Source organism: Actinoplanes sp. CA-252034 (assembly GCF_050956125.1).
GTDB lineage: Bacteria > Actinomycetota > Actinomycetes > Mycobacteriales > Micromonosporaceae > Actinoplanes.
Genome location: NZ_CP191846.1, coordinates 6317903 through 6545860 on the forward strand (window position 1 = coordinate 6317903; position 227958 = coordinate 6545860).

Consider the following 227958-nt stretch of genomic DNA (forward strand, 5'->3'; position numbering starts at 1 on the left):
GACAAGGGCATGGCCGCCCGCTACCGGGAGGGCCGCTCGTTCCGGTATGCGCCGCTGACCGACGACGCCTCGTTGGCGGCGGGGCGCATGCGGGCGGCGCTGAGCGCCGGCTCGGACCGGGCGAGCGTCCTGCGCAGGTTCGTGGCCGCGCTGGAGCCGGGTGACGAGGAGTTGCTGCGGCGACTGCTCGGCGACGACTGAGCCGCCGGGGACGAACGTCCTGCCACGACCTTCATCACCAGGGTGAGCCCTGGACAGTGAGGCCAGCCTTTCCTAATCTACAGTCTGTAGCAGTAAGGTAAGGCAACCCTTAAGACTGGGAAGAAGGCTTCATGCTCGCCACCTACCTCATCGGGCTGCGCGAAGGCCTGGAGGCCACCCTGGTGGTCAGCATCCTCGTCGCGTTCCTGGTCAAGGCCGACCGCAAGGACCGGCTCCCACAGGTGTGGGCCGGTGTCGCCGCCGCCGTCGCGCTCTCCGTCGGCTTCGGAGCACTGCTCAGCTACACCCAGACCACCCTGCTCCGCGAGTACGAGCACCGCGAGCTGTTCGAGGCGATCACCTCGATCCTGGCGGTCGTCTTCGTCACCTGGATGATCTTCTGGATGCGCCGGGCCGCCCGCTCGATCGCCGGTGAGCTGCGCGGCAGACTCGCCGACGCGCTCGCCGTCGGGTCGATCGCGGTCGGTGTCATGGCGTTCCTGTCGGTGGTCCGCGAAGGGCTCGAGACGTCGCTGATCTTCTACTCGGCGGTGCAGGGCGCCGACGTCAACGGCGGGCCGCTGCTGGCCCTGCTCGGCGGCATCGTCACCGCGGTCGTCATCGGCTTCCTGATGTACGCCACCGCGATCCGGATCAACCTGACCGCCTTCTTCACCGTCACCGGGGTCCTGCTCATCCTGGTCGCCGCCGGCATCCTCAAGTACGGCATCCACGACCTGCAGGAGTCCGGAGTCCTGCCCGGTCTCGACACCCTGGCCTTCGACGTCAGCGGCACGCTCGACCCGTCCGCCTGGTACACGGCACTGCTCACCGGCATGTTCAACATCACGCCGACGGCCAGCGTGATCGAGGTCGTCGCCTGGATCGCGTACGCCGTACCCGTGCTCGTGCTCTTCCTGCGACCCACCGGCCGCAAGCCGGCCGCCGTCCCCGCACCGCAGTAATAGGAGAAACCCGTGCGCCCTTCGCATATCCTCGCCTTCGTGACCGCCGGGTCGCTCGGCATGTCGCTCGCCGCCTGCGGCGGTGGCGACGCCGCCACGGACACCGCCGCCGCCGGTGGGCCGATCGCGGTCAAGGCCACCGACACCGGCTGCGAGGTCGCCAAGACCCAGGTGGACGCCGGGACCAGCGTCTTCGCCATCACCAACGGCGGCCAGAAGGTCACCGAGTTCTATGTGTACGCCGCCGGCGATCGCGTGATGGCCGAGGTGGAGAACATCGCCCCCGGCCTGTCGCGCAACCTGCACGTCGAACTGCCGGCCGGCACGTACGAGACCGCCTGCAAGCCCGGCATGATCGGCAAGGGCATCCGCGGGCAGCTGACCGTCTCCGGTTCGGCCGCCCCGCTGACCGAGGACGCCGCGCTGCTGGCCGCCACCGAGAGCTACTCCCGCTACGTCAAGAGCCAGACGGCGGCCCTGGAGCAGAAGACGACCGAGTTCGTCAAGCTCGTCAAGGACGGTGACGTGGCCGGCGCGAAGGCGATGTTCCCGATCGCCCGCACCTACTGGGAGCGCATCGAGCCGGTCGCGGAGATCTTCGGCGACCTCGACCCGCGCATCGACGGCCGCGAGGAGGTCACCGAGGAGGGCCTGAAGTTCGGTGGCTTCCACAAGATCGAGCAGGACCTGTGGCAGAAGAACGACATCTCCCAGTCCGGGCCGGTCGCCGACCAGCTCCTGACCGACGTCAAGGAGATCGTCACCAAGGCCAACGCCGAGAAGCTGTCGCCCCTGCAGCTCGCCAACGGGGCGAAGGCGCTGCTCGACGAGGTCGCCGCCGGGAAGATCACCGGCGAGGAGGACCGCTACTCGCACACCGACCTGTGGGACTTCAACGCCAACGTCGACGGCTCCAAGGCGGCCATCGCCTCGCTGCGCCCGGTCCTCGAGGAGCGTGACCCGGCGCTGGTCAAGACCCTCGACACCGAGTTCGCCAACGTCGACGCCGCGCTCGGCAAGCACCGCGCGGGCGACGGCTGGAAGCTGCACACCGACCTGTCGCAGGCCGACCTCAAGGAGCTCTCCGACGCGATCAACGCGCTCGCCGAGCCGATCAGCCAGGTGGCGGGCGTCGTCGCCAAGAAGGCATGAGCCGGGTCTCGCGGCGGCGCGCCCTCACCCTCGCCGGGGTGGGGGCCGCCGGCCTGGCCGGCGCCGCCGCACTCACCCAGGTCAAGGACGAGCCGGAGCTCACGGCGGTCGCCGCGGCCACCGACGCGGTGCCGTTCACCGGCGCCAACCAGGCCGGCATCGTCACCCCGGCCCAGGACCGCCTGCACTTCGTCGCGTTCGACGTCGTCACCAAGGACCGCGAGCGGCTGATCAAGCTGCTCAAGGACTGGACCGCGGCCGCCGCCCGGATGACCGCGGGCAAGGACGCCGGCGCGATCGGCGCGGTCAACGGCATCCCGGAGGCGCCGCCGGACGACACCGGCGAGGCGATCGGGCTGCCGCCGTCCGGGCTGACCATCACCGTCGGCTTCGGGCCCACCCTGTTCCGGGACGCGAGCGGCAAGGACCGGTTCGGGCTGGCCGCCCACCTGCCGCCGGCGCTCGAACCGCTCCCGAAGTTCACCGGCGACACCATCGACGACGCCATCTCCGGCGGCGACATCGCCATCCAGGCGTGCGCCAACGACCCGCAGGTGGCCGTGCACGCCATCCGCAACCTGGCCCGTATCGGGATGGGCGCGGTCAGCGTCCGCTGGTCGCAGCTCGGCTTCGGGCGCACCTCGTCGACGTCGACCGGGCAGGCCACACCGCGCAACCTGTTCGGCTTCAAGGACGGCACCCGCAACCTCAAGGCCGAGGAGACCGACCTGCTGCGCGAGCACCTGTGGGTGCAGCCCGGCGACGGCCCGGACTGGCTCGCCGGCGGCTCCTACCTGGTCACCCGCAAGATCCGGATGCTGATCGAGACGTGGGACCGGTCGCCGCTGGCCGAGCAGGAGATGATCATCGGCCGGACGAAGGGCACCGGCGCGCCGATGGGCCGCACCGGCGAGTTCGACGAGGTCGACTTCGACTCCGTCGGCGCCGACGGCGAACCGCTGCTGGCGACGACCTCACACGTACGGCTGGCCCACCCGGACACCAACAACGGGGCCCGCATGCTGCGGCGCGGCTACAACTTCGTCGACGGCTCCGACGGGCTCGGCCGACTCAACGCCGGACTGTTCTTCATCGCCTACCAGCGCGACCCGCGCAAGGCGTTCATCCCGGTCCAGCGCAGTCTCGCCGCCACCGACGAGATGAACGAGTACGTCCGGCACGTCTCCACCGGCATCTTCGCCTGCCCACCCGGCGTCACCGCCGACGGCGACTTCTGGGGCGGCGCCCTGTTCACCTGAAACGGTGCACGGGAGTGCTTTTGTGATCCGGCCGTCCCGGGTAATGGGTGCCCACCCGCTGCCCGCTGATGAGGAGACCCGGTGAGCCCGCTGTCGTCGTGCCCGACCGTCGTGCTGTTGACCGTCTACCGGCCACAACCCCGGCTGACCGATCTCGTCGAGCGGCTGTACGCGGAGATGCCGGCGGGCTCGCACGTCGTGGTGGTCGACGACGGCAACGGCCCCGGCTGCCAGGACCTCTTCGACGCGGTGCGGGACCTCGGCGCCACCGTCCTGCGGCATCCGGCCAACCTCGGCAAGGGCGCCGCGCTGAAGACCGGCTTCGCGCACGTGCGCACCACGTATCCCCGGGCCGACGTGGTGTGCGCCGACGCCGACGGTCAGCACCACGCCGCCGACGTGCTGCGCGTCAGCGAGCTCATCCGGCCCGGGAGCATCGTCCTCGGCGTGCGCCGGCTGGACCAGATGCCGATGTCCAGCCGTCTCGGCAACACCATCACCGGGGCGCTCTTCCGCGCCGTGACCGGTTACCCGATCGACGACACGCAGACCGGGCTGCGCGGGTTCTCCGCCGGTCTGCTGGACTGGCTGTGCACCGTTCCCGGCGACGGCTTCGACTACGAGATGAACATGCTGCTGGACGCCGCCTCGGCCGGTCGCCCGATCGAGGCGGTCAGCATTCCCACCCGCTACCTCGACGGCAACAGCGCGTCGAACTTCAGCGGCGTCAGCGACTCCGTGCGCGTCTACCGCCCGCTGCTGCGGTACACCGCCGCGACCCTGACCGGACAGAAGCAGGACCGGCGGACGGCCGCGACGGGAGGCTAGGCCCCGGGCAGATCGACACCCTGCGGCGTACGGACGCCGCGGATCAGCAGGTACGCCAGGAGACCGAGCTCGGCGACGGTGGTCGGCACCTCCACCAGCGTGCGGATCACCTCCGGCGCGTCCGGCAGCCCGAACGCGAGCAGCGGATCGGCCACCCACGCCGCGGCCCCGGCCATCAGCAGCACACCGAGCACGCTGGGCAGCATCGGCGTGCGGTACGCGAGGTAGCCCGCCGGCAGCAGCCACAGGCCGAAGAAGACGCCGCCCAGCACGTACCCCTGCTGGTGAAGGGTGCAGAACAGGAGCACCAGCTCGGCCGGATGGCCGGGCTGGGTGGCGGTGACCAGCGCGCCGGCCTGGAAGGTCAGATTGACCAGGATCGAACCCGCGCCGACGCTGACGAAGACCAGCAGCGCGGTCGCGGCCCGCTCGCTGACGTGGTGCAGCAGACGGTGCAGCACCAGCCCGAGCGCCACGAAGACGGTGGCCATCAGGATGTCGGCGACCATTGTCAGCCGGAACAGGCTCTCGTTTCCGGCGATGTTCGCGGCGGTGCGGGCGGCGTCACCGGCGACGACCAGGCTGCCCCGCCCGCCCAGCTCGGCCCATCCACCCAGGAGGGCGAGCAGCAGGTAGAGCAGTCCGGCCAGCCGGGCCAGAGCCTTGGGTGTCGTGAGGTTCATGGTTGTCGAGGCTGGCGCACCCGCCCCGCCCGTGCCTCCACCCGCGGACGGTCCCGGCTCCACCCAGGGGTGGAGCCGGTGCGCGACGCGGTTCCCTACGCTGGCCGCATGCTCTCACCACCGCCCGCCTGGATCCGTGCGGGTCACTACCTGCTCGCGGTGGCCGCCGGCGCGGCCGGGTGGATCGCCACCGCCGCGGACCGGCTGTCCAGCCCGCTCACCCCGGCGGACGAGGACCTCGTCGGCGCGCTGCTCGTCGTCGACCTGCTGCTCGGCGTCACCACGCTGGCGCTGGTGCCGCTGCGCCGCCGTGCCCCGCCGGCCCTCGGGGTGGTGACGGCGGCGGTGCTGCCGTTCTCCGCGTCCGGGGTGGGCGCCGCGGCTTTCGCGATCGGAGCGATGGCGGCCCGTCGCCACCGCGGCCACGCCGTCACGGTGATCGTCGTCGCGACGATCTCGTCCATCGCGGCCGAGCTGGCCCTGCCCGGCTTCTCCCCCGGCTCGGTCGTCACCGTCGTCGTCTTCGTCGCGGTGTGCCTGGCCGTGGGCGCCTATGTGGGCACTCGACGGGACCTGATGACGTCGTTGTACGAGCAGGCGCGCACCGCCGGGAGCGAGCGTCTGCTGGCCGCCGCCGCGGCCCGTGACGCCGAGCGGACCCGGATCGCCCGGGAGATGCACGACGTGCTCGCGCACCGGATCTCGCTGGTGGCCCTGCACGCCGGGGCCCTGACGTACCGCGACGACCTGACCCGGGACGAGACCGTCGGCACGGCCGGCATCATCCAGGGCAACGCGAGACTCGCGCTGGCCGAGCTGCGCGAGGTGCTGGGCGTGCTGCGGTCCGGGACGGACGAGCCGGCCGACGAGGCCGAGCCGCCGCAGCCGACCCTCACGGAGCTGCCCGCGCTGGTCGCCGACACCGCCGAGGCGGGCACGACGGTCCGGCTGGACTGCACGGTGCCGGTCCATGACCTGCCGGAGACCGTGTCGCGCACCGCGTTCCGGATCGTCCAGGAGTCGCTCACCAACGCGCGACGGCACGCGCCCGGCTCGCCGGTGACGGTCGCGCTGTCGCGTACCGGCACGGATCTGGCGGTGACCACCGCGAATCCGGCGCCGCCCGGCGGACCCCGTGGTGAGCCGGGCGTCGGTCTGATCGGTCTGGCCGAGCGGGCCGCGCTCGCCGGCGGGTCGCTGACCGCCGGGATCGAGGCGGACGGGATGTTCGTGGTCCGGGCGAGGTTGCCGTGGCCGGTGTGAACCCGTTGCGGGTGGTGATCGTGGACGACGATCCGCTGGTGCGGTCCGGTCTGCGGATGATCCTCGGTGGCGCGCCGGGGGTCACCGTCGCCGGCGAGGCGGCCGACGGGCAGGTGGCCGTCGACGTGGTGACCCGGGAGGCGCCGGACGTCGTGCTCATGGACATCCGGATGCCCCGCACCGACGGCCTGGTCGCGATCCGGCGGCTGCGCGAGCGCGGCTCTCCGGCGCGGATCCTCGTGCTGACCACGTTCGACACCGACGAGCTGGTCATCACGGCGCTGCGGCTGGGCGCCGCGGGCTTCCTGCTCAAGGACACCGCGCCGGACGATCTGGTGACCGCGGTGCGGCGGGCCGCCCTCGGTGAGCCGATGCTGTCGCCGGGCATCACGACCCGGCTGATCGCCGCCGTCACCCGGGCCGCCCCGGTGGACCCGGCCGGTGACCTCCGGCGCCGGACCGCCCGGCGGCTGCTGGACCGGCTGACCGAGCGGGAGCGGCAGGTGGCCGTCGCCATCGCCGAGGGGCTCACCAACACCGAGATCGGGCAGGCTCTGCACCTCGGGGTCGCCACCGTGAAGACCCATGTGGGCAGCGTCTTCGCCAAGCTGGAGGTGACCAACCGGGTGCAGGTGGCCCGTCTCGTCCACGACGGCGGCCGGCCCGACTCCTGAGGCGACGGAGCACCGGAGTGGTCCCTCAGCGCGCCGAAGACCCGCAGCCGGACCATGCCAGGCCCGGCACGGTCACGAGCAGCCGAGGCCCGGGCCTGCCGTGCGGGGACACCGTGCGGGTGAATCCTGGCGGCGGAATACCGAGGTGTACCGCAGAATCGGGAAAGTGCCGGTCCGGAGTCGGGCACACGCGACGAGAGGGGCCCGATGACCGGCGCGTTCGCGGTACACAAGCGACACCACGACGACGGCATCGTGCGGGTCTCGGTCAGTGGCCGGATCGACGAGGACGTCAGCGCCGCCCTCGCGCTGCTGTTGGTCAACGCGGCCGTGCAGGACGGCGTCGAGGAGCTGGTGATCGATCTCGCCGACGTCCCGCTGCTCGCTGCGGCCGGCATCCGGAGCCTGCTGCGGGCCCGGGAGGAGACGGTCCGGCATGGCGGCGCGTTCCGTGTGGTGAACGTACGGCCCCTGGTCGCCACCACGTTGCGGGCGGCCGGCGTGGCCAGGTTGCTGCGGGTGGCGCCGGACCCGGAGCCCGCCGGCCCGGCCGCACCGACGCCGGACATCCTGCCGCGCGGCCGCCGGCGGTAGCTTGTGGGCATGAGATCGACGCTGTCGCTGTCCGTCGAACGTCTTCGCGTGATCACGCGCATCGACGGGGTCGACGTCAGCCGCGCCGACGGCAACGCCGGCGTCGACCCGTGGCACGTGCTGGTGCCGGTGAACCGCTTCGTGGCGACCGCCGAGCCGTCCAGCACGTTGATCGCCTGCTGCCCTGGCTGCGGCCCGGATTGCGACGCCGTCGAGGCGCGGATCCACCGCGAGGGGGACACGGTGCTGCCGCGATCCGGGCCCTGCTCGCCGCGCCGGCCGCGCGATGGCCGGCGGAGTGGCACGGCATCAGACCGGAGCGGCAGGCCCCACCGGCGTACGCCGGTCCCGCCTGGCGCCGCCTGGACCTGGCCTGAGAGCGCCGTGACGACCGACGTCACCATCCCGCCCGGCCTGTCGCTGCTGGTGACCGACCGGGTGCCGCCTGACCGGGATTCGACCACATCGGACATCATCGAGGCGTGGACGACCTTCTGATCAATCTGCTGGCGAGCGTCATCGCCGGTACGGCCGTGTGGCTGGCCGGTTTCCTGGTACGCCGCCGGAAGCTGGGCCGCGAGCGCGCCTTCTTCGGTCTCACGGCGGGATCGAGCTGCCTGATGGTGGTGTCACGGCACGCCTCGTCGCCCAGTGAGGCCAGCGTCCATCGCCGGGACGTCGCCGCGCTGGTCGAGCTGGCGACCATCGCCCGCGAGTGCGGGGCGCACGCCGACCGGGTCGGTGAGAGCCGGCCGACCGGGGAGATCGGCCGGCTGACCGAGTTCTGTGTCGGGGGCCCGGGCGAGGCCAACCCGCGTGGCGCCACCCATGTCCGGACGATCCTGCGCGGCGTGCGTTACGAGGTCTTCGACGAGGGCAGGCGGCGGCTGTCGTTCACCGTCGGCAGTACCGAGTACACGCTGAGCCCGGAGACCAGCTATCTGCTGCTGGCCCGGTTCTGGGGGCCGGCCGGTGGGCGACCGGTGTTCTTCCTCGGTGGACTGAGCGCGGGCAGCAACCTCGCGGGCGCCCGCTATCTGGCCGCGCACCACACCGCGCTGCACCAGAAGTACGGCGCCGACCGGCCGTTCGCGCTGGTCCTGCGGATCGTCGAGCCGGCCGCCTACGGCACCGACTTCACCGAGCTGGTCGCCGACGTCAGCGACATCGCGTTCCAGCCCGTCCCTGAGCCGGCGACGGAGCCGTCCCGGGCTGAGGGACGCGAGCCGTCCCCGGGCCGAGGGGACGCGAGCCGGTCTCACCTGTGCGAGGATCGGCAGCCATGAGACGGCTCGCGCTGTTGCTCGCGCTCGCGGTGACGGTGGTCCTGGTCCCGGCCACGCCGGCCGCCGCCGCGCTACCGGACGAGCTCGCCCATGTCGGCAACGCTCGCCAGGTGATCGTGGTGACCGGCCGCGGCTGGTCGTCGACCCACGCGACGGTGCGCGCCTTCCAGCGCGGCGCGGACGGCCGGTGGCGGCAGAGGTTCGCCACGATGAACGCCCGCACCGGTCACGGCGGCTGGAAGTGGGCGTCGAGCCGCCGCCAGGACACCGGCCAGACACCGGCCGGCACGTTCACCCTGACGAGCGCGTTCGGGGTCCGCGCCGACCCGGGGACCCGGTTGCCGTACCGCAGGGTCGACGGCAACGACTACTGGGCCGGCGACAATCGGGACCCGGGGACGTACAACCTCTTCCAGCCCTCCGCCTCGCCGAAGCGCACCTGGCGCATCTCGCAGTCGGAGCGCCTGGCCGCCTACCCCCGGCAATACGCCCACGCTGTCGTGATCAACTTCAACACCCCGTCGGGGGTACGGTGGGACGCCGCCCGTCGCCAGTACGTCGCCGCCACCAGGGCCGACACGCGACGCGGCTCGGCGATCTTCCTGCACGCCAGTGGCAGCGGCTCCACGGCCGGTTGCGTGTCGGTCAGCCGACCCGACCTGATCCGCCTGTTGCGCTGGCTGGACCCCGCGGCCAAGCCCCGCATCGTGATGGCCCCGTCCTCGGCCCTCCGCAAGGCCTGACGGGGTCGACCCCCAGCCCGGCCGCTCTGTCAGCCCCGGGTCCCCGTACGCCTGAAGGCCAGAACCGCGGCGCCGGCGCCGAGCAGTGCGGGGATCCCGATGAGTGCCACGGCGTCGAGCCGGCTGTTCGCATCGGATTCCAGGTACGGCTCGTCGAGCACCAGGGTGTACCACAGCAGACCGCTGGTGATCAGCAGGACCGCGGCGGTGACGGCCAGCGTCGCGCGCTGCGACGTCCGGTAGCCCCACACCGCCGCGGCGATGAGAGCGACGATGACGGCGAGCTGCCAGAATGCCGGTTCCACGTGACTCCCGTTTCCTCCGCGATCAATTCGACGCTGCGGACCGTATCAGCCGGACGCGAGTCACCGCGCCCGCGCGGTGTCGGCGGCTCGATCCGGTCGATCCTCCCGCACCGGCCCGTCGCTGCCGGCCCGTCGTGGCAGGGACACGAGGATCAGCAGCCCGGCGAGGCAGTAGCCGACACCCTGGGTGGCGATGACCGGGATGATGCCGAGCCGTTCGCCCAGGGTCCCGGCCGCCGCCGTCGCGGTCAGCATCGCCGCGGACTCGAGCATCACGATGGCGCCGTAGACACGGCCCCGGTGGCGGTCGTCGGTGGCGGTCTGGAAGACCGTGATCAGGCCGGCGACGGTCAGCGCGCCGGGCAGGCCGACCGCGACCATGATGACCACCGCCGGCCAGGGCGACCGGGTGAGCAGCGGGTAGAGGAACAGCGCCAGGTCGAGCAGGCCGAAGGCGACCGCCCCGTACCCCAGCAGCCGCCGGGGCGTGAAGCGGTGACCGAACATCGTGGTGAGCAGACCTCCGGCGATGCCACCGACGGCCTGCGCGGACATGATCGTCCCATAGGTCTGCGCGCTGCCCCGCAGGACGTCGTGCACGAACGGCGCCATCAGGGTGCTCATCGCGGCCTCGCCGATGCCCGTGATCACGGTGAAGACCATGACGACCCGCAGCGTCCGGGTGGAGACCGCGACCCGGAGGCCGTCGGCCCACTCGCGCAGCAGCCGGCGTGGGGCCTCCTCCGGTGTCGGGGTCGGGCCACGGTGGCGGCTCATCCCGGCCAGCAGGGCCGCGGCGACGGCGAAGGTGGCCACGTCGACGGCGGTGAGCAGGGCGAGTCCGCCGAAGGCCACGACGACACCACCGACGGCGGCACCGGCCAGCCGGGCCACGTCACGGGCCTGCGCGTTCAGCGAGTTGGCGGTGACCAGGTCCTTCTCCGCGACCAGCGTGGGCACGAGGGCCGCCTCGGCGGTGGAGAACAGCAACGCGAGGCAGCTCTGCCCGGCCAGCACCAGGTAGATGATCCAGGCCTGATCGGGCCCACGGACCGCGATCAACGGCAGCAGGCAGACGCCGAGCAGCAGGTTGGTGACGACGACGGTGCGCCGGCGGTCCCACCGGTCGGCGTAGACGCCGGCCACCGAGCCCATCACGACATGCGGGAGCAGGGCGGCGAGGACGGCGGCGGCCGACGCCACCGTGGAGCCGGTGAGGGCATAGATCTGATACGCCAGACCGGTACGCAGGATCCAGTCGCCGGTCGACGAGATGAGGTTCGCCGACACCAGCAGCCGGTAGTCCCGGTTGCCGGCGAGGAACGTCCGCAGCCGGCGCATCTCAGCCGCCCGAGACGGTGGGCGGCACCGGGACGGCCACCAGGGTGACGTCGACGGGCACCGCGCCGGCCGGACGGCTCCGCGGGTCGCCGAGGGGGCGGCGGTCGACCAGCGGTGTGATCAGCTCGTCCCAGGCCCGGGACAGTTCGGCCATCTCGTCGACGGTCAGGTAGACGAGGTTCTGTGAGACGCCGGTGCTCTCCGTCCACCGGGGGTCCTCGTCGCCGCGGCGTTGCTGCCAGTCGGCGAGCTGGGCGGCGCTGCGCTCCAGCAGGAACCGCTCGATCAGGTCGACCTGCTCCCACGCGTCGGTGGACTCCCCCGGATCCCACTGCTGGGAGGTCGCGGTGATCCGCCAGGGGCGCTCCCGGTTGTCACCGGCGTCGGCCGGCTCGACGAACCCGTATTTGGCCAGGTGGCGTAGGTGATGGGACGCGAGGGCCTGACTGACGCCCAGCTGGCGGGCCGCCTCGGCGGCGGTGATCGGCCCCTCGCGGCCCACGAGCGCGTGCAGCTTGAGACGTAACGGGTGAGCCAGGGCGCGCAGGGCCGTGGCTTCGCCGACTTTCCGTCGACCGGATTCCAAGGACATGCTTGGAGTCTTGTTCGGACGGTTCGCGATGTCAAGCAAATGCTTGGAATGCGGCGGCCGCGGCAGGCGTCACCCCCGACGCATCTCCTCGCCGAGCAGCGGTAACAGGGCCGCGACCAGGTAGGCGACCCCGCACAGCACGGCCACCCTCCCCGCCCCCACCGCGGCGGCGAGCGGCCCGACGGCCAGCTGTGACAGCGGAATCGCGACGAACGAGAACAGGTCGTCGAACGCCGACACCCGCGACAGCGCCTCCCGCGGCACCCGCGTCTGCAGAGCGGTGTCCCAGGTGATGGCCGAGATCGTGAAGCCGAGCCCACCGGCGAACGCCGCCGCGGCCACGATCCACGGCTCACCGGAGACCCCCAGCGCCAGCAGCGGCAACGCCGGAAGGACACCGAGCAACCGTCCGGTCCGCAGTGGCCGCCGGAACACCAGCCGCACCGCCACGATGCTCATCAGCAGCAGCCCGGCGGCGCGGACCGACAGCACCGCGCCCCAGCCGAGCGGCCCACCGTGCGAGGACACGAGCATCGGGCCGAGCACGTTCCACGGGCCGACGTTCACCGCGTTGACCACCGCGAAGGACACGCTGGTCAGCGCCACCCAGCGCAGCGACCGGAAGACCCGCCACCCGGCCACGAGGTCACGTCCCATCGCGGGAGCCGTGGGCGAGGTCCGGCTCCCGGCCGGCAGCCGCAGGAAGAGCACCGCCGCCAGCACGTAGCTGCCCGCGTCCACCGCCAGCGCCCAGCCCCCGCCGGCCGTGGCGGTGAGCAGACCGGCCGCGGTCGGCGCGAGGATGCGCACGGCATGGCCGCTGCCGGCCAGCAGCGCGTTGGCCCGCTGCAGATCGGTGTCGGCGACGAGCTCGGGCACGATCGCGCGCAGCGCCGGCGAGGCGAAGGCGCCGGCCGCCCCGGCCACCAGCGAGAGCGCCACGATCACCGCGAGGTGGTAACGGTCGGTGAGCAGCATGACGGCGATGCCACCGACGGCGGCGGCACTGACCGAGTTGGCGGCGATGAGCAGGAGACGACGGCTCGCCCGGTCGGCCAGCACCCCGCCGAGCAGCAGCAGAGCGAGCATCGGCACGATGTTGGCGGCGAGCACGAGGCCCAGGTCGGTGGCGCGGCCGGAGGCCTGGAGCACGGCCAGCGACAAGGCGACCGTGGTCATCGAGCTTCCGAACATGTCGACGGTACGGCCGGCGAAGAACCACCCGAAACGGCCGCGCAGCAGACGGCGTACCGGGGTGGCGGAGAGATCGGTTGTCACGGCGGTCATCGTGGTCGCGTACCACCGCCGGTTTGAACTCCTGCGGCAGATGCCGCAAGGTCGGCGCATGACCCTGATCCGCCTCGGTCCCGACGCCCTGCGCGCCTGCCGTTTCGCGCTCTCTCCGCTGGCCGAGACGCTGAGCCGGCTGATCACTCTGCGATGCGAGATCGACGGCGGCCGGCCCGGCCCGCAGGCCACCGCGCTGGCGGGCTGGCTCGATCACGATCCGTTCGCCGCGGGTCTGCTGCGGCTGGTGTCGGCCACGAAGTACCTGCCCGACTTCGTGGCCGTCCCCCCGTCGTCGATGACCACCCGGATCGACGACGAGCTGGCACAGATGCGTGCCGTCGACGACGCCGGGGCGAGAGCGACGATCGCCGAGTCGCGCCGGTTCGCCTGGATCGCGAGCAGCGTCGACTGGGCCGATGCCGACGGGGTCGCCGCCTCCGCCGCGGCGGTGTTCGCCCGCGGCTGGCAGTGGTTCGTCGAGCCGGACTGGCCACGCCGCCGGGCCGTGATGGAACGCGACATCCGGCACCGGGCGGGTGTGCTCGCGGCCCACGGCTGGCGGCAGGCCATCAGCGGCATCGGCAAGATCCGGTGGGCGGGCCCGGACGCGATCCTCTTCTCCACCCAGACCCACCCGGACCTGACCATCGGTGACCAGGGGCTCGTGCTGGTGCCGCACACCGGGACGGTCGGGCAGTGGACGTGTGAGGCGCCGCCCCGGTTCGCCCTGGTCTACCCGGCCCGGGGCGCCCTGGAGCAGGTGCACGTCCCGGCCGGCGGCGTCGCCCGGCTCATCGGTGAGGGCCGCGCACGCGTCCTCGCCGCGCTGGCGGACCCGACGACACCGTCACAGCTCGCGCTGCTCCTCGGCGTCTCGCTCGGCACCGTGTCGGGCCACCTCGCAACGCTGCGCGATGCCGGGGCGATCGTGGGGCGGCGCAGCGGCCGGGCGGTGTACTACGAGCGCACCTCACTGGGCGACTCCCTGGCCGGCCGGTGACGGAGGCGGATCCAACGGGGGCCCGGATCAGGCCGGGCCCCGGACCAGGCGGGGCGCCGATCAGGTTGGGCACCGATCAGGCGGATCCCGGATCATGCGAAGCGCCGGTGGGCGGGGCGCCGGTGGGCAGGGCCAGAACCATGGTGAGACCGCCGCCCGGGGTCTCGTCGGGGGTCAGGGTGCCGCCCATCGCCTCGGTCAGGCCGCGCGACAGCGCCAGCCCGAGCCCGACGCCTGTGTGGTTGTCGCGGTCGCCGAGACGCTGGAACGGCAGGAAGACGTCGTCCCACCGGTCGGCGGGGATGCCCGGCCCGTGGTCGATGACGCGCAACTCGACGGTGTCGCCGTGGCTGCTTCCGGTGATCACCGGTGGCCGGTCCGGCGGACTGTAGCGCAGCGCGTTGGCGACGAGGTTGACCAGCACGCGCTCCAGCAGGCCCGGGTCGGTGTGCAACATCGGCAGGTCGTCCGGGACGTGGACGGTCACGGTGCGGCCCGCCGGGCCGAGATCGTCGAGAGCGCGGGGTACGACCTCCTCGGCGCCCACCTCGACCGGGGTGACGCCGAGCGCCCCGGCCTGCAGGCGGCTCATGTCGAGCAGGTTCGCCACCAGCCGGTCGAGCCGGTCGAGGGACTCGTCGGCGGTGGCGAGCAGCTCCTCCCGGTCGTCGTCGTCGAACTGCACGTCCCGGCTGCGCAGCCCGGCGACCGATGCTTTCGCGGACGCGAGTGGCGTACGCAGATCGTGGCTGACGGCGGCGAGCAACGCGGTCCGCATCCGGTCCGCTGCCGCGAGTGGTTTGGCGGTGGCCGCCTCGCCGGCGAGACGCTCCTGTTTGAGCGCGACCGCGGCCTGGGCGGCGAAGGCCTCGACGATGCGCCGGTCGGAGGCCTGCAGGATCCGGCCCTTGATCAGCACCAGCAGGTTGTCGTCGACCTTGACCTCGATGTCGGCGTCGCCGGCCCGCTCGCAGCCGGGCTGCCCGACTCCGGCCACGACGGCCCCGTTCTCGAGCAGGGTCACCGAGTCGAGCGCGAACGTCTCCCGCAGCCGGTCGAGCAACGCCATCAGCGGGCGCTCGCCGCGCAGCACGCTCCCGGCGACGGTGGCCAGCGTCTGCGCGTCGGCGGAGGCCTGCGCGGCCTGCCGGGTCTTGCGGGCCGCGGTGTCGACGACCCAGCTGACCGCGACCGCGACCAGCACGAAGATGCCCAGGGCCAGCAGGTTCTGACTCTCGGCGATGGTGAACCGGCCGTACGGCGGGGTGAAGAACCAGTTCAGCACCAGAGATCCGCCGACCGCGGCGAGCAGCGCGGGCCAGAGACCGCCGATCAGGGCGACCCCGACCACCGCCACCAGGAACAGCAGGATGTCGTTCGTCAGTGACAGCGCCGGCCCCACCCGCAGCGCGAGCACGAGCAGTGGCAGCCCGAGCAGCGCGGTGACGAACCCGGCGATGCGGCGGCTGCGCGACAGCGCCGCCGGCAGCGGTCCGCGACGGCGGCCGCGGTTGGCGCGCTCGTGGGTGACCAGGTGCACGTCGATCGACCCGGACCGGGCGATCGTGGTGACGCCGACACCGGCGGAGAGGATCTGCGCGAACCGCCCGCGGCGGGAGGCCCCGAGCACGATCTGGGTGGCGTTGACGCCGCGGGCGAACTCCAGCAGCGCCTGCGGGATGTCGGCGCCGGTGACCTGGTGGTAGGTGCCCCCGAGGCTCTCGGCGAGCAGCCGCTGCCGGGCCAGCTGGGCGGGGTCGGCGCCGGCCAGCCCGTCGTTACGGGTGACGTGCACGGCGAGCAGGTCGGCGCCCTTGGTCCGGGCGGCGATGCGCGCGGCCCGCCGGATCAAGGTGTCGCCCTCGGGACCGCCGGTCAGCGCCACCACGACACGCTCCCGGGTCTCCCAGGTGGCGTCGATGTCGTTGTCGGCGCGGTACTTGTCGAGCTGTTCCTCGACCTTGTCGGCCAGCCACAGCAGGGCCAGCTCCCGCAGCGCGGTGAGGTTGCCGGTGCGGAAGTAGTTACCGAGCGCGGCGTCGACCTTCTCGGGCCGGTACACGTTGCCGTGGGCCATCCGGCGGCGCAGTGCCTCCGGGGTCATGTCGACGAGCTCGACCTGCTCGGCGGCGCGCACCACCGCGTCGGGGACGGTCTCGCGCTGTTCGGCGCCGGTGATGCGGGCGACGACGTCGTTGAGCGACTCCAGGTGCTGGACGTTGACGGTGGTGAGCACACTGATGCCGGCGTCGAGCAGGTCCTGGACGTCCTGCCAGCGTTTGCCGTTGTGGGAGCCCGGGACGTTGGTGTGCGCGAGCTCGTCGACGACGGCGATCTCGGGCCGGCGGGCGAGGACGGCGTCGAGGTCCATCTCGGTGAACGTCGCTCCCCGGTAGGTCGTCTCCCGGCGCGGCACCACCTCCAGGTCGCCGAGCATGGCGGCGGTGTGCCGGCGGCCGTGGGTCTCGACCAGGGCGATCACCACGTCGGTGCCGCGTTGCGCGCGGCGGTGCGCCTCCTCGAGCATGGTGTACGTCTTGCCCACGCCCGGCGCGGCGCCGAGGTAGATACGCAGTTCCCCGCGTGCCATCGCATCCTCCGTAGGGCCGTGCCGGGCGTGTCCGGTCACCTGCCGTCGAGCGCCAGGTTCAAGTCGAGGACGTTGACGCCCCGTTCACCGAGAAAGTCCCGGGTGTGCGCGGTGATCATCCCCTGGACGCCGGCGAGGTCGAGCCCGCGTTCCCGCGCGACACGCGGGGCCTGCAGTGTGGCGTAGGCGGGGCTGATGTGCGGGTCGAGGCCGCTGGCGCCGGCGGTGACCGCGTCGGCGGGCACGACCGGCCGGTCCGGGGCGTCACCGCGGATCGGGGTGATCACGCCGCCGAGGGCCCGGTAGTCCTGGCCCCCGGTCGCGGGCTCCACGGTCACGCCCCGGTAGGTGGCGGTGAACGGGGTGCCGGTCTGGTTGACCGACACGACCCGGGTGATCGGCCCGGTGAACCCGTCGCGGTGGAAGACCGCTAGCACCGCGCCGACACCGTCGCCGGTGCAGTAGGGGCGGCTGCCGTCGACGCCTTCGAGCTTGCCGACGGCGAGGCTGCGGGTGCACACGCGGGTGAGCAGGCTCTGCCGGGCCGGCGTGTCGACGACGTCCTCCGGGCCGAGGTTGCTCGCGCCGGTGGCCGTCGGGTCGTAGCCGTCGCCGGCCGCGGACGGACGGCTCTGGAAATACCGGGGCACCGGGTCGCCGGCGGCGTCGGTGAACGACTGGCCGATCAGGGTGCTGCCGACCGGCGTCATCGATCCGGCGGCCCTGTCGGACAGGCCGGGGATCCGGCCGACGCCGACCAGGAGCAGCGGGTAGGCCAGGCCGACGACGGCGGTGAGGACGAGCAGCGCGCGCAGCGCGGCCAGGTGCTGGGCGAGCCAGACGGGAAGTCGCATGGTGATCAGATCCCGGGGATGAGCTGGATGAGCAGGTCGATGAGCTTGATGCCGAGGAACGGGGTGAGCACGCCGCCGAGGCCGTAGATCAACAGGTTGCGGCGCAGCAGGACGGCGGCCGGCGAGGGCCGGTAGCGGACGCCGCGCAGGGCGAGCGGGATCAGGAACACGATCACGATCGCGTTGAAGATCACCGCGGACAGGATCGCCGAGCCGGGTGAGTGCAACCGCATGATGTTGAGCGTGTCCAGGCCCGGGTAAACGGCGGCGAACATGGCCGGGATGATCGCGAAGTACTTGGCGATGTCGTTGGCGATGGAGAACGTCGTCAACGCGCCACGGGTGATCAGAAGCTGCTTGCCGATCTCGACGATCTCGATCAGTTTCGTCGGGTCCGAGTCGAGGTCGACCATGTTGCCGGCCTCTTTCGCAGCCGACGTCCCGGTGTTCATGGCGACGCCGACGTCGGCCTGCGCGAGTGCGGGCGCGTCGTTCGTACCGTCGCCGGTCATCGCGACCAGTCGCCCACCCTCCTGCTCCTGCCGGATGAGCGCGAGTTTGTCCTCGGGGGTGGCCTCGGCGAGGAAGTCGTCGACGCCGGCCTCCGCGGCGATCGCGGCCGCCGTGCGCGGATTGTCGCCGGTGATCATGACGGTGCGGATGCCCATCCGGCGCATCTCGGCGAACCGTTCGCGCATGCCCGGCTTGACCACGTCCTTGAGGTGGATCACCCCGAGCACCCGATCATTGTCGGCCACCACCAGCGGGGTGCCACCGGAGCCGCTGATCGCGTCGACGATCTCGGCGACCTGCTCGCCCGGCTGCCCGCCGTTGGCTCGCACCCACTTCGTCACCGCCGTCGCGGCGCCCTTGCGGATCCGGCGGCCGCCGAGGTCGACGCCGCTCATCCGGGTCTGGGCGGTGAACGGCACGAACGTCGCGTCACCCGCCGGGCCGGGCTCGCGCTGCCCGTACTCCGACTCGGCCAACTCGACGATCGAGCGGCCCTCGGGCGTCTCGTCCGCGAGGCTGCTCACCCGCGCCGCTCCGGCGAGATCCTCGAGATCAACCCCATCGAGGGGTACGAACTCCGCCGCCCTCCGGTTCCCGAAAGTGATCGTGCCCGTCTTGTCCAGCAGCAGGGTGTTCACATCCCCGGCCGCCTCGACCGCGCGGCCGCTCATCGCCAGGACGTTGCGCTGCACGAGCCGGTCCATGCCCGCGATGCCGATCGCCGACAGCAGCGCCCCGATGGTGGTCGGGATCAGGCAGACCAGCAGCGACACCAGCACGATCCCGGTGACGCCGTCGCCGTCGATCGCCGTGGTGTCCGGGGCCGCCGCCTGATACGCCTTCGAGAAGATCGCCAGCGGCTGCAGGGTGACGACCGCCAGCAGGAAGATGACCGTCAGCGCGGCGAGCAGGATGTTGAGCGCGATCTCGTTCGGGGTCTTCTGCCGGTTCGCGCCCTCGACCAGGGCGATCATCCGGTCCACGAAGCTCTCCCCCGGCTTCTGGGTGATCCGCACGACGATCCGGTCGGACAGCACCCGTGTGCCGCCGGTGACCGCCGACCGGTCCCCACCGGACTCGCGGATCACTGGAGCCGACTCGCCGGTGATCGCCGACTCGTCGACGCTGGCGATCCCCTCGATGACGTCGCCGTCCCCGGGGATGATCTGCCCGGCCTCGACGATCACCACGTCGCCGAGCCTCAGATCGCTGGCCGTGACGTCCCGGCCGTCCCGGAGGTGGGCGACGGTGTCCTGTTTGGCGCTGCGCAGCGTGGCGGCCTGCGCTTTGCCCCGGCCCTCGGCGACGGCCTCGGCGAGGTTGGCGAAGACCACGGTCAGCCACAGCCAGATCGTGATGAGCCACGCGAACAGGCTCGGCTCCACGATGCTGAGCACGGTGGTGAAGACCGCACCGACCTCGACGATGAACATCACCGGGTTGCGCCACATCACCCGCGGGTCCAGCTTGCGCAGCGCGGCCGGCAGGGAGCGCCACAGCTGCCGCGGGTCGAGCAGGCCGGCCTTGACCGGGGCGGGCGGCGGGGTGGGGCCGGCCTCGATCAGGTCGTCCAGGGTGGCGGTCATCGGAATCCCTTTCTGCAGCTCACGGGTTTGCCCGGTCATGACAGGCCCTCCGCCAGCGGGCCGAGCGCCAGCGCCGGGAGGAAGGTCAGCGCCACCAGCACGACGGTCACGCCGGCGACCATGCCGACGAACAGCGGCCGGTGGGTGGGCAGGGTGCCGTCGTTCTCCGGTGCCGGCCGCTGCCCGGCCAGCGAACCGGCCAGCGCCAGCACCAGGATCAGCGGCAGGAACCGGCCGAACAGCATCGCGAGCCCCAGCGCCGTGTCCCACCAGGGGGTGTTGACGGTGATACCGGCGAACGCGGAGCCGTTGTTGTTGCCGGCGCTCGTGAACGCGTACAGCACCTCGGAGAGGCCGTGCGGACCCACGTTGAGCACCGTGGAGGCGTTTCCGGTCGCGAACGCCGCGGCCGTACCCCCCAGGACGATGACGGGGGTGACCAGGAAGTAGAGGGACGCCAGCTTGATCTCGCGCGCCCGGATCTTCTTTCCCAGATATTCGGGGGTACGCCCGACCATCAGCCCCGCCACGAAGACCGTGATGATCGCCAGGATCAGCATGCCGTAGAGCCCCGACCCGGCCCCGCCGGGCGCGACCTCGCCGAGCATCATGTTGACCAGGGGCATCATGCCGCCGAGAGCGGTATACGAGTCGTGGAACGAGTTGACCGCGCCGGTCGACGTGAGGGTGGTCGCGGCGGCGAAGGTGGCCGAGTTCGCGACGCCGAAGCGGACCTCCTTGCCCTCCATGGCCGCGCCGACCGCCTGCGGCACCGTGCCCGCGCCGTGCGTCTCGAAGCCGACGGTCAGCGCGATGCTGCCGAGCGCGAGGATCGCCATGACCGCGGCGATCGCGTAGCCCTGCCGGTTCTGGCCCACCATCCGGCCGAAGACGCGCGGCAGCGTGAACGGGATCAGCAGGATCAGGAAGACCTGCAGCCAGTTGGTCCACGCGGTCGGGTTCTCGAACGGGTGGGCCGAGTTGGCGTTGTAGAAGCCGCCGCCGTTGGTGCCCAGTTCCTTGATCGCCTCCTGGGAGGCGACCGGCCCGCCGGTGATGTGCTGCGCCCCGCCGGTCAGCGTCGTCACGTCGACGCCGCCGGACAGGTTCTGCACCACGCCGCCGAGCATGAACACGATCGCCGCGAGCACCGACACCGGCAGCAGGATCCGCAGGGTGATCCGGATCAGGTCGACCCAGAAGTTGCCGAGCGCCTTCTCACCGCGAGCGGCCAGGCCACGCATCAGCACCACGGCGACCGCGATGCCGACGCTCGCCGACACGAAGTTCTGCACGGCGAGCCCGGCCATCTGCACCAGGTGGCCCATCGTGGACTCGCCCGAGTAGGCCTGCCAGTTCGTGTTCGTCACGAAGCTGACCGCGGTGTTCCAGGCGATGTGGTCCGGCACGGCGGGCAGGCCCAGTGACAGCCACAGCCTGTCCTGCAGCCGCAGGAAGGCGTAGAGGAACAGGATCGAGACCGCGGAGAAGGCGAGCACGCTGCGCGCGTAGACACCCCAGGTCTGCCCGGCGCTCGCGTCCACGCCGACGAGCCGGTGGACACCGCGCTCGATCCGGTTGTGCCGGGTGCCGGTGACGACGCGGAACATGTGATCGCCGAACGGCCGGTACACCGCCGCGAGGGCCACGGCGAGGGTCAGCACGAACAGCCAGCCGGCCATCAGAACCTCTCCGGGAAGAGCAGGGCGGCGACCAGGAAGGCGGCCAGGGCGACGGCCAGGATGAGGCCGATCAGGTTGACGGCACTCATCAGCGCTCGGCCGCCTTGACCAGCCCGGTGAACGCTGCGAACAGCCCCACCGTCAGCACGACGAACAACAGATCAGCCACGGGGAGCTCCTTGATGAAGCGAGGGGGTCACAAGGAGCAGCCAACCGCGCCGCGAACCCGCCGTCACCGGCGTTCACGCGATGCCTACGCCGGGGCTCGCGATGTTGACGCCGTTTTGACGCCTCCCGTGACGCCCGTCACCTGGCCCGGCGGACGGCTCATGGCTGCTCTGCGGGCCGGGCGTCCGGCGCCTCCTCGTCCGACCGTCGGCGCTGGGCGATCCACGCCGTCACCTCACTGGTCCGCCAGACCTTGCCCTGCGCCAGATCCGCCACCGGCTCCGGAAAGTCCGGACGGGCCGTGAGCTGGTAGACCCGCTGCCGGCTGATCCCGTCGAGCAGCACCCGAAGCTCGTGGGCGCCGACGAACTCACTGTCGATCATGCCTTGCCCTACGCTAACTGTCATAGGGCAACTGTACAGGCGACCGCCGCGAGCGAGAAGGGCATCCTCCGGCGAGACACCCGCCCGGGGCCCTCCGTCGCGGGGTGTTCTCCGGAGAGCGACACCCGCGTGTTGAATGTCGTTTAATTTCCGGCAAAGCCGCATTCTTCGGTACGTGGTGACACTTCGCGAAGACGATCCGGAGCCTCCGACGCTCGGGATCCGGAAGAGGGAGCTCCGGGCCGCCCGGTGGGCCGCGCTCCTGGCGGTGCCGGGCGTGGTGATCGGCGGCCTCACCTTCTGCGAGCAGCAGCGCAAGGAGATCGAGCGGGACGCCGACCAGGTCGTCTTCTGGGAGGACGGCCCCTACGTCGACAAGGCCGATCTCCGCAGGCACGTGACCCGGATCACGGTGCGAAACACGTCGTCGCAGCCGGTGACCGATGTGGTGCTGCAGGCGATCGGAGACGGCGACGCGTACCGGCCGGAGATCGTCGTCGCCACCGTGCCGCCGTGCCGGGAGATGGTCATCTGGGTGCAGCGCGACATCCTCCAGGAGACGTGGCACCGGATGGGCCGTTCGATGGCGCTCGCCGACGTGCCGCTGTGGCGCACCGCGCGGATGGACTTCACCGTCGGCGGCGAGAGCTGGGAGCGGACGAAGACCGGCCTGGCCCCGCGCCCGGCCCGCGCACACGACACGTGGCCGGCGGAAGGGCTCGCCGCCGCGCGGATCGTCCGCAACCCGGATGCCGAGGCGATCCCGTGCGGCAGGGACGGGTGACTCCACCCTCCCCGCTACGATCTGCGCCGTGAGCAACCCGATCGGACCCCTGCGCTGGTACGCCGTCCTCGCCGTCCTGTTCTTCGGCATCCTGCCGGCCGCGCTGCTGGCCCTGCTGGTGGCCGGCGGCGACACACCGTGGCAGGTCGGGCTGCTGCTGGTCGGCGGGGTTCCGCTGGTGCTGTGCGCGATCATCCTGGTGGTGCGCGGCTTCCGTGCCGCCGAGCCGAGTCTCGCCGAGCAGTTGCTCAAGCGTGGCATGGCGTTCATCGCCGGCGCCGACGTGCTGATGCTGGGCGGCAACGCGCTGATCCGGATGGCCACCGGCGCCTGACCACCGAATAGCAACGCCTCTACCCTCCCTCAGCTCTGCCGCCGGCGTGACAGACGCCGATCAGTAGGCCATTCCGCTTCATCGAGAAGGGCCTACACCGACAATGCGCAGCGCTCGTTTGCGCGCGGCCGTCCTGGCGTCCGCGCTTCTCCTCGGCGTGGCCGTGCCGACGGCACCGGCCTCCGCCGACACGGCGACCGGGATCTCCGCGGCCGCCGTGCCGACCCTGGCCGGCCGGCTGGCGTCGGTGCGCGTGGCGAAGAGCCTCAACTACTACCCGTCGAACGCCGCCTGGTCGTCGATGTGGACGGCGTTCGACGCGAAGCGGATCGACGCGGATCTGGCCAAGGCGGCCGCGCTGGGCGCGGACAACGTGCGGGTCATCGTCTTCCCGCAGGCTTTCGGTTACCCCAAGGCCCCCGGTGTGTACGCCGAGCGCCTGAGCACCTTCATCGGCATCGCCGCGAAGAACCGCATGACGGTCAAGCTCACCCTGTTCGACTGGTGGGACGGCTACACCGAGGTCGGCCGGAGCGTCAACTGGGCGAAGGCGGTGCTCGCGCCGTACGCCGACGACCCCCGCGTGATCGCCGTCGAGCTGAAGAACGAGTTCCAGCCGGACGACACCGCCGCCGTCGCCTGGGTGCGCAAGGTGATCCCGGCGATGCGCGTCGCCGCCCCGGCGATGCCGCTGACCCTGTCGGTGGACGGCACGACCGGCGCCCCCGGCCTCGGCAAGATCAAGAAGGCGCTGGCCGGCACCCCGCTGGACTACTACGACTTCCACTTCTACGGCAGCTCGGAACGGTCGCTCGCGGAGATCCGCAAGGCGCAGGCCGCGGTCGCGCCGTCGCCGATCGTCATCGGTGAGACCGGGCTGAGCAGCGTCACCGACAGCGAGGGTGAGCAGGCCGCGTTCCTGTCCCGGGTGTTCCGGGCGGCCCGCGAGGCCGGGGTCGGCTCGGTGTCGCCGTGGACGTTCACCGACTTCCTGCCCGGGGCGATCCCGGCCCACTCCGCGGTGTCGGCGAAGCCGGCCCAGTACAAGTTCGGCCTGCACCGCACCGACGGCTCCCCGAAGGCCGCGGCCGCCGTGGTCAAGGACGCCTGGACCACCGGCGCGACCCCGAACAGCGTGCTCAACCTGGGTTTCGAGTCGACCGCTGCGGAGTCGCCCTGGCGGTCGAACCTGCCGAAGGCCGGCGTCGCCAAGGTCGCCACCGGCACCGCCCGCACCGGCCGGGCCGCGGCCCGCTTCGCCGGCACCACGCGTACCTCGGCGGGCCTGCCGTCGCTGGTCACGTCGCCGATCACGCCGGTGCAACCGGGTCACCGCTGGCGGGCCGAGGCGTACGCCAAGGGGGCCTCCTCGACCGGCATCACCGAGATCACGCTGAGCTGGTTCGACGCCAACGGCCGCTGGCTCAGCCAGCACAACTCGAACCGCCTGCCCCACGGCACCACCGGCTGGACGAAGCTGGCCGTGGAGACGGTCGCCCCGCCCGGCGCGGCCGGCGTCCAGCTGCACCTGAAGTCCGGCGACAACCGGGGCACCGTCTGGTTCGACGACGTGGCGATGTCCTGACGCACCCGCGCGCCGCCCGGGGACCGAAAGTGTCATACCGGCGAGGCATGATGGCGGCGTGACAGCATCCGCCGGGGGTCTCCTAGCCACCCTTCTCCCGGTCGCCTCGCCGCCCTTCCCTCGACCCTCTCGCCGCCCTTCCCCCGGTCTCTCCTCGCCACCCTTCCCTCGACCGGGCAGCTCGCCCTGTTCCCCGTCCGTCGTTGACGGCCCTGCCGGAAAGGTCTGCCATGGTGCCCATCACCGAGCCCCTCGAAGTCGTCGACCTGCCGCCATCCGGGAGCACCGGCGGCGTCGTGGACCCGCTCCGCAGCCGGCTTCCGCAAAGGGCCGGTGACGTCGCCGGCAATACCGACTTCCGGCCCCGACGACCGGCGGACTCACCCCGGCCAGACGAGTCCCCCGAGCCGGCCGAGTGACGTGACCGGGCCGCCTCGTCGCGACCGCGCCGGTCGGCAGGGGGACGGAGTCGCAGTGCCGGCGACCGGGCGCTGCTCCGCCCCGGTCACCACTGAGGACGATCAGGACCCAACCGACCAGCCGGTGAGCGGAGTCGCGACGCCGGCGGCCGGGTGGGAGTCGCGTCCTTGACACATCGATCCCCGTCGAGCGCCGATGCGGGACGCTGTGTGCGTGCGGAGAATCCTGGTCGTGATCATGTCGGCGCTGCTCGGCGCCGGTCTCGCATCGCCGGCGGCGCACGCGGCCGCCTCCGAGCCGGACATTCACGCGGTGGCCGACTGGAACGGGCTGGCCCTCGACGCGGTGCGGCTGACCCGGGCGTCCGACGCCGACGCCGCCAGGCTGTACGCACTGGTCGACGTGGCCGTCTACGACGCGGTCAACGGGATCTCCGGCACGTACACCCCGGCGCTGGTCACCGGCCGGGGCCCACGGCACGCGAACCCGCAGGCCGCTGCTGCCTCCGCCGCCCATGCCGTGCTGGTCCGCACCGACGCCGCGCGGGCCTCCGTCTACGACGCCCGTCTCGCCGCCGACCTGGCCGCACTGCACCGGGGCGTGGACAGCGGCGCGGCCTGGGGTGCCGCGGTCGGCGCGGCGGTTGTCGAGGCCCGCGCAGCCGACGGCAGCACTCCCGTCGAGAGCCAGCCGGCCGGCTCGGGCCCGGGTGTGTTCCGTTCCGCCTGGTCGGGTGCGCAGTACCGCAACGTCCGCCCGTTCGCGATCACCGCCCCGGCCCGTCACGTGCCCGCCGCCCCACCCGCCCCGGACTCCGCGGCCTACGCCACCGCGTACGCCGAGGTGGCCGCTCTGGGTGACGCCTCCGTGGACCGCCCGGACCTGCTGGCCACCTACCAGTTCTGGTCGCTGCCGGCGGGTTCGGTTCAGCCGCCCGGCGAGTGGCTGCGTATCGCCCTGACCGTGGCCGAGAGCCGGCACCTGCGACTGGCCGACGAGTCCCGGCTGGCGGCCCTGCTGACGATGGCGCTGGCCGACACGACGGTGGTGACGGTGTCGACGAAGTTCACGTACCGGCATTGGCGTCCGACGACGGCGATCCGCGAGACCACCGACCCGGCCTGGACGGCGCGCGCCGGAAGTGTCGGCGGCACACCGGAGTACGTGTCCGGCCACAGCTCCTACAGTGGCGCGGCCGCGACGGTGCTGGCCGCCTTCTTCCACACCGACCGGATCGCGTTCGCCCACACCACCGACTCGGCTCCCGGGGCGGCCGCTCGAACGTACCCCGGCTTCTCAGCGGCCGCGGCCGAGGCAGGCCGTTCCCGCGTCTACGGCGGTTTGCACTTCGATTTCAGCAACCGGGCCGGTCTGTCCGCGGGCGGCGCCGTCGCCCGCGAGGTGCTGGCCACCGCTCTCCGCCCCCGCCACTGATCGGCCCGTTCGCGGCCCGGCCCTTTCCACGCTCGCAAGGTGTACGGTACCGTACCGTACATGGGAATCGTCATCATCACCGGCGCGTCCGGCGGCATCGGCTTTCACACAGCGCTCGGCCTGGCCGAACAGGGTCATCAAGTGATCATCGCGGCGCGCGCGCGGGAGCGCGGCGAGGCGGCGGCGACCCGGATCGGCGCGGTCTGGCGGCCCCTCGACCTCGGCGACCTCGCGTCGGTGCGGCGCTTCGCGCGGGAGTTCCTCCAGGAGTACGGACGACTCGATCTCCTGATCAACAACGCCGGGGTGATGGCCGTCCCGCGTCGGGAGCTGACCACCGACGGGTTCGAGCGCCAACTCGGGGTCAACCATCTCGGCCACTTCGCGCTCACCGGTCTGCTGCTGCCCGCCCTCGACCCCGGCGGCCGGGTCGTCACCGTCACGAGTGGACTGCACCGGCGCGGCCGCATCGACTTCGACGACCTGATGGGTGAGCGGCGCTACCGGCAGTTCGGCGCCTACTGCCAGTCGAAACTCGCCAACGTCCTGTTCGGGCTGGAGCTCGGGCGGCGTACCGGGCTGATCAGTGTCCTCGCGCACCCCGGCGTCGCGCACACCGATCTGGCCCGCACCGGTAACCGGGCGCGTGACCTGGTGATCGCCCTGGTGCGCCTGTCGGCGCAGTCCGCTGCCGTCGGCGCCCTGCCTCTGCTGCGGGCCGCGACCGAGGGACGGACCGGGGAGGCGTACGGGCCGGACGGCCCCGGTGAGCGGCGGGGCCGTCCGACCCGGATCGAGGTGTCGCCGGCCGGCCGCGACGAGGCGTCGGCACGGCGGCTGTGGGCGATCTCGGAGGAGCTGACCGGCGTGCGATACGGTACTTTCACCAACGCTCAGTGATCGTTTGACGTTCTTCGTTCGGGAGGCCGGGATGTCGCCGTCACCGGCCACCCAGCACCGCCTGGACCCGGCCCGTGAGACGGCCATCCTCGACGCCATCCGCGAGCTGCTGGCCGAGGTCGGCTACGACCGGATGTCGATCGACGAGGTCGCCCGCCGGGCCCGGGCGAGCAAGGCCACCATCTACCGCCGCTGGTCCGGCAAGCCCGACATGGTCGCCGCCGCCCTGCACGGCCTGATGATCGACCATCCACCACTGCCGGACACCGGCTCCCTGCGCGGTGACCTGATCGCCGCGATGACCGGTTTCTGCCGCGTCTACGAGCGCAAACAGCCGATCGTGCTGAGCCTCCTGGCGGCGATCCGCTCCGACCCGTCGCTGGGCCGCCTGCTGCACGAGCACGTCCTGTCGACCGGCGTGACCGAGTCCGCCGCCGTCCTGGACCGCGCCGTGACCCGCGGCGAGCTTCCGCCCTCCCCCGACGTGACCACCTTGGTCGAGGTGGGAAAAGCCCTGCTCTGGCACCGTCTCCTGCTCTCCGGCGAGCCCCTCGACGGCCCGTGGGTGGTCCACGTCGTCGACGACGTCCTGCGCCCGCTGCTGGGAGTCGCGGACCGGTAGCGGTTTCCCTCAAATCGTCGCGCGGCCCACCGATGATCGCGCCTGTGCCCGAGCCCCTTCCGCCACACCGACACCGCCGCAGAACCATCGCGGCGGTCGCGGCTGCCGCCGTCACCGGCCCGGCGGCCACCTGGGCCACACGCCGCGCCGGCGCCACGCCTATCGCCCGCGCCATGCCCATCGCCCGCTCCATGCCCATCGCCCGCGCCCCTCGCGAGGCCGCGCCCCGAGTGACCACCACCCCGTCACCACCCCGCACCAGCAACCCCACGACCGCCGTGCCGCCGGGGCACGGCGGTGCTACTCCCCGCCCCGGCGAGTCTGCGGTTGCCAGGCCCCCAGGGCACACCGGCACCGCGGCCCCCGCCGGCGCTCCCACCCAAGCCGTACCGGCGGGTGGCACCGCTCAGGCGTCCACGACCGGGACCGGCGCCACCTCCATCGTCGATGACCTGGCGACCGCCTGGGTCGCCCGACGTGCCGGCACCTCGCCCGCACGCCGCCGGTCCGGCCGGCGGCGTGCGGTGTGGGTCGCCTGTGCCGCCGGCATGGTGCTCGTCGTCGGCGCCGGATGGGATCCGATCTCCGCCGGACGCTGGACGGACCACGAACCGGTCGACGTCACGAGCGTTGTCGCGAGCCCGTTGTCGGCCGACGCCGTCCGGGATCACCTCTACCAGCGGTTGCCGGTGCCGACCTGGCGTCCGGAGCCGCCGGCCGACGCCGCCGTCCCGTTCGACGGTGAGCTCATCCGGCAGGGCGACAAGCGCCTGATCTTCAGAGGCGACGACGGTGAGCGGGCGCGTGTCACTCTCCTCCGTGTAGGTGACCCGGAGCCTGATCGCGATCCCGCCTTCCCCGACGTCCCGCAGATCGACCCGTCATCCGGCGACCGAATGATCGCCGTGGAGGCACAGGTCGAGAACATCGGCCTCGTCCGGCTCCGCACCGACATCGAGGAGCATGTCTGGCTCTTCGACGACCAGGGCGGCGAGTACGGGTACGACCCCAGCAGGACCGGGTCTCCAGCGGCCGGCCTGCCCGAACTCCCCCCGGAGCGACCCGGACCCGAACGGTCGTCTTCCAGGTGAACCCGTCCGCCACCGGCATCCGCGCCCTGATCGCCTGACCTGGCCGGCGGTCTCCCCAGACCGCCCGGCCCACGGCCCCGCACACCGCCGGACCCACAGCCCGGCGCACCGCACAACCCACCGCCCTCACAGCATCCGGCCCGCGGCAACCTCACAGCGCCCGGTGATTCCCTCAGACCGCCCGGCCGGCGGCCGATGGTCCCACCCGTGACTGTTCCGCCGTCCCGCTCACCGCTCCGAAACCGGCGGTTGGCGATCGCGGCGATCACCGCCGCCGCGTTCGCCGGTGGGCTGCTGGCCGCCCGCGCCACCCGCCGGGCCGGGCCCGCCGCTCTCGTGGACGCGCCGCTGCCGCCGGCACCCTCGGCGTCTCCTCCCCCGGCACCGCCCCCGGCCCTGTCATGGCGGAGGACGGGGCTCGCCCTGTTCGCGGGCGTCACGCTGGCCACGAGCATCGGACTGGTGGGGGCGACCCATGACCGTCCGCCCGCCGCCGCTCCGGTCGTCGGCCCTCAGACGCGCGATCTCACCTCGGAGGAGATCGAGCGCCGGAACGAACTGATCGAATACCGCAACGAGTGGCTGGAGCGGATGTCCGCCCTGGACACGGAGAACTTCCGAGCCTTCGATCATTCGCCGGAGACGCGGTGGGACGGCTCCACCAACCGCTTCCGAGGCGAGAACGGCGAACAACTGTCGGTCACCCTCCTCCGCACGGACGACCCGGTGCCGTATCGCGACCCGTACCTCCCGGAGGCCCTGGAGATCTTCCCCTCCGCCGGCAATCGAGCCCTCGCCCTGGTGTTGCGCATCGAGAACACCGGCGATGTCCCGCTGCGCAATGACATCGAGAAGCACGTCCGACTGCTCGGTGGAGACCTCGACTCGACGGGGTACGAACCCGACCGCGCCATGACCGCGGCCCGCGCCCGAGACCAGCCGAAGACGCTGAAGGCCGGGCGATCCACGACTCGGACGGTCGTCTTCCAGGTCGGTGCCCTCACCCGGGTATGGGACTTCCGAATCGACCTGCCCCCGGTCTCGTAGGTCAGCGGATCGGGGGTCAGCGGTCCAGGCCGGCCGTGGCGAGCACGTCGGCGGCGACCTCGGGGACCGGGTGGCCGGCGTCGACGACGGTGTCGGCGACACCGGCGGCGGTGAGGACGCGGTCGAGGGTGGCCGCCCGTTCGACGAACCAGGGCAACTCCGGGGAGCCGGCGCCCAGACGGGCGGTCAGCCGCTCACGGATCGTGGGCGGGTCGGCGTGCAGGCGGCAGACGAGCAACGGGACGCCGGCAGCGGCCTGGTAGGCGTCGCGTTCGGCACGGGTCTCGATGACGCCGGCAAGGATCAGGCGCTGAGCGCCGTCGGCCAGGTAGTTGCCGCACACCGCGGCCAGATTGCGCAGGGTCGTCGCGGCGTTGAAGGGGTCGTCCGGTGGGGTCGGCCAGGATCGTCGCAACCAGTCGACATCGATCACGGCGTGCGGGACCTGCCGGGATCGTAGAAGGTCACCGACGGCTTCGGCGATCGTCGTCTTGCCGACGCCGACGGGTCCGGTGATCAGCAGCGCCCGGCCGGCCGGAACCTCATGGGCGGGAACGGTCATGGTTGGGCGGCGCCGATGGCGGTCAGGTGCGCGTCGAAGGCGGCCACCATGTCGAAGTCGGGGTCGAGGAGCCACTGGGTCTGCAGGCCGTCCATCACCGCGAGCAGGTTGGCGGCGACCAGGGCAGCGGGCGGGCCTGGGGGCAGGGTGCCCTGTTCGCGAGCGGTCTCGACGCCCTCGGTGGCGGCTCGGCGCACCTCGGCGTACCGCTTCTGGAAGAAGGTGTGGGCGGGATGACCGGAAGCGGTCGCCTCAGCGGCGAGGGTGCTGAAGAGATGGACCATGCCGCGGTCCGCCGCGTTGCGGCGGACGAGGTCGCGGAGGCCGGCGACGAAGCCGTCCGAGGTCGCCTTCAACTCCCGGCTGTTGCCCAGGTCGCGCTCGTCCAGCAGGGCTACGAGCAGCCCTTCCTTGGAACCGAAGTGATGGATGATGTTGGCGGCGCTGACGCCGGCCCGGTCGGCGACGTCGCGGAGGACGCCGCCGCGGAAACCATGCTCGGCGAAGACGTCCCGGGCGGCGTCGATGATGGCCCGTTGGGCTTCCCGACCGGAGACGTACGGACCACGCGGACCGCGTTTACGAGAATCGGCGGCGTTCGTCACTCGTCGACCGTACTGGGTGCGTTGCGACGGTTCGTCCGGGGCCGGGCCGACCACGACGGCGTGCCCGGGAGGTGGCCTCGGCCGTGACGTCAGTGCAGCTTCGTGAGCGCCTGGCGGGTCAGGTCGGTGGCGGTGGTGAGGGCTTTGCGGCCGTCCCGGGAGTCGGTGAAGTCGAGCTGGACCACGGCGTTGGCGCTGCGGGCGTAGACACGGACGCCCCTGTCCGGGACGAGGCGGGCGAAGGCGCTGTCGCCCAGTTCGTCGATCGGCCGTGTCTCGGCGGACGCCGATGGCGATGCCGATGGAAGCGACGGAACCGACGGGGAGGGCGCGCCGGCGATGACGGTGGTCGTCGCCCGGTCCTTCTCCATCGTGGCGACGGCGAGCTGTTCGGCCGTGCTGCCCCCGCTGGCGGCACGGTACACGGTCACGTTCAGGACGACTTTCTGTCTGGCCTCGGTGGTGACGTATTGGCAGCGGAGGCTGAACAGGTTGGGCCCGTCGTAGGCGGCGGCCGTCCGTCTGCCGGGATCGGTGCCGGTGAGGACGGGGCATTCCTTGACGAAGCCGGTCCAGCGGGCGGCGGCGCCCGGTTCGCGGGCGGATGACGGCGGATCACCGTCGTCACAGGCGGCGACGGTCAGCAGGGCGGTCCCGAGGAGGACCGGGATGACATGCCGTAGGGCGATCTTCACCGGCGGAATGGTAGAGATCCGGATTCGGCCACGCCGTCCCGGAAAGCGTGTGGATCACCACATGTGAGATTGCCGCTGCCGGGCGCCCCGCGGTCAGTCGCCGGTCACCGTGATCGCCGCCACGGGGCAGCCGGCGGCGGCGGCGCGGGCGGCCGTTTGCCCGCCCTCGTCCGGAGAGCTGTCCAGAACGACCACGACACCGTCCTCGTCGCGCTGGTCGAACACGTGGGGCGCCGCCATCACGCATTGACCAGCGCCGATGCATTTCTCCTCGTCGACGGCGATCTGCACAGGACCTCCCGGTGACCGTTTTGAACCTTTGCTACCTCGTCGTCCTGGCCGTACGCTACCAAGTAATCAGACGTTTACTCGAGGAGGCGGCATGCCGGATCAGGAGAACGTGCTCGATTACCCGTTCACACCCCGACCGCGGTGGATCCGCCCGCACAGTGGGAGGAGCTGCGCGCGAGCTGCCCCGTGGCCCACGTGCGGACCGCCGCCGGCACCGACGCGCTGCTGCTCACCCGCTACGACGACGTCCGCACGACGATCACCGACCGCCGGTTCGTCCGCAACACCCCGGCCGGCGGCAACGCCATGGGCACCGGGCCGGCGTTCCTCGACGACGAGGCCGGGCACCAGCGCTGGCGGCGGCTGCTGACCCGCTCGTTCACCGCCCGGCGGATGACCGCCCTGCAGCCGGGCATCACGCGCATCGCCCACCAGCTCGTCGACGACATGATCGCCGGTGGGGCACCCGCCGACCTGCGGACCGCGCTGGGCTTCCCGCTGCCGGTCTACGTGATCTGCGACCTGCTCGGGGTGCCCGCGTCCGACCGGGAGCGGTTCGCCCACTGGTCGGACCGGTTCCTCAACATCACCCGGTTCACCGCCGAGGAGACGAGTGCGTCGGGGCGGGAGTTGTGGGCGTACATGCAGGCCCACGTCGAGGCCAAGCGCGAGCAGCCGGGTGACGATCTGCTCTCCGAGCTGGTCACCGTCGTCGACGCCGAGGACGGCCGTCTCTCCGAGCCGGAGCTGGTCTTCACCGGGCAGGCGCTGCTCGTCGCCGGCCACGAGACGACCGCCAACATGATCGGCAAGATGGCGGCCATGCTGCTGGCCCGGCGCGAGCGCTGGGAGCGCCTGCTCGCCGACCCCGGCCTGGTGCCGACCGCCGTCGAGGAGGTCCTGCGATTCGACGCCAACCTCGGATTCGGTACGCACCGGCTGGTCACCGAGCGCGTCGAGATCGCCGGCACGATCGTCGAGGCGGGCACGACCGTACTGTCGGCGATGCCGTCGGCCAACCGTGACGAACGGGTCTTCACCGATCCCGACGTGATGGACCTGGCCCGTTCCCCCAATCCGCATCTGACCTTCGGCGCCGGCCCGCACTCCTGCCTCGGCCAGTCGCTGGCCCGCGTCGAGCTGCGGACCGTGCTGAGCGTGCTGCTCGAGCGCCTGCCGACACTGGAGCTGGCCGTGCCGGTCGAGGAGCTGCGCCGCCGCCAGGGCCTGCTGGTCGGCGGCCTGGAGGAGGTGCCGGTGCGCTGGTGACCGGTCCCTCACGATTCGGGCGAACCGGCCGATCGTGTACGTGTGCATGTCGGGATCCTCGAACGCGTCGACGGCCAGCCGCTGGAGCTGCTGGTGGAGGCGTTCACCGCCAGTCCGGTCCCAAAGGCGGTGCTCACGCTGGCCGAGGGCGAGGTCGGCCGGTTCGTGGCCGCGAACCAGGCGTTCGCGGACCTTCTCGGCTACGACCGGCACGAGCTGATCGGGCAGTCGTCGCAGATCGTGGCCGCGCCGGAGGACCGGGACGCGGTCGGCGACGTGTTCGCGAGCATGATCGCGGGCCGGATCCGGGAGGCCGCCCTGGAGCGGGTGCTGGTGCGCCGGGACGGCTCCCGGATCTGGATCTCCAGCCGCAACTTCCTGGCCCACGACCGGTCCGGCGCGCCGTTCCTGATCGCCGAGGTGGCCGACAGCGCTGGCCGACAGGCGCTCGCCGACAGCCAGGACCTGCTGGACGTGATGATCACCGCGAGCCCGGACCTGCTGGCGGTCACCGCTCTCGACGGGACCGTGCTGCGGGTCAACCCGGCCTGGCGGCGGCTGCTCGGCTGGAGCCAGGACGAGCTGACCGGCACCCGGCTGTCCGCGCTGCGGCACCCGGACGACGGCGACGACGTCGCGTTCCGGGAGGGCACCGTCCGCTGCCGGGCCCGGGACGGCGGATACCGGTGGGTGGACTGGTCCGGCCGGGTGGTCGCGGACCAGCAGGTGATCATGGCGACCGGGCGGGACGTGACCGACGCGATCGTGGCCGAGCAGTCCGCCGCCCGCGAAGCCGACCGGCTGCGCACCACGATCCGGGTCCAGCGGGAGATCACCGCGGTGGCCGCCGACCGGGAAGCGGTACTGCGGCTCATCGCCGACCGTACCCTCGAGGTGATCTCGACCGGCGAAGCCGCGTCGGTCCATCTGATCGACCCCGAGGGCCGCACCATGCGGATGGTGGCCGGCACCGGCGGCCTCGCCGGCCGGGACGTGCCCGCCATCGCCCTCACCGGATCGATCATCGGCACCGCCGCGGCCGGCGGCGTCACCGTGCGCTGCGACGACACCAGCACCGATCCGCGGGCCAGCCACACCATGTCCCGCACCGTCGGCATGCGCTCGCTGGTGGTGGCGCCGCTGCGCGACCCGGCCGGGTCGGTCTTCGGGGTGCTGCTGGTCGCCAGCACCCGCACCGCCGCGTTCGACGACGGCGACGAGCAGTTGCTCACCCTGCTGGCCGATGCCCTCACCGGGGCGCTGCGGCACGCCGAGGACACCGCGGCCCGCGCCGAGATGACCGACGCGCAGGTGCGCCGGCTCAAGGACACGCTGCAGGTCCAGCGGGAGGTGACGGCGGCGGCCGCCGACCGGCAGGCGGCCATGCACACCGTCGCCCAGCGCGCGGTCGACCTGTTCCCGGCCGCCGACGGCTCCGCCGTCGAGCTTCTGGAGAACGACCATCTGTCGTACGTGGCAGCCGCCGGCACCCTGGCGCAGTTCACCGGATCGCTGATCCCGCTCACCGGATCGCTCAGCGGCACGGCCCTCACCCGTGACACCCCGGCGCACTCCCGGGACACCGTCACCGACACCCGGGTCGACCAGGAGGCCTGCCGCCGCCTCGGGATCGGCTCGATGATGGTGGCGCCGCTGCACGCCGAAGGCACCCCGATCGGCATCCTGAAGATCGCCGCGAGCCGCACCGGGGCCTTCGACGACAGCGACGAACAGCAGTTGCTGCTGCTCGCCGACAGTCTCAGCTCGGCGCTGCGGCACGCCGACGACGCCGCGCACACCGCCCGGGCGCTGGCCGAGCTCGCGGTCAGCGAGAACCGGTTCCGGCTCACCTTCGACAACAGCCCGGTCGGGCTCACCCTGTCCAGCCTGCAACCCGGCGATCTCGGCCGCTACCTGCACGCCAACGCGGCCATGTCGGCGATCACCGGATACTCCGCCGACGAGCTGAGCCGGATGACCTACGCCGACCTGCAGCACCCCGACGACGTGGCCGGCACCGCCGAGCTGGTCCGCCGGCTGCGCGCCGGCGAGATCGACACGGTCCGCGTGGAACGCCGCTACCGGCACCGGCAGGGCCACACCATCTGGGTCGCGATCCGGGTCGCCGTGGTCCGCGACGATGACGGCAACGCCCTCTACGTGGTCAACCAGGTCGAGGACATCACCGCCCGGCGCACCGCCGAGGCCGAGCTGCGCCGCCAGGCCCGCCTGCTGGAGCTGATCCCGGCCGCCGTCATCGTCCGCGAGCTGGACGGGACGATCCGCTGGTGGAACGCCCGCGCCACCGAGCTGTACGGCTGGCCGCTCACCGCCGCGACCGGGAGGACCGCCGACCGGCTGCTGGCCACCGCGTACCCCGCCCACAGCACCGCCGGTGAGCAGCGTGAACGCCTCGAGCACGACGGCCGCTGGGAGGGCCGCCTGCAGCACGTGACCGCCGACGGCCGGCTGTTGACCGTGATGAGCCGCCAGGTCCTGCACCAGCCGGAGCCGGGTCCCGACGGCCATCTCGAGCCGGTCCAGGTCCTGGAGATCAACACCGATGTGACCGCGGCCCGCGCCGCCGAGCTCGCGCTGGCCGACAGTGAGCAGCGGCTGCGCGCCCAGTTCGACAACTCGGCCGCAGGGCAGGTCATCCGCGCCCTCGACGGCACCCTGACCGCGGTCAACCGCGCCTATGCCCAGATGCTCGGGCACACCGTCGACGAGCTCACCGGCCGGGCCGAGGCGGACCTGCTCGACCCGGCCGAGGACGCCGCCGGCCGGCACCTGCTCGCCGGGCTCTTCGCCGGGGAGGCCGAGTCTTACACCCGCGAGGGCCGGCTACGGCACGCCGACGGTCACCGGGTCGACGTCGAGGCCACCGTGTCCCTGGTCCGCGACGACACCGGCCGCCCCAAACACCTGATCGGCGTGGTCACCGACATCAGCGGCCGCCGCGCCGCCGAACGCGCCCGGGACAACGCGGCCGCCGCGCTCGCCGAGCGCAACACCGAGCTCGAAGCGGCCAACCAGCTCAAACTCGACATCATCGGGATGCTCGGCCACGAGATCGGCAACCCGCTCACCACCATCCAGGGGCAGGCCGAGGTCCTCGCCGACGACTGGACGCTCCTCGACGACGACCGCCGGGGCGGGCCGTCGACGCGATCGCCCGGCAGGCGGCCCGGCTCGACGACATCGTCCGCGAAGTGCTGGCGATGGTCACCATCGACGCCGGCAGCATCCGCGCCGACCGGCGGGAGTTGTCGCTGCGCGCCCAGATCGACGGCGTGCTGTCCTCGATGGACCTGGAGAGCCTTCCGGTGTACGGCGACGACGCCCGTGTCCTGTTCGCTCCCGGTCACCTGGAGCAGATCCTGGTGAACCTGCTGTCCAACGCGGCCAAATACGGTGGGGGCGCGACCGCCCTGCGGATCACCGGCAGCGACCGGTGGGTGCACGTGACCGTCGAGGACCGCGGGCCCGGCGTGCCGGAGCAGTTCCGGGACCGTCTCTTCGACCGCCTCACCCGGGCCGACCGGGACGCCACCACCGTCAGGGGAACCGGGCTCGGCCTCTACATCGTGCGCGGCCTGGCCCGCGCCAACGACGGCGACGTCCATCATGAGCCCGGCCCGGGCGGCGGGTCCCGTTTCATCCTCGATCTCGCGCCCGCCCCCTCCCGGTAGTCGACGCGTCCCGGCTGGTCCTCGACCCGCCGACGGCCGGGGTCGGGGGGATCCGGCAGAGGAGGATCGGTGGACGCCGGCACGGGATCCGAGCCGCACCCCCCGGCATGAGCCATCTAGTCTACGGACTATAGTCGTACGCATGGCCTGGCGACCGATGTACCTCGTGGGCAACCGCGAGATCCGCATCCTCCTCGGCGGCATCAGCCGTCAGCGCACATACAAGATCACCCAACGGCCCGACTTCCCCAGGCCGGTCGCGCACCTGGCGCAGGGTGCGGTGTGGCTCGGCGATCAGGTCGAGGAGTGGATCACGGCTTACCGGCCGGGGGAGGCGGCTCGCAAGCGGCTCAGACCAGGTTCTCCGCCAGCAGCCGACCCGCCCGGCTTCCCGGATGACTGACCAGCACGCCCAACAGGGCACTGGTGTCCTCCGGCCAGTCGGCACCGGGTTTGAGCAGCTCCTTCACCGGGAGCCGGTCCTCGTCGCCGCTGTCCCACCGGGCGACGTGCCGCCAGTCCACACCGATCTCGACCAGCGCACGAACGCCCTCGTATCGTTCGTGCGCCGGGCCGAGCAGATGGGGGTAGGCGCAGGCCACCTCGTAGGTCATCAGCATCGCCCGCAGCACGTCGTCGGTCCGTTTCGGGCCGCCGCGCGCCTTCGCGATCAGGTCGGCCTCGAGCGACGCCCACAGCACCGGCACCTCGGCGTAGTTGACACGCTTCCGCCCCATCGCGGATCGCAGGTAGTTCCGCACGCCGCGCCCGCGGTAACGGGATCGCCCGATCAGCCGGTCACGGACCGCCACCAGCTCCGCGGGCATCCGCTCGACCCGAGCCGGCGCCCGGCCCGACATCAGCGCCTCGCGCACCGCGTCCACATCGGCCCCGCACTCCCGCAGCAGCTCCCCCGCATGCGACTGTGGGTCCTCCAACAGCACCAGCAGCAACTGCTCCGCGCTGGGCTCGCCATACGCGAGCCGGGCGCGGTCGACGGCGGCCGAGGCGTCGTCCGGTGTCGCCCACCGCCCGGCCTGCGCCCGGAGGACCGCGTGGAGCACGGTCGGCGTGACGTCGTGGGCGTCGAGGACGCGCCGCACCCCGGCCCCGGCTCTCAGTGTCCCGGCGAGCAGGTGTTCGGTGCCTATCCTCTGCCCGCCGAGCGCCTTGGCCGCGGTCATGACCGCGGAGACCTTGTCTGTCATGACCCGAGACTAGAAATCGACCGCCATGGTCCGCGTCCGTCCACAGACCGATATCGCCTACGACCGGAGTAGTACCCGGCCGCCGACATCAGCAGGCGCGCCCCGTGCCGATGGGTCGCTGCCGATACACGATCTCGCTGCCGCGTTCGCCCTCGGGGACGAAGTGGCCGATAGCGATCTCCCGTCCCGGCCGGCGGGAGCCGGATATCACCCCGATCGTCGTCACGGTCACGATGCGACTCTTTCCAAGGCTCCGGCATAACGGTTTTCGGCGACGAGATCGAGGCACACGGAAAGATGGCGCGAAATGGATCGGAAACCTTGCGTACACCGACCGCGCTCGGTAAACCTCATCCACGGAATACCCGTTGGCACCGAGGTGGGCATGCGAGCTACCCGAATGGACGGCCCCGGTCTGGTGCGGGCGGCTCAGGCCGGTGACCGGGCCGCGCGGGACGAGCTCGTCGCGGCGCACCTGCCGATGGTCTACACGATCGTCCGGCAGGTGCTCGGCGGGCATCCGGACGCCGACGACGTCACGCAGGACGTCATGGTGCGGGCGTTGCGGCAGCTGCCGGCGCTGCGGTCGCCGGAGAGCTTCCGCCCGTGGCTCGCGGCGATCGCGTTGCGGCATGTCAGCACCCATCAGCACCGGATGAGCCGGGCCGCCGCGCACACCGCGCCGCTCGACGAGGCGGTGGGTCTCGCCGATGCGGGGGCGGCATTCGAGGACGTCACGGTCTTCGAGGTGGAGCTGTCGGCGCAGCGGCGGCAGGTGCAGCGGGCCGCACGCTGGCTGAACCCGGAGGACCGGGCGCTGCTGTCGCTGTGGTGGCTGGAGGTGGCGGGGCACCTCACCCGGGCCGAGCTGGCCGAGGCGCTCGGAGTGTCGGTGATCCACGCGGGAGTGCGGGTCCAGCGGATGCGTACCCAGCTGGATCTGAGCCGGACCATCGTCGCGGCCCTGGACGCGCGGCCGGTCTGCCCGGAGCTCGACGCGGAGACCGCCGGCTGGGACGGCGTGGCCGGTCCATTGTGGCGTAAGCGCCTGGCCCGGCACGTGCGCGGCTGCCCGGTGTGCTTGCGGGCCGCCGTCGATCTGGTCGAGACCGACCGGCTGCTACCGAACCTGGTCCTGCTCCCGGCCCCGGCGGCGCTGGTGGCGGCGGTTCTGGCCCGCAGCGAGCACACCGGGACGGCCGGCGTGGGCGGGAGCGGCGCCGATGCGGTGGCCGGCGCAGGCCACGGTGGAGCAGCCGCGGCGACCGGGCGGGTCCGGGCAGCGGCCGCGGCGCATCCGGTGGTGGCGACGGTGGCCGCCGGCGCCCTGGCGGCCGGGATCACGGCCGTCGCGGTGGGGCCGACCCGGCCGGAGGAGCCGCCCCCGCCGGGGGTCGCCTCCGCGGCGAGCACCGGCACGCTGCGGACCGGATCGTTCTCGCTGGAGTCGGCGAACGCGGCCGGGCGCTTCGTCTCGGTGAGCGGTGACCTGGGCATGCTGACGCAGGTCGGCCCCGGGACCACGGCCACGGCCCGACGGCAGGCGACGTTCCAGGTGGTCGCGGGGCTGGCCGACGCGCGGTGCTTCTCATTCCGGGTGCAGGACGGCCGCTACCTGCGGCACGCGTCGTGGCGGGTGCGGCTGGACGAGAACATCGGCACCGATCTGTTCCGCGGCGACGCCACGTTCTGCGCCTGGCCGGGTGGGACTCCCGGCACGGTGACCCTGGAGGCGTCCAACTATCGTGGCTGGTTCCTGCGGCACCGCGGCGACGAGCTCTGGGTCGATCAGTCCAAGGGCGCCGACGCCTTCGGCGCGGATGACTCCTTTCTGGTACGGCCACCGCTCGCCGGTTGACCCGAGTCGCGTAAAAAACATTCGCCGGAAAACCGTTATAGGCGCTGTCGCGAGATGGTCGCACGAGTAATCGATAACGACAACTTGATGCGCCGGAATTCATCTGGCAACATCGCACCTACGATTGTTAGCGTTCTCAATCCGAATGTCGGACCATTCCCCCGGTCCGGCGACGATCCGTTCCCCTCACCACGAATCCCCGGGAGAACCTCATGTCGATGGGTGAGCTCACACCCGTACCGTCAAAGGGGCGGCGACCCTGGCGCACTGCTCTCGCCGCACTGGTCCTGCTCGCCGGAGGCGGCGCCGTCGCGGTGACCGCGACCGCCGCGTCCGCCGCGACGATCGACACCAGCGCGTCGTATGTGCTGGTCAACCGCACCAGCGGTAAGGCTCTCGACGTCTACAACCTGGCCACCAACGACGGCGCCCGGATCACCCAGTGGACCCGCAACGACCAGGCGCAGCAGCAGTGGCAGTTCGTCGACTCCGGCGGCGGCTTCTACCGGCTCAAATCGCGGCACTCCGGCAAGGTCCTCGAGGTCTACAGCTTCTCGACCGCCGACGGTGGCTCGATCGTGCAGTGGACCGACAACAACACCACCAACCAGCAGTTCAGCATCCAGGACATCGACGGCTACATCCAGTTGATCAACCGGAACAGCGGAAAAGCCGTGGAAGTGCAGGGCGCCTCCACGGCGGACAACGCCAACATCGTCCAGTACTCCGACTGGAACGGCGCCAACCAGCAGTGGCAGTTGGTGCGGGTCGGCGGCGGCACATCGTCCCCGTCCCCGTCGAACCCGGGCGGCACCTGCGCGCTGCCGTCGAGCTACCGCTGGTCGTCGACCGGTGTGCTGGCGAACCCCCGCTCCGGCTGGGCGTCGCTCAAGGACTTCACGGTCGCGCCGTACAACGGCCAGCAGCTCGTGTACGCCACCACCCACGGCGTCGGCACCGGCAGCGACTGGGGCTCGATGAACTTCGGCCTGTTCTCGAACTGGTCGCAGATGGGCTCGGCGTCGCAGAACGCGATGAACCAGCGAGCGGTCGCGCCGTCGCTGTTCTACTTCGCGCCGAAGAACATCTGGGTGCTGACCTACCAGTGGGGTGCGGCGCCGTTCATGTACCGCACGTCGAGCGACCCGACCAACCCGAACGGCTGGTCCGCGGCGCAGGCGCTGTTCACCGGATCGATCACCGGCTCCAACACCGGCCCGATCGACCAGACGGTCATCGGTGACAGCCAGAACATGTACCTGTTCTTCGCCGGCGACAACGGCAAGATCTACCGGGCGAGCATGCCGATCGGGAACTTCCCCGGCAACTTCGGCTCCTCGTACACGACGATCATGAGCGACACCGCGGAGAACCTCTTCGAGGCGCCGCAGGTCTACAAGGTGCAGGGCCAGAACCAGTACCTGATGATCGTCGAGGCCCAGAGCTCCAACGGCCGCTACTTCCGTTCGTTCACCGCCACCAGCCTGAACGGCTCGTGGACGCCGAACGCGGCGACCCAGAGCAACCCCTTCGCCGGCAAGGCCAACAGCGGCGCCACCTGGACCAACGACATCAGCCACGGCGAGCTGCTGCGTACCAGCGCCGACCAGACCATGACCATCGACCCCTGCAACCTGCAACTGCTGTACCAGGGTCGCGCGCCCGGCTCGGGCGGTGACTACGGTCAGTGGCCGTACCGGCCGGGTCTGCTGACCCGCCAGCGCTGATCCACACGGCGAGACGCCCCTCCCCGGTCGGAGAGGGGCGTCTCGTCATGTGGTGCTAGCAGCCGAACAGCGACTCGCCGTCGGAGTTCTGGACACAGGTGTCGTCGTAGTCGCCACCGTCCAGGAAGTCGACGACCCCGTCCTGCTCGCCGTCCAGGTGGTCGTAGCCACCGTCGCCGTCGAGGCGGTCGGCGCCCGGACCGCCGAAGAGCCGGTCGTCGCCCAGGCGGCCGTCGAGGTGGTCGTCGCCGGCCAGACCGGACAGGATGTCGTTGCGGCTGGTGCCGACCAGGGTGTCGTTGCCCAGGCCACCGACGATGTGCTCGATGCCGAGCACGGTGTCACCCTCGCCCTTGCGGCCGTCGTCCTTCTTACCACTGTCGGAGTCGACGCTGACGCCCTTCTTCCGGCCCGAGTACGAGAGCAGGTCCCGTCCCGCGCCGCCGGAGATCAGGTCGGCGTCCGCCCAGCTCCCGTCATGACCCTGACTGTGACTGTCGTTGCCGGCGCCGCCGTACTCCCGGTCGTCGCCCTTGCCGCCGTTGAGGTTGTCGTCACCCGCGCCGCCTGCGAGGGCGTCGTTGCCGTCCTCGCCGGCCAGGAAGTCACGGTTGCCGTTGCCCCAGAGGCGGTCCGCGCCGCCGCCGCCGAACAGCGAGTCGTATCCGGACCCGCCGATCAGGTCGTCGTTGCCGGAGCCGCCCTTGGCGAACAGCCGCAGGCCGGTCCGGTTGGTGACCTTGTCGTTGCCCGAGCCGAGATCGACGTCGAGATACTCGAAGTCCGTCCCGATCCGGCAGCGCACCCGGGTCTTGTCACCCTTGACCTGCTTACAGCCGTTACCCGCGCGGAGAGTGACCCGGTCGTCGATCGTGACCGTGTCGCCCGAGCGCGTGACGACCACCGAGTTCCGCTTGCCCGAGCCGGCCTTGAACACCAGGTCGACCGCCTCGTACGGTTGGACCCGCAGCTAGGCGATCCCGGTGCTCGCGGCCTGGGCGGGCACAGCGACCGCGCCGACCGCGGCCGTCGCGCCGACCAGGGTCACCCCTAGTCTGCGCAGCCACACGTGTGTGGACATGTGTCGTTCCTCCCCCGTTCGCCGAACTGTTCACCGAACGTGCCGGGATCGTAGATCACTCACGGAAGCACCCCGTCGGTAATTACATGCTTACAGCCTTACACCCTCTATGGTGGACGGATGACGGTCGAATACATCCGGTATCGCATTCCCGGTGACACCACGGCGTTCGAGGAGGCGTACGCACGCGCCGCCCGATTCCTGGCACGGGCGCCCCAGTGCGTCGACTACGAGCTGAGCCGCTGCTCCGACGAGCCGGGTGTCTACATTCTCCGGATCGTGTGGACGTCCGCCGACGACCACCTCAAGGGCTTCCGGGGCGGTGACCTGTTCCCCGGATTCCTGGCCGAGATCCGCCCCTACGTCGGGGCGATCGAGGAGATGCGCCACTACGAGCGCACCGCGGTGACCGGGGCCGGCGGATCGGTGCCCAGCATGTTCGAGTGGGCCGGCGGCACCGAGGCGCTGGAGCGGCTGACCGAGCGCTTCTACCAGCTCGTCACCGCCGACGACGTGATCGGGCCACTGTTCGCCCACATGGATCCCGGCCACCCGAGGCACGTCGCGATGTGGCTGGCCGAGGTGTTCGGCGGCCCGGCCCGCTACACCGGTGAGCGCGGCGGCTACCCGGCGATGCTCGGCCACCATCTCGGCAAGGCGATCACCGAGCGGCAGCGGCGCCGCTGGGTCGACCTGCTCGTCGACGCCGCCGATGAGGTGGGCCTGCCCGCCGATCCCGAGTTCCGGGCCGCGTTCGTGGGTTACCTCGAGTGGGGCACACGGCTGGCGCTCGCCAACTCCCAGCCGGGCGCGACCCCGCCGCGTCAGGCCCCGGTGCCGCTGTGGGGCTGGGGTGTCGCGCCGCCCTACCAGGGCTGACGAATTATCCGAAGGGCCCTCACGTCACGCTTTCGGGCGCGATAGTGAGGGTTCGTGCTCTGTTCTCCACCTGCGTGAGGGGCCCCCGCCGTGGCCACATCGTTCTTCGACGATCTGAGCGTCAACGTCAAGATCCTCGCGGTGGTGGTGGCCGGCGTCGTGGTCGCGGTGGTCGTCGGCGTGTTCGGCCTGATGGAGCTGCGCCACAGCAGCCAGGCAGCCGAGCTGATCCTGACCAGCAACGTGGCCAGCATCAAAGCGGTCGGCGAGCTCAAGACCGCCTTCTACCGGACACGGCTGTCGACGGCCAACCAGGCGATCGCCCAGGACCAGACGGAGATCGGCACCTTCACGAGGGAGTTCGACACCCGGGAGGAGGAGTTCGAGGCAGCGATGGACGCCTACCGGGCGAGCAGTCCCGCGGCGCCCACCGACGCCGTCGACAGCGTGCAGGCGGCCTGGGACTCGTACGTGAGGGTCGCCCACGACGAGCTGCTGCCGGCCGGTGCGCGCAAGGACCTCACCGGATGGGCCCGGGTCCGCAACGAGAAGGTCGCGCCGATCATGAAAGCCGTCGACGCGGAGCTGGTCGCGATGGACGCCGCCGAGACCGCCGACGCGGCCCGTAACGGCGACCGTGCGCACACCGGCTACGAGAACGGCCGGCGAGCCTCGATCATCATGATCGTCGCGGGCGCGCTGCTCGCGCTGGCTCTGGGCGTCGCCGTGGCCCGGCGGATCGTCGGGTCACTGACCAGGGTCAAGGGTGTGTGCGAGGCGCTGGCCGACGGCGACCTGACCCGGACCAGCGGGGTGACGTCGCGGGACGAGCCCGGCCAGATGGCGCAGGCGCTGGACCGTGCGGTGGAGAACCTGCGGCGTACCGTGCAGACCATCGACGGCTCGGCGTCGGCGCTGGCCGGCGCGGCGGAGCAGATGTCCGCCACCGCGCTGCAGATGGCCGCCTCCGCCGATCAGGCGTCGTCGCAGGCGCAGACCGTCTCGGCGGCCGCCGAGGAGGTGTCGCGTAGCGTGGAGACCGTCTCGGCCGGCAGCGAGCAGATGGGCGCCTCGATCCGGGAGATCTCCCAGAACGCCACCGAGGCCGCCCGGGTCGCCTCCGAGGCCGTCGACATCACCTCCGCCACGTCGGCGACGATGAGCAAACTGGGCGAGTCGTCGGCCGAGATCGGCAACGTCATCAAGGTGATCACGATGATCGCCGAGCAGACGAACCTGCTGGCCCTGAACGCCACCATCGAAGCGGCCCGGGCCGGCGAGATGGGCAAGGGCTTCGCGGTCGTCGCCTCCGAGGTCAAGGACCTGGCCCAGGAGACGGCCCGGGCGACCGAGGACATCTCCCGGCGCATCGAGACCATCCAGGCCGACACCACCGGCGCCGTCTCCGCGATCCAGGAGGTCTCCCATGTCATCGCCCGGATCAGCGACTTCCAGACCACCATCGCGTCCGCGGTCGAGGAGCAGACCGCCACGACGGCGGAGATGAACCGCAGTGTCGCCGAGGCCGCGACCGGCGCGAACGAGATCGCGCAGAACATCACGATGGTCGCCACCGCCGCCGAGAGCACCAGCCGGGGCGTCAGCCAGACCCGCCAGGCGACCGACGACCTGGCCCGCATGTCCAGCGAGCTGAACGTCCTGGTCGGCGCCTTCCGCTACTGACGGCGCCCACCCGGTCCGGGCGGGCGCCGCAGCGGGTCGGGCGGGGTCAGAGGGTCGGGGTGACGGGGCGGATCGTGCCGTCGGTGTTGAACTCGAGACGGTCGACGGCGGTCTCCCGGTTGGTGCCGTCACCGGCCGGGACGGCGAACCGGTGGTAGGCGACATACCAGGTGTCGGTGCCGGGCGCCTGCACCACCGAGTGGTGGCCGGTGCCCTTGATGCCCAGGTCGAGGCGCTTCTGCAGGATCACGCCGCGCTTGGTCCACGGGCCCAGCGGTGAGGTGCCGGTGGCGTACGCGACCCGGTAGTCCTCGCTCCGGGTGTCGTTCTCCGACCACATCAGGTAGTAGACACCGTTGCGCTTGATGACGAACGGCGCCTCGTTGTAGCCGGCGGGCGTGATCGTGCGTACTGCGGTGGCGTCGAAGGAGGTCATGTCGGCGTTGAGCCGCACCGCCCGGCACACGCCCTGCCCCCAGTAGAGGTAGGACTGGCCGTCGGTGTCGGTGAAGACCGCCGGGTCGATGGCCTGCCCACCGGAGAACTGGCCGCTGGCGACGAGCGGCCGGCCCAGCGCGTCGCGGAACGGCCCGGTCGGCGAGTCGGCCACCGCCACACCCAGTTGCTTGGCCGTGTTGCCGGTGGCCAGGCCACCGGAGAAGTACAGGTAGTACTTGCCGTTGCGGGTGGCGACGCCGGGCGCCCACGCCGAGTCGTCGGCCCACGACACGTCCGGCCCGTGGTCGAGGATCACGCCGTGGTCGGTCCAGTTGACGAGATCGGTCGAGGAGAACGCCTTGTAGTAGGTGCCGCCCCAGCCCGCGTACCCGTCGGTGGTCGGATAGAGGTAGTAGCGGCCGTTGAAGTTGACGATCTGCGGGTCGGCGAACAGGCCGGGCAGCACCGGGTTCTTCGCGGTCTTCGGCGCCCACGGGGTGGCCGGGCGGAACGAGCTGTCCGCGCGGAACGTCGCGGTGTCCTGATAGGCGTCGAGCCACAGCGCGTAGTCGCGGTGCCGGATCCGCCGGTCCGGATAGTTGTAGGAGGCGAGCGCGACCGAGCCCGCGACCGAGCCGTCGACGGCACAGAAGGTGGCGTCCCCGCGGAACGTCGCGTCGCCGGTGTTGGTGTCCAGGCGCAGCCGGTAGTCACGGTGCCGCAGGAACTGGCCGTTCCTGGCCTGGAACGAGTAGCACGAGGGCGAGGCCAGGCCGTTGACCACGGTGAGGGTGGCGTCGAGCTTGGCCTGCGCGGTGCTGCTCGCGGTGATCGGGTCGATCCGGCCGAGGCTGTCGAGGTGGCGCACGAACCGGCCGGGGTAGTTGACCGACTCCAGCGACCGGGCGCCGGTGGCCAGGGTGGCCGCCTGCGCCGGAGAGCTCGAGAGCACCACGACGAAGCCCGTCATCAGCAGGGACGCGGCGAGCAGAGAGCGGGCGGACATGGGCGTTCCTCCAGGGCGGTGAGCCGACCCCCTGGACGTTAGCGATCACAGATTCACAGTCAACGATCCGAACATGTTCGATCACAGCCGTTCGTGGGATGCACTGTGATCGATAACAAACTGGTCGTCATCCGAAGGTGAGCACCCGGCGGCCGGAGCCCTGGCGTGCCCAGGCGTCCGCGATGCCGGTGACCGGGACCGCCTCATGGGCCACGGTGAGCCGGCCGGCCGTGGCGTGGGCCGCGATCTCGCTGATCATGGTCGCGCGCCGGGCCGGGGACAGGGCGTTGTTGGTGTAGCCGACGACTCGCAACGATCGGCTGCGCAGGGTGGCCGAGTCGATGGGCGCGGTCGCGCCGGCCGACGAACCGAGGTTGACCAGGGTCCCGCCGGGACGCAGCACCCGCAGCGCCGCCGCCGCGGGCTCGCCGAAGACCGGGTCGACGACCAGGTCGGCCGGCCCGTCGAGGTGCTCGATCGTGGTGGCGGTGGCGCCCAGGCTCTCGGCGCGGCGCAGAGCGGTCTCGGAACGGGCCACGGCGATCACCCGGCTCGCGCCGCCGAGCAGAGCCAGCTGGATCGCCGCCTGCCCGACCACCCCGCCGGCGCCGAGCACCAGGACGTCCCGGCCGGACGGCCCGCCGCCCGCGTGCAGCGCGCCGTGGGCCGCCACCGCCGACAGCCCGAGGGCCGCGACCAGCACCGGTGGCGCACCCGGCGGCAACGTGACGACGTCGGCCGACGGGACCGCCACGACCGACGCCATGCTCCCGTCGCCCGGTTGCATTCCGGCTGCGGTGGCGAACCAGACGGCCGTACCGTCGCGAAGGTGCCCGACCCCTTGCACACCGGGCACGTAGGGGGTGGCCGGCGTCCCGAAGTAGCTGGTGCCGGAGGCGCAGAGCAGGTCGAGCGGCGTGATCGGGGCGGCCACCACGTCGATCAGCACCCGACCGTCGCCGGGTTCCGGGGCGGGCCGCCGTTCGAGGGCCGGCGGCCGCCCGCATTCCCGCAGAACGACCGCGTCGATCATGTGGCGATGTCCGGGTACGGCAGCGAGAACCCGGAGAGCGCCGCCCCGTACGCCTTCTGGTATTCGAGGGGTTCGGTGTTGTCCCGCTCGAACAGGGCGATGAACAGCGTCAACGTGAGGAACGGGTGGGCGCCCATCTCGAAGAGCCGCACGTGGTCGTGGCCGATCAGCGCATCCCGTTCCTCAGGGGTGAGCGCCAGCCACGTGCTCGCCTCGTCGCCATGGCAGTTGAGCAGGGAGTTCGCCATCGTCGACTCCCACCAGGTGACCAGCTCGCGCGGGGCTTCCCGGTAGCGTTCGACCAGCTCCGGATCACGGTCGACGGTGAAGAGGAACTTGTTCAGCAGATATCTGCTCATGCCGGCGCTCCCTCGGGATACCAGGTGAAGTAGGCCTCCATCGTGTGGAACAGGTCGAACGTGTCCACATAGTCGGCTTTCGCCCCGGCCCCGGCGACACCCATCATCAGCATGAAGTCCATGAACCCGTGGGTGGCGTTCCCCGGTGCGTGCAGGCTGTCCAGGGTCACCTCCCGCAGGCATCCGTCGAGGTCGCCGTTGGCGATCCACTCGACGGCCCTCTCGTCGAACGCCGGGTCCGGCCCGTGCGGCCCGAACTGCCGTGGCCCTCCGAGCTCCAACGAGAGATGACCGGTTCCGATCACCGCGACCCGCAGGTGCGACGGCCACTGCCCGATCATGGTCCGCAACGCTGAACCGAGCTGTACGAACCGGGTCGGCCGGGGCAGCGGCGGCGCGAAGATGTTGGTGTAGATCGGCACGATCGGCAGGTCCGCCTCGGGCCGCAGCGTGATGATCGGGCAGGTGATGCTGTGGTCGATGCGCAGCTCGTTGCTGAACGCGAGGTCGAACCCCTCGTCCAGGCCGGCCCGCAGGATGTGCGACGACAGGTCCTCCTGGCCTTTCAGCGTCATCCGCGGCAGGCCGAACTCGCGCTCCTCGTTGTACCAGTTCGCGTCGTACATCGGCGCCTTGCCGACCAGGAACTGCGGCATGTTGTCCAGCCACAGCTGGTGGAAGTGGTCAGAGCCGACCATCACCAGGACGTCCGGGTTGGCGCGGGTCAGCGTCTCCCGAAAGGCGAGGATCTTGGCCGTCCACTCGTCGGCGAACGGCGGGCGGTCCTCCCCGGTCGACGTGCTGGCCCGGTAGTAGAAGGGGTGATGTGTCGAGGCGATGACCGCGACGATGCTGGCCATGTGGCTCCTTCCTATGCCTCGTAGACGGCGTTGCGGTCGACGGTCAGATAGATCTGGTCGGCGATGGGGCGGCGACGTTCCTCGGCGATCTGCCCGAGAAGGCCCGCGGCGCGGGCGAGCAGCGCGAAGCCGCGCAGCATCTCGACCGGCAACCCCAGATCGGCGAGGGCGGCGCCGCAGACTCCGGCGCCGTTGAGCGGCAGCCTTCGATTCAGGACCTGCGGGTGTACGCGACCGATCGCCTCGAACAGACGCAGGTGAGGCCCGTAGATGCCCTCCTCGGTGGCGATCCGGATCAGAACCGGGGTCCGCGGGTCCTCGACCTTGTGCACGGGATGCCCGAGGCCCGGCACGAATCGCTTCTCCGCCCTGGCCCTCGTCACCGCGGCCAGCGCGATCGCGTCGACGTCGTCACCGTCGGCGCCGGCCAGCTCGGCGGCCAGGAATCGGCCACAGTCCTCGGTCACGCCGAGGAATCGCGAGCCGCCGCCGAGCAGCCCGGCCGCGAGCGCTCCCTGCAGGGAATCAGGGGCGGAGAGGTACGTCAGACGCGCCACGATGGCGGTCGGTGTGAACCCGTGATCGGCCAGCGCCACGAGCACCGCCTCGAACAGGCGCACCTCCCCCGCGCTCGGCCGGCGCCCGGCGACCAGCCAGAACGCCAACTCCCCGAACCCGACCCTCCCCATCAGATCGGCCGCGAGGTCCTGCCCGAGCAGCGAGATGCTGTCGCTGTCGGAGGTCCCGAGTCCGGTGGGGAACCTCAGTTCGTCAGCCATCGACGGATCTCCTCGCCGTGTTCGTCCAGTCCGGGCGGCGGCAGCTCGTACCGCGCCGGGGTCTCCGAGAACGTGATGGGGTTGCGGACGCCGGGCACGCCGCCCACGGTGACCACCGGATTCAGGCCGAGCTCCTCGGCCATGGCGACGCCGCCGTCGATGGTGTTGATCGGCGCACAGGGCACCCCGGCCGCCATCAGGTCGCGGAACCACTCGTCGCGGGTCCTCGTCAGGAGGCGTTCCACGAGGATCGGCCGCAGTTGTTCGCGATTGGCCGTACGGTCCTGGTTGCGGCCGAATCGTGGATCCTCCGGGAGCCCGTCGAGCCCGAGGACCCGGCACAGCTTGCGGAACTGCCCGTCGTTGCCGGCGATCACGATCAGCTCGCCGTCGCGGACCGGCAACGGCTCGTACGGAAAGAGGCTCGGGTGCGCGTTGCCCATCCGGTAGGGAACGGTGCCGCCGGCCACGTACCCGCTGGAGTGGTTGACCAGGCCGGACAGCGCCGAGCTGAGCAGGTTGACCTCGACGTGCTGGCCGCGTCCGCTGTCGGCGCGCCGGTGCAGGGCGGCCAGGATGCCGATGTTCGCGTGCAGCCCCGCCATCACGTCGAAGACCGAGATCCCGGCGCGGAAGGGCGAGCCGTCCGGATCACCGGTGAGGCTCATCAGCCCGGAGATCGCCTGCACCATCAGGTCGTAGCCGGGCATGGCGGCTCCCGCGCCGGCGCCGAAGCCGCTGATGCTGGCGTAGACGATGCGCTCGTTGGCCGCGGCGACGGTGTCGTAGTCGAGGCCGAACCGGGCCAGGCCGCCGGGACGCATGTTCTCGATCATCACGTCCGCGCGGCGGGCCAGCTCCTGGGCGGCGGCGCGGTCGTCCGGGTCCTTGAGGTCCAGCACGATCGACCGCTTGTTGCGGTTGATGCCCAGGTAGTAGGTGGAGACGTCGTCACGGACCGGTGGCATCCACGTGCGGGTGTCGTCCCCGCCCGGTCCCTCCACCTTGATCACCTGCGCGCCGAGGTCGGCCAGGAGCATCGTCGCGTACGGCCCGGCGAGGATCCGGGAGAAGTCGGCGACGAGCAGGCCGTCCAGTGGGCCCTTGGGTTGCTCAACCATCAGTACCGCCCGTTCTACGGACACCTGTCCGCCAAACCAGACTGCTCGCCATCATGAGCCGTGTCAACCACTACGTCACCGCGTCGAAACAAATCCTTGACAACGCAAGTGACCGGGAACACGCTGGCCTGACCACGCTGACCGCCATGCGGACAGCAGTCCGAAAGGAGCGCAGATGAGCGTCGCAAGACCGGTGATCTTCCGCAACGGACTGGTCCTGACCATGGACGACACCCATACCGTGCTGACCGGCGCCGACGTGCTCGCCGTGGACGGCCGGATCGCCGCGATCGGCCACCACCTCACCGCCCCGGACGACGCCGAGGAGATCGACGCCTCCGGCGGCATCGTGATGCCCGGCATGATCGACACCCACCGCCACCTGTGGCAGACCGCCATGCGCGGGTACGGCGCCGACTGGACCCTCACCCAGTACTTCGTCTGGTACTACCTGGAGTCCGGGAGACACTTCCGGCCCGAGGACATCCACGCCGGCAACCTGCTCGGCGCCGTCGAGGCCCTCGACGCCGGCGTCACCACCACCGTCGACTGGTCGCACGGCCTGCAGACCCCGCAGCACGCCGACGCCGCGGTCGACGCCCTGGAAGCGGTGCCCGGACGGTTCGTCCTCGCCTACGGCAACATCCAGCAGGGCCCGTGGGAGTGGTCGGCCTCCGACGGCTTCCGCGACTTCCACCGGCGCCGCATCGACGGCGGGCGGCTCGAAGGCTTCCAGCTGGCCTTCGACGTCACCGGCGATCCCGCGTTCCCGGAGAAGGCCGCCTTCGAGGTGGCCCGCGAGCTGGGCGTCCCGGTCACCACCCACGCCGGGGTCTGGGGCGCCACCAACGACGACGGCATCCGCCTGATGTACGAGAACGGCTTCATGACCCCCGGCACCGTGTACGTCCACGCCGCCACGCTCAGCGCCGACTCGTACCACCGGATCGCGGCCACCGGCGGCTCGGTGAGCGTCTCCACCGAGAGTGAGCAGAGCGCCGGCCAGGGCTACCCGCCCACCTGGGCGCTGCGCCGCTACGGCGTGCCGGTGTCGCTGTCGATGGACAGCAGCGTCTGGTGGAGCGGCGACCTGTTCACCGCCATGCGCACCACGCTCAGCGCCGACCGGTCCCGCGAGCACCTGGAAGCGCACGCCAAGCAGGAGACCGTCACCCACCACCACCTGCGCGCCGAACAGGTCGTCGACTGGGCCACCCGCGGCGGCGCCAAGGCGCTCGGCCTGGACTCCCGGCTCGGCGCGCTGACCGTGGGCCGCCAGGCCGACATCGTGCTGATCAAGAACGACGCCTCGCCCGCGATGTTCCCGATCCTGCACCCGTACGGCCACGTCGCCTTCCAGGCCCAGCGCGGTGACGTGCACACCGTCGTGGTCGGCGGGACCGTCGTGAAGCGCGACGGCAGGCTCGTCGGCGTCGACCTCGCGGCCGCCCGCGCCGGCGTCGACAGCACCGTCTCGTACCTGCGGGAGACACTCGGCGAAGAGGCGTGGCTGCGCGGCCAGAACCCGGACCTGCCGCAAGCCGAGCTGTTCGACAACCCGTACCAGTACACCGACTACGGCTCGGGTTCGCACGAATGAAAGCATTGGCCGGATGACTGACACCGGAAGGGGCACGGGTCCCGACTTCATCGAGGCGCTCGCACGCGGCCTCGACGTCCTGCGCACCTTCCGGCCCGGCGTCCCGTCGATGACCCTCAGCGAGATAGCCGGGCCGACCGGGCTGGCCCGCCCGACGGTCCGGCGGATCCTGATAACCCTCGAGACCCTGGGGTACGTGCGGGGCGCCGGCCGTGGCTACGCCCTGACCCCGCGCGTGCTCGACCTCGGCATGGCGTATGTCGACTCGCTGAGCATGTGGGACGTGGCCCGGCCGCACATGGAGCGACTGGTCGCGCAGACCAACGAGTCGACGTCGATGGCCCAGCTCGACGGGTCCGACATCGTGTATGTGGCTCGCGTGGCCGTACCGAAGATCGTGACCCTGGCGGTGAACATCGGCACCCGCTTCCCCGCGGCAGCCACCTCGATGGGCAAGGTCCTGCTCGCGGCCCTGCCGCCGGCAGCCGTCCCCGGTGTCCTCGCCGAGCCGTCCCGCTCCGGGATCGCCGCCCGATGGCAGCCCGCCGCCGCCGAGCTGGAGACCGCGCTGCGTGAGGTCCGCGCGAAAGGCTGGGCGCTGGCCGACCAGGATCTGGCGCCCGGCATACGGTCGGTGGCCGCCGGCGTCCGCGACGGCGACGGCACCGTCGTCGCCGCCGTGAATGTGACGGTCCACGCAGCCGAGACGTCGGTGGAGACCCTCCTCGACGACCACCTGCCGAAACTCCTGCGGACCGCGGCCGACATCAGTCACGACTGGGCGCTGACCGCCACCATCCCGTCGGTCACGGCGTAGACTGCGGCGTCCCATCGGCACGGCAGGCTCGGAGTGGTTTCACATGTCCGTCTACGGCACCCAGCGTCTGCGCGGACTGCGCATGATCGTCACCGGCGGCGGCACCGGCGGGCACACCTACCCCGCCCTGACCACGGTCAACGCCCTGCAGGCCCGGCTCGCCGAGACCGGCGCCGCCCCCGAGCTGCTGTGGGTGGGGGTCGCCGAAGGCCTGGAGGCGAAGATCGCGGTCCGTAACGGGATCCCGTTCAAGGCCGTCACCACCGGTAAGCTGCGCCGCTCGGTCAGCCCCCGCGATCTGGCCCGCAACTTCGTCGACGCGTTCCGGATCCCGCTCGGCATCCTGCAGGCCGCGTTCACCGTGGCCCGCACCCGGCCCGCGGTCGTGCTCAGCACCGGCGGTTTCGTGTCGGTGCCGATCGGGCTGGCCGCCGCCCTGTTCCGGGTGCCCTATCTGATGCACGAGCAGACGCTGAGCCTCGGGCTGGCCAACCGCATCCTGGCCCGGTTCGCGAGCCGCATCCTGCTCAGCCACGAGGCCTCCCTCGAACATCTGCCGGCCAAGGCCCGGGCCAAGGCGGTGGTCACCGGCAACCCGATCCGCCCGGCCGTCCTGCAGGGCGACCCGGAGAAGGGCCTCGCAGCGTACGGGCTGGACCCGGCCGTGCCACTCGTGCTGGTGACCGGAGGCGCCGCCGGAGCCCAGCAGATCAACCGGATGCTCACCGGCGCCCTGCCCGACCTGCTGCAGCACTGCCAGATCGTGCACCAGTGCGGCAGCCTCAGCCACGCCGAGATGCAGCAGGTCGCCGCCGGGCTGCCCGCCCACCTGGCACACCGCTACCACGTCCTCGACTTCATCCACGACGAGCTGCCCGACCTGCTCGCCGCGGCCGCCGTCGTGGTCGCCCGCAGCGGCGCCGGCACGGTCGCCGAGCTCACCGCCCTCGGCAAGGCGTGCGTGCTCGTGCCGTACCCTCACGCGGCCGGCGACGAGCAGCGCATCACCGCCCGGCACCTGGCCCAGCAGGACGCGGCCGTCATGCTCGACGGCGCGGACGCCACCCCCGAGCGGCTCCGTGACACGCTGAACACCCTGCTCGCCGACCCCCAGCGGCGCGACACGCTGGCGCACAACGCCGCCGGCCACGGCAAGCCGGGCGCCGCCGACCAGGTCGTCACCGAGATCCTCACCGCCGCCGCCGGCGCCTTGTAACGATAAGCTTCAATGTCCTGATGGGACTGGGCACAGCACGACGGATCGCCGGCCGGGCACACCGGGGGCAGCTCTTCGGCGAGGGGCTCTTCACCGAGCATCTGGCGCGGGTGGCCGGGCAAGTCGCGGCGGCCGGGGGCAGCGCCGCCCAGGTGCAGGCGGCCTGGCTGTATGCGGTGCCGGGGCGCGGGGTCACCTCGATGGAGCTGTACCGGGCCGGGGTGCCGGCGGCGGTGGTCCACCTTGTCGAGACCGTCCAGCAGGGGCCCGCGGACTGGCCCGAGGCCTTCACCGAGCGTCTCCTCCGCGATCCGGGGGCGGCCCTGATCCGGTACGCCGTCCTCACCGAGAACGGCGGCCCCAACCCGCAGTGGTTCCGTGAGCAGGGCCTACGTCTCGCCGAGTTCCTGGGACTCACCTCCCTGTCCGCTCCCGCCCCGCTCCCCGCCGGTTCCTCCTTGTCCGCGCCCGTCACGCCGGCCCCACCCGCGGCACCCGCCGCGCCGGCTCCGTCCGCCCCGTCGGCCCCGTCGGCCCCGTCTGCCCCGTCCGCCGACGCCGCTGGTTCGCCGTCCGCGCCCGCCTCGGCGACGCCGGCCGTCGTGGCTCGTGGTGAGCACCTCGGACCGTTCGCGCGGGCTCTTGGTGAACGCGGGGACGCGCAGGCGGCGGCCGACCTGCTCGCCGCCTACCGCGCGGAGGTCGCGGGGAGAGCCCGCAACTGCTGTCTCACGGCGGTTCGCGGCCCGATCTACGCGCTCGCGTCGAAGCCGCAGACCAGCGTTCTCGAGCCGATGCGGCGCATGTCCGAGCAGTGGTGGGAGGCGGCCGACGGCTGGGAGCGGATGGTCGCGGTCCTGGCCCGGGCCGCCGCCCGGAACCCGGCGGACCGGGAGCTGCTGCTCGGCCGGGTCGACCTGGACCATCCGAACGTGGCGACGGTCGCGATCCGCGGTCTGTCCGGTCCGGGCGACGACGCGGAGATCAGGCTGCTCCGGCAGGTGGTGAGCGGCATCGAGCCACAACTGCGCTGGACCCGGCGCGAGGCGGTGCGGCGCTTGCGGGCCATCGGCGGCCCGGAGGCCGAAGCCGCGTTGCTGGCCCGGCCCCTGGACCCGGTCGACCCGCCGTGGCGCGACGCCCCGGGCTGGCTCACCGAGCACGGGGACAGCGTCCTGCCGATCCTGATCGATCAGCTCGCCGAGCCGCAGTGGTGGCACGAGGGGCCGTTCGCGCTGGGAGAGCTGCGGGCCGTCGCGGCCGTGCCCGCGCTGTGCCGGCTGGCCCGGTCGTCGTCGGCTCCGATGCCCGCCGTCGACGCCCTGGGCAAGATCGGCTCCCGCGACGCCGTGCCCACCCTCCTCGACCTGGCCCGGCACACGAACCCGGACATCCGCGACCACGCACTGCGGGCGCTGGACCGGATCGGCGGCCCCGAGGTCACCGACGCCGCCGTCACGGCCTGCGACGATCCGCACCCGACGGTCCGTGACCGGGCCGCGCGGGTCCTGGCCCGGCACGGCGACGAGCGGGCGGTCACCGCGCTGATCCGGCTCTGCGGCACCGTTCACGCCGCCCGGGCCGCGGTGGCTCTGGCCCGCATCGGCGACCCGCGGGCGCTGCCGAGCCTGTGGCACGTGTTCCGGACGGCGCCGGACCGCCGTTCCCGGCACGCCGCCGGCCGCGCTCTCGCCGCGATCGACGGCCCGGTGCAGTACGTGTACCTGCTGGGCGACGTCCACGTCCGGCGTGCCTACCTGTGGTTGCTCGGCCACAAGCCCGGCTGAAAACCCCGGGACATCCTGTTGAAGGCGCTCGCCGACGACGATCCCCTCTGCCGTGCGCACGCCGCCACCGCGCTGGCCCGTCTCGGCGACCGGGCCGCCGCCAAGCCGGTCCGGGCCCTCCGCGACGACCCCGACCCCCGGGTCCGCGCGGCGGCCGGCACGGCGTCACAGCGACTCCGGCGGCGGTTCGGTCTGCGGTGACCTCGTAGCGGGTGCCGTCGCGTCGCTCAGGCCCACTCCCATGACCGTGTTGAGCAACCGGCCGGTGGCGGTCCTTCCTCACCACGGTTCTGAGGAGGGAATCCGGTGGCTGCCCGGCCGGCTCCCGGCGACCCTCAGCGACGAGCGCCCGATGGCCGGGACGGCGCGGCGATCACGGGGCGTCGGTCAGAGCGCGGTGGCTGCCGGGGCGGCGCGGCGATCACGAGGCGTCGGTCAGGGCGCGGTGCGGCCGGTTGTGACCAGGGAGCGGACGGTGCGGTCGATGGCCGCCGCCAGGTCGTCGGGTGGGCCGGGGAACGCGAGCTGGTGCAGGATCAGCCCGTCCAGGTAGTCCATGACGGCCGTACACTCGCGCTCGGGGTCGGTCGAACCGATCGCCCGCAGCCATTGTGTCGCCCAGCGGCGCAGCTCGGCGGCCGACGTCGCGAGATGCTCCTGGAGCGCGGGCCGCAGCGCCGCCTCGATGAACAGCCCGTATCGGGCGATCGTCATGGCGCGATCCGGCCCGAGCGCCCGTATCACGTAGGCGCTCAGCGCCCCGGCCAGCTCGCCCGGGTCGGACGGCCGGACGAACCCGGCGATCGCCTGCCAACCTGCCCGGTCGCGCTCGGCGAACCGCTCGACGACCGCGCTGATCAGCGCGTCCCGCGTCTTGAAGTAGTTGGCGGCCGAGCCCAGGGGCACGCCGGCGGCCGCGTCCACCGCCCGGTGTGTGAGCGCCCGCACCCCCTGGTTTCCGAGAACTCCGATGGCGGCGTCGAGGAGATCCTCTTGACGGGATGGCACCCGGTCACCCTACCGGCCTACAACGCCTGTAGTCGAATCACAACAAGTGTTGTACGTTGAGGTCATGCGTGGACATGCGGTGATCATCGGTGGCGGCATCGGCGGGCTGGCCGCCGCGACGGCTCTCGGCAACGACGGTTGGCGGGTCACGGTCCGGGAACGAGACGCGGCACTGCCTGCCGCCGGCACAGCGCTGGGCATGTGGCCGGCGGCATTGCGGGCGCTGGACGCCATGAAGGCGGGCCAGGCGGTCCGGGAGACGGGCGCCCCGCAGCGGTCCGGCGAGGTGCGCCGCCCCGACGGCTCACGGATCGTCACGATCCGCACTCCGGCCGACGACCCGGTCCACCTGATCTCCCGGCCCGCCCTGCTCACGATCCTGCACCGGGCCGCCGTCGACGCCGACATCCGCTTCGCCGATCCCGTCGACGGCCTCGGCAGCCTCGACGCCGATCTGATCGTGGTCGCCGACGGCGTGTTCAGCCGGACTCGCGAGCACCTGTTCGGTCCGGCGTACCGGGCGCGCTACTCCGGCACCACGGCCTGGCGCGGCACCGTCGACGGCCTCTCGACGGACATGTTCGTGGAGATGTGGGGCCGGGGCGCCAAGTTCGGCGTGACCCCGCAGGAGGGCGGCCGGACCAACTGGTTCGCCGCCGCCGGAGCGCCGCCGGGCAGCTTCCACCCCGGCGAGGAGGCGGGCGTGCTGCGGCGGATGTTCGGCGACTGGGCGGACCCGGTGGCCCCGGTCCTGGAGGCGGTCACCGAGGCGGGCATCCTGCACCACGACGTGTATGTCACTCCCCCGCTGCCGTCGTATGTCAGCGGGAACGCCGTCCTGATCGGCGACGCCGCCCACGCGATGACACCGGACCTCGGGCGCGGCGCGTGCGAGGCCCTCGTCGACGCGGTCACCCTGGCACGCTGCCTGCGCGAGACGTCGACCACGGCCGATGGGCTGCGGAGCTATGACCGCCGTCGCCGCCCGGTGACCAGACGACTCGCCCGGATGGCCGGGGCCGCCGGACGCCTCAGCCGGGTGCGGCACGCTCTGCCCGTACGCGATGGACTGTTGTGGGCGAGCATGCTCGCCGGTCCGCCGGAATGAGTCAGGCGACGAGTCGCGCCCGGCGACGCTCCCGCCGCCACATCAGGTAGGCGACACCGGCCCAGGCCGAGAGCACCGCGACGGCTCCGATCATCAGGGCGTCCCGGCCGACGGCGTCGACGAGATGCAGGGCCGCCCACGACAGGGCCCACGTGATCAGTATCGCCGGCGTCAGGACGGCGCCGGCCAGCACGGTCGCGGCGGCGATGCGGCGCAGCGGCTTGTCGAGCCAGCCGGCGGCGGCGATCCCGGCCGCCCACGGCAACGACCAGACCAGGGCGATCTGCCCGGCGACGGTCACCTCCTCGCTGCCCTCCAGGAGGATCAGGACCGGCGGGACGGCCGCGATCAGCACTCCGGCGGCGACCCATCCGGGGCTCTGCGGCCGCCACGTCATGCCCGGATGCCAGAGCAGCACCACGGCAACACAGCAGGCGACGGTCATCGCGGCCACCAGGACGACGGTCAGTGGGATCAGGACCACCAAAAGGTACGGAGACAGGTTGCCGCCACCCCGGACGTCGAACCAGTCCCGCGATGCCGCGATCCCACCGCCCACCAACTGGAGAGCACAGACGAGCGTCACGACCGCCGCCTCCCGGGCGTGCCGTGGACTGATCATCACGATCAGCGCGGCCACCAGCACCGCGCTGAGCAGCGGCCACAGAGCCGGAATCGTGGACCACCCGAACAGCTCCGTGCCCCGTACCGCCCGCCGGGCCGCCCACAGCGCCGCGAGCAGCGCCACCACCCCACTGCCCATGATCACGATGCCGGCGACAGCCACCGGTCTCCGCTCCGATCCCTGTTCCATACCGTCACCAACGCCCGCGGACCCGGGCCGGGCACCCACAGGGGACGGTTATCGTTGTCGGGATCCGGACCGGCCCGCTACATCCGGCCGGGTGGCTTGCGGCTTCAGGACCGGCCGCCGGATTCGTCCGCACCGACCTCCCGGATCGGCGCGACGTTGACTCTCCCACCATGTCAGAGGGGACCGTCGGGACATGCTTCCTTACATCGGGTCCGGGCCCTACTGCTATGCCAACTCGCTCGCCATGGCTCTCGGGGCGGGCGCACCGTCGCCGTCCGTGCTGGAGGTGCTCACCGGGTCACCGTTCGGGTTCGAGCTGCTCGGCGGGCGGCTGCCACTGTTCGACCCGTACGGATGGGATCCCGATCTGGGGCTTGACCTCGCGATCGAGCTCCTCGGGTGGGAATGCCGGCGCGACTGGACCGAGGATGCGGAGACGGCCCTCGCGAGGCTTCGGGAAGCGGACGGGCCGGTTCTGGTCGGGCCGGTCGAGTTCGGGCTGCTGCGCCACATACCGGGCATGAACGGGCCGATCCGGTCGGATCACTTCGTGACCGTGCTCGACGTCGACGGTGACATGGTCCGGTTCCACGATCCACACGGGTTTCCCTACGCGACCCTGCCCGCTCCCCTGTTTCTGGCCGCCTGGCGCGCCGACACCATCGGGTACCGGGTTCACCCGTACACGATGCGCAGTGGTTTGTGAATGTCGAGACGGTGACCGGCGGGGAAGCGCTGCGCGCCGCGCTGCCGGGGGCCGCCGCCTGGCTCCGCGGCCGTGATCTGCCGGTGCCACCCGGCACGCTCGGCGGCGCCGAGGGACTGCAGCGGCTGGGCGAGCAGGTCGCCGAAGGGCTCGAACCGGCCACGCGTGATCATCTCATCCACTTCGCGGTGCGGGCCGGCGCCCGACGGCTGGCCGACGCGGCGACCGCGCTGACGGGTCTCGGCCTCGACCGCGCGGCGGCGATCGCGACCGGGCAGGCACGGTCGGTCGGAGGCCTCCAGTACGACCTGGTCAGCGGCGATGACAAGGCCGCGGCCGAGACGTTGCGCCGGCTGGCTCCCACCTATCTGCAGCTTGCGGACGCGCTGGGCTGACGGCGCCGTCCGGGACCACGGTCGGACCGTGGTCCCGGACATGCTCATTCGGCCGCGGCCTTCACGTTCGCATCCTCACGACGCGAAGGCCCTCACCTCCAGGAGGCCGACGGAGCCGGTTCCGTTCGATGGGAGCACGACCCGGGACGTCGGCCCCGGTGAAGGCGCCGGCCCCGGACCGGTCAGAGGACCCGGGCGATCTTGACGGCCGAGGTCGACGAGCCGGCCGCCGGGTAGGCGACACTGCCGTCGGCGTAAGCCTTGAACGCCTGGTAGGAGTGGTCCTTCACCGCGATGCTCAGCCGGCTGCCGACCGCCTTGCCGGTGCCCGAGTCGTACGCTTGCGCCGCGATCCCCGAGCCCGACTGCCAGGCCAGCAGCATCCGCCCGCTCCCGAAGGACACCAGATGCGGATGCGCGGAGGCGATCCCCGTGCTGATCGTGGACGTCGACGTGCCGGTGGTGAACCTCTCCAGGCGGACCTTCCCGCCCTGGCTCCACGCCGTCCAGTACCCCTTCGACGCGGCCAGCACCAGGTCACCGCCGAACAGCGTGCCGTCGCACGTGCCGGCCGCGACCGTGCGGTACGGGTTGGGCTGAGCGATCCGGCACGAGTTGTCGGTGGCGCACACCGCCGCGAACCGTTTCGTCCGTGGATCCCACACCACCCGTGACGTCCAGGCGTGGCTGCACCCGACCTCGAACGCGTCCCGGTGCCCGGTGAGCAGCCTGCCGCCGGCGTCGACCACCTGCAGGCGGTCGCCCTCGTGGACGTCGACGCAGTCGCCGTTCTTCACCGTGATCGCGACACCGAAGTAGGCGGCCCAGTCCGAGCCGTTGGTCGCCAGCCGCCCGTGGTGCTGGTACCACCAGATGAACCGGGCGCCGTCGTCGTACCCCGTCCGGCCGCCGGTCAGGTTGGTGACCTGCCGCTCCCAGACCAGTTTGCCGTTCAGGTCGAAGCGGATCATGTGCATCGTGTTGCACGGGCTGGACGTGCCACCGCAGAGGGCTCCCCCACCGCAGTCGCCCTTACGCGTCAGGAGGATGACCCCACCCTTGGCGTCGGCCGCCACGTCCTGCAGGTCGATACCGGTGAAGCTGGTGGGCGTACCGACCAGCTTGTCGTCACAGCCCAGCCTCCCCAGGTAGACCTTGCCGTTCGTGCTCAGCCACGCCAGCCACGACCCGCCGTCGGGCCGGGCCGCGATCGCCATCGGCAGGTTCTCGGTGTCGCCCTCCTGCCCGTAGCCGGCCACCTTCGCCGGGAGCGACACCTGCGTCACCGTCGCCGACGGAGTCGCCGAGGCCTTACGGGCGCAGCTACCGGTAGCCGTCGAAGCGGGCGCCGAGGCCTTGGGCGTGGCGGCGCTCGGCGCCGCGGCGCCGGCGGAGGGCACGGTGGACGCCGACGGCGCGGAAGCGGTGGCCGGTTCGGATCCCGACGCCGGGGCCGCGACCTGCTGACCGGGCACCGGGTCGGTGGCCCCTTGCGAACCCGCGCCTGTCGAGCAGGCCGCGAGGGCGACGACCGCGAAGGCAGCCGTCGCCCAGAGAGCCCGCCGCCGTCCCGCGAATGGTTTCATCGTGTTCTCCTGAGATCCGGACGTCCTGACACCGGGTATGGCGGGCCAGGCCCCGGCCGCATAACAGGTTTCGCGGACGAGATCCCACCGGACCGAACGACGAGCCGGATGGCCGGTGAAAGGCGAACCGGCGGCCGCGACGGCGGAGCGGACGGGCCTGTCGTAACAGGATTTCGGGGAGACATTCGTCAACCCCGCGCGGCGGGCAGGTGGCGGTACCCTGCCTCACGCCATGACCATCACTGATCAGATCCAGACCGACGTCGTCGTCGCCGCACGCTCCGGCGACCGGCGGGCGATCAGCGCGCTCGTCACCGATCACCTGCCGCTGGTCTACAACTTCGTGGGCCGCATGCTGGGCCGCCACCCGGATGTCGACGACGTGGTGCAGGAGACGATGCTGCGTGCCGTCCGGGATCTACCGGCGTTGCGGGAGCCGTCGCGGTTCCGGCCGTGGCTCATGGCGATCGCCCGCCACCAGGTCACCGAGCGTCACCGCACGCGCACCACGGCCATGAGCCATACGGCGCCGTTCGACGAGGAGTCGCAGGAGCCGGACCCGGCGACGGACTTCGCGGGCGCGACGGTGCTGCGGATGGACATGTCCACGCAGCGCCGGCAGACCGCCGCGGCCACTCTCTGGCTCGACGACGATCATCGCGAGACACTCGCCCTGTGGTGGCTGGAGGCGGCCGGTGTCCTCACCCGCGCCGAGGTGGCGGAGTCGATGGGGCTGTCGGCGGCGCACGCGGGCGTCCGGATCCAGCGCATGCGCGAACAGCTCGACGTGGCCCGTACCATCGTCGCCGCTCTGGCCGCTCCCGACCGCTGCCCGGGCATGACCGCCGCGCTTGCCGGGTGGGACGACGTGCCGGGCGCCCTGTGGCGTAAGCGCCTCGCCCGCCACCTGCGCGAGTGTGACGTCTGCGGCGCAGCCGCGAAGTCACTGGTCCCGACGGAGAGACTGCTCGCCGGCGCGGCCCTGATCGCCGTCCCGGTGGACCTGAAGTCCAGGATCGCCGTGCTGGGCGAGGCGCCGTCGGCGGGGCTGCCGGTCGGGAAGCTGGTGGCCGCCGGGTCGGCGGTCGTCACGCTCGCGGTCACTCTGCTCTTCGTCATCGACCGCGATCCGGAGCCGCCACCGGCAGTGGTCGCCGCCCCGCCGTCGCGGGTGGCCACAGCGGCGCCCAGCCCGACACCGACACCGTCACCGAGCGCGACGGAAGGCGCCATCACCACGACGACGATCACTCTCCCCGTCCCGTTCGCCTACCGGATCCCCGGATACAGCGGCAAGCAGCACAGCCGCCGAACCCCGTTCGCGGTCGCTCCGAACGGCACCGCCTGGCTCGCCTGGCTGGCCGCCGATGGCACGAACGTGCACGTCACCCCGCTCGGCAAGGATCTGAGGCGCAGCGGTGACGACGTCGTGGTGCCGGGCCGGGAGGCGAGCGGTCTGGTCGCGCACGACGACGGCTTCGCCCTGCTGACCCGGCGGGCCGACCCGAACGGCAACACGTTCGGTGACAGCGGCGCCTATCTGATCCGTTACCGCGACGGGAAGCAGGCGTGGGCGTCCGTGCTCACCGACGCCGCCACGTCGACGCCGATGCTGGTCGGTGACCTGGCGTGGAACGGCACGGTCTACGGCGCGTACTTCGCCGTCCGTGACGAGTCCGGGCATTTCGGCGACCAGCTCGCCTACCGCAGCGCGAGCGGCGGCGCGGTCTCCGGCGGTTGGACCTGGGGTTGCAGCCACAACACCGGTATCGCGCTGGCCGCCGAGAAGAGGTTGCCGTTCGCGTCGGTGTGCGCCAACGACTGGAAGGACGGCCTGTTCCTCAACACCGGTATCGGCTTCCCCCGCCCGGGCGCGGCCCGTCTCGACCACGAGGAGTGCGTGGCGGGTTACTGCGGCGAGCCGTTCGGTGGCGACGGTGGGAGCTACAGCAACCTGGTCCGCTTCAGCGACGGGCGGTACCTGCTGGCCTGGCAGTCGCGCGGCTGGTCCAGGTCCTCCCCCGACCCGGCCGACGACTTCGGGTATCTGGTCACCGCCCGCTGGAAGAACCACAACGTCGCGGTGACCTCGCTGAAGGACAAGGACTCACCGGCGACACCTCTGACCACGGACCCGTCGACCCGGGCGATTCGCTACCTGACCAGCACGGCCGAGATTGATCACGTCAACGTTCGGATCGGACGCCTCGGCGAGGACGCGTTCGTCGTCTGGGATCAGGTCGCGGTCAGCGGCTGCGGCGCCGGTGTCTGCGACGGCCGCTACACCGGCACCTACGGCCGGGTGCTCACCGCCGCCGGCGTCCCGGCCGGTGGTGCCCGCAAACTCGGCGTCCAGGTCGGCGGCGACCTGGCACCCCTTGCCGACGGCTCTCTGGCCTGGCCTTTCGTCGACAAGACCCCCGATTACCGCAGCCGCGGCAAGGCCTCACCGACGACGAAGACGATCACCATCGCGGTCATCAGGGGCTGAGACCTCACAGGGTACGAGCCACGCATGAGAACCCGGGCTGTCCCCGCGAGGTGGCTGCCGGCGAAGACCGCGGCGCGACCGCCGGGCTGAATGCGCCTGCCGCACGGGCTACGACCGGATCTGATCACGCCGGCGCCGTAGGTAGGCGGTCTCCGCGGTGTTACCGGCCAGGTCGACGGCCCGATCGTAGGCGGCGCGCGCCTGCCCACTGAGCCCGAGCCGGCGCAACAGGTCGGCGCGGGTCGCGTGGAGAGCGTGATAGCCGTCCAGGCGCTCCCGGAGCCGGTCGACGACGGCGAGCGCCACCTCGGGCCCGTCGAGCTCGGCGACCGCGACGGCCCGGTTCAGCGCCACGATCGGTGACGGGTCCACCCGGAGCAGGTGGTCGTAGAGGGCGACGATCTGCGACCAGTCCGTGTCCCGCACGTCGCGGACCGAGGTGTGCACCGCGTTGATCGCCGCGAGGATCTGGTAACGGCCCGGCGCGATCCCGGACGCCACCCGTTCCCGCACCAGCCGGTGCCCCTCGGCGATCAGCGTGTGGTCCCAGGCTCCGCGATCCTGCTCGGCCAGGATCACCAGCTCCCCGCTCGCCGACACCCGCGCGACCCGGCGTGCCTCGGTGAGCAGCATCAACGCGAGCAGCCCGGTCACCTCGCCGTCGTCCGGCAGCAGCCCGTGGAGCAGCCGGGCCAGCCGGACGGCCTCGGTGGTCAGCTCCTGCCGTACCGGATCGGTGTCCGCTCCGGAAGCGAGGTAGCCCTCGTTGAAGATCAGGTACAGCACGGCCAGCACCCCGGAGAGCCGCCCCGGGAGGTCCTCGGCCGACGGCACCCGGTACGGGATCCGCGCCACTTTGATCTTGGCTTTGGCCCGGGTGATCCGCTGTCCCATGGCCGCCTCGCCGACCAGGAACGCGCGCGCGATCTCCGGCATGCTCAACCCACCGATCAGGCGTAACGTCAACGCGACCCGCGCCTCCATGGCGAGCGCCGGATGACAGCAGGTGAAGATCAGTCGCAGCCGGTCGTCGTCGACGGCCCCGATCGGCTCGGGCGACTCGTCCCCGTACCGCAGGAGGGCCTCTCGCTGTCTGTCGTCGCGGCGGCTCTCCCGCCGGATCCGGTCGATGGCCTTCCGGGCGGCGGTGGTGGTCAGCCACGCGCCCGGGTTGGGTGGCACCCCGTCGGCCGGCCACCGTTCGACAGCGGTCGCGAACGCCTCGGCCGCAGCCTCCTCGGCCACGTCGAGATCACCGAAACGCCTGTTCAGCCCGGCGACGATCCGGGCCCACTCGGCATGGTGGACCCGCGTGACCGTCTCGTGGACGTCGCTCATGGGATTGGCTCCGGATGGTTCGAGGGTTGACGGTCACCCCTACCACGAGAACCGCGACCTCGATCCGACACCGCGACGGTGATTTCGTGCCGGTGATTGCGGGTACCCGACCCACCGTGACCCAGTTGGATGAGAAGACGCTCGCGTTCGCGCATCGCATGTTCGACCTGGCGCGTTTCGGGGACGCCCCGGAGCTGACCGCCAACGTGACGGCGGGCCTGCCGCCCAATCTGACCAACGACAAGGGCGACACCCTGTTGATCCTCGCCGCCTACCACGATCACCCGGAGACGGTCGCCGCGCTGCTGGAGCATGGCGCCGACCCGAACCGGGTCAACGACCGCGGCCAGACCGCCCTGTCGGCGGCGGTGTTCCGGCAGAACCCGATCACGGTGCAGACGCTACTTGCCGCCGGCGCCGACCCGGACGGCGGTTCCCCGTCGGCGCTGGCCATCGCCGAGTACTTCCGGCTCCCGGAGATGGCCGCCCTGCTGCGTTAGCTGTTGCGCGGACGGCGGGCCACCACGAGCAGATGGGTGTCCGGCCAGTCGAGGGGCGCGCCGTCGAGCTCGGTGAGCGTGGCGACCGGAGCGATCCGGTTGTCGACGATCCAGTCGTTGCGGATCGGGGCGGACGCGGCGTCCAGCTCGAACCCGGCCTCGGCCAGCAGCTGCGCCCACTCGGTGAAGGACAGGCCGCAGAACTGCTCCTTCGTCTCGGAGAGCCAGTTGTCGACGTAGTCCTTGCGGGTCAGGAAGTCCATGGCCGCGCCCAACTCCAGCCGGACCGTGTCGTCGCCGACGGCCTCGAACGTGAACGGGAACGAGAAGTCGACCGCGAACTGGTCCAGCCGCGCCCGGGTGGACAGGCTCGACACGTACCGCTTGATCTCCCCGGAGTCGAGAGTCGCGAGATCACGCCGCGGCTCGGCGGGGTTGTCACCGTCGCCGTCGGCCAGCCGCAGCAGCACCGGCCGGCGGCGATCGGCGGGCCCGCAGACGTCGCTGTTGATCCAGACGCCGCCGGGCGCGGTGTGGTCGAAGATGCGCCGGGCGAACTGGAGCAACGACGCGCGCTGCCGGCCGTACGACCAGATCTCGTGGGTCAGCGCGAAGGTGAGCGTGGTGTCCACCGACCGGTCGGCGAAGATCGCGCCGCCGAGGACGTTGCGCTGGTAGAAGTACACGTTGGCGTTGCGGAAGACACCCTGCGCCTTCTTGTGCACGCATTCGGAGTACAGGTGCCGGGCGACCTCGACGCCGATCAGGTCGCTCTCGTGCAGGCCGGGCTCGCGGTCGGCGAGCTCGAGGACCGCACCGGCGCCGCAACCGATGTCGACGATCCGGCCGGGCCGCACGTGCCGGCGGACCGCGGCCCACTTGCGGTCGGCGGCGTCGGCGAAGGCCTCCACGTACGTCCGGTAGTCGCGGGTGGCGGTCAGCCCGCCCTCGTCGCCGACGAGCGGGTCGTTGACCACGGTGCGGACCGTGTCGGTCAGCCGGTACCGCTCGTAGACGTCGATGGTGGCGGGGTGGGCCAGTTTGCGCCACGTCTCGTCGCCGGCGGCCAGTCTCAGCAGCACGTCCCAGGGGCGTTCGGGCGTTGTACGCAACTCCGGATCCGCCTCGACCAGGGCGATCGGGAAGCCGATCCGCTCGTAGAGCTTCGCCACCTCCGGCGTGGAGCAGGCGACCACGGTGTCGGCCGGGGTCAGGTCGATCCCGGTGGCCACCGCGATGCTCTTGAGGGTCACCTCGGCGAACGCGTCGGTGGGCGCGGTGTCGAAGACCGGCACGACGAGTGACCGCAGGCCGCTGACCACGCTGAACCGCTCGATCGCCGCTTCCCGCCGGTGGTACGGGACGGGGTTGCGCCGGGTGTTGTCGTGGTTCGCCGACGTCACCGCCCAGACGACGGTGGCGCCGGTGTCCGCCGCGAGCCGATGCAGGTATTCGGCCTGGAAGGCGGTCAGCAGGTGGTGGCGGCCGGGGAACAGCACGAAGCGTGGCGGCAGGCTGATGTGGATCACCTCATGGTTGGACCGGCTTCGGAGCATACCGGTCTTCGGGACCCGCCGCCGAGCTGATCGAAAGTCCCGAAACTATCGGTAGCCGAACGTCACTGTGCACACTGCTGAAGGTTTCAACTCCACCGAGCCCTACGTCTTGACATCGGCGTTTGCCGCTCCATATTTTGAGCGACATCTTTCGGAAACATACCGAAACTTTCGATAATTGAGAGGTGGGCTCCATGGCACCTAGAAGGACCCTTGCGATGGCGGTCGTGGCGGCGCTCAGTGCCATGGGCATGGCCGCGTGCACCGGCAGCGACGACGGCGACAAAGGAGGCGGCGGCAACGTCGAGATGCAGCTGTGGCACAACGCCACCACAGGCCCGGGCAAGGCGTTCTGGGACAAGACGGTCGCCGACTTCCAGACCGCCAACCCGAACGTCAAGATCAAGATCCAGCAGGTGCAGAACGAGGACCTGGACGGCAAGCTGCAGACCGCGCTGAACTCCGGCTCCGCGCCGGACATCTTCCTGCAGCGCGGCGGCGGCAAGATGGCCGCGATGGTCGAGGCCGGCCAGCTCAAGGACATCACCGCGGACATCAGCGACGCCACCAAGCAGGCGGTCGGCGAGGCGGCCCTCAAGACCGGGCAGGTCGACGGCAAGGCGTACTCCATCCCGGTCTCGATCCTGCCCGGTGGTCTCTGGTACTCCAAGGACGTGTTCACCAAGGCCGGTGTCACCGCGCCGCCGACCACCATCGAGGAGCTCAACGCCGCGGTCACCAAGCTCAAGGCCAACGGCACGCCGATCGCCCTCGGCGGCAAGGACGCCTGGCCGGCCGCCCACTGGTACTACTTCTTCGCCCTGCGCGCGTGCAGCCCGGCCGCCCTCGACGCCGCGGCCAAGGACAAGACGTTCACCGACGCGTGCTGGACCAAGGCCGGTGAGGACCTCAAGGCGTTCGCCGACACCAAGCCGTTCAACGAGGGCTTCCTGACCACCTCGGCCCAGCAGGGCGCGGGCAGCTCGGCCGGCCTGGTCGCCAACTACAAGGCGAGCATGGAGCTGATGGGCGCCTGGGACCCGGGTGTCATCGCCTCCCTCACCAAGGACGCCAAGCCGCTGCCCGATCTCGGCTACTTCCCGTTCCCGGCGGTGCCGGGCGGCCAGGGCGACCCGGCCGCGATCATGGGCGGGGCGGACGGCTACTCCTGCTCGGCGCAGGCGCCGAAGGAGTGCAGCGACTTCCTGAACTACATCCTCACCAAGGACGTGCAGGAGGGCTACTACAAGGCGTTCAACGCGCTGCCGGTCAGCAAGGAGGCCCAGGGCGCGGTCACCGAGGACTACCTGAAGGCGGTTCTCGACGCCTACAACAAGGCGCCGTACGTGTCGCAGTGGCTGGACACGATCTACGGCCAGAACGTCGGCAACGCGCTCAACGTCGGCGTGGTGAACCTGCTCGCCGGCAAGGGTGACGTCGCCGGGATCCTGCAGGCCGTCAACGACGCGGCCAAGAAGGGCTGAGTGTCTCGGTGTCCCTGACAACCGACAGTCGAGTCCGGGACGGGGGTGGCGTCGCGGCGCCGCCCCCGGCCCGGCCCCGCCGGCGCGGCATCGGCTGGGCACAGCGCCTCGAGATCGTGGCGCTGTCCGGCCCGGCCGTCCTGATGTTCGTCGGCTTCGTGATCACCCCGGTCATCCTGGCCGGCTACTACGGGTTCTACCGGTGGAAGGGCTTCGGCCCGCCGACGAACTTCGTGGGGTTCGACAACTACGTCACCATCCTGCAGGACAAGCTGTTCCACGAGGCGCTGTGGCACAACGCCCAGATCGTGGTGCTGTCGCTGGTCCTCCAGGGACCGATCGCACTCGTCTTCGCGCTGCTGCTCAACCAGCGGATGCGCGGCCAGTCGATCATCCGGGTGCTGATCTTCGTCCCGTACGTGATCTCCGAGGTCATCACCGGCACCGCCTGGGCCCTGCTGCTGCAGAGCGAGGGCGCGCTCAACGGCGTCCTGCGGTCGATCGGCATGGACGGGCTGACCCAGGACTGGCTGGCGAACCCGGCCCTGGCCATCTGGACGCTGATGGCCATCCTGACCTGGAAGTACGTCGGATTCGCGGTGATCCTCTTCCTGGCCGGCATGCAGAACATCCCGGAGGAGCTGGCCGAGGCCGCCGCGATGGACGGCGCCACCTACTGGCAGACCCAGTGGCGGATCACGCTGCCGCTGCTCGGGCCGACCATCCGGATCTGGGGCTTCCTGTCGGTCATCGGCGCGCTGCAGCTGTTCGACCTGGTCTACATCATCTGGGGCCAGTACGTCGCCTCGACCGCCGGCACGTCGACCATGGCGACGTACATGGTCTCCGAGGGCCGCAACGCCGGCAACTACGGGTACGGCAACGCGGTGGCGGTCGTGCTCTTCTTCATCTCGATGATCATCGCGCTCGTGTACCAGCGTTTCGTGCTGCGCCGGGACACCCAGGGCGCGCTCACCGGAGGACGGTAGACATGGCCACGACCACCCACGCCCCGCGCGGCAATCCGGTCGTCTACGTCGCCGCACTCGCCCTCATCGGTGTCATGCTCGGCCCGGTCGTCTACATCATCATCGGGGGCTTCCGGACCAACTCGCAGATCACCGTCGATCCCGCCGGTCTGCCCGACCCGTGGCAGTTCGGCAACTACGCCGACGTCCTGACCGGTGACACCTTCTGGCTCCAGGTCACCAACTCGACGATCGTCGCCGTGATCACCACGGCCGGCGTGGTCACGCTGGGAGTGATGGCGAGCTACGTGCTGGCCCGCTATCACTTCCGGGGCCGGGGGGCGTTGTACGCGCTGTTCGCGGCCGGCCTGATGTTCCCGCCGACCGTCGCGATCACCCCGCTGTACGTCCTGATCAAGAACCTGGGGCTGGTGAACACGCTGCCCGGCATCATCCTGCCGCAGATCGCCTTCACCCTGCCGACCACGGTCATCATCCTCGTGCCGTTCCTGCAGGCGATCCCGAAGGAGCTCGAGGAGGCCGCCGCCATCGACCGCTGCAGCCGGCTCGGCTTCTTCTGGCGGATGGTGCTGCCGCTGTCGGTGCCCGGCCTGATCACCGTCGGCATCCTCGCGTTCGTCAACAGCTGGAACAGCTACCTGCTGCCGCTGTTCATCCTGAACGACCAGGAGACGTTCACGCTGCCGCTGGGGGTGCAGGCCTTCGCCTCGCAGTACTCGGTGGACACCGCGAAGGTGCTCGCCTTCACATCGCTGTCGATGATCCCCGCCCTGGTGTTCTTCAGCCTCTTCGAGCGCCGCATCGTCGGCGGCCTCACCGGGGCGGTGAAAGGCTGAACAGTCAGCTCCGACCGGTATTCTTCGGCTCATGACCACATCGGCCCGGGGCCTCCAGTCACGCTCGCGGATCCTCGACGCCGCCGTCGCCTGCCTGCTGCGCGACGGCTACGCCCGGACCAGCACGATGTCGATCCAGGCCGAGGCGGGCATGTCGCGCGGACGGATGCTGCACCAGTTCCCCTCCAAGGAGGAGCTGCTGGTCGCGGCGGCGCACCACATCTTCGCCGCGCAACTGGAGGCGCCGGTGCCGGACCCGCTCACGTCACGGATCGCCGAGGCGTCCGGTCCGGGCGAGCGGATCGCCGTGGTCGTCGACTGCCTGTGGGCCGGCTTCCAGGAGCCCAGCTTCTGGGCGGCGACCGAGCTGTGGGTCGCCGCCCGGACCGAGCCGGCCCTGGCCGAGGCGATCCAGCCGGCCGAGCGGCGGCTCGGGCGGGCCATCCGCGAGCGGATGGACCAGCTCTTCGGGCCCGATCTGGTCGCCCGCCCCCTCTACCTTCCGGTGCGCCCGGTGCTGTTCACGAGCATGCGGGGTACGGCACTCAGCTACGCCTTCGACTCCCGGGATCCACGCGCCGAGCCGCTGCTGGAGCACTGGAAGGAGATCGCCCGGCACGCCCTCCTCACCTGACGCCTCTCACTGCCTTCCCGCTGCCTTCCTCGCAGCTCGAGAGCCATTACGACAGAGGGCACAAGCCCGTCCGTTCCGGGTCTTTCGTCATCCGCCGGTTGCCCCCGGTCCGGCGGCCTGCCCCACGCGGCCCGGGCGGCCTGTCCCGCGCGGCCCGGGCGGCCTGCCCCGCGCGGCCCAGGCGGCCTGCCCCGCGCGGCCCAGGCGGCCTGCCCCGCGCGGCCCAGGCGGCCTGCCCCGCGCGGCCCAGGCGGCCTGCCCTGCGCGGCCCAGGCGGCCTGCCCTGCGCGGCCCAGGCGGCCTGCCCTGCGCGGCCCAGGCGGCCTGCCCTGCGCGGCCCAGGCGGCCTGCCCTGCGCGGCCCAGGCGGCCTGCCCTGCGCGGCCCGGGCGGCCTGCCCTGCGCGGCCCGGCAAGCCGACGGCGGCAGCGTCGATCAGCGCACACAATCGGCGATCGTGTGCGCTGGCTACGCCCTGGCGCGGGCAGGCGCACACGTTGCACTGATCGTGAGCGTTCATCCCGCTCATGACGACTACGGGAGCACGCATTGCCGGACCGTGTGCTCTCATCCACGCTCCGGCCCACCGGAAGACTCACGCCCTCACACGCTCACGCCCTCACGCCCTCACGCCCTCACACGCTCACACGCTCACACGCTCACACGCTCACAGGACCTCCCCGCCGAACGGGGCCTGACCACAACGATCTCGTCCGGACTCCCCCACCCGAGCTTCGCCCGTTCACTCTTCGCCGCGCTGTAAACAGACAGCCTTGACTGTTTCCAGGTCGGCGAGCAAGACTCAGCGAGTTCGATTCGCCGCCCGAAGGGAACACGCCGTGAGACTCACTCGGCATGACGTCGCGCTCATCACCGGCGGCGCGTCCGGCCTCGGCCTCGCCACGGTGCAGGCGCTCGCCGCCCAGGGCGCGAAGGTGGTGATCGTCGATCTCCCGTCGTCGGACGGCAAGGCGATCGCCGACGGCCTCGGCGCACGTTTCGTCCCCGCCGACGTGACCAGCGAGGAGCCGGTGCGGGCCGCCCTCGACGCCGCCGACGAGCTGGGCACTCTGCGGGTCGCGGTGAACTGCGCGGGCATCGGCACGGCGGCACGCGTCGTCGGCAAGAACGGCCCGTTCCCCCTGGACCTGTTCCGCCGCACCATCGAGGTCAACCTGATCGGCACGTTCAACGTGATCCGCCTGGCCACCGAACGCATCGCCGCCGCCGAGCCGGTCGACGGCGAGCGCGGCGTCATCGTCAACACGGCGTCGGTGGCGGCATTCGACGGGCAGATCGGCCAGGCCGCCTACTCCGCCTCCAAGGGTGGTGTCGCCGCGATGACCCTGCCGATCGCCCGCGAGCTGGCCAGGTCCCTGATCCGTGTCGTCACGATCGCGCCGGGCCTGTTCGAGACCCCGATGCTGGCCGGCCTCCCCGACGACGCGAAGGCCTCCCTCGGCGCCCAGGTCCCCCACCCGGCCCGCCTGGGCCGCCCGTCCGAGTTCGCCGACCTGGCCCTGGCGATCATCGGAAACCCGATGCTCAACGGCGAGACCATCCGCCTGGACGGCGCCATCCGGATGGCGCCGCGCTGACCGAACCCACAGGACCTGCCGGCGGCAATCACCTCACCCTGCGAAGCATCACGCGTTCAGGCGAGACGCCCTCCACTGTCGCTGGCACGCCGCACGACTGATTCCGACCTCCGGAATCAATGGGGCCGACGAACAGGAACGGCGAGCCACGTCGGCGCTGCTCGCGGTGATGAGTGCGGTTCGCGAATTCGGGCGATCGCTGACACAGCCATACGGAGCACCGGCCGGGGCCGTGCAGACCTACATCGAGGTGCCGTTCATTCTCGGCGATGGAAAATCCTTCCCGGACGGTCTGATCCGGGTGACTCGCGGCCAACGGCAGTGGACGGCACTGGTCGAGGTCAAGACCGGATCGAACGAGTTGAAGGCCGAGCAACTGGAGCGATATCTCGACATCGCCAGAGAGCAGGGCTTCGACGCTCTCATCACGATCTCGAACGAGGTTCCGCCGATGGCCGGGCAACACCCGACACGAATCGACAAACGCAAGTTGCGGAAGGTCGCGCTGCACCACATTCCCTGGTCAGAAGTGCTGACCGTGGCCGTGATGCAAAAGGAGTACCGGGGTGTCGCCGACCCCGACCAGGCCTGGATCCTCGGTGAGCTGATCCGCTACCTGGAACACCCCAAGTCGGGTGCGCTCGAATTCGACGACATGGGACCGTCCTGGGTGCCGGTCCGGGAATCCGTCAGCGCCGGAACGCTCCGCCCGTCCGATGCCGCAGTGCCGGACATCGCCGGACGGTTCGACGCGCTGATGCGGTACGCGGGACTACGGCTCGGGAGGCAGTTGGGCACCGACGTCGTTCCGGCTCTGACACGCAAAGAGCTGTCCGAGCCGATGACCCGGACCCAGACTCTCGTCAGCCAGCTCGCCACCACCAGCTCGATGACGGCGGCGCTTCGGATCCCCGGTGCGGTCGGCACCTTGTCGGTGACCGCGGATCTGCGCGCCGCGAGAATCACTTGCCACGTCGATGTGGAGGCGCCGAGGGAGGGCCGGCCGACGACTCGGGTCAACTGGCTGGTCCGTCAATTGAAGGATGCGCCGGAAACGGTCCGGCTGGAGTCCTATGCCGTACACGCTCGGGGCACGGGCTGTGCCGAACTGCTACGGGTGGTCCGGGAGAATCCCTCGACACTGATCGGTGACCCGACGAAGGAACTGCGCACGTTCCGGGTCGCGCTGACCTCGATCGCCGGGACGAAACGAGGACGCGGGAGAGGGGCGTTCATCGACTCGGTGCTCGACGCCATCGACGACTTCTACAGTCAGGTCATCCAGAACCTGAAGCCGTGGGATGCCCGCGCCTCCGAGAATGCGGGTGTACGAGTCGCAGCTCTCGGCCAGGAACGAGGACCTCGTCGTCACGACGTTGCTGGTCCCGGCGCGCCCCGAGCTGGCGGCGGTCTCGTCCACCGCCGTCCGGGGCGCTTGAACCAGCCGTCGATCAACTCGGACTCGGCGCGTGATCCGAGAGTTCAGCGGCACCGGCGGGCAGGAGATCTATTCCCTTCGGAGCGAGATCAAGTGCACCTTCCCGTTCGATGATCGCCGCCCACTCGCGGGCCAGGGCGTCGGCTGCTTTGCGGCCCTTCACCTTGCGGCGGATCACGGGCTTCTCGTCGGGGTCGATGAGTTCGTAGGCGACGACCGTCCAGCGACCGGTGAGGGCACGGAACGGCCACACCACCGCCGTGGCCAGCAGGAAGAACGTCAACCTGAACAGCCACCACAGCGGGACCAGAACAATGACGAGGAGGAAGAACTCCGAGTCGACGGCGCCGAACTCGATTAGCGTCATACCCGTGGGGCCGCCACCGATCCACATGGCGCGGCGGCGGCCGACTCGCCACTTCACCCACTGACCGGACCGGGACCGGCACAGGATCTTCATGTCCTCGAGGGTGATCGCCTATGTCAACGGACGGCCGACCGGGAGGGATCAGGGTCATCGGGATCGTCCGGGCGCCGGCTATTACTGAGCTTTTGGAGTCAGGGTCAGGGCGGTGCCAGACCGCTGGTGGCGAGGAATCCTGAGGCGAGACTGGGCCGGTACTGCATCCGTTTGAGCCGGTTCTTCGCCACCCGGAACAGGTCGTCGATGCCGCCGGGTGCGAGGTTGGCCATGCTGCGTTTGAGGCTGGACCACATGTTCTCGACGGGGTTGAGTTCGGGGGCGTAGCCGGGGAGGCGGTAGACGCGCAGCCATGGTCGGGCGGTGATCAGGGCGCGCATCTTGGCGGACTTGTGCTGGGGCAGGCCGTCCCAGAGCAGGACGATCGGCGCGCCGAGATGCTGGTGGGCGGCGTCGAGCAGGTCAGCGAAGTGGTCTTCGCCGAAGCCTTTCGGCTCGCCTTTTCGTCCTCGGTGGACCATGGTGCGGTAGATGATCCGCGGCTGATGTCCGGCGCGGTAGGCGACGATCCCGGCGAGGGAGAGTTTGCGTCCGCCGCGGCCGGCGACGGTGACGATCGGGGTGGTGCCTCGCCGGGCCCAGGTCCGGGCCCGGGCTGGTCTCAGCGAGATGCCGGACTCGTCGGCGAAGCAGATCCACGCGCCCAGCCTGCGCGCGACTCTTTTACCGCGGGCCACTGATACCGCTTGAAATGGTCGATGGCGGCCTCGTCGCGTTCGGCGGCCCGGTGGACCGGCTGTTGCGGCGTGTAGCCAGCGCGGCGCAGCGTTTCCCACACGGTGGCGATGCCGACGGTGAGGTGGAACATCCGGCCGATCAGCGTGCGGACCCGGGCCAGCGTCCAGCGCTGGTCCTCGTCCCAGCCCGCCGCGGCCGGGCCCTGCTCCAGTCTGTCGATCAGCTTCTGGACCTGGACCTCCGACAGCACGGGGTCGGGTCCGGGTGCCCCCTTGGAGGCCAGGGCCTGTTCACCGCCGGCCTTCCAGGCCCGCCGCCACGCGTACGCCGACTTCGTCGAGATCTCCAGCTCGGCGGCCACCTGCGGTGCGCTCACTCCGTCAGCGAACATGCGTGCCGCCTGCCGGCGTATCTGTTCCCGGCGGGCGCGTTGCTGCGGGCCGACCCCGCCGCCATCCCCGTATCGCATGCCCTAAATAGACACCGCTGCCATACAGCTAGGAATCACCCAAAGCGGCGATATGGACATGCGAGTGACCTCAACTCCGATAGCTCAGTAAGCGGGGTGTCGGCATGGCCGGGGCACCTCTCAGATACGGCGGAAATAGGTGTGATAACTGGCGTCGTCACCGAGAAGGAGCGGCTCGAACAGGACGTCGCCGAGCGTGAAGGTGAGCGGGCGAGGGCCGGGCGTGGCGGTGGCGGGATCCGCGGTGAACTGCAGGTAGTCGGTGGCCGGGGACTTGGCGACCAGGGTCAGCGGGCCGTAGAGCAGCGCCTGCAGTGACGGGTCGTCGATGGTGGACTCGGTGTGCAGACGGAACGGGAAGGAGACCTCGACCCTGTCGCCGGTACGCCAGTCCCGCTGGAGACTCGCGTAACCGTTTTCGGTCACCCGTACCCCCGCGATCCTGCCGTTGATCTTGATTGTGAAGTCCTGCCGTGCCCACGACGGAACCCGCAGCCGCAGGTCGAACCGCGCCCGGCCGGTGATCGTCAGCGTCGCCGACGGCGACCGCGGGTAGTCGCCGGCCAGGGCGACCGTGACGCCCCGCTCGGCCCACCGCAGCGTCGAGGCGATGTAGAGGTTGACGTAGAGCGTGCCGTTGTCGGGTGATCGGAACCAGACAGCTTCCTGGTATTTGGTGTGGTTCTCGAGACCGGTGCCGCCGCAGCAGGTGCCGATGTTGCCGTAGCCGCGCCGCACTCCCGGCCCGACCGGAAGCATGTAGGTGACCTGCGGATCCGTGGTGCTGTCGGCGTCCCGCCGCGATCCGAGGATCTGGTTGACCAGCGTCCGTTCGTAGTAGTCGAAGAACCGCGCGTCCGGGCTGAGGGCGAACAGGTTCCGGGCGACCTTGAGCATGTTGTACGCCGCACACGTCTCCGCGTTGGTCGAGGTGACGATGCTGCCGGCGATCACGTCCCGCTCACGGAACACCTCGCCCTGGCCGGTCCCGCCGTGCGCGTAGGTGCGGTGCCGCACCACCATGTCGTAGAAGTTCGCGGCCGCCGCCCGGTAGTCACGGCTCGCGCCCTGCTCGAACATCCGCAGGTAGCCGAGGAACTGTGGGATGTGCTGGTTGGCGTGCCTGCCGTCGAGCGTGTCGGTGTTCGCGGCGCAGTCGGCGAGCAGCTTCGTGTTGTCGAAGTAGGCCGCCGTGGTGAGGAACCTCGTATCACCGGTGAGGGTGGCGAGGTCGGCCATCACCTCGTTCATGCCGCCGTACTCCCCCGCGATGTAGAGCGACCACATTCGGTCAAGCTGCTCGCGCGGGAGCCTACTGAGCCGGGCATGCACCCACTCCCCCATGCCCCTGGCCACCACGAGAGCCGTGGCGTTGCCACCGAGGGTGTACGCGTCGAGCAGCCCGCGCATGATCTTGTGGCAGGTGTAGTAGGGCGCCCAGATCGCCGGATAGGTCACATACTGTTCGAGCTGGATGAACTGGGTCTCCGGGTAGGCGGCCAGGAACCCGGCGTGGCTCGGGCCGGGCGGGCCGTCCACGCCGGTGACGACCGCGGCGTCCCAGCCCCGGCCGGACGAGTCGGCGACCGCGGTCCCGGCCGTCTCGTCGAACCTGTACCAGGCCAGGTTGCCGATCGCGGTGGCCAGCTCGCCGGCGGTCAGCGCCCGGTCGAACAGGTGGAACTCGTCGACGACCGCTTTGAGGCCGGCGTCGCCGTACTGGGAGCGGCCGATCCAGTTGTTCTTCGGGGCGCCCAGGTCGGCCGGGGTCAGGGTCATCGCCGGGTTGGTCCCGGCCACGACGCCGTTGACGTAGAGCGTTCCCACCCGGCCGTCCAGCGTGACGGCCAGGGTCACCCACTCACCGACCGGCAGCGGCGTGGTGACCGCGATGCGCTGCTCGCCGCCGCTGCCCGAGGTGGTGATCGCAAACCTGGGGCCGGTGCCGTCGTGGATCGTCAGGAACATGTTGACGGCCGGGCCCACGCCGAAGTCGAACGCCCGTGACCAGGTCCGCAACTCGTCGATCTTGAGCCGGATCACGATGGTGGCCGCCGTCAGGCCGTCGACCGTGGCGTCCGGCAGGCCCACGTACTGGCCGTCGCCGGACAGCTCCAGACCACCGTCGGCCCAGGTCGCGGGCGGTGGCGGCGTGCCCGGCAGGCCGACCTGGGCGGTCCACGCGTCCTGGCACTGCTTCAGAGCGGTGACAAGATGGTCGAGCTTCTCCTTGAACACCGTCTCGCCGGTGCCGGCCCAGGCCTGCGCCAGCATCGACAGGAAATGGCCGCTGTAGTGGCCACGCAGGTTGCCGGTCGCGTCGTCCCACCCGCCCGGCGGCTGTGCGCCGAGCGTGTCGAGGCCGGCGGCGGCCCGGAAGTTGGACAGGATCCGGTCGGCCGGATAGGCGCGGGCGTACACCAGGATCCGGTCGCGTTTCTCGGTGAAGACGCTCGGGGCCAGGTCGACCTGGTTCAGCGAGAACGGGACGGCCCGCCAAGAGCGAGGCACGGGCAGGCCGTTGACGGTGGTGGTGCACTCGGCGGGAGCGGCTGCGGCCGGCTGTGACGGGATCATGGTCGCTACCGTGGCGGCCGCGCCGGTCTGCAGCAAGAGCCTTCGGCTCATCGAGTGGTCGGTCATGCGGGGAATCACCTCTCGGGGGTCAGGGGGATCCAGACGCGCATCGTGGACGGGCCGCGGCGCGCCCACCGGTGGTAGGGGTGCAGGGCGACCCGGACCGGCGGGGCGTCGGCCGACGGCGCCGGGGGGCGGTAGGGCCAGTCGTGGTCGGCGTTCGCGGCGGGGCGGCAGGTGACCAGGACCGTGCCGTCCGCGTCGATCGGTACGGCGTCCCGGTCCAGGTGGAGCGCGTCGAACGCCACGTCCGGCGGTACGTCCACCGACTCCAGGCAGTACACGACGGGGCCACGTTCGACGGCGGCGGTGCCGCGTACCGCATCGATCCGCTCGTCGGCCGTGACCAGCCGCGGGTGGACCGGAAGCCGGAGTTGCAGGACCTGGCCCGCCGTGAAGTGGCGGCGCAGCTGCACGAGACCGCGACTGATCGGCAGGCCGTCCAGGGTGGCGCCGGACGCCCAGTCGGGAACGCGCAGGCTGAGCGTCCACGGGGTGTCCGGGCCGGCGACGATCCGGATCGAGATCAGGCCGTCGGCCGGGTACGCGGTGTCGATCTCCACGTGGTAGGCGCTGGTCCGGATGGTGGCCGAGGTGTACTGGTGGATCTGCAGGCCGTCGTCGTCGACGGTCGCCACGTAGGCGGCCAGGCTGGCGAAGGTGCGGGCCAGGTTGGTCGGGCAGCACGACACGTCGAACCACGGGGCGCGCAGGTTGGAGGCGGCCCGCGGGACCTGCACGTCGGCGGGCGGCTCGGCTCCGAGGGTCCGCTGGTGCAGGGTGTTGGTGTAGAAGAACCGGTCACCGCCGTCGCCGGGCGAGGTCGCGATCACGTTGAACAGCGTCCGCTCGATCAGGTCGGCGTAACGCGGATCGCCGTGCGCCAGCAGCAGCCGCCACGACAGCAGCATCGAGCCGACACCGGCACACGTCTCGCTGTAGGACCGGTCCGGCGGCAGCACGAAGTCCTCGCCGAACGCCTCGTCCTGGTGCCGGGAGCCCATACCCCCCGTGATGTAGGTGCGCCGGGCGACCGTGTTGCGCCACTGCCGGGTGACCGCGCCGAGCAGCGCCGCGTCGCCGGTCTCGACCGCCACGTCCACCGCGCCGGCCGCCAGATAGGTGGCCCGGACCGCATGGCCGCGGAACACGTCGGCGTCACGGACCGGGATGTCGTCCTGGAAGTAGGCGCGGCCGAACTCGATGTCGGCGAGGGTGCCGTGGCCGTGCCGCTCCACGAACAGGCGGGCCTGGTCGAGGTAACGGCGTGCCCCGGTCAGCCGGTAGAGCTCGACCAGCGCGATCTCGATCTCGGCGTGACCACAGATCCCGTTGCGCCCGTCCGGCCCGAACTCGTCGCACACGTGGTCGGCGGCCCGGATCGCGGCCTCCAGCAGCTCGTCGGGCCCGTAGGTGCGGGCCCGGGCCACGGCGGCCTGGATCAGATAGCCGAACGAGTAGAGCTCGTGACCCCACTCCAGGTCGCTGTAGCGCGGCGCCTGGCCGGGGCGGCCGTACTTGGTGTTGAGGTAGCCGTCCGGCTCCTGCGCGGCGACCACCCGGCGCATGATCGAGCGATAACGATTGTCGATCTCGGGATCGCGGGTCCGGCCGTACTCCCAGGCCAGCGCCTCCAGATACTTGTAGACCTCGGTGTCGGCGAACTCCCGCCCCCGCCGCTCCGCGCCCTCGAAGTTGGCCAGCCAGCCGGCCTTCTCCAGCCAGCGCTCGATGTGCGCCAGCGAGCGCGCCGCGTTGGTGTCCTGGCGCTGCTGCCAGAAGCCGGACCGCAGCGTCACCTCGCCCACGCCCAGCGGCCGCAGCCGGCCCCGGGTGGGGGCCACCGGCATGCCGGACACGGCGGTGGCCAGAGTTTCGTCGATCGTCATGAATATCATCAGCCCTTGAGTGCGCCGGACATGAAACCGCGGACGTAGTGCCGTTGCAGTGCGAGGAACAGGACGACGCAGGGCAGCGCGAGCACCACCACGCCGGCCTCGGTCGCGCCGTAGTCGACGATCCCCATCACCTGCTGGCGCATGTTCGCCACGGCCAGCGGGAGCGGCATCTTCGCCGAGTCGCTGATCAGCACGAGCGGGGTGATGAAGTCGTTCCAGGCGGCGAGGAACGCGAACAGGCCGACCGTGATCAGGCCCGGTTTGACCGCCGGGACCAGCACGTAGCCCAGGGTGCGCAGGCTCCCGCAGCCGTCGACCTGCGCCGACTCGGCCAGATCCTTCGGCACCGCCTCGAACGAGATGCGCATCATGAACGTGGCGAACGGCAGCTGGAACATGGTGAGAACCAGCGCCAGACCGAGCAGCGAGTCCTGCAGGCCCAGCTGGTTGAGCAGCACATAGAGCGGAATGAGCAGGGTCGCGTAGGGCACCATCAGGATCGCCAGCGTGACCAGGAAGAGCACGTCCCGGCCGGGGAACTTGAACTGGGCGAACGCGTACCCGCCGAGCAGCGACACGGCCAGCGTGAACACGACGGTCATCAACGACACGGCGGTCGAGTTCAGGAGGTACTGGCCGATGCCGGCCTGGTAGCTCGCGAGGGTCCGGTAGTTGCCGAAGCCCCAGCCGCCGCTCTGGGCCGAGCCCGCCTGCGGGCTCACCGAGGCCACACTCGCCCAGGCGAGCGGAAAGAGGAACAGCAGGGCGAGACCACCGGTGAAAACCTTCTGAGGGGTACGGAACACGCGTCACCCTTCCTTCCCGCGCAGTCCCCGGAACTGCAGGACGTTGGCGATGAGCAGGGCGGCCAGCACCATGATCGACAGTGCGGCGGCACGGCCGAGATCGTTGCCGCCGAAGAACGCGAAGTTGTAGATCAACTGGACGATGGTCAGCGTGCTGTTGTCCGGCCCGCCCTTGGTGAGCAGGTAGAACTGGTCGAACGCGAGCATCGACCCGGTGACGCAGAGGATCGTGCACAGCGCGATCGACGACCGCAGCAGCGGCAGCGTGACGTAGCGGAAGGTCTGCCGGCGGCCGGCGCCGTCGAGACGGGCCGCCTCGTACACGTCGGCCGAGATGCCCTGCAGGCCGACCAGGAGCAGCAGCATGTAGAAGCCGGCGAACCGCCACACGATCAGCGCCACCGTCGACCACAGGGCGGCGTTCGGCGTGCCGAGGAAGGACACTCCGAGGAACCCGAAAGGGCTGCTCTGCGGCGAGTAGAGGGCGTAGAACAGCAGCGACGCCGAGGCCAGGCCCAGCGCGCTCGGGACCAGGAACGACGTGCGCAGGAAGCCGGTCCAGCGGCTCGACTCCTGCACGAGCAGCGCCAGCAACAGGGCCAGGCCGAGCAGGATCACCGTCGTGACCACCGTGTACTTGACGGTGAACCACACCGCGGGCCAGAACAGCCGGTACTCCACCACGTCGGTGAAGTTCTCCGGCGCGTTCAGGCCGCGGTTGCCGGCGAACAGACCCCAGTCGGACACCGACATCCGGCCCACGAGCAGGATCGGCGCCACGAAGAAGATCAGCACGAACAGGGCGGTGGGTGCGGCGTACGCGAGGCCGGTCAACGCTCTTCTCCGGGCGGGGGCCGGCCTGGAGACCAGGCCGGACCGCTGCTCGGTGACGACGAGCGGGGGTGCCACGCTCACTGGGCGAGAACCTGGGTGAGGGCCTCGTTGTCCTTCTCCAGCGTGGACGCGTCGCCGTACACCTGATTGCGCAGGAGGGTGACCCACGGGCTGCCCGGCGCGTTGAACGCCTGCTGGAAGTTGACCGCGACCGGGGTCTTGCTCTGCGGCGCGCCGGCCACCTTGTTGATCGTGGCGACCCGCGGGTCCTTCGCCGAGTACCGGTTGTCGGCCAGGTCGGTCCGGGCGACCGTGCTGTTGCCGGCGGCGAGCACGTCGACCTGGGCCTTCTCGGACATCAGCCAGGACATGAAGTTCCATGCCTGCTGGGTCTTCTTCGCGTCCTTGGAGATGCCGATGCCGTCGCCGCCGACGAACGTCGACGAGCCGCCGGTCGCGCCAGGGATGCCGGTGACGCCGACGTCGACCGTCTTCGACGCGGTGGGCAGCAGCGTCGCCGGGTACGGCATCACGCCGATCTTGCCCTCCTGGAACGCGGCGACCCAGGTGGCGCCGGTCTCGTCCTTGGAGCCGGGAGCGATGGCGCCGGCCGTCTGCAGGTCACGCCAGGTGCTGTAGACCTTCTGCGAGGCGGGGCCGTTGAGCAGCGACTTCTTGCCGTCGGAGTCCATCACCTCCTCGCCGCCGGCCCAGACCATCGGGAACCAGGTGAACACGTTGCAGCCGCCGCAGTTGCCGCCGAAGTACGTGCCGTAGGTGTCCTTCTTCTTCAGGTTCTGCACGGCGAGGGCCTGCTGCTTGAACTCGTCGAGAGTGGTCGGGCCCTTCTCCGGGTCGAGGCCGGCCTCCTTGTAGAGCCCCTTGTTCCAGAAGATCATCGACAGGTCCAGGACGAACGGGAGCACGTACTTCCTGCCCTCGTGAGTGCCGGCCGCGAGGTGCCCCTGGTTGATCTTGTCGGCGTACGGGAGCTTGCCGATGCTCTCGGTCAGGTCGCTGAACAGGCCCGCCTCGGTCCAGTTCGGGACGTAGACGATGTCCGCGGCGAACAGGTCGGGCAGGTCACCGCTGCCGGCCGCCGCGCCGACCTTCGCCACGTAGTCGTCGTTCGGGACGATGGTGAGCTTCACCTGGTTCTTGTGGGAGCTGTTGTACGCGTCGACGAGCGCCTTGGCCTGCAGCTCGAGCGGCGCCCGGGTCCACAGGGTCAGCTCGGAGCCGTCGTCGACACCCTCGACGCCCGCGCCGACCGGGTCTTTCGCCGCGCCCTGGCCGCTATCGGACGAGCACGCCGCCAGTGGGCCGGCCATCAGGGCCGCCACCGCGGTCCACACCAGCAATCGTCGCACGGATTACCTCCATGAATCGCTTTCAGAAAGTTTCGGAAGGTTTCAGCAGCCGCCGCAGAATCCGGCGGCTCACCTGGAATATCTGGCGTCCATGCTGGACCGAAAAGGTTTTCAGGAACGTAATACTCCAGCAAACGCCCTGTCAAGGCTTCGCGGCGCGGCGCGGGCTCACATGGATCTATTTCGTAACGCGCGGGACATCTTGCCGAAAACGGTTTCGTAGGGCACCGTGGCCCGCACATCGATCGAACCGTTTCGATGCTACGTCCGAGAAGGAGGTATCCATGCGAAGGAAACTGATCGCCATCCTCCTGGCGATCTTCCTGACCCCGGCCTCGGTGGCCCTGGCCGCACCGGCCACCTGGAGTCCGCCGGCCAACCTGGTCACGCCGCTCAACCAGGTCTGGCAGCACCAGGAGCAGACCTACAACAACGGCAACCTGTACGGGTTCCGCAACTACGGCTGGGACCAGATCATGGCCAACCGTGGGTACATCAACTACTGCGTCCGCTGGGACTCCTCGGCGAACGTGACCGCCGCCCAGCGCGACCAGATCCACGCCGCCCTGGCCCGGCAGCACAAGAAGTGGATGGACGAGCTCGTCGGGCACAACGCCTGGCCGTACGGTGACGTGCCGGTCAAGGTCGTCGGCTGGGCCGTGCGCAACCGTTCGCAGCTGCAGTGGACGGACACGTCCGTCGACATCTACGTCAACGACATCCGCGAGAACGCCCCGCAGTGCTCGGTCCCGTGCGGGCGGTTCTTCAACCAGAACGGGCAGTACCCCAACTGCCCCGGCGGCTACGCCCGCCACTACGACCAGTCACTGTGGCTGACCGACGGCTTCGGCGGCGGCGCGGGCGGCGACTGGGGCCAGCGGATGGGCCGCGAGTACTTCATGAACAACATCAACACGGCCAACATGACGATCCTGCTGCACGAGATCGGCCACACGTGGGGTCTCGACGACTTCTACGACTGGACCCCGTCCGGCGTCAGCAACTTCATCATGCGGGCCGGCAGCTCCGCGTCGATCACCGAGTTCGACGCCTGGATGTTCCGCGACTGGTGGCGACACCTGAAGAGCCGCTACGGCTACTGACCGCGCCGTCCCCCACAGGTAGGTGAACCCGTCCCGGCCGGCTTCCCCGCCGGCCGGGCGTCACCGTCCCCTACCGTTGCGGGCACCGTAAGCGTCGTCGGCATCTGGCCCTACTACCGCCCCGACGCCCTGCTGCCGCACTGCACCCTCGCGGTCGGAGTGACCGACCGGGCGGCCGTCGTCGACGTGGTGACCGCCCATCCCACCCCGATCCCGGCGATCGCCTCCGCCGCGTACCTGGTCGAGGTGCCCGGGGGTCACCACCGAACCCGGCTGACACCCGAGGCCTGACCCCGCCGCTCCCCACCGGCATCGCGCCGACACGCTTTCGGCCGCTCCCCACCGGCATCGCGCGACACGCTCTCGGCCGCTCGTCACCGGGAGGGCGCGTCCGGTCCCGAACGCAACACGGCGCGGGCATCCCCGTGGTCTTCCTGAACGGGCAGTTCGCGACCCAGGGGTACTGGATCCCCGGTCTCGGGACACAGTGGCGGCACATCACCTACGAGACCGCGGCCGGAAGTCGAGAACCTCGGCCGATTACTCGTTCGAGGCCGGCGTCCGTGATATCAACGCCGTCCTCGGAGCCCGAGGTGCCGCCCGGGCGGTGATCGTCGGCTGGTCCTACGGCGCGTTCCCCGGCGCACACTGGGCCGCCCGTAGCCCGGATCGCACGATCGGTGCGGTCCTGGTCGACGGCGCGATGCCGCACGACTGGCTGGACGACGCCATGGAGGAACGGATCCGAACGATGTTCCAGCGGATGGCCTGGTTCATGCCGCTGCTGCGCCCGACCGGCCCGGTGCCGCGGCTCAACGCCGAGGAGCAGGCCGCCGGCAACATCGAGCTCGGGAAGATGTCCCGGAAGAGCGCGCTCGGCCCGGTCATGGACGCGATCGCCGTCCCCACCCGGTTCGTTCTCGCCTCCGGCACCTCCCTGGGCAGCAAGGGCGACGAGCAGGAGGTCATCCGCGCGAGCCTCGACCAGGGCGTGGCCTGCAACCCGCACATCAGGATCAGCGCCAAGGTCCCCGGAACCACAGCCACATCCCGCGCAAGGACCACGCGGCAGTCGCCACGGCCGTCCGGGAGGTGGCCGCGCCTGAAACCGGGCCACCCCTGGATCGGAAACCGGCCGGACCACCCCCGAAAGGGCGGTAGGGCGCCCATGTGGGCGCCCTACCGCTCGATCAGCTACAGCGCCAGACGACCGGGCGGCGGGTGGCCGACGAGTCGACGATCAGACCGGTGACGATCCGGCCGTCGTCGCTCACCGTGTACCGCGAATCGGTCGCCGCCTGGCTGTCCGCGGGCAGCGGCAGGGCGACGGTGGTGTCGCCGGCGACCATGACCGGTCGCCCCGACGCATCGGCGCCGACGAGCCAACCGTCCGCCGTCACCGCGGAGACCTGCACGGCAGCCTCGTCGATGACCTCCGCCTCGCCGGTCTCGACACTCCACCGCACGGTCACCGACTTCACGACGTCCCGGACGACGTCCTTGGTGGGCGTCTGCGCCGTGGTGGCAGCCGAGCCCACCACCCACCCGTTGCGAATGTCAATGGCCGTGGCGACCGAGGCTCTCGTGCCGTCGATGTCGGGGCTCTCCAGCTCGCGCCGGGAGCCGTCCGGCAGCCAGACGACAGCCCTCCAGTCGGCGGCGCCGATGACGGTCCCGGCGATGGTGCCGTCCCTGTCGATGGCGACGGCCGACGACCGCTGTGTCCCGGGCGGGACGGGCAGCCGGACCGCGCCGTCGAGCGCCGACGACCATCGCACGGCGAAACCGCCCGACTGCCCCACGACGACGGCCGAGTCGTTGACGGCGAAGGGAAAGCCGCGCTCGACGCCGGGCAGCGGCGACACCGCTCCCTGCACGACGGTGAACGGAACCGGCTCGGCATCGTCGTCTTTCGCGTACCGCCAGCCGACGACCATCCCGGACGAGTTGACATCGGTGAAGGCCGACTTCCCGTCGCCGGGCAGATCCGTGATCAGCCCCTGGCCGTCGGCCCAGCGCACGGCGGTGGCGGTCGGCTCGGTGCGGCCCGCGAAGTAGTGGCCGGAATAGTCGGCCCCGGTCACGTTGACACCGGTCATCCGGGAGTCTCGCACTCCGGGCAGGTCGTGGACGGTGCAAGACGTCGGCGGGCGGAGCGGGCCCGCGACCTCGGTCGGTGCCGGGCGCGGAGTGACCAGGTCGCCGTTGACCGTCAGGACGGCGGCGACAGCCAGCGCCGTCGCGGTGGCGCCGGCCCAGCCGGCGCGGTGGACCGTCCGGCGACGACGGCCGGCGGCGATCGCGCCACGGACGTCGACGGCGGACGGGACGGGTGGCTCGTCGTCGAGCAACTGGATCAGGTCGTGATCGGTACGCATCGTCGCTCCTAGAGTCAGTTCGCGAACTGGACGGCGGCGGCGTCGGAGTCGCCGAGCAGGCGCCGGAGCGTGGCCAGGCCACGTGAGGTGTGTGTCTTGACCGTGCCGGTGGTGCAGCCGAGCATCGCGGCGACCTCGTCGACCGGCAGGTCGTAGTAGAAACGCAGCACGAGAACGGCCTGCTGACGGCGGGGCAAGCGGCTGAGCGCGCCCCGGACCACCTGGCGGTCCTCGGCTCCCGCGTCGCTGACCGGCGGCGGCTCCGGCGCCTCCCGGAACAGGCCCACCCGCGCCCAGGCCAGGCGTTTCTCGTCGACGAAAGTGCGCACGAGCATCTTGCGCACATACGCATCCAGGTGGTCGGCGCCGCGCGCCCGCTGCCATTTCACATACAGCGTGGTGATCGTCTGCTGGACCAGATCGTCGGCCCGGTGACCGTCACCGGTCAGAAGGTATGCCAATCGCCGCAGCGCGGGAATCCGCGCCGAGACATACTCGGTGTACTCGTCATCGGAGCGAGCCCTCATCGTCGTGCCCTCCCCCGTCATGTCTTTCGCGACTGAGACGGGCCCGGGCGGTCAGCCGGTTGACACGTCCTACGAGAGATTCTCGGCGAGCGCCTCGGCGATCATGCGGTGCCCCTGCCTCTCGAAGTCCACCTCACCGTGCGTGTACGCCCAGCAGGCGGTGCCGATCGCCTCGCGCAGGCGGCCACGATGCCATCCGGGGGCCGTGCGCGGGTCCGACCCGTACCCCTCGAAGAAGGCTTTCTCCAGGGTGGGATCGTCGCGGAAGTCCTGCGCCTGCAACCGGGAGAGGTCGGTGTAGGCGGGGCGCAGCGCGGCACGGCCGAAGTCGATGATGCCCACCACACCTTCGTGGACGAGCCAGTTGCGGGGCTGCCAGTCACCGTGCGTAGGAACGACCGGTTCCGGAGTGGTCGGCCATCCGGCGATGAGGCTGCGCAACCGCTCCACCGTGGCCGGGGCGATGCGATGCGGGCCGTCGAGCAGCCGGAGGCACTTGGCGTTCTCACGCGACTCGTAGTCGTCGGCGACGGCGGGCCGGCCGTGCAACAGGGCCAGCAGCTCACCCGCCTGACGGAACACGTCGACGCTGGTCACCGTCACCAGCTCACCCGGCAGATAGGTGGTGACCAGCAGTTTCGCGTCGACGTCACCGTGCACGAGGGACGGGGCCCGACCGAGGTCCGTCCACGGGGTCAGCCACTCGCGGTGGGCGCGCAGCTCGCGGGCGATGTGGTGGTCGGCGGCGCCACCGGCCTTGAGGATCAGCCGCCGGCGGTCGTGGACGAGCTCGAGGACCGTGGTCTCCACGATGCCCCAGCTGTGGTCCTCGACCACCTCCACTCCGGGCAGCCAGGCGTCGAGCAGGGCACGCTGCGGGGGCGAGAGCTTGACGAGCGGATCAGGCACAGTGGCCGATTCTAGAGTGGACCGTGCGGGATTCGGAGCATTCTGCCGGGCTGCGGCAATCCACAGCGGATCCGCATCGATTGTCGAGTCGTTCATTCCGTCTGGTCGGCTCAGTCGCACAGCCGAAAGCACGATAGGGAGGTTCTCGGAAGTTGCTACGGTCGGACGATCGTTCGACCACCCGAGGAATGAATCGTGGCGTACCGCTTCAACACTCCGCCGAACTGGCCGTCGCCACCCGCCGGATGGGTTCCGCCCGAAGGATGGATGCCGAATCCTTCCTGGGGCCCGGCACCCGCCGGATGGCAATTCTGGGTTCCGGACGCACCCGTCATGCCGCAGCATCCGCCACCGGCGACGTTCACCGTAAACGCCCCGGCTCAAGCGCCCGCTCAAATGCCGGTCCAAGCTCCGGACCCGGAACCGGCGCCTGTCCCCACTCAATCGGAGATCGGATTCTTCGGCGCCCGCGGTAAGGCCCGCGAACTCGCCGGAGAAGTCGACCGGTTGACCGCGGAGCTGGCCGGATTGCGAGCCGACGTGCAGCGCCTCGGTGTCCTGTCCGCGGTGGAGCTGGAACAGCATCGGCAACGAGTGCGCCGGGAGACCGCCGAGGAGGCGGCCGGCAGCCGAGCGCGCCTGGCCGAGCAGGTCACCGAGGCGCAGACGCTCCTGAGCGAGCTGGCCCGTCAGGAGTCGGAGGCCAAGATCCGGTTGGGCCAGGCCCGGCAGCAGATCGTCGTCACCGAGGAGACGGCCCTTCTGCAGGAGGCGGGCGTCTACCAGTACCGGCATCCGCTGTCCGACGCCGTGGCCTACCAGACGGCGCTGGCAGAGCTGCAGGGCCGGATCAAGGCGATGGCGAGAGCCGACGGCGGCGCGGTGCAGGCGGCGAAGGGGTGGACGGTCAACGGCTCCGAGGCGCAGGGCCGGGCGATGATCCGGGACTTCTCGAAGCTGATGTTGCGCGCCTACAACGCCGAGGCCGACAACCTCGTCCGCGGCCTCAAACCGTACAAGCTCGAATCGGCGATGGAGCGGCTCGGAAAGGTGGCGACGACGATCGCCCGCCTCGGCAAGACGATGGACATCCGGATCAACGAGGCGTACCACCGGGTGCGGCTCCAGGAGCTGCAACTCACCGCCGACTACGTGCAGAAGGTCGCGGAGGAGAAGGAACGCGAACGCGAGGAGAAGGCGCGTCTGCGTGAGGAACGCAAAGTGCAACAGGAGATCGAGAGAGAGCGTGCCCGGCTCGACAAGGAACGCGCCCATTACCTGAATGCGCTCGCCGCCCTGCGGGCCAACGGCGACACCGACGGCGCCGCGCAACTGCAGGAACGGCTCGCACAGATCGACACCGCGATCCAGGACGTCGATTATCGGGCGGCGAACATCAGGGCCGGCTATGTGTATGTCATCTCGAACATCGGCGCCTTCGGGGAGTCGATGATCAAAGTCGGGCTCACGCGGCGGCTCGATCCGATGGACCGGGTCCGTGAGTTGAGCGACGCGTCGGTGCCCTTCAATTTCGACGTGCATGCGCTGTTCTTCTCCGAGGACGCCGTCGGAATCGAAGCCGCGATGCACGCCCGCCTCGCCGACCGGCGGGTCAACCTCGTCAACCATCGCCGGGAGTTCTTCTACGCGACCTCGGCGGAGGCCAAGGCACTGCTGGCCGAGCTGGCGGGGAACCTGCTGCAGTACGAGGAGATGGCGGAGGCGCTGGAGTTCCGGCAGTCGCGGGCGCAGCGGCCGGACGCCGGGGTGTTGCTGCGGAGCGGAGGCGTCAGGCCGGGGCGGGAGGGGTGAGGAGTCTGCGGGTGGCGCGGACGTCCGGGCCGAGTCGCAGCAGGTGGCCGGTCAGCTCGTCGGCGGCGGCGGTCAGGGCGTCGTCGGAGAGCGGGGCGAGCGCGTCGAGGATGAACAGCGCCCGCGTCGTGTCGTCGCGCAGCCGGGTGCGCCGGCCCTGACGCCAGTTCCAGCGGCGGCACGTCACCCCGGCGTCGTCACACCAGACCACCTCACCCGGTTCCGGATGCTCGATCACGTCGGCACCGTCGGCGACGGTGTCGAACGGCTCGGCGCCGATCGCCCGGATCAGCCGTGGCGGCCCCACATACCGGCTCAGGTCCTCGCCGCCGAGCGGGATCCCGTGCGACACCGACACCGCGTTGTAGATGTCGGTGAGCCGGTTGACCCGCGGCAGCCCGGCCGGCGCCCGCCGCAGCAGCGCCTCCAGGCTGTGCCGGGTGCGCTGCGGTTTCGCGCCGAACGCGCGATAGGCGTCCCGCCACGCGACCGCGTGCGGATGCTGATCGACCGGCACCCCGGCGACGGCCTTCTCCGCGGCCGCCAGCAGGGCGTCGCTCGCGGCGTCGCTGGGCCCGGGAACGATCCCGTCGACCGCGATCAGCAGCGCCCGATAGTCGGGCCGCAGGGCGAACACGTCTTCGGAGACTCCGGCGCCGGCAAGATCGTCCATTCGGGCAACATACTTCACGCGGGACCGGACCATTCGCAATAGCGTGACGCGGGCGTCAACTGCTCGATGAAGGCACGGAAGTCGGTGGCGAGGGTGATCTCCTGACCCCGCTCGTTGTCGATCCAGGCGACCTGATCGAAGGTGGACGCGGCAGACTGGCTGTCGTGTCCACGACCGTGATCGCCGCTCTCGCCGCCGACCCGTCGCCGCTCACCCGCACGATCACGGTGGACGGCGCCGGCCTGACCGTCCGGGCGCTGCTCCCCGGCGACGGGAGCGCCCTGGTCGCGTTTCTCGCCGGGCTGTCGTCGACGAGCCGCCGGTTCTGGCACGGCGACACGAGCCACGAGGCCGCGGCGGCGGACTGGATCGAGGCGATCGGGCGCTACGACAAGGTGCGGCTGGTCGCCGTCGACGGCGAGGACCTCGCGGGGGTCGTCGACCTGAGCCTCTCGCTGCCCGAGGGCTTCGAGATCACGCGGTACGCCGCCCACGGCATCCACCTCGACGAGGAGCGGACGGCCCGTTTCGGCCCCTGTGTGGCCGACGCGTGGCAGGGCCGTGGTCTGGCCGACGCCCTGATCCCGCCCGCGTGGGACGCGATCCGCCTGCTCGGCCGGGACGTGGTGGTCCTGTTCGGCGGGGTGCACGAGGACAACGCCCGGGCCCGGCGCTTCTACCGGCGTCACGGTTTCACCGAGGTCGGCGCCGTGGACATGTGGCGCCACCTGTGACGACACGCCGCCCTGCGGCCACATGCAGCACCGCCCCCGACAAAGGCGCGGCGCCCGCATGCGACGCCGCCTATGACGGGGCGGGCCCGGTGCTCTCCCGCCGCAGGACGCGGACCGGCGGGCCGGGGTATTCGGCCGGTTCGGCGCCGTCGAGGGCGGCGACCACGGCCCGGCCGACGGTGAGCCCGTGCTCGTGCACGTCGATGCTGAGCGCCGACAGCGGCGGCACCGCCAGCTCGCACAGCGGCGAGTCGTCGTGCACGAGCAGGCTGACGGCTCCGGGCACGCTGACACCGGCGCGGATCAGCTCGTGCTCGGCGGCGACGGCCATCACGTCGTTGTCGAACACCACGGCGGTGGGTGGCGGCTCCGTGTCGAGGAGGGCGCGCACCCCTCGTACACCCGCCTCTGCTCCGTAGTCTCCTTCGACGAGGTGCACGAGGACGTCGTGGCGGGCGGCGGCGGCGTGCATGCCGGCGGTCCGTTCGGCGGTGTGCACCAGATCGGCGGGGCCGCTGACCCGGCCGATGACCCGGTGCCCGAGCTCGGCGAGCATCTCGACGGCGGCCGTGGTGGCGCCGGCGTCGTCGGTGACGACCCGGGAGAACTCGGGCGCGTCGGCACGGCCGGCGAGCACCGCGGGCAGGCCCAGCCCGGCCAGGCAGGCGGGCCGGGTGTCGCCGTGGACGAGGTTGACGACGACGACCGCCTGCACGGTGTGGTCGCCGGCCCACCGCCGGTAGGTGTCGAGCTCGGCGTCGAGGTCGGGCACGACCAGGAGAAGGACGGTGGCGCCGTGCGGGGCCAGCGCCTCCTCCATCCCGGCGATCAGCTCCATGATGAACGGCTCGACACCGATCCGGGCGGCGCTGCCGGTGAGGACGAGCCCGATCAGGCCACCCGGGGCGGGCATCAGCCGACCTTGGCCGGCAGGGTGAGCGCGTTCGCCGAGCGCAGCACCTCGGGGCTGCTGAAGGCCTCGGCGTCGACGGCGGCCGTGGTGCGGACCGTGAACGTGTGGGTCTCGCCGGGCAGCAGGTCGATCAGCATGTCGTCGACGAGCGCGTCGGGGGCGACGCGGTCGGCGAGGACGGCGATGTCGCGGGCGAACGATGCGGCGGTCACGGTCACCGAGTATCCGCCGTCGACGGCGACGGTGTGCGCCCGGACCGCGGCGGGGTCGTAGCGCAGGTCCTTGTCCTCGGCGAACAGGTGTGTGGCGCGCAGCCCGCCGGCGTCGACGACCAGCACTTCACGATCGGTATCGGACACGGCGAGCAGCTCGGGGTCGAGGTCGACCAGCGCCACCGACCGTGCCGCCACCTCGAGCTCCACAGCGGACTCGGCGAGGACGGTGCCGTCGAAACGGACGCGCCGCAGACGGGTGCTCGCGCGCCAGGGCTCCTCACGGTCGTTGATCACGGCCAGGACGGTCCGTCCGTCCCGCTCACGGATCGAGAGCACGACCGGGGCGTACGCCCGGCGCAGCGCGAACCACGAGGGCTTGAGCCGCCCGGCCCCGTCGACGACGGCCCACGAGGTGACCGGCCAGCAGTCGTTGAGCTGCCAGATGATGCTGCCCATGGTGCGCGGTGCGTGACTGCGCAGGTGCTCGACCGCATACGCCGTGGCCCGCGCCTGGTTGAGCTGGGTGGCCCAGTGCCAGTCCCCGAAGTCGGTGGGCACCCGCATGTGGTGGGCGAGCCCACGGTCGAGTTTGCCGTTGCCGTCCTCGGCCTTCTGGTGCAGCAGGAAGACCGGCGAGTCCTTGCGCAGGTCCTCGGGGGCGATCGCCGAGGTCAGCGTGGCCCAGGTGGGCGGCGCCTGCCAGCCGAACTCGGAGCAGAACCGCGGCACGAAGCCGTCGTGATGGGTGTAGTCCTCCCGGTTCCAGGCATCCCACTCGTGCCGGGTGCCGTACCGGTCGTCGTTCGGGTGCACCACCTCGGGGTCGTGGCCGGGGCTGGACGGGCTGCCCGGGTGATACGGCCGGGTCGGGTCGAGCTCGGCCAGCAGCGCCGGGAAGTCCTCGTAGTAGTAGCGGGCGCCCCACGTCTTCCCGTCGAGGTCGGCCTTCCAGCCCCAGTCCTCGTGGCCCCAGATGTTCTCGTTTCCGCCGTTCCACAGGATCAGCGACGGGTGCGGGGCGAGGCGGGCCACGTTCTCGCGGGCCTCGGTGAGGATCTCGGAGCGGATCGGCTCCTCCTCGCTGTAGGCGGCGCAGGCCAGCGGGAAGTCCTGCCAGACGAGGACGCCCCGCTCGTCGCAGACGTCGTAGAAGTCGTCGGACTCCCAGATGCCGCCGCCCCAGATGCGCAGCAGGTTCGCGTTCGCGACGACGGCCCGGTCGACGGCGGCCTCGAGATCGGCGCGGGTGATCCGGGTGAGGAGGTGGTCCTCGGGGATCCAGTTCAGGCCGAGGACGAAGATCTCCCGCTCGTTGACGACCAGGGTGAACCGGCTGCCGTGCTCATCGGGGGTCTCGTCGAGGCGGACGGACCGGAAACCGACCCGCGTCGCATGCGTGTCGAGCCGCTCGGATCCGCTGGAGAGGGTGACGGCGACGTCGGTGAGCGGTTGGTCACCGTGGCCGACCGGCCACCAGACCGGCGCGCCGGGGACTTCCAATTCCAGGAGGGTACGGTCGGAGCCGGGTGGGATGACGGCCTCGGCCCGTAGGAACCCGGCCGTCAGCTCGACGCGCAGTTGCTCGTCGGCGGCACGCTCGACGGTGACGTGGACGGTCAGCCGGCCGGTACGCCCGTCGGGGTCGAGGGTGGCCAGCGGGCGGACCTCGGCGAGCCGGGCGGTGTGCCAGCGTTCCAGGCGCACGCCCTTCCAGATGCCGGCGGTCTGCAGGTCGGGGCCCCAGTCCCAGCCGAACGAGCAGGCCATCTTGCGGACCGCGTTGAACGGGTGCGGGTACGGCCGGGGGCGGCTGCCGAGCTGCTGCTCGATGCCCTCCGCATACTCCAGCGCCGAGTCGAAGCGGACGCTGAGCGGGACGTCGCCGCCGGTCAGCAGGTGCCGCACGTCGAAACGGTAGCCGCGATGCATGTTGGCGGTGCGCCCCAGCTCCTCGTCGCCGAGGGTGACCGTGGCGACGGTGTCGAGGCCGTCGAGGACCAGGTCGACGCGTTCGCCGGGCTCGGCCGGGGCGGCGGTGACCGTGGTGTCGTAACGCCACGCGCTGCGGTGGAACCAGCTCAGGTCGGCCTCGTTGCCGCCCAGGTACGGGTCGGGGATCAGGCCGGCGTCGAGCAGATCGGTGTGCACGGTGCCGGGGACGGTGGCGGGCAACGGGGCGGCGGCGATCTCCGGCGGGACCGGTCCACCGGCGGCCCGGACGGTCCAGCCGGTGTGCAGGTCGGTCTTGTGCATGTCGGGGAGCTCCCTGTCGAGTGGGTTCGGGGTTGCCGCCGCGCCGGGGGCTACCACATTCTTAAGCAACTGAACGAAGTCCGTCAACGCTGGTGGAGCGGAGGTACGGGTGGCCGATTATGTCCATCTGAGCAGGGACGGCGTGAGTGTGGTCCTCGACTGCCGAGGGTCGTCACTGCCCGCGATCGTGCACTGGGGAGCAGCCCTCGGCTCCGTCGACGAGGAGGCGTTGGCGCTGGCCGCGGCGCCACAGCCGATCGGGTTCTCCGCGGACGGGACGGTCCGGGTGTCGATCATGCCCGAGCAGTCGGCCGGATGGCTGGGGCGGCCCGGACTCGCCGGGCACCGGGACGGCCGCGCGTGGTCCAGCGCCTTTCGCGTGTCCGGCATCGATCGGAGTGAGGTAGCCGTACAAATCAATGCTCTTGATCGGGAAGCGGGCCTGGAGCTGACCGTCGACCTGGAGTTGCTGCCCGGTGGGGTGTTGCGGGCCCGCGCGCGGCTGACGAGCGTGGCGCCGGGGACGTATTGGCTGGATCACCTGACGCTGTTCCTGCCGGTTCCGGACCATGCCGTGGAGTTGCTCGACTTCACCGGGCACCACCTGCGGGAACGTTCGCCGCAGCGGACCGCGTTCACGCACGGGCTGCGGGTGCGGGAGAACCGGACCGGGCGCACCGGATATGACTCCGCGTATGTGCTGTGCGCCGGGACCGCGGGCTTCGCCAACCGGTCGGGGCAGGTCTGGGGTGTACATACGGCCTTCTCCGGTGGGGCACGGACCATTGCGGAACGTGACTATCACGGACATGCGGCGCTGGGTGGCGGGGAGTTGCTGCTGCCCGGCGAGGTCGGGCTGCGGGAGGGCGACTCCTACACCTCGCCGTGGCTCTACGCGGTGTTCGGAGCGGACGGGCTCGACTCGGTGGCCGGGCGTTTCCACACCTGGCTCCGGTCCCGTCCGCATCATCCCACGCGTCCGCGGCCCGTCGTCGTCAACACGTGGGAGGCCGTCTACTTCGATCACGACCTGCACCGGCTGACCGCACTGGCCCGGGCCGCGGCGGCCGTCGGGGCGGAGCGGTTCGTGCTGGACGACGGGTGGTTCGGGTCCCGGCGCGACGACACGTCGGGGCTCGGCGACTGGGAGGTGTCGGCCGACGTGTGGCCGGACGGGCTGGGGCCGCTGATCGAGGTGGTGCGCGGGCTGGGGATGGAGTTCGGGCTGTGGGTGGAGCCGGAGATGGTCAACCCGGACTCGGACCTGGCACGCGCCCACCCGGACTGGATCATGGGCGTCGGTCACCGTCTGCCACCGGCCGCACGGTCGCAGCAGGTCCTGGATCTGCACCATCCCGATGCGTTTCGCTACGTGCTCGGGCGCCTCGACGCTCTGCTGACCGAAAATGACATCGCCTATCTGAAGTGGGACCACAACCGGGATCTGGTCGAAGCCGGACATCCCGTCAGTGGGCTCGCCGGGGTGCACGATCAGACGCTGGCCGTGTACCGCCTGCTCGACGAGCTGCGGGAGCGGCACCCCGGTGTGGAGATCGAGTCCTGCTCGTCCGGGGCGGGCGGGTCGACCTGGAGATCCTGGAGCGGACCGACCGGGTCTGGGCGTCGGACTGCATCGACGCGCACGAGCGGACGACGATCCAGCGATGGACGTCACTGCTCGTGCCGTTGGAGTTGATCGGCTCGCACGTGGGGGCGCCGACGTCACACACCACGCACCGGACACTGCCGCTGTCCACCCGGGCCGCGTCGGCCCTGTTCGGGCACTTCGGCGTCGAATGGGACCTGTCCGTCGTCTCGCGAGAGGACCGGGACGAGCTTGCGGCGTGGATCGCCCTCTACAAGGAGGTCCGCGGACTGCTGCACACCGGCACGCTCGTGCACGGCGACGTGGCCGACCCCGCATGGTCGGTGACCGGGGTGGTGAGTGACTCCGACGCGTTGTTCGCCCTGACCGCGACGGCGACCAGTGTGTCGTACCCACCCGGCGTCGTGACCCTGCCCGGCCTCGACCCGGACCGCGTGTATCACGTCCGCCCGCAGCCACCCGGCGACGTCCCCGACGGCAACGCCGCAGCGTGGGGCGCTGCGCTACCCTGGTGCACGCCGCGAGGCGTCCGCCTCGGCGGGCGCGCGCTCGGTGCCTCCGGGCTCCGGCCGCCGGTGCTCTACCCCGACCGTGTCCTGCTCGTCCGTGTGACCCCGACCGAGGTGGCTGAGTGAGGGAAACGGTCGGCCAGCCGGCACAGAGCCGCCCCGGCCGTGGCCGCCGGCCCGCCGCCCGGGAGAGCATCCTCGACGCCATCCGCGCCTCGGATCAGCTGAGTCGCGTCGAGCTGGCCGCCGTCACCGGGCTCACCGAGGCCGCCGTGTCGATGACCGTCCGCCGGCTCCTCGACGAGGGCCTGGTCGTCGAGACGGGCCGCACCCCCACCGGCGGCAAACCCCGCACCCTGCTGCGCCTCGACCCGGCCGCCCGCCTGGCCGTCGGCGTCCACCTCGACCGCGACGTGACCACGTTCGTCCTGACCGGCCAGACCGGCGGCGTCATCTCCCGTCTGACCCGCCCCGCCCCCACCGCCCGCCCGGTTCCCTCCGCTCCCACCGCCGGCTCCCACTCGGCCGATCATCCCGCCTCCCCCGCGCCGCTCGTATCCGCCGCCGCGCCGGCCGGTTTCACCGGCACCGCTGCTCTCACCGACGGTGACCTGCTCGCCCACCTGGTCGAGGGCATCGGCACCCTGCTCGCCGCATCCGGTGTGGACCACGCCCGCTGCCTGGGCATCGGTGTCGTCTGGCCGGCGCCCGCCGGGGGCCTGCCGCCCGGCTGGGACTCGCCACCGCACCTGCGCGACTGGGACGCCGACGAACTCGGCCGCCGTCTCGCCGAGGAGACCGGCTGGCCGGTCCTGGTCGAGAACGACGCGACCGCCGCCGCCGTCGGCGAATACTGGGTGGCCCGGGTCGGCCCCGAACGCGCCTTCGCCGCCCTCTACATGGGCAGCGGCATCGGCGCCGGCATCGTCTCCGAGGGCCGCGCGGTCCGCGGCGGTCACGGGGCGGCCGGCGAGTTCGGCCACGTCTGCGTCCAGGTCGACGGCCCGCCCTGCTGGTGCGGCAGTCGCGGTTGCCTGGAGGTTCTAGCCGGTCCGCGCACCGTGGTGGTCGCCGCCCGATCCGACCCGGCCGCGCTGGCCGAGGCGGGTCTCGGCAACACCATCGGCCGCGGCGTGGCCGCGGACTTCGCGGCGGTGGCCCGAGCGGCTCGTTCGGGCGCACCCCGCTGCCTGGCCCTGCTTCAGGACTCCGCGCGGTACGTGGCAGCCGCCGCCGAATCGGTGGTGAACCTCCTGGACGTGGACCTGGTGGTGCTGACCGGCCCCGGTTTCGCCGCCGCATCGTTCGTCTACGGCCCGGCCATCATGCGCCGGGTCGCCCCCGCCGACACGAAGACGTGGCGCCGATCGGTGACGGTCACCGTCTCCCTGGCCGCCGCCACCGCCTCCGCCACCGGCGCCGCCGCCCTGGTCCTCCAGTCCCACCTGCGTCGCTGACACGAGATCGACCCATGTCGAGCCTTTCGGGCCTGGCGGCTGCCGCTGTTCCGCTGGCTGGGCGCCGCGATGACCACCGGTCCACGGCACCGTGGCCAGCCGCGGGTGGTCACCGTGTCGGCTACCTCCGCCGGCCGGGGACAATGCCTCACGTGACGGGGGAAGACGCCGGGCAGTCGACCGGAGCGGCGCCGCGAGGACAGCTGATCATCATCTGCGGTTTGCCGGGCAGCGGAAAGACCACGACGGCGAAGCGGTTGGCCGCCCAGCGAAGCGGCCTGCGACTCGGGCCGGACGACTGGATGACGGCACTCGGCGCCAGCCTGTGGGACTCGACCATGCGCGAGAGGGTGGAGACGCTGCAGTGGTCGGTTGCCAGGGACCTCCTGCTCCTCGGCGGCACGGTGGTCATCGAATGGGGCACCTGGGCCCGATCGGAACGCGACACTCTCCGACTTCAGGCCCGCAGCCTCGGCGCAACGGTTCGGCTGCTGCACCTCGATGCCCCTGATGACGAGTTGTGGCGTCGCATCCAGGCACGCGCCGCGGAGGACCCACCCATTCGGCGCTCGGACCTCGAGCAATGGCGGCGGCTCTTCGAGGCCCCCGACGACCAGGAGCTCAGTCTGTACGACCCATGGGCTTGACCTTGACACTGTGGCAACTCTTCATCTTCGGTGAGCGGTGCGTATCCGCTGGTCAGCACCCCTCTTGGTGTCCACCGGCGTCCAGGGCTATCCACCATGATCACTGGCGATTGTCACCCAATTAGTCACCCAGCGACCCGTGACCGATCGAGTCACTGCGGTTCGGTCGGATCAAGCCGGATGCGAGGCCAGACGGTGCGCTGGCATCCCGCTGAGGTCCCATGCGGCACCTTGCGTTGCTGTACTTCGCTGCTGTACGCCGCCGCAGAATTCGGCCAGCTGCGTCATCCCTGAACCAGCCCGCCCAGCGAGGGCAAATTTCAAGACGACAAGACAACACCAGGCTTGGTAGCATCGCCCACTGTGTCAGCGACGACGTGTCCCTTTTGCAAGGCCCTGGTTAATTTCGCCCAGGTGGCCAGCCACAGCGGCGTACCGCAATTCCTTCGTCCGGTAGATTCGTCGAATTCGCGAATTACTACTCAACGATGCACCAACGAAGAGTGCGGAATGTGGCTTATCATGCTGATGAGTGGTGACATAATCTTACGAGTTTGGCCCCAGGAGGTAGGCGGAAAGTCCTTCCCCGACGTTCCACAGCATATAGGCGAGGCCGCCGATGAGGCCTACCGATGCTACAGCATAAATGCCCACCGCGCCGCCACACTCCTGGCTCGTTCAGTAATCGAAGCCACAGCCAAGGAAATGGGCATCACAAACGGGCAACTCTTCAGCAAAATCGAGGCCTTGCACGATAGGGGCCTAATTCGCGAGTACGTGCGGGACGGCGCACATGAGGTGCGCTATCTAGGCAATGATATGGCGCATGGGGACTTCGTTGATTCCATCGAACCAGCTGACACAGAGCTAGCGCTCTCGCTTATGGACGCTGTTCTTGAGGAAATCTTCCAGGCCCCAGCACGGGTCAACGCTGCACGGGCCCGGAGGCTAGCACGAAGCCAGGCACAACCCTAGAGGGCCCTTGAAGACGTAGAGAAGGTTCTCACCAAACAGCTGGTCGACAGCGCTGGCCTCGCACCCTGACCCCCTCGATGCGAACTCGCGGCGATTCGGTTGGATCAAGTCTCGTACGAGGTCAAGCGGCTTGCACTGGTCCCGCTTGGGCGGAAGCGGTTGACCGGTTGCTGCACTTCGTTGCTGTACCGCAGTGATACATAGCGCGGCCACTGTCTGCTCAGGCAGTATCAAGGTGTGACCTTCAGCCCGAGGCGTCGGAGATTTCGCTAAACCGGAGGTTTGCTTGTTGAGTTTGAGATCTTCTTGAGATTGTAGTTATGGCACCCACCCGTCGTGCCGTTGACGCTTCCAGTTAGTCCATCCGATCCACTCGGCGGAATGTTTCCGGAGAGACCGACCATGCCATAGCTGGATGGCTTTTTTAGCCAGTAGTCGCCTTGGAGCTCGAAGTGATCTGTTGTGAACGTCCCTCGCATTGCGTACGAACCATTGGGAACGTCCGGGTTCGATTCAACCGGGAAGAAGTCGAATGTGGCCAGTAGGGACGATTGGCCTTCGACGTAGATCTTTAGCTCTAGGCCTGTCAGGCCTTGGTCGCATCGGTACGTACCTCGCCAAGCACCTGACAGAAGCTCTGCGACCTTCCGAATGTCCGCAGGACCGGCGATGTCATTTACCTGATCTTGCAGCTGGTCCGTTCGAGTTTCGTTATCGCGAACTTTCTCGTTTGTTTGAGTCTGCTCGTTCTTGATCTTCTCGGTCTCGTTGGCAAGGATGGCGGTCTTGTAGGCGATCCATCCACCCGCAATCCCAAGCACAGGCACCATTACCCCCAGGATGGCTACCCAAAGAGCGGACCTGCCAGGTTGGTGTACTGGATTAACCATCTGCCGGTCTCCCATCCCCTCCTCGGTTTTACCCGGGTGGCGATATCTTCGTCTGACCTGCGCGCTCCAGAACCTCAGTATTACTACGCTTGTCACTCACATGGCCTCTGAACAGGCACTCTAGGGTGACGACTCCTCCAGCGATGTAGCGTCAAGGCTACCTTGACACCCGAACGGTGACCGGTGGCGAGTCGGGTGTCGGGGGTGGTGGCGCGCGCCCTGTGAGGGCAGGCCATCGGCCTGCCCACGACTCCTGCCCGAGGGTCGCAGAGGCTCCGAGGTCAAGGGCGGCCGCTCGCGGCCGTCGCTTGCGACGCGTAGCGCCCTTGAGCTTGGAGGAGCGGCCCGGCACACTCGCGCGCCGCCGACCCCGGCGACCGACGATCGTGAGCCGCGCGGCGACCTAGTGCACCTGCCCAGGTCGAGCCGGTCGGACGCCGGCCAAATCCTCACCATCCCAACCGCGCACCCCTGGCGGTCTTCGGCAGGCCCGATCCTCCGCTCTCCACGCCAGCCGACGGGCTGCCTGCGTGGCCGTCGTGTGCGCCAGCTAAGCGGCGGGCTCGCGCCCTGGCGGCGGCGTGAGCGGCCCGTTTCGGGCCGCCTTGAAGACGTACAGAAAGTTTGAACAAGATCCGGCAGCCGACCGGGACCTGCTCTTTCTTGCCTTCGATCGAGGACGTCTATAGACGTCCCCTCGGGCTCTGGTATGGCTTCACGATCCGTGCAAGCCTGAAGTTGTGAGCCAATTGATCAAGAGGGCAGCGACATTCGCTGAGTCCTGCCTCGCCGAAGCGCTACCTACGCGCTGGCGACATGTCCAAGCTGTAGCCGCGAAAGCGGCCCACGTTTCGACGACCCTTCCGGCTACTGACGCTGAGGTGCTGGTCGCAGCCGCGTGGCTTCATGATGTCGGCTATGCGCCTGACATCGTTGACACCGGCTTTCATTCCCTCGACGGTGCTCGGCATCTTCTGCTGGAAGGGTTTCCTCAACGAATCGCAGGCCTGGTTGCGTATCACTCGTGCGCGATCTTCGAGGCCACTGAAAGAGGTCTAGCTGATCAGTTGACTGCGGAGTTCGAGTATGAGCGTTCGCCGGTCGCTGACGCTCTTTGGTATGCGGACATGACAACAGGGCCTCACGGGCACAGCCTGTCGGTCAGTGATCGGCTTGGTGAGGTTCGCCAACGATACGGGCCGGAGCACCTAGTTACCCGTTTCTGGGCACAAGCAGAACCGACGCTCGTTGAAGCCGTCACCCGTGCTGAGCAGCGGCTGGACACTCAACCGATGTAGGGCTTATCACGGTTCTCGAAACCGTGGTCGATCCGAAGTCTCATCGAAGGGTGGATCGGAAGCGAGTCCAACTCGGTCATGTCCACCCACCGAACCTCTGATGACTCGCTACTCGGCGTGGGTTCACCGCCGATGTAGTTGGCGCGGAGGCAGATGGAGAACTGCTGACGGACTTCGCCGTCGCTGTATTCGACTAGGTGATGCGGGTTCGTATAGATGCCGACCACGTCAACCACCTCGACCCTGATACCTGCCTCCTCGGCAGTCTCCCGAACTGCGGTTTCAGCGATGGTCTCGCCGAAATCTTGCGCGCCGCCCGGCAATGCCCACAATTCATTGTCCGTCCGGCGAATGAGCAGCACACGGCCCATGCCGTCCTGCACGAACGTGGTCGCCGCTGAAACTATGCTGTTGGCTTTCGGTGCTGCCGGGTTGTTGAGGTGCTCGATGCGTGCCATGTCCTCACTCTTTCACGGCCAGACGTACTTGGACTTTGAGACGACCCGCTGGAAGCTATTGGCGTAGCCGTCGAACAGGTCTCCACCGGCAAGTCGACGCAGATGGATGACTGGGGCATACGCTGCGGGGATGCCGTAAAGGTGGGTGTTCACGAGCATCTCGTCGTCGAAGCGGTAGATGGAGTTGTAGAGGATCGTCTGGTGGAAGTAGACGGAGGCGTTGTCGTTTCCTTCGAGTTCGCGGTAGAAGGCGAGCGTGTTGCGGATCTTGCTTGCCATCGTGTCGCCGATCCCTTCGTCCTCGCCTCGCTTTGCCACTTCGGCGCAGTCCGGATCACCTAGAACGACCTCGACCACCGCGCCAGAGTCGGCTTTTTCAACGAGCGTCGGAACGAAGCGAGGATTCTGCTCGGGCAGAAACAATCCGGCATAAGCAAGGATGCCGATGTGGTTGTTCGCCTGGTCCAGGAGCTGCTGCCACAGATCATTCGGAACCGCGCTTCGTCGTGGATAGACATGCAGGATCTCAGACTCAGCCACGCGGGTTGCACGTTCCGGCGCTAAGGCCTGCGGCCATAGATAGGCCTCTGACTGCTGCAAGATCTTGGCCAATGCGTGACGGTGCTTCGGGTATGGCGTGCGGTCCTGCGTAATCCAGCGCTCAGCAGTCTTTGGATCCACACCGAGCTGGCCGGCCACCGACGTCACGGTCAGCTCTTTGCGCAAGATCGCATCACGGAGCCGTTCGTTCGCCACAACTCCTCCAGACATCTAGGGACGTCTTCACGCTATTGCAGACGTCCCTGGAAGTCCAGATTACGCGGTGAGGATGCCGTGCCATTTAAAGGAGCCTTCTAGGCATCGAGCGAATCGCCCGCAGGGGGCGTGCTCACTACTGGGGAAGGAACCCCTCGTGAAGATCTACGTGGACACCACCGGCATCACGTTCACGGTGGCGAAGAAGGCTCAGCCGAAGGTGGACGAGAAGGGCAATCAGCGGTCCGAGAGGGGAACGGGCCGTCCGATGTGGCAGACCCAGGTCGTCGCGCTCGACGAGACGGGTGGCGAGGTCATCAACATCACCACGGTCGGTGAGATTCCGTTGGTTGAGGTTGGTCAGTTCGTCACTGTCGAGGCGCTGGAGGCCAAGGCATGGGCTACCAACGGTCGTAACGGCACGGCGTTCCGCGCGGCGTCGCTGAAGCCCCTGACGAGTACCTCGGCGAGCAAGTAGCACTTCCTGCAACACCTGAACACCCGAGCCACAGTGTCCGTGGCCTACCTTCGACCGCTGACGGTCGTCATTCCCACTGATTCAACCTGATGGTCCGGGAATCGCGCTGGTTCTCCAGCATCCCGACCTGTCGGCCACCGTGTGGCCGAAGCAATCCGAAGTGTGGCGCGGGGCTGGTACTGGTCTCATCCCTGCCAGCCTCGCCGCCTTCGACCTCGAAGAGATGACGTAGGGCCGGTTCACGGGCTACCAACCTGCCGACCCCACGCCTTCCAACCCATCCCGCCCCTGATCAGGGAGGACGTGTCGTGTCCAAATCTACCGGAGGTTTCGGTTTCGGCAGAAAACCCGGAACCGTCACCGTCATCGAACAGAGGGTGCTGCGCACCACGGCGCGTAACGCCCGGATGGCGTTCATCATCACCGCGCTGATCGTCGGCGTCCTCGCCATGACGGTGGCGTCCGACCACATGCACCCGATCCTGGCCGCGCTGCTGGCCGCTCCGATCGCCTTCGTCGCCGGCGCTTTCGTCTGGACGCTGGTCCGGATCTGGCCGGTGCTGCGCCTGATCTGGTGGTGGCTCCCGGAGATCACCGCCGGTATGGCGCTGGTCTACGGCTGGATCGCCCTGGCCAACGCCACCCCGGCCCTGGTCACCGCCGCCATCGTGGCGCCCCTCGTGGGCATCCCGGCCGCCGTGCCCGCTCTTCGCCGCCGGGTCACCGCCCTCGGGTGGTGCTTCATCGTCCGGCACCGGCTGCGGGTCTGCTTCTCGCAGTTCCTCATCGCCAACAAGTCCGGCAGCCTGCCGCTGATCCTGTGGGCACGCCCGACCCCGGTCGGGGAACGTGTCTGGGTCTACCTGCGGCCGGGCCTGTCGCTGTCGCGGCTGCAGGGCCGCCTCGACGAGATCGCGGTCACCTGCCACGCCTCGTCGGTGCTGGTCGAACTCGCCAGCGACAACAAGAAGGCCGCCTTCGTGCGGTTCGACATCAAGCGCCGCGAAGTCCTGACCGCCACGGTCAACTCGCCGCTGGTCGGCGTCATCGACACCGAGAACATGCCGCCCGCGTACACGACGGCCACCGATGTGCCGACCGCGCTGGACCTGCCGGACGTTCCGGCCGAGTCCCCGCTCGCCACGGCCGCCAAGTCGGCCACCAGCCCCAACGGCAAGAAGGCGTCCAAAGCGGCTCCGGCCGCCGACACCTTCGACGACGACCCCTGGGACTGACCTGCACGAGAACGACTGACCCGAAACGGACCCGACGCGAAGGCCGCACCGGCCTCCAACAACCAGCGTCCTCCGCGTCGGTCTCCGCAGCCTATCGCCTACCGGAGGCCACCACTATGTCCGTCATTTCCCGCAGCCCACTCGGCACCGACCGGATACCGGTCGCACCCAACCTGTCGATGTTCGACCCGATGTTCGTCGGCATCGACGAATTCGGCGAGCACGTGATGCTCGACGTCGTCTTCCACAACCTGCTGATCGCCGGAGAACCCGGCGGCGGCAAATCCGGCCTGATCAACCTCGCTGCCTCCAAGGCAGCCCTGGCCGCCAACACCCGCATGGTCCTGCTCGACGCCAAGTTCGTTGAGCTCGGCCCCTACCGCGACATCGCCGACGCGTTCATCGGCAACGACATCGAGGCCGCCATCAGCGTCCTCAAACGGCTGCTGACCGTCGCCACCAACCGCTACCAGTGGATCCTGTCGCAACGCCGCCGCAAGGTCAGTCGCGACGACAACCTGTCAACGATCCTCACGATCATCGACGAACTTGCCATGTTCTCCACCGTGCTCGGCACCAAGGCACAACAGGAGGAATTCGAGGGCCTGCTCCGCGGGCTCGTCTCCCTCGGCCGCGCCTGCGGCATGCCCGTCGTCGCCGCGACCCAGCGCACCTCGTGGGACATCATCCCCGCCTCCCTGCGGGACCTCTTCGGCTACCGGTGCGCGTTCCGCTGCACCACCAACGGCAGCTCCGACGTGATCCTCGGCCAAGGCTGGGCCGACCTCGGCTACACGGCCACCGACATCGACCCCGACAACCGGGGAGCCGCCTGGCTACTCGCCGAAGGTGGTATCCCCCGCCGGATCAAGGCCGCGTACCTCACCGACGAGCAGATCTACAACATCGCCGACTACGCCGCCTGGATGCGACGCCCGTCCGGCATCAGCACCCCCGCACCGTCCACCACCAGTCAATGGGAGATGGCCGCATGACCCCACACGCCACCGACCGGCACCGCCGCCCGGCCGCCGGCCACTACATCAACCGCGATCACACCGTCACCGGCACCGCCACCCAGCTCGCCAACATCGTGGCGAACCACCGCACCGCCGGAACCCTCGTCGCCCTGACCCGGCCCCGCCCGGTCGGCGACCGTTTCCAGGTCACCCTCCGACTCCGCGAATACCAGCCCAGCACCCGGATCAGCTCCGTCGGCGAGTACGCCCGCACCCGTGTCCAGCGTCGCCCTCGACGCGCCCGGATCGCGGTCATCGTCACCACCATCACGGGCACCATCGCCGGAGCTGCGGCCGTCGCCGCCTACCTGATCGGCCAGCTCGTCGAGTTCATCGCCGCCCACGTCGGACAGCTCCTCGGCGTCCTGGCGATGGCCGCCATCATCGCCGCCGCTGCGGCCCGTCGCAGCTTCACCAACCGTCGGCACTGCCCCGGCTGCTGACCAGCGGAAATCCAAAACTGCATATGCACGGCCGACAGGACCCGATCCAACGCCTGCCAGCAAGGGCGGGTCCTGCCAGCCATTCGCCAACCACCCCAAGAAAGGGACGTGGCTGCCATGAAGGCTACCCGTCAAACCACTCCGACACCCGACCTCGACGCGACCATGACCCCGGCCGACCTGCTGCGCGGAGCAGCCGTCTACCTCCAGCAGCACGGCTGGACCCGCCACCAGTTCTTCGACATGACCGCCGACACCGCCGGTCCGTTCCCGCCCGCCTGCGCCTCCGGCGCCATCATGACCGCCGCCACCGGCCGCTCCCTGGCCACCGGCATGCTCGTCATCGACGGCGACGACACCGCCGAGGCCATCGCTGCCATCCGCGCCATGCGCGTCTTTGCCGCCTGGATCGACCTCGAATACACCGCGAACGACGGCTACGGCAACAGCGCCATCGACGTAATCGGCGACTGGAACGACTTCGCCGACCGGACCCTTAACGAGGTCATCGAAGCTCTCACCGACGCCGCCAACGAGTGGGACACCATCCACCACACCGGGGGTGCCCGGTGAACGGTTTCACTGTCAACACCGGCTTGACGCCGAACACCGGATCCGGCGACAGCCGGCCTACCAAGCCGCGCCGCCGCAACGTCGTCGAGAACGACGAATACGCCGCCTTCATCCGCCGCATCATCAAGGCGTTCGCCCGCCGCATCGCCACCGGCGACGTCGAAGCACTCCGCGACATGGTCGCCCTCTCCACCCAGCTCGACGACTCCATCAGCGAAGCCGTCAAGGGCCTGCGCTCCCACGGCTACTCCTGGGCCGACATCGCCGACCGGCTCGGCATCACCCGCCAAGCCGCCCACCAGCGCTGGGGAGGCGGCAAATGACCGCCTCCGCCCTCACCAGCGAATTCCTCGACGCACTCGGTGCCCGCACCGGCATCCGCATCGAGTTCTACGACCCCACCGGCAGCCGCTACGGCTTCCCCACCTTTCCCTTCCGCTACGCCCCGGAAGGACTGGCCACCCGGCGCCAGTTGCGGGCCGAGGGACTGCGTCCCGGCGGTTTCGACCCGGTTGCCCAGATCCTGTGGCGGCACAAGAAGCAGCGCCGCGTCGCGTTCCTCTACCGGCGTGACCTGGCCAAACCCAAGCGCACCGCCACCCCGGCCCAGCTCGCCGTCATCGAACGGATGCTGACCGCCCGCCGCACCTGCGACACCTGCGGGATCACCCGCGACTACTACATCCCCCGCTCGCTCGGAACCTGCCTCTCCTGTGCCGAAGGAGCCCACCGATGACTGCCACCTCACCCGAGAACACGACCTGCCGCTGCGGCGACCCCGGTTGCGCCGACACCTTCGGCAAGGCCACCGCCGGTCAGGACCGAACCGACTGCTGCCAGTCATGCGGCTACTACAACTGCGACGTCTGCGGCTGGATCGATCCCGCTCGCAACAGCAACCCGGTGACCCGCAGCGACATCCCGGGAGGCACCGCATGAGCCTCATCGACCTCGGCGCGCACCTCGCCGCCGACGACTGCCTCTGGTGCATCGGCGGGATGAGCCCCGCCGGAATCCACGACGAACTCGGCCCCGTTCTGAGCCTGTGCCCCACCCGACGGTGGTGCGACGAATGCCACGGCCTGTCGCTGTTCCCCGCCGAATACGAAACCCTCGACGACCGCGTCAACGAGCTGCTCGACGACGGCTACGCCGCCGTCTGGTGTTCAGCCTGCATGGGCGTCACCGCCGTCATTCCCGTCACCAACGACGGAGGCCTCCGATGACCACCATCAGCCTCACCCAGCAGTTCGCCACCGAGTACGCCAAGAAGGCCGTGCCCGGCATGCTCAAAGCGATCCGCCTGATCCGCCTGGCCAACAAAGGCATCGTCGTCGGCGCTGTCGCCGCCAGCTACCTTCACCAGGCGCACTTCCTCGATCACCTCGGCGCGGGCATCTTCTCCTGGATCGTGCCCGCCGTCTTCGACCTGGCCATCGTCTCCATGCTGACCATCACCCAGACCGTCGGCATGGCCACCGACGCCAAACGCGCCGCACTCAAAGTCCTCATCGTCGTGGTCGTCATCTCCGGCGCGGTCAACGCCGCCGCCCCCGGCCCGATCGGACTGCGCATCATCTTCGCCCTTGTCGTCGGCCTGGTCGCCGCCGTCGAATGGGTCGCCGGAAAGATCCGGCCCGACTTCACCGCCATCGAACACCGCGAGAACGAACTCACCCCCACCAACACGGCGGAAACCACCGGAAAGACCGACGGCCCTATCGCCGTCTCGACCCCGGCACCGGTACTCACCACACCGCCGGCCGACACCGACCGTCACCCGACACCCGACGTCCCGGCCCGGCTCGTCTCCGCCGCCCGCATGATCACCATGCAGCACCGGCAGATGTCCACCGAACCCATCACCGCCGACGAGCTCGCCGCCCGGCTCAACACCACCCCGGCCATCGCCGGGCACCTGCTGGCCGTCATCGACAACCCGGACCCGACCCGGATCAACGGCAACATCCCCGCCCTCGGTGGCACCCGATGACCGCCTACCTCGTCAACGTCAACCACTACACCCACACCTGCCCGGCCAACCCTGCCGAGCCGCACCCCTACGACACCCGGCGCACCATCGTCGCCGTCTCCCCCGGCGGCCCCTGCCGCAACCCCATCACCGTCCGCTGCGGCAACAAGTCCGCCGTCATCGACTGCGGACGCCACGAACCCGCCCACCGCCAGTGCCCGGCCTGCACGATCACCGTCATCGAGCACACGGTCACCTTCACCCACACCGGCCACCACGGCCCGCAGCACCCGACTACCGGAATCGCTGCCTGATGAGTTCGACGCTGGACCTCGTATCCCGGGAGCACTCTGCCCGGGGTACGGGCTCGAACGGTGAACTTTCCTGGACCGCGCCCTCCCCCGACTACAGCACTGCCGGGCAGGCACTCGCCCGCGCCACCCAGCCCGACTACTTCGACTGGCTCAGCCACGTCCGCGCGGCCGGTGAATGCACCCGCCCGATCCGGCTGTCCGGGAGCCTCGACACCATCGAAGCCGTCACCGGACGGTTGCTCGACTCCCGGCACACCGACCAACTCCCCGACGCCGCCATCTACAAAGCCTGCGGCAACCGGCGTTCCTCGGTCTGCCCCGCCTGCGCGCGTACCTATCAGCGCGACGCCTACCAGCTCCTGCGTGCCGGGCTCGTCGGCGGAAAAGGCGTCCCCGCAACGGTGTCCCGCCACCCGGCCGCGTTCGTCACCCTCACCGCACCCGGCTTCGGCACCGTCCACACCCGCCACATTCGGCGGCACACCTGCACCGACCGCAAACGCTGCGACTGCCGACCCGACCCCTGCCATGCCCGCCGCGACACCCCCGGCCCCTGCCAGCATCAGATGCCGGCTGTCTGCTGGACTCGGCATGAGGCCGACGACCCGGCCCTCGGACAGCCGCTGTGCCTCGACTGCTACGACCACGACCACCACGTCGTGTTCAACCTGCACGCCGCCGAACTCTGGCACCGCACCAAACAACACGCTGAACGCGCCCTCGCCAAACTCTGCCGCACCCGAGGCATCCCACCCGTCATGGTCACCTCGGCCAGCGGCAAGACCCGCAACGTGCCACCGGTGCGGCTCTCCCACGGCAAAGCCGCCGAGATGCAACGCCGCGGCGCCGTCCACTTCCACGCCCTGGTCCGCCTCGACGGCATCGACCCCCACGACCCGACCGCCGTCGTTCCCCCGCCGCCGGGGATCGGACTCGCCGACCTCGTCGACGCGTTAACCAACGCTGCCGGTCAGGTCACCTTCACCACCTCAGCCCATCCTCAGAAGCCGGACGGCTGGCCCATGACCTGGGGCGACCAGGCCGACATCCGCCCGATCAGCCTCAGCGGCTCTGGCGAAGTCACCGACGGTATGGTCGCCGGATACCTCGCCAAATACGCCACCAAAAGCACCGAAGCCACCGGGCACAACTCCACCCGCATCACCGAAGACAACGTCGGGCTCCACGCCCACCCCCAGGGCACCCACGTCCAACGACTCGTCGAAGCCTGCTGGCGACTCGGCCACGACCCCAACAGCCCCACCCGGGAACGTGGCGGACTCCGCGCACACCGGGGCTTTGTCGGCGGGCCTTTCATCGAGCCGTGGCACTGCCCGGACTGTGGCACCCACACCCGATACCGCGCCTGCCCCGTCTGCGTCGCCGAACGTCAAGCCAGCCTTGACACCAAACCGGCCAGCACCACCAAACCGGCCAACTCATACGCCAAACTCCGCCGCTGGGCCCACATGCTCGGCTACGGCGGCCACTTCCTCACCAAAGCCCGCCGCTATTCCGTCACCTTCCGGCTGCTCCGCGACACCCGCATCGCCTTCCGCCGAGCCACCGAAGAACTTGATGACAACGCCGCTGTTCGGGCGGTCGATCACCTCGACGAGACCACCCTGATTGTCAGCACCCTCAGCTTTGCCGGAGTCGGCTGGCACACCTCCGGCGACGCCCTCCTAGCCAACAGCGCCGCAGCTCAAGCCCGTGAGCGACACGAGACCGGACGCGAAGAAATCGCACATGCTCTCGGCCGATCCCTATCGGCTGTCACCACCGCTGCCTGATCACGCTGAAGGAGGAAGAACCTGTGGACGGCACTACCCCAAGAGCGCTCTACCGCGTCCCCGAAGCGATGCGGCTGTTGAGCCTGAGCCGTTCCGTCATCTACGAGTTGATCCGCTCAGGACGGCTTCGCACCGTCAAGGAAGGCCGTACCCGGCTCGTCCCCGAGTCGGCCATCACCGAATACGTCTCCCTACTCGAACGGGAGAGCACGAGAGGAGTCGCCGCATGACGAAACGCCGGAGCCGGGGTGATGGCGGCCTGCACTGGGACGAAGCGCGGCAGCGCTGGATCGCCTCAGTCACCGTCGGCTACACCCCGGCAGGCAAGCGCATCGTCCGCAAGGCCAGCGGCAAAACCAAAACCGAAGCGAACAACGCACTCCGGAAGAAGATCCGTGAGTACGAGGACGGCCGATCGACACCCGCGACTGCATTCACGGTCGCCGACGCCGTCACCGATTGGCTTACCTACGGACTCACTGACGTGGATCAGGAGACCGTCGACAATTACTCCAGCCTGGCCAAGAACCACGTCATCCCCGCGATCGGCGCACGCAAACTACGCGACCCACGTAGACAAAACGAACTCAACGCCACTGACGTAGACAAATGGCTCGCCGACAAGGCCAAAACACTCAGTACCCGAACCCTGCGGCTGCTGCACTCGATCGCCAAACGTTCAATCAACCGGGCCATGGCCCGCGATCTAGTCATGCGCAACGTTGTCGTCCTGTGCAAGGTACCGACCGGCACCGCCGGGCGACCCTCCAAATCACTCAACTACGAGCAGGCCAAAGCGCTCCTCGCCGCTGCCGAGTCGAGCAGCCTGCACGCCTACGTGGTTCTGTCGCTGCTGACCGGCGCTCGCACCGAAGAGCTACGGGCGCTCACTTGGGCTCACGTCGACCTGGTCGGACGACCGGACGCCGAGCCGCCGATTCCGCCGGCCATCCACGTATGGCACTCAGTCCGTGCGCACGGCGACACCAAGACGAAGAAGTCACGTCGCTCTCTCGCTCTGCCCGTCCGCTGCGTCCGAGTCCTCACCGCGCACCATGCTGCACAGGAGAATCCCGGACCGGACGACATCGTCTTCGCCAGCAAGACTGGTACGCAACTAAATCGGCACGCCGTGCTGCGCGCCTTCCGCGCGATGGTCGCGGGTACTGACATGAATCCGGACGACTGGACGGTTCGCGAGCTGCGGCACAGCTTCGTCTCGCTGCTGTCAGACAACGGCATGAGTATCGAGGAGATCGCCGACCTGTGCGGGCACTCCGGAACCTCGATCACCGAGACTGTCTACCGCCACCAACTGCGCCCGGTCCTACTGAACGGGGCGACAGCCATGGACCGAATCTTCGGGCCAGGTGACACCTCTGGGGCTTAGTCACCCAGTTAGTCACCCAGACATGCTGAGAGGGCGTATCCGCCAAGAGGATACGCCCTCTCACCTGCGTAGGACTGGACATGACCTCAACCGCTTGACCTTGACACTGTGGCAAGGCCTTCACTGGGGCGCGGAGGTGGTCCCGGTGATCATGCAAGCTCTCCAGGGGTTGGAGAATCCGAGCTCGTCGGTGCGGTTGCAGGCGGTCATGGCGATCGGCACCGCGCCCGACCCGGAGTACGTGGACCGGCTCGTCGAGCGGTGCTCGGTCGAGCCGGACTTCTACGTGCGGGACATGCTGACGTGGGCGATCACCCGGCATGCGGTGGCCGAGACGGTGCCGCGGCTGGTCGGGGAGCTGGGTTCGGCCAATCCGCGGGCGCGGAGCCAGGCCCTGCACACGCTCTCCAAGATCGGGGACCGGCGGGCGTGGCCGGCGATCACCCGCGAGTTGCTGACCGACCCCGACGACGAGACGGCCCGCACCGCGTGGCGGACGGCGGTGGCGCTCGCGCCGGACGAGGACGTCTCGGTGCTCACGGCGGTGCTGGTGACCCAGCTCGGGCGCGGTGACCGGGAGACGCGGCTGAGTCTGAGCCGGGCACTGACCGGGCTCGGTGAGACAATCGTGCCGGCCTTGACGGCCGCGAAGACGGACCCCGACCCTCGGGTACGCCACCACGCGCTCGCGACGGAACGGCTGCTCCACGACCCGGACGCCGGTTTCGAGGCGGCGGTCGAGGAGGCGAAGCGCATCGTGGCCCTGGGTCCGGACGCCCCGGAGCGGCCACCCGCGGAAGACGCCGGCGACGGAAGCGGTGAGCTACAGGAGTGGGGGGACGGTAGTGCGGGGACAGGAGTCGTGACGGACGGTGCTGATCGGTGAGGTGGCGCGGCGTTCCGGGGTGAGTGCCAGGATGCTGCGCCACTACGAATCGCTGGGTCTCGTGCAACCGACCGGCCGCAGCAACTCCGGCTACCGGGAGTACACCGACGAGGACATCCGGCGGATCTTCCACGTCGAGAGCCTCCGCACCCTGGGCCTGTCGCTGCGTGACGTGAAGCGGGCGCTGGAGGATCCCGGCTTCACACCGTCCAGGCTCGTCGACGACCTGATCGAGCGGACCAGGGATCGCATCGCCCGGGAGACGGAGCTACTCACCCGGCTCCGGCGCATCAGCGACGCGGAGCCGTCGGGTTGGCCGGACGTCCTTCAGGTGGTCGCTCTGCTGCACGCGCTCGGCTCGGACAGCCCGGATCGCCGCCAGCGGGCCGCGCTCTCCACCGAGACCACACCGACGCCCGTCGAGGCGCTCGTCGAGGCGGCGCTGAACGAGACCGACCCGAACGTGGCGGGCGCCCTGCGCTGGGCTCTGGCCCAGGCCGGCGACGCCGGGCCGGCGCTGCTCGCCGACGGCCTGAACGCGGCTCAGCCCGAGATCCGCCGACGGGCCGTGCGGGCGCTGGCCGAGATCCCCACCGACACGGCGACGGCGCTGCTGCACGACGCCCTCACCGACGAGGACATCGCGGTACGGCGACACGCGGCCCTGACGCTCGGCCCACGCAGAGTGGCCGGCACCGTCCCCACGCTGATCGACATGGTCGTCGACGCGGTGAACGACGTGGAGGCCGCCGACGCGATGGGCATGCTGGCGGCCGATCCGGCACTCGCCGAGCGGATCGCCACCGGGCTGGTCGGGCACCTCTCCCCGGTGAGGCCGCCGCGCCGGTCCGCAGGCGCCTCACCCAGGCCCTCGCCGACATTCCCGGCGACACGGCCACCCGCGCTCTGGAGACGCTGGCCCGTGACGAGGACCGTGGCGTCGCCCTGACCGCCGCCTACATCCTGGAGTTGCGCAGCCGACGGTGACGCCGACGGCGTCGGCCGAGCCCGTGGGCCGGCGCATGGTCAAGGGCGGCGCGTCAGCACCTGCGGGCCGCCGGGGGTGATGGCGACGGTGTGCTCGGAATGGGCCGTCCGCGAGCCGTCCGCCGAGCGGATCGTCCAGCCGTCCTCATCAAACTTGATCTTGTCGGTGGAGCGGCAGAACCATGGCTCGATGGCGATCGTGAGTCCGGGGTCGAGCCGCATGCCGCGGTGGGCCCGGCCGCTGTTGGCGACGTGCGGGTCCTCGTGCATGGTGCGGCCGATGCCGTGCCCGCCGAACTCTCCGTTGACCCCGTAGCCGTAGGAGCGGGCCACCTCACCGATCGCCGCGGACACATCGCCCAGCCGCCCGCCGGGCTGGGCCGCCGCGATGCCCGCCTCGAGCGCGACCTCGGTGGCCTCGATGAGCTTCAGGTCCTCCGGGTCGGGGGTGCCGACGACGACCGAGAGCGCGGAGTCGGCGACCCAGCCGTCGATGCCGACCGCCATGTCGATGCTGACCAGGTCGCCGTCGCGCAGCACGTACTCGTGCGGCAGGCCGTGCAGGACGGCGTCGTTGACCGACAGGCACAGCACGTTACGGAACGGGCCCCGGCCGAACGAGGGAGCGTAGTCCCAGTAGCAGGACTCGGCGCCGCGCTGCTTGATGCGGCCGCGGGCGTGGTGCTCGATGTCCATCAGGTTGACGCCGACGGCGGCGACGTCCTTCAGCTCGGCGAGCAGTTCGCCGACGAACTGGCCGGCCACCGCCATCCGGCCGATCTCCTCGGCGGACTTCAGCTCGATCACGACAGTCTCCCTCTCCGTGTGCGGTATTTTTATACCACGCAGTCCGGGAGGCTATCCTGCGGACATGGTCCGGCAACCACTCACCCCCGAACAGATCGCCGCGGGGCAGCGTCTCGGAACGGCACTGCGGGCCGCGCGGGGCGGGCGCAGCCTGGTCGAGGTGGCCCTGGCCGCGGGCATCTCCCCGGAGACCCTCCGCAAGATCGAGACGGGCCGCCTGCCCGCTCCGGCATTCGGCACCGTCGTCTGCCTCAGCCAGGCACTCGACATACCACTCGCCGATCTCGCCGACGTCTGGCTGGCCGGCACTCTGATGAGCCGGGCTTCCTGACGGGTCAGACTTCCCGACAGATCAGCGCGGATCGGCCACGCGCCCTGATCAGCCACGCGACCGATCGGGCACGCGCCCCGATCGGTCACGCGCCCTGACGGCCCAGGCGGCGTTCCGGGTTCGGGGTGGCGTCGGCGAGCAGGCGGGTGTATTCGTGCTTCGGGTTGAGGATCACCTCGTCGGCGGGACCGTGCTCGACGATCCGCCCGCGGTACATGACCAGGATGTCGTCGGAGAAGTGCCGGGCCGTGGCCAGGTCATGGGTGATGTAGAGGACACCGAGATCCTCCTCGCGCTGCAGGGTGGCCAGCAGGTTGAGCACGCCGAGCCGGATCGACACGTCGAGCATCGAGACCGGCTCGTCGGCGATCAGGATGCCCGGCGAGGGGGCCAGCGCGCGGGCGATGGCGACGCGCTGACGCTGCCCACCGGACAGCTCGTGCGGGCGGCGGCCGGCCAACCCGGGGTCGAGTTGGACGCGTTCCAGCAGGTGACGAACCCGGGCGTCGATGTCGGCCCGGGTCAGCGCCGGGTGGTGCAGGCGCAGCGGGCGGGCCAGGTGGTGGGCGACGTCGTGGTGCGGGTTCAGCGAGGCGAACGGGTCCTGGAAGACCATCTGGACCAGCCGCCGGTAGCGGACCAGCCCGGCGCCGCGACGCGCGACCGGCCGCCCGTCGAGCAGGATCTGTCCGGCTGTGGGGCGTTCCAGCTGCAGGAGCAGCTTGGCGATGGTCGACTTGCCGCTGCCGCTCTGCCCGACCAGGGCGACGGTCCGGCCGTGGTCGAGGGCGAAGCCGACATCGTCGACGGCCCGCATGCGACGCGACCGCAGCCCGTCACGCAGCCGGTATTCCTTCGTCAGCCCGCGCACCTCGAGCCGGGTCATGACGCGACCCCCGCGAAGCCCAGGCCGACCACGAGATGGCGGGTCATGACGCCTCCAGGGCGGAGCCGCGGACGAACGCGCCGCGATCGCCGGTCAGGCTGGGGAAGGACGCCAGCAGTCGCCGCGTGTACTGATGCCGCGGCGTCGTGTAGAGCTGCGCCGCCTCCCCCAGCTCGACGATCTCGCCGTGCCGCATCACCGCGATCCGGTCGCTGATCTCCAGCAGCAGCGGCAGGTCGTGGGTGATGAAGACGACCGCAAACCCCAGCTCGTCACGCAACCGGCTGATCTCGCGCAGGATGTCGCGCTGCACCACCACGTCGAGCGCGGTGGTCGGCTCGTCCATGATCATGATCTGTGGCTCCAGGGCCATGGCCATCGCGATCATCACCCTCTGCCGCATGCCGCCGGAGAGCTCGTGGGGATAGGACCTCAGCCGGGTACGGTCCACGCCCACCCGTTCCAGCAGGTCACCGCAACGCTGTCGGCGTTCGCCGCGGGACATCTGCGGCCGGTGGGTCACGAACACGTCCTCGAACTGGTCACGGATCGAGATGACCGGGTTGAGCGAGTTCATCGCCCCCTGGAAGACCATCGAGATCCGGTCCCAGCGCGCGGCCCGCAACTCCTCCGCGCCCAGCTCGCCCCAGTCGATGTCCGTGCCGTCCGGGGCGTGGAACACCGCACGCCCCGAGGTGACGGCGGCCGGTGGTTTGAGGAGACGCACCATTCCGTACGCCAGAGTGCTCTTGCCGCACCCGCTCTCGCCGGCCAGGCCGAGGATCTCGCCCCGCCGCAGCGTGAAGGAGACGTCCTTGACCGCGTGCACGACCGGCTCCACGAGATAGTCGACGCTGAAGCCCTCCACGGTCAGCACCGGCCGGTTCACAGCGTCGCCTCCTCGGCCCGGCGCAGCTGTTCCCGCGACATCCGCCGGCCACGGCGTGCCGCGCGAGTCCGGGTCCGCAGCCGGGGGTTGATCTTCTCGTCGATCGAGAAGTTGATCAGCGCGAGGGCTGCGCCGAAAAGGGCGAGGAGCAGGCCGGGTGGTACGAACCACCACCACGCGCCCAGTCGGAGGGCGAGCCCGTTCTGCGCGTAGTAGAGCATCGTCCCCCAGGTGAACGACTCGCTGGCGCCGAGCCCGAGATAGGACAGTCCGGCTTCGCCGAGGATCGCGAAGATGACCGCGAACACCACCTGGGAGGCGAGCAGCGGAACCAGGTTCGGCAGGATCTCGATCAGCATGATGCGCCAGCGCCGCTCTCCGGCGACGCGGCTGGCCAGCACGTAGTCGCGGTTGCGCAGGCTGAGGGTGGACCCGCGCAGCACCCGTGCCGACCCGGCCCAGCTGGTGATCGCCAGCACGAGCGAGACGAGCAGCAGGCTGCGGTCCGGCATGTACGCCGAGATGACGATGACCACCGGCAGTCCCGGTATGACCAGCATGATGTTGATGAACAGGGAGAACACCTCGTCCAGCCAACCGCCCGCGTACGCGCCGACGATGCCGAAGAAGCCGGACAGGACGAGGGTGAGCACGCCGACGACGACACCGACGATGAGCGAGCCGCGGGTGGCGTACGCGAGCTGGGCCAGGATGTCCTGCCCGGTCTGGGTGGTACCGAGCACGTGGCCGGCGCCGGGTGCGCTGAGCCCGATGTCGTCGACGCGGGACGGGTCCTGCACGAGCAGCGGGCCGATCAGCCCGAACAGCGCGATCGGGCCGGCGAGGAGCAGACCGGCGAGGAGCTTGCCGGTCACGAGGCGATCCGGGTGCGCGGGTCGATGATCGAGTAGAGCAGGTCGACGAGCAGGTTGGCGCCGAGCACCGAGAGCGTGATGATGAGGAAGATGCCCTGCATGAGCGCGTAGTCGTTGCCGCCGACCGCCTGCAGCAGCGCGGAGCCGATGCCGGGGTAGGAGAAGACCGCCTCGGTGACGATCGAGCCGGCGACGACGAAGCCGAGCGAGATGGCGAACCCGGAGATCGACGGCAGGATCGCGTTGCGTGCGGCGTACCGTCTCATGATCTTGCCGGGTTTGAGGCCCTTGGCCTCGGCGGTGAGCATGTAGTCCTCGGAGAGCGTGGAGACCATCATGTTGCGCATGCCGAGCATCCAGCCGCCGATCGACGAGATGATGATGGTGAGCGCCGGCAGGGTGCCGTAGTAGACGACCGAGCCGAGGAACGGCCCGTTCCAGCCGGGCGTGACGTTGTAGACGTCGTAGCCGCCGTTGAGCGGGAAGACCGGCCAGATGCTGCCGAAGACGAAGAGCAGGATCAGGGCGAGCCAGAAGTACGGCACGGACTGGAACATCGTGGTGACCGGGATGAGGTTGTCCGTCCACGATCCCCGTCTCCAGCCGGCGAGGGTGCCCAGCCCCACGCCGGTCAGGAACGAGATGATCGTGGCCAGGCCGATCAGCCCGATCGTCCAGGGCAGTGTCTGCCCGATGATCGAGCTGACCGGCGCGGGGAAGAACACCAGCGAGACGCCCAGGTCGCCGCGGGACAGCCCGGCCAGGTAGTCGGCGTACTGCGACCAGATCGGCCGGCCGGAGTCGGCGCCCAGGAGGGCTTCGATGGCCCGGCGGGTCTCCTCGGTCACCGGGCCCTTCTGTCCCATCTTCGACAGCATGATCTCGACGGGATCACCGGGCATCATCCGCGGGATCGCGAAGTTGACGGTCAGCGCCGCCCACAGGGCGACCAGGTAGAAACCGAGCTTGCGGAGCAGGTGGCGCACGGTGCTACTTCGCGGGCTGGAGGTTGGCCAGGACGATGCCGTTGTCCCAGATCTTCCAGGAGGCGGGCAGGGCGTACTTGTTGTCGTTGGTCGGCCAGCCGGTCGCGCGGCTCGTGTTGAACTCGGTGAGCAGCGAGTTCACGTAGATCGGGATGTACGGCAGGTCCCGCACGATCTCCTTCTGGATGATCGTGTACTGCTCCTTCTGCAGGGCCTCGTCGTTGGTGCCGCCGGCGACGTCGAGTGCCTTGTCGACCGTGGCGTTGCTGTAGCGGGCGAAGTTGCCGCTGGTCTGGGCCGCCTCACCGACCTTGGCGGTGGTCACGGTGGCGTACTTGGCCTGGTAGGTGTGGTAGGGGTTGGAGTTGGCGCCGAGACCGATCGAGTCGAGGGAGAGCTGGTAGCGGCCCTGCACCTGGTTGTTGTTCCACTCGTTCCAGGACAGCTGGGTGGGCTTCAGCTCGATGCCGGCCTCCTTGAGCTGCTGGCTCATGGCGTCGTTGAGCGAGATGAAGTCACTCCAGCCGGTGACCGTCTGGATGGTCAGCGACAGGCGCTGCCCGTCCTTGGCACGGATGCCGTCACCGCCCTTGACCCAGCCGGCCGCGTCGAGGATCTGGTTGGCCTTCGCCGCGTCGGGGGCGCCGGGGATGGTGACCTGGGCGGGGTCGGCGATCCACTTCTTGTCCCGCTCGGGCAGCAGCAGGGTGGGCGAGGCGACACCGGCGTAGCCGCCACCGGCCAGTTTGTTGAGCTGGTCGCGGTTCAGCGCGTGGTAGATGGCCTGGCGCACCGCGGTGTCGGTCTGCGGGCCGGAGCATCCGTACGCGGTGCTGGAACACGTGAAGATCGACGCCGTCAGGACGGGCGTGTTCACGTACGAGAGGTCCTTGTGGTTCTTGAGCAGTTGATCCAGACCCGGCAGGAAGGAGCTCATCCAGTCGACCTGGCCGGCGGTGAGTGCCGCGCTGGCGGCGTCGGCGGTGGCCAGCGAGATGTAGCGGACGTTCTGGATCTGCGGTTTGCCGGCCTGCCAGTAGTTCGGGTTCTTCTCCAGGACGAAACTCTGCGAGGAGAAGGACTTCAGCTTGTACGGCCCGGTGCCGACCGGGTTCGGGTTGATCGTCTTCGCCGGGTCGTCGATCGTGCTCCAGACGTGCTCCGGGACGATCGGGGTGTGGCCGATGATCGACGCCTCGTCGGTGAACGACTTGCTGCCGAAGGTGAGGACCGCGGTCCTGTCGTCCTTGGCCACCGACGACGTGAGGTCCAAGCCGGTCGCGTTGATCGCCTTGGTCCGCTTGATCAGGTCGAAGGTGAAGGCCACGTCCTTGGCGCTGAACGGTTTCCCGTCGTTCCAGGTGACGCCCTCGCGGGTGGTGACGGTCAACTCGGTGCCGTCGGCGTTCCACTGGTAGGCGGTGCCGAGCATCGGCGCGGGCGGCGCCTCGCTGGCCACGTTGTACCAGAAGAGCGCCTCCATCATGGTGCCGTTGGTCGGCTGCAGCTGCGTCGGTGAGAACGGATTCCAGTTCTCCACGATGGTGCCGTTGGCTCCGTTGAAGATGGTGATCGAGCTGTTCGCGGCGCCCGGTTTCGCCTCGCCGTCGGAGCTGGTGCATCCGGCGAGCACCGCGAGCGTCACCGCGGCGGCCGCCGCGACGGTCTTCTTCATCGGCGGGTTCCTCGTTCCAAGACAGGGATCAACTTCGATGACGACATTATTAAGCGGCTTAAGTTTGCGATGTCAAGCGCCGGTTCTCATCGAAGATCATTAGCAGCCTGCCTCTTGACCGGCTTAGTTAAGTCCTTTTAGATTCTCGACGACCGTCCCCCGACATCTGTCCGTCGCCGTCCCCTGGCGGACAGGGAGGAATCCCCATGAAAGCCAAATGGTGGGGCGGCCTCGCGGCCGTCCTGACCGCCGCCGCGGCGGTCCTCACCCTCGCCCAGCCGGCCCAGGCCGCTGCCGGATTCACCGTCTCCGGCACCCGCATCCTCGACGCCAACGGCAACACGTTCCTGATGCGTGGCGTCAACCACGCCCACACCTGGTACGCGAGCCAGACCAGCAGCTCCCTCACCAACATCAAGGCCCTCGGCGCCAACACCGTGCGCGTCGTACTCGCCAGCGGCCAGCGCTGGACGGCGAACGCCGCCTCCGACGTCAGCAACGTGATCACCCAGTGCAAGGCCAACCGGCTGATCTGCGTGCTGGAGGTGCACGACACCACCGGGTACGGCGAGCAGTCCGGCGCCGCCACCCTCGCCCAGGCCGTCGACTACTGGATCTCGGTGAAGAGCGCGCTCACCGGCCAGGAGAACTTCGTCATCCTCAACATCGGCAACGAGCCGTACGGCAACGGCACCGCCTCGACCGGGTGGACCGCCGACACCAAGTCCGCGATCACCCGGCTCCGCGCCGCCGGGTTCCAGCACCAGATCATGGTCGACGCGCCGAACTGGGGCCAGGACTGGCAGTTCATCATGCGCGACAACGCCGCCTCGGTCTTCGCCGCCGACCCCAACCGCAACACCGTCTTCTCCATCCACATGTACGGGGTCTTCGACACCGCCGCGGAGATCAACGACTACCTGGGCCGCTTCCAGTCGGCGGGCCTGCCGATCGTCGTCGGCGAGTTCGGCCACGACCACTCCGACGGCAACCCCGACGAGGACACCATCCTGGCCACGAGCCAGCAGCTCGGCATCGGCTATCTCGGCTGGTCGTGGTCCGGCAACGGGGGCGGCGTCGAATACCTCGACCTGGTCACCAACTTCAACCCGGCCCAGCTGACGAGCTGGGGCCAGCGGCTCTTCAACGGCGCCAACGGCATCAAGGCCACGTCGAAGGAGGCCACCGTGTTCGGCGGCGTCAACCCGTCGCCGAGCCAGTCGTCGCAGTCGCCGTCACCGTCGAACCCGCCGTCCCCGTCGCCCAGCAACCCGCCGTCCGGTGGCTGCACCGCCACCTACGCGGTCAGCACCTCGTGGACCGGCGGCTTCCAGGGCAACGTCACCGTCAAGGCCGGAAGCAGCGCGATCACCGGCTGGACCGTCACGTGGACGTGGCCCAACGGGCAGCGCTTCACCAACTCGTGGAACGCGACCGTCACCACCTCCGGTGAGACGGTCACCGCCCGCAACGCCTCCTACAACGGGCGGCTCGCCGCGGGCGGCGAGACCAGCTGGGGCTTCACCGCCTCCCGCGGTGCAACCAACAACAACCCGGCTGTGACCTGCGCCGCAGCCTGAGCGCGAAATGCGCCGTGGGCCGTGTGCCCGCGGCGCATTTCACTCAGTCCCTTGAGGGCCGTGCCGAGAGAGGGGTACACACATTCATTAGGAGAAGATTTCCGATGCGACTCGGTGACATCAGTGTCGGCACGCGTCTCGCCGTTTCGTACTGCTCCCTGACCGCCCTCATCGTCACGTCCGCCGCCGTCGGCTGGTGGGGTCTTCGCCAGCAGGCCACCGCCGAGCAGAGGCTCGGCGGTATGGAGCAGCTCCGCGACGCCATCCAGGACGCCAAGTACAACGCCGCCGACGTGACCGGCTGGCAGGGCCTGTGGATCTCCGACGTCGCGGCGTTCGGGTACGAGTACGCCACCGGCCCCGACGGCTACAACCGGCAGGGCGAGCTCAAGTCGAAGAAGGCCCTCTACGACGGCCTGAAGGCGACCGACACCAGCGCGATGACCGACGCCGAACGGGCCCGGTTCGACAAGCTGGAACCGGCCTGGGACGACTTCTTCGGCTGGGACGACAAGCTCGACGACTGGCTGTCGGCGGACAACCGGGCAGCCCTCGACAAGACCATGAAGAGCGTCAACGGCGGTGAGGCCTCCGAGGCGTACGGCAAGGTCCTGGACATCACCGCGGCACTGGACGAATCGGTCAACGCCCGGGCCGAGGCGTTACGGACCGAGGTCGCCGAGGTCCGCACGACCGCGCTGACCATGCTCGGGATCGCGCTCGCGCTGGCCGTCCTGGTCGCCGTGCTGATGGGGTTCTGGGTCACCCGGTCGGTGGTCGGCCCGCTGGCCACCGTGGTCGCGGCGCTGCGGCGCCTGGCCGACCGCGACCTGACCGTCAGCGTCGACCTCAACCGCCGCGACGAGCTGGGCCGGCTGGGCGACGCGGTCAACGAGACCGCCGCGTCACTGCGGGCCACCGTCTCGGCGATCGCCGGTCACGCCGGAGCGGTCGCCACCGCCTCGCACGAGCTGTCGGCGGTGTCCCAGCAGATCGCCGACGCCAGCACCGCCATGGACACGCAGGCGGCGACCGTGGCCACGTCCGCCGGTCATGTCTCGGGCAACGTGCAGACCCTGCAGGCCGGCAGCGCCGAGATGAGCCAGGCGATCGACGAGATCGCCCGCAACGCCGGTGAGGCCGCCCGGGTCGCCGGCGAGGCCGTCACCGTGGTCGACCGGACGAACCAGACCGTCGGCAAGCTCGGCGACTCGTCCGCGGAGATCAGCGCCGTGGTCGCCATGATCACCGCGATCGCCGAGCAGACCAACCTGCTCGCGCTCAACGCCACCATCGAGGCCGCCCGCGCCGGGGAGCTCGGCAAGGGCTTCGCGGTGGTGGCCGGCGAGGTCAAGGAGCTGTCGCAGGAGACCGCGCGGGCCACCGACGAGATCTCCCGTCTGGTCAAGGCGATCCAGACCGACTCGCACGAGGCGGTCGGCGCGATCAGCCAGATCGGCGACGTGGTCGCCCGCATCAGCGACTTCCAGACGCTGATCGCCGCGGCCGTGGAGGAGCAGACCGCCACCACCAGCGAGATGACCCGCAACGTGGCCGAGGTCGCCGGCAGCAGCGCCGACATCGCCACCAACATCGCCGGTGTGGCCGGTGCGGTCGGCGCGACCACGACGATCGCGACCAAGGCCCGGGAGAGCGCCGGCAGCCTGAGTCACACCAGCAACGAGCTGCGCGAACTGGTGGCCGGCTTCACCCTGTGACCGGCCGCGCCGCCCGCGGGTCAGAGCTGAACGACGTGCCCGACCCGCGGCGGGGTGCGGCCCCCGAGAACCTCCAGCCAGGCCCGGCGCAGGTCCTCGGGCCCGGCTCCGGCGTGCACGTCGACCCACCCGGCGACCACCGCGGCGAACCTCTCCCACGACGCGGCGAACCGCTGGTCCAGGCCGTCCCGGCCCCAGTCCCGGCTGCGCTTGCGCATCTGCACCGGGGCGAAGAAGACCTCACCGGCGGCGTGGGCGTTGGGAATGCCCGTGGTGAGGCCGACCGCGATGTCCCGGACCAGCCGGTCACCGAGGCGTTCCCGCAGCGCGGCACGCAGCGCGGGCGCCCCCGACAGGTCGAGGTAGGCGGTCGGCTCGACGTCGAGATCGGCGATCCGGTCGTACGGAAGCACGGTGTCGTAGCAGCCCAGTGACCTGGTGAAGTCCACATTGCCACGCGAGGTGAGCCCGGCCAGCCGGTGCCCGCGGCCGTGCAACTCGAACGCGGCGGCATAGGCTGTCTTGCTCGACGCCGACGACAGCACCACCGTGCGGGCGCCGTAGAAGTCGTTGTCGGCGACCTGGTCGGCCAGCATGAACGACGTGAAGAACAACGGCCGGAACAGGATCAGCAGGTCTTCCTGGCCGGCCCGGTAGGCGGCGTCGCCGGTGGTCAGACGGTAGGCGTTGTACGGCGAGGGCAACTCGGCACGATGGGCGCTGGCGTCCCGGAAGCCGGAGGCGTCGACCCGTTCCGGCCGGACCACCAGGTGCCCTGCGGGCGGTAGGTATCCGTAGACCCGCTGGCCCGGCTCGACACCGGCCACCGTCGACGCGGCGACCTCGGCGAATCCCCACAGCGGTGGCAGCGCCCAGCCGTCGCCGAGCCCGCGTGACGCGGCCGGGAAGAACTCCCAATAGCGCATGGCCTCGCCGAGCACCGCGTAGGTGACGTTGTTGGCGGTGATCCCGACCCGGTCGACCCGCAACAGGGCCTCCCCGTCGGCGAGCGCCGGCACCGGCTGCTCGGCGATCGTGGTGCGCCCGAGATCGTCACGTCCGACAGCGAAAGTCCAGGAGGGAGCCATCCCACGACGCTAGAAAGCCTGGACCCGGCAAACAAGTAGCACGGCAAGTGCAAAATCCCACTCCGGCACGCGGAGGAGGCGTGCGCGACGGCCGGCGGCCTCAGGAGGAGATCGGGGCGGGGGCGCGTTCGACGCGGTTGCGGCCCTGCGACTTCGCGGCGTACAGGGCCATGTCGGCCTCGTGGATCAGGTCGACGGCGGTGCGGTCGCCGTCGCGGACGGCCACCCCGGCACTGAACGTGACCTGGAGCGTCGACCCGCCGGCGGCCGGCACCCGGTCCTCGGACAGCGTGCGGCGCAGCTCGTCGACCCGGGCCGCGGCCTCCTCGCCGGTGACACCGTGCAGCAACAGCGCGAACTCCTCACCGCCGTAGCGGGCGGCGACGTCACCGGGGCGCAGGCCGCCGCTCAGGTGACGGGCCACGTGGACCAGGACGTCGTCGCCGGCGTTGTGGCCGTACCCGTCGTTGATCTTCTTGAAGAAGTCGATGTCGATCAGGGCGATGGCGAATCCGGCGCCGGTGTCGCGGGCGTCGGCGAGCGCGGACATCAGGTGCCGCCGGTTGTACAGCCCGGTCAGGTAGTCGCGGGCCGCCTGGTCGGCGAGGGTGGCGCGCAGCGACTCGATCGTGGCGAGCTGGGCCCGCAGCTGATCGTTGGCGGCCTCGACGTGTTCGCGCTGCCGGTTCTGGTCGGTGACGTCCCGGGCGATCATCATCGTCCCGGCGCGGTTGCCCCGCCGGTCGTGCAGCGGGCTGACCCGCACGTCGAAGTCGACGCCGGAGCCGCGGACGTCGCGGAGCAGGAAGGTCTCCTCGGCGTCGGCGGGCAGGTCGGTGACCAGCTCGGGCAGTCGGATCCGGCCGCGCTCCACGGTGGCCAGGCCCAGGCGGAGCAGGAACCGGCCGGCCGCCGGGTTGGCCACCACGAGGCGCAGCTCCGGGTCCAGCACGATGACGGCATCGTTCATGTTCCGGATCACCTCCTGGTGGGCGACCGGGGCGAGCGCGGGCGTCGACTGGCGGGTGACCAGCCAGTAGACGATCGGCGCGGTCAACGCGAAACTGACCGCGGTCAGGTCGATGATGCGGCCGCCGGTCAGGATGCCGGCCAGGTTGATCAGCAGCGTCGGAACGCTGGTGAGGACCATCAGCAGATAGCCGCGGTGCCGGCTGGTCTCCCGGCTGTAGGTCCGGATGACGACGAAGCCGGCGTAGCCGATCATCGCGTACGAGTAGACGGCGTGCACCCAGAACAGTGGCCCGAACACCGCGGCCTGCGCGCCGTCGATCACGGTCGACTTGAGCCCCGCGATGAACAGATGGTGGAACGGGTTGGTGACGAGCGCCACCAGGACCAGGACCGGCTCGATCGCCAGCAGCAGCACCGACCGCCGGGTCAGTGTCCAGAACCGGTCGGACAGCGCGCGGGCGGTCGCCCACCAGCCGGCCACCAGCGTGCAGACCCCGAGATAGGGCAGGGAGAGCCCGATCATCAGGCTGCCGGGATCCTCGGTGAGCAGCGGCGCCGTGGACACCGCCGACCACCAGGTCGCGCCGGCGGCGACGACCGCGATCGACGCGAAACCGGCCGCCTCGGACCGCCGTCGCCACGCGATGACCAGGACCGTCGCCGCGATGGCGGCCGCCGCCGCGAACAGCGCCGCCAGCGCCAGATGTGCCATTCCCCGTACCCCTCCCCGACCTCGACGCGCTCCTATCGGCAGGCCGGGGCCCGGCTTGACCTACTCCTCGCCGGAGAACCGCTCCCAGGCCGACTGGCGGGTGATCTGCAGGGCGGCGCCGATCCGCGCCCAGGTCACCCGCCGCTCGCGAAGGATGACGACCAGCCGCTGCAGGCTCGCCTCGGTCTGCACCCCGACCGCGGCGATGCGGGGCAGCACCTCGAGGATCTGCTCGTCGCTCATCGACTCCTCCCACACCGGCAGCGGCGTGGACGGCTCGTCCGGCGCGCGCCGCTGCTCGATGCCGAGCACGTCGTTGCAGAGCCCGACGCACTCGTTGCAGATGTAGACCCCCGGCCCGGCGATCAGCTTCTCGACCGTCTCGGCCGGTTTGGCGCAGAACGAGCAGTTGAGCTTGACGTCGGTCATGACACCCTCCCTTGGCCGTCAGGCGCACCCTGACAGCGTCAGGCTACTCCTGACGTACATCGACGGGAAGCGAAGCGTTCGGCAGCAGGAGCACGATGGAGAGCAGCAGCATGGCGGCCAGGGCGACCACGTTGCCGATCCGGTCGGCGACCGGGAAGACCTCCAGGTGCAGGACGTGCCAGAGGAGGTGCTCGGCGGTGAAGACCATCCAGGCGCCGCCGGTCACGCGCAGCGCGGCCGGGGTGGGGCGGCGCAGCGCCCAGACGCTCAGGACCAGCAGGGCCAGGAACAGGCCGCCGACATCGCGGGTCAGGTGCTCGTTGTACGGGCCGAGCGCCGACACCCAGTGCCGCCCGGGCAGCGGGAAGTCGTCGTAGAAGGAGAGAGGGAAGGCCGCGGCCCAGACGCCGAGGACCGCCGCGGAGACGGCCAGCACGGCGACGGCGAGGCGCTTGATGGAGATCGGGATGCTCATGCCGTCTCGACGATCAGGGCCGGCCGGATGTGACGACACCGCCGAGGTGTTACCGACCGTGAAACGTCCGGTGACTTGACGCGACATCGACACGAGTCCCGATTTACGCTGGCCGGATGATCGACGGCCGGCGCACGACCCGGCGCGACGACCTGCCGCCGGCCGGGTCCCGCCGGTCGCACGACTCGGCCGGGGCGGTCCTGCGCGCCGTTCTCGACCACGGACCGATCGCCCGCAGCTCAGTGGCCCGGGCGACCCGGTTGTCGGCCGCGTCGGTGTCCGGGTTGGTCGGGTCGCTGCTGGAGCGCGGTCTGGTGCGCGAGGTGCCGGAGGCGGCCGGGAAGCCGGGGATCGGGCGGCCGCACGTGCCGCTGGACCTGCCGGCCGACGGCCCCGCGGTGATCGGCGTGCACATCGCGGTCCCACGGATCACGGTGTCGCTGCTGGACCTGCGGGGCCGGATCGTCGTGCAGGTCCAGGAACCGCACGGGCGTACCGATCCGGCGAGCGTGATCGCGGCGATCGGGGCACGGATCGCGGCGGTCCGGCGGCGGCACGGGGCACGGCGCCGGATCCTGGGGCTGGGCGTGGCGACCGGCGGCTGGGTGGACTCCCCCCACGGCACGATCGTCGAGCATCCGGCGCTGGGCTGGCGCGACGTGCCGATCGCGGCGGCGCTGGCCGAGGTGACCGGCCTCCCGGTGCGCACGGACACCAACTCACGGGCACTGCTGCGGGGTGAGCTGCTGTTCGGCGCGGTGGCCGGGCGGGCGCGGGAGAGCGCCGTGCACCTGTTCGCCGGCAACGTGGTGGACGTGGCCTTCGCGACCGGCGGGGCCGTTCACCAGGGACCGCGGTCGGCCTCGGGCGCGGTCGCGCACCTGCCGATCGAGGGGTGCCGGGAGGCGTGCTCGTGCGGCCGGGTCGGCTGCCTGCAGGCGGCGGTGTCCGAGCGGGTGCTGATCCGGCGGGCGGTGACGGCCGGGCTGGTCGACCGGCCGGAGATCCCGGCGCTGGTGGAGGCGGCCGCCGCGGGCAGCGCCGGTGCGATCGAGCTGTTGCGGGAGCGGGCGCGGCTGATGGGCCGGGCGGCGGCGCTGCTGCTCGATCTGTTCGACCCGGAGGTGCTGATCGTCGCGGAGGCGGGCGCGAACCAGCTGCCGGAGTCCCTGGCGACCCTGCGGGCCGAGATCGCGGCCCGGTCGTCGGCCGGCGCCGACGTGGACCGGGTGGTGTTCCCGTCGAGCTTTCCGGGCACGGTGCTGGCGGTGGCCGGCGGAGCGGTCGCTCTCGACCAGGTCTACGCGTCTCCACTGGATCTGCAGGCGCGCCTCAAAGCGTCCTGACCTCCGCTTATTTAATTCACTACGATGCATGCTTGCCTTCTAATCCTAGCTGCATAGTATGAATTAAGCCGCAGGACGGGAGCCCACCATGACCATCACTGTCTCCGCCGACGCCGATCTCTTCCGCAAGGCCTTCCGCCGCCACGCCGCCGGGGTCGCGGTCGTCACCGCCGACGCGGGCCGCGGCGCCGCCGGCGTCACCGTCACCTCGCTCGCCTCGCTGTCGGCCGAGCCGCCGCTGCTGTCGTTCGGCATCCTGGCGACCGCGTCGGCCTGGCCACACCTGCGCGACGCCGACACCGCCGTGGTGCACCTGCTGGGCGCCGGGCACACCGAGCTGGCGCGCACCTTCGCCACCAGCGGCATCGACCGCTTCGGCGCACCGACACGCTGGCGGCGGCTGCCGACCGGCGAGCCGGTCCTGGAGGGCGCCGCGGCCTGGCTGCGGGTCGTCATCGAGCACCGCCATCCGGCGGGCGCCGCGCACCTGGTCATCGGCCGGATCGAGGAGGTCGGGCTGGCCGGCCACAGCGCCCCGCTGCTCTACCACGACGGCGACTTCCACTCCCTCTGACTCCCCGGAAGAAGGAAGATCATGAACAGACATCCCAGGGGTACGGTCGGAGCCGCGCTCGCCTCGGTCCTCGCCCTCGCTGCGGGCTGCTCGCAGGAGCAGGCCGCCACGAGACTCGAGCTGACCGCCGCCCTGCCGGACCAGGTCCCCCGTGGCACCGTGCTGCGCCTGGGCGACCCTCAATACCAGGCGGTCATCCAGGCGTCGGGTCTGGACAAGGAGCTGAGCAACGCCGGGGTGACGGTCGAGTGGGCCAACATCAGCGGCGGACCGCAGAGCATCCAGGCGTTCCGGGCCGACAAACTGGACTGCAGCGCGGTCGCCGACATCCCGTCGCTGTTCGCCGCGTGGACCGGCACCTCGACGAGGATCGTGTTCCAGTCGGTGACCCTCGACCCGCTGGAGCACCCGATCTACAAGCTGGGGGTCGCCCCCGGCGTGAGCGTGACCTCCCTCGCCGACCTGCGGGGCAAGAAGATCGCCTACAGCGCCGGCCAGGCCCAGGGCGCATTGGTGCTGCGGGTGCTGCAGAAGGCCGGCCTGTCGCAGTCCGACGTGCAACTGGTCGAGCTGACCAGCACCGGCGACTCGTACGTGACGGCACTGGGCGGCAAGGCCGTCGACGTGGCCCCGATCGGCGCACAGAACATCAAGCTGTACGAGGCGAAGTACCCGGGCGCCACCTCCCTCTTCACCGGCATCCGGGACGACGCGGCCACGCTGTACTGCCTGACTTCGTCGGTGGAGGACGCGGAGAAGGCCGCGGCGCTCAAGGTCTACGTGGCCGTACGCACCAGGGCCGTGCTCTGGGCCAACGAGCACCCGGCCGAGTACGCGAAGGCGTATTACCAGGACACCCAGGGCCTGAGCGAGGCCGACGCGAAAGCGGTCGTGGAGATCCAGGGCGAGAAGGGCATCCCGGCGACGTGGGACGCCGCCGTCACCCGGCTCCAGGAGACCGCCGACCTGCTGTCCACCGAGCAGAAGCACGACAGGCTCGACGTGACCACGCTGATCGACCGCCGGTTCGAGCCGGTGCAGGCGGCCGCCGCGGGCGACAAGGTCGTCACCGGTGACGCCGCATGACCGCCACGCTGCACACTCCCCCGGTCACCGCCCCCGGTGAGAGGGTCGACGCCCGGGTCGTACGCCGCAGACTGGGGCCCGGCCGTCGCATCCGTTTCGCCTTCTGGATCGGCCCGGTCCTCGCCCTCGCCCTCTGGTCGGCGGGATCCGCGTCCGGTGTCGTCAAACCGGCGATCCTGTCCGCGCCGTGGGACGTGGTGGTCGCCTTCGAGGACCAGTGGGTCAACCACGACCTGCTCGGCAACATCCTGTCCTCGCTGGAGCGGTCGCTGATCGGCCTGACCCTCGGCGTGGTCACCGGCGCCGTCCTGGCGGTCCTCTCCGGCCTGTCGCGCCTCGGCGAGTCGCTGATCGACGGTCCGATCCAGATCAAGCGGTCGGTGCCGACCCTCGCGATCATCCCCCTGTTCATCGCCTGGTTCGGGATCGGCCAGGAAATGAAGATCATCACGATCGCGCTGATCAGCCTCGTCCCGATCTACATCCACACGCACAACGGGCTGCGCAGCATCGACGGGCGGTACGCCGAGCTGGCCGAGACGATCGGCATCAACCGCGGCGAGTTCGTCCGGCACGTGGTGCTGCCGGGCGCGCTGCCCGGATTCCTGCTCGGCATGCGGTTCGCGGTCACGTCGTCGCTACTGGGCCTGGTGGTCGTCGAGCAGTACAACGCGGTCGCCGGCATCGGTCACATGATCACGCTGGCCGAGCAGTACGGCCAGACCGACGTGATCGTGGTCGGCCTCGTCATCTACGGCGTCTTCGGCTACTGCGCCGACAGCGCCGTCCGTCTCACCGCGAGGAGGGTGCTGTCATGGCGGCAGACACTCGAGGGCTGACCAGCACGTCGGCGGTCCGCGTCCGTGACCTGCACCGCAGCTTCAACTCCGACGGCGGCGTGCTCAACGGGCTCGACCTGGACATCGCGCCCGGCGAGTTCGTGGCGCTGATCGGGCGGTCCGGCACCGGCAAGAGCACCCTGCTGCGGGCGCTGGCCGGCCTCGACCGCGATGTCACCGGGTACGGTCGGATCGAGGTCCCGGACGCGGTGTCGGTGGTCTTCCAGGACTCCCGGCTGCTGCCGTGGAAGCGGATCCTCGACAACGTGGTCTTCGGGCTGCGCGGCCCGGACGCGGCCGACCGGGGTCGTCAGGCGCTGGCCGAGGTGGGGCTCGCCGGGCGGGAGCGCGCGTGGCCGTACCAACTCTCCGGGGGTGAGCAACAGCGAGCCGCCCTGGCGCGCTCGCTGGTCCGCGAACCGCAACTGCTGCTCGCCGACGAGCCGTTCGGTGCCCTGGACGCCCTCACCCGCATCCGCATGCATGCCCTGCTGCGCAAGCTGTGCGAGGCGCACCGCCCGGCGGTGCTGCTGGTCACCCACGACGTCGACGAGGCCATCGTGCTCGCCGACCGGGTGATCCTGCTGGACGCCGGCGTGGTCGACACCGACGTGCGGGTCGAGCTGACCCACCGGTCCCGCTCCGACGCCGGTTTCGCGACGCTGCGCACACTGCTGCTCGACCGGCTGGGGGTGGCCGCCGATGCCTAGTAGTACTTTGTCATGATCTTCGCCGTCGGCTCTGTTTCCGTTGCGGGAAGCGAGTTTGGCAGGTCGGACAGGTACCGAGCAGGAAGACGAGCAGGTGTTGCAGGCGTCGGAGTACGCCGTAAAGGGTCATTCCGGCGCACGGGTTTTTGGGTCCCGGCGTTGCAGGGTGCAGAAGGCGTGGGCGGCGGAGATGAGGGTGACGTGGTGGTGCCAGCCCTGCCAGGTGCGGCCTTCGTAGTGATCGAGGCCGAGACCGGTCTTGACTTCCCGGTAGTCGTGCTCGATGCGCCAGCGCAGCTTCGCCAGCCGCACCAGCGTCCGTCTCGCGATGCGTTCGGGCAGATTGGACAGCCAGTACTTGACCGGCTCGGCTGCGCCGCGCGGCCATTCCGCGATCAGCCACGCCGCCGGTAGATCGTGGCCGCGATGCAAGCGGCGCAGCACCCGTCCGGCCGGGCGGATGCGCAGGATCGCGAACCGCGACGACATCATCTGCGGCTGTCCGCCCCGTCGGCGTGAGCCCTGCCGCCAGGTGACGCGGCGGGCCGCCTGTTGCCCGCCGGCGGCGGTGACGAGTGCGAGCAGGGTGGATTCCGGATCACGGTAGCGCGGGACCGGTGGGCGGCCGATGCGGCCGTGCGTGACAGTGGTACGCCGCGTGGGGAGCGGGTAGGCGTTGAGGTCACCGCTGACCTGCACCACATAGCCCAGCCCGCGCCGCTCCAGCTCGTAACGGAACTCGGCGTTGTCGCCGTAACCGGAGTCGGCGACGATCAGCGGCGGCTGCCGGCCCCAGCCGATCAACTCGTCGACCATGTCCAGGGCCAGCCGCCATTTCTCCCGATGGCCGATCTCGTCGGCGATACCGGCCTTGCGGCGCCGCTGGTGCACGTCCGGGTGCGCCTTGGGCGAGGCCGGATCCCAGGACTCGGGCACGAACAGCCGCCAGTCGACCGGGCACGACGCGATGTCGGTGACCATGCTGACGCTCACCGCGATCTGGCAGTTGGTGACCTTACCCGCGGTTCCGGTGTACTGGCGGGCCACGCACGGCGACGCGGTACCGCACTTGAGCAGCCCGGTGTCGTCGATCGCCCACGCCTGCGGCTCTACCGCCTCGTCGATGAGTTCGGCGATCCGGGCGCGGACCGGCTCGACCGGCCACGGGCTGTTGGTCACGAAGTGATTCAGCGCCTGCTCGTGCACAGCCCCGCCGAGGCGGACGGCCATCGGCTGGATCGACTTACGCCGACCGTCGAGCATCAACCCGTACAGGTACCAACCCGCCCGGTCCTGCCAACCGGAGCGTGACAACGACGCGAACACATCCGCGGTGTACTCGGTGAGATCCTCACGCAACCGCTCGACGCCAACTACGCGCATACCTCAACGAAACCAAGCCACTGATCGGAAATCATCACCAGTCACCCGGAAGTGACAAAGTACTACTAGGCGACTGCACCTCAACGCGTTCCTGATGAGCGTCGGCCACCACGAGGCGTCATGGCGGCTGCCGGAGAGCGACCCGTACGCCGGATGGAGCGTCAAGCACTATCAGGAGCTGGCCCGGATCGCCGAGCGCGGGAAGCTGGACTCGCTGTTCCTGGCCGACAGCCCGGTCCAGCAGGGCGATCCCGGCCGCCGGCCGACCGGCAAGCTGGAGCCGACCGTCCTGCTCACCGCACTGGCCGGGGTCACGTCCCGGATCGGGCTGATCGCCACCGCGTCGACCTCCTACAACGAGCCGTACAACCTGGCCCGCCGGTTCTCGTCGCTGGATCACGTGTCGGACGGCCGTGCCGGGTGGAACATCGTGACAACCGCCGGCGCCGACGCTGCCCGCAACTTCGGCCTCGACGACGTGCCACTGCATCGGGAGCGCTACGAGCGGGCCGGCGAGTTCCTCGACGTCGCCACGAAGCTGTGGGACAGCTGGGCCGACGACGCCGTGATCGCCGACAAGGACGCGGGGGTGCACGCCGACGCCACGAAGGTCCGCGCGATCAACCATCGGGGGCGGTTCTTCCGGGTCGACGGGCCGCTCAACGTGCCGCGCTCGCCGCAGGGCTGGCCGCTTCTGGTGCAGGCCGGGTCGTCCGAGGACGGCAAGGACTTCGCCGCCGAGTGGGCCGAGGCCGTCTTCACCGCACAGCAGACACTGGCCGAGGGGCAGGCGTTCTACCGCGACCTGAAGCAGCGGGCGGCGGCGCTGGGCCGCGATCCGGACGGCATCAAGATCCTGCCCGGGATCGTGCCGATCATCGGTGACACCCCCGCCGAGGCGCGGGAGTTGGAGGCCGAGCTGGAACGGCTGATCAGCCCGGAGTACGGCCGTGCGCAGCTCGCCGAGCGGTTCAACCTGACGCCCGCCGACCTTCCACTGGACGAGCCGCTGCCGGACGACCTGCCGACCGAGGACGAGATCGAGGGCGCGAAGAGCCGCTTCACGCTGATCGTCGACCTGGCCCGCCGGGAGAGCCTCACCGTCCGGCAGCTCATCGGGCGGCTCGGCGGCGGCCGCGGTCACCGCACCTTCGCCGGCACCCCGCACCAGGTCGCCGACACGATCGAGGAGTGGGCCGACAACGGGGCCGCCGACGGCTTCAACATCATGCCGGCGGTGCTGCCGTCCGGCCTGACCGCCTTCGTCGACAAGGTGGTGCCGATCCTGCAGGAACGGGGCCGGTTCCGCACCGAGTACGAGGGCGCCACCCTGCGCTCGCACTACGACCTGGAGTTGATCACACGGTGACTCGGCAACTGCACTTCAACCTGTTCCTGCACGACACCGGGCACCACGAGGCGTCCTGGCGGCTGCCCGAGTCGGATCCGCACGCCAACCTGTCGCTCGCCGCGCACCAGCACCTGACCCGGGTCGCCGAGGACGCCAAGTTCGACTCGGTGTTCCTCGCCGACAGCCCGGTGCTGTGGAGCGACCCCGGTCGCCGCCCCGCCGGCAAGCTCGAACCCACGCTGCTGCTCGCGTCCCTGGCCGCGACCACCACCCGCATCGGGCTGATCGCGACCGCGTCCACCTCGTACAACGAGCCCTTCAACCTGGCCCGCCGCTTCGCCTCCCTGGACCACCTGTCCGGAGGCCGCGCCGGCTGGAACATCGTCACCACCGCCGGCGAGGCGGCCGCCCGCAACTTCGGCCTCGACGAGCAGCCACAGCACCGCACCCGCTACGAACGTGCCGACGAGTTCCTCCAGGTGTCCACGAAGCTGTGGGACAGCTGGGCCGACGACGCCGTGATCGCCGACAAGGACGCGGGGGTGCACGCGGTCCGGGACCGGGTCCGCGCGATCGGCCACCGCGGCACGTTCTTCCAGGTGGAGGGGCCACTCAACGTGCCCCGCTCGCCGCAGGGCTACCCGCTGCTGGTGCAGGCCGGATCGTCGGAGAACGGCAGGGAGCTCGCCGCCAGGTGGGCCGAGGCGATCTTCGTGGCGCAGCCGACCCTGGAGGAGAGCCAGTCCTTCTACGCCGACATCAAGCGCCGGGCCGCGGCCGCCGGTCGTGATCCGGCGCACGTCGTCGTCCTGCCCGGCATCGTCCCGATCGTCGGTGACACGCCCGCCGAGGCGCGGGAGCTGGAGGCCGAGCTGGAACGGCTGATCGCGCCCGAGTTCGCGGTCGCCACGCTGGCCAACGTCCTCGGCGTCGACCCCGCACGGCTGAAGCTGGACGAGCCGCTCCCTGCCGACCTGCCGGCCGAGGACGAGATCGAGGGCCACAAGAGCCGCCGCACACTGATCGTCGACTGGGGGCGCCGGGAGAACCTGACGGTCCGCCAACTGATCGGCAAGCTCGGCGGGGGCCGTGGGCACCGCACCTTCACCGGTACGCCCGTGCAGGTCGCCGACACGATCCAGCACTACTTCGAGAACGGGGCGGCCGACGGGTTCAACATCATGCCCGCGGTCCTGCCGGCCGGGATCGAGGCGTTCGCCGGCAAGGTCGTGCCCATCCTGCAGGAGCGTGGCCTGTTCCGGACCGAATACACCGGGCGCACGCTGCGCGAACACTACGGACTGCCCCGGCCGGCGAACCGCCTGCTCACACTCCAGGAGGCGTGACGGCCGGCGATCAGGCGAGCGGGCGACCGCGCGGGGTCGGCGCTGACGGACACGCCGTCCGGGCGGGCGACCGCGCGGGTCGGTGACGGGCTGATCGGACGCCTCAGCGAATCGGTACCGATAGGCTGAAAACGGAGGCAGTGGAGGTCGCGCAGATGGCGAGCGGTTCCCGGTCGTACAGCATCGCGTCGTTCGCACTGGTCACAGTGCTCGCGGCGCTGTCAGCCGCGACGCCGCCCCGCATGCTCACCTTCGGCATGCTGGCCCTCGGGCCCGCCCTCGCCGCGGCCTCCGCCAGCCCGCCCGCGGTCCTGGCGATCGGCGCCTACGCCGTGACCGCGGCCTTCGCCATCTCCACCTGGCAGGGCCTGCTCGGCACACTCGACCAGAGCCTGCGACTGCTCGTGATGATCGCCGTCATCCTGATCAGCTTGGCGCTCGCCCGGCACCACCGCAGGCTGCTGGCCTCCTCCGCGGAGGCCGGAAAGGAGCGGGAGATGCTCGCCGCCTTCGCCGAGCAGTCGTCCGACGCGGTGGTCGGCAGCGCCCTCGACGGCACCATCACCTCGTGGAACGGCGGCGCCGAACGGCTCTACGGCTACACCGCGGACGAGATCGTCGGCTGCAACGTGCGCCGGATCCTGCCACCGGAACGCCTCGACCTGCTCGACCACACGTTCGCCGAGCTGGCCGCCGGCCGGGAGATCCACCTCGACGAGGTCCGCCGGATCCGCCGGGACGGCAGCTCGGTGACGGTGTCCGTCGCCGTGTCACCGATCCGCGACCCGACCGGCGCCATCGTCGCCGTCGCCGCCACCGAACGCGACGTCACCGACAAGAAACGGAGGGCCCGCGCCGAACGGATGGAGAGCCTCGGCCAGCTCGCCGGCGGAGTCGCTCACGACTTCAACAACCTGCTCGCCATCATCGTCAACTACGCCGACATGATGGCCGACGAGGTCACCCCGGACGGCGCCCGTGACCTGGCCCGCATCCGCGACGCCGCCGACCGGGCCGGGGCCCTCACCAGCCAGCTTCTGCTCTTCGCCAAACGGGAACCCACCCAGGTCGAGACGGTCGACCTCAACACCGTCGTCGCCGACGCGCAGGAGCTGCTGGGCCGCAGCATCGGCGGCCGGATCCGGCTGGCCTGCCGGACACACCCCCGACCCGTCACAGTACGGGCCAACCGCGGCCGCCTCGACCAGATCCTGATGAACCTGGTGATCAACGCCCGCGACGCGATGCCCGACGGCGGTGACGTGACCATCACGACCGGCCTGAACACCTTCGCCGAGCTCACCGTCACCGACACCGGAGCCGGCATGACCGCCGAAGTCAGAGAGCGCCTGTTCGAGCCGTTCTTCACCACGAAACCTGTCGACCGGGGCACCGGGCTGGGCCTGTCGACCGTCTACGGCATCGTCAGCGACGCGGGCGGCCACATCCGCGTCGACTCGGAACCCGGCTCCGGCACCACCTTCGAGATCCTGCTGCCCCTCGTACCGGCGGCCGCTCCGGCGCTTAGCGCGGGTACGTCATCATGAACGAGTGCGCCTGATCCTCAACATCCTGTGGTTCATCTTCGGCAGCGGCTTCCTACTCGGCATCGGCTACGGCATCGCCGCGCTCATCTGTTTCGCCCTGGTCGTGACCATCCCGTTCGGGGTCGCTGCGATGCGCCTCGCGGTGTACTCGCTGTGGCCGTTCGGGCGGACCGTCATCGACCGCCGCGACGCCGGGGTCGCCTCCGGCGTGGCCAACATCCTGTGGCTGGTCCTGTTCGGCTGGTGGATCGCCCTCGCCCACGTCGCCGCCGGCATCGCCCAGTGCGTGACGATCATCGGCATCCCGTTCGGCATCGCCAACTTCAAGCTGGTCCCGGCCGCTCTGTGGCCGCTGGGCCGCGAGATCGTCGACCTCGACTGACCCCGGGCCCGTGACGCCGCTTCCCGCCACCACACCGGCGGAGAGTGCGGCCGAGGCCATGGACGTCGCCTGATCCCTGCCGGGGTGGTCGCTATCCTGGAACGGTGACCGTGCGCCGACACCCGACAGCCCGGGGGTCGGTGTTCGCGGTCACGCTCATGCTGCTGTCCCTGCTGTCCCTGCTGTCCCTGCTGGCCGCGTCCGCCCTGTTCTCCGCGGCGGCGCCACACCACCACGACACCGGCGCACTGGCACAGTGGCATGCCGCTGTCCACACCTCAGTGGCTGTCCACACCTCGGCGCCTGTCCACACCTTGCCGCCCGCCCACACCTCGGCGCCAGTCCACATCCTGGCGACCGTGCATACCTCGGCGACCGTCCATACCTCGGCGACCGCCCACACCTCGGCGGCAGCGCCCCAGCACCGTCCCGGCGGCCAGATCCTCGTAGCGGCGCCGCAGCGTCACTCGTCCGCGGCGTGCTCGGATCAGCACCGCTCCGACCGGGCGGCGCACGACCATCGGCACGGCAACGACTGGACCCCACGCCTGAGCCAACGGGCCCGCGCGGTGATCGTCATGGCTACGCCGTACCCCCGCTGCGAAGTCGTTCCTCCCACCCCTGAATCAACGGTGCCCGGCGTCGTGCTGAGCAGGTTGGGTGTGCTGCGCGTGTAGGAGCCGAGCCTCCTCCTGGCCCACCACACCCCCGTTTCCGCTTGCCGATCTCGCGCTCGCTATCTGCGGCTGCCATCCGGCTCACCGATCTACGCTCATCGATCAGTGATCAGCGATCCACGCTCGCCAGTCTGCGGCTCACCGGTTTCGCGCTCGCCGATTTGACGCTCGCTGATCTATAACTGCTGATTTGACGCTCGCCGGCGGTTCACCGATTTCGCGCTCGCCCTGCCGATCTATAACTGCTGATTTGACGCTCGCCGGCGGTTCACCGATTTCGCGCTCGCCCTGCCGACCAGGAAGACGACCCCGTGCACCCACGACCTCCCCGGCGCACCACCCACGCCTTCGGCACACCGGAAGACCTGCTCGTCTACGACCGCTGGGGATGTTCCGGCCGCCCAGTGGTGCTCCTGCACGGGCTCGGCTACGACCGCAGTATGTGGTGGCCGACGGCCGCCGAACTCGGTGACGACATCACCGCCCTGGCCGTCGACCTGCCGGGCCACGGTCAGTCCGCGCCCCGCGACCACTGCGGTCTCGACGACCTGGCACAGGACCTGGCGATGCTGGTGCACGGGCTGGACCTGCGGCGGGCCCCGATCCTGATCGCGCACGCCGAGGCCGCTTACGTGGCCACGCGCTTCGCGGCCCGCTACAGCACTCACCGGACGATAACGGTCGGCTGCGCGGGATCGGCCCGTCTCGACGACGTCCCGGAGCCGTACCGCCAGTTCGCCATACCCCACCAGATCCCGAACCTGCTCGACGCCTACCGGGAATGGCCGGCCGACGCGCTCCCCCGGTCGACCCATCCCGGCGCCGAGCATTTCCCGCACCTCCGTGATCCCGCCGGTTTCGCCGCACTCCTGCACAACCTGCGCTGACAGCGATCCGGCGCTTTCGGGACGCTCCTGCGCCGGGCCGTCAGTCGTCGACGCGGAAGCCGAGTTTCAGGCGGACCTGGAAGTGGGCGACATCGCCGTCGATGACCTGGCCGCGAATCTCCTTGGCCTCGAACCACTCGATGTTGCGGACCGTCTCCGCAGCCTTCTTCACCGCGGTCCGGATGGCGTCATCGATGCTGTCCGGACTACTGCCGACCACTTCGGTGAGCCGGTACACGTGGTGCGTCACGACGATCCCTCACTTTCTCGATGTATGTCCGGTTCCGACCCTATGCCAGATCGGAGCCGGCCGTGACCGGCACGTCTGGCCCACCTGATCCGCGGGGCCTCCGGCGCGCTCGGTCTCCGCCGTGGCGCCAGCGGTCCGCACGAATGGTCGCCTCGCTGACAACGTGTGATGCGCCCACCACGCGCGGGCGCGGGCACGCTCGACCCGCCGCGACTCGGCACGATCGTCCGGTGACCATCGAGGTGATCGACCACTACCCCGGGTGGGCGGGCCTGACGGATCTTGGTTGTCGGCGGCGCACCAACGGGATGACCGATCGCCTGCCCGCAGAGGCGAAGAAACCCCGCTGAGCTGCGTATACATTCGGTTTATACATGGTGTGTATAGTAGCACGCATGTCAGTCACCTTCGCGTTGCTGGGCCTGTTGGAAAACGGGCCACGCCACGGCTATGACCTCAAGCGCACCTACGACGACACGTTCGGGCGTGACCGGGCGCTGCACTATGGTCAGGTCTACTCGACCATGGCCCGCCTGCTGAAAAACGGTCTGGTGGAGGTCGAGTCGGAGCCGGGCGACGGTCCCGACCGCAAGCGCTACGCGATCACCCATGCCGGGGTCACCGACGTGGCGGAGTGGATCGGCCGTCCGGAGAAACCGGAGCCCTATCTGCAGAGCACCCTCTACACCAAGGTCGTGCTGGCCCTGATGACCGGGCGCGACGCCAACGAGGTCCTCGACGCGCAGCGCGCCGAGCATCTGCGGCTGATGCGTGAGCTGACCCGCCGTAAGAACGACGGCGACCTCGCCGACGAGCTGATCTGCGACCACGCCCTGTTCCACCTCGAGGCCGACCTGCGCTGGCTGGAGCTCACCGCCGCCCGCCTGGACCGCCTGGCCGCCAGCGTCCGCCCGTGAATCCCCAGGGAGATCCGATGACCGATCAACCGTTGCTGGTCGCCGACGGCCTGCACCTCAACTTCGGCGACACCAAGGCGCTCGACGACGCCTCGCTGCACATCTGGCCGGGTGAGATCGTCGCGCTCATGGGGCCGTCCGGCTCCGGCAAGTCGACCCTGCTGCACTGCCTGGCCGGCATCCTCCAGCCCGAGGCCGGGCGCGTGACCTATGACGGGCGCGACCTGACGGCGATGTCCGACAGCGAGCGCAGCGGCCTGCGGCGCGGCGAGTTCGGGTTCGTGTTCCAGTTCGGGCAGCTCGTGCCAGAGCTGACCTGTGCGGAGAATGTGGCGTTGCCGTTGCGGCTCTGCGGCACCGGCCGTCGCGAGGCGCACCGCACCGCCAACGACTGGCTGGAGCGCCTCGAGGTCGGCGACGTGGCCGCCAAGCGACCCGGCCAGGTGTCCGGCGGTCAGGGCCAGCGGGTCGCCGTCGCCCGTGCGCTAGTCAGCCGGCCGCGGGTGGTGTTCGCCGACGAGCCGACCGGCGCGCTCGACTCGCTCAACGGCGAGCTGGTGATGAAACTGTTCATCTCCGCGGCCCGCGACACCGGGGCGGCGGTCGTGCTCGTCACCCACGAGGCTCGGGTGGCGGCCTACTCCGACCGCGAGGCCGTCGTGCGTGACGGCCGGGTCCGCGAGCAGGAGTATGCCCGGTGACCGGCCGTGGCTCCCTCCGCCGGTGGATCTTCGAGCTGGGGCTCGGCGTCCGGATGAGCGTGGCGGGCGGGCGCGCCGGCTGGGCCCGGCTGACGCTGATCGCCGCCGGCACCGGTGTCGGCGTCGCCCTGCTGCTGTGCATGGCCGCCCTGCCCTCCGCCCTCGAGGCGAGCAGCGCCCGTGAGAGCGCCCGCACCGAGGCTCTCGACAGCGAGCGCGAGATCGTGCGCGGCGACGAGACGATGCTGATCGGCATCGCCACGACCACCTTCCAGGACGACTCGATCCACGGCCGGATGCTCCAGCCGGAGGGTTCGCGGCCACCCGTCCCGCCCGGCGTCACGACATTGCCCCGCCCCGGCGAGATGCTGGTCTCCCCCGCCCTGCAGCGGTTGATCGAGCGCAACCCGATCCTGGCCCAGCGCTGGGATGCCCGGATCGTCGGCACCATCCACGACGACGGCCTGACCGGCCCGGCCGACCTCGCCTTCTACCTCGGCACGGACACGCTCACCGAGGAGAGCGGCTACCGGATCGACGCGTTCGGCGACACGACCGAGGAGACGGGCGTCTCACCGATCATGGTGCTGCTCACCGCCGTCGGCATGGTCGTGCTGCTCACCCCGGTCATGGTCTTCATGGCGAGTGCCGTCCGGTTCGGTGGCGAGGCCCGCGACAAACGGCTGGCCGCGTTGCGGCTGGTCGGCTCGGACGCCGCCATGACCCGGCGGATCGCGGCCGGTGAGACCCTCGCCGGTGCGGTGCTCGGGCTCCTGATCGGCGCGGTGCTGGCCGTCGGAGCGGCGCTGCTGGTCAACAGGTATGCGACCGGGCCGTTGAGCTTCTACCTCTCCGACATGCGCCCGGTCCCGGTGTTGGTCGCGCTCATCGCGGCCGGCGTGCCCGCGGTCGCGGTGCTGGTGACCCTGTCGGCGATGCGCCGGGTCGTCGTGGAGCCGCTCGGGGTGGTCCGGCTCGCCCACACCGTCCGGCGGCGGCTTTGGTGGCGACTGCTCCTGCCGGTCGGCGGGATCGTCCTGCTCTGGCCCCTGACCAACGGGCTCGGTGAGTCGTCAGGCGGGTCGATCGAGTTCCAGGCGGCCACGGGGGTCGCCCTGCTGTTGATCGGCCTGGCCCTGTTGCTGCCCTGGTTCGTCGACGCGGTCGTGCGCCGGCTCGGTGGTGGCAGCGTCGCCTGGGAGCTGGCGGTCCGCCGCCTCCAACTCGACAGCGGCACCGCTGTGCGTGCGGTGTCCGGCATCGCCGTCTCGGTCGCCGGGGTGATCGCGATCCAGGGGCTGGTGACCGGTATCGAGGCGCAGGTCGTCTCGTCCGGCCCCGGCACGTCCAGCTCCGCCCAGCAGCAGGTCCTGCCGAAAACGAACCTGCCTGTCACCGACTGGACCACCGCGTTACGGGAGACGCCCGGTGTCACCGGCGTCGAGACGGTGCGTATCGCGCGAGCCACGCAGGACGGTGTGGAGGCGATCGTCCGGATCGGAAGCTGTGCGGCGCTCGCGGGATATGCGGCGGTGCCCGACTGCGTCGACGGTGACGCCTACGCCATCAACGTCGCCAACAATGGAGTCTTCGCGGTCGTGGGCGGCGGCCAGTGGACGGCTCCCAGCACGACGCGGGACGTGACGGCAATCGACACCCTGCTGGACTTCGGCCCGATGCTGCTGGTCACCCCGGCAGCGGCGGCGGACGCGTTCCCCGCCGGTGAGGCGCGGTACACGCTGACCCTCGACAAGGCCGTACCGGACGCTCTGGACCAGTTGCGCAACACGGCCGCCCGCCTGGACCCGCAGGCTCTGGTCTTCGGTGCCGGCAACGACTCCATCGCCAACGCGCTGCGGACCATCCGGCAGGGCCTGCTGGCGGGCACCATCGCGATGCTCGCGCTGATCGGAGCCAGCATGGTGGTCAACGTGGCCGAGCAGATGCGCGAGCGGCGAAGGGTGATGGCGGTGCTGGTCGCCTTCGGCACGAGACGGCGCACGTTGTCCGGTTCGGTGCTGCTACAGGCGGCGGTGCCCGTGGTGCTCGGCATGACGCTGGCTATCGGGTTCGGCAGTGGCCTGGCATCGGTTCTGATGGCTGCAGTGGAAGCGCCGATCACCGTGGACTGGATCGGCATCGGCACCACCTCCGGCATGGCCGCGCTGGTGGTCCTCGGGACGACGGCCGCAGCGCTGCCGACCCTCCTGCGCCTGACCCGACCAGGCAACCTACGGACCGAATAGGCCGCGGCGAACCGGTCGGCAACCCCAGACCCCGCCGCCCGGTTCGCCGTCTCACTGTGTCGCGGCCACGAACGCCGTCGCATTCGAGGCCTGAGCCGCCGACCCGACACGAGTTCGCCGCAACCGGGACGGCACACATCGCGGGGACCGCCATCCCGAACGGCACACATCGCGGGAGCCGCCATCCCGAACGGCACACATCGCGGGAGCCGCCATCCCGAACGGCACACATCGCGGGGACCGCCATCCCGAACGGCACACATCGCGGGGACCGCCATCCCGAACGGCACACATCGCGGGAGCACCATGCCGAACGGCACGCGGCGGTGAGCAGCACCGGACCGGCGGCGAGCGTGGCCGCATCGCGGGGCCGCGATGCGGAACGGCACGGCTTGCGGCTACCACTTCGGAACGGCCCGGCAACGCGGCCCGCCGCGATCCCGGGATGAATGAGGATCGCGGTGGGCTCGCCGGCCACACGCCGCCGGTTCAGGCAAGGGCGCGAGTGGCCGACGCGGCGGGGGCTGAAGCGGCAGTGGCGACCGGTGCGGCTGTGGCAACAACGGGCGCGGTTACCACCGGCGCGGTGACGACGACCGGCCCGGCCGCGGCGACCGGCCTGGCCGCGGACGGCGCGGTCACCGGGACCGCCGCCGTTACGGCGGCCGTCACCGTTACAGCGGCCGGCGCGATCACGGTGGACGGGGTGGGGCGGTGGGTGGCGAGGAAGCGGGCGTTCCAGCCGATCAGGGCGGCGAAGGTGACCACCGTCAGGGCGGTGGAGACGCCGACCATCACGTCGATCGGCAGTAGGTAGACGAGTACCGCCCGGATCAGGGCCTCGGTCAGCAGGCCACCACCCCAGACCAGGGAGGCGAGACGATGGCCACGGCGTACGTCCGGGTTGGTGGCATATGCCTCGGCCAGCTCGCCCGCCTTGCCGGGCATGAAGCTCTGCTGGGCCGCCAGTGTGAGGGGACGGCCGCCGTACAGGCCCGTCACCAGGAAAGCCAGGCCGACCGCCGCGGCCATCGCCGAGTGCTTGATGATCAAGAACCGCGGGTCGCCGGTCAGCACTGTGAAGAGCAGGCCCACGCCGAAGACGGCTGCCATGACCATCGAGAACGGGCTGAGCGCACGGCTACGGATCGCTACCCAGGCCATCCGCAGTGCCGCGCCCACGGTGCCGGCCAACAGCGCCCCGGTGTCGGAAGCCCCGGCGGCGTGCAGCCCGTAGTAGGTGACGAGCGGCAGACCGAGGTCCCAGACCAGTCCACGGATCATCTCGCGCATGCCGTCGTGCTGCATCACAGTCCCCCTCGGTGGCGGCCACCCCGGTCCGGCGGCGATGCATTCATGCTGCCGTCGGGGGTGTTGTCAACGGGACGACCGAGCCATGGAGGGCGGTTGTCCGTCGACCGGTGGACAACACGGGCACCACCGTCGGTGCGCCGGACGCCAGCACGCCCGCGGCCGGCGCACCGCGAGCAACCAGAACCGGTTCACCGCGCAAGGTCACCGATCCAGCGCAAGAGTCACCCGACACACCGCAAACGTCACCCGTTAAAGCGCGGGGGTAACCGACACAGCCCGAGGACCACCGATACAGCCCGAGGTTCATCGATACGGCCCGAGGTTCACCGACACGGCCCGGAGATCACCAATACAGCCCGGAGATCACCGATACAGCGCGAGGGACGTGTCCGTGACGACACGGTTGCGGCCCTGCTCCTTGGCGGCGTAAAGAGCCCGGTCCGCGCGGCGCAGCAGGTCCTCGACAGCGGCGCCGCAAGTCAGCCCGGCCGCGCCCGCACCGGCAGTCGGCCCGCCTACGCCAACACCGCCAGCGAGGCCGCCGACGCCAACACCGGAAGCGAGGCCGGCAACGCCAACACCGGAAGCGAGGCCGCCGACGCCAACACCGGAAGCGAGCCCGGCCATGCCGGCACCGGAAGCCGGCTCGCCAACGCCTGCACCGGGAACCAGCCCGGCCACCGAGACACGGGCGGTCAGGCCGGCCACATCGGCACCGGGGACCAGTTCGGCAACGCCTGCGCTGAACGTGGCGCGCAGCGGGCCGCGCACGGTGGCGATCGCGGCGGCGGCGCTGCAGTGCCGCCACTGCTCGGCCTGGTCCGCGGCGGCGTGTGCGTCCATTCCGGGCAGGATGATCGCGAACTCCTCGCCGCCGTAGCGGGCGACGATGCCGGTGTCGCCGACCGCCGTGGTGAGCTCCTGGGCCAGGCGGATCAGCACCTGGTCACCGATGGCGTGGCCGTACGTGTCGTTGATCGCCTTGAAGTGGTCGACGTCGAGCATCACCACGGCGAGCGGGCCCTCGCCGGCCCGTTCGTGCAGCACCGTGGTCAGGTGGCGGCGGTTGTAGACACCGGTCAGGCCGTCGCGGACTGCCTGGTCGGTCAGTTCGGCGCGGAGGCGTTCCAGCTCGGTGACGTCGCGGACCACGACGACGGCGCCGGGGGTGCTGCCGTCGGCGGTGCGCATGCGGACCACGCGGACGTCGTACATCGTGCCGTCGCCGCTGGTCAGGGTCTGCTGTCCGGTTCCGCCGCCGAACGCCGCGGTGAGCTGTGGCCCGACCACCTCGAACCACATCCGGCCGACGACGGCGCCCTCGGGAACATGGCCGAGCTCGGCGAGCATCCCGGCGGCGGCGGGGTTGACGTCCAGGACCCGCCCGTCCGGGTCGAGCACCATCACCGCGTCGCTGAGGGCGGCGATCACCTGCCCGTACGCCACCGGGGTCCGCCGTGCGGGCGTGCCGAACCGTTCCGCCCACAGCCACACCGTCGCGCTGACCAGGAACAGCACCGGGGTGAGGTCCACCTGCCGGTCGGTGACGCCGACGAAGACGCTCAGCCCGTTGCCGGCCAGCGGGGCGAGCGCGCCGGCCAGGAAGAGCAGGAACACCCGCCGATGCCCGCGGACCGCCCGGCGCATCGCACCGACCGCCCGGACGAAGCCGGCGCCGATGACCGTGTAGCAGTACGCCGTGTGCAGCCAGTACAACGGGCCGAACTGCACGGTCACGCCGCCGTCGGGATGTCCGGTGACGGCGGTGAAGAACAGGTGGTGCCACGGGTCGGTGAGCACGGCCGTCATCAGCAGCACCGGGTGCACGAGCAGCAGGCCACGCCGGGTCATCGGGCGCCCGGTGAAGACGGCGGTGTGCCACAGGAAGCCGGCGACCACCATGGCGACGCCGGGGAACATGGCGTATGTGGCGGTCAGCGCCGCCGACGGGGATCCGGCCGCTACGGCGACCGCCTCGGCCATCGACCATTCCGCTGCGCCCGCGGTGATCACCGCCAGCGACGACCCGAGCGGCGCCCGCTGCCGCCGTCGCCAGGACAGCACCGCACACGTCGCCGCCACCAGAGCCGCGGCGACGTACAACGTGACCAGTGCGGCTCGCATCCCACTCTCCCTCGCTCCGGGCACTGTCATCGGTCGCCGAGGAGCCGAGCTGAGGAGAACCCGCAGATCGCAGCTGAGGGGGTGCGCGAGGTGGGCGGTAACGGGAAAGGCGGCGGGTCGGGACGCCAGGAACGCCGAGGATCAGGGGGATCAGAGATAGAGGCGATGGAACAGGCGGTAGAGAGGCCGGTCGTACGCCCGCAGCCGCGCCCGCGTGTGCACCTGATTGTGGATGCCGTCACCGCCGACCGGGCCGGGCCGGCTCGCGTCGAACCAGGTCTGCAGGCCTTCGGTGAAGTACTCCTCGACGCCGGCGCCCGCGGCGGTGTTGAGCCACAGCCCGAGCCGGTTCGCGGATTCGTAGGCGGTGGCCAACTCGGCGCCGACGGCCGGGGCGATGTGCCGGAGCGCCATCCGGTAGAGGGTCCGCCCGAACTCGTGGACGAGGGCACCCTCCGTGGCCACCGCCAGCGGGAACGCGTCGGTCGCCCCGAACCCGCTGTGGCACCGCCGGTCCAGGCCGGTGCCGAACACGGCGCGGACTTCGGGGACGGCGCTCACCGGCTCGTCACGGCCGACGACCACCAGCCGTACGTCACGCCGGTCGAGTTCGGGCACCGGCGACGGATCGATCCGGAGCAGGGCGCCGAGCTGCTCACGCAGGCGCACGAGGGTGTCGTCGGCGATGTGGTGCGGGGCGAGCACGGGCAGGCCCCAGGCGTCGATGTGCCGGCCGTACCAGCGGGTGTCCAGGCCGTAACGTTCGATCAGGCGGGCCGGGACCGGCCCGGCGAGGGCAAGGCTCACCGTCGCACCGGTCCCGGGTCTACCCTGTTAGCGTGAACAATGTGCGGGCGGTGACCGAGAGGGGCCGTGAGCTGTATGCGGGCCGGTCCCGCGAGGAGCGGGAGGCCGAGCGGCGTGAGCGCATCGTCGCCGCGGCCGTGCACCTGTTCGCCACGCGCGACTACGACGAGGTGACCGTCGCGGACGTGTGTGCCGAGGCGAAGGTGTCGAAACGCTACTTCTACGATCATTTCCTCGATCGCGCCGATCTGCTCTTCCGGGTGCACACCGCGCAGAACGCCTGGCTGCTCGACGCCCTGGTGGCAGCCGGACCGCCGTCGGGGACGGTCGAGGAGCTGGTGACGCCGGTCATGCACACGTTGACCCGGCTGCTGCGCGAGCATCCGGACCGGGCACGGGTGATCTACATCAACGCCCCTCGGATGGAGCCGCGCCGACGTGGCCTGCTCCGTGAGGAGGCGGTGCTGCTCGGCGATCTGATCCTGCGCGGCGGCGGCACACCGCCCGACCAGCGGTTGTTCGAGCGGGCGGTGCTGGCGCTGGTGGCCGGGGCCACCGAGCTGATCATCGAGTGGGTGGCCGAGGGCTTCACCGAGCCGGCCGAGGAGCTGGCCGGCCACCTGAGCGCGATCGCCGTCGCGACGCTGGCGGGCACCGTCACCTGAGCCCCTGCCCGGCGCGCGGCGACCGTACCCCGTCGTCAATGCACCCTGCGCAAGCGGTTCAGGATGGTCTGGGCGACCACCACGACGGCCAGGAACGCGCCGCTGATCACCTGCTGCCAGTTGCTGTTGAGATCACCCACCTGGTTGATCATGTTCTGGATGACGCCGAGCAGCAGCACCCCGGCGACGGTTCCGGCGATGCTTCCGGCGCCGCCGGTCAGCAGGGTTCCGCCGATCACCACGGCGGCGATGGCGTCGAGCTCCATGCCCGCGCCCAGGACGGTCACCCCGGACCCCAGTTTGGCGGCGTTGACGGCGCCGGCCAGGCCGGCGAGCAGTCCGGATAGGACATAGACCCCGACTTTGGTACGCCGTACGGCCACCCCCATCAGCGCTGAGGCGTCCTCACTCCCGCCGATCGCGTACACCGACTGCCCGAATCCGGTCCGGGCGAGCACCAGCATCCCGATCAGCACCAGGGCCACGGCGAGCCAAACCTGATGGCCTACGCCGAGCAGCGACCCGGTGCCGAGCGTGCCGAAGGCGTCGTTGTCGACCACGTAGGTGGTGGACCCCTCGTTGCTGATGGCCCGCATGAGTCCCCGGGCGCCGAGCAGCGCGGCGAGCGTGACGATGAACGGCGCCATCCGCGTGTAGGCGATCAGCAGCCCGTTGACCACGCCGATCGCCCCGCACACCAGCAGCGGCACGAGCAGCGCCATGACCAGGCCGTATCGGGAGGCCCAGGCGGCGAGCACCCCACCGAGCACGTAGAGCGACCCGACCGACAGGTCGATGCCACCGGTGATGATCACCAGGGTCATGCCGAGGGCGATCAGCATCGGCGGGGCGGCCGCGACCAGGATCGTGCCGGTGTTGTCGAAGCTGCGGAAGTCGGGGAACGCGGCGAGCGCCACCAGCACCACGGTGACCAGGACGGCGAGGGCGCCCTGACGCTGGACGACGCCGACGATCCGATCGGTGCGCTCGCTGCGGCCGGTGTCGGCGGCGGCCGGGGCCGGGCTGCCGGTGAGCAGGGCCGGGGTCATCGGGTCTTCCTCTCCCGGGCCACGTAGACGGCGACGAGGATGATGACGGCCTGCGCCATCTCGGCCGTCGAGGGCCCCAGATCGTGCTTGATCATGGTGGCGATCACGAGTTGCATGAGGACCGCGCCGGCGACGGTGCCGAGGATGCGGACCCTGCCGCCGGTGAGCGGGGTGCCACCGACGACGACGGCGGTGATCGCCGACAGTTCGATGAGCAGCCCGACCGCGGAGGCGTCGCTGGACTGGATGCGGGCCACCGACAGCAGGCCGGCGATCGAGGCGAGCACCGCGCAGATCACGTAGACGGTGATCAGCACCCGTTTGACCGGCAGGCCGGCCAGCTCGGTGGCCCGGCGGTTGCCGCCGACGGCGAGCAGCCGCCGGCCGAACACGGTGCGCCGCAGCACGAACGCGACGATCGCGACCAGGACGGCGGCGATCCACACCAGCACCGGGATGCCCAGCAGGTCGCCGGAGCCGAGGTAGAGCAGGTCGGGGTTGCGGATGTCCTTGAGCTGCCCGTCGGAGACGACCACGGCCAGGCCGCGTCCGCCGACGAACACGGCCAGGGTGGCGACGATCGGCTGCAACCCGACCCGGGCCACCAGTACGCCGTTGATCAGGCCGACCGCGACGCCGGCGGCCAGCGACACGAGTATCGCCGCGACCACGCCGTACCCGAGGTAGAGCGGGATCAGGGCGGCGGCCAGCGCCATCACCGAGCCGACCGACAGGTCGATGCCCTCGGTGCCGATGACCAGTGCCATGCCGAGCGCGACGATCACGATCGGGGCGACCTGGATCAGCTGAATACGCAGGTTGCTGAGGGTCAGGAAGTACGGGGTGAAGAAGACGTTGTAGACGATCAGCAGCCCGACGGCGAGGTAGACGCCGTATTCGGGCAGCCACGACCGGACAGCGGGCAGGCGGCGTACGGGCCGGGTCGACGTGGTCATGCGGGGTCCTCGGAGGGTGCTGCAGCGGCGATGCCGGCCATGAGGTCTTCGGTGTTCACCTGATCGCCGGTGAGGTGGCCGACGACGACGCCGTCACGCAGTACCACCACCCGGTCGGAGCCCTCGACCAGCTCTTCGGCGTCGGAGGAGACCAGCACGACGCCGAGTCCCTCGCCGGCCAGCTCGTCGATCAGGCTCTGCACCTCGGCCTTGGCGCCGACGTCGATGCCGCGGGTGGGCTCGTCCAGCAGCAGGATCTTCGGGTCGGTGGCGAGCAGGCGGGCGAGCAGCACCTTCTGCTGGTTGCCGCCGGACAGGTCGCCGACCGGTTGGTCCGGACCGGACGCCTTGATCCGCAGCCGGGTCATGTACCGCGCGACGACCTGATCGATCTTCGCGTCGGAGACGATGCCGAGGCGCGACATGCGGGGCAGCACGGCGAGGGCGATGTTGTCGCGGACCGATAGGCCGGCCACGATGCCCTCGGCCTTGCGGTCCTCCGGCTGCACGGCGATACCGGCGGCGACGGCCCGGACGGTGGTCGGCCGTTTGAGGTCGGTGCCGTCGACCTCTATGGTTCCGGCGTCGATCGGGTACGCCCCGCCGATCGCCTTGATCGTCTCGCTGCGCCCGGCGCCGAGCAGCCCGCCCAGTCCGACGACCTCGCCGGGGCGCACGTCGAAGCTGATGTCGTGCAGCCTGGTCCGGCTGGTCAGGCCGGTGACGCGGAGGACCGGAGGGGCGGCGTCGTCGGCGGTGTGGTCGCCGGCGAAGGCGGTGAAGCCCTGCCGGCGGGTCTGTGACATCTCCCGGCCGAGCATCATCGCGACCAGCTCGATGCGTTCCAGGTCGGCGAGTCTGCCGGTGTGCACGAGCCTGCCGTCGCGCAGGATGGTGACCGAGTCGCAGATCTCGTACAGCTCGTCCATCCGGTGCGAGACGTAGACGATGCCGATGCCCTGGCCGTGCAGCCGCCGGATCACGCCGAACAGGGTCTGCACCTCGCGCGGTTCCAGCGAGGAGGTGGGCTCGTCCATGATGACGACCTGCGCGTCGATCATGACGGCCCGGGCCAGGGCGACCATCTGCTGCGCGCCCAGCGGCAGGGTGCCGAGCTGCCGGCGGACGTCGGTGGTGACGCCGTAGTCGGCGAGGATGCCCCGGGCCTCGCGTTCCATCCGGCCGCGGTCGATCAGGCCGAGGCGGTTGCGGGGCTCGCGGCCGAGGAACAGGTTCTGGGCCACGCTCATCAGCGGGATGAGGTTGACCTCCTGGTAGATCGTGGAGATGCCGGCGCGCTGGGCGTCCATCGGCGCGGCGAACGACACCGGCCGGCCCTGGTGGCGCAGCTCCCCCGTGTCCGGCTGATAGACGCCGGTCAGGACCTTGATCAGGGTGGACTTGCCGGCGCCGTTCTCACCGACGAGAGCGTGCACCTCGCCGGGCCGCAGGGTGAAGGACACGTCGTCGAGCGCGCGGACCCCGGGGAAACTCTTGGACACGCCGGCTACTTCGAGCAGCGTCACGCGTACCTCTCCATGGGTTGGGAGGGCGCCCGGCGCGGACGCCGGACGCCCTCGCGATCAGTAGGCGCTGCCGACGTCGGTCTTGGCGTTGGTGGTGTCGTACGCGCGGTCGGAGATGATGATGTCCTGGCCGACCGCCTCGCCCGCGAAGAACTTGCCGGCGGTGCCGAAGGCCAGCGGGCCGAAGCGCGGGTTGGACTCGATGACAGCGGAGATCCAGCCGTTGACGATGCCCTCGACGGCGCCCTTGGTGCCGTCGATCGACACGATCTTGACGTCGCCGGCCTTCTTGCCGGCTCCCTTGAGCGCCGTGACGGCCCCGAGCGCCATCTCGTCGTTCTCGCCGTAGATGCCCTTGATGTCGGGGTTGGACTGGAGCAGTTGCTCGGTGACCTTCTGGCCCTCCTCGCGGGAGAAGTTGCCGGTCTGCTCGAAGGTGACCTTGATGCCCGGGGCGATCTTGGCGATCTGGTCCTTGAAGCCGCTGGTCCGCAGGGTCGTCACGTTGTTGCCGGGGGCGCCCAGCAGGATCGCGACCTCGCCGGAGTTGCCGAGGGCCTTGGCCATCTCGTCGGCGGCACGCTTGCCCTGCTCGGCGAAGTCGGAGCCGATGAAGGTCAGGTAGTCCTTGCACGGGGTGGCGTTGATCTTGCGGTCGATCGTGATGATCGGGACCTTCTTGGCCGACGCCTTGGCGAAGACCGAGTCCCAGCCGTCGGAGTTGAGCGGCGCGATCACCAGCAGCTGCACGCCCGAGTCGATCATCTGCTCGACATCGCTGATCTGCTTGTTGAACTGTGAGTTCGCGTTCGCTGTTGTGAGATTGGTGATGCCGAGCTTGGCGGCCTCGTCCTCGATGGACTTGGTCTCGGCGATCCGGAACGGGTTGGCCTCCTTCTCCGACTGGGAGAAGCCGACCTTGGCCGTCTTGAGGTCGATCCTGGTGCCGCCGTACTGGTCGATGGTGCAGGTGGCGGCGCCGGGCGCGGCCGACTGGACCACCTGCGACGCGGCCGGCGCGGGACCGGCGGCGCTACCGGTGGGGCTCTCCTCGGACTTGGCACAGGCACTCGCGCCGGTCAGCACCATGGCAGCGCCGAGCACGGCGGCCGCAGGCCGCCACCTGTTCGACCGAACACTCATTGCATGAACTCCTTGCGAGAGAAAGCGGCTGCTGGCCGCGGTGATGTCCCGGGGTGACCGCAGAATGACTCGCGGTGGGACACATTCACGCACCATCGAACTTTTTCTGTCAAGGACTTGCCCGGAAACCTAACTGAAACGAACATGTTCCAGATGACAGCCTGTCGCATCCCCTCCGGCCTGGCAACCGAACCGCCGTGGGACATCGACATATTTTGTTGAACCTTGTTGACAGTTACCTTAGCGGTCACAAGACTCTGCCGGTGAGAGCGCTCTCTTTCCCCCGTCAAGTGCGTGCAAGAAAGGACGAACCATGCTCCGTCCCGCACTCTTCGGCGCCGCGCTCCTGCTGGCCGCGACACTGAGCCCCACCCCCGGCTTCGCCGCGCCCCCGGCACCGCAGCCCCCGGCCCTCTCCCCCGGCATGCTCGACGCCATGAAGCGTGACCTCGGCCTCGACGACGACCAGATCGCCCGGCGGCTGACCGTCGAGGCCACCGCCCCGGTCGTCGAGAAACGGCTGCGCGCCAAGCTCGGCCAACGGTTCGCCGGCGCCTGGATCCCCGCCGGCGCCACCCGCCTGACCGTCGCCGTCACCAGCCCGTCCGACGTAGCTGCCGTCCGCGCCGAGGGCGCCGTCGCGAAGGTCGTCGAACGCGGCGAGAGCGCCCTCGCCGTCACCAAGGCCCGACTCGACGAGCACGGCGACGCGGCGCCGGACGCCGTGCACAGCTGGCACGTCGACCCGGAGTCCAACAGCGTCGTCATCACCGCGGCGGCCGGCGCCGAGGCCCAGGCCCGCCGGTTCGCCCGGGCCGGCGGAGCGGCCACGGTCACCGTCCGGACCGTCACCACGGCCCGCCCGCAGCCGATGTACGACATCCGCGGCGGCGACCAGTACGTGATCAACGGGAACACACTGTGCTCGGTCGGGTTCGCGGTGGCCGGCGGCTTCGTCACGGCCGGGCACTGCGGCGGGACCGGAAGCCCGACCCTCGGCTTCAACAACGTGGCCCAGGGCACGTTCGCCGGCTCGTCCTTCCCCGGCAACGACTACGCCTGGGTGCGCACCAACGGCAACTGGGTCTCCCAGCCGTGGGTCAACAACTACTCCGGCGGCAACGTGATCGTCGCCGGGTCGCAGGAGGCCGCCATCGGCAGCTCGATCTGCCGCTCCGGGCGTACCACCGGCTGGCGCTGCGGCACCCTGCTCGGCAAGAACGAGACGATCAACTACGCGCAGGGCGCCGTCTCCGGCCTGAGCCGCAGCAACGCCTGCGCCCAGCCCGGGGACTCCGGCGGGTCGTGGATCTCCGGCAACCAGGCGCAGGGCGTCACCTCCGGCGGCAGCGGCGACTGCACCAGCGGCGGGACCATGTGGTTCCAGCCGGTCAACGAGATCCTTTCGGTGTACGGCCTGTCGCTGACCACCTCAGGCGGGGGTGGCGGCAGCGCCGTGGTCAGCAACTGGAACAACAGGTGCCTCGACGTGCCGAACGGCAACTTCTCCGACGGCGTGCTCGTGCAGATGTGGAACTGCAACGGCTCGGCCGCCCAGCGGTGGGAGGCGGTCGGCGGCGCCCTGCGTACCGGCAACAACAAGTGCCTGGACGTGCCGTGGGGCTCCACCGCCAGCGGCGTGATCCTGCAGATCGTCACGTGCAGCGGCAACCCGGCCCAGCAGTGGGTGCTCAGCGCGGCCGGTGACCTGGTCAACCCGCAGGCGAACAAGTGCGTCGACATCAAGGACTGGAACGGCGAGGACGGCGCCCAACTGCAGCTGTGGGACTGCGCCGGAACCCAGAACCAGAAGTGGCGTCGCGGCTGACGGCCTCAGGTCACCAGGGGATCTGCCGACCTTCTCCTCGATGAAGTGGACCCCGTGGACGGCGTACGTCGTGTTCACCGTGCTGGTGCTCACGGCGTACGCGTCCGCCCTGATGACCGCCGCGCCGGTCGCCGTCGTCAGCCTGCTGTCGCTGGCGGCGATGGCGGGCGCGATCACCGCCATGCTGTACGGCCTCCGCCGCCACCGCCCGGCGTCGCGATGGCCGTGGCTGCTGATCATGGCCCAGTTGCTGGTGACGGTCACCCCGGCACTGCCGCCGAGCGTGCTCGCGGGCGGCGCCCATCCGACGGTCACCGATGCGCTGCTGCTGGCCAGCTCCGGGGTCGGCGCGCTCAGCCTGGTGCTGATCCTGCGGCGGCGCACCCCCGGGTGGGACCTGCCCGGAGTGGTCGACGCCGGGATCATCACGGTAGCCGCCTGGCTGCTCTCCTGGATCCATGTGATCCATCCCGCGGTCGGCGGCGCCGCCGACCTCACGGCCCGCACCGTCATCGCCGCCTACCCGCTGTCCGACCTGCTGCTGGCGACGCTCGGCGCACGGCTGCTGCTGGACGCCGGCCCGAAGTCGGTCGCCGTCCGCTGCATCACCGGCTACCTCGCACTGATCATCGTCCCGGACACGATCAGCTCCGTCTCCGCGTTCTCCGGCGACGACCGGTGGATGCCCCTGGCCTATCTGCTGTGGACCGCCTCGACCCTGCTGCTCGGGCTCACCGGCCTGCACCCGTCCCTGCGCGACGTGGACGCCCGGGCCCCGACCGCCACCCCCGACCTGAGCACCGGCCGGCTGGCCGCGCTCGCGCTGGCGTCCCTGGTCGCCCCGGCCGCCCTGCTCGTGCAATACCTGCGCGGCGCGCCCCTGCACGTCCCGGTCGTCTGCGCCTCCTGCGCCGCCCTGTTCCTGCTGGTCATCGCCCGTCTGGCCGGGCTCGTCGTGACACAGCGGCGGATGGCGGCGACCGACGAGCTGACCGGGCTGCGCACCCGCCGCCACTTCCAGGTGGCACTGAACAGCCCGGCACGGCAGCGATCGGCCGCCGCGGTCCTGCTGCTCGACATCGACCACTTCAAGAACGTCAACGACACGTACGGCCACGACGGCGGCGACCGGGTCCTGCGCGAGGTCGCCCACCGGCTCACCGGCGCGGTCGGCGCTCAGGGCATGGTCGCCCGCTACGGTGGTGAGGAGTTCGCGGTCCTGCTGCCGAACGTCACCCCCGACCAGGCCCGGGCCGTCGCCGAGCGGATCCACGTCGCCGTCCGCGACACGCCGGTCGAGGTCGGGCCGGACACGGCCGTCACCGTCACCACCTCGGTCGGCATCGCCTGCCGCCCGGCCGACGGCACCGAGTCACAGCACCTCACACTCCTCGCCGACCAGCGCCTCTACGAGGCGAAAGCGGCCGGCCGGGACCGGGTCGTCGGCTACTCCACGCCGGTCGCGGCGGTGGCGGCCTGATGACGGGCGGCCAACTCGACGTAGACCGCGGCGTTCGCGGCGATGGCGGCGTGCTCGTCGGCGCTGGTCTCCCGGCGCACCCGGCCCGGCGCGCCGAGCACCAGTGAGCCGGCCGGGATCGTGACACCCTCCGGGATCAGCGCGCCGGCCGCGACGATCGAGCGGGCGCCGATGTGCGCCCCGTTCATCACGATCGCGCCCATGCCGATCAGCACGTCGTCCTCCACGGTGCAGCCGTGCAGCACGGCACGATGGCCCACGCTGACGTTGGCGCCGACGGTCACCGGATAACCCGGATCGGCGTGCACGACCGTGCCGTCCTGAAGGTTCGTGCCCGCGCCGATGCTGATCGTGTCCAGGTCGGCGCGCACCACCGTGTGATACCAGACGCTGCTGTCCGGGCCGAGCGTGACCCGGCCGGCGACGACCGCGCCGGGCGCGATCCAGGCGGTGGGCGCGACGTGCGGGGCGTGGCCGTCGATCTCGATCACAGCGTGATCGTACTGGCCGGGCGGTTCCGGCTCACGGCCGCCGCCGGGCAGGGAGTGCCGCCGTCCCCCTGACCGGCCGGTCGTCGCGAACCGCGGTCAGGGCATCAGCGGTAGCGCGGCACAGTTGGAGGACGCCTTCGAGCCGGCCAGCCGCCGGGCTAGCCAGTCGACCGCCGTGCCCTGGTCGGACAGCAGCGGGCCGAAGTGATTGAGCAACGGGCTCACCGTCCACGGCAGCGCGACCGGGGCGTAGACGACCGAGCCGCCGAGGCGGCACCAGGCGGCGGCCATGGTCCGGGCCTGGCCGTGCGGCACCAGGTTGTCGAAGACGCCGGTCGCCACCCGGACCACGCCGGCCGGCTTGCGGGTTCCGATCAACTGCTTTCCGAGGTACGCCCGGAGCGCCGGCTCGGCATCGACGATGTCGGCGACGGACTGGCCGTTCGTCGTCCAGGCGGTACTGCGCCGGCCCGCGTACGCGAAGATCGCGTCCCCCACGCACATGGTCGACAGGTCCTCGAGCACGGCCCGGCCGGACGCGCTCAGGTAACGGTCCAGCAGCGGCCGCAGGCCCGGTTCGGACTGGGCGAACCCGTTGACCGACCAGCCCAGCGCGCCGAGCAGCTCGCTGCCGTCGATGGCCTTGGTGACGGCGGCGAGGTCGGCCGGGGGCGCACCGGCATACGTGGCGGTCACGGGGACGTCCGGCGCGTATGTCACCTGCAGCTCGGCCGCCGAGGCCACCGCGCCGCCGCCCTGGCTGTAGCCGTAGAGCCCGACCGGTGACGCCGCGGTGATCGACGTGCCCGGCAGCGCCCGGGCGGCACGGGCGGCGTCGAGCACGGCGTGCCCGGAGTCGACCCGGTTGACGTAGGTGTGCACCCGGTCGGTGGTCCCGAGGCCCGGATAGTCGGTCTGCACGACGGCGATCCCCCTGGCCAGCAGCCGGTAGATGGCCAGCACCTCGTAGCCGATCGACACCGTGGTCTGCCCGTCGTCGGCGCCGAGGACCAGGCCGCGCTGCAGGGCCAGCGAGGTGGAGCACTGATCGCCCTGCCCCATCGTGCCGGGAGCGAGGACCACGAGAGGACGGGGTCCCCGGTGGGCGGCGGCCGGCTCCAGGTACGCGCCGGTCACGGCGACCGGGTTCCCGGTGGAGTCGGTGGACTTGTACATGATCCGGGTGGCCCGGCCGGGCAGGGTGCCGTCGATGCCGGGCAGGGACAGCGCCAGGGGCAGGGGCTCGGTGCGGATCAGAGCGCCGTCGGCCGCCGGCAGCGTCGCGGGTGGCGTGTAGAAGGCGGGAACGGTGACGCCGCGGGAGACGACGGCGGCCTGGGCGGGCAGAGCGGCGCCACCTGTACCGAGGAGCGTGGCGGCGATCAGAGCGACGGAGAAGCGGGTGCGTACGGACATGTACGGCCTCCGGGGGCTCAACACTGGTTACCGGAAGGTAACCAGACGGAAACGAGAGTCTCCAGAGCTTTCATTTCTCGTCTACCCGCAAGCGTGACCTGCGGTTGATCAGCGAATGAGCGGTTCGAGGTGGCCTCTTGCGCGCGGCGGGGGCGCGCGGACCGTACCGAAGAAGGTCTCCGTCGCCGGGATAGGGTGACCCGGTGGCCGACATGCGTGTCCGGGAGGCCTATGCCTCCGTCGCCGGGCTCTACATCGACCTGTTCGGCACCGAGGACAAGGTGCACGGTGACGACCTCGCCCTGATCGGACGTCACCTGACCGGGAGGCCCGGGCCGGTGCTGGATCTCGGGTGCGGGCCGGGCCACATCAGCGGCCATCTGCGCGGTCGGGGTGCCGACGCGATCGGTGTCGATCTGGTGCCGGAGTTCATCGCGCACGCGCGGGCCGCCCATCCGGGCGGCGACTACCGGGTGGGCTCGCTGACCGGCCTGTCGTTCGCCGACGGCTCGGTCGGCGGCATCCTGGCCTGGTATTCACTGATCCACCTGCCGCCGCCGGAGCTGGACGGGGTGCTGGCCTCGTTCGGGCGGCTGCTGTCGCCCGGCGGCGGTCTGGTGATCGGGTTCTTCACCGGCGACGCCGTGGAACCGTTCGACCACAAGGTCACCACGGGCTACCGCTGGCCGCCCGACGAGCTGGCGGCCCGGCTGGCCGCGGCGGGTTTCGTGGAGACCGAACGGCTGCTGCGTGCGTCCGACGGCACGCACCGGCCGCACGGGGCGCTGGCCGCGACCTACCGCGGGCGCCTGTCCGGCGACGGCACGTTGGCCGTGCGCGCCGGCCTGCCCCTACGCTCGTGAGATGAATCCGCATCCCGGTGAGCCGCACGACACCGGCCTGTCCGGGCGGCTCAACCGGCTGCGGGCCGGCGTGCTCGGCGCCAACGACGGCATCGTGTCGACGGCGGGCCTGGTGATCGGGGTGGCCGGGGCGACGACGGCCACCGGGCCGATCGCGACGGCGGGTGTGGCCGGTCTGGTGGCCGGCGCCGTGTCGATGGCTCTCGGGGAGTATGTGTCGGTCAGCAGCCAGCGTGACACCGAGCGGGCCCTGCTGGACAAGGAGCGCGACGAGCTGGCCCGGTTCCCGGAGCAGGAGCTGGAGGAGCTGGCCGCGCTCTACGAGGCGAAGGGCCTGAGCCCGGACACCGCCGGGCTGGTGGCCCGGGAGCTCACGGAGCGGGACGCGTTCGCCGCGCACGCCGACATCGAGCTGCATCTGGATCCGGCCGAGCTGGCCAGTCCGGGGCAGGCGGCCGTCGCGTCGGCGGTGTCGTTCACCGCCGGTTCGCTGCTGCCGCTCGGGGCGATCCTGCTGCCGCCGCCGGGGATCCGGGTCGCCGCCACCTTCCTGGTGGTCCTGCTGGCGCTCGCCGCCACCGGCTACCTGAGCGCCCGCCTCGGTGGCGCCCGGCCGGGCCGCGCGGTGGCCCGGCTGGTGCTCGGCGGGGCGGCGGGCATGGCGGTCACCTACGGCGTCGGCACGCTGGCCGGTGCGGCCGTCGGCTGACCGGGCGTACTCTTCGGGCCGTGGGGCTGCGGTTCGGGACACGGCGATCGGATTCGCCGTGGGTGGACAGCGTGTGGACGTGCACGAGCGATCGGGTCACCACGATGACGTCGGTCGCCGGGGTGCGCTGGGGGCTGGTCTTCTGGGAGCGGGCCGGGCGGGCGTTCGCGGGCGTCACCGGCCCGGAGACCCGGACCGGCACGGCCCCGGTGCCGGAGGGGGCGACCTTCACCGGCATCGAGTTCGCCGTCGGCACGTCGTTACGGGCGATCGCCACCCCGGCTCTGGTCGACGGTGGCATCGAGCTGCCCGACACAACGCGGCGGACGTTCCGGCTGGACGGCTCCCGCTGGGCGACCCCCGGGCCCGACGACGCCGAGGCCCTGGTCGACCGGCTGGTCCGGGCCGGGATCGTGGTCCGCGATCCGCTCGTCGCCGAGCTGCTGCGCGGTGGGCGCCCGGCCGTCTCGGGGCGCACCGTCGAGCGCCGGTTCCGCGCCGCGACCGGGATGACCCGGGGCGCGGTCCGGCAGATCGAGCGGGCACGCACGGCGGCGGAGCTGCTGGCCGCCGGCGAGCCGGCCGGGGAGGTCGTCACCAAGCTGGAGTATTTCGACGAGCCGCACCTGGCCCGGGCGCTGCGCTCCTACGTGGGCCGGACGGCACGGCAGCTGCGTGCGGGCGTCGGCGGCGCGATCGCCCTCGACCTCGATCAGCGCCGGACGTCGTAGACCAGCTTGAGGATCCCGTTCGGGTAGCTCTGCGACTCGCGCAGCGTCAGCATGTGCTTGTCGCGGTCGGCCCGGCCGAACAGGCTCTTGCCGGCACCGAGCAGCACCGGGAAGACCAGCAGGTGATAGCGGTCGATCAGGCCCGCGTCGGACAGCCGCCGCGCCAGCTCGGCGCTGCCGTGGATGAAGATCGCGCCGCCCTCGCCCGCCTTGAGCGCGGCCACGTCCTCGGCCGAGCGCAGGATCGTCGTCGGCCCCCACCCGTCGACCAGAGCGCCGTCGGCCAGCGTCGACGACACCACGTATTTGGGCAGGTCACGGTAGGCGGCATGGTCCTCCGAGCCGGGCCAGGCCGACGCGAACGCCTCGTAGCTGCGCCGCCCGAACATCAGAGCCGTGGTGTCGGCGAGCTCCTCGCCCTTCAGCGACCAGGCCTCGGGGACGAACTCCAGGTCCTTGAACACCCATCCGCCGCTGCGGTGCCCCTCCTCCGTTCCGCCGGGTGAGTCGACGACGCCGTCCAGCGACATGAAACCGGTGTAGACGAGGTCACGCATTGTCTCTCCTCCTGCCGGGGCGGGCTGCCGGGTCCACGCTAGAGCGCCGCCGGGCGCGCGTCTTGGACGGAAACGACAGCGGTGGGTGGTACTGAGGGTCCTACCGTGCAGCGGTCTCTGGATGACCCGGCCACGGCGGCGGAGGGTGGGGGCATGTCAAAGACCGTTTTCATCACCGGCGCCAACAAGGGGCTCGGCTTCGAGGCCGCCCGCAGGCTCGCGCAGCTCGGGCACACCGTTCTCGTCGGGGCGCGCGACGCCGACCGGGGGCGCAAGGCCGCCGCCGAGGTGGGTGGCCGGTTCGTGGCCATCGACGTCACCGACGACGCCTCGGTGGCCGCGGCGGCCGCCGATGTCGCCGCCCACGAGGGCCACGTCGACGTGCTGATCAACAACGCCGGGATCTCCGGCCCGCAGACGCAGGCCACCGAGCTGCACGCGGACGACGCCACCAGGGTTTTCGACACCAACGTCATCGGCATCGTACGAACGACCGGCGCGTTCCTCCCGTTGCTGCAGGCCGGCACCGACCCGGCCGTCGTGAACGTCAGCAGCGGGCTCGGGTCGCAGGCGCTCACCCACGACCCGGCCCGGGTGGAGTCGTCGGTGGTGGCGCCGCTCTACAACGCGTCCAAGGCGGCCGTCACGATGCTGACGACGCAGTACGCGAAGGCGTTCACCGGCATCCGGTTCAACGCCGTCGACCCGGGATACACCGCGACCGACCTGAACGGGAACAGCGGGCCGCAGACGGTCACCGAGGGGACCGACGCGATCGTGACTCTGGCGACCGAGAGTGTGGAGGCGGGCACCGGCCGCTACCTCGACCGGTTCGGACCGCTTCCCTGGTGAGCTGTCGCCCGTACCTCTGACGGGTATGGCATTTTCTCGGGACATCGAAGAGTGGCGTCGGTGATCTAGGGTCCCCCGAGTGACCCCCGTACTCGAGATATCCGGGCTGCGAAAGACCTATCGCAGCCGTAAAGGTGTCCGGAACGCACTGGACGGCTTCGACATGATCGTCGAAGCCGGCCAGGTGCACGGATTCCTCGGGCCCAACGGCTCGGGCAAGACCACCACTCTGCGTACGCTGCTCGGGCTGATCGAGCCCAACGGCGGCCGCATGGCGATCCTCGGCCGGGAGGTGCCCCAGCATCTGCCGGAGGTCGCCGGACAGGTCGGCGCGATCGTGGAGAGCCCGCAGTTCTTCCCCAACTTCACCGCTGAGCTGACGCTGAGCCTGCTCGCCGACGCCGGCGGCGTGAACCGCAGCCGGGTGCCCGCGGTGCTCGACCTGGTCGGCCTGCGGGACCGCTCCAAGGAGCGGGTGAAGACCTACTCACTCGGCATGAAACAGCGGCTGGCGGTCGCGTCGGCGCTGTTGAAGGAACCGAAGCTGCTCATTCTGGACGAGCCCGCCAACGGTCTGGACCCGGGCGGCATCCGGGAGATGCGCACGCTGATGCGCGACCTGTCCGAATCCGGGATGACGGTGCTGCTGTCCAGCCACATCCTCGGTGAGATCCAGCTGATCTGCGACTCCGTCACGATCATCTCGGCGGGCCGCCGGGTGACCTCCGGTTCGGTGGCCGAGGTGCTGGCCTCGCACAAGTCCGGCATGGTCCGGGTGCGGCTGGAGACGGGCGTGGACCTGTTGGAGGCGGCGAAGGCGCTGCGGGAGGCGGGCGCCCAGGTGACGTTGGAGAACGACCACTTCACCGTCGCGAACGCGTCCAACCCGGCCCTGATCACCAAGGTTCTGGCCCAGCGTGGTGTCTACGTCAGTGAGCTGACCCCGGTCTCCGCCGACCTCGAGGACGTCTTCCTCGAGCTGACCGGCACGGCGCCGGTCGCCGGGCAGAACCGGCAGGTCGACGAGTCCGCGATCAGCGGCGCCAAGAACGGATGGGGCCAATGAGCCTGGCACGTGCGGAGACCCGGCGCCTGTTCCGGCGCCGCTTCACCTCGGTGATCCTGATCGGCGTCCTGCTGATCCTGGCCGCGACCGTGGTCGGGAGCTTCCTCAGCACTCAGAAGGTCGGCCCGGCGCAGGTGGCCTCGGCGAAGGCCGAGGCGGAGCGCAACTACCAGGAAGCCGTGAAGATGGCGGCCGAGGAGCAGCAGCGCTGCCTCGAGGCCAACCCGACCAACGCGGCGGCCTGCCAGCCGTGGACGCCGTCGCAGTCCGACTTCGACTACACCTGGTACATGCCGGAGACCTTCGACCTGAGGGCCGAGTATCCGGACATGATCGCGCTGCTCGCGGTGGTGCTCGCCGCGGCGGGGTTCCTGATCGGCGCGTCCTTCGTCGGCTCCGAGTGGAACAGCGGCGGCATGATGAACCTGCTGCTGTGGCGGCCGCGGCGGCTGCAGGTGCTCGGCACCAAGCTGGCCGTCCTGCTGGGCTGGTTCACCGGGCTGACGCTGCTGCTCGGCGCGCTGTGGACGGGCGCCTTCACGCTGATCGCCCAACTGCGGGGCACGACCGAGAAGATGACCCCCGGGGTGTGGCAGTCGTTCGGCCTGACCGGGCTGCGCGGCATCGCCCTGGTGGTGGTGGCCGCCGCCCTCGGGTTCGCGCTGGCGTCGCTGGGCCGGCACACCGGCATGGCGATGGGCGCGCTCGTCGGCCTCGGAGCGCTGCAGATCGGCGTCTACATCATGGCCCAGCTGGGCGGGGCGAAATACCCGGAGGCCTGGCTCGGACCGGCGTGGATCTACGGATGGATCTTCAAGGAGCTCGAGTTGCCGAACTACAACTCGTGCAACTACTCGTCCGACGGCAACTGCGAGCCGGAGACGTTCACGCTGACGTGGCAGACGGCCGGCATCGGCATGGCGATCATCACGGTGCTGGTCGTGGGCGCGTCGATGTGGGCGATGCGCCGCCGCGACATCACCTGAGCCGTTGACGGGAGAGCCCTCGGGGCTCTCCCGTGCTCAGTCCTGGCCGCAGGTGACGATCATGCACAGGTGCGACCTCGTCAGATGGGTCCGCACCCACGGCAGGAAACAGCACAGGTCCGGCTCGGTGTAGTGGAGATGGTCCATGAACCGCCGGGGCGCCGGACGGACCCGGCGCGGACGGCGGCTGTGCGCCTCCGCCGAGCAGTTCGACATGGCCCGGCCCTCCTCCACGCTCGGTTCCACCAGGTGAATCGTAGGCAGCATCGCTGCTGCGGGGAGAATGAACGGGTGGAACCGCGCCGGCGGGAGCGGCCCGCCGGGCCCACGTTCCCGGCGCTGCTCGGGTAAGGTCCGGGGCAGCGTCGCGTGCCGGTGGCAGACCGTGTCAGGCATGGAGGCGCCCGACCGAAGGAGACCACGATGCTGTCGTGCCCTTCGTCTTCGCGTGTCTGAGCGCGAGACGACCAGGTTCGTGGCCTGGGCTCAAGAAATGCGTGAGGTGCACGCGCGCCTGCGTGCGGCGCTCCGTCTGACCCTCGAGTCGGACGATCTAGCCGTCGACGATCTGCTGCTCTACTGCCGCGGGTTCTGCTCGGCCCTCGACGGCCATCACCGCGGCGAGGACCGCACCCTGTTCCCGGCGATCGCCGCCGCCCATCCGGACCTGCGCCCGGTGCTGCGGAAACTCGAACAGGACCACTCGATGATCGACCATCTGCTCGGTGGCCTGCGGGCCGCCGCGGAGCGCTCCGCCGGGCCGGAGGAGCTCGAACGGCATCTGGAGGGCGTGGGCGCGATCATGGAAAACCATTTCCGGTACGAGGAGCGCATGCTCCTGACCGTGCTGGAGTCCCTCGACCTGCACGTCAGCCCGCAGGAGGCGCTGGGTCCGCTGTGAGGCTCGCGTCCTCCAGCACCAGATGCGGCAACGTCTCGTACCGCGGTTGCTGTGGCAGTCCCGGCGGGAGGACCGGCCGCAGCGCGTCGAACACACGACGGACCGCGGCGTCGTCGTAGTCGAGAGTCGTCCGGGTGGCCCGCAGCAGCAGGCCACCCGGGGCCAACTCGGCGACCTCGGTGAACGCGCCGCTGTCACGCATCGCGGCCGCCCCGCCGAGCACCTTCCCGATCGCGGCGGGGCAGATCGTCACCCAGCCGTAGCCGCGCAGATACCGATGGCTGTCCCGCAGGCTCTCCTCGTCCCGACGCTGCAGCGCGTAGTCGAGATCGGTCGACGGGCCCATCCGGACGCGGTCGGTGATCTCGCCATACCCGAGATCGACCCGATCGCCGACCTGCCGGACCACCCCCACCACGGCGTCGGCGAGCGCGGGCATGACGGTGGGGTCGGCAAGCCGGACGGCGAGGTCCAGTTGAAGGTACGGCTCCTCGTGCTGCCAGGCGCCCAGCCGGACGTCCTCGACCGGCCCGTGCGCCGGATCGTCGCGGTAGCCCCAGGTCACGTGCGCACTCTGCAGGCTCGGATGCAACATCGCCGCCCAGGAGTGGCACCGCACCTTCACGCCGTGGAAGCCGTGGTGAACGCGCCGGAACCGGGGCGCCCCGACCGGGCTGATCATCGGCCCGAGTGCCGCCTCCGCCGCGTCGTGCCACAGCCGGGCGATCTCCAGGTCGGCCTCGTCGAGGTTGACCACCGCCCACAGCACCGGCGGTGGCGGTTCCCCGTTGAGAACCCAGTCCGGCGCCTGCCCCACACCCATGATCGTTCCTCAGTCCGTGGCGAGCCGGCCGCCGAGAAGGCCCTCCCGAGAGGAAGGGCCACCGGGGTCTCAGGCAGAGTCGGTCGAGCCTTCGTGCTGGAGCCTGCGGTTCTCCTCGCGCGCTTCGTCGAGCTGGTCCTCGAGCAGGATGATGCGGCAGGCCGCCTCCAGCGCGGTGCCGGAGTCGACCATCTCACGGGCTCGCACCGCGAGACGCAGTTGGTGGCGGGAGTAGCGGCGGTGCCCTCCGGCGGAGCGCAACGGGGTGACGAGGCCCTCCTCGCCGAGGCGGCGCAGGAACTCCTGTGTGGCGCCGACGATCTCCGCGGCGCGGCCCATCGTGTAGGCGGGGTAGTCGTCGTCATCGAACATGGCCTCGGAACGTGCCATCTAGACCTTTCTGATCCAAACGCGTGACGAGGGCCCCGGCGCTCAAGCGCCGGGGCCCAGGGTTTATGGGTTAAACACCATCAACCGATAGGTTCATCGGTTTTGTCGTATTCGCACACGCCGCCGTGGACGGCTCGTAGTGCGAGGATCGCTGTAGCGTGACCGGAGACCACCTCTCAATCAAAGGCAACTGCGGTGTCCACTTCCGGGCCCGACATCGACCTGGTAGCGGGCGATCCAACGGTGTCCAGCCCTCCCATTCCTCTGAGTTCCGTGTTGCTGTGCTACTTGGTGTTGCCGTGCTACTTGCTCTTCCTTGATTACCGGTATTGCTGGGTTGCTGTCCGCCGGCGTGGAAGCCCCTTGCGATTTCGCGGCCCCCACACGTGCGACGAACCCTGTTGTCACTCGGCGACGGAGAACGGTCTCCATCGCGGTGCCGAGCGAGCCACGAGAATCCGGGCCCTGCTTGACGCTCGGCACGCCTTCGTCAGCGTTTTTACGAAGACCTTGCTGTCAACAAGGACGACACTACCCACGCCTGCGCAGAAAATCTAGTTCCGATGGGCCAGTTTTTCTGTGCCTCCATGCCCAGGCCGCCCGGCGGGGTCAGAGGAAGCTGACGTTCTGGGCCAGGGCCAGGCTGCTGGAGTAGTTGACGGTGTTGGTGGCCCGGCGCATATAGGCACGCCACGCGTCGGAACCGGACTCCCGGCCGCCCCCGGTCTCCTTCTCGCCCCCGAAGGCTCCGCCGATCTCGGCGCCGGACGTGCCGATGTTGACGTTGGCGATGCCGCAGTCGGAGCCGTCGGCGGCCAGGAAACGTTCCGCCTCCTGCTGGTCGCGGGTGAAGATGGACGACGACAAGCCCTGCGGCACGTCGTTGTGCAGGGCCACCGCCTCCTCGAACGTGTCGTAGGTGAGCACGTACAGGATCGGGGCGAACGTCTCCTCCCGGACGATCGCGGACTGCCGCGGCATCCGGACGATCGCCGGCTCGACATAGGCGCCGCCGGCCGTGTCCAGGCGCCGGCCGCCGGCGACGACCTTGCCGCCGTCGGCCTGTGCGCGCTCCAGGGCCGCGGCCATCGCGTCGGCGGCGGCGTCGGTGATCAGCGGGCCGACCAGGGTTCCGTCGGCGAACGGGTCGCCGATCGGCAGGCGGCCGTAGACGCCGGCGAGCCGCTCCACCAACCGGTCGGCGACGTCGCGGTGCACGATGAGGCGGCGCAGGGTGGTGCAGCGCTGCCCGGCGGTTCCGGCAGCCGCGAACACGATGCCCGGCAACGCCAGGTCCAGGTCGGCGGACGGGGCCACCACCGTGGCGTTGTTGCCGCCCAGCTCCAGCAGCACCCGGCCGAAGCGCGCGGCGACACGCGGGGCGACCTCGCGGCCCATCCGGGTGGAGCCGGTGGCGCTGACCAGAGCCACCCGCGGGTCGTCGACCAGCCGCGCCCCCACGTCGCTGCCGGCGAGCAGCAGCCGGTGCAGCTCGCGCGGCGCGCCGGTCTGCTCGACGGCCCGGTCCAGCAGGTGGCTGGAGGCGAGCGAGATCAGCGGCGTCAGCTCGCTGGGCTTCCACACCACGGCGTCGCCGCAGACCAGGGCCACGGCCGTGTTCCACGACCAGACGGCCGCGGGGAAGTTGAAAGCCGAGATCACCCCGACCACACCGAGCGGATGCCAGGTCTCGGCGAGGCGGTGGCCGGGCCTTTCCGAGGCGATGGTACGCCCGTAGAGCTGCCGTGACAGCCCGACGGCGAACTCACAGATGTCGATCATCTCCTGCACCTCGCCGAGCGCCTCGGAGCGGATCTTCCCCGCTTCGATGGTGATCAGATCGGCCAGGTCGGACTTGTGGGCGCGCAGCAGCTCGCCGAGGGTTCGCACGAGCTCGCCACGGACGGGCGGGGGCGTGGTGCGCCACGTGCGGAACGCCTCCGCGGCCTCCCCGATCGCCTGTTCGGCCTGCTCGGCGGTGGTGGCCCGCAGCCCGAACAGGCGCTCCCCGGTGATAGGTGACCGCGCGTGCAGGTCGTCGCCCTCGGGCACGGTCACCCCGATCCGGTCGAGGCTCGCCCGCGCGCGGTCACGCAGTTGCTGGGTGGTCGGCAGGTTGCTCACGGTGTGTCCTTCAGCGTCGTCAGATTCAGGTCCGCGGCGACCGCTTCGAGGGAAACGGCCTGCTCCCGGGCGTACAGATGGAAAGGGTCGTGAATCTCTCGGTCGATCGCGGCGGCGAGCCACTCCCGGTCGTAGCCGATGCCCGCGGCCCGGATGTCGCGGCTGCCCTCGCCGCTGAGGTTGGACTGGAAGATCCCGGCGGCGGAGCGGGGCAGGAAGTCCTCGTAGACGATCGGCGTGGCCGTGACCCAGCCCTGTTCGACGAGGTCGGAGAGGCTTTCCGGGGGTACGCCGTCCGGGCGCGCGGAAACGGCCGTGTAGGTGAAGTAGGCGAGATCCTGCTCTCGCAGCCCGGCTTCGGTGTCGGGCAGGCCCTGCTCCCAGACCTCGACGGCCACGTCCGCGCGGCCACGCCCGGGACTACCCGCCAGCCTCCGGTCGATCTCGGTCAGGAGTGTGTCGTACCGTGATCGGCCCTCAGGGGTGAGCGCGACGCCGCGTGCCTCGACCTCGCCGAACCGGACGCGCAGTGCGCCGGTGTCGATCGTGCCGTCGGCCTCGCGCATCGCGCGGGCCTCGGCGAGCGCCCGGAAGGAGGTCTGCCGGAGGAGCACGTCGGGGCCGCGCCAGCGGGGTGGGCCCTGGATGGTGTCGATCATCTCGATGCCGCGCTCGGTCATCCGCCGGTAGAGGTCGTCGATGTCGAGCACCCGCGGGGTGAGGTGGTTGATGTGGGTGCTGCCCACTCCCCCGATGTCGGCGGCGACCGCGGACACCGCTTCGAGCTCGGCGTACCAGGCGCGGTCGACCGGTTCGGGGGACAGCTCGAAGGCCTGGACGGCGAGCTCGAGGAAACGTTCGGCGTCGGCCTCGGGCAGGCCCTGCCCGGCTTCGGCCCGGTCGGCGAGAGCCAGCAGCTCCGGGCCGAAGAGCTCACGGGTGGCGAGGAAGCGCTCCAGGCGGGCGCGCAGCTCGGGGCTGAAGAACCGCGGGTCGGCGGGGGTGAGCATCGAGGTGAAGACGCGGAACGGGTTGCGGGCCAGCTCGTCGGCGTCGACCGGGCGGAAGGCCGTGGAGATCACCGGGACGGCACTCCTCGCGGCCTCGCGCAGGTCGTAGAAGCCGACCGGGCGCATGCCGAGCGCGCCGAAGATCCGGGCCACCTGGGCCAGCTCGGTGGGCGTGCCGACGCGGATCGCGCCGTGGCGCTCGGCGGTGATCCGGTCGATGGTGCCGAGCCGTTGCGCCGCGTCGCCGTCGCGGCCGACGACGTCGCGGTTCACCTCCTCGGAGACCTGCACCAGCGTGTTGTAGGCGGGCACCTCCCGGCCGTACATGGTGGAGAGGCGCCGAGCGAAGGCGGCTCGCAGCCGCCATGGGGCGATCGTGCTCATCAGGTCCTCCCGTTTCCTCAGACGATGTGCGTTTCCGGACGACCGGGCGCGCCGTCGGCGAAGCGGTCGGCCGACAGCGGTGCCACGTCGACGAACGGCGTCCGGTCCAGGTGGAGGTCGCGGATCACCTCGCCGACGGCGGGCGCCTGGAGGAAGCCGTGGCCGGAGAAGCCGGTGGCGTACAGGAAGTTCGCCGACCGGCCGATGATCGCGTTGTGGTCGGGGGTCACCTCGTACAGCCCGGCCCAGCCGTTGCCCAGGCCGACGTCGAGCAGGCCGGGCGCCCGACGGCCCATGGCGGCACCGAAGCGGGGCAGCCACTCGTCGGAGTAGTCGAGGTGGAAGCCGGGCTCCTGCTCCGGGTCGGACATGCCCATCAGCAGACCACGGCCCTCCCGGTGGAAGTAGAAGGTCGAAGCGAAGTCGATGGTGAACGGCACGGTCCCGGTCAGATCCGGCATCGGCTCGGTGAAGATGATCTGCCGGCGCAGCGGGGTGACCGGCAGGTCGACGCCGGCCATCGCGCCGATCGCCGCCGACCAGGCGCCGGCCGCGCAGATGACGGCGTCCGCGTCGATCGGGCCACGATCGGTGTGCACGGTACGGACCTCGCCGCCGGCCGTGTCGATGCCGGTGACCGTGACCCCGGTCAGCAGGGTCGCGCCGTGCCGCCGGGCGCCGGTGGCGTAGCCGAGCACCACCGACTCCGGGGTGCAGTGCCCGTCGTCGGGTGACCAGGCGGCGGCGAGCAGCCCGTCGGTGTCGATCAGCGGGGACAGCGCCTTGGCCTCGGCGACGTCGATCATGCGGCTGTCGACGCCCATCTCGTTCTGGAGCTCGACGTCGTCCTCGAACGACTTCACGTCCTCGGGCGTCGACAGCAGGAACAGGTAGCCGACCCGGTGCAGGTCGATCTCCTGCCCCGGGTGCTCGCCGAACCGCCCGAACGCGGCGAGGCTGCGGGCGCCCAGCGCGATGTTGATCCGGTCGGAGAACTGCGCGCGGACACCGCCCGCGGCCTTACAGGTGGAGCCGGCGCCGAGCTCGCCGCGTTCCAGGAGCACGACGTCGCGTACGCCTGCCTCGGCCAGATGGAAGGCGATGCTGACGCCGATCGCGCCGCCGCCGATGACCACGACCTTGCCCATGTCTCATAGTCGGCCGCCGGTTTCGTTGACGTCCATTCCTGATCTGTCGGCGAAATCCTTTAGCTTCTCTATATGGATTGGACGAGCGTGCAGCTGCGGTCGCTCGTCGAGTTGCGCCGCCTCGGCACGGTGACCGCGGTCGCCGCCGCGCTGGGTTACACGCCCGGAGCCATCTCCCAGCAGCTCGGCAGTCTGGAGCGGGCGGCCGGGGTGCCGCTGCTGCGACGGGTCGGGCGGCGTGTGGAGCTCACCGACGCCGGGCTGGCGTTCGCCGGCCACGCCCAGCAGATCCTCGACATCGAGGCCTCCGCCACGGCCGCTCTCGAGCGCAGCGCCGGCCGGGTCGCCGGGGAGCTGCAGATGGCGCTCTTCGCCACGGCGGCCGCCGAGATCCTGCCGGTCATGCTGGCACGCGTCGCGCAGCGCCATCCCGAGCTGGTCGTGCGCAGCCGGGAGCTGGTCGTCGACGACGTCTACGACGTGGTGGCGTCCGGGACGGTCGATCTCGCGGTCGGGCTGGAGTATCCGGACGTGCCGATCCGCCGGGACCCGTCGCTGCGGGTGATGCTGCTGCACCGGGAGCGGTTCTCGCTCGCGGCGCCGACCGGGACACTGCCGGCCGGACCGATCAGCCTGGCCGCGACCGGGCCGCCGCTCGGCTGGATCCTGCCGCCCGAGGACACCCACTACGGCCTGGCGATCCGTACCGCCTGCTGGCGCGCCGGGATCGAGCCGGCGCTGCGGCATTCGGTCGTCGACACGGCGGTGTCGCTGGCGCTGGTCGAGGCCGGCATCGGTCTCAGCACGGTCACCGATCTGATGCTGCGGCTGCGGCCGTCCCGGTTCGACGTGCTGCCGCTGGTGGAGACCTTCGAGCGGCACATCGTCGCGGTGGTCCGCTCCTCGGCCGAGCACCGGCCCAACGTCGCCGCCGTCCTCCAGGTGCTACGGGAGCTCCAGCTGGAACCCCTCGGCGGTCAGGGCGGTCAGGAATTCGGTGGGGCCGACGAGCCTCTCCAGGTGGGCGACTCCGGGTCGTAGCCCGGGCAGGCGGCGGATCACGTGGGCGCCGACCAGGCCGGTGGCGCGGCTCTGGCCGCGGCCGGTGAACGAGGCCCGGACGCCGCCGGCCTCGGCGATCACCGCGAAACCGTCGGAGCCCAGGTGCAGGCCGCCGAAAACGCGATCGGTGACGGGCCGCATCACCGGGCTCCTCAGGACCTTCGCGACGGACCGGCGATTGGCCGCACCCAACAGCGCGGTCGAGGACCGCGAGTCGAGAGCCAATCCGGTACGGACGTCCGGCAGCCCCAGTGTGTGCTGGTCGGAGAAGGGGAACCGGTGCACGGTCCGGCGGCCGAACGGGGCGGGGAAGTCGGCGGTCCACGTGCCCTTCTCCCGTCCCAGGCCGTCGATCGTCCACGCTACGGCGGCGGCGCCGTGCCGCTCCCCCGAGCCGAGCAGGACGCCGATCCGGACCGGCTCGCCCGGAGCGAGGTCGCTGACGTGCCTGGCCAGAAGGTTGGTGACACCGGGTGCGATGCCGACGCTGAGCACCACCGGCGCGTTGCCCTGCCCCACCTTCTCCAGCTCCGCGATCACTTCCGGGGTGGCTGTCACGTCGGCGTAGCCGATGCCTCGGTCAAGGCAGGCCCGGGCAAGACGGGCGTTGCCGTGCTCGACACACATGAGCACGGCGTCGACCCCGTCCAGGGCGGCGTCGATGCCGGCCGGGTCGTCGAGGTCGAGGCGGATCGCGGCGACACCTCTCGCCCGCTCGGGGTTGCGCCCGGCGACGACGACCTCGGTGTGCCCGGCCAGCCCGGTGGCGGCTTCGCGACCGACCGCTCCGTAACCGCCGACGATCAATGTTTTTGTAGTCACGCTATGAGAATGTTTTTGTAGTGGCGCTATAGTCAAGTCTTGTGACCGGAAGAACTGACGGCCGGGCCGAGCGGGCCCGCGCCACCCGAGCCCGTATCACCGCCGCCGCGGCCGCGACGTTCACCGCGTCCGGATACGCGACGACCAGCATCAACGCCATCGCGGCGGCGGCCGGGGTGAGCGAGCAGACGGTCTACTACTCGTTCGGCAACAAGCGAGCGGTCCTGGTCGCGGCCCTCGACCAGGCCATAGCCGGCGACGACGAGCCGATCCCCACGCTGGATCGCCCCTGGGTACACGCCGCCCTGGCCGAGCCCGACCCGCATCGCCAGATCGCGTTGCAGGTCGCGGGCGTGGGCGAAGTCCTGCGCCGCGCGGCCCGCCTGCTCGACATCATCCGCAACGCGGCAGCCGACCCGGATCTGGCCGAGGTCTGCACGACGAGCATCAACCATCACCGCGAGGTGCAACGCGTCTTCGCCGCGTCCCTCGCCGGGAAGACGCCGTTGCGTACGGACGAAGCAGCGGCCGCCGACACCGCGGTCGCCCTGTTGTCGCCCGAGACCTATCTCCTGCTGGTCGATCACTGGGGCTGGCCCCACGACCGCTGGCGCGCCTGGGCCGCCGACTGCCTGTCCCGCGCCGTGATCCCCTGAGCCGAACCGTCCTCCCCGTTCGATCGTCCTGCACGGAGCGGCGGGGACCGCCGCGGTGTCGAATGGCGCGGATCGCGTAGGTTTCCATTCATGACGATCTTCTTGCGGCTCTCCTCCGCGGCGGCCGCCGGGGTGGTGGCGCTGTCTCTAGCCGCCGCGACGCCGGTGCATGCCGAGACCGCCACCGGGGCCATCAGCGGCACGCTGACCAGCGCCGACGGCATCCCGATGGCCGACGTCGGAGTCAGCGTCCACACGCTCGGCGGGCCGGGCGCCGGCGAGCCGACCCGCACCGACGACGAGGGCCGCTACAGCATCGCGGACCTGCCGCCGGGCACCTATCGCGTGCAGTTCTGGGTGGAGCGCGACACCAACTCCAGCTGGCACCAGTGGGCGCATCAGGCGACGCAGGCGGCGCGCGCCTCCAGGTTCACGGTCGCCGCCGGGCAGGAGGTGACCGTCGACGAGACACGGTTCCGCACCGGGTCGCTGGCGTTGACGCTCCGGGATGCGGACGGGCAGTCGATCAGCGCGTTCTGTGCGGACGCCAGCGGAGACAACTTCGTCGAGACCGGGTGCACCGAGACCGGCACGCTGATCCTCGACGGCCTGCCCGCCGACGACTACGTCGTCTGGGCGTGGTCCGACAGCAGCTCGGCGGTCGACATGACCACCACCGTGGCCGACCAGGTCAACGAGTTAACCCTCACCGCGTTCTGACCCGCACGCCGGCGCCCGGGGCGGTCGTCAGCCGAATCGGGCCCCGAAGACGTGCGGGCGGACCCTACCGTCGTCCGTCGCGGCGATGGAGGCCCAGCCGGTAGTACGGCACCGGTTCCGGCAGCTCGAACCGCCGGTTCCGGCGCGCGGCGAGCACGAGCAGCAGACCACCCGCGCTGAGCAGGACCATGCCGCCGGCCACCAGGGCGAGATGGTCGCCACCGGTGATCGGGTTCTCGCCCGGGTGGCCGCCGCCGTCGCTCGAGCGGGACGGCGACGGGGACGGCGAGCGCGACGGCGCCCGGGACGGGGTCCGCGACGGTGTGACACTGCGCGACGGCGACCGGCTGGGAGTCACCGACGGCGACGGGGACGGCGTGCGGCTGGGCGAGACGGACGGCGACGGGGACGCCGGCGGGGTCGGGGACGCCGTCGGCGCGGGTGCGGACGGTTCGATCGTCGCGGGCGCGTCGGCCAGCACCGGCGCCACGTTGCCCGGTGGGGTCGCGACGGCCCGTACCAGGAAATTGCCGTGCCCGGACGCGACCTCCTCCGCCGTCAGGTGGTAGGCGTCGGAGACGCACGTCATGCTCTCGCCCGGCGCCAGGGTCGTCTTGGGGCAGGTGACACCGACCGGCAGGCCGGTCAGCGTGACGTTCTGCAGGGTCACGTTGCCGCTGTTGGTGACCACGATCGTGGACGTGACGTCGTCGTTCGTGCCGAGGACCCCGTCACCGTCGACATCGGTCCATCCGACGGTCTGTTCGGCGCCGACCGCGGGCTGGGGCGGCTCGACCGGGGTGCCGACGGCGGCCGGGCCCGAGTCGAACGGGGTGGTGGCACCCGGTTCGAGCCCGGCGGCGCTCGCCGACGTGGTGATGGGGAGATCGTCGTCGATGTCCTGCTGGGTGACGATGTAGAGCTGCGGCGCGACGCAGGTCATCAGCTCCCCGACCAGCAGGGTCGACTGCGGACAGGGGATCGCGCCCATCCGCACGTCCGTCACGGTTACCGACGACATCGTCACGTTGCCGCTGTTGAGGACCAGGTAGCGATACCGGATGCCGTCGCCTACCGCGGGCCTGCCGTTGCTGGAGGCGATGTCGGCGGGGCGTACCCCCCTCTCCTCGATGGTGGCCTCGATGTCGATGGCGAGGCTGCCGTGCCCGGTCACCAGCCGGACCGATGCCGCGTCGGTGTCGTAGGCGGTGTCGGTGAGGACCCCGGGCCGATGCCCGGTCACGGTGGACGGCTCCCGGATGGCGCGGTCGGCGTCGACGTCGTCCTGCGTGATCCGGTACGCCGTCGTGCTGGTGCAGATCATCGACGCGCCCACGGTGAGACTGTCGCCCGGGCACTGGGCCGCCCCGACGAGCCGGTCGTCGACCGCGATGCCGGCCACCTCCACGTCGCCGTCGTTGGTGACCGTGTACCGGAACCGCACCGTGTCCCCGGCCTGCGCGGCGAGCTGCCTCGATGCCGGGGTGACGACGGCCGTGACCGCCAGGTCCAGCGAGTCCGCGGCGACGGCCATCTGCTCGGTGTCGGTGACCGGGCCGAACGTCAGGTCGCTGCTCGCGCCGGGAGCCCGCCCGGTGACCTGGACACTCTCCTCGATCGGCTGCCCGGCCTCGACGTCCGCCTGGGTGACCCGGTACGGCGTGCCGGACGAGCAGGTCGTGGTGGCGCCCGCGGCGAGTGTGCCGGCCAGGCAGTTCGCGACACCGGTCCGGTCACCGGTCACGACGATCCCGGTCATCGTCACATTGCCGGTGTTGCGGACGGTGAAGGTGTAGTCGACCAGGTCGTGCCGGACGAGCTGGTCCCGGTGCCCGCCGGGCGTGACGATCGACTCGGCGCCGATGCTCAACTGCGGCGCGGCGGCGATCACCGGGAAACTGGCCAGCGGCGTCAGCAGGGTGCCGGCGGCGCTGTCGCCCGGCCGCCGCCCGGCGACGGTGACGGTCGTGTCGACCGGGCCGTTGGCGTCGACGTCGGCGGAGGTGACCGTGTACGAGGACGCGCTGGTGCAGGTCATTGACGCGCCCGGGGCGAGGCTCGTGGCGGGGCAGCTCGCCGTTCCGGCCAGCGGATCGCCGACCGTGATGCCGGTGATCGTCTGGTTGCCGTTGTTGATCAGCTCCGTCTCGTACTGGACCGTGTCACCGGCCTCGGCGGCGCTCTGGTGCCCGGACGGGGTGATCACCGCGGTCACGGTCGCGGTCAGGGACGGTGCGGCCGCGGCGACCGCGGTGGAGACGGTGGCCGGGCCGTACGAGTGCGGGTCCGGCTGCCCGGTCTGGCGGCTGATCACGTAGGCGTCGGAGACGATCGGCCGGCCGCCGTCCACGTCGGGCTGGGTCACCGTGTAGGGCGGCCCACCCGTGCAGACCACCGTCCCGGCCGGGGCGACGGACACGTTGGGGCAGGTCACCGGTCCGATCAGGCTGTCGGTGACGGCGAAGTCGTCCATCGTCACGTTGCCGTTGTTGGTGATCGTGTAGGCGTACGTGATGGTGTCGCCGAAAGCGGGAGCGGGCCGCAGCACCGGGTCGGAGACGGTGGCCGCGCTGGCGATCGTCAGGGACGGCGCGGCCGGGGCGACCGGGGCGCTCGCCGTCCGCGGCCCGAACGTGAGGTCGACGAGCGTGCCGATCCGGTGCGCGACGGCCTGCGACGTGTCGGTGATCGGCGACCCGGCGTCGACGTTGCCCTGGGTGATGGTCGCCGCGGTGCCACCGGTGCAGGTCGTGTCGTCGCCCGGGGCCAGCGAGCTGAGCAGGCAGGTCGCGGTGCCGGAGGTGTTGCCGCTGACCACGAGACCGTCCATGGTGACGTTGCCGATGTTGCGGACCGTGAAGGTGAACGCGACGGTGCTGCCGACCACGGCGCCCGACGGCACGGCGGCCGGGGTGAGCTGCAACAGCGGGTTGGCGGGTGCGACCGGCACGGTGGCCTTGAAGATGCCGTAGCCCGTCGCGGCCATGTCGAGAGGGCTCTTCGCGGTGACGTCGAAGGTGAACTCGACCGGCCCGCCGTTGTCGACGTCGCTCTGCGCAACGGTGTAGGCGGCCCCGCTGGTGCACGTCATGTCGGCGCCCGCGGCCAGCGTGGCGAACGGGCAGACCGCGGTGGTGCTGGTGAGCGCCTCGGTCAGGACGATCAGGTCCATCGGCTGGCTGCCGTTGTTGGTGACGAGGATGCTGTGCGTGATCGTGTTGCCGGCCGCTGCGGCGTACCGGTTGCCCACGGGGTTGACCGCCGGGGTGGCGGTGAGGGTGAGCGAGGCGTTGGGCTGGGCGAGGGCGATGCTGTCGGAGCCGGTGGCGTAGGTGCTGTCGGATCCGGCACCGGGCGCACGGGCGGTGAGGACGGCGGCGTCCGTGATCGGCGTTCCGGTGGTGGCGTCACCGACCGTGATCGGGTATGCGGAGACGCTCGTGCAGGTCATCGACGCGCCGACGGCCAGCGTGGTGAACGGGCAGTTGCCGCCGCCGCCCTTCGGGTCGGCCACGGCTATCGACGACATCGTCACGTTGCCGGTGTTGCTGATGTCGTAGGTGTAGTCGATCGCGTCCCCGGCCAGCGCCTGGCTCTGCCGAGACGACGGCGTCACGAAGGCGGTGACCAGCATGTTCAGCGCCGGCACGGACGGGGCGACGCCGACGGTGACGGTGAACGGCCCGGACGGCGGGGCGCCGGCGTTGAGTGTGGTGGCGGCGACGGTGGTGCTCGCCGTGATCGGCTGGCCGGCGTCGATACGGGCCTGGGTGACGGTGTACGGCGAGGCGCCGGTGCACGTCATCGACGCGCCGACCGCCAGTGACGTGAACGGGCAGTTCACCGTCCCGCCGAGGGTGCCGGTCAGGGCGATCCCGCTCAGTGACACGTTGCCGTCGTTGACGACCGTGTACGTGTAGGTGATCGTGTCCCCGACCCGGACGGCGCTCTGATGCGCGGCCGGCGACACGGTCGCGACCGGGGTCACCGCCAGCGACGGCGCGGGCCCCGCCACCGGCACGGTCACGGTGTCCGACCCGTAGGTGGTGTTGCTGACAGCGCCGGGCCGGCGGCCGGACACCGACGCGGTCGCGACCACACCGGTGGCGGCGTCGATGTCGCCCTGGGTGACGGTGTAGGCGCCGGGAGCCGTGCAGGTGACGGTCGCGGCGGCGGCGAGCGGTGTGGCCGGGCAGGTGGCGGCGCCGAGGCGGGTGTCGGTGACGACGACGTTCGACATGGTCACGTTGCCGTTGTTGGTGACCGTGTACGTGTAGGCGATGGTGTCCCCGGCCCGGACTGCGTTCTGCCGGGCGATCGGGGTGACGGCCGGGACGACGGCGACGGCGAGCGCCGGTGCGGCCACGGCCACGGCCACGCTCGTGCTGAACGGGCCGTAGGAGGTGGCGGAGGCGCCGGGCGCCCGGCCGGCGACGGTGGCGCTGTCGGCGATCGCGGCGCCCGCGTCCACGTCGGACTGGGTCACCCGGTACGAGGCGGAGCTGGTGCAGATCATCGTGGTGTTCACGGCCAGCGTGGCGGACGGGCAGCTCGCGGTGCCGACGCGGGTGTCGGTGACGGCGATCGAGGACATCGTGACGTTGCCGTTGTTCGTCACCGCGTACGAGTAGCCGATCGTGTCGTTGGGGGCCGCGGCGCTCTGCCGGGCCGGCGGTGTCACGCTCGCGGTGACCACCGCGGTCAGCGACGGCGCGGGCGCGGTGACCGGAACGCCGGTGGAGAACGGCCCGAACGTACGGGTGGTGTTCGAGCCGGTGAGGCGCCCGCCGAGGGTCGCCGAGTCACGGATCGGCACACCGTCGTCGACGTCGCTCTGCGTCACCACGTACGGGCTGCTGCTGGTGCAGGTCATCGCGGCGTTGACGGCGAGCGTGGTGCCGGGGCAGGTGACCGGCCCGCCCTTGGTGTCGGTGACGGTGACCTGGTTGAGGGCCGCGTTGCCGTCGTTCGTGACCACATAGGAGTAGGTCACGGTGTCGCCGGTCTGTGCCGCGCCGGTGTGCCCGGCCGGGTTGACCGCCGCGGACACGGTCGCCCGCAGCGACGCGGTGCCGGTGGCGAGCTGCACGGTGACCGGTGCCGGGCCGAAGCTGACGGCCGCGGCGCCGCCGGGCGGCCGGGCGGTGACCGTCGCGTTGTTGTAGACCGGCTGCTGGGCGTCGAAGTCGGACTGGGTGATCGTGTACGGCACGGGGCTGTTGCAGGTCATCTGTGCCCCGGCGGCCAGCGTCGTGCCGGGGCAGTCAGCGGTGCCGGTCAGCGCGTCACGGACGGCGACCTGGCTCATCGTCACGTTGCCGTCGTTGACGACGGTGAACCGGTAGGTGACGGCGTCCCCGGTCAGCGCCGCGTTCTGCCGGCTGGACGGCGTGACCGTGGCGGCGCCGGTGATCTTCAGCGAGGCGGTGCTGGGGCTGATGGTGACGGCGGTCTGCGCGGTGTCGTTGGCCGATGCCGGGTCGGTGCTGTCCGACGACACCACCCGGACCACGTTGCTGGGGGTGCCGGCGCTGAGCGCGGTGCCGGACAGGGTGAGGGTGGCCGTGCCGCCGGCCGCCAGCGACGGGATCGACCAGCGGCCGGTGCTCGCGTCGTAGGCGCCCGTACCGGTGCCGGCGCTGATCAGCAGACCGGTCTGCGGCGACACCTGGATCACCACGTTCGCCACGTCGGACGGGCCGCCGTTGCGGGTGGTGACGGTGAACTGCACCGGGTCGGTCGCCACCACCTGCGGGGTGCCGGTGGTCTGGGTCAGGTCGAGGTCGGAGACGTACTGGACGGTCGCGGTCGTGGTGACGCTGTCGTTGGTGGTGTCCGGGTCGGCGGAGGTCGCCGACACGGTCACCGTCCGGGCGAACGACGTGCCGCTGTATCCCGCCTTCAACAGCGTGTCGAAGGTGATCTCCCAGGTCGTCGACGCGTCCATCAGCGACCGGGTGCAGATGAGCACGCCGCCGTTGGGGGTGATGCCGTTGAGGTCGACGGTGCCCTGGAACGAGCAGGAGCCGGTGGAGGTCGACGCGGTCGGCACGGTCTGCCCGGCCGGGACCGGGCGCTGCACCAGGACGCCCTCCGCGCGGGTGGGACCGGCATTGCCGACCGTCACGACGCTGCGGACCCGCTCGCCCGGTACCAGCGTGGTGCCACCGCGGTCCACGTTGGTGAGCGTCTGCGTCACCGACAGGTCGCTCTTGAGCAGCACCGTGAAGTTGGCGGTCTGCTTGTCGTTGGCGGGGGTCGGGTCGGTGGTCGTGGTGACCACCGTGACCGTCGCCGTGCCGGGGCCGGCCTGCGCGTCGGGGCCGAGGACCACGGTTCCCGACAAGGGGATGGTCGCCCCGGGTGGCAGGTGCGGGATGGTGCAGGCGGTCGGCGTGCAGTACGCCGCGAGCGGCCCCGTCGTCGGCCGGACGATGGTCACGCCGGGCGGCAGCACCGGGATGAAGGAGACGTTGTCCGCCATCGACGGGCCGTTGTTCTTGACCGCGAGCGTGTAGGTGGTGGTCTCCCCCGCGTACGCCGTGTACTTGCCGAGCGTCAGGGTGATCCCGACGTCGGCGACCAGGGCGCCCGCGCCGGTCACGGTGACGATGTTGTTGTTGACGTCCGGGTCCGGTGTCGCCGCCTTGAGCGAGACGGCGTTGTTCACCACCGGGTTCGACGCCGACAGCGTCATCGTGATGGTGGCCGTCACGGTGGCCCCGGACGCCAGCGACGCCAGCGCGCACTCGATGGTGCCGGTCGGGGTGGTGGCGCAGGTGCCACCGGGCAGCGTCGCCTGTGCGTTGGTCGAGCCGATCGGGATCGGGTCGGACAGCACGATGGTCCGCGCGGTCGACGGGCCGCGATTGGTGACGGTCACGGTGTAGGTGATGGTGTCGCCACCGGCCGGTGCCGAGGGTGAGTACGTCATGGCCACGTCGAGGTCGGCGCTGGCGGTGGCGGCGTTGCTCACCGACGCCGAGTTGTCCGACTGATTCGTCTCGTACGTGGCGCTCGTGATCGCCGCGCCGAGCGTGTAGGCGGTGCCCGGTGTCTCGCCGGACGGCACGTTGCCGGTGATGGTCATGCTCCGGTTGGCGCCCGAGGCGATGCTCGGGTAGTTGCACGTCGCCTTGGTCCCGCTGACCGTGCAGGTGCCACCGGTCGACGTCGCGGTCACGCCGGTGAGCCCGGACGGCACGGTGCCGGTCAGCACCACGGTGGACGCGGTGCTGGGGCCGGCGTTGGCCCCGGTCAGGGTGTAGGTCGCCGACTGTCCGGCGACGACGGCCGAGCCGGTGAGGGCCGCGGTCACCGACAGGTCGGCGGCCGGGTTGACGGTCATGCTCGCGGTGTTCGACGTCGAGGTGGGTGTGGTGTTGGTGACCACCTCGGTGTAGGTGGCGGTCGCGTCGTTGTCGAGGGCGGTGTTGGCGATCGAGGAGCCGACGACGGCCTGGTAGGTCAGGGTCTGCGACTCGCCGGGCGCGAGGGTGCCGCCGACCGCGCTCGTGGCGCCGGTGCCGACGCGCAGTCTCACGGTCCGGGTGCCGCTCACGTACTCGCCGGCGTCGTCACCTGCCGTATCGCTCGGCTTGGTGGTCGTCGCCCCGGTCACCGAGCGCAGCGACCCCGGGACGTAGGTGGTTCCGGCCGGCAGCGTGTCGGTGATCGCCGACAGGGTTGCCGGGGTGCCGCCGTCGTTGCGGGTGGTCACCGTGTAGGTCAGGGTGTCGCCGACGTTCGCGGTGGCGGTGCCGGCGGTGTCGACGACCGATGTGGTGGTGGTCAGGCAGCCGGCCGAGCCGAACGACACCGCGTCCAGGAAGTTGCCGATACTGGGGTCGACGCTCGCCGACGAGACCGACTTGAACGCGAACCGGGTCTTGGTCTGCCCGGCCGGAACCGTGTACGTGCCGGTGTAGGAGCCCCACGTGTTCTTGTTGTCGGAGAGGTTGGCGCCCTGCTGCACCAGCGTCCCGGTCGACGGCCCGATGACCACGGCCATCGTGTCGGTGCCGGTCCGGCCGCGGTGGTTGAGCTGCCATCGCAGGATCTGCCCGGGGACCGTGGTCAGATCCTGGTAGAGCGTCGACACCATGTTCGCGTTGAGCTCGGCGTGCTGGCTCCCGGACGCCGACGTGACACCGCCGTAACCGCGCCACAGCTCGATCATCTTGTCGGTCGCCGTGGTCAGCCAGCCCGGCACCAACGTCTGCAACATGATCGCCACTTGACCGGCCGCGATCACCGGCTCCTCGAAATCGCCGTTGGTCAGCGACACCGCCGTCGGGCAGACCGATTGCGCGGCCACCGCGGGCGACTCTCGAAAAGGGAGCACCAGAGACAACGCCAGAATCATCGCGAATGCGCCGAGGGTGATCCCGGCACGCCTGACTAGCCCACGCACGGAATCCCCTGTCGGTACTGGTGACGCAGGCCGGATGCCCGGCCCTCCCCGGGCCTTTGCAGGCTAATACGACACCAAGAACCCAAAATCAAAATCACTCATATTTGTACGGCCATCCGTCCCGAATCAGGCCGGTGTAATCGTCAACTCTTTACCCATAATCATTTCAGGCACCATTGTTCGCAGCCGCCCCGGCCGTATCGTGACTATCGAACGACCACTCCCGGCGCGCCGGCCGGCAGGCAGCGCCCCGGGTGAAGGCCTTCGCGATCCGCCCCGTCGGCTGCCCGTCGCCGCTACGGCCGGCCGCCGGGATCGGCGGCGGCGTGGCTCACCACACTCGTCGAGACCAGGCCGCGCGCGGCGGGGACCCGGGTGAACTCCGGCTCGGCCTCGGGGCGCCCGAAGTGGTAGCCCTGCAGCAGCCGGTAGCCGAGGCGGGTGAGCGCCTGCGCCTGCTCGGCGGTCTCGACGCCCTCGGCCACCGCGTCCAGCCCGAGACCACGACTGACCTGGATCATCGCCTCGGCGATGACGGCGTGCCGGCCCGCCTCGGTGATCCGGTCCACGAACGACTTGTCGATCTTGAGGATGTCGACCGGTACGGCCTGCAGCAGGCCCAGTGACGAGTGCCCGGTCCCGAAGTCGTCCAGGGCGATCCGCACACCCAGGGCTCGCAGCTCGTGCAGCGCCGTGACCGCCGGGCCGCCGTCGAACACCGCGGTCTCGGTCACCTCCACGGTCAGCCGGTACGCCGGCAGTCCGGTACGGGCCAGCACGTCCGCGACCGTCCCGGCGAACCCCGGCCGGGCCAGCTGGCGGGCCGACACGTTGACGCTGACCCGGTCCGGCGCGCCCGGCCCCAGCTCGGCCGTCCACCGGACCAGCTGCTCACAGGCGGTCTGCAGGATCCACGCGCCGAGCTCGACGATCAGCCCGTTGCGCTCGGCCACCGGGATGAACTGGACCGGGCTGACCGTGCCGAGCCGGGGGTGATGCCAGCGGACCAGCGCCTCGACGGCGGCGACACGCTGCTCCGGCATGGCCACGATCGGCTGGTAGACCACCTGGAACTGGCGTTCGGCGAGCGCGTGGCGGATCTGGGCGCCGAGCCGGGCCTCCTCGACCGACCGTTCGTCGAGGACGGCCGACCACCGCCGGTACGGCTCGCCGGACTGCTTGGCGGCGAACATCGCGACCCCGGCGCGGCGCAGCACCTCCGCCGGATCGGTCGCGTCCGCCCCGCCGGCCACTCCCACTCCGGCGCCGACCAGCACCTCGTACCCCTTGGTGTTGATCGGATCGTGCACCGCGTCGGCGAGGCGCCCGGCGACCGCGTCCGCCTCGGCCTCCCCCGCGCCCGGCAGGAGAACGGCGAACTCGTCGCCGCTGAGCCGCGCGACCAGCACGTCGGGGCCGGCGAGCGCACGCACCCGGTCGGCGATCCGCACGATGACGTCGTCGCCGGCCAGGTGCCCGAGCTCGTCGTTGATGGCGCGGAGCCGGTTCAGGCCCATCAGCACCACCTGGGGACAGCCGCCGTCCAGCGCCGCGCCGAGCGCCCGGTAGAAGTGCCGCCGATTGTGCAGACCGGTCAGATCGTCGGAGTTCGCCAGCCGTTCCAGGGCGACGGCCTGGCCCCGGACCTCGGTCATCACGCCCGCCATCCGCGCCACGCCCAGGACGAACAGCAGCACGGCGCCGGCCCCGATGACGATGCGGTCGACGGTGTCGGCGCCGATCGACGGGATGAACAGCATGCTCGGCGCCAGCACCGAGGAGCAGCCGAGGATGACGAGACGGCCACGGTTCAGCCGGCCAGGGTTCGCGGGTGCGTCCACGGCCGGCGCCGTCATCGACGGGTGCAGGGCCGCGGCGGCCCACAACACGTAGGCCATCAGCCAGCACCAGTCGATCGCCCGGCCGTCGTAGTCGAAGTACAGGCTCGCCACCGAGAACGCGATGTCCGCGGCCAGCAGCAGCACCGCGGCGACACCCAGCAGGTCGGTGCTCGGGTTGCGTACCCTCCGGTCGATGAGCAGCCGGGCGACCATCGCCAGCAGCAGCGCGTCCAGCGACGGGTAGGCGGTGCTGACCGCGCGTTCCAGCATCGACGCGGCGTCCACGGCGGCGACCGGATGCAGGACGAAGACCCACAGCACCAGGCTCAGGCCGGTGGCGATCATGGCGGCGTCGATCAGCCCGGCCAGATCCCGGCCACGCCGCCGCTGCAGCAGGAACAGACCGCCGATCAGCGGCGGATACGACGCGAGATAGAAGACGTCGGCCACCGAGGGGTACGGCTCCTCGTGCCGGATGTGATCCAGGTACCACCAGGTGAAGTCACCGACGACCGAGAGGATGATGCCGGCGCCGAACAGGATCCACGGCCACGGCCGCTCGGGCCGGTGCCACCGCACCGCGACGAGAATGGCCAGCCCGGCGAGCAGCCCGATCGTGTTGTAACCGAAACCCGACAGCGAGGTGTCCGTGGGCAGCAGGTAGTAGCCGACGGTCGCCGACAGTCCGGCCACCGTGCACCAACGCCACAGGTCGCCACGCACGAAGACAACCATCGGAGTCGTTGAACCGGACCTGAGGAAATACGGAGGCGCCGCTGATCGTGGCCGCCTAGGGTCAACGCACATGAGGCCTATCACCAGCGCATCCCCCGTCGTCCTCTTCGCCGCTGGAAAGGCCCTCCGTGCTGTTCTCGAACCCCGTCGACCCGTTCCCGTCCGGTAACGGCCCCACCCCCGCCGCCGGCGTCCGGCGGTTCCTCCTCCAGGAGCTCCGGCCGTTGCGGCCCGTCATGGTGATCGCCGTGCTCACCACGATCCTGTGCGCCGCGATCGAGGTCTGGCTGATCGGGTACGCCGGTCGTCTCGTCGATCTGCTCGCCGCCACCGACCCGGCGGCCCTGTGGTCCGACCGCGGGCCCGAACTGCTCGCCGTCGCCGCGTTCGTGCTGCTCGTGCGCCCGGCGATGATGCTGCTCGGCGAGGTGCTCGACGACATCACGTTCCGCGCCAACGCGCGGCCGATGGCCCGGTGGCGCGCGCACCGCTACGTGTCCCGGCAGTCGGTGGGCTGGTTCCGCGACGACCTGGCCGGCCGCATCGCCACCTGGGTCCGCGACGGCGGTGACGCGGCTGCCACGGCCGCCTACTCGGTGATCCACACGCTGGTCTTCGTGACGGCCTACATCGCCGGCTCGGTGTGGGTCATGTCGGCCCTGGACGTGCGACTGCTTCTTCCGCTGGGCGGCTGGATCGGCGCGTACCTCCTCCTGATGGTCCTGATCGTCCCCCGCTTCCGTCGCGCGTCGGAGAACCTGCAGGCCGCCGAGTCGGCCCTGAACGGTCTGCTGGTCGACTCCTACGCCAACGTCGACACACTGGCCTTGCTGGGCGGTGCCGAGGCCCGCACCGATCACGATCGGCGGGTGTTCGCCGAGGCCAGGCAGGCTCACCTGCGGTTGCAGCGGGTCGAGGTGACGATCAACAGCAGCATGACGGCCCTGGGCAGCGCGCTGCTGGTCGGCCTGGTCGGCTACGGCATCGTGCTGTGGCGCTCGGAGGCCGCGCCGCTCGGCCTGGTCGCCGCCGCGCTGGCGCTCAGCTTCCGGATCACGTCGATGGCGGAGTGGCTGCTGGACGCGGTGTCCTCCCTGTTCGGCGCCGCCGGCGCCCTCCGGCAGGCGTTGCGCACGATCGCGCAGCCGCTCACGGTCGCCGACAAACCCGATGCGAAACCTCTGGCGGTACGCGCGGGAGCGATCCGATTCCACCAGGTCAGCCACCACTACGGCCGTGGCGCCGGCGGGCTGGACCGACTCGACCTGGAGATCGCCCCCGGCGAGCGGGTCGGCCTGGTCGGCCGTTCCGGCGCGGGCAAATCCACCCTGGTCGGGTTGTTGCTGCGCTTCCACGACCTGGAGGCGGGCACGATCACCATCGACGGGACCGACATCACCGACGTCACGCAGGCCAGCCTCCGTGAGCAGATCGCGATGGTGGCCCAGGAGGCGACGCTGCTGCACCGCTCGGTACGGGAGAACATCGCCGGTCCGGGCCACGCCCCCGCCATCAGCTCCCCCGCCGTCACCTCCCCCGCGGACCACGCGCCCGCCATCACCTTCCCCGCGGGCGGTGCCCCCGCCGCCACCTCCTCCGCGGGCGGTGCCGGGCCCGGCACCGACGACGAGCGGATCCGTCTGGCGCTGGCCCGGGCGTCGGCCGATTTCGTCGGCTCGTTGCGGGATGCGGACGGGCGCACCGGCCTCGACGCCCACGTCGGCGAACGTGGTGTCCGCCTCTCCGGCGGCCAGCGTCAGCGGATCGCTCTGGCCCGGGCCTTCTACCGGAACGCACCGATCCTGGTCCTGGACGAGGCGACCTCGGCGCTGGACTCGGAGTCGGAGGCCGTCATCCACGACACACTCGGGGACGTGATGTCCGGACGAACGGTCATCGCGATCGCCCACCGGCTCTCGACCATCGCCGGCATGGACCGCATCGTGGTCCTCGACGACGGCCGCATCGCCGAACAGGGCACCCACACCGAGTTGCTCGCCCGCGGCGGCCTCTACGCAGACCTGTGGTCCCGCCAGTCCGGCGGTTTCCTCGGCGCCGCCTCCACCTGACCGCCCCCACTCACGCGGCGTCTCCCCACGCGGCGTCTCCCCACCCGGCGCCTCCCCACCCGGCGCCTCCCCACCCGGCGCCTCCCCACCCGGCGCCTCCCCACGCCGCGCCCGTCCTCGCGGAGGGGCGGCTCCGGCGTGGCCCGCCCTCCGCGACGACATTCCCCGCCGCGTGGGCGTTCCTATGGCTAAGGGCTCACGCTGGGGGTAGTACTGGGGATACACGTATCAACAGGGCCTCCCAACGCGCCCGCGTCGGTGATGTCCTGGATGTTCACACCGTTCGTCTTCGGAGGCCGTCATCTCTACCGTCAACGCCATCGCCGCGCCCTCGGCCACCGATCCGCTGGTCCGCACCACCGTCGAGCGGCGTGCCGTCGGCCCACGCGATGTTCTGATCGAGATCCGCTACGCGGGCATCTGCCATTCCGACATCCACACCGTGCGCGGCGAGTGGGGCAAGGTCCCCTACCCGCTGACGGTCGGCCACGAGATTGTCGGCCAGGTCACCGAGGTCGGCGCCGAGGTCACCCGGCACAGCGTCGGCGACCGGGTCGGCGTGGGCTGCATGGTCAACTCGTGCCGTGAGTGCGACAACTGCAAGGCCGGCCAGGAGCAGTATTGCCTGAACGGCAACGTGGGCACCTACGCCGGGACCGACCGGGACGGCACCGTCACCCAGGGCGGTTACTCCACCCACATCGTCGTCGACGAGGATTTCGTGCTGCGGGTGCCCGAGGCCATCCCGTACGAGACGGCCGCTCCCCTGCTGTGCGCCGGGATCACCACGTATTCTCCGCTGGCCCACTGGAAGGCCGGCCCGGGCCGCAACGTGGCCGTCGTCGGCATGGGCGGCCTCGGCCACATGGGCGTGAAGATCGCCGCCGCGATGGGCGCCGAGGTCACCGTGCTGTCCCAGACGCTCGGCAAGAAGGACGACGGCCTGGCATTCGGCGCCAAGCACTACTACGCCACCAGTGACCCGGCCACCTTCAAGGAGCTGGCCAACACCTTCGACCTGATCATCAACACGGTGAGCGCCCCGATCGACATGGGCGCCTACCTTCGCATGCTCCGCCTCGACGGCACGCTCGTCGCCGTCGGCGCCCCGCCGGAGCCTCTGCCGGTCCAGGTGTTCTCCCTGTTCGGGGCACGTCGTTCCTTCGCCGGTTCCAGCATCGGCGGCATCGCCGAGACCCAGGAGATGCTCGACTTCTGCGCCGAGCACGGGATCGCCCCGCAGGTGGAGGTGATCTCCGCCGACGCGGTGAACGAGGCGTATGAGCGGGTCCTCAAGTCGGACGTCCGCTACCGCTTCGTCATCGACATCGACACCCTCCGCTAGCCACGGCGTGGGCGCCTCTTCCCGGGGCGCCCACCTGTCCGGGGGTGGCGGCCGCGCCCCTACCCCTCCTCCAGGCCCCTCGTCCAGTCCCCTCCTCCAGCCCCTCCTACAGGCCCCTCCTCCGGGCCCTTACTCCGACCCCTCCTACGGGCCCTTCGCCCAGCCCCTCCTCCGGGCCCATACTCCAGCCCCTCCTACGGGCCCTTCCTCGAGCCCCTCCTCCGGGCTGGGGCAGATGACACGCTGGGGCCGGCCTCGATCAGGCCTCCGGCCCGCTCCGTCCCGCCAGGATCAGGCCTCTGATGGGCATCATCCGCTCGTGACGGGGCAGTAGGGCGGTCATGAGACTCGCACCGCTCGCCGGAGCCGGGATCGTCGTGGCCGTCGGCCTCCGTGCGGCACGCTCGCGTAGGCAGCGGGCTCTCCATCCGCTCGGCCGGTCGATGAGCGGTGAGCTCCACGTGTGGGGATGCGTCGAACCGACCGGCTCCGACCTCCTCGACCACCCGGCACGTCACGCCGTCACCGTCCGGGTCTCGAAGGGCGCCGGCACCCGCGGGTCCAGGCCCGACGTCCGCGGCATCGCCATCCGCGTGCCCGGAGCGGCTCGCCCCACCGACCTCCTCCTCTCCACGGTCGGTCCCGGCCGTTGGGGCCGGCACGTGCCGATGCCTCGCCGCACGTTCGACGCCGTCTACGGATCGATCGCCCCGTACCGGGCCGATCGTCGTCTCCACCTGGCCGCCGGCCCCGATCCGGAGGGCACGCCGGTGGGTGACGACATCGAGCAGGTCGGCCGGCACCCCGCCGATCTTCTCCTGCACGTCATCCAGTCCGGCAAGGTGCAGACGTTCGGCCGGCTCCACCTCGGTGAGCTCCTGCCCGCGAGCACCGACGCCGAACTGGCCTTCGACCCGATTCGCAACACCTCCCCCGATCTGCGGCCGACCGGCCTCCTGCACGGGGTCCGCGCCCTGGCCTACCGCCTCAGCCAACGCTGGCGCGGAGCGACCCCGGCCGCGGACAACCCGACCGCGGTGGAGGAAACCGCGTCCGGCCAGAGGCTTCGCTGATCGCGGCAGGAGCAGACGACAGACGGCAGACGGCAGACGGCAGGCGGCAACGGGTCAGGTCAGGTCGAGGGTCCAGGTCTGGCCCACCACATCGTGGCCGAAGCTTCGGTGGGGGCTCTCGTCGACCAGGACGAAGCCGTACGACCGGTAGATCTTCCGAGCGGAGGTGAGGATGTCGGTGGTCCACAGGGTGACGGTTCGGTAGCCGGCCTCGCGGGCGAGACTCAGGCACTCGCCGACCAGGCGGGCACCCAGGCCCAGGCCTCGGGCCGCGGGGGTGACGAGCAGGACGCGAAGCCTGGCCACGGTCGGCTCGTCGCCGGAGACCAGCAAGACGCTGCCCGCGCGGGCAGCGTCCACCTCGGCGATCCAGGCGGCTTCGCGACCGGGGTCGTGGTCGGTGGCGTAGTCGGCGACGATGCGGGCCACCAGGGCCTCGAAGTCGGTGTTCCAGCCGAAGTGCTCGCTGTAGATCTCTGCGTGGGCCATCACGACCCAGCCGAGGTCGCCGGGGCGGTCGGCTCGGCGGATGACCACGTGCGGTTGTCTCGTCGGCGTCATGGGATCCTCCGGGTCGACTGAAACGACTGTTTCAGTGAACTGTAGGCTAGCGCCATGAGCGATCACCCGGCCAGCCCGTCCGCGCGGCAGGTCGAGCTTCTGGAGGCGGCCTATCGGTATGCGCTCGAGCACGGTCTCGCCGATCTCTCGCTACGCCCGTTGGCGGCGGCGATCGGGTCCAGCCCGCGGGTGCTGATCTTCCTGTTCGGCAGCAAGGACGGCCTCGTCAGAGCCCTCCTGGCGCGAGCGCGCGTCGACGAGCTGGCAGTTCTTGCCGGGCCTGGACCGGACACCGAATCGGGCGAGGCGGCGGGGCTCGTGCCCGCGGCCGAGGAGATCTGGGCGTGGCTGCGGGAAGCACGGCACCGGCCGCTGCTACGGCTGTGGGCGGAGGCGTACACCCGGTCTCTGATCGAACCCGATGGCGCCTGGGCGGGCTTCGCGGCATCGACCGTCACGGATTGGCTCGGTCTTCTCGCCTCGTGCCAACCCCGGCACGAGCGGGACACCGCGGACGGCACCGCTGCGCGAACGGCCGTTCTGGCCCTTCTTCGCGGCTGCCTCCTCGACCTGCTGGCCACCGGCGACCTGGACCGCGTCGACGCCGCCCTCCACCATCAGCTCGGCCTGATCCGAAACGGACCGGTGAGGTAGGCCGCGGCACCTCCCGGGAGCGGGCACACTGGACGATCCCCAGCGGTCCGACCGCTACCCGGTCGTCACCGCCCCGTCGCTGCCGGATGCGGCGGCGGAGACGCGCACGGTGAGGAGACCCGCTGACCGGGTCACGATATCGACTCGACGACCCGGCCGGCTTCTGACACAGTGGCGCACACCATGACGAACCTCGACCTTCTGACGGCCGCGGACGTGCAACTCATGCAGGGTCTGGCCCAGCGCGTCACCGCCACCCATCCGCACCTGGTCAATGCCGAGGCGACGTACGGTGAGCTGGCCTGGAACTGGGGCAAGAGCCACGCGGTCCATGGTGCGACCTGGCCGCGCCGTCTGTGGTTCGCCGGCGGGCGACTGGTCGCGTGGGCCTGGGCGCAACTCCCCCATCGGGTGCTCCGCAGCGACGGGCAGTCGAAGGACGTCACCAACGCGAACCTGGTCTACCAGGTTCATCCCGATCACGCCGACCTGATCGACGAGGTCATCGACTGGTACGGGCGGGCAGCCGCCGGCCTGGAACGGACCGTGGTGCCGACGGCCGCCGACGATCTCGCCCTGAAGCAGTGGACGGCACACGGCTACGAGACGGATCCGTCGTCACTCGGGGACACCGGCTTCTGGACGCAGCTCAACCAACGTGACCTCGTCGACGTCGAGGTGCCGGTGCTGCCGGACGGTTTCCGGTTCCGCACCGCCCACGATGCGGGCCCGGAAGCGGCGGTGCGGGCGCATGTGGACGCCTGGGCGCCGTCGACGTTCACCGCGGAGGGCTTCCAGGGGGTGCGCCAGACCGCCGGATATCGCGGTGACCTGCATCTGCTCGTCGAGGCGCCGGAAGGGACGATGGCCTCGTCGACGATCATGTGGCTGGACGAGGTGAACCGTACGGCGGAGTTCGAGCCGGTCGGGACCCATCCGGACTTCCGGCGTCAGGGTCTGGCGCGGGCGATGCTGCTGCACGGCATGCGGCGGGTACGCGACGCCGGCGCCACCCACGTCACGGTCGCCTGTCTCGGCGCGCCGGGTCATCCGCGGGCGCGCGGGCTGTACCACAGCGTCGGCTTTCGGGAGATCTCCCGCGACGCCCCGTTGGTCGCCCCGGCTGGGTCGCCGAGACGAGCCTGACGTGCACGACCTGTCGCCGCGGACGCGGTCAGGCGTAGCTGACGTAGACGACCACGTTGCCCTGGCGGATGTGGGCGCCGCGAAGCACGTACCCCGGATCGGTCAGGGTCGGCCCCAGCCTCTCCTCGGTCTCCAGGCCCATCTGCCATCTCATCTCCTCCGGCGTCCGGCCGGGCGGTGGCTTGAGGGTCAGGCTCCACCAGCAGCCACCGGAGGCGCACTGCATGCCGTCCTCGAGGACGGTCGCACCGGCCGGGACCGGAGGGACACGCCATTGCGGAGGCATCGCACCTTCGTCGCTGAAGACGTACAGCCAGGCGAAACGCACGCTCCACAGGAAACCGGCCGTGATCACCACGAGAGCCGCCGCACGGATGACTCGCAGCACTGTCCGGGTCGTCATGCCGGCGAGGCTAGCGAAATCGATCAAGGTGCCCGGGCATCGAACTGTGCGGCGGCTGTGGGCGTATCCCACCATCGAGGGTAGTGCTACCCCCACCACTGGCGGCGAGGTGGCACCATTCAGTGGCTTCTCCGGGACCCGTACGGTCAAGGACAGGCCCAACGGGGAGGACGACGACAGAATGATGGATCACCTGACGCCACTGATCTGCTCACCGTGGCTCTATGTGATCGTCTTCGTGGCCGTGACGGTCGATGGTTTCTTTCCGATCGTTCCGTCCGAGACCGTGGTGATCAGCCTGGGTGCCCTGTCGGCGACCGGCTCGCCGCATCTCCTGGCTCTGGTGGCGGTCGTGGTGGCCGGTGGCGTCGCCGGCGATCGGGTGTCCTGTGTGATCGGGCGCAAGGCGGGCACCCGGATGAGCAAGGGCAAGCTGGCCGCCGCCCGGCAGCGGGCGGAGCGGGCCCTGCGCCGGTATGGCGCGGTGACGATCCTGGTGGGACGGTTCCTGCCGTATGGGCGGACGGCCACCGGCATGATGTCGGGCTCGGTGCGGATGCCGGTGGGCCGGTTCTCGCTGTACAGCACACTCGCGAGCCTGGGGTGGGCGGTCTACGTGATCGGGCTGGGCCGGCTGGGTGGCATGGCGTTCTCCGATTCGCCGCTGCTCGGCACGGCGTTCGGGCTGCTGATCGGGATGAGCCTGGCCGGGGTGTGCGCGCTCGCGGAGAGGCGATGGACGGCCGCGCGGCGGCGGCGGACTCCCGTTCCGGCGGGCCGACCACTCCCGGCATCTTTGCGATAACATCGACGGCGGTCTAACCGGGAGCGCTCCCAGAAGGGAAGCTGATGAAGCATCTCGCCGCCCTCATCGCCGCCACCGCACTGGTCGTCGTCGCCCCGGTTCCCGCCACCGCCGGCCGTGCCTGCGCCGGATATGTCGGGTTGACCTTCGACGACGGGCCCACCCCCGGCAACACCACGGCCCTGCTCGACGCCCTGCGGCATGCCGGGCTGCGCGCCACCATGTTCAACACCGGCAAGAACGTCGAGGCCGACCCGGCACTCGCCAGGGCCCAGGTCCAGGCCGGGATGTGGATCGGCAACCACAGCTGGGACCACCCGTTCATGACCCAGCTGCCGGAGGCCGAGCAGGCCGCCCAGATCTCCCGCACCCAGGAGGCGATCCGCCGAGTCACCGGCGTGACGCCGAGCCTGTTCCGCCCGCCCTACCTGGACACCGACGACGCGTTGCGGGCGGTCCAGCGGCGGTTCGGGCTCACCGAGATCAACGCCGACGTCGACGCGAAGGACTGGGACAACGCCTCGGTCGAGCAGATCGTCGCGGCCGTCGGCCGGCTGCGCGACGGCGACGTCGTCCTGCTGCACGACTGGCCGCCGAACACGGTGGCGGCCATCCCGCAGATCGCCGCCACACTTCGCTCGCGGGGCCTGTGCGCCGGCAAGATCTCGCCGGTCACCGGCCGGGCCGTCGCCCCGCACGCCCGGGCCCTCACCGGCGTGCACACCGTCGGCCGGCTCGACGACCGCGGGGCCGGCGTGCGATACACCTGGCCCGGCGTCTACTTCGAGGGCCGGTTCCGCGGCACCAGCGTCGGCATCGTCCTCGACGACGCGGTCAACGACTACGACGTGCAGATCGACGGACGGGCTGCGGCGACCCTGGTCACCCCGGGGCGGACCACCCACTGGATCCGCGATCTGCCGGCGGGCGTGCACACCGTGCGGCTCGCCAAGCGGACCGAGAGCCCGTGGACACCGGGCCAGTTCGGCGGATTCGTCGGCGAGCTGCTGAGCAGGCCCGCCGCCCGTGACCGGCAGATCGAGTTCATCGGCGACTCGTGGACGGCCGGCTACGGCAACACGTCGACGAGCCGTGACTGCAGCGCCACCGGCATCGACCGCAACTCCAACGCCGACCAGGCCTTCGGCGCGCTCACCTCCCGCGCGCTCGGGGCCGATTACCAGCTCAACGCCTGGTCCGGCATGGGCCTGGTGCGCAACTACGACGGCGGCAACCCCACCGTCGACTACCGCACCTACTACGACCGGGCCCTGCAGGCCGCCGACGAGTCCGGAACGGCACGGCCGGCCGGCTGGCACCCGCAGACCGTGGTCATCGGGCTCGGCATCAACGACTTCTCCACGCCGGTGCACGCGGGCGAGCGGTGGCCCGACGAGGCGGCACTCGCCGCCGACTTCCGGGGCGCCTACCTGGAGTTCCTTCAAAAGATCCGGCAGCGGTACGGCCACCGCACCCGCATCGTGCTGACGTATCCGTCGCTGTGGAACACCCCGGCGCTGGCCGACTCGGTTCAGCAGGTGGTCGCCCAGCGCACGGCCGACGGCGACCGGCGGATCACCGCGCTGCACTACGACAACGACGCCCTGGGCCTGGACCTGCTGGGCTGCGACTGGCACCCGTCGGCTCGCGACCACCGGCTGCTGTCCGGCGCCCTCACCGCCCATCTGAAGACGCTGCGATAGGAGACCCCGACACGGCCCCGAGCCGACGGATCGCAAGCTGAGGCCGCAACGAACGCGGGCGGGCAGCGCGGGTGCAGGCGGCGGCGCGGACGCGAGCAGACGGCGCGGATGGGCAGCGCGGGCAGGCAGCGCGGGCGCGGGACGGGCAGCACGGGCGCGGGACGGGCAGCACGGGCGCGGGACGGGCAGCACGGGCGCGGGACGGGCAGCACGGGCGCGGGACGGGCAGCACGGGCGCGGGACGGGCAGCACGGGCGCGGGACGGGCAGCACGGGCGCGGGACGGGCAGCACGGGCGCGGGACGGGCAGCACGGGCGCGGGACGGGCAGCACGGGCGCGGGACGGGCAGCACGGGCGCGGGACGGGCAGCACGGGCGCGGGACGGGCAGCACGGGCGCGGGACGGGCAGCACGGGCGCGGGGCGGGCGGGTGGCTGCGGTCAGCGGAGGCGGTCGGCGACGGCTGTGATCGTGGTGTGGACCAGGTTGCGGTCCAGCGGCTCGCACTCCCAGGCCTGGTGCATGGGCCAGCCCTCGATCAGCGCGTCGATCGCCCGGCATGCCCGCTCGGAGAAGTGCCGGGACAGGCTGGTCCGGCTGCGGCGCAGCCACTGCCGGAGGGATTCGGCGACGGTGTGGTTGTGGTTGGCGTAGGCGTACATCTCGTGGAGCAGGACCAGCTCACGGGGTGTCGCGTACTCGTCGCCGCAGATCAGGTCGGTGACCGCTGTGCAGGCGGCCGGCTGGTCGGCAGCGGCGGTCAGGGCGGCGTGGTAGCGCTCGGACATCGACTCGGCCATCCGCGCGAACGCCTGCTCGATGATGTCGCCGAGGGAGCCGAAGTGGTAGGTGAGCGACCCGAGCGGCACCCCGGCCTCACCGGCGATCCGGCGGTGGGTGGTGCCGTGCACCCCGTGCTGGGCGATGACGGTCAGGGTCGCGTCAAGAATGCGCTGCTTGCGGAGTGGATCGTTGGCGACCCTTCGCGGTCCGCCCATGTGATTCTCCTCGCCCGACGGTTCGGCCCATTCTAGGGAGCCCACGGATGTGTGTACGTTCGTACACACTCAGAAGGGTTAATCATGGACCACACCACGGCCCGCCGCCGGACCGCTCTGTTCGCCCTCTTCTTCCTGCCGGGTCTCGGCATCTCGTCGTGGGTGACCCGCACCCCGGACATCCGCGACCTGCTCGCCGCCTCGACCGCCGAGATGGGCCTGATCCTTTTCGGGATCTCGGTCGGCTCGATGATCGGCATTCTCGGCTCGGGCGCACTGGTCACCCGCTTCGGCACCCGCCCGGTGGCGACCGTCGGGATCGTCGCCACCACCGTGAGCATCCCGGTCATCGGCCTGGGTGCCGCCTCGCACCAGAGCCTGCTCGTCGCGGCCGGGCTGTTCCTGTTCGGCATCGGCATGGGCGGTGGCGAGGTCGCCATGAACATCGAGGGCGCCGACGTCGAGCGTCTCCTCGGCCGCCCGGTGCTGCCGACCATGCACGGCTTCTTCAGCCTCGGCACGGTCGCCGGGGCGCTCATCGGCATGATCCTCACGGCGGTCGCGTTCCCTGTGGTGTGGCACCTGCTCGCCGTCGGCCTGGTCAGCGTCCCGGTGGCGTTGATCAGCGCGAGCCGCCTGCCGTCCGGTGTCGCGCGGCAGGCACGCGCCGAGTCCGCGGGCGGGCCGGTCTGGCGCGACCCCGTTCTGCTGCTGATCGGCACGGTCGTGCTGGCCATGGCGCTGGCCGAGGGCGCCGCGAACGACTGGCTGCCACTGATCATGGTGGACGGCCACGGGGTCGACCCGGCGCTGGGCTCGGCCGTGTATGTCGGCTTCGCCGCCGCCATGACGATCGGCCGGTTCGCCGGCAACCGGGTCCTCGACCGGTACGGCCGGGCCACGGTCCTGGCCGTCAGCGCCGTGATCGGCGGGATCGGCGTGGCCCTGGTCGTCTTCGTCGACAACCAGATCGTCGCCGGCGCCGCGGTGCTGCTCTGGGGCCTCGGCTCGGCGCTCGGCTTCCCGGTCGCGCTGTCGGCCGCCGGCGACTCGGGCGACAACCCGACGGCCCGGGTCTCGCTGGTCGCCACGGCGGGGTATGTGGCGTTCCTGGTCGGCCCGCCGGCACTGGGCTTCCTCGGCGAGCACCACGGCCTGCGCGCCGCCATGATCACCGTCCTGGCCCTGCTCACGATCGCCGCCGTCGCCGCGACGACCCTGCGCCGCTCGGCCGCCCCCGCCCTGTCGCGCTGACCTGGACCGAGACCGCGACCCCACAGCCGACGCGCCACCGCGACCCCACAGCCGACGCGCCACCGCGACCGACCGCAGCCCGCCGCGACGAACGACCGCGGCCCACAGCCCACCGCGACGCGCCACCGCGACCCACCGCAGCCCACCACGACGAACGGCCTGCGCCACTGCGAGCCGACGCGGCGAACGACCGCGGCCCACAGCCCACGACCGGCCCGCGCCACCGCGAGCCAACGACCGCGGAAGCGACCCCGACATCCAGCCTTGCCGATGGACGCCGGGGTCGCTATGTTAATGGGAAATCACATATCGAAGAACTTTGAAACATGCTCTTCGCCCAGCACGCACCGCCGTCCGGGAAGTGGGTAAGCGAATGCAAAATCTCAGCAGAAGAGGCGTTCTGACTCTGGGGGCCGCACTCGGACTCGCCGGAGCGGCGGCCCCGTCCCAGGCGTGGGCCTGGTCCTCGGCGGGCTCGATCGCCGGGACCGACACGGTCACCGACCCGTGGAGCGTCTGGGACGACGCGACCGACCCGCTGCTCGCCTCCCTCCTGCAGAACGGGCAGATCCCGGCGGTCAACACCGCGTTCGAGACGTGGGTCGACAACGGCGACGCGCTGCCCAGTGGCGTCCCGGCCGCGCTGACCACCTGGCTGCAGACCCACAATCGACTGCCGTCCTGGGCCGACCAGGCGAAACTCGACCGGGCCGCCCAGTTCAACAAGCGCATGAGCATGTATCTCTTCCTGCTCTACGGCCTCGGCAGCGGCATCATGAGCACGGTCATCCCCCGCGAGGCTCGCAACGTCTACTGGTCCGAGGGCGGCGCGGTGATGAAATCAAGGGCCGCCAAAACCTTCACATATGGGTACGATCTAAGCGCCATCGACGCGTTCAAGCCGACCGGCCACTTCGTCGTGACGTCGAACAAGACGCGCCTGACCCACGCCGCGGTCCGGCACCTCCTGCCGCAGTCGACGCGCTGGCGGGCGGTCACCGACGATCAGGACTTCATCCCGATCAGCAATGGCGACATCCTGATCACGTTCCACAGTCTCGGCACGTTCGTCTACGGAAAGCTGAAGTCCTGGGGCATCCGCATGTCGGCCGCCGAGGAGGAGGCGTTCCTGCACATGTGGCAGGTGGCGCTGCACCTGCTGGGCGTGCGCGACGACTTCATCCCGGCGACGTGGGCGGCCGCGAAGGCCCAGTCGGCGTATGCGCTGACACCACTGATGGCGCCGACACCCGAGGGCATCGACCTCGCCGACATTCTGCTCAACCTGACGTCCGCGGTCGATCTGGGCGTCACCCGCGGGTTCCAGCGCGAGTTCGCCCGGTACCTGCTCGGCGACAAGGTCGGTGACTGGCTGAAGCTGCCCCGCGACTACGCGTCCCGCACGGTCATCGAGGTCGGCTGGCCGGCGTACGTGGCGTTCCGTGAGGGCCTGTCACCGATCATTCCGACCACGTTCTCGCTGTTCGACCGGTTCATCCGCGGACTCGCGATGCTGTTCCTCAACAACGGCACGTCCGCGACGTACACCCCGATCACGATCCCGACCGGCAACCGCGCCGGAACCTGATCGCGCTCCGAGAGGTTCGCGGCACTCCGGCATGTCCGCGACGCTCCGAGAGGTCCGCGGCACTCCGAGAGGTCCGTGGCGCTCCGATAGATCCGCGGCACTCAGAAGCGTCCGCGGCGCTCCGGGATGCCTCGCGGGCTATCCGAGCAGGGCACCGATGACCAGGGCGGTCACGGCGTCCCGGTGGGTAGGGGTGTCGCGCCAGCGCAGGGCCCGCCCGGCCTCGACCACCACGCCGAACCCGGCATGTGCCAGCAACCGGGCCCGGCGGCGGTCCAGATCCGGGCGGGCCAGCCGCAACTGCTGCTCCCAGACGGCGATGTGCTCACGCTGGGCGAGGATCAACGGCCGTTGCAGGCTCGGGGGCAGGCCGACGATCTCCGCCTCGGCGACGCTGGTCAGAGCGTTGTGCTCGAAGCTGTAGGCGACGTACGCCGCGGTCAGCGCCACCACCGCCTCGCCCGGGTCGGCCGCCTGGTGCAGGCTCCGGTCGACGGCCTGGGCCAGCAGCCCGGCCGCCTGCAAACACGCTGCCACCAGGATGTCGACCTTGCCGGGATAGTGCCGGTAGATCGCCGACGGGGCCAGCCCGACCGCCTGGGCGATCTGCCCGTTCGTGACGTTGGCGAAGCCGTCCCGGGCGAACAGCGGGATCGCGGCGGCCAGGATCTCGGCACGCCGGGTCCGCGGCACCGGCGGGGTGGGCAGCTCGACGAGCCCGGCACTGCCCGCGGCCGCGGCCGGGTCGGTCGCGGCCACCCGCAGCGCCGACGCCACCAGCATCTCCTCCACCCGGCGCTGCGCGATCGACGTGTGGTGCATGGTGACCGACCCGATCGCCCCGAGCGCGGCCACCGCCCGCAGGCCCGCGTCGGGGAGCGGGAACTCACCGGCCACCAGCTCGGTGACGCGCCCCACCACCTGCCGGAACTTGGCCCGCAACAGCCGACGGTCGTCGCGTTCCAGGTAGCGGGCCTCCCAGCGGTACAGCCCGCCGGACGCCCGGTGCGCGACCGTCACCCGGGCCAGCGCGGCCAGCACGTCCGCCAGCGACGCCTCGGCCGGTGACTCGTCGAGGACCGCCACGAGCCGGTCGACCATGACGTCGGCACACTCGGCGAACAGGGCATACTTGTTCGGGAAGTGGCGGTAGAGCGCAGCCGCGCTGATCCCCACCCCGGCGGCGATCTCCTCCATCGAGGCCGCGTGGTAGCCGCGCTCGCTGAAGACCTGGCCGGCCGCCTCCACGATCAACTGCTTGCGGTTGTGCGGCCGGGTGGCCGAGGTGGGCCCAGCGGTCACCGGGTCACCCGGGCGGACGAGGGCACGCGCGACAGCATAAACGCTAGTCAACCACAGCGCGCACGACGCCCCCATGACCGCCGCGGACGGCCGTGTCCGGTTGAATGCGCCGGTGAGAAGAGTCGAAGTCGTGCGTCCGGACGCCGTGGTGTCCTGTCTCGACGGTGGTCACGGGGACGACGTCGTGGTCCTGCTGCACGGGCTGGCCGGCAGTGCCGAGGAGATGCGTCCCACGGCCACGGCCCTGCTGCCCGGACGCCGGGTGATCGCGGTGGACCAGCGCGGGCACGGGCATTCCACCCGCCGCCCGGGCGATCTGTCCCGACGGGCGTACGCCGACGACGTCCGCGCGGTCGTCGATCAGCTCGCCGACGGGCGGCCGGTGACGCTGGTGGGCCAGTCGATGGGCGGGCACACCGCGATGCTGACCGCGGCGTGGCATCCACGGATCGTGCGGCGGCTGGTGCTGCTGGAAGCCGGCGTCGGCGGCGGTGACAGTGACCACCCGGCGAAGATCGGTGACTGGTTCGCGTCATGGCCGGTGCCGTTCGCCGATGCCCCGGCCGCGGCCGGGTTCCTCGGGTCGTCGCCGATCGCGCGGGCATGGATCGACGATCTGGAGGAATGTGCGGACGGGCTGCGTCCCCGGTTCGATCCGGACGTGATGCGGGCGGCGATCGCGGCGGTCACCGACACCGCGCGATGGGCGGAGTGGCAACGGGTCGAGGCACCCACCCTGCTGGTGCGCGGCGCGAACGGGACCGTGCCCGAACCGGAGGCGCAACGCATGCTGGCATCACGGCCCGGCGTCGCCCAGGCCGTCATCCCGGACGCCGGGCACGACGCGCACCTGGAGCAGCACGACGCCTGGATCCGCATCCTGACGACGTTCATCGCCGGCTGAGCCCGTCCGGCGCCCGGCGACGGGGCCGACGAGACGGAGGAAGGTCAGTGTCGGGCGAGACGGACCGGCAGGTGGGCGTAGGAGGGGATGAGCACGTTGCGGCGATAGCCGCGCTGGTGGATGCGCCAGGCCCGGCCGGGCGCGAGCAGCGTCTCCAGCAGCCCGGTGATCTCGGCGCGGGCGACCGGCGCGCCCAGGCACAGGTGCCGTCCGGCGCCGAACCACAGTTGGCGCTGGTCCGGCTGGTAGCCGCGGTCCAGGTCGAAGCCGCCGGCCGCGTTGTTGGCGGTCCAGGTCAGCATCAGCACCCGCTCCCCGGCCCGCAGCCGGCGCCCCTCCACGTCGACGTCCGCGGCGACCGCCCGGCCGATCACCGGCGCCGGCGAGGTGACCCGCAGACCCTCACGGACCGCGTCGGGCAGCCTTTCCGGTTCGGCGCGGAGCCGATGCTGGGCACCGGTGTCATGCAGGATCGCGACGGTACGGGCCATCGCGCTCGCCGCGGTCTCGGTGCCCGCGACCATGAGCAGCGTCGACAGACCTTCCGCCTGTCGCTGGTCGAGTCCGAGGTCCCGGCATCGGCCGAGCACCGTCTCGGGCGCCGCGGTCCGCCACGCCTCGGCCACGTTCACGGTGAGCCGGGCGACGATGGCCTTGGCCCGCGCCACCGTCTCCGGCGCGAGGTGGGTGGAGGTGGTGGTGCCGAGCGCGAGGGCGGCCAGTTCCTCCCCGACGGCGAAGATCTCCCGGTACGCGTCGTCGCGATCGGCCGTCCGCAGTTGCAGCAGGTCCGCGACGATCCGGCCGACGAGCACGCGCCCCAGGTCGGCGACGTCGACGGCCCGCCCGGCGGCCAGCTCGGCCCCGGCCTGCGCGAGCCGCGCCCCGATCACACGGTCGGTGAGCTGCCGGGCGTTGTCGTCGGTGAACAGGTCCCGGGTCCGTTTCCGCAGCTGGTGGTGCCCCGGCCCGTCGAAGATCTCGTTCACCCAGTCACCGAGGACCTGCGCCCACAGGTGCCCGACCCCGCCCTCGCCGAGCAGCGTGAAGTGGACGGGGTCGTTGAGGACGCGCCGTGCCACCAGCGGGTCGGAGGTGACCCAGCCGATCCGGGGCACCCGGCTCAGCTTCCCGGCCAGCCGCCCGGCGGTCAGCAGCACGGGCAGACTCGGTTTGGCGGCGGCGAGAACCCGGAGCTCGTGGCGGCGCGCAGTGTCCAGCATCCCGCCATCCTCACCCGCCGCCGCGCCGCGCGCTGTCGGATCTCCGGGCCCGCCCGAGCCCGGCCGGCGAAGGTGGGCGTGGGGCGCCGCTCGCGCGTTCGGCCAGGGGGAGGATTCTCTGCAGCTCTGAGGCCCGTGGACAGGCCGCCCGGACATCGGCGATCATTGCTGGGCCCTGGCGGCTTCGACCGATTGCGACGTGCCCTCGATGTATTTGGCGCTCATTGCCGGAATCGTCATGGTTCTGGCCACTCCGGTGGCGACCTCGTTCCTGGTGGGCGACCAGACCAATGCGGAGGCACTCGCGCTGGCCGCGCAGGGTGAACGACTCGACTACGGGATCCCGCCGGTCACCCTCGGCCCGACCGGTGACCTGGTCCTCGGGATCGGCGCCTGTGCGCTGGTGCTGGTGTCGCTCGGCGTGCTCGTGCGGGAGTCGGTCGCCGGCCGGATCCGCCGGGCCTGGTGGTCCGTGCTGGCGCAGCTGATGGCCCTGGCCGTCATCGTCGGGTTCTCGTGGCGGGTGATGACGGCCGGCGGCATCGGGGCGAACATCGGCGAGGGCCTGGTCGTCATGTTCCTCGGTCCGATCGCGCTGGGGCTGATGATCGGCGCGTGCGTGCAGGCCGACCGGTTGATTCAGCGGCACTGGGCGACGAACGCCGACTGAGACGGTTCCGGAACCAGGAAAGGCCTTGCTTGGATAGCGCAAACTGTTGATCAAGTTTACAGTGCGGAAACGTCAGCTTCGCGGAAGTTGATCTTTCGGCTGTACCGGGGGTTCACGTGGGTAACGCACTGCTGGAGATGCGATCGATCTCCAAGGAGTTTCCCGGGGTCAAGGCACTGTCCGATGTGAGCCTGGTGGTCAACTCCGGCGAGATCCACGCCATCTGCGGGGAGAACGGGGCGGGCAAATCGACGCTGATGAAGGTCCTCAGCGGCGTCCACCCGTACGGCTCCTACTCGGGCGAGATCGTCTATCAGGGACAGGAGTGCCGGTTCGGTGACATCCGGGCCAGCGAGCACGCCGGGATCGTGATCATCCACCAGGAACTCGCGCTGATCCCGGGCATGTCGATCACCGAGAACATCTTCCTCGGCAACGAGCCGCGCCGGTGGGGCCGCATCGACTGGAAGGCCGCCAACCACAGGGCGCTCGAGCTGATGCGCCTGGTCGGGCTCTCCGAGGACCCGGACACCCTGATCAAGGACATCGGCGTCGGCAAGCAGCAGCTCGTCGAGATCGCCAAGGCGTTCGCCAAGGACGTCAAGCTGCTGATCCTGGACGAGCCGACGGCCGCGCTCAACGAGAACGACTCCCAGCACCTGCTCGACCTGCTGCGCGGGTTCAAGGAGCGGGGCATCACCTCGATCATGATCTCGCACAAGCTCAACGAGGTGGAGGCGGTCGCCGACGCGATCACCATCCTGCGTGACGGGCGGACCATCGAGACGATCACGGTGTCCGGTGGGGACGTCGACGAGGACCGGATCGTCCGCGGCATGGTCGGCCGTGACCTGCAGAGCCGGTTCCCCGAGCACGAGCCGAAGATCGGCGAGGTGTTCTTCGAGGTTCGCGACTGGACGGTGCGGCACCCGATCTCGGCCGAGCGGCTGGTCTGCAAGAACTCGAGCTTCACGGTCCGCCGTGGGGAGATCGTCGGGTTCGCCGGGCTGATGGGCGCGGGGCGGACCGAGCTGGCGATGAGTGTCTTCGGGCGGTCGTACGGCGTACACCTCGGGGGAAAGATCTTCAAAGACGGTCGCGAGGTGGAGATCAGGTCGGTCGCTGAGGCGATCAGAAACGGTCTCGCCTACGTGAGTGAGGACCGTAAGGCGATCGGCCTGAACCTGCTCGACGACATCAAGACCTCGGTCGTCGCCGCCAAGCTGTCGAAGATCACCCGCCGCGGCGTGCTGGACGAGGCCACCCAGTACCACGAGGCGGAGAGCTACCGGAAGAGCCTGCGGATCAAGACGCCGACCGTGGACGAGCCGGTCACCCGGCTCTCCGGCGGCAACCAGCAGAAGGTCGTCCTCGCGAAGTGGATGTTCACCGACCCGGACCTGCTGATCCTCGACGAGCCGACCCGTGGCATCGACGTCGGTGCGAAGTACGAGATCTACGGGATCATCCAGCGGCTCGCCGACGAGGGCAAAGGGGTCGTGCTGATCTCCAGTGAACTGCCCGAGCTGATCGGCCTCTGCGACCGGATCTACACGGTCGCCGAGGGCACGATCACCGGTGAGGTCGCCCGGCGCGACGCCGACCCGGAACTCCTGATGAAGCGGATGACCTCGACCCGGAGCAACGCATGAGCCGCATACGAGACCTACAGAAGAACCTCTTCGGGGGTACGACCTCCAACGCCCGTCAATTCGGGATGATCTTCACGCTGGTCGCGATCATCGTGTATTTCCAGATCGCCACGAACGGGCTGACCCTCACCTCGGGCAACCTGATCGCGCTGACCCAGCAGTACGCGTACATCTCGATCCTGTCCATCGGCATGCTCATGGTGATCGTCGCCGGGCACATCGACCTGTCCGTCGGCTCGGTCGCCGCGTTCGTGGGCATCGTGGTGGCCAAGGCCATCCACGAGCACGACGTGCCGTGGCCGGCCGGCATCGTCCTCGGCCTCGCCGTCGGCGCCCTGATCGGCGCGTGGCAGGGCTTCTGGGTCGCCTACATCGGCGTGCCGGCGTTCATCGTCACGCTCGCCGGGATGCTGCTGTTCCGCGGCGGCAACCAGTACATCGGCAACGCCGACACGGTTCCGGTGCCGGAGGGATTCCGGACCATCGGCGCCGGATATCTGCCCGAGGTCGGCCCGGCCACCGGCTACAACAACCTGACCCTGCTGCTCGGCCTGCTGCTCTGTGCCGCGGTCGCCTGGCGGGAGTGGCGCTCGCGGCAGGTGCGCCGGCAGATGGAGGGCGCCGAGCCGGCTCCGCTGTGGATCTCGGTGCTCCGGCTGGTGATCCTGCTCGGTGTCATCGTCTTCGCCACCCTGAGGTTCGCCGGCGGACGGGTCGGCACCAGCTTCCCGATCTCCGGCATCATCCTCGCCGTCCTGGTCATCGCCTACTCCTTCTACACCCGCAACACCGCGGGCGGCCGGCACATCTACGCCGTCGGCGGCAACGCCCGCGCCGCCGAGCTCTCCGGTGTGCAGCTGCGTCGGGTCAACTTCATGGTCATGACCAACATGGGCGTGCTCGCCGCGCTCGCCGGGATGATCTTCGTGGCGCGGTCCGCTGCCTCCGGCCCGCAGGACGGGCTGAGCTGGGAGCTCGACGCCATCGCGGCCGTCTTCATCGGCGGCGCCGCGGTCTCCGGCGGCCTCGGCACGGTCAGCGGCTCCATCGTCGGCGGTCTGGTCATGGCCGTCCTCAACAACGGGCTCCAGCTCATCGGCACCGGCTCCGACATGGTCCAGATCATCAAGGGACTGTTCCTGCTGGGCGCGGTCGCCCTCGACGTCTACAACAAGAAACAGGGCCGCTTCTCGATCATCGGGTCGCTCACGCGCCCGTTCCGTCGCGAGGATCCGCCCGCACCCGCCGCTGTCCCGGCGCCCAGCACCACCGGTTCCCTCTCGAGAAAGTGACCTGTCGATGCGTACATCTTTGGCCAAGATCTTTGCAGTCGGTCTTGCCGCGGCCCTGGTGGCGAGCGGTTGCAACAACGACCGGGAAGGCTCCACCCCGGCCGGCGGCTCCTCGGCACCGGCCGCCGGATTCGCGAAGGACGCGCTGATCGGCGTGGCCCTGCCGTCGAAGACGTCGGAGAACTGGGTGCTCGCCGGCGGCCTGTTCACCGACGGGCTCAAGGCGGCCGGCTACCAGTCCGACGTCCAGTACGCCGGTGCCTCCACCACCGTCGCCGACCAGCAGGCCCAGATCACCGCCATGGTGACCAAGGGCGCGAAGGTCATCGTGATCGGCGCGACCGACGCGGCCCAGCTGTCCACCCAGGTCGAGCAGGCGAAGCAGTCCGGTGCCGTGGTCATCGCCTACGACCGGCTGATCACCAACACCCCCAACGTCGACTACTACATCGCGTTCGACAACTTCAAGGTCGGTCAGCTGCAGGGTCAGGCGCTGCTCGACGGCATGAAGGCCAAGAAGGCGACCGGCCCGTGGACGATCGAGCTGTTCTCCGGCTCGCCGGACGACAACAACTCGGGGGTCTTCTTCAACGGCGCCATGGAGGTCCTCAAGCCGGCGATCGAGAAGGGGGACGTGATCGTCGGCTCCGGCCAGACCGACGTGAAGCAGACCGCCACCCAGGGCTGGAAGGCGGAGAACGCGCAGAGCCGGATGGACTCGCTGCTCACCTCCACCTACACCAGCAAGACCCTGGACGGCGTGCTGTCGCCCAACGACACCCTCGCCCGCGCGATCATCACCTCGGTGAAGGGTGCCGGCAAGCCGATCCCGGTCGTCACCGGTCAGGACTCCGAGGCCGAGTCGGTCAAGTCGATCGTCGCCGGTGAGCAGTACTCCACGATCAACAAGGACACCCGCAAGCTGGTCGCCGAGACCATCACCATGGTCAAGACCCTGCAGACGGGTGCCACGCCGCAGGTGAACGACACCAAGTCGTACAACAACGGGGTCAAGGTCGTGCCCGCGTACCTGCTGGCGCCGGTCATCGTCACCAAGGCCAACGCCGCCGAGGCCTACGCCGACGACCCGAAGCTGGCTCCGCTCACCAAGTAAACCGTCACCGCAGCGGCCCGGTCTCCACACATGGAGGCCGGGCCGTCGCCGTTCGATCATCCGTCAGGGACGGGGGCGCAGCCCGTCCAGAGCGATGTCGAGGACCCGGCGGCGCTGCTCGTCGTCGACGAACGTGGCCGAGCTCAGGCCGGAGACCAGGCGCAGCACGTCGTCGAAGTCGGCGTCGGCGCGGACCTCGCCGGCCTGCAGGGCGCGCGCGAACAGGGGCTCGCCGGCCGCATACATCACGGCCCGGCACGAGCTGAACATCTCCGAGTCGCGGTTGAGCAGGTCGATGATGGCGCGTTTGGTCGCCACGTAGTCCACGAAACGCTCGAGCCACGCCCGCAGCGCCGGCCACGGGGGCCGGCCGGCGACCGCGTCGGCGGCCACGCGCAGCTGCGTGACCTCCTCGACGTAGACGGCCTCGATCAGGTCCTGCCGGGTCGGGAAGTTGCGGTAGAGCGTGCCGACGCCCACGCCGGCCGACTTCGCGATCTCCTCCAGGGAGGTGTCGGCGCCGTTGGCGGCGAACGCGGCGCGAGCGGCGACCAGCAGCGCGTCGAAGTTGCGCCGGGCGTCGGCTCGCTGAGGCCGGCGCACGGTGATCGGCGTCTCGGTCATCCGAAAACCCCTTGCGAATCGGAGGCATGCCTCCGGTAATGTGGAGGCATGCCTCGACTTTATCAGGCCACGCCACGGACGACCTTCGCGGTTCTGGCCGCGGCCGCTGCCGCGTTCGCGCTCATGCAGAGCCTGCTGACCCCGGTGCTGCCGACCATCCAGCAGGACCTGCACACCTCCACCGGCACGGTGACCTGGGTGCTCACCGCCTGGCTGCTCGCCGCCTCGGTGGCCACCCCACTGATGGGCCGGGTCGCCGACATCATCGGCAAGGACCGCACCCTGCTCGTCGCGCTCGGCGCCATCGCCCTCGGCTGCCTGGTCGCCGCGCTCGCCCCGAGCATCGGCGTGCTGATCGCCGCCCGGGTGCTCCAAGGGCTGGGCGCCGCCGTGTTCCCCGTGTCGTTCGGGATCATCCGCGACGAGTTCCCGCCCGAGCGGGTGGCGTCTGCGATCGGCACCCTGGCCGCCGTCATCGCCACCGGCAGTGGTGTCGGCATCGTGCTGGCCGGGCCCATCGTCGGGCTCCTCGACTGGCGGTGGCTCTTCTGGATCCCGATGGCCGTCGTGACCGTGGTCGGCGCGGTGGCCTGGCGGGTCGTCCCCGCCTCACCGGTGCGCAGCCCGGGACGGATCAACATCCTGTCGGCGCTCCTGCTGGCCGGCTGGCTCGTCGCGCTGCTGCTGCCACTGAGCAAGGGCGCCGCCTGGGGATGGGGCTCCGGGCGTACCCTCGCGTCGTTCGCCCTGGCCGTCGCCCTGCTGGCCGGATGGATGACGGCCGAGTTGCGCACCGCCGAGCCCCTGATCGACATGCGGATGATGCGCCTGCCCGCGGTCTGGACCACCAACCTGGCCGCCATGCTGTTCGGCGCCGCGATGTTCGGCGTGTTCGCGTTCCTGCCGCAGCTCATGCAGGTTCCGGCCGCCTCCGGATACGGCTTCGGCGCGTCCGTGACCACCGCCGGCCTGCTGATGGCCCCGATGCTGGTGGCGATGGCGGTGTTCGGCTCGCTGAGCGGCCCGCTGACCCGGTGGGTGAGCAACAAGGCGCAACTGCTGTGGGGCTCGGCGATGGGCACCCTGTCCTGTCTCACGCTGGCCCTCGCACACGACCAGAAGTGGACGGTGTCCCTGGCGGCCGCGGTGTTCGGAATCGGTCTCGGCCTCATCTACTCGTCGATGATCAACCTGATCGTGCAGAGCGTCCCGCGGCACCAGACCGGCACGGCCAGCGGCATGAACACCAACATCCGCACGATCGGCGCGTCGATCGGGACCGCCCTGGTCAGCGCGATCGTCACCGCACATCCGGGCGCGCACGGGCTGCCCGCCGAGGCCGGTTACACGATGGCGTTCCTGCTGCTGGCGGGGGCGAGCGCGGCCGCTTTCGGGGTGTCGCTGCTGGTCCCGCGCCGGGCGGCGGCACCGGCCGGGGTCGCGCCGGAGAGCGAGCCGGTCCCGGCATGACGCCGGGCGGCCGCCCGACCGCATGCACCCCCGGACAACCGGGGTCGGTCAGCAATCGGCCAGGCTCGCGGCGGCTCTGGCCACCGCGTACGGCTGACGCCGCTTGCGGGCCACCGTCAGCGACCGCTCGTACTCCGCACGGGCCGCCGGCACGTTCCCCGAGCGCAGCAGGGTCGTCGCATAGTCGTACCGGAAGTCCGCCTCGAAGTTGACCTCACCGGCCCGCCGGGCCACGTCGAGCGCCCGCCGGTGCTGGTCGAGCGCCTCGCCGTACCGTTGCTGCTCGGTCAGGACGTTCCCGATCTCCACCCGGGTCTCCGCCTCGAACAGGGCCAGCCCCTGTCGCAGCGCCATCCGCAGCGCCACCTCCAGATAGCGCTGGGCGGCCTGCGGGGTGATCTCGCCGAGCGCCCGCCGGCTGCGCTGGATGCCGATGAGCGCGCCGGCCCGCAGATGCTCGTCACCGGGCCGCTGCGCACCGAGCAGCCCGAGCCGGTCCATCCGCAGCGCCTCCCGCCATCGGCCGAGCCGCTGGTAGGCGATCGACAGCTGCATGGTGGCCGGCGGGCCGACCCGCATCCGGGCGAGGCTGCGCAGCCGCAGGCACTCCAGTCCGGCGTCGACCGCGTCGGTGAACCGTTCCATGGCGATGTGCAGGGCGGCCAGGTTGCCGGTGAGCACCGACAGTCCCCGCAGGTTCCGTTGCCGCTGCCGGATCCCGATGCCGAGCCGCAGGTGGTGCAGCGCCTTCTCGTACGAACCGGCCCGGTAGTGGGAGGACGCCACCAGATTGGACATCTGCGCCACGGCCTCGTCGTCGCCGTGCTCGCGGGCGGCGGCCAGCCCGCGTTCGTTGAGCGCGGCCACGTCGTCGTTCCAGTCGCGGTAGTAGAGGGCGTACCAGGCGGCCCGCGGGATCCACCAGGCGTAGTGGGGCTGACCGGCCCGGACCGCCACGTCGGTGAGCTTCACCAGGTCGCCGCGGATCCGCTCCAGCCGGGCCGCCGGGTCGTCGACAGCCGCCACGAGATCGGGGCGCAGCAGCGGCATCGCCTCCAGGTCACGTTCGACGAACCGGCGGTACGACTCGGTCATGGTCGCCATCAGCGCGTGCGTCTCGAAGTTGAGCACGCCGAGGATCGCGGCACCGGTCGGGCCGGGCAGCGCCGACGCGTACTCGCGGAGCAGCTCGTGCAGGCGGTGAATGCCCGGTTCGGGCTCGTCGACGAGCCGGGCGTCGGCCAGTTCGGCCAGCAGCGCACGCCCACCGGCCGCCGGCAGTCCGGTGAGGGCGGCGGCCGAGAGCGCGTCGACGGTGGTGCCCGGATACGCGCCGAGCAGCCGGAACAGCCGCTGCGCGGGCTCGGTCAGGCCGGCGTAGGAGAGGGCGAAGGCGCCGATCACCGTACGGTCCTCGACCGCCAGCTCGGGCAGCGCCGCCGTGGTCAGCCGGTCGAGCAGGTCGGCCACCCGCCAGCGGGGCCGGTGGGCGAGCCGTGACCCGGCCAGGCGGACCGCCAGCGGCAGCCCGCCGCAGCGCCGCGCCACCGCGACGGCCGCCGCGGGCTCGGCCCGCACCCGGTCCCCGGCGATCCGCTCCAGCAGGGCGACCGCCTCGCCGGTGGACAGCAGGGGCAGCGACTCGCGGTGCGTGCCGGGCGGGCCGGGCAGCCGCCGCCGGCTGGTCACCACGGTCAGGCTGCCGGGCGTGCCGGGCAGCAGGACGGCGGTCTGCGCCGTCGACGCGGCGTCGTCGAGGACCACCAGCAGCCGGCGCCGGGCCGCCTCGGCACGCCAGCGGGCGGCCCGGGCGGGCAGGTCGGCCGGGATGTCGCCGGCGGGCAGACCGAGCTGGCGCAACAGCACCTGCAGGGCCGCGGACGGCTCGACGGGGGCCTGCTCGCTGTGGCCGCGCAGGTCGATGAAGAGGTGCGCGTCGGGGTATTGGTCACCGGCCAGCGTGGCCACGTGCAGAGCCAGGGTGGTCTTGCCGGAACCGGCCATCCCGTCGATCGCCACGACCGTCGCCTCGCCGGCCCGGACCCCGGTGCGCAGACGCGTGATCACCTCTTGCCTGCCGGTGAAGTCGACGACCGTACGCGGAAGGCATCGGATCGGACGGTGAGCGCCGGAAGGCGTGCCGGACAGGACCTCCCGGTGTGCGGCCTGCAGGCTCTCCCCCGGCTCGATGCCGAGCTCGTCACGCAGTGTGTCGGAGGCCCGGCGGAACTCGGCTAGGGCGTCCTCCGCGCGGCCGGCGCCGTGCAGTGCCAGCATCAGCCGCCCGCGCAGCCGCTCCCGCAGCGGGAAGCGCTCCACCAGCGACGCCAGCTCGGTCACCAGCTCCTCCGCGTGCCCGTCGGCCAGCTCGAGATCCACCCAGTCCTCGACCGCGAGAGTGTGCTCCTCGTCGAGCTTCGCGGCGGCCTGGCGGACGGCCGGTGCGTCGATTCCGGCGCAGGCGGCGCCCCGCCACAGGTTCAAGGCCTTCCGGTACGCCGTACGCGCCCCCGCGTCGCCGGAAGAGGCCCGCGCGGCCGCGACGAGCCGCAGGAAGACCACACTGTCCAGATCGTCCGGCCCGGCCTGGATGCCGTACCCGGCCGGATCGGTGAGGATCGCGTCGGCCGGCAGCACCCGCCGCAGCCGGGACACGCAGTTCTGCAGCTGGTTACGCGCGGTCGCGGGCGGCCGCGGCCCCCAGACCGTCTCGGCGAGCTCGCTGAGCGCGACGATCCGGTTCGGGTGCAGCAGCAGGATCGCCAGCACGGCCCGGTCCCGGCCGGCCGTCACCTGCCGCTCGCCGTCCATGATGGAGAGCGGCCCGAGGATGCGATAGCGCACGGTCGGCCAGCGTAGTCCTCACCACGCCTCCGGTGGGACCCCCAGCTCCTCGTAGAGCGCGTGCGCCTCCCGCCGCAGCCGCAGGGCCTCCGGATCCGCGGCGGGCAGGCAGTCCGCGAGGCCGTCGGTGGCGCGGGCAACGGCGTACGGCTGCCGCCGCAACCGGGCCAGCCGCAGCTCCCGAGCGTAGATCTCCCGAGCGCCGTCCACGTCGCCGGACCGCAGCAGCGTGGTCGCGTGGTCGTGCAGGTCGACGAAGAGATGCGCGTCCGGATGACACGCGCCGGCCAGGGACGCCAGATGCAGGGCCAGGGTGGTCTTGCCCACCCCGGCGCTCCCCCACACGCGGACCCAACGCGTACCGAGACGCGGCGCCACGCCGGACGTTCTTGCTGGTGGGAAGCCCCTGGCGGGGCAGTCGGAGACCTACGGGAACCCGCACCGCGAGCGTGGGGTGCGAGGCTGCGCAGCGTATGGCTCTCTGCATGTCGGGTCAGCCTGTTGCTCCTTTTTCCGTCTCACCGGATCTGGTTCGCGGCTGCCGGCTGGAACGCGCCAGCGGACAGGGCGAGTGAGACAGATGCCTGCCGTTGTCTCATCGGATCTGCGGCGCGGTCCTGGGCGGAGGCGAGCCGGCGCCTTGTCGTACCGGGACGTTTGCGCGGCAGCGGTCGCCGGCCGTTGGGGGGCGTCGCAGTGGATTGACGTGCGCCACGCACTCGCCTCCACCTTGGCCCGCGACGCGGCCGGATGTACTACAGCAACAGCGCCCAACCGAGATGCTGCTGATCCTCGCCGCACGGCAGTCCCGCCCGGCATTGCCGAGCGGCAGCCGCGCCTAACGCGATCTGATCTGTGAATCGCCACGTCATCGCCCAGCAGGCTTCAGGCCCGTTCGGCACCGGCCCGGCGTCGAGCCGTCGCAGCGGGCTGCGGTGCGTCGGCAGGTCCCGTTGTTGCTGTGAAAGGTTGGCGTGGCCGTTTCAGCCGCGGCGGTAGCGGGCGTCGAACAGGCAGTAGAGGCCGAAGCAGGCCAGTCCGGCGGCGACGAGCAGCAGCGATGCGGTGCCGTAGGGCTGAGCGGCAAGGGTGCTGAGGGCGGCGTCCAGCCCGACCGCTTTGTTCGGGCGGTAGGTCACTGCCATGGTGATGATCAATATGCCGATGATGCCGTACGCGATGCCGAGTGCGGGGTAGCCGGCCTGTCCTAGCCGGATTGCCGCGTTGCGGGCGGTGGGGCTTGCGGTGGAAAGGTCGAGGTCCTCGACGAACTTCTTGCGGACCCCGCGGTAGATCTCGTACGTCGCGACCGCGAGGAGGGCGACCCCGACCGCGCCGACCAGGAGCTGCCCGATCGGGAGCGCGAGCACGCGGGCGGTGAGGGCTTTCTGCTGGTTGCCGGAGTCTGCGCCGGCACCGGCGGCGAGTTTCCCGGCGCTGACGGCAAGGAGCCCGAACAGCACCGCGGTGAGGGCGCTCTCGATCCGTTTGCGGATGCGTTTGTGGCGTGGTTGCACCCATCGCAGGCCTACCGTCGCCTCGCCGAGTCGCCACAACACGAGCATGGCCAGTCCCACGGTGACCGCCCAGAGCAGCGCCCGCCCGCCAGGTTGGGCGGCGATGGTGGCCAGCGCGCCGCCTTTGTCGGCTTTGGCGCCGCTGGCGCCGAGCGCCACCCGTACGGCGAGGTAGGCGATGGTGAAGTGGACGAGGCCGTATGCGGCGAGTCCTACGCGGCCGAGGAGTTGGAAGTACTTGTTGTCGGTGGTGTCCCGCGCGGCGTCGGCTGTGGCGTGGCCCGCTGTGGTCATCGGGTGCTCCCTTCGAGCGCGGCGTTCATGCGCCTGGTTGAGGGTGGTGTCTGGAGGCGGTGCCGACGCTCAGGCAGCCGCGGTGGCCGATGCCCTTGTGGTTGGGGGCGAACGAGCAGCCCAGGTAGAGGCCGAACAGCGCCTGCTGCACGACGATGAACACGGCCGCTTTGAGTGGGGAGAGCACCAGCATGACGGCGGTCAGGTAGCCGGCAGCGCGGACCTGGCGCATCAGCTCAGCGAAATCACTGCCGCGGACCGTCGCGGCGCTGCCGCGTTCAGCCGGGCCGGCAAGTGTTGACGATGCCATGGTTCAACCTCCGGGTGCGCATCGTGATCATGATGATGCGTTGCCCGGGGTCCGGGGGCCGACCGTTGATGTTACGCCGCCTCCCCGACTACCAGGGGCGGCCTGCGCTCAATATCGACGCTGATACCCGCACGCGACAGAGATGCCACGGCGATAGGTCCGTCTCATCACCGGCTGCCAAGACCGTCGAGCACGGGCCAATGTCGGTTGCTCACGGCAGGCGGCTCGCTGGTGTCAGCCGGACCGTCGCCGCGAGCGTCGCGACGTCGCGGATCGGCGGCCACGATGCAGCCCTGCCACGGCGAGGCTGCCCTGCCGGTGGCGGGTGTTCGTCATCGCGGTCCCGGCAGATTTCGGTCAGTTCGCGGGCGGTCGGCCGGTCTTGTGGGTCGCGTGCCAGGGCCACACGGATCAGGTCGTCCAAGCCCGGCGGCAGGCCGAACAGGTCCGGTTGGGCCGATTGCAGACGCAGGATCCATTCCTGATCGCTGCGGCTGGCGAACGGATGCACGCCATTGGCCAACTGGGCGAGCAGGCAGCCCCAGGCGAACACGTCCACGGCGGGCGTCGCCGCGGTGGTCCAGAGTTGTTCCGGTGCGGCCCAGCCACGGCTGCACTCAACGACTCCGCCCCCACCCTGTTCCCCGATGTACCGGGCGATGCCGAAGTCGATGATGCGTACGTCGTCGCCGCGGACCAGCAGGTTCGACGGTTTGACGTCACAGTGCACGACGCCTCGGGCATGGACTCCGGCAAGGGTACGGGCCAACGCGGCTCCGAACCTCCACAGCTGCCGGGTCGGGGTCGGTTCGCCGGCCAGGGTGGTGGCGCACCGGTAACCGGGAAGGTAGGCGCTCACCAGGTAGGCCCCCACCGCCGAGCTTCCGTAGCCCAGCGCCGGCGCGGTGCAGTCGGCATCCATGGCAGATGCCAGCCGGTATTCCCGCCGACATGCCCCGGCCGCCCCGGCGCCGGCGCGGAGGACTTTCACCGCGACCGGCCGGCCGGTAGGTGCGTCGGCCAGATAGACGTCGGCCATCCCGCCGGAACCCAGCCGGGCCAGTAGCCGATAGCCGTCGACGCTGACCGGATCCGTCCGGCGAAGAGGCCAGGTGGTCCGGCGGTGGCGGCCGCTACGGCGCCGGTCTGACTGGTCTGATCGTTGCGCTGCCAGAGGAGTCGATGGACCTTGGGTTGGGGATTCAATTCACGATCCTGGGAGGTGGACAGGTCGCCGGGTACGGCGGCTCGGGTTAGGCGGGGACAAGAATGCCGACCGACGCGGTTACGGCTGTGGCCGTTGCCATGGGTGGTGCCTTATCGAACTCGGCGGTGAGGACGTCGAGTAGCCCGGCCAGGTCCAAGACCCGGCGCACGAGGGGTTGCGGGTTCATGATCCGCAGTTGACAGCCGGTGCGGGCGGCGGCGTTGCCGGCGACGATGAGGACGGTGAGTCCGCTGCAGTCCAGGAACGTCACCCCGGCGAGGTCGACCTCGATGCGGTCCGGATGCAGCGCGGACAAGACGTTGAGTAGTTTGGCGCGCAGCATGTCGACCGTCGACAGGTCGATCTCGCCGGCCACGGCGACCCGGGCGGTGCCCGGCGATGGGCACCGGGTATCGATGCTCAGTTGTGTCGACGGGGTCACCGGCGCGAATGTTGCGATCATGGTTTCTCCAGCCCAACGACTTCGTCCAGGAATGCGTGATGAGCGGGCAGGGTCTGGACCCGTGGCCGGGGAGGCAACAACCCGAAGATCGCAGGTGTTGCGGGCTCGACAAGGTGCGCACGTCGATGCGATAGCAATCGCAGACTACTCGTCAAACGTCTCCATCGGGGACTTCGCGGCGCGTTAAGACCGCCCGCGTCCAGACCGACTACCGCCGTGCGTCTGCCTCGCCAGGTGGGTTCCGCCCGGTGCTGCCGCCACGGTCCGTGGCAGTACCCCGGGCAGACCCCCTGCCCGGGGCACCATCCACCCCCGGACCCCCAGAAACGACTAGACGAAGCGCGGACCGACATACCGGGCCAAGGATCATGTTTCACCGGCCGCCCGAAGAGCCCGCACCGACGACCTGGCGGACTGGGCCCGCTCGGCCAGCATCGGGTTCGGCGGTGGCACCGTCGGCCTGCAGGGCGTCGCGCAGCCTGATCAGCGAACGGGTCAGCAACCGGGAGGCCTGCATCTGCGACACCCCGATCCGTGCGGCGATCTGCGCCTGGGTCATCTCGCCGACGAACCGCAAGCCGATGACGCGCCGCTCCCGTACCGGCAACACGGCCAGCGCCCGTCGCAACGCCTCGCGCCGATCCACCGCATCAGGCCCAAGATCAGCGCCACTCAGTACGTCAGTCATGATGACACCGGATTGCGGCCGGGCAGGCAGACGACGATCAACGAACGCTTGGACCCGATCATGGTTGACCCCTCAGGTTGCCGCGAGTCCGCAACACCTACGGGACTGCGCCACCGGGGACCGGAGTGACACGGTCACTCTACGCCCTGCAACCCGCAGCACACCGATTTCATCGCCTCGATCAATTTCGATGTCCTGAGCCTGTCCGCCGGCCACCGCTCGTGCTCGCCGCACGGCACGCTGCCAGTCAGACCCGTCCCTCGCAGCTGGGGTATGGTCGGTATCGAGATGGCGGGTGCGTGACCCGCGGCTGCTCCGGACTTTGGCAGTACCGGTCTCCGAACTCGTTTCGGAAGGTGCGCCATGAACCCGGACGATGCGCAGCTGTCCCGTGGGCCCGTGGCGCCGCCTGCCTGTGGGACCACGGTGAGCGACAGCGACGACCCCCTCGCCGGAGCGATGGAGCACGTGGCGCAGCAGCCGGCGGCGGGAGCCCCAGGCGGTGTCGTGGGGGCGTTGCAGCGGCTGTGCAAGGCGGCGGCGGGGGCGCTGGCCGCCTCGGGCACCGGAGTGAGTGTGATGGCCGAGGACGGCGCCCGGGGAATCGCGGCTGCCTCCGACCCGATCAGCGAACGGATCGAGGAACTCCAGTTCGTCCTCGGTGAAGGGCCGTGCATCGACGCGTTCGCGTCGCGCCGCCCGGTCCTGGTGCCAGATCTGACCGACGGGGCGGCGCACCGGTGGCCGGCGTACACGCCGGCGGCGCACGATGAGGGTGTGCGCGCGGTCTTCGCGTTTCCTCTACAGGTCGGCGCGGCCCGGCTCGGGGTGCTCGATGTGTTCCGCGCCCGAGCGGGCCGGCTGTCCGGGGATCAACTGCGCCAGGCATTCGCCTTCACCGACCTGGCGGTCAAGGCCCTGCTCGACGGCCAAGACGACGCCATCCCGGGTGCGGCGGCCGACGGATTGGACGAGGCGATCGAGCACAGCCCTGAGTTGTTCCAGGCCCAGGGCATGGTCATGGTCCAACTCGGCGTCCCCTTGGCGGAGGCGCTGGTCCGGATCCGGGCCCACACCTATGTGGAAAACCGCCGCCTCAATGACGTGGCCCGCGACATCGTCGCCCGCCGGCTCCGCTTCGACACCGACCATTCGTGAGTACCCGCCACATCCATGTCAGGAAGGCCAGGAGCAAGCATGACCACCATCTCCGCGCAACGGCTCGCGAAGGTCTTCGTCGAGGTCGCCGACACCCTCGTCGATGAGTTCGACCTGATCGACTTCCTGCACATGCTCACAGACCGGACCGCGAACCTCGTCGGCGCGTCGACGGTCGGGCTGCTACTGGCCGACCAGCGAGGCCGGCTCCAGTTCATGGCAGCCTCCGACGAGAACACCAAACTCCTCGAACTGTTCCAGGTCCAAAACCATGAAGGCCCCTGCCTGGACGCCTACAACACCGCACAGCCGGTGATCAACGCGGACCTGCGCCAGGCCGCGGCCCGCTGGCCGCGTTTCGCGCCCCGCGCCACAGCCGCCGGGTTCCGCGCCGTGCATGCCTTCCCCCTCAGCCTCCGCAAGGAAGTGATCGGCGCCTTGAACGTCTTCGGCACCGAGGTCGGCGGCGGCTTCGACGACGGCGACGTACAGATCATCCAAGCGCTCGCCGACGTCGCCGCGATCGGGCTGCTCCAGGAACGGGCCATCAGCCGCGGCGAAATCCTCACCGAACAACTTCAAGGCGCGCTGAACAGCCGGATCGTCATTGAACAGGCCAAAGGCGCGATCGCGCAAGCCCACGGAATCAGCGTCGACGAAGCCTTCACGGTCATCCGCGGCCACGCCCGGCGCAACAACAAACGGCTCGTCGATATCGCCCAGATCGCCCTCACCGACCCGGCCAGCCTGGCCACGGTCACCGGCCGCTGAACCCACAACACCCCGATCCGACGCCACGGGAACTCCCGGCCGGCGGTGGAGGCACCCGGAGCAGTTCCTCAATGTGCGAACACGAAGCGACGACATGAGGCTCAGGTCCCGTGGCAAGCATGAGCCGACACGGACATCGTCGCGGCCGTCCTGACTGGCCGAGCCACGACCTTGACCAGCGGTTACGGTGTCCGATGAGCCGTAACGATCGGTAACATTCCGATCGTGCGGGGCGGTGCTCCCGGCTCGCTCCTCGCCGGCTCAGAGTGGGGCGGTGCTCTCCCGGATCAGCAGGCGGGTGTCGAGGACGCCGCCGCCGGCCAGGCCCAGGGCGGAACGGACGGCGAGCGCGCCCATCTCCCGCAGCGGCTGCCGCACCGTGGTCAGCGGCGGCGACGCCCACCGCGCGCCGGGCAGGTCGTCGAAACCGACCACGCTCAGCTGATCCGGAACGGACAGGCCACGGAGCCGTGCCGCCTCGTACACCCCGATCGCCATGAGGTCGCTCATCGCGAAGATCGCGGTCGGCGGGATGCTCCGGTCGAGCAGGCGGCCGCCCGCCACGATCCCGGAGGGGAAGTCGAACCCGCCGCGCTCGACGAGGCCGAGATCCGGCGGGACACCGGCGTCGTCGTGGGCGGCCAGGAACCCGTCCCGGCGCGCCCGGCTGCACATCAGCTCGTCGAGACCGGCGATCAGCCCGATCCGCCGGTGCCCCAGCCCGAGCAGATGCGCGGTCGCGGCCCGGGCGCCGTCGAAGTTGGCAGCGTCCACACTGAGCAGGTCGCCCGCCGTCCGGCAGACCGGATCGAGCGCCACCACCGGCACGTTCATCCGGTGCAGCGCCTTCACCAGCGACCCGGAGGCGGTCATCGTCGCGAGGATCGCCCCGTCGGTGCGCCCGGCACGCAGCCGTTGCACCAGCTGGCGCCGCGCGGTCTCGCCCCGGTCCAGTGACGACACCACGATCCGCACGCCGGCCGCGTGCCCGGCCTCCTCGATGCCGCGCAGGTGCTCACCCTCCCAGGCACAGTCGATCTCCGAGAAGATCACGTCGATGGTGCCGGCCGGCTCGGATCGCCACTGCCGGCGGCCTCGATAGCCGTGCAGGCGCAGCATCTCCTCGACACGCTGGCGGGTGTGGTCGGAGACGTCGGCCCGCCCGTTCCACACCTTCGACACGGTCGCCGACGACACCCCCACGGCCTGTGCGATCTCGGCCATCGTGGCGCGGTCACCCATCGTCCGTCCCCCTCTCGCGGAAACGCCCGGACGGCCCCGGAGGCGGCCGGCGCGACTGTCGGGACGGGACGGGTCGGCGCACTGGCGCATCGACGGCGCTCGTGCGGCCCACCCTACTCGCATCCGCGGGACGACCACGCGAAACGCTCGCCCGGGGCGCCCACGGCCGAGCGTCTCGTGCGGACCCGCTCAGGTCGGTCGCGGTGTGATCGGCCGCGGTTTGATCCACCACCACACGGCCGGCGCCAGCACCGCCGTGACCAGGGCGGAGGCGGCGATGCCACCACGGGCGCCGAGCAGGGTGACCACCGGGCCGCCGACCCCGAGCCCGACGGGCGCCGCCAGGGCGATCCCGGCGGCGTAGATGGTCAGCACCGGCTGCTGGTCCTCGGCGTCCAGGTTGTCCTGCAGCAGGGTGTAGGCGACGGCCAGGAACGGCCCGTACACGACACCGCCCACGATCAGCGCCGCCGCCGCGACCGGAACAGTCGGCGCCACCGCGAGCAGGACCATCGCCACCGCCCAGCCGCCGATGATGACGACGACCGTGGCCTGCGGCGGAAACCGGCGCAGCTGCCCGGTCAGCACCGCCCCGGTGAGCGCGCCCGCCCCGAAACACGTCCACAGGGTGCCGAGCGCGCCCGCACCCGCGCCCAGGTCGGCCGTCACCAGCAGCGGCAGCGCCACCTCGACCGGCCCGTAGAAGAGGTTGAACAGGAAGTCCACGACCAGCAGCCGGTAGGCGACGGCGTTGCGGCGCAGCACCGACCAGCCCGACCGGGTCGGCGCCGCCGTGTCTGCCGCTGTGCCGCGGGCCAGCGCCGCGCAGACGATCAGCGACAGGTAGGCGCATCCGCCGACGGCGACGGCGATCCCGGGACGGGTGACCGCGGCCAGCACGCCGCCGAGCGCCGGGCCGACGACGTACATGGCGAGGCTGTCGGAGGTGCCGAGCAGCCCGTTCACCGACAGCCGCGCCCGTTCGCCGGCCATCCCGGTGGCCAGCAGGCGCCGCCCGCTGGTCGACATCAGCCGCAGTGCCGATCCCACCGCCAGCGCCGTGACCAGCCAGCCGAACGAGATCCGTCCCGCGTCGGCGACCAGCCCCAGCACCCCGAACGTGACGGCACGCAGCACCCCGTCGACGCCGACGACGAGCCGGGCGTCGAACCGCCGCCGCCCGGCACCGAAGTAGAGCGACAGGGCCATGGCCAGCACGTACGGAGCCGAGATGATGATCGAGACCGCGGCGGCCGGGCGCAGGCTGCCGTGCATCTGCAGGGCGAGCAGCGGCAGCACCACGAACAGCATGCCGTCACCGAGCTTGCCGACGGCGTCGCCGCCGATCACCCCGGCGAGCCGCCCGCTGCGCAGGACCTGCAGGTAGGAGACGTCCGTCACCGTGCTTCGAGGACCTTTTGAAGAGCGACGGCGATGGTACGGGACTCGTCTCCCGTGATCAGGCTGAGGAAGTGCCGGCGGATCCCGTCCACGTAGACCGGCGCCGCGGACCGGAATCGTTCCCGTCCCGCCTCGGTGAGAGTCGCATACGCGGACCGCCGATCCTCCGGGTTGCTCTCCCTGGTGACGAGCCCCGCCTCGGCGAGCGCGTCGACGACCCGGCTGACCCGGGTGCGGCTGACCACCGCCCGCTGGCCGAGCTCGCCCATGCTGAGCCGGCCCTCGGGCGCATAGTTCAGCTCGAGCAGCACGTCATACCAGGTGAGAGGCAGGGCGCAGGCGGCCTGCAGCTCGCGGTCGAGGACCGGGACCACCGCGGCGTGCACCCGCAGCAGTGCCGCCCACGCGGTCACGTCGGTGTCGCTCATCACCCGAGCCTAGCGAATTCTTGTGCGTGCGCACGCAACGGAGTAGAAATGTGCGTGCGCACGCATTCACTACTCACCGGGAGAGCCACCGTGAAGCTCCTGCACATCTCCGCCTCGCCGCGCGGCCGCCAGTCCGAGTCGCTGGCCGTCGCCGGCACCTTCCTCGACACCGTGCGGGAGGTGAACCCGGACGCGACCATCGACGAGTGGGACCTGTGGGACGGCACCCTGCCGCCCTTCGGCCCCGAGGCGGTCACCGCGAAGATGACCGTCTTCGCCGGGGAGCAGCCCTCCGGCGCGGCCGCCGAGGCGTGGGCCGCCGCGATCGCCACGTTCCGGCGGTTCGACGAGGCCGACACCTACCTGTTCAGCATCCCGATGTGGAACGCCGGAGTCCCGTACATCCTGAAGCAGTTCATCGACGTCGTCAGCCAGCCCGGCCTCGCCTTCGGCTTCGACCCGGACACCGGATACACCGGCTTGCTGCAGGGCAAACGCGCCGCCGTCGTCTACACCAGCGCGGTGTACGGGCCCGCGCGCCCGCCCACATTCGGCAGCGACTTCCAGGCCCCCTACTTCGAGGACTGGCTCCGCTGGGCGGGCGTCACCGACATCAGCCCCCGTCCACTTCCGCCCCAACCTGGCGACCGCCGACGCCGAATCCGCCCGGCGGGCCGCCCACACCCGCGCCCGCGAGGTCGCCAAACTCCTGACCGCGGCCCGCTAGCCGGGACCCCTCAACCGCCGCCGCTCCGGATCGAATCGGCCTCCTCGCCCGGCGGCCCGAACCATGACCGAACCCAGCGGTGAACCGCTCCAGACCGGGCGCCCCGGCCAGGCCTCCCCGGAGCCGGCGTTCGCCCGCCGTCGCTCGGGGCGGTCAGTTCTCGCAGTCGACTGCGGTGTCGCCCGCGTCGGTACGGCACGTGTCGGCGGCTCCGTCTCCGCCGTCGGCCCAGTCGCCGTGGGCCCCGTCCACCGTGTCGAGGACGTCGGCGCCGTCGAAGCCGATCAGGGTCTGCGCCCCGGGGCCGCCGGTCAGGTGGTCGTCGAGGTGGGTGCCGATCACGGTCTCGACGTCGAGGACGTTGTCGTTCTCGCCGGGGACGCCGTCGTCGGCCAGGCCGTTCAGGGACACGACCACACCGGCGTACGCGCTCCGTAGACCCCAGTACGCGATGGTGTCCGTGCCCTCACCGCCGTCGTAACGGTCCGCCGGTGTCGACGAGCCGGTCTGGGTGGGCTCGATCTCGTCGTCGCCGGGACCGCCCCGCACCACGTCGTCGCCGTTGCCGTCGTCGATCCAGTCGTTCCCGGCGTCGCCGTCGATGGTGTCCGAGCCGGCGTCGCCGTACAGCTGGTCGGGACCGTCGCCGCCGGAGAGCTTGTCGGCCCCGGGACCGCCGCTGAGCGTGTTCGGGTTGTCGTCGCCGGTGAGCGTGTCCGCGCCACGCCCGCCGGTCGCCGACTCGACGTCCCAGCCGATCAGGTCGTTCTCGGTTCCGTCGGCCGAGCCGTCGTTGCGGTCGAAGTCGAGCGTCACCGACACCGGGGCGATGCGGTCCCGGTAGTCGACGGTGTCCCGGCCGTCGCCGCCCTCGATCGTGTCGGAGCCGTCGGCGGTGGCGTCGGCCCGGAACGAGTCGCTTCCGGCGTTGCCCCACAGCAGGTCGTCGCCGGGTCCGCCGTACAACTCGTCGTTGCTGTCACCGCCGAACAGCATGTCGTTTCCGGGCCCGCCGCGCAGCAGTGTCCGGGGGACTCCGGTGTGGACGGTCACCGCGTCGTCGCCGGCGCCGAGGTCGGCCGTCACCCGGGTGATCGCGTTCGCCGGGAGGGTGCAGCGCACGGTCGTCGCGGATGCGGTCTGGCAGCCGGCACCGGCGGCGGCGCCGGTCGACACCTCGACGACGTACGCCGTGGCGTCGCGGCCGACGAGGACCCGGTCTGCGGCGGCGCCGGTCGTCACGACGAGCTCGCGCAGGGCGGGCGAGGTGGACGACGGTTCGATCGCGACCCGGTTCGGGGTGGCGGCGTGGGCGGCGGGCACCGCGACGAGGACGGGGAGCAGGAGCACGCCGGCCAGAGCGGCGCCCCGGCCGGGCAGGGACCTGTGCAATGTGATCAAGAGAGCGACTTTCTGTCAGTGCCGAAGTGGGCCGACGCCGATCTTCCGAACCGACCTTTCGGCGCGCTGTGGGCGAACGGCCCGATGAGGGAGAACCGCGGGCGGGACGGGGAGGACGGTGAGGGCCGCATAGGCCCGGCGGTCGCGCTGCGGTCATGACCCCGGCGGACGTCGCGGTGTGGCCACGGCCGCCGAAGTAGGCCGTACGTCATGGGGGTCGAACCACCCCGACCGAGTGACGGCGCGTGGATCGGGTTAGCGGCCGGGTGGCCGGGTATTGCCTGCGGCCGGGAGCCATCGGGGAGCCTGCTAGGTTACGGACCGTGTCGGATCGTTGGAGCGGTGACTGTTCGTGCTGATCACGATCGGCGTTGTGGCTATCGTCCTGTTGACCGTGGCCACCGGGTATTTCGTGGCCCAGGAGTTCGCCTACGTGGCCGTCGACCGGGAGCGGCTGCGGGTGCTCGCCGACGAGGGTGACGCGGCCGCCGCGAGGGCTCTCGGGGTGACGCAGCGGCTCTCGTTCGTGTTGTCCGGCTCGCAGGTCGGCATCACGGTGACCGCGCTGCTCGCCGGCTACGTGGCCGAGCCCTATCTGGGTCAGGGCACCGCCGAGCTGCTCGGCTCGACCGGGCTGCCGGAGGCGGTGACCACCTCGATCTCGATGGTGTTCGCGCTGCTGTTCGCGACCGTGGTGCAGATGGTGCTGGGTGAGCTGGCGCCGAAGAACCTGGCGATCGCCAAGCCCGAGGCGGTGGCGCGTGCGCTGTCCCGCTCCACGGTGATCTACCTGACCGTGATGGGGCCGCTGATCCGGGTGTTCGACGCGACCGCGACCCGGCTGTTGCGGACGGTCGGCATCGAGCCGGTCGAGGAGCTGCCGCAGGGCGCCACACCGGAGGACCTGGACCGGATCATCGAGACGTCCCGTTCGCACGGGGCACTCGACGCGGAGGCGGCCCGGCTGCTCGATCACGGGCTGGACTTCCGCAGCCGCACGGCCGCCGAGGTGATGCGGCCCCGGCTGGACGTGACGTCGATCAGCGGATCCGAGCCCGCCTCCCGGGTGGTGGAGCTGCTGGACACGGGACATTCGCGGTTCCCGGTGATCGGTGACGGGCTCGACGACGTGATCGGCGTGGTGTCGATCAACGACGTGGTCGCGCTGGACCCGGCGGTGCGCGGCGACACGCCGGTGCGGGAGCTGGCGTCCGACCCGGTGGCGCTCCCCGAGTCGTGCACGCTGCCGGTGGTGCTGGACCGGCTGAAGGCGGCGCACCGGCAGATGGCGGTGGTGGTCGACGAGTTCGGCGGGTTCGCCGGGATCATCACGCTCGAGGATGTGGCCGAGGAACTGGTCGGCGAGATCCGCGACGAGGACGACCTGCCGGAGCCGGTGATCGAGCGGGACGGCGACGGCTGGCTCGTGCCGGGCCGTGCGCGGATCGACGAGGTCGCCGAGGCCACCGGGGTCCGCCTGCCCGACGACGACCTCTACGACACCATGTCGGGGCTGCTGATGACGCGGCTCGGCCGGCTGCCCGCGGTTCGCGAGAGTGTCGAGGTGGAGTTGGCGCCGGCGATCGACGACGACGGTGAGCCGGTGCCCCGGGGTGTGGCCACGCTGACCGTGCTGGCGGTCCGGCGGCGCGTCCCCGGCCGGATCCACCTGATCGTGAAGGAAGACGCATGAGCACCACTCCGGCCCTGCTGATCTCGCTGGCCCTGCTGGTGCTCAACGGTTTCTTCGTGGCCGCCGAGTTCGCGCTGGTCGCGGCGAAGCGGCACCGGCTGGAGACGGCCGCGGCCGAGGGCTCACGCGGTGCGCGGGCTGCTCTGGCCGGGACCCGGCGGCTGTCGATGATGCTGGCCGGCGCCCAGCTCGGCATCACCCTGTGCACGCTGGGCCTGGGCGCGCTGGCCAAGCCGACGGTGGCGCACCTGCTCGAGCCGGTGCTCACGGCGACCGGGCTGCCGGAGGACGCCGCCTACGCGGTGGCGTTCGTGCTGGCGGTGGCGCTGGTCGGCTTCCTGCACGTGGTGGTCGGCGAGATGGCGCCGAAGTCGTGGGCGATCAGCCATCCGGAGTCGTCGGCGCAGCTGCTGGCGATCCCGTTCGTCGGGTTCACCACGTTGCTGCGGCCGGTGCTGGCGGCGCTGAACGGGCTGGCCAACGCCTGTCTCAAGCTGGTCAAGGTGACCCCGCAGGACGAGCTGGCGCAGGTGCACAGCGCCGAGCAGCTGCGGATGCTGCTGGAGACGTCGAAGGAGCACGGCACGATCCCGGACGCCGAGCACCAGTTGCTGACCGCGATGCTCGCGGTGGAGTCGACGACGGTACGCGACGTGATGACCCCGACCGCACGCATCGTGTCGGTGCCGGCCGAAGCGGGCGCCCGTGACGTGGAGCTGCGCAGCATCGAGGCGGGACGGTCCCGGCTGGCGGTCACGTCGGCGGACGGGACGATCGTCGGGATCGTGCACGTGCGGGAGGCGGCGAAGGCGGTCGGCTCCGGCAACGGTGCCACGGCGGGGCAGCTGATGACGAGGCCGCTGCGGCTGCCGGCCGGGACCAGCGGGCTGGACGCGATCGCGGCGATGCGTGCGGAACGCAACCAGGTCGCGCTGGTCACCGAGGCGGCCGCGGTGGTCGGGCTGGTCGCTCTGGAGGATCTGCTGGAGCAGGTGATCGGGCAGTTCGACGACGAGACCGATCCGGTCATCGACGCGGCACGGCGGGCGGGGCGGACGTCCCGGTCAGGCGCGTAGCCACTCGCCGTCGGGGGTGCGTACCTCGAATCCGTTGTCG

213 protein-coding genes and 2 pseudogenes (2 of these 215 only partly in view) are annotated in these 227958 nt (G+C 70.8%); 120 read left to right on the top strand and 95 right to left on the bottom strand.

Annotated features, from left to right (window positions below; genetic code table 11):
* From ACQPZW_RS29145 to ACQPZW_RS29165, 5 genes are all read left to right on the top strand, one after another.
* Positions 1-201 carry the 3' portion of a BlaI/MecI/CopY family transcriptional regulator gene (locus ACQPZW_RS29145; RefSeq protein WP_433789217.1) on the top strand. 171 nt of this gene lie to the left of the window's left edge, so the window shows 201 of its 372 coding nt (coding positions 172-372); its start codon lies off the left edge, out of view; its stop codon occupies positions 199-201.
* A gap of 131 nt (positions 202-332) precedes the next feature.
* Complete coding sequence (gene efeU / locus ACQPZW_RS29150; protein WP_433789218.1) at positions 333-1166, top strand: iron uptake transporter permease EfeU; 834 nt, start codon at positions 333-335, stop codon at positions 1164-1166.
* A gap of 60 nt (positions 1167-1226) precedes the next feature.
* Complete coding sequence (gene efeO / locus ACQPZW_RS29155; protein ID WP_433797651.1) at positions 1227-2318, top strand: iron uptake system protein EfeO; 1092 nt, start codon at positions 1227-1229, stop codon at positions 2316-2318.
* Positions 2315-3577, top strand: a complete 1263-nt coding sequence (efeB, locus tag ACQPZW_RS29160; protein ID WP_433789219.1) for an iron uptake transporter deferrochelatase/peroxidase subunit — start codon at positions 2315-2317, stop codon at positions 3575-3577. The genes efeO and efeB overlap by 4 nt, the downstream gene beginning before the upstream one ends.
* Before the next feature lie 81 nt (positions 3578-3658).
* Positions 3659-4405, top strand: coding sequence for a glycosyltransferase family 2 protein (locus ACQPZW_RS29165; RefSeq protein WP_433789220.1), 747 nt, complete (start codon positions 3659-3661; stop codon positions 4403-4405).
* On the opposite strand, the gene ACQPZW_RS29170 is transcribed toward ACQPZW_RS29165, so the two are convergent.
* Positions 4402-5088, bottom strand: a complete 687-nt coding sequence (locus ACQPZW_RS29170) for a DUF4386 domain-containing protein (RefSeq protein ID WP_433789221.1) — start codon at positions 5086-5088, stop codon at positions 4402-4404. The two genes, ACQPZW_RS29165 and ACQPZW_RS29170, sit on opposite strands and share 4 nt — an antisense overlap.
* Before the next feature lie 108 nt (positions 5089-5196).
* Here ACQPZW_RS29170 and ACQPZW_RS29175 point away from each other — a divergent pair, with 108 nt between their 5' ends.
* The 6 genes from ACQPZW_RS29175 to ACQPZW_RS29200 all read left to right on the top strand — a co-directional run bounded on the left by ACQPZW_RS29175 (position 5197) and on the right by ACQPZW_RS29200 (position 9648).
* Positions 5197-6351, top strand: a complete 1155-nt coding sequence (locus tag ACQPZW_RS29175) for a sensor histidine kinase (protein WP_433789222.1) — start codon at positions 5197-5199, stop codon at positions 6349-6351.
* Positions 6339-7025 (top strand): response regulator, encoded by a 687-nt coding sequence (locus ACQPZW_RS29180; protein WP_433789223.1) that lies wholly within the window; start codon positions 6339-6341, stop codon positions 7023-7025. Before ACQPZW_RS29175 ends, ACQPZW_RS29180 begins: the two co-directional genes overlap by 13 nt.
* 207 nt (positions 7026-7232) lie before the next feature.
* Entirely contained in the window at positions 7233-7619 is a 387-nt protein-coding gene (locus ACQPZW_RS29185; protein WP_433789224.1) for an anti-sigma factor antagonist, read from the top strand.
* 9 nt (positions 7620-7628) lie between these two features.
* Positions 7629-8117, top strand: coding sequence for a hypothetical protein (locus ACQPZW_RS29190; protein ID WP_433789225.1), 489 nt, complete (start codon positions 7629-7631; stop codon positions 8115-8117).
* The gene (locus ACQPZW_RS29195) at positions 8102-8905 is read left to right on the top strand and encodes a hypothetical protein (protein WP_433789226.1); all 804 of its coding nucleotides are present in this window, start codon (positions 8102-8104) and stop codon (positions 8903-8905) included. Before ACQPZW_RS29190 ends, ACQPZW_RS29195 begins: the two co-directional genes overlap by 16 nt.
* On the top strand, positions 8902-9648 hold the full coding sequence (locus tag ACQPZW_RS29200) for a L,D-transpeptidase family protein (RefSeq protein ID WP_433789227.1): 747 nt from the start codon (positions 8902-8904) through the stop codon (positions 9646-9648). The genes ACQPZW_RS29195 and ACQPZW_RS29200 overlap by 4 nt, the downstream gene beginning before the upstream one ends.
* A gap of 29 nt (positions 9649-9677) precedes the next feature.
* On the opposite strand, the gene ACQPZW_RS29205 is transcribed toward ACQPZW_RS29200, so the two are convergent.
* The 4 genes from ACQPZW_RS29205 to ACQPZW_RS29220 form a co-directional block, all read right to left on the bottom strand.
* The gene (locus tag ACQPZW_RS29205) at positions 9678-9953 is read right to left on the bottom strand and encodes a hypothetical protein (protein WP_433789228.1); all 276 of its coding nucleotides are present in this window, start codon (positions 9951-9953) and stop codon (positions 9678-9680) included.
* A gap of 60 nt (positions 9954-10013) precedes the next feature.
* Entirely contained in the window at positions 10014-11294 is a 1281-nt protein-coding gene (locus ACQPZW_RS29210) for an MFS transporter (protein ID WP_433789229.1), read from the bottom strand.
* Between the two features lies 1 nt (position 11295).
* A complete protein-coding gene (locus tag ACQPZW_RS29215; RefSeq protein WP_433789230.1) occupies positions 11296-11886 on the bottom strand; it encodes an ArsR/SmtB family transcription factor in 591 nt (196 codons plus the stop codon).
* 69 nt (positions 11887-11955) lie between these two features.
* Entirely contained in the window at positions 11956-13164 is a 1209-nt protein-coding gene (locus tag ACQPZW_RS29220; RefSeq protein WP_433789231.1) for an MFS transporter, read from the bottom strand.
* A gap of 67 nt (positions 13165-13231) precedes the next feature.
* On the opposite strand from ACQPZW_RS29220, the gene ACQPZW_RS29225 reads away from it, so the two are divergent.
* Positions 13232-14176: an ArsR/SmtB family transcription factor gene (locus tag ACQPZW_RS29225; RefSeq protein WP_433789232.1), complete on the top strand. Its 945-nt coding sequence runs from the start codon at positions 13232-13234 to the stop codon at positions 14174-14176.
* Between the two features lie 76 nt (positions 14177-14252).
* On the opposite strand, the gene ACQPZW_RS29230 is transcribed toward ACQPZW_RS29225, so the two are convergent.
* From ACQPZW_RS29230 to ACQPZW_RS29255, 6 genes are all read right to left on the bottom strand, one after another.
* On the bottom strand, positions 14253-16766 hold the full coding sequence (locus ACQPZW_RS29230) for a DUF4118 domain-containing protein (protein WP_433789233.1): 2514 nt from the start codon (positions 16764-16766) through the stop codon (positions 14253-14255).
* Between the two features lie 35 nt (positions 16767-16801).
* Positions 16802-17620, bottom strand: a complete 819-nt coding sequence (locus tag ACQPZW_RS29235; protein WP_433789234.1) for a potassium-transporting ATPase subunit C — start codon at positions 17618-17620, stop codon at positions 16802-16804.
* Between the two features lie 5 nt (positions 17621-17625).
* Positions 17626-19719, bottom strand: coding sequence for a potassium-transporting ATPase subunit KdpB (gene kdpB, locus ACQPZW_RS29240; protein ID WP_433789235.1), 2094 nt, complete (start codon positions 19717-19719; stop codon positions 17626-17628).
* A gap of 35 nt (positions 19720-19754) precedes the next feature.
* Positions 19755-21401, bottom strand: coding sequence for a potassium-transporting ATPase subunit KdpA (gene kdpA / locus ACQPZW_RS29245; protein ID WP_433789236.1), 1647 nt, complete (start codon positions 21399-21401; stop codon positions 19755-19757).
* Positions 21401-21490: a K(+)-transporting ATPase subunit F gene (kdpF, locus tag ACQPZW_RS29250; protein ID WP_433789237.1), complete on the bottom strand. Its 90-nt coding sequence runs from the start codon at positions 21488-21490 to the stop codon at positions 21401-21403. The genes kdpA and kdpF overlap by 1 nt, the downstream gene beginning before the upstream one ends.
* 238 nt (positions 21491-21728) lie before the next feature.
* Complete coding sequence (locus ACQPZW_RS29255) at positions 21729-21953, bottom strand: helix-turn-helix transcriptional regulator (protein ID WP_433789238.1); 225 nt, start codon at positions 21951-21953, stop codon at positions 21729-21731.
* Between the two features lie 175 nt (positions 21954-22128).
* Here ACQPZW_RS29255 and ACQPZW_RS29260 point away from each other — a divergent pair, with 175 nt between their 5' ends.
* The 8 genes from ACQPZW_RS29260 (at position 22129) to ACQPZW_RS29295 (ending at position 30170) form a co-directional block, all read left to right on the top strand.
* Positions 22129-22737 carry a hypothetical protein gene (locus tag ACQPZW_RS29260; RefSeq protein ID WP_433789239.1) on the top strand — a complete coding sequence of 203 codons (609 nt, stop codon included), beginning with the start codon at positions 22129-22131 and terminating at the stop codon, positions 22735-22737.
* Positions 22738-22765: 28 nt separating this feature from the next.
* Positions 22766-23071 carry a hypothetical protein gene (locus ACQPZW_RS29265; RefSeq protein ID WP_433789240.1) on the top strand — a complete coding sequence of 102 codons (306 nt, stop codon included), beginning with the start codon at positions 22766-22768 and terminating at the stop codon, positions 23069-23071.
* 103 nt (positions 23072-23174) lie between these two features.
* Positions 23175-24656, top strand: a complete 1482-nt coding sequence (locus ACQPZW_RS29270) for a cellulase family glycosylhydrolase (RefSeq protein WP_433789241.1) — start codon at positions 23175-23177, stop codon at positions 24654-24656.
* Positions 24657-25289: 633 nt separating this feature from the next.
* Positions 25290-26510: a vanadium-dependent haloperoxidase gene (locus ACQPZW_RS29275; RefSeq protein WP_433789242.1), complete on the top strand. Its 1221-nt coding sequence runs from the start codon at positions 25290-25292 to the stop codon at positions 26508-26510.
* A 60-nt stretch (positions 26511-26570) separates the two neighbouring features.
* Positions 26571-27410, top strand: coding sequence for an oxidoreductase (locus tag ACQPZW_RS29280; RefSeq protein ID WP_433789243.1), 840 nt, complete (start codon positions 26571-26573; stop codon positions 27408-27410).
* Positions 27411-27414: 4 nt separating this feature from the next.
* Complete coding sequence (locus ACQPZW_RS29285; RefSeq protein WP_433789244.1) at positions 27415-28032, top strand: TetR/AcrR family transcriptional regulator; 618 nt, start codon at positions 27415-27417, stop codon at positions 28030-28032.
* Between the two features lie 173 nt (positions 28033-28205).
* Positions 28206-29123 (top strand): hypothetical protein, encoded by a 918-nt coding sequence (locus ACQPZW_RS29290; RefSeq protein ID WP_433789245.1) that lies wholly within the window; start codon positions 28206-28208, stop codon positions 29121-29123.
* A gap of 207 nt (positions 29124-29330) precedes the next feature.
* Entirely contained in the window at positions 29331-30170 is an 840-nt protein-coding gene (locus tag ACQPZW_RS29295) for a hypothetical protein (RefSeq protein WP_433789246.1), read from the top strand.
* 16 nt (positions 30171-30186) lie between these two features.
* On the opposite strand, the gene ACQPZW_RS29300 is transcribed toward ACQPZW_RS29295, so the two are convergent.
* The 4 genes from ACQPZW_RS29300 to ACQPZW_RS29315 form a co-directional block, all read right to left on the bottom strand.
* A complete protein-coding gene (locus ACQPZW_RS29300; protein WP_433789247.1) occupies positions 30187-30732 on the bottom strand; it encodes an AAA family ATPase in 546 nt (181 codons plus the stop codon).
* Positions 30729-31337: a TetR/AcrR family transcriptional regulator gene (locus tag ACQPZW_RS29305; protein ID WP_433789248.1), complete on the bottom strand. Its 609-nt coding sequence runs from the start codon at positions 31335-31337 to the stop codon at positions 30729-30731. Before ACQPZW_RS29305 ends, ACQPZW_RS29300 begins: the two co-directional genes overlap by 4 nt.
* Before the next feature lie 89 nt (positions 31338-31426).
* Complete coding sequence (locus tag ACQPZW_RS29310) at positions 31427-32032, bottom strand: hypothetical protein (protein ID WP_433789249.1); 606 nt, start codon at positions 32030-32032, stop codon at positions 31427-31429.
* Between the two features lie 93 nt (positions 32033-32125).
* Positions 32126-32323 carry a ferredoxin gene (locus ACQPZW_RS29315; protein ID WP_433789250.1) on the bottom strand — a complete coding sequence of 66 codons (198 nt, stop codon included), beginning with the start codon at positions 32321-32323 and terminating at the stop codon, positions 32126-32128.
* Positions 32324-32464: 141 nt separating this feature from the next.
* Between ACQPZW_RS29315 and ACQPZW_RS29320 the strand changes: the two genes are divergently transcribed.
* The 4 genes from ACQPZW_RS29320 to ACQPZW_RS29335 all read left to right on the top strand — a co-directional run bounded on the left by ACQPZW_RS29320 (position 32465) and on the right by ACQPZW_RS29335 (position 37687).
* Positions 32465-33592, top strand: coding sequence for a cytochrome P450 (locus tag ACQPZW_RS29320; protein WP_433789251.1), 1128 nt, complete (start codon positions 32465-32467; stop codon positions 33590-33592).
* 42 nt (positions 33593-33634) lie between these two features.
* Positions 33635-36979, top strand: coding sequence for a PAS domain S-box protein (locus ACQPZW_RS29325; protein WP_433789252.1), 3345 nt, complete (start codon positions 33635-33637; stop codon positions 36977-36979).
* The gene (locus ACQPZW_RS29330; protein ID WP_433789253.1) at positions 36898-37284 is read left to right on the top strand and encodes a sensor histidine kinase; all 387 of its coding nucleotides are present in this window, start codon (positions 36898-36900) and stop codon (positions 37282-37284) included. Before ACQPZW_RS29325 ends, ACQPZW_RS29330 begins: the two co-directional genes overlap by 82 nt.
* A 142-nt stretch (positions 37285-37426) precedes the next feature.
* Entirely contained in the window at positions 37427-37687 is a 261-nt protein-coding gene (locus ACQPZW_RS29335) for a DNA-binding protein (RefSeq protein ID WP_433789254.1), read from the top strand.
* Here ACQPZW_RS29335 and ACQPZW_RS29340 read toward each other — a convergent pair.
* On the bottom strand, positions 37635-38492 hold the full coding sequence (locus ACQPZW_RS29340; protein WP_433789255.1) for a Clp protease N-terminal domain-containing protein: 858 nt from the start codon (positions 38490-38492) through the stop codon (positions 37635-37637). The two genes, ACQPZW_RS29335 and ACQPZW_RS29340, sit on opposite strands and share 53 nt — an antisense overlap.
* Positions 38493-38580: 88 nt before the next feature.
* A complete protein-coding gene (locus tag ACQPZW_RS29345; RefSeq protein WP_433789256.1) occupies positions 38581-38724 on the bottom strand; it encodes a hypothetical protein in 144 nt (47 codons plus the stop codon).
* 153 nt (positions 38725-38877) lie between these two features.
* Between ACQPZW_RS29345 and ACQPZW_RS29350 the strand changes: the two genes are divergently transcribed.
* Both ACQPZW_RS29350 and ACQPZW_RS29355 read left to right on the top strand, forming a co-directional pair.
* A complete protein-coding gene (locus tag ACQPZW_RS29350; RefSeq protein WP_433789257.1) occupies positions 38878-40350 on the top strand; it encodes a sigma-70 family RNA polymerase sigma factor in 1473 nt (490 codons plus the stop codon).
* A 212-nt stretch (positions 40351-40562) separates the two neighbouring features.
* Positions 40563-42077 carry a non-reducing end alpha-L-arabinofuranosidase family hydrolase gene (locus tag ACQPZW_RS29355; protein ID WP_433789258.1) on the top strand — a complete coding sequence of 505 codons (1515 nt, stop codon included), beginning with the start codon at positions 40563-40565 and terminating at the stop codon, positions 42075-42077.
* A 55-nt stretch (positions 42078-42132) separates the two neighbouring features.
* Here the strand turns inward: ACQPZW_RS29355 and ACQPZW_RS29360 are convergent, their stop codons facing one another.
* Positions 42133-43014 (bottom strand): calcium-binding protein, encoded by an 882-nt coding sequence (locus tag ACQPZW_RS29360; protein ID WP_433789259.1) that lies wholly within the window; start codon positions 43012-43014, stop codon positions 42133-42135.
* 264 nt (positions 43015-43278) lie between these two features.
* Between ACQPZW_RS29360 and ACQPZW_RS29365 the strand changes: the two genes are divergently transcribed.
* The gene (locus tag ACQPZW_RS29365) at positions 43279-44037 is read left to right on the top strand and encodes a group II truncated hemoglobin (RefSeq protein ID WP_433789260.1); all 759 of its coding nucleotides are present in this window, start codon (positions 43279-43281) and stop codon (positions 44035-44037) included.
* A gap of 90 nt (positions 44038-44127) precedes the next feature.
* Positions 44128-45720 carry a methyl-accepting chemotaxis protein gene (locus ACQPZW_RS29370; protein ID WP_433789261.1) on the top strand — a complete coding sequence of 531 codons (1593 nt, stop codon included), beginning with the start codon at positions 44128-44130 and terminating at the stop codon, positions 45718-45720.
* A 46-nt stretch (positions 45721-45766) separates the two neighbouring features.
* Here ACQPZW_RS29370 and ACQPZW_RS29375 read toward each other — a convergent pair whose 3' ends face one another.
* The 6 genes from ACQPZW_RS29375 to ACQPZW_RS29400 all read right to left on the bottom strand — a co-directional run bounded on the left by ACQPZW_RS29375 (position 45767) and on the right by ACQPZW_RS29400 (position 51316).
* Complete coding sequence (locus ACQPZW_RS29375) at positions 45767-47164, bottom strand: family 43 glycosylhydrolase (protein ID WP_433789262.1); 1398 nt, start codon at positions 47162-47164, stop codon at positions 45767-45769.
* 127 nt (positions 47165-47291) lie between these two features.
* Positions 47292-48197, bottom strand: a complete 906-nt coding sequence (locus ACQPZW_RS29380) for a quinone oxidoreductase family protein (protein WP_433789263.1) — start codon at positions 48195-48197, stop codon at positions 47292-47294.
* Positions 48194-48556: a hypothetical protein gene (locus tag ACQPZW_RS29385; protein WP_433789264.1), complete on the bottom strand. Its 363-nt coding sequence runs from the start codon at positions 48554-48556 to the stop codon at positions 48194-48196. Before ACQPZW_RS29385 ends, ACQPZW_RS29380 begins: the two co-directional genes overlap by 4 nt.
* Positions 48553-49416 (bottom strand): extradiol ring-cleavage dioxygenase, encoded by an 864-nt coding sequence (locus ACQPZW_RS29390; protein ID WP_433789265.1) that lies wholly within the window; start codon positions 49414-49416, stop codon positions 48553-48555. The genes ACQPZW_RS29385 and ACQPZW_RS29390 overlap by 4 nt, the downstream gene beginning before the upstream one ends.
* Positions 49417-49427: 11 nt before the next feature.
* On the bottom strand, positions 49428-50195 hold the full coding sequence (locus ACQPZW_RS29395; RefSeq protein WP_433789266.1) for a citryl-CoA lyase: 768 nt from the start codon (positions 50193-50195) through the stop codon (positions 49428-49430).
* On the bottom strand, positions 50180-51316 hold the full coding sequence (locus ACQPZW_RS29400; protein WP_433789267.1) for a CaiB/BaiF CoA transferase family protein: 1137 nt from the start codon (positions 51314-51316) through the stop codon (positions 50180-50182). Before ACQPZW_RS29400 ends, ACQPZW_RS29395 begins: the two co-directional genes overlap by 16 nt.
* A 175-nt stretch (positions 51317-51491) precedes the next feature.
* Here ACQPZW_RS29400 and ACQPZW_RS29405 point away from each other — a divergent pair, with 175 nt between their 5' ends.
* Genes ACQPZW_RS29405 through ACQPZW_RS29425 form a run of 5 tightly spaced genes read left to right on the top strand, consistent with a single transcriptional unit; the run spans position 51492 to position 56937 of the window.
* On the top strand, positions 51492-52916 hold the full coding sequence (locus ACQPZW_RS29405) for an amidohydrolase family protein (RefSeq protein ID WP_433789268.1): 1425 nt from the start codon (positions 51492-51494) through the stop codon (positions 52914-52916).
* A 13-nt stretch (positions 52917-52929) separates the two neighbouring features.
* A complete protein-coding gene (locus ACQPZW_RS29410; protein WP_433789269.1) occupies positions 52930-53733 on the top strand; it encodes an IclR family transcriptional regulator domain-containing protein in 804 nt (267 codons plus the stop codon).
* Between the two features lie 43 nt (positions 53734-53776).
* Complete coding sequence (locus tag ACQPZW_RS29415; protein ID WP_433789270.1) at positions 53777-54949, top strand: UDP-N-acetylglucosamine--N-acetylmuramyl-(pentapeptide) pyrophosphoryl-undecaprenol N-acetylglucosamine transferase; 1173 nt, start codon at positions 53777-53779, stop codon at positions 54947-54949.
* A 20-nt stretch (positions 54950-54969) separates the two neighbouring features.
* Positions 54970-56736, top strand: coding sequence for a HEAT repeat domain-containing protein (locus tag ACQPZW_RS29420; protein ID WP_433789271.1), 1767 nt, complete (start codon positions 54970-54972; stop codon positions 56734-56736).
* 18 nt (positions 56737-56754) lie between these two features.
* Positions 56755-56937 (top strand): HEAT repeat domain-containing protein, encoded by a 183-nt coding sequence (locus tag ACQPZW_RS29425; protein ID WP_433789272.1) that lies wholly within the window; start codon positions 56755-56757, stop codon positions 56935-56937.
* Positions 56938-57171: 234 nt separating this feature from the next.
* Here ACQPZW_RS29425 and ACQPZW_RS29430 read toward each other — a convergent pair whose 3' ends face one another.
* Positions 57172-57744, bottom strand: a complete 573-nt coding sequence (locus ACQPZW_RS29430) for a TetR/AcrR family transcriptional regulator (protein WP_433789273.1) — start codon at positions 57742-57744, stop codon at positions 57172-57174.
* A gap of 64 nt (positions 57745-57808) precedes the next feature.
* On the opposite strand from ACQPZW_RS29430, the gene ACQPZW_RS29435 reads away from it, so the two are divergent.
* Positions 57809-58852, top strand: a complete 1044-nt coding sequence (locus ACQPZW_RS29435; protein WP_433789274.1) for an FAD-dependent monooxygenase — start codon at positions 57809-57811, stop codon at positions 58850-58852.
* A 1-nt stretch (position 58853) separates the two neighbouring features.
* Here the strand turns inward: ACQPZW_RS29435 and ACQPZW_RS29440 are convergent, their stop codons facing one another.
* Positions 58854-59666: a hypothetical protein gene (locus tag ACQPZW_RS29440; RefSeq protein ID WP_433789275.1), complete on the bottom strand. Its 813-nt coding sequence runs from the start codon at positions 59664-59666 to the stop codon at positions 58854-58856.
* 193 nt (positions 59667-59859) lie between these two features.
* Between ACQPZW_RS29440 and ACQPZW_RS29445 the strand changes: the two genes are divergently transcribed.
* Both ACQPZW_RS29445 and ACQPZW_RS29450 read left to right on the top strand, forming a co-directional pair.
* Entirely contained in the window at positions 59860-60372 is a 513-nt protein-coding gene (locus ACQPZW_RS29445) for a hypothetical protein (protein ID WP_433789276.1), read from the top strand.
* An 11-nt stretch (positions 60373-60383) separates the two neighbouring features.
* A complete protein-coding gene (locus ACQPZW_RS29450; protein WP_433789277.1) occupies positions 60384-60767 on the top strand; it encodes a hypothetical protein in 384 nt (127 codons plus the stop codon).
* Between the two features lie 182 nt (positions 60768-60949).
* On the opposite strand, the gene ACQPZW_RS29455 is transcribed toward ACQPZW_RS29450, so the two are convergent.
* Positions 60950-62353, bottom strand: a complete 1404-nt coding sequence (locus ACQPZW_RS29455; RefSeq protein WP_433789278.1) for a hypothetical protein — start codon at positions 62351-62353, stop codon at positions 60950-60952.
* Positions 62354-62585: 232 nt separating this feature from the next.
* Here ACQPZW_RS29455 and ACQPZW_RS29460 point away from each other — a divergent pair, with 232 nt between their 5' ends.
* Positions 62586-64844, top strand: a complete 2259-nt coding sequence (locus ACQPZW_RS29460) for an RNA polymerase sigma factor (protein ID WP_433789279.1) — start codon at positions 62586-62588, stop codon at positions 64842-64844.
* A gap of 108 nt (positions 64845-64952) precedes the next feature.
* Here ACQPZW_RS29460 and ACQPZW_RS29465 read toward each other — a convergent pair whose 3' ends face one another.
* Entirely contained in the window at positions 64953-66182 is a 1230-nt protein-coding gene (locus tag ACQPZW_RS29465) for an RNA polymerase sigma factor (protein ID WP_433789280.1), read from the bottom strand.
* Between the two features lie 116 nt (positions 66183-66298).
* Here ACQPZW_RS29465 and ACQPZW_RS29470 point away from each other — a divergent pair, with 116 nt between their 5' ends.
* Complete coding sequence (locus tag ACQPZW_RS29470; RefSeq protein ID WP_433789281.1) at positions 66299-66682, top strand: ankyrin repeat domain-containing protein; 384 nt, start codon at positions 66299-66301, stop codon at positions 66680-66682.
* Here the strand turns inward: ACQPZW_RS29470 and ACQPZW_RS29475 are convergent.
* Entirely contained in the window at positions 66679-68238 is a 1560-nt protein-coding gene (locus ACQPZW_RS29475; RefSeq protein WP_433789282.1) for a class I SAM-dependent methyltransferase, read from the bottom strand. The genes ACQPZW_RS29470 and ACQPZW_RS29475 overlap by 4 nt on opposite strands.
* Positions 68239-68456: 218 nt before the next feature.
* Between ACQPZW_RS29475 and ACQPZW_RS29480 the strand changes: the two genes are divergently transcribed.
* The 6 genes from ACQPZW_RS29480 (at position 68457) to ACQPZW_RS29505 (ending at position 75330) form a co-directional block, all read left to right on the top strand.
* Positions 68457-69722, top strand: coding sequence for an ABC transporter substrate-binding protein (locus tag ACQPZW_RS29480; RefSeq protein ID WP_433789283.1), 1266 nt, complete (start codon positions 68457-68459; stop codon positions 69720-69722).
* A gap of 14 nt (positions 69723-69736) precedes the next feature.
* Positions 69737-70711, top strand: coding sequence for a carbohydrate ABC transporter permease (locus ACQPZW_RS29485; RefSeq protein WP_433797652.1), 975 nt, complete (start codon positions 69737-69739; stop codon positions 70709-70711).
* A 2-nt stretch (positions 70712-70713) separates the two neighbouring features.
* On the top strand, positions 70714-71547 hold the full coding sequence (locus tag ACQPZW_RS29490) for a carbohydrate ABC transporter permease (RefSeq protein ID WP_433789284.1): 834 nt from the start codon (positions 70714-70716) through the stop codon (positions 71545-71547).
* A 31-nt stretch (positions 71548-71578) separates the two neighbouring features.
* Positions 71579-72181: a TetR/AcrR family transcriptional regulator gene (locus ACQPZW_RS29495; protein WP_433789285.1), complete on the top strand. Its 603-nt coding sequence runs from the start codon at positions 71579-71581 to the stop codon at positions 72179-72181.
* An 838-nt stretch (positions 72182-73019) separates the two neighbouring features.
* A complete protein-coding gene (locus ACQPZW_RS29500; protein WP_433789286.1) occupies positions 73020-73778 on the top strand; it encodes a 3-hydroxyacyl-CoA dehydrogenase in 759 nt (252 codons plus the stop codon).
* Positions 73779-74010: 232 nt separating this feature from the next.
* On the top strand, positions 74011-75330 hold the full coding sequence (locus tag ACQPZW_RS29505) for a stress response protein (RefSeq protein WP_433789287.1): 1320 nt from the start codon (positions 74011-74013) through the stop codon (positions 75328-75330).
* Here ACQPZW_RS29505 and ACQPZW_RS29510 read toward each other — a convergent pair.
* The 8 genes from ACQPZW_RS29510 to ACQPZW_RS29545 all read right to left on the bottom strand — a co-directional run bounded on the left by ACQPZW_RS29510 (position 75230) and on the right by ACQPZW_RS29545 (position 84389).
* The gene (locus tag ACQPZW_RS29510; RefSeq protein ID WP_433789288.1) at positions 75230-75610 is read right to left on the bottom strand and encodes a hypothetical protein; all 381 of its coding nucleotides are present in this window, start codon (positions 75608-75610) and stop codon (positions 75230-75232) included. The genes ACQPZW_RS29505 and ACQPZW_RS29510 overlap by 101 nt on opposite strands.
* 170 nt (positions 75611-75780) lie before the next feature.
* Positions 75781-76374 (bottom strand): IS630 family transposase, encoded by a 594-nt coding sequence (locus ACQPZW_RS29515; protein WP_433788857.1) that lies wholly within the window; start codon positions 76372-76374, stop codon positions 75781-75783.
* Positions 76299-76844 (bottom strand): helix-turn-helix domain-containing protein, encoded by a 546-nt coding sequence (locus ACQPZW_RS29520; RefSeq protein WP_433788858.1) that lies wholly within the window; start codon positions 76842-76844, stop codon positions 76299-76301. The genes ACQPZW_RS29515 and ACQPZW_RS29520 overlap by 76 nt, the downstream gene beginning before the upstream one ends.
* A gap of 120 nt (positions 76845-76964) precedes the next feature.
* The gene (locus ACQPZW_RS29525; RefSeq protein WP_433789289.1) at positions 76965-79472 is read right to left on the bottom strand and encodes a beta-L-arabinofuranosidase domain-containing protein; all 2508 of its coding nucleotides are present in this window, start codon (positions 79470-79472) and stop codon (positions 76965-76967) included.
* A gap of 23 nt (positions 79473-79495) precedes the next feature.
* On the bottom strand, positions 79496-81370 hold the full coding sequence (locus ACQPZW_RS29530) for a glycoside hydrolase family 127 protein (RefSeq protein ID WP_433789290.1): 1875 nt from the start codon (positions 81368-81370) through the stop codon (positions 79496-79498).
* An 8-nt stretch (positions 81371-81378) separates the two neighbouring features.
* Complete coding sequence (locus ACQPZW_RS29535) at positions 81379-82185, bottom strand: carbohydrate ABC transporter permease (protein ID WP_433789291.1); 807 nt, start codon at positions 82183-82185, stop codon at positions 81379-81381.
* A gap of 3 nt (positions 82186-82188) precedes the next feature.
* Positions 82189-83100, bottom strand: coding sequence for a carbohydrate ABC transporter permease (locus tag ACQPZW_RS29540; protein ID WP_433789292.1), 912 nt, complete (start codon positions 83098-83100; stop codon positions 82189-82191).
* Positions 83097-84389: an ABC transporter substrate-binding protein gene (locus ACQPZW_RS29545; RefSeq protein ID WP_433789293.1), complete on the bottom strand. Its 1293-nt coding sequence runs from the start codon at positions 84387-84389 to the stop codon at positions 83097-83099. The genes ACQPZW_RS29540 and ACQPZW_RS29545 overlap by 4 nt, the downstream gene beginning before the upstream one ends.
* Before the next feature lie 284 nt (positions 84390-84673).
* Between ACQPZW_RS29545 and ACQPZW_RS29550 the strand changes: the two genes are divergently transcribed.
* The 3 genes from ACQPZW_RS29550 to ACQPZW_RS29560 all read left to right on the top strand — a co-directional run bounded on the left by ACQPZW_RS29550 (position 84674) and on the right by ACQPZW_RS29560 (position 86744).
* Positions 84674-85492: a hypothetical protein gene (locus tag ACQPZW_RS29550; protein WP_433789294.1), complete on the top strand. Its 819-nt coding sequence runs from the start codon at positions 84674-84676 to the stop codon at positions 85490-85492.
* Between the two features lie 159 nt (positions 85493-85651).
* Positions 85652-85783: a hypothetical protein gene (locus ACQPZW_RS29555; RefSeq protein ID WP_433789295.1), complete on the top strand. Its 132-nt coding sequence runs from the start codon at positions 85652-85654 to the stop codon at positions 85781-85783.
* 196 nt (positions 85784-85979) lie between these two features.
* On the top strand, positions 85980-86744 hold the full coding sequence (locus tag ACQPZW_RS29560; protein WP_433789296.1) for an alpha/beta fold hydrolase: 765 nt from the start codon (positions 85980-85982) through the stop codon (positions 86742-86744).
* On the opposite strand, the gene ACQPZW_RS29565 is transcribed toward ACQPZW_RS29560, so the two are convergent.
* From ACQPZW_RS29565 to ACQPZW_RS29575, 3 genes are all read right to left on the bottom strand, one after another.
* The gene (locus ACQPZW_RS29565) at positions 86683-87870 is read right to left on the bottom strand and encodes a hypothetical protein (protein ID WP_433789297.1); all 1188 of its coding nucleotides are present in this window, start codon (positions 87868-87870) and stop codon (positions 86683-86685) included. The two genes, ACQPZW_RS29560 and ACQPZW_RS29565, sit on opposite strands and share 62 nt — an antisense overlap.
* A 14-nt stretch (positions 87871-87884) precedes the next feature.
* A complete protein-coding gene (locus ACQPZW_RS29570; RefSeq protein WP_433789298.1) occupies positions 87885-88397 on the bottom strand; it encodes a SigE family RNA polymerase sigma factor in 513 nt (170 codons plus the stop codon).
* A 69-nt stretch (positions 88398-88466) separates the two neighbouring features.
* Positions 88467-89306 carry a phosphotransferase gene (locus ACQPZW_RS29575; RefSeq protein WP_433789299.1) on the bottom strand — a complete coding sequence of 280 codons (840 nt, stop codon included), beginning with the start codon at positions 89304-89306 and terminating at the stop codon, positions 88467-88469.
* A 507-nt stretch (positions 89307-89813) separates the two neighbouring features.
* Between ACQPZW_RS29575 and ACQPZW_RS29580 the strand changes: the two genes are divergently transcribed.
* The gene (locus tag ACQPZW_RS29580) at positions 89814-91118 is read left to right on the top strand and encodes a DUF4041 domain-containing protein (protein ID WP_433789300.1); all 1305 of its coding nucleotides are present in this window, start codon (positions 89814-89816) and stop codon (positions 91116-91118) included.
* On the opposite strand, the gene ACQPZW_RS29585 is transcribed toward ACQPZW_RS29580, so the two are convergent.
* Positions 91096-91791, bottom strand: a complete 696-nt coding sequence (locus ACQPZW_RS29585) for a B3/B4 domain-containing protein (RefSeq protein WP_433789301.1) — start codon at positions 91789-91791, stop codon at positions 91096-91098. The two genes, ACQPZW_RS29580 and ACQPZW_RS29585, sit on opposite strands and share 23 nt — an antisense overlap.
* 164 nt (positions 91792-91955) lie before the next feature.
* On the opposite strand from ACQPZW_RS29585, the gene ACQPZW_RS29590 reads away from it, so the two are divergent.
* Entirely contained in the window at positions 91956-92525 is a 570-nt protein-coding gene (locus ACQPZW_RS29590; RefSeq protein WP_433789302.1) for an N-acetyltransferase family protein, read from the top strand.
* Between the two features lie 70 nt (positions 92526-92595).
* Here ACQPZW_RS29590 and ACQPZW_RS29595 read toward each other — a convergent pair whose 3' ends face one another.
* The gene (locus ACQPZW_RS29595; protein ID WP_433789303.1) at positions 92596-93438 is read right to left on the bottom strand and encodes a LacI family DNA-binding transcriptional regulator; all 843 of its coding nucleotides are present in this window, start codon (positions 93436-93438) and stop codon (positions 92596-92598) included.
* Positions 93438-95906 carry a glycosyl hydrolase 2 galactose-binding domain-containing protein gene (locus ACQPZW_RS29600; RefSeq protein ID WP_433789305.1) on the bottom strand — a complete coding sequence of 823 codons (2469 nt, stop codon included), beginning with the start codon at positions 95904-95906 and terminating at the stop codon, positions 93438-93440. The genes ACQPZW_RS29595 and ACQPZW_RS29600 overlap by 1 nt, the downstream gene beginning before the upstream one ends.
* Before the next feature lie 187 nt (positions 95907-96093).
* On the opposite strand from ACQPZW_RS29600, the pseudogene ACQPZW_RS29605 reads away from it, so the two are divergent.
* The 4 genes and pseudogenes from ACQPZW_RS29605 to ACQPZW_RS29620 all read left to right on the top strand — a co-directional run bounded on the left by ACQPZW_RS29605 (position 96094) and on the right by ACQPZW_RS29620 (position 101100).
* A pseudogene (locus ACQPZW_RS29605) lies at positions 96094-98147 on the top strand (alpha-galactosidase).
* A complete protein-coding gene (locus ACQPZW_RS29610; protein WP_433789306.1) occupies positions 98144-99478 on the top strand; it encodes an ROK family protein in 1335 nt (444 codons plus the stop codon). The pseudogene ACQPZW_RS29605 and the gene ACQPZW_RS29610 overlap by 4 nt, the downstream one beginning before the upstream one ends.
* A 152-nt stretch (positions 99479-99630) precedes the next feature.
* A complete protein-coding gene (locus ACQPZW_RS29615; RefSeq protein WP_433789307.1) occupies positions 99631-100125 on the top strand; it encodes an AAA family ATPase in 495 nt (164 codons plus the stop codon).
* 528 nt (positions 100126-100653) lie between these two features.
* Positions 100654-101100 carry a DUF4145 domain-containing protein gene (locus tag ACQPZW_RS29620; protein WP_433789308.1) on the top strand — a complete coding sequence of 149 codons (447 nt, stop codon included), beginning with the start codon at positions 100654-100656 and terminating at the stop codon, positions 101098-101100.
* Positions 101101-101369: 269 nt separating this feature from the next.
* On the opposite strand, the gene ACQPZW_RS29625 is transcribed toward ACQPZW_RS29620, so the two are convergent.
* Positions 101370-101930: a hypothetical protein gene (locus ACQPZW_RS29625; protein WP_433789309.1), complete on the bottom strand. Its 561-nt coding sequence runs from the start codon at positions 101928-101930 to the stop codon at positions 101370-101372.
* Between the two features lie 809 nt (positions 101931-102739).
* On the opposite strand from ACQPZW_RS29625, the gene ACQPZW_RS29630 reads away from it, so the two are divergent.
* The gene (locus ACQPZW_RS29630) at positions 102740-103288 is read left to right on the top strand and encodes an HD domain-containing protein (RefSeq protein ID WP_433797653.1); all 549 of its coding nucleotides are present in this window, start codon (positions 102740-102742) and stop codon (positions 103286-103288) included.
* On the opposite strand, the gene ACQPZW_RS29635 is transcribed toward ACQPZW_RS29630, so the two are convergent.
* Both ACQPZW_RS29635 and ACQPZW_RS29640 read right to left on the bottom strand, forming a co-directional pair.
* Positions 103276-103746 (bottom strand): NUDIX hydrolase, encoded by a 471-nt coding sequence (locus ACQPZW_RS29635; RefSeq protein WP_433789310.1) that lies wholly within the window; start codon positions 103744-103746, stop codon positions 103276-103278. The genes ACQPZW_RS29630 and ACQPZW_RS29635 overlap by 13 nt on opposite strands.
* A gap of 12 nt (positions 103747-103758) precedes the next feature.
* Positions 103759-104502, bottom strand: coding sequence for an XRE family transcriptional regulator (locus tag ACQPZW_RS29640; RefSeq protein WP_433789311.1), 744 nt, complete (start codon positions 104500-104502; stop codon positions 103759-103761).
* Positions 104503-104659: 157 nt separating this feature from the next.
* On the opposite strand from ACQPZW_RS29640, the gene ACQPZW_RS29645 reads away from it, so the two are divergent.
* The 16 genes and pseudogenes from ACQPZW_RS29645 to ACQPZW_RS29720 all read left to right on the top strand — a co-directional run bounded on the left by ACQPZW_RS29645 (position 104660) and on the right by ACQPZW_RS29720 (position 115592).
* On the top strand, positions 104660-104980 hold the full coding sequence (locus tag ACQPZW_RS29645; RefSeq protein ID WP_433789312.1) for a hypothetical protein: 321 nt from the start codon (positions 104660-104662) through the stop codon (positions 104978-104980).
* A gap of 308 nt (positions 104981-105288) precedes the next feature.
* Positions 105289-106215 carry a hypothetical protein gene (locus ACQPZW_RS29650; RefSeq protein ID WP_433789313.1) on the top strand — a complete coding sequence of 309 codons (927 nt, stop codon included), beginning with the start codon at positions 105289-105291 and terminating at the stop codon, positions 106213-106215.
* Positions 106216-106331: 116 nt separating this feature from the next.
* Positions 106332-107210 carry an FtsK/SpoIIIE domain-containing protein gene (locus ACQPZW_RS29655; RefSeq protein ID WP_433789314.1) on the top strand — a complete coding sequence of 293 codons (879 nt, stop codon included), beginning with the start codon at positions 106332-106334 and terminating at the stop codon, positions 107208-107210.
* Positions 107207-107677, top strand: coding sequence for a hypothetical protein (locus ACQPZW_RS29660; protein WP_433789316.1), 471 nt, complete (start codon positions 107207-107209; stop codon positions 107675-107677). The genes ACQPZW_RS29655 and ACQPZW_RS29660 overlap by 4 nt, the downstream gene beginning before the upstream one ends.
* A gap of 117 nt (positions 107678-107794) precedes the next feature.
* The gene (locus tag ACQPZW_RS29665) at positions 107795-108250 is read left to right on the top strand and encodes a DUF6197 family protein (protein WP_433789317.1); all 456 of its coding nucleotides are present in this window, start codon (positions 107795-107797) and stop codon (positions 108248-108250) included.
* Positions 108247-108573, top strand: coding sequence for a hypothetical protein (locus ACQPZW_RS29670; RefSeq protein ID WP_433789319.1), 327 nt, complete (start codon positions 108247-108249; stop codon positions 108571-108573). Before ACQPZW_RS29665 ends, ACQPZW_RS29670 begins: the two co-directional genes overlap by 4 nt.
* A complete protein-coding gene (locus ACQPZW_RS29675; RefSeq protein ID WP_433789320.1) occupies positions 108570-108986 on the top strand; it encodes an RRQRL motif-containing zinc-binding protein in 417 nt (138 codons plus the stop codon). Before ACQPZW_RS29670 ends, ACQPZW_RS29675 begins: the two co-directional genes overlap by 4 nt.
* A complete protein-coding gene (locus ACQPZW_RS29680) occupies positions 108983-109189 on the top strand; it encodes a hypothetical protein (RefSeq protein ID WP_433789321.1) in 207 nt (68 codons plus the stop codon). Before ACQPZW_RS29675 ends, ACQPZW_RS29680 begins: the two co-directional genes overlap by 4 nt.
* Positions 109186-109476: a hypothetical protein gene (locus tag ACQPZW_RS29685; protein ID WP_433789322.1), complete on the top strand. Its 291-nt coding sequence runs from the start codon at positions 109186-109188 to the stop codon at positions 109474-109476. The genes ACQPZW_RS29680 and ACQPZW_RS29685 overlap by 4 nt, the downstream gene beginning before the upstream one ends.
* On the top strand, positions 109473-110243 hold the full coding sequence (locus ACQPZW_RS29690; RefSeq protein WP_433789323.1) for a DUF2637 domain-containing protein: 771 nt from the start codon (positions 109473-109475) through the stop codon (positions 110241-110243). Before ACQPZW_RS29685 ends, ACQPZW_RS29690 begins: the two co-directional genes overlap by 4 nt.
* Positions 110240-110536, top strand: a complete 297-nt coding sequence (locus tag ACQPZW_RS29695) for a hypothetical protein (RefSeq protein WP_433789324.1) — start codon at positions 110240-110242, stop codon at positions 110534-110536. Before ACQPZW_RS29690 ends, ACQPZW_RS29695 begins: the two co-directional genes overlap by 4 nt.
* Positions 110536-112329: a replication initiator gene (locus ACQPZW_RS29700; RefSeq protein WP_433789325.1), complete on the top strand. Its 1794-nt coding sequence runs from the start codon at positions 110536-110538 to the stop codon at positions 112327-112329. The genes ACQPZW_RS29695 and ACQPZW_RS29700 overlap by 1 nt, the downstream gene beginning before the upstream one ends.
* 68 nt (positions 112330-112397) lie before the next feature.
* Positions 112398-112559: a helix-turn-helix domain-containing protein gene (locus ACQPZW_RS29705; RefSeq protein WP_433797654.1), complete on the top strand. Its 162-nt coding sequence runs from the start codon at positions 112398-112400 to the stop codon at positions 112557-112559.
* On the top strand, positions 112556-113719 hold the full coding sequence (locus ACQPZW_RS29710) for a site-specific integrase (protein ID WP_433789326.1): 1164 nt from the start codon (positions 112556-112558) through the stop codon (positions 113717-113719). Before ACQPZW_RS29705 ends, ACQPZW_RS29710 begins: the two co-directional genes overlap by 4 nt.
* Before the next feature lie 151 nt (positions 113720-113870).
* Positions 113871-114605, top strand: a complete 735-nt coding sequence (locus ACQPZW_RS29715; RefSeq protein WP_433797656.1) for a HEAT repeat domain-containing protein — start codon at positions 113871-113873, stop codon at positions 114603-114605.
* Positions 114592-115592, top strand: a pseudogene (locus ACQPZW_RS29720) (HEAT repeat domain-containing protein). The gene ACQPZW_RS29715 and the pseudogene ACQPZW_RS29720 overlap by 14 nt, the downstream one beginning before the upstream one ends.
* Positions 115593-115631: 39 nt before the next feature.
* On the opposite strand, the gene map reads toward ACQPZW_RS29720, so the two are convergent.
* Positions 115632-116399 carry a type I methionyl aminopeptidase gene (gene map / locus ACQPZW_RS29725; protein ID WP_433789328.1) on the bottom strand — a complete coding sequence of 256 codons (768 nt, stop codon included), beginning with the start codon at positions 116397-116399 and terminating at the stop codon, positions 115632-115634.
* 64 nt (positions 116400-116463) lie between these two features.
* Between map and ACQPZW_RS29730 the strand changes: the two genes are divergently transcribed.
* Complete coding sequence (locus ACQPZW_RS29730) at positions 116464-116730, top strand: helix-turn-helix domain-containing protein (RefSeq protein WP_433789330.1); 267 nt, start codon at positions 116464-116466, stop codon at positions 116728-116730.
* Between the two features lie 85 nt (positions 116731-116815).
* Here ACQPZW_RS29730 and ACQPZW_RS29735 read toward each other — a convergent pair whose 3' ends face one another.
* The 5 genes from ACQPZW_RS29735 to ACQPZW_RS29755 are packed head-to-tail and all read right to left on the bottom strand — an operon-like array spanning position 116816 to position 122041.
* Positions 116816-117616, bottom strand: a complete 801-nt coding sequence (locus ACQPZW_RS29735) for an ABC transporter ATP-binding protein (protein ID WP_433789331.1) — start codon at positions 117614-117616, stop codon at positions 116816-116818.
* A gap of 43 nt (positions 117617-117659) precedes the next feature.
* The gene (locus tag ACQPZW_RS29740) at positions 117660-118505 is read right to left on the bottom strand and encodes an ABC transporter ATP-binding protein (protein WP_433789332.1); all 846 of its coding nucleotides are present in this window, start codon (positions 118503-118505) and stop codon (positions 117660-117662) included.
* A complete protein-coding gene (locus ACQPZW_RS29745) occupies positions 118502-119380 on the bottom strand; it encodes an ABC transporter permease (protein ID WP_433789334.1) in 879 nt (292 codons plus the stop codon). Before ACQPZW_RS29745 ends, ACQPZW_RS29740 begins: the two co-directional genes overlap by 4 nt.
* Positions 119377-120366, bottom strand: coding sequence for an ABC transporter permease (locus tag ACQPZW_RS29750; protein WP_433789336.1), 990 nt, complete (start codon positions 120364-120366; stop codon positions 119377-119379). Before ACQPZW_RS29750 ends, ACQPZW_RS29745 begins: the two co-directional genes overlap by 4 nt.
* A gap of 4 nt (positions 120367-120370) precedes the next feature.
* Positions 120371-122041 carry an ABC transporter substrate-binding protein gene (locus ACQPZW_RS29755; protein WP_433789337.1) on the bottom strand — a complete coding sequence of 557 codons (1671 nt, stop codon included), beginning with the start codon at positions 122039-122041 and terminating at the stop codon, positions 120371-120373.
* 206 nt (positions 122042-122247) lie between these two features.
* Here ACQPZW_RS29755 and ACQPZW_RS29760 point away from each other — a divergent pair, with 206 nt between their 5' ends.
* Both ACQPZW_RS29760 and ACQPZW_RS29765 read left to right on the top strand, forming a co-directional pair.
* Positions 122248-123621, top strand: coding sequence for a cellulase family glycosylhydrolase (locus tag ACQPZW_RS29760; RefSeq protein WP_433789338.1), 1374 nt, complete (start codon positions 122248-122250; stop codon positions 123619-123621).
* Positions 123622-123725: 104 nt separating this feature from the next.
* Positions 123726-125339: a methyl-accepting chemotaxis protein gene (locus ACQPZW_RS29765; RefSeq protein WP_433789339.1), complete on the top strand. Its 1614-nt coding sequence runs from the start codon at positions 123726-123728 to the stop codon at positions 125337-125339.
* Between the two features lie 20 nt (positions 125340-125359).
* Here the strand turns inward: ACQPZW_RS29765 and ACQPZW_RS29770 are convergent, their stop codons facing one another.
* The 4 genes from ACQPZW_RS29770 to ACQPZW_RS29785 form a co-directional block, all read right to left on the bottom strand.
* Positions 125360-126427 (bottom strand): DUF2855 family protein, encoded by a 1068-nt coding sequence (locus ACQPZW_RS29770; RefSeq protein ID WP_433789340.1) that lies wholly within the window; start codon positions 126425-126427, stop codon positions 125360-125362.
* 100 nt (positions 126428-126527) lie between these two features.
* Positions 126528-128111 (bottom strand): diguanylate cyclase, encoded by a 1584-nt coding sequence (locus ACQPZW_RS29775; RefSeq protein ID WP_433789342.1) that lies wholly within the window; start codon positions 128109-128111, stop codon positions 126528-126530.
* Positions 128112-128171: 60 nt separating this feature from the next.
* Complete coding sequence (locus ACQPZW_RS29780) at positions 128172-128540, bottom strand: ClpX C4-type zinc finger protein (protein WP_433789343.1); 369 nt, start codon at positions 128538-128540, stop codon at positions 128172-128174.
* Between the two features lie 43 nt (positions 128541-128583).
* Positions 128584-129015 (bottom strand): hypothetical protein, encoded by a 432-nt coding sequence (locus tag ACQPZW_RS29785; RefSeq protein ID WP_433789344.1) that lies wholly within the window; start codon positions 129013-129015, stop codon positions 128584-128586.
* A gap of 116 nt (positions 129016-129131) precedes the next feature.
* On the opposite strand from ACQPZW_RS29785, the gene ACQPZW_RS29790 reads away from it, so the two are divergent.
* From ACQPZW_RS29790 to ACQPZW_RS29810, 5 genes are all read left to right on the top strand, one after another.
* Positions 129132-130361: an ROK family transcriptional regulator gene (locus ACQPZW_RS29790; RefSeq protein WP_433789345.1), complete on the top strand. Its 1230-nt coding sequence runs from the start codon at positions 129132-129134 to the stop codon at positions 130359-130361.
* 88 nt (positions 130362-130449) lie between these two features.
* Positions 130450-130935 carry a flavin reductase family protein gene (locus ACQPZW_RS29795; RefSeq protein ID WP_433789346.1) on the top strand — a complete coding sequence of 162 codons (486 nt, stop codon included), beginning with the start codon at positions 130450-130452 and terminating at the stop codon, positions 130933-130935.
* A 21-nt stretch (positions 130936-130956) separates the two neighbouring features.
* The gene (locus ACQPZW_RS29800; protein WP_433789347.1) at positions 130957-132021 is read left to right on the top strand and encodes an ABC transporter substrate-binding protein; all 1065 of its coding nucleotides are present in this window, start codon (positions 130957-130959) and stop codon (positions 132019-132021) included.
* Positions 132018-132860 (top strand): ABC transporter permease, encoded by an 843-nt coding sequence (locus ACQPZW_RS29805; protein ID WP_433789348.1) that lies wholly within the window; start codon positions 132018-132020, stop codon positions 132858-132860. Before ACQPZW_RS29800 ends, ACQPZW_RS29805 begins: the two co-directional genes overlap by 4 nt.
* Positions 132836-133570, top strand: coding sequence for an ABC transporter ATP-binding protein (locus ACQPZW_RS29810; protein ID WP_433789350.1), 735 nt, complete (start codon positions 132836-132838; stop codon positions 133568-133570). Before ACQPZW_RS29805 ends, ACQPZW_RS29810 begins: the two co-directional genes overlap by 25 nt.
* Before the next feature lie 126 nt (positions 133571-133696).
* Here the strand turns inward: ACQPZW_RS29810 and ACQPZW_RS29815 are convergent, their stop codons facing one another.
* Positions 133697-134953: an IS701 family transposase gene (locus ACQPZW_RS29815; protein ID WP_433788504.1), complete on the bottom strand. Its 1257-nt coding sequence runs from the start codon at positions 134951-134953 to the stop codon at positions 133697-133699.
* A gap of 94 nt (positions 134954-135047) precedes the next feature.
* Between ACQPZW_RS29815 and ACQPZW_RS29820 the strand changes: the two genes are divergently transcribed.
* From ACQPZW_RS29820 to ACQPZW_RS29845, 6 genes are all read left to right on the top strand, one after another.
* On the top strand, positions 135048-136322 hold the full coding sequence (locus ACQPZW_RS29820) for an LLM class flavin-dependent oxidoreductase (RefSeq protein WP_433789351.1): 1275 nt from the start codon (positions 135048-135050) through the stop codon (positions 136320-136322).
* Positions 136319-137650: an LLM class flavin-dependent oxidoreductase gene (locus tag ACQPZW_RS29825; RefSeq protein WP_433789352.1), complete on the top strand. Its 1332-nt coding sequence runs from the start codon at positions 136319-136321 to the stop codon at positions 137648-137650. The genes ACQPZW_RS29820 and ACQPZW_RS29825 overlap by 4 nt, the downstream gene beginning before the upstream one ends.
* A 155-nt stretch (positions 137651-137805) precedes the next feature.
* Positions 137806-139197, top strand: coding sequence for a two-component system sensor histidine kinase NtrB (locus ACQPZW_RS29830; RefSeq protein ID WP_433789353.1), 1392 nt, complete (start codon positions 137806-137808; stop codon positions 139195-139197).
* Between the two features lie 4 nt (positions 139198-139201).
* Positions 139202-139579 carry a YccF domain-containing protein gene (locus tag ACQPZW_RS29835; RefSeq protein WP_433789354.1) on the top strand — a complete coding sequence of 126 codons (378 nt, stop codon included), beginning with the start codon at positions 139202-139204 and terminating at the stop codon, positions 139577-139579.
* 104 nt (positions 139580-139683) lie between these two features.
* On the top strand, positions 139684-140256 hold the full coding sequence (locus tag ACQPZW_RS29840; RefSeq protein WP_433789355.1) for a hypothetical protein: 573 nt from the start codon (positions 139684-139686) through the stop codon (positions 140254-140256).
* 311 nt (positions 140257-140567) lie between these two features.
* A complete protein-coding gene (locus tag ACQPZW_RS29845) occupies positions 140568-141143 on the top strand; it encodes an alpha/beta fold hydrolase (RefSeq protein ID WP_433789356.1) in 576 nt (191 codons plus the stop codon).
* Positions 141144-141183: 40 nt separating this feature from the next.
* On the opposite strand, the gene ACQPZW_RS29850 is transcribed toward ACQPZW_RS29845, so the two are convergent.
* Positions 141184-141393, bottom strand: a complete 210-nt coding sequence (locus ACQPZW_RS29850) for a dodecin (protein ID WP_433789358.1) — start codon at positions 141391-141393, stop codon at positions 141184-141186.
* A gap of 395 nt (positions 141394-141788) precedes the next feature.
* On the opposite strand from ACQPZW_RS29850, the gene ACQPZW_RS29855 reads away from it, so the two are divergent.
* From ACQPZW_RS29855 to ACQPZW_RS29865, 3 genes are read left to right on the top strand one after another with little or no spacing between them, the layout of a single operon-like run.
* Positions 141789-142310, top strand: a complete 522-nt coding sequence (locus ACQPZW_RS29855) for a PadR family transcriptional regulator (protein ID WP_433789359.1) — start codon at positions 141789-141791, stop codon at positions 142308-142310.
* A 17-nt stretch (positions 142311-142327) separates the two neighbouring features.
* The gene (locus tag ACQPZW_RS29860; RefSeq protein ID WP_433789361.1) at positions 142328-143011 is read left to right on the top strand and encodes an ABC transporter ATP-binding protein; all 684 of its coding nucleotides are present in this window, start codon (positions 142328-142330) and stop codon (positions 143009-143011) included.
* The gene (locus ACQPZW_RS29865) at positions 143008-145257 is read left to right on the top strand and encodes an FtsX-like permease family protein (protein WP_433789362.1); all 2250 of its coding nucleotides are present in this window, start codon (positions 143008-143010) and stop codon (positions 145255-145257) included. The genes ACQPZW_RS29860 and ACQPZW_RS29865 overlap by 4 nt, the downstream gene beginning before the upstream one ends.
* A gap of 489 nt (positions 145258-145746) precedes the next feature.
* On the opposite strand, the gene ACQPZW_RS29870 is transcribed toward ACQPZW_RS29865, so the two are convergent.
* From ACQPZW_RS29870 to ACQPZW_RS29880, 3 genes are all read right to left on the bottom strand, one after another.
* Positions 145747-146565, bottom strand: coding sequence for a VC0807 family protein (locus ACQPZW_RS29870; protein ID WP_433789363.1), 819 nt, complete (start codon positions 146563-146565; stop codon positions 145747-145749).
* 369 nt (positions 146566-146934) lie between these two features.
* A complete protein-coding gene (locus ACQPZW_RS29875; RefSeq protein ID WP_433789364.1) occupies positions 146935-148695 on the bottom strand; it encodes a histidine kinase N-terminal 7TM domain-containing diguanylate cyclase in 1761 nt (586 codons plus the stop codon).
* Between the two features lie 150 nt (positions 148696-148845).
* Positions 148846-149502, bottom strand: a complete 657-nt coding sequence (locus ACQPZW_RS29880; protein ID WP_433789365.1) for a hypothetical protein — start codon at positions 149500-149502, stop codon at positions 148846-148848.
* 32 nt (positions 149503-149534) lie between these two features.
* On the opposite strand from ACQPZW_RS29880, the gene ACQPZW_RS29885 reads away from it, so the two are divergent.
* Positions 149535-150167 carry a TetR/AcrR family transcriptional regulator gene (locus tag ACQPZW_RS29885; RefSeq protein WP_433789366.1) on the top strand — a complete coding sequence of 211 codons (633 nt, stop codon included), beginning with the start codon at positions 149535-149537 and terminating at the stop codon, positions 150165-150167.
* Between the two features lie 35 nt (positions 150168-150202).
* On the opposite strand, the gene ACQPZW_RS29890 is transcribed toward ACQPZW_RS29885, so the two are convergent.
* From ACQPZW_RS29890 to ACQPZW_RS29905, 4 genes are read right to left on the bottom strand one after another with little or no spacing between them, the layout of a single operon-like run.
* A complete protein-coding gene (locus ACQPZW_RS29890) occupies positions 150203-151216 on the bottom strand; it encodes an ABC transporter permease (RefSeq protein WP_433789367.1) in 1014 nt (337 codons plus the stop codon).
* Positions 151213-152172, bottom strand: a complete 960-nt coding sequence (locus tag ACQPZW_RS29895) for an ABC transporter permease (protein ID WP_433789368.1) — start codon at positions 152170-152172, stop codon at positions 151213-151215. The genes ACQPZW_RS29890 and ACQPZW_RS29895 overlap by 4 nt, the downstream gene beginning before the upstream one ends.
* Complete coding sequence (locus ACQPZW_RS29900) at positions 152169-153698, bottom strand: sugar ABC transporter ATP-binding protein (RefSeq protein WP_433789369.1); 1530 nt, start codon at positions 153696-153698, stop codon at positions 152169-152171. The genes ACQPZW_RS29895 and ACQPZW_RS29900 overlap by 4 nt, the downstream gene beginning before the upstream one ends.
* Before the next feature lie 57 nt (positions 153699-153755).
* Positions 153756-154841 carry an ABC transporter substrate-binding protein gene (locus ACQPZW_RS29905; RefSeq protein WP_433789370.1) on the bottom strand — a complete coding sequence of 362 codons (1086 nt, stop codon included), beginning with the start codon at positions 154839-154841 and terminating at the stop codon, positions 153756-153758.
* A gap of 313 nt (positions 154842-155154) precedes the next feature.
* On the opposite strand from ACQPZW_RS29905, the gene ACQPZW_RS29910 reads away from it, so the two are divergent.
* The gene (locus ACQPZW_RS29910; RefSeq protein ID WP_433789371.1) at positions 155155-156669 is read left to right on the top strand and encodes a ricin-type beta-trefoil lectin domain protein; all 1515 of its coding nucleotides are present in this window, start codon (positions 155155-155157) and stop codon (positions 156667-156669) included.
* 40 nt (positions 156670-156709) lie between these two features.
* Positions 156710-158149, top strand: a complete 1440-nt coding sequence (locus tag ACQPZW_RS29915) for a diguanylate cyclase (protein ID WP_433789372.1) — start codon at positions 156710-156712, stop codon at positions 158147-158149.
* Here the strand turns inward: ACQPZW_RS29915 and ACQPZW_RS29920 are convergent.
* Positions 158116-158640: a gamma carbonic anhydrase family protein gene (locus tag ACQPZW_RS29920; protein WP_433789373.1), complete on the bottom strand. Its 525-nt coding sequence runs from the start codon at positions 158638-158640 to the stop codon at positions 158116-158118. The two genes, ACQPZW_RS29915 and ACQPZW_RS29920, sit on opposite strands and share 34 nt — an antisense overlap.
* A gap of 96 nt (positions 158641-158736) precedes the next feature.
* A complete protein-coding gene (locus ACQPZW_RS29925) occupies positions 158737-160056 on the bottom strand; it encodes a lipase family protein (protein ID WP_433789374.1) in 1320 nt (439 codons plus the stop codon).
* Between the two features lie 212 nt (positions 160057-160268).
* Here ACQPZW_RS29925 and ACQPZW_RS29930 point away from each other — a divergent pair, with 212 nt between their 5' ends.
* Genes ACQPZW_RS29930 through ACQPZW_RS29940 form a run of 3 tightly spaced genes read left to right on the top strand, consistent with a single transcriptional unit; the run spans position 160269 to position 162359 of the window.
* Entirely contained in the window at positions 160269-160919 is a 651-nt protein-coding gene (locus ACQPZW_RS29930; protein ID WP_433797657.1) for a class I SAM-dependent DNA methyltransferase, read from the top strand.
* 1 nt (position 160920) lies between these two features.
* On the top strand, positions 160921-161628 hold the full coding sequence (locus tag ACQPZW_RS29935) for a VIT1/CCC1 transporter family protein (protein ID WP_433789375.1): 708 nt from the start codon (positions 160921-160923) through the stop codon (positions 161626-161628).
* A gap of 20 nt (positions 161629-161648) precedes the next feature.
* A complete protein-coding gene (locus tag ACQPZW_RS29940) occupies positions 161649-162359 on the top strand; it encodes a helix-turn-helix domain-containing protein (RefSeq protein ID WP_433789376.1) in 711 nt (236 codons plus the stop codon).
* Here the strand turns inward: ACQPZW_RS29940 and ACQPZW_RS29945 are convergent.
* Entirely contained in the window at positions 162341-162916 is a 576-nt protein-coding gene (locus tag ACQPZW_RS29945) for a dihydrofolate reductase family protein (RefSeq protein ID WP_433789377.1), read from the bottom strand. The two genes, ACQPZW_RS29940 and ACQPZW_RS29945, sit on opposite strands and share 19 nt — an antisense overlap.
* A gap of 153 nt (positions 162917-163069) precedes the next feature.
* Between ACQPZW_RS29945 and ACQPZW_RS29950 the strand changes: the two genes are divergently transcribed.
* The 3 genes from ACQPZW_RS29950 to ACQPZW_RS29960 all read left to right on the top strand — a co-directional run bounded on the left by ACQPZW_RS29950 (position 163070) and on the right by ACQPZW_RS29960 (position 165820).
* The gene (locus tag ACQPZW_RS29950) at positions 163070-163768 is read left to right on the top strand and encodes an SDR family NAD(P)-dependent oxidoreductase (RefSeq protein ID WP_433789378.1); all 699 of its coding nucleotides are present in this window, start codon (positions 163070-163072) and stop codon (positions 163766-163768) included.
* Positions 163769-163847: 79 nt separating this feature from the next.
* Positions 163848-164834, top strand: coding sequence for an ATP-binding cassette domain-containing protein (locus ACQPZW_RS29955; RefSeq protein ID WP_433789379.1), 987 nt, complete (start codon positions 163848-163850; stop codon positions 164832-164834).
* On the top strand, positions 164831-165820 hold the full coding sequence (locus tag ACQPZW_RS29960) for an ABC transporter permease subunit (RefSeq protein WP_433789380.1): 990 nt from the start codon (positions 164831-164833) through the stop codon (positions 165818-165820). Before ACQPZW_RS29955 ends, ACQPZW_RS29960 begins: the two co-directional genes overlap by 4 nt.
* 36 nt (positions 165821-165856) lie before the next feature.
* On the opposite strand, the gene ACQPZW_RS29965 is transcribed toward ACQPZW_RS29960, so the two are convergent.
* Positions 165857-166066, bottom strand: coding sequence for a hypothetical protein (locus tag ACQPZW_RS29965; RefSeq protein ID WP_433789381.1), 210 nt, complete (start codon positions 166064-166066; stop codon positions 165857-165859).
* A gap of 202 nt (positions 166067-166268) precedes the next feature.
* Here ACQPZW_RS29965 and ACQPZW_RS29970 point away from each other — a divergent pair, with 202 nt between their 5' ends.
* Positions 166269-166721: a hemerythrin domain-containing protein gene (locus ACQPZW_RS29970; RefSeq protein ID WP_433789382.1), complete on the top strand. Its 453-nt coding sequence runs from the start codon at positions 166269-166271 to the stop codon at positions 166719-166721.
* Here ACQPZW_RS29970 and ACQPZW_RS29975 read toward each other — a convergent pair.
* The 5 genes from ACQPZW_RS29975 to ACQPZW_RS29995 form a co-directional block, all read right to left on the bottom strand.
* Positions 166690-167544: a hypothetical protein gene (locus ACQPZW_RS29975; protein ID WP_433789383.1), complete on the bottom strand. Its 855-nt coding sequence runs from the start codon at positions 167542-167544 to the stop codon at positions 166690-166692. The genes ACQPZW_RS29970 and ACQPZW_RS29975 overlap by 32 nt on opposite strands.
* A 69-nt stretch (positions 167545-167613) precedes the next feature.
* Complete coding sequence (locus ACQPZW_RS29980; RefSeq protein ID WP_433789384.1) at positions 167614-167934, bottom strand: MerR family transcriptional regulator; 321 nt, start codon at positions 167932-167934, stop codon at positions 167614-167616.
* 609 nt (positions 167935-168543) lie between these two features.
* Entirely contained in the window at positions 168544-170058 is a 1515-nt protein-coding gene (gene amaB, locus ACQPZW_RS29985; RefSeq protein ID WP_433789385.1) for an L-piperidine-6-carboxylate dehydrogenase, read from the bottom strand.
* Positions 170055-171452 (bottom strand): 2-oxoadipate dioxygenase/decarboxylase, encoded by a 1398-nt coding sequence (gene hglS / locus ACQPZW_RS29990; protein ID WP_433789386.1) that lies wholly within the window; start codon positions 171450-171452, stop codon positions 170055-170057. The genes amaB and hglS overlap by 4 nt, the downstream gene beginning before the upstream one ends.
* 17 nt (positions 171453-171469) lie before the next feature.
* Positions 171470-172600: an NAD(P)/FAD-dependent oxidoreductase gene (locus ACQPZW_RS29995; protein ID WP_433789387.1), complete on the bottom strand. Its 1131-nt coding sequence runs from the start codon at positions 172598-172600 to the stop codon at positions 171470-171472.
* Positions 172601-172672: 72 nt separating this feature from the next.
* Here ACQPZW_RS29995 and ACQPZW_RS30000 point away from each other — a divergent pair, with 72 nt between their 5' ends.
* On the top strand, positions 172673-173641 hold the full coding sequence (locus ACQPZW_RS30000) for a LysR family transcriptional regulator (RefSeq protein WP_433789389.1): 969 nt from the start codon (positions 172673-172675) through the stop codon (positions 173639-173641).
* On the opposite strand, the gene ACQPZW_RS30005 is transcribed toward ACQPZW_RS30000, so the two are convergent.
* Positions 173546-174484: a saccharopine dehydrogenase NADP-binding domain-containing protein gene (locus ACQPZW_RS30005; protein ID WP_433789390.1), complete on the bottom strand. Its 939-nt coding sequence runs from the start codon at positions 174482-174484 to the stop codon at positions 173546-173548. The two genes, ACQPZW_RS30000 and ACQPZW_RS30005, sit on opposite strands and share 96 nt — an antisense overlap.
* Positions 174485-174525: 41 nt before the next feature.
* Here ACQPZW_RS30005 and ACQPZW_RS30010 point away from each other — a divergent pair, with 41 nt between their 5' ends.
* Both ACQPZW_RS30010 and ACQPZW_RS30015 read left to right on the top strand, forming a co-directional pair.
* Positions 174526-175140 carry a TetR/AcrR family transcriptional regulator gene (locus ACQPZW_RS30010; RefSeq protein ID WP_433789391.1) on the top strand — a complete coding sequence of 205 codons (615 nt, stop codon included), beginning with the start codon at positions 174526-174528 and terminating at the stop codon, positions 175138-175140.
* Positions 175141-175230: 90 nt separating this feature from the next.
* A complete protein-coding gene (locus ACQPZW_RS30015; RefSeq protein WP_433789392.1) occupies positions 175231-175860 on the top strand; it encodes a carboxypeptidase-like regulatory domain-containing protein in 630 nt (209 codons plus the stop codon).
* Between the two features lie 64 nt (positions 175861-175924).
* On the opposite strand, the gene ACQPZW_RS30020 is transcribed toward ACQPZW_RS30015, so the two are convergent.
* A complete protein-coding gene (locus tag ACQPZW_RS30020; protein ID WP_433789393.1) occupies positions 175925-184177 on the bottom strand; it encodes a DUF7507 domain-containing protein in 8253 nt (2750 codons plus the stop codon).
* A gap of 392 nt (positions 184178-184569) precedes the next feature.
* Entirely contained in the window at positions 184570-186849 is a 2280-nt protein-coding gene (locus ACQPZW_RS30025; protein ID WP_433789394.1) for a putative bifunctional diguanylate cyclase/phosphodiesterase, read from the bottom strand.
* Positions 186850-186977: 128 nt separating this feature from the next.
* On the opposite strand from ACQPZW_RS30025, the gene ACQPZW_RS30030 reads away from it, so the two are divergent.
* From ACQPZW_RS30030 to ACQPZW_RS30040, 3 genes are all read left to right on the top strand, one after another.
* On the top strand, positions 186978-188918 hold the full coding sequence (locus tag ACQPZW_RS30030) for an ABC transporter ATP-binding protein (RefSeq protein WP_433789395.1): 1941 nt from the start codon (positions 186978-186980) through the stop codon (positions 188916-188918).
* Between the two features lie 301 nt (positions 188919-189219).
* Positions 189220-190263, top strand: a complete 1044-nt coding sequence (locus ACQPZW_RS30035) for an NAD(P)-dependent alcohol dehydrogenase (RefSeq protein ID WP_433797658.1) — start codon at positions 189220-189222, stop codon at positions 190261-190263.
* A gap of 341 nt (positions 190264-190604) precedes the next feature.
* Entirely contained in the window at positions 190605-191336 is a 732-nt protein-coding gene (locus ACQPZW_RS30040; protein ID WP_433789396.1) for a hypothetical protein, read from the top strand.
* 54 nt (positions 191337-191390) lie between these two features.
* On the opposite strand, the gene ACQPZW_RS30045 is transcribed toward ACQPZW_RS30040, so the two are convergent.
* Positions 191391-191897 (bottom strand): GNAT family N-acetyltransferase, encoded by a 507-nt coding sequence (locus tag ACQPZW_RS30045; protein WP_433789397.1) that lies wholly within the window; start codon positions 191895-191897, stop codon positions 191391-191393.
* Positions 191898-191951: 54 nt separating this feature from the next.
* Between ACQPZW_RS30045 and ACQPZW_RS30050 the strand changes: the two genes are divergently transcribed.
* Entirely contained in the window at positions 191952-192551 is a 600-nt protein-coding gene (locus tag ACQPZW_RS30050) for a TetR/AcrR family transcriptional regulator (RefSeq protein WP_433789399.1), read from the top strand.
* 183 nt (positions 192552-192734) lie between these two features.
* Positions 192735-193697, top strand: coding sequence for a GNAT family N-acetyltransferase (locus ACQPZW_RS30055; RefSeq protein WP_433789400.1), 963 nt, complete (start codon positions 192735-192737; stop codon positions 193695-193697).
* A 28-nt stretch (positions 193698-193725) separates the two neighbouring features.
* Here the strand turns inward: ACQPZW_RS30055 and ACQPZW_RS30060 are convergent, their stop codons facing one another.
* Complete coding sequence (locus tag ACQPZW_RS30060; protein ID WP_433789401.1) at positions 193726-194100, bottom strand: hypothetical protein; 375 nt, start codon at positions 194098-194100, stop codon at positions 193726-193728.
* 109 nt (positions 194101-194209) lie between these two features.
* Here ACQPZW_RS30060 and ACQPZW_RS30065 point away from each other — a divergent pair, with 109 nt between their 5' ends.
* Positions 194210-194905, top strand: a complete 696-nt coding sequence (locus ACQPZW_RS30065; RefSeq protein ID WP_433789402.1) for a DedA family protein — start codon at positions 194210-194212, stop codon at positions 194903-194905.
* Between the two features lie 44 nt (positions 194906-194949).
* The gene (locus tag ACQPZW_RS30070) at positions 194950-196608 is read left to right on the top strand and encodes a polysaccharide deacetylase family protein (protein ID WP_433789403.1); all 1659 of its coding nucleotides are present in this window, start codon (positions 194950-194952) and stop codon (positions 196606-196608) included.
* Between the two features lie 439 nt (positions 196609-197047).
* Here ACQPZW_RS30070 and ACQPZW_RS30075 read toward each other — a convergent pair whose 3' ends face one another.
* Positions 197048-197605 (bottom strand): TetR/AcrR family transcriptional regulator, encoded by a 558-nt coding sequence (locus ACQPZW_RS30075; RefSeq protein ID WP_433789404.1) that lies wholly within the window; start codon positions 197603-197605, stop codon positions 197048-197050.
* An 84-nt stretch (positions 197606-197689) separates the two neighbouring features.
* Between ACQPZW_RS30075 and ACQPZW_RS30080 the strand changes: the two genes are divergently transcribed.
* Positions 197690-198859 (top strand): MFS transporter, encoded by a 1170-nt coding sequence (locus ACQPZW_RS30080; RefSeq protein WP_433789405.1) that lies wholly within the window; start codon positions 197690-197692, stop codon positions 198857-198859.
* Positions 198860-199232: 373 nt separating this feature from the next.
* Complete coding sequence (locus ACQPZW_RS30085) at positions 199233-200447, top strand: oxygenase MpaB family protein (RefSeq protein ID WP_433789406.1); 1215 nt, start codon at positions 199233-199235, stop codon at positions 200445-200447.
* A gap of 138 nt (positions 200448-200585) precedes the next feature.
* Here ACQPZW_RS30085 and ACQPZW_RS30090 read toward each other — a convergent pair whose 3' ends face one another.
* The gene (locus tag ACQPZW_RS30090; protein ID WP_433789407.1) at positions 200586-201749 is read right to left on the bottom strand and encodes a TetR/AcrR family transcriptional regulator; all 1164 of its coding nucleotides are present in this window, start codon (positions 201747-201749) and stop codon (positions 200586-200588) included.
* A gap of 112 nt (positions 201750-201861) precedes the next feature.
* Between ACQPZW_RS30090 and ACQPZW_RS30095 the strand changes: the two genes are divergently transcribed.
* Entirely contained in the window at positions 201862-202653 is a 792-nt protein-coding gene (locus ACQPZW_RS30095; RefSeq protein ID WP_433789408.1) for an alpha/beta fold hydrolase, read from the top strand.
* A 44-nt stretch (positions 202654-202697) separates the two neighbouring features.
* On the opposite strand, the gene ACQPZW_RS30100 is transcribed toward ACQPZW_RS30095, so the two are convergent.
* On the bottom strand, positions 202698-203876 hold the full coding sequence (locus tag ACQPZW_RS30100; protein ID WP_433789409.1) for a cytochrome P450: 1179 nt from the start codon (positions 203874-203876) through the stop codon (positions 202698-202700).
* Positions 203877-204114: 238 nt separating this feature from the next.
* On the opposite strand from ACQPZW_RS30100, the gene ACQPZW_RS30105 reads away from it, so the two are divergent.
* From ACQPZW_RS30105 to ACQPZW_RS30120, 4 genes are all read left to right on the top strand, one after another.
* Positions 204115-204546 carry a hypothetical protein gene (locus tag ACQPZW_RS30105; RefSeq protein WP_433789410.1) on the top strand — a complete coding sequence of 144 codons (432 nt, stop codon included), beginning with the start codon at positions 204115-204117 and terminating at the stop codon, positions 204544-204546.
* A gap of 116 nt (positions 204547-204662) precedes the next feature.
* Positions 204663-206198 carry a multiple monosaccharide ABC transporter ATP-binding protein gene (mmsA, locus tag ACQPZW_RS30110; RefSeq protein WP_433789411.1) on the top strand — a complete coding sequence of 512 codons (1536 nt, stop codon included), beginning with the start codon at positions 204663-204665 and terminating at the stop codon, positions 206196-206198.
* Positions 206195-207490, top strand: coding sequence for a multiple monosaccharide ABC transporter permease (mmsB, locus tag ACQPZW_RS30115; protein WP_433789412.1), 1296 nt, complete (start codon positions 206195-206197; stop codon positions 207488-207490). The genes mmsA and mmsB overlap by 4 nt, the downstream gene beginning before the upstream one ends.
* Positions 207491-207497: 7 nt before the next feature.
* Complete coding sequence (locus tag ACQPZW_RS30120) at positions 207498-208604, top strand: substrate-binding domain-containing protein (RefSeq protein ID WP_433789413.1); 1107 nt, start codon at positions 207498-207500, stop codon at positions 208602-208604.
* 63 nt (positions 208605-208667) lie between these two features.
* Here ACQPZW_RS30120 and ACQPZW_RS30125 read toward each other — a convergent pair whose 3' ends face one another.
* On the bottom strand, positions 208668-209228 hold the full coding sequence (locus ACQPZW_RS30125) for a TetR/AcrR family transcriptional regulator (protein WP_433789414.1): 561 nt from the start codon (positions 209226-209228) through the stop codon (positions 208668-208670).
* A 48-nt stretch (positions 209229-209276) separates the two neighbouring features.
* Here ACQPZW_RS30125 and ACQPZW_RS30130 point away from each other — a divergent pair, with 48 nt between their 5' ends.
* Positions 209277-210698: an MFS transporter gene (locus ACQPZW_RS30130; protein WP_433789415.1), complete on the top strand. Its 1422-nt coding sequence runs from the start codon at positions 209277-209279 to the stop codon at positions 210696-210698.
* 48 nt (positions 210699-210746) lie between these two features.
* On the opposite strand, the gene ACQPZW_RS30135 is transcribed toward ACQPZW_RS30130, so the two are convergent.
* The 7 genes from ACQPZW_RS30135 to ACQPZW_RS30165 form a co-directional block, all read right to left on the bottom strand.
* Positions 210747-213542 carry a BTAD domain-containing putative transcriptional regulator gene (locus ACQPZW_RS30135; protein ID WP_433789416.1) on the bottom strand — a complete coding sequence of 932 codons (2796 nt, stop codon included), beginning with the start codon at positions 213540-213542 and terminating at the stop codon, positions 210747-210749.
* Between the two features lie 18 nt (positions 213543-213560).
* Positions 213561-213869 carry a hypothetical protein gene (locus ACQPZW_RS30140; RefSeq protein ID WP_433789417.1) on the bottom strand — a complete coding sequence of 103 codons (309 nt, stop codon included), beginning with the start codon at positions 213867-213869 and terminating at the stop codon, positions 213561-213563.
* 656 nt (positions 213870-214525) lie between these two features.
* Positions 214526-215353 (bottom strand): DUF1206 domain-containing protein, encoded by an 828-nt coding sequence (locus tag ACQPZW_RS30145; protein ID WP_433789418.1) that lies wholly within the window; start codon positions 215351-215353, stop codon positions 214526-214528.
* A gap of 25 nt (positions 215354-215378) precedes the next feature.
* Positions 215379-215663: a hypothetical protein gene (locus ACQPZW_RS30150; RefSeq protein ID WP_433789419.1), complete on the bottom strand. Its 285-nt coding sequence runs from the start codon at positions 215661-215663 to the stop codon at positions 215379-215381.
* A gap of 211 nt (positions 215664-215874) precedes the next feature.
* The gene (locus ACQPZW_RS30155) at positions 215875-216702 is read right to left on the bottom strand and encodes a serine/threonine-protein kinase (protein WP_433789420.1); all 828 of its coding nucleotides are present in this window, start codon (positions 216700-216702) and stop codon (positions 215875-215877) included.
* Positions 216703-216916: 214 nt separating this feature from the next.
* Positions 216917-217333 carry an STAS domain-containing protein gene (locus tag ACQPZW_RS30160; RefSeq protein WP_433789421.1) on the bottom strand — a complete coding sequence of 139 codons (417 nt, stop codon included), beginning with the start codon at positions 217331-217333 and terminating at the stop codon, positions 216917-216919.
* Positions 217334-217706: 373 nt separating this feature from the next.
* Complete coding sequence (locus tag ACQPZW_RS30165) at positions 217707-218021, bottom strand: sigma-70 family RNA polymerase sigma factor (RefSeq protein WP_433789422.1); 315 nt, start codon at positions 218019-218021, stop codon at positions 217707-217709.
* 363 nt (positions 218022-218384) lie between these two features.
* Here ACQPZW_RS30165 and ACQPZW_RS30170 point away from each other — a divergent pair, with 363 nt between their 5' ends.
* Both ACQPZW_RS30170 and ACQPZW_RS30175 read left to right on the top strand, forming a co-directional pair.
* A complete protein-coding gene (locus tag ACQPZW_RS30170) occupies positions 218385-219179 on the top strand; it encodes a GAF and ANTAR domain-containing protein (RefSeq protein ID WP_433789423.1) in 795 nt (264 codons plus the stop codon).
* Positions 219180-219218: 39 nt separating this feature from the next.
* The gene (locus ACQPZW_RS30175) at positions 219219-219950 is read left to right on the top strand and encodes a GAF and ANTAR domain-containing protein (protein ID WP_433789424.1); all 732 of its coding nucleotides are present in this window, start codon (positions 219219-219221) and stop codon (positions 219948-219950) included.
* Positions 219951-220211: 261 nt separating this feature from the next.
* Here ACQPZW_RS30175 and ACQPZW_RS30180 read toward each other — a convergent pair whose 3' ends face one another.
* From ACQPZW_RS30180 to ACQPZW_RS30190, 3 genes are all read right to left on the bottom strand, one after another.
* Positions 220212-221192 (bottom strand): LacI family DNA-binding transcriptional regulator, encoded by a 981-nt coding sequence (locus ACQPZW_RS30180; RefSeq protein ID WP_433789425.1) that lies wholly within the window; start codon positions 221190-221192, stop codon positions 220212-220214.
* Between the two features lie 189 nt (positions 221193-221381).
* Positions 221382-222593, bottom strand: a complete 1212-nt coding sequence (locus ACQPZW_RS30185) for an MFS transporter (protein ID WP_433789426.1) — start codon at positions 222591-222593, stop codon at positions 221382-221384.
* Positions 222590-223021: a MarR family winged helix-turn-helix transcriptional regulator gene (locus ACQPZW_RS30190; RefSeq protein WP_433789427.1), complete on the bottom strand. Its 432-nt coding sequence runs from the start codon at positions 223019-223021 to the stop codon at positions 222590-222592. Before ACQPZW_RS30190 ends, ACQPZW_RS30185 begins: the two co-directional genes overlap by 4 nt.
* 90 nt (positions 223022-223111) lie before the next feature.
* On the opposite strand from ACQPZW_RS30190, the gene ACQPZW_RS30195 reads away from it, so the two are divergent.
* Complete coding sequence (locus tag ACQPZW_RS30195) at positions 223112-223831, top strand: FMN-dependent NADH-azoreductase (RefSeq protein ID WP_433789428.1); 720 nt, start codon at positions 223112-223114, stop codon at positions 223829-223831.
* Between the two features lie 70 nt (positions 223832-223901).
* Here ACQPZW_RS30195 and ACQPZW_RS30200 read toward each other — a convergent pair whose 3' ends face one another.
* Positions 223902-225149 carry a calcium-binding protein gene (locus tag ACQPZW_RS30200; RefSeq protein ID WP_433789429.1) on the bottom strand — a complete coding sequence of 416 codons (1248 nt, stop codon included), beginning with the start codon at positions 225147-225149 and terminating at the stop codon, positions 223902-223904.
* Positions 225150-225501: 352 nt separating this feature from the next.
* On the opposite strand from ACQPZW_RS30200, the gene ACQPZW_RS30205 reads away from it, so the two are divergent.
* Positions 225502-226842 carry a hemolysin family protein gene (locus ACQPZW_RS30205; protein ID WP_433789430.1) on the top strand — a complete coding sequence of 447 codons (1341 nt, stop codon included), beginning with the start codon at positions 225502-225504 and terminating at the stop codon, positions 226840-226842.
* On the top strand, positions 226839-227918 hold the full coding sequence (locus ACQPZW_RS30210) for a hemolysin family protein (RefSeq protein ID WP_433789431.1): 1080 nt from the start codon (positions 226839-226841) through the stop codon (positions 227916-227918). Before ACQPZW_RS30205 ends, ACQPZW_RS30210 begins: the two co-directional genes overlap by 4 nt.
* Here the strand turns inward: ACQPZW_RS30210 and ACQPZW_RS30215 are convergent.
* Positions 227907-227958, bottom strand: partial view of a hypothetical protein gene (locus tag ACQPZW_RS30215; RefSeq protein WP_433789432.1) — the 3' portion only. Its footprint extends 251 nt past the window's final position; the window shows 52 of its 303 coding nt (coding positions 252-303); the start codon falls outside the window, past its right edge; the stop codon is at positions 227907-227909. The genes ACQPZW_RS30210 and ACQPZW_RS30215 overlap by 12 nt on opposite strands.

Excerpts from the sequence above, each read along its gene's own strand:
- ACQPZW_RS29895 (WP_433789368.1), bottom strand. The coding sequence starts at position 152,172 with ATGACCACGTCGACCCGGCCCGTACGCCGCCTGCCCGCTGTCCGGTCG.
- ACQPZW_RS29870 (WP_433789363.1), bottom strand. The coding sequence starts at position 146,565 with ATGCAGCACGACGGCATGCGCGAGATGATCCGTGGACTGGTCTGGGAC.
- ACQPZW_RS29710 (WP_433789326.1), top strand. The coding sequence starts at position 112,556 with ATGACGAAACGCCGGAGCCGGGGTGATGGCGGCCTGCACTGGGACGAA.
- ACQPZW_RS30040 (WP_433789396.1), top strand. The coding sequence starts at position 190,605 with ATGAGACTCGCACCGCTCGCCGGAGCCGGGATCGTCGTGGCCGTCGGC.
- ACQPZW_RS29365 (WP_433789260.1), top strand. The coding sequence starts at position 43,279 with ATGACGGTCGAATACATCCGGTATCGCATTCCCGGTGACACCACGGCG.
- ACQPZW_RS29665 (WP_433789317.1), top strand. The coding sequence starts at position 107,795 with ATGAAGGCTACCCGTCAAACCACTCCGACACCCGACCTCGACGCGACC.
- ACQPZW_RS29680 (WP_433789321.1), top strand. The coding sequence starts at position 108,983 with ATGACTGCCACCTCACCCGAGAACACGACCTGCCGCTGCGGCGACCCC.
- ACQPZW_RS29190 (WP_433789225.1), top strand. The coding sequence starts at position 7,629 with ATGAGATCGACGCTGTCGCTGTCCGTCGAACGTCTTCGCGTGATCACG.
- ACQPZW_RS29855 (WP_433789359.1), top strand. The coding sequence starts at position 141,789 with ATGTCAGTCACCTTCGCGTTGCTGGGCCTGTTGGAAAACGGGCCACGC.
- ACQPZW_RS29380 (WP_433789263.1), bottom strand. The coding sequence starts at position 48,197 with ATGATCGACGCGGTCGTTCTGCGGGAATGCGGGCGGCCGCCGGCCCTC.
- ACQPZW_RS29340 (WP_433789255.1), bottom strand. The coding sequence starts at position 38,492 with ATGACAGACAAGGTCTCCGCGGTCATGACCGCGGCCAAGGCGCTCGGC.
- ACQPZW_RS29760 (WP_433789338.1), top strand. The coding sequence starts at position 122,248 with ATGAAAGCCAAATGGTGGGGCGGCCTCGCGGCCGTCCTGACCGCCGCC.
- ACQPZW_RS29755 (WP_433789337.1), bottom strand. The coding sequence starts at position 122,041 with ATGAAGAAGACCGTCGCGGCGGCCGCCGCGGTGACGCTCGCGGTGCTC.
- ACQPZW_RS30130 (WP_433789415.1), top strand. The coding sequence starts at position 209,277 with ATGCCTCGACTTTATCAGGCCACGCCACGGACGACCTTCGCGGTTCTG.
- ACQPZW_RS29700 (WP_433789325.1), top strand. The coding sequence starts at position 110,536 with ATGAGTTCGACGCTGGACCTCGTATCCCGGGAGCACTCTGCCCGGGGT.
- ACQPZW_RS29860 (WP_433789361.1), top strand. The coding sequence starts at position 142,328 with ATGACCGATCAACCGTTGCTGGTCGCCGACGGCCTGCACCTCAACTTC.
- ACQPZW_RS29655 (WP_433789314.1), top strand. The coding sequence starts at position 106,332 with ATGTCCGTCATTTCCCGCAGCCCACTCGGCACCGACCGGATACCGGTC.
- ACQPZW_RS29620 (WP_433789308.1), top strand. The coding sequence starts at position 100,654 with ATGAGTGGTGACATAATCTTACGAGTTTGGCCCCAGGAGGTAGGCGGA.
- ACQPZW_RS30145 (WP_433789418.1), bottom strand. The coding sequence starts at position 215,353 with ATGACCACAGCGGGCCACGCCACAGCCGACGCCGCGCGGGACACCACC.
- ACQPZW_RS29495 (WP_433789285.1), top strand. The coding sequence starts at position 71,579 with ATGACCACATCGGCCCGGGGCCTCCAGTCACGCTCGCGGATCCTCGAC.
- ACQPZW_RS29175 (WP_433789222.1), top strand. The coding sequence starts at position 5,197 with ATGCTCTCACCACCGCCCGCCTGGATCCGTGCGGGTCACTACCTGCTC.
- ACQPZW_RS29585 (WP_433789301.1), bottom strand. The coding sequence starts at position 91,791 with ATGGACGATCTTGCCGGCGCCGGAGTCTCCGAAGACGTGTTCGCCCTG.
- ACQPZW_RS29455 (WP_433789278.1), bottom strand. The coding sequence starts at position 62,353 with ATGAAACCATTCGCGGGACGGCGGCGGGCTCTCTGGGCGACGGCTGCC.
- ACQPZW_RS29270 (WP_433789241.1), top strand. The coding sequence starts at position 23,175 with ATGCGCAGCGCTCGTTTGCGCGCGGCCGTCCTGGCGTCCGCGCTTCTC.
- ACQPZW_RS29660 (WP_433789316.1), top strand. The coding sequence starts at position 107,207 with ATGACCCCACACGCCACCGACCGGCACCGCCGCCCGGCCGCCGGCCAC.
- ACQPZW_RS29810 (WP_433789350.1), top strand. The coding sequence starts at position 132,836 with ATGGCGGCAGACACTCGAGGGCTGACCAGCACGTCGGCGGTCCGCGTC.
- ACQPZW_RS29785 (WP_433789344.1), bottom strand. The coding sequence starts at position 129,015 with ATGAGCATCCCGATCTCCATCAAGCGCCTCGCCGTCGCCGTGCTGGCC.
- ACQPZW_RS29465 (WP_433789280.1), bottom strand. The coding sequence starts at position 66,182 with ATGAGCGACGTCCACGAGACGGTCACGCGGGTCCACCATGCCGAGTGG.
- ACQPZW_RS29715 (WP_433797656.1), top strand. The coding sequence starts at position 113,871 with ATGCAAGCTCTCCAGGGGTTGGAGAATCCGAGCTCGTCGGTGCGGTTG.
- hglS (WP_433789386.1), bottom strand. The coding sequence starts at position 171,452 with ATGAGCACGATCGCCCCATGGCGGCTGCGAGCCGCCTTCGCTCGGCGC.
- ACQPZW_RS29445 (WP_433789276.1), top strand. The coding sequence starts at position 59,860 with ATGCTTCCTTACATCGGGTCCGGGCCCTACTGCTATGCCAACTCGCTC.
- ACQPZW_RS29440 (WP_433789275.1), bottom strand. The coding sequence starts at position 59,666 with ATGGAACAGGGATCGGAGCGGAGACCGGTGGCTGTCGCCGGCATCGTG.
- ACQPZW_RS29385 (WP_433789264.1), bottom strand. The coding sequence starts at position 48,556 with ATGAGCAGATATCTGCTGAACAAGTTCCTCTTCACCGTCGACCGTGAT.
- ACQPZW_RS29410 (WP_433789269.1), top strand. The coding sequence starts at position 52,930 with ATGACTGACACCGGAAGGGGCACGGGTCCCGACTTCATCGAGGCGCTC.
- ACQPZW_RS29950 (WP_433789378.1), top strand. The coding sequence starts at position 163,070 with ATGTCAAAGACCGTTTTCATCACCGGCGCCAACAAGGGGCTCGGCTTC.
- ACQPZW_RS30160 (WP_433789421.1), bottom strand. The coding sequence starts at position 217,333 with ATGATCGCAACATTCGCGCCGGTGACCCCGTCGACACAACTGAGCATC.
- ACQPZW_RS29230 (WP_433789233.1), bottom strand. The coding sequence starts at position 16,766 with ATGGCACGCGGGGAACTGCGTATCTACCTCGGCGCCGCGCCGGGCGTG.
- ACQPZW_RS30085 (WP_433789406.1), top strand. The coding sequence starts at position 199,233 with ATGCAAAATCTCAGCAGAAGAGGCGTTCTGACTCTGGGGGCCGCACTC.
- ACQPZW_RS29435 (WP_433789274.1), top strand. The coding sequence starts at position 57,809 with ATGCGTGGACATGCGGTGATCATCGGTGGCGGCATCGGCGGGCTGGCC.
- ACQPZW_RS30170 (WP_433789423.1), top strand. The coding sequence starts at position 218,385 with ATGAACCCGGACGATGCGCAGCTGTCCCGTGGGCCCGTGGCGCCGCCT.
- ACQPZW_RS29930 (WP_433797657.1), top strand. The coding sequence starts at position 160,269 with ATGCGTGTCCGGGAGGCCTATGCCTCCGTCGCCGGGCTCTACATCGAC.
- ACQPZW_RS29510 (WP_433789288.1), bottom strand. The coding sequence starts at position 75,610 with ATGTGGATCGGTGGCGGCCCCACGGGTATGACGCTAATCGAGTTCGGC.
- ACQPZW_RS29210 (WP_433789229.1), bottom strand. The coding sequence starts at position 11,294 with ATGCGCCGGCTGCGGACGTTCCTCGCCGGCAACCGGGACTACCGGCTG.
- ACQPZW_RS29460 (WP_433789279.1), top strand. The coding sequence starts at position 62,586 with ATGACCATCACTGATCAGATCCAGACCGACGTCGTCGTCGCCGCACGC.
- ACQPZW_RS29635 (WP_433789310.1), bottom strand. The coding sequence starts at position 103,746 with ATGGCACGCATCGAGCACCTCAACAACCCGGCAGCACCGAAAGCCAAC.
- kdpA (WP_433789236.1), bottom strand. The coding sequence starts at position 21,401 with ATGGCCGGCTGGCTGTTCGTGCTGACCCTCGCCGTGGCCCTCGCGGCG.
- ACQPZW_RS29415 (WP_433789270.1), top strand. The coding sequence starts at position 53,777 with ATGTCCGTCTACGGCACCCAGCGTCTGCGCGGACTGCGCATGATCGTC.
- kdpB (WP_433789235.1), bottom strand. The coding sequence starts at position 19,719 with ATGACCGCCACCCTGGACGACCTGATCGAGGCCGGCCCCACCCCGCCG.
- ACQPZW_RS29330 (WP_433789253.1), top strand. The coding sequence starts at position 36,898 with ATGGACCTGGAGAGCCTTCCGGTGTACGGCGACGACGCCCGTGTCCTG.
- ACQPZW_RS29935 (WP_433789375.1), top strand. The coding sequence starts at position 160,921 with ATGAATCCGCATCCCGGTGAGCCGCACGACACCGGCCTGTCCGGGCGG.
- ACQPZW_RS29400 (WP_433789267.1), bottom strand. The coding sequence starts at position 51,316 with ATGGTTGAGCAACCCAAGGGCCCACTGGACGGCCTGCTCGTCGCCGAC.
- ACQPZW_RS29300 (WP_433789247.1), bottom strand. The coding sequence starts at position 30,732 with ATGACCGTTCCCGCCCATGAGGTTCCGGCCGGCCGGGCGCTGCTGATC.
- ACQPZW_RS29225 (WP_433789232.1), top strand. The coding sequence starts at position 13,232 with ATGACCCTGATCCGCCTCGGTCCCGACGCCCTGCGCGCCTGCCGTTTC.
- kdpF (WP_433789237.1), bottom strand. The coding sequence starts at position 21,490 with ATGAGTGCCGTCAACCTGATCGGCCTCATCCTGGCCGTCGCCCTGGCC.
- ACQPZW_RS29375 (WP_433789262.1), bottom strand. The coding sequence starts at position 47,164 with ATGTCCGCCCGCTCTCTGCTCGCCGCGTCCCTGCTGATGACGGGCTTC.
- ACQPZW_RS30015 (WP_433789392.1), top strand. The coding sequence starts at position 175,231 with ATGACGATCTTCTTGCGGCTCTCCTCCGCGGCGGCCGCCGGGGTGGTG.
- ACQPZW_RS29675 (WP_433789320.1), top strand. The coding sequence starts at position 108,570 with ATGACCGCCTCCGCCCTCACCAGCGAATTCCTCGACGCACTCGGTGCC.
- ACQPZW_RS29280 (WP_433789243.1), top strand. The coding sequence starts at position 26,571 with ATGGGAATCGTCATCATCACCGGCGCGTCCGGCGGCATCGGCTTTCAC.
- ACQPZW_RS29820 (WP_433789351.1), top strand. The coding sequence starts at position 135,048 with ATGAGCGTCGGCCACCACGAGGCGTCATGGCGGCTGCCGGAGAGCGAC.
- ACQPZW_RS29335 (WP_433789254.1), top strand. The coding sequence starts at position 37,427 with ATGGCCTGGCGACCGATGTACCTCGTGGGCAACCGCGAGATCCGCATC.
- ACQPZW_RS29530 (WP_433789290.1), bottom strand. The coding sequence starts at position 81,370 with ATGACGATCGACGAAACTCTGGCCACCGCCGTGTCCGGCATGCCGGTG.
- ACQPZW_RS30055 (WP_433789400.1), top strand. The coding sequence starts at position 192,735 with ATGACGAACCTCGACCTTCTGACGGCCGCGGACGTGCAACTCATGCAG.
- ACQPZW_RS29520 (WP_433788858.1), bottom strand. The coding sequence starts at position 76,844 with ATGCGATACGGGGATGGCGGCGGGGTCGGCCCGCAGCAACGCGCCCGC.
- ACQPZW_RS29235 (WP_433789234.1), bottom strand. The coding sequence starts at position 17,620 with ATGCGACTTCCCGTCTGGCTCGCCCAGCACCTGGCCGCGCTGCGCGCG.
- ACQPZW_RS29475 (WP_433789282.1), bottom strand. The coding sequence starts at position 68,238 with ATGCTCCGAAGCCGGTCCAACCATGAGGTGATCCACATCAGCCTGCCG.
- ACQPZW_RS30100 (WP_433789409.1), bottom strand. The coding sequence starts at position 203,876 with ATGCTGGACACTGCGCGCCGCCACGAGCTCCGGGTTCTCGCCGCCGCC.
- ACQPZW_RS29480 (WP_433789283.1), top strand. The coding sequence starts at position 68,457 with ATGGCGGTCGTGGCGGCGCTCAGTGCCATGGGCATGGCCGCGTGCACC.
- ACQPZW_RS29735 (WP_433789331.1), bottom strand. The coding sequence starts at position 117,616 with ATGACCCGGCTCGAGGTGCGCGGGCTGACGAAGGAATACCGGCTGCGT.
- ACQPZW_RS29390 (WP_433789265.1), bottom strand. The coding sequence starts at position 49,416 with ATGGCCAGCATCGTCGCGGTCATCGCCTCGACACATCACCCCTTCTAC.
- ACQPZW_RS29490 (WP_433789284.1), top strand. The coding sequence starts at position 70,714 with ATGGCCACGACCACCCACGCCCCGCGCGGCAATCCGGTCGTCTACGTC.
- ACQPZW_RS30025 (WP_433789394.1), bottom strand. The coding sequence starts at position 186,849 with ATGGTTGTCTTCGTGCGTGGCGACCTGTGGCGTTGGTGCACGGTGGCC.
- ACQPZW_RS29995 (WP_433789387.1), bottom strand. The coding sequence starts at position 172,600 with ATGGGCAAGGTCGTGGTCATCGGCGGCGGCGCGATCGGCGTCAGCATC.
- ACQPZW_RS29550 (WP_433789294.1), top strand. The coding sequence starts at position 84,674 with ATGCGAAGGAAACTGATCGCCATCCTCCTGGCGATCTTCCTGACCCCG.
- ACQPZW_RS29565 (WP_433789297.1), bottom strand. The coding sequence starts at position 87,870 with ATGCGTACCGATCACGACCTGATCCAGTTGCTCGACGACGAGCCACCC.
- ACQPZW_RS30155 (WP_433789420.1), bottom strand. The coding sequence starts at position 216,702 with ATGGCCGACGTCTATCTGGCCGACGCACCTACCGGCCGGCCGGTCGCG.
- ACQPZW_RS29215 (WP_433789230.1), bottom strand. The coding sequence starts at position 11,886 with ATGTCCTTGGAATCCGGTCGACGGAAAGTCGGCGAAGCCACGGCCCTG.
- ACQPZW_RS29980 (WP_433789384.1), bottom strand. The coding sequence starts at position 167,934 with ATGGCACGTTCCGAGGCCATGTTCGATGACGACGACTACCCCGCCTAC.
- ACQPZW_RS29200 (WP_433789227.1), top strand. The coding sequence starts at position 8,902 with ATGAGACGGCTCGCGCTGTTGCTCGCGCTCGCGGTGACGGTGGTCCTG.
- ACQPZW_RS29875 (WP_433789364.1), bottom strand. The coding sequence starts at position 148,695 with ATGCGAGCCGCACTGGTCACGTTGTACGTCGCCGCGGCTCTGGTGGCG.
- efeO (WP_433797651.1), top strand. The coding sequence starts at position 1,227 with ATGTCGCTCGCCGCCTGCGGCGGTGGCGACGCCGCCACGGACACCGCC.
- ACQPZW_RS29690 (WP_433789323.1), top strand. The coding sequence starts at position 109,473 with ATGACCACCATCAGCCTCACCCAGCAGTTCGCCACCGAGTACGCCAAG.
- ACQPZW_RS30050 (WP_433789399.1), top strand. The coding sequence starts at position 191,952 with ATGAGCGATCACCCGGCCAGCCCGTCCGCGCGGCAGGTCGAGCTTCTG.
- ACQPZW_RS29290 (WP_433789245.1), top strand. The coding sequence starts at position 28,206 with ATGCCCATCGCCCGCTCCATGCCCATCGCCCGCGCCCCTCGCGAGGCC.
- ACQPZW_RS30000 (WP_433789389.1), top strand. The coding sequence starts at position 172,673 with ATGGATTGGACGAGCGTGCAGCTGCGGTCGCTCGTCGAGTTGCGCCGC.
- ACQPZW_RS29945 (WP_433789377.1), bottom strand. The coding sequence starts at position 162,916 with ATGCGTGACCTCGTCTACACCGGTTTCATGTCGCTGGACGGCGTCGTC.
- ACQPZW_RS30070 (WP_433789403.1), top strand. The coding sequence starts at position 194,950 with ATGAAGCATCTCGCCGCCCTCATCGCCGCCACCGCACTGGTCGTCGTC.
- ACQPZW_RS29775 (WP_433789342.1), bottom strand. The coding sequence starts at position 128,111 with ATGGCACATCTGGCGCTGGCGGCGCTGTTCGCGGCGGCGGCCGCCATC.
- ACQPZW_RS29170 (WP_433789221.1), bottom strand. The coding sequence starts at position 5,088 with ATGAACCTCACGACACCCAAGGCTCTGGCCCGGCTGGCCGGACTGCTC.
- efeB (WP_433789219.1), top strand. The coding sequence starts at position 2,315 with ATGAGCCGGGTCTCGCGGCGGCGCGCCCTCACCCTCGCCGGGGTGGGG.
- ACQPZW_RS29570 (WP_433789298.1), bottom strand. The coding sequence starts at position 88,397 with ATGAGGGCTCGCTCCGATGACGAGTACACCGAGTATGTCTCGGCGCGG.
- ACQPZW_RS29600 (WP_433789305.1), bottom strand. The coding sequence starts at position 95,906 with ATGCACAAGACCGACCTGCACACCGGCTGGACCGTCCGGGCCGCCGGT.
- ACQPZW_RS29815 (WP_433788504.1), bottom strand. The coding sequence starts at position 134,953 with ATGCGCGTAGTTGGCGTCGAGCGGTTGCGTGAGGATCTCACCGAGTAC.
- ACQPZW_RS29925 (WP_433789374.1), bottom strand. The coding sequence starts at position 160,056 with ATGTCCGTACGCACCCGCTTCTCCGTCGCTCTGATCGCCGCCACGCTC.
- ACQPZW_RS29525 (WP_433789289.1), bottom strand. The coding sequence starts at position 79,472 with ATGAGCCGAAGGCTCTTGCTGCAGACCGGCGCGGCCGCCACGGTAGCG.
- ACQPZW_RS30075 (WP_433789404.1), bottom strand. The coding sequence starts at position 197,605 with ATGGGCGGACCGCGAAGGGTCGCCAACGATCCACTCCGCAAGCAGCGC.
- ACQPZW_RS30210 (WP_433789431.1), top strand. The coding sequence starts at position 226,839 with ATGAGCACCACTCCGGCCCTGCTGATCTCGCTGGCCCTGCTGGTGCTC.
- ACQPZW_RS29185 (WP_433789224.1), top strand. The coding sequence starts at position 7,233 with ATGACCGGCGCGTTCGCGGTACACAAGCGACACCACGACGACGGCATC.
- ACQPZW_RS29915 (WP_433789372.1), top strand. The coding sequence starts at position 156,710 with ATGAAGTGGACCCCGTGGACGGCGTACGTCGTGTTCACCGTGCTGGTG.
- ACQPZW_RS30165 (WP_433789422.1), bottom strand. The coding sequence starts at position 218,021 with ATGACTGACGTACTGAGTGGCGCTGATCTTGGGCCTGATGCGGTGGAT.
- ACQPZW_RS29780 (WP_433789343.1), bottom strand. The coding sequence starts at position 128,540 with ATGACCGACGTCAAGCTCAACTGCTCGTTCTGCGCCAAACCGGCCGAG.
- ACQPZW_RS30125 (WP_433789414.1), bottom strand. The coding sequence starts at position 209,228 with ATGACCGAGACGCCGATCACCGTGCGCCGGCCTCAGCGAGCCGACGCC.
- ACQPZW_RS29975 (WP_433789383.1), bottom strand. The coding sequence starts at position 167,544 with ATGGGTGTGGGGCAGGCGCCGGACTGGGTTCTCAACGGGGAACCGCCA.
- ACQPZW_RS29795 (WP_433789346.1), top strand. The coding sequence starts at position 130,450 with ATGACCATCACTGTCTCCGCCGACGCCGATCTCTTCCGCAAGGCCTTC.
- ACQPZW_RS29800 (WP_433789347.1), top strand. The coding sequence starts at position 130,957 with ATGAACAGACATCCCAGGGGTACGGTCGGAGCCGCGCTCGCCTCGGTC.
- ACQPZW_RS29255 (WP_433789238.1), bottom strand. The coding sequence starts at position 21,953 with ATGATCGACAGTGAGTTCGTCGGCGCCCACGAGCTTCGGGTGCTGCTC.
- ACQPZW_RS30060 (WP_433789401.1), bottom strand. The coding sequence starts at position 194,100 with ATGACGACCCGGACAGTGCTGCGAGTCATCCGTGCGGCGGCTCTCGTG.
- ACQPZW_RS29960 (WP_433789380.1), top strand. The coding sequence starts at position 164,831 with ATGAGCCTGGCACGTGCGGAGACCCGGCGCCTGTTCCGGCGCCGCTTC.
- ACQPZW_RS29355 (WP_433789258.1), top strand. The coding sequence starts at position 40,563 with ATGTCGATGGGTGAGCTCACACCCGTACCGTCAAAGGGGCGGCGACCC.
- ACQPZW_RS30045 (WP_433789397.1), bottom strand. The coding sequence starts at position 191,897 with ATGACGCCGACGAGACAACCGCACGTGGTCATCCGCCGAGCCGACCGC.
- ACQPZW_RS30080 (WP_433789405.1), top strand. The coding sequence starts at position 197,690 with ATGGACCACACCACGGCCCGCCGCCGGACCGCTCTGTTCGCCCTCTTC.
- ACQPZW_RS29770 (WP_433789340.1), bottom strand. The coding sequence starts at position 126,427 with ATGGCTCCCTCCTGGACTTTCGCTGTCGGACGTGACGATCTCGGGCGC.
- ACQPZW_RS30120 (WP_433789413.1), top strand. The coding sequence starts at position 207,498 with ATGCGTACATCTTTGGCCAAGATCTTTGCAGTCGGTCTTGCCGCGGCC.
- ACQPZW_RS29905 (WP_433789370.1), bottom strand. The coding sequence starts at position 154,841 with ATGAGTGTTCGGTCGAACAGGTGGCGGCCTGCGGCCGCCGTGCTCGGC.
- ACQPZW_RS30190 (WP_433789427.1), bottom strand. The coding sequence starts at position 223,021 with ATGAGCGACACCGACGTGACCGCGTGGGCGGCACTGCTGCGGGTGCAC.
- ACQPZW_RS30105 (WP_433789410.1), top strand. The coding sequence starts at position 204,115 with ATGGTTCTGGCCACTCCGGTGGCGACCTCGTTCCTGGTGGGCGACCAG.
- ACQPZW_RS29595 (WP_433789303.1), bottom strand. The coding sequence starts at position 93,438 with ATGCCCGCCCCGGGTGGCCTGATCGGGCTCGTCCTCACCGGCAGCGCC.
- ACQPZW_RS29420 (WP_433789271.1), top strand. The coding sequence starts at position 54,970 with ATGGGACTGGGCACAGCACGACGGATCGCCGGCCGGGCACACCGGGGG.
- ACQPZW_RS30150 (WP_433789419.1), bottom strand. The coding sequence starts at position 215,663 with ATGGCATCGTCAACACTTGCCGGCCCGGCTGAACGCGGCAGCGCCGCG.
- ACQPZW_RS29350 (WP_433789257.1), top strand. The coding sequence starts at position 38,878 with ATGCGAGCTACCCGAATGGACGGCCCCGGTCTGGTGCGGGCGGCTCAG.
- efeU (WP_433789218.1), top strand. The coding sequence starts at position 333 with ATGCTCGCCACCTACCTCATCGGGCTGCGCGAAGGCCTGGAGGCCACC.
- ACQPZW_RS29705 (WP_433797654.1), top strand. The coding sequence starts at position 112,398 with ATGCGGCTGTTGAGCCTGAGCCGTTCCGTCATCTACGAGTTGATCCGC.
- ACQPZW_RS29730 (WP_433789330.1), top strand. The coding sequence starts at position 116,464 with ATGGTCCGGCAACCACTCACCCCCGAACAGATCGCCGCGGGGCAGCGT.
- ACQPZW_RS29790 (WP_433789345.1), top strand. The coding sequence starts at position 129,132 with ATGATCGACGGCCGGCGCACGACCCGGCGCGACGACCTGCCGCCGGCC.
- ACQPZW_RS29830 (WP_433789353.1), top strand. The coding sequence starts at position 137,806 with ATGGCGAGCGGTTCCCGGTCGTACAGCATCGCGTCGTTCGCACTGGTC.
- mmsB (WP_433789412.1), top strand. The coding sequence starts at position 206,195 with ATGAGCCGCATACGAGACCTACAGAAGAACCTCTTCGGGGGTACGACC.
- ACQPZW_RS29890 (WP_433789367.1), bottom strand. The coding sequence starts at position 151,216 with ATGACCCCGGCCCTGCTCACCGGCAGCCCGGCCCCGGCCGCCGCCGAC.
- ACQPZW_RS29765 (WP_433789339.1), top strand. The coding sequence starts at position 123,726 with ATGCGACTCGGTGACATCAGTGTCGGCACGCGTCTCGCCGTTTCGTAC.
- ACQPZW_RS29910 (WP_433789371.1), top strand. The coding sequence starts at position 155,155 with ATGCTCCGTCCCGCACTCTTCGGCGCCGCGCTCCTGCTGGCCGCGACA.
- ACQPZW_RS30175 (WP_433789424.1), top strand. The coding sequence starts at position 219,219 with ATGACCACCATCTCCGCGCAACGGCTCGCGAAGGTCTTCGTCGAGGTC.
- ACQPZW_RS29405 (WP_433789268.1), top strand. The coding sequence starts at position 51,492 with ATGAGCGTCGCAAGACCGGTGATCTTCCGCAACGGACTGGTCCTGACC.
- ACQPZW_RS29625 (WP_433789309.1), bottom strand. The coding sequence starts at position 101,930 with ATGGTGCCTGTGCTTGGGATTGCGGGTGGATGGATCGCCTACAAGACC.
- ACQPZW_RS29695 (WP_433789324.1), top strand. The coding sequence starts at position 110,240 with ATGACCGCCTACCTCGTCAACGTCAACCACTACACCCACACCTGCCCG.
- ACQPZW_RS29685 (WP_433789322.1), top strand. The coding sequence starts at position 109,186 with ATGAGCCTCATCGACCTCGGCGCGCACCTCGCCGCCGACGACTGCCTC.
- ACQPZW_RS29395 (WP_433789266.1), bottom strand. The coding sequence starts at position 50,195 with ATGGCTGACGAACTGAGGTTCCCCACCGGACTCGGGACCTCCGACAGC.
- ACQPZW_RS30180 (WP_433789425.1), bottom strand. The coding sequence starts at position 221,192 with ATGGGTGACCGCGCCACGATGGCCGAGATCGCACAGGCCGTGGGGGTG.
- ACQPZW_RS29805 (WP_433789348.1), top strand. The coding sequence starts at position 132,018 with ATGACCGCCACGCTGCACACTCCCCCGGTCACCGCCCCCGGTGAGAGG.